This is a genomic window from Microbacterium sp. NPDC089987 (genome assembly GCF_044748505.1).
GTDB lineage: Bacteria > Actinomycetota > Actinomycetes > Actinomycetales > Microbacteriaceae > Microbacterium.
The window spans coordinates 397745-627109 of the sequence record NZ_JBIVGE010000001.1 but is presented as its reverse complement, the minus strand read 5'-3'; the positions used below and the strand labels follow the sequence as shown (position 1 = coordinate 627109).

Below are 229365 nucleotides of genomic sequence, written 5' to 3'. Positions count from 1 at the left end.
GCTCGACGTCGTGCCGCTGTTCGAGACCTTCGCCGACCTGCAGGCGGCCCCCGCGATCCTCGCGGAGGTCGTTCAGTTCCCGCAGTTCCGTGCTCGCCTGGACGCCACCGGCGACCGGCTCGAGGTCATGCTCGGGTACTCCGATTCGTCGAAGGACGTCGGTCCGGTGGCCGCGAACCTCGCGCTCTACGAGGCGCAGCGTCAGATCGCCCTGTGGGCCAAGGAATCGGGCATCCGGCTCACCCTGTTCCACGGCCGCGGCGGCGCGCTCGGCCGCGGCGGCGGCCCTGCCAACTCGGCCATCCTCGCGCAGCCGCCGCACTCGGTGGACGGCCGCTTCAAGCTCACCGAGCAGGGCGAGGTCATCTTCGCCCGCTACGGCGAGCCGGCGATCGCGATGCGTCACATCGATCAGGTGGCCGCGGCGACGCTGCTCGCCTCCTCCCCCACCGTCGAGCAGCGCACGAGCGGCGCCGCCGAGCGCTTCGCCGATGTCGCCCAGACGATGGATGCCGCGTCGCGTGAGCGGTTCTTCTCGCTCGTCGCCGCAGACGGATTCGCGCCGTGGTTCGCGACCGTCACGCCCATGGAGGAGATCGGCCTGCTGGCCCTGGGCTCGCGTCCGGCCCGCCGTGGGCTCTCGGTCGAATCCCTCGAGGATCTGCGGGCGATCCCGTGGGTGTTCGCCTGGACGCAGGCGCGGATCAACCTCGCCGGCTGGTTCGGTCTGGGCACGGCGCTGGATGCCGTGGGCGACGAGGCCAGGCTGATCGAGGCCTACCGGGACTGGCCGCTGCTGCGCACCATGGTCGACAACGTCGCGATGAGCCTGGCGAAGACCGACGAGCGCATCGCCCGCGAGTACCTTTCGCTCGGCGACCGCGACGACCTCGCGAACATCGTGCTCGACGAGCTCGCGCTCACGCGCGACTGGGTGATCCGTCTCACCGGCGGCGACCAGCTGCTCGGGAACAAGCCCGTGCTGCAGCGCGCCGTGCAGCTGCGCACCCCGTACGTCGACGCGCTGTCGCTGCTGCAGCTGCGGGCGCTGCGCGCCCTCCGCTCCGAGACTCAAGCGATCTGGGTCCCTGAGCCTGTCGAAGGGCCCGATCTGCAGCGCCTCCTGCTGCTTTCGGTCAGCGGAGTCGCGGCGGGCCTGCAGAACACCGGGTGATAGCATCCCCTGCGACTTCTCGTCGGAGACCCTGGGGCGCTGACGCTAAAGTGAAGACCCCTGCCTGATCCGGCACCTGCCCTGAGCCTGTCGAAGGGTCACGCGACACGATCGCACTCTTCCATCCCCCATAAGAAAGCTTCCCGCGTGACAGAGAACACTGCCGACTTCCATCCGCTCAGCGATGCCGCCCAGCCCGTCTTCGACGCCGTGCGCAGCCTCAACCCGAATGAGCCGGAGTTCCACCAGGCGGTGCACGAAGTGCTGCACTCGATCGGGCCGGTCCTCGAGCGCCACCCGAAGTACCTGGACCAGGGCGTGCTCGAGCGCCTCGTCGAGCCCGAGCGCCAGGTCATCTTCCGCGTGCCGTGGACCGACGACGCCGGCAAGCTGCAGGTGAACCGCGGCTACCGCGTGCAGTACAACTCCGCACTCGGCCCGTACAAGGGCGGTCTGCGCTTCCACCCCTCGGTGAACATCTCGATCATCAAGTTCCTCGGTTTCGAGCAGATCTTCAAGAACGCGCTCACCGGCCAGGGCATCGGCGGCGGCAAGGGCGGCTCGAACTTCGACCCGCACGGCAAGAGCGACGCTGAGGTCATGCGCTTCTGCCAGTCGTTCATGAGCGAGCTGTTCCGCCACATCGGCGAGCACACCGACGTCCCCGCGGGTGACATCGGCGTCGGCGGCCGTGAGATCGGCTACCTGTTCGGCATGTACCGCAAGATGACGAACCGTCACGAGTCGGGCATCCTGACCGGCAAGGGCATCGGCTGGGGCGGCGCGCAGGTGCGCACCGAGGCGACCGGCTACGGCGCGGTGTTCTTCGTGCAGGAGATGCTCGCGGTGCACGGCGAGAGCCTCGAGGGCAAGCGCGTGGCCGTCTCGGGCTCGGGCAACGTCGCGATCTACGCGATCGAGAAGGCCACCCAGCTCGGGGCGCGCGCGATCACGGCATCCGATTCCTCCGGCTACATTGTCGACGACGCGGGCATCGACCTCGCTCTGCTGCGCCAGATCAAGGAGGTCGAGCGCGGCCGCATCGTCGAGTACGCGAACCGTCGCCCCGGCGCCCGGTTCGTCGAGGGCGGCAACGTCTGGGAGACCCCGGTCGACATCGCCGTGCCGTCTGCCACGCAGAACGAGCTGAACGAGGACTCTGCCCGCATGCTCATCGCCAACGGCGTGCGTGCGGTCGCCGAGGGCGCCAACATGCCCTCCACCCCCGAGGCCGTCGGCGCGTTCCAGGACTCCGAGGTGCTGTTCGCGCCGGGCAAGGCGGCGAACGCCGGTGGCGTGGCCACCTCCGCTCTGGAGATGAGCCAGAACGCCTCGCGCCAGCGCTGGAACTTCGCGAACAGCGAGCAGAAGCTGCGCGACATCATGGGCGACATCCACGACGCGTCGTTCCGCGCCGCCGAGCGCTACGGCACTCCCGGCGACTACGTCGCCGGCGCCAACATCGCCGGCTTCGAGCGCGTCGCCGACGCGATGCTCGCGCAGGGCGTCATCTGACCCGACGCTGTCGCACGCATCGACGCCCCCTCTCGACTCCCCTGGTGGGGATCGGAGGGGGCGTCGGTGCGTGCAGTGCGGGGTCAGACCTTGGAGCGGCCTCGTCTGAGGAAGCCGAAGACGAGCGTGGCCAGGAACAGCACGATGCCGAGCACCGCGAGCCAGAGCAGGCCCTTCACGACGAAGCCGAGCACGGACAGTCCGAGCCAGATGACGAGCAAGACGATCAGCAATGTCCACATGCCCCCGATTCTGCCCGCCCGACGACCGCGCGGCCAGGTCGTTGACCTCGAGCGGTCATTCCACTACGGGTCGAGCCGCCGATCGTCGGCGTGCCGCGCGAGCGAGCTCGCATAGCGCTCGGTGAGCTGCACCATCAGGTCGGGGGTGTCGCGGTCGACGCCGAACACGTGCCCGGGGAAGTCGAGGGCGGGCATCGCCGCAGCGATCTCGTCGGCCTGGTCCGGCGAGAACAGCCGCACGGGGTCGCCGACCGCCACCCAGCCGATGGGCACCACGCTTCCCTCTGGCAGCACCGCGCGACGCTGGATGATCGCGTTGACGCGCACCTCGCAGCGGGGTCCGATGAGCGCGCCGTTGAAGACGCGGGCTCCGGATGCCAGGAACACCTCCTCACCGACGGTCGCACCGGCGATGCTCGCGAGTGTGCCGACCAGCGTGTGGTCGCCGATGTGCGCTGCATTCGCCGACGTGGCGCGGATGAGCGCGTTCTCCATCACGATCACGTGCTCGCCGAGGCTGATCGGACCGCCCTCGGCCGTGATCACGGCCCCGTGCAGCACCTGGCAGTTCGGTCCGATCTCCACGTCGCCGGATATCACGGCGGTCGGCGCCACGACGGCCGTGTCGTGGATGCGGGGCCGAGCCCCGAGGTGCTCGTACATCATGCGGCCAGACTAGCCCTGCACGTCAGCGAGCGCGCAGCACCGCCGGCAGCACGATGTGCGCCTCGGGGATCATGCCGGGGGTCACGCGCTTGCGGAAGATCCAGTAGCTCCAGGCCTGGTAGAGCAGGATCACCGGCAGTGACACGGCCGCCACGACGGTCATGACGCCCAGCGTGTACGGCCCGTTGGCGGCGTTCCACACGGTGAGGTCGAAGGCGGCGTCCACCGTCGAGGGCAGCAGTCGAGGGAACATCCCGGCGAAGATCGCCGCCGCGCCGAACAGTCCGAATCCGGCGAAGCCGATGAACGCACGACCTTCGTGACGCTGCTGCGCCGCCCGCCAGCCGAAGACGGCGGCGAGCACGGCGAAGACGATGAGCGTCCAGGCGAGCACGCTGCCGCCGTGTGCCAGCTGCACCCAGATCGCCCAGAGTGCGGCGGGGGCGATGCACAGCGGCGCCCAGCGGGCGGCGAAGCGCCCGGCCCGCTCGCGCACCGGGCCGTCGGCCTTCAGCCCGAGGAACGTCGCGGAGTGCAGCAGCGCGAAGCCGACCACGGCGAGGCCGCCGAGCACAGCGGGAGCCGTCAGCCAGACGAACGGGCCGCCGACGCGGTCGCCGTTCGCATCGATCGGCAGACCGGTCGAGGTCAGCGCCAGCGCGGCGCCGATGCAGAACGCGACGATGAGCGACCCGAGTCCGATCATCCAGGTCCACACGGTGCGCCAGCGCTCGGTGTGCACCTTGCCGCGGTACTCGATGCCGACCGCGCGCACGATGAGACCGACCAGGGTGATCGTCAGCGGCACGTAGAGCGTCGAGAACAGCGATGCGTACCAGGCCGGGAACGCGGCGAACATCGCGGCTCCCGCGGTGATCAGCCACACCTCGTTGCCGTCCCAGACGGGGCCGATGGTGTTGAGCATGACGCGGCGGTCGCGCTCGGATCGGGTGGAGAAGACCATGTGCATGCCCACGCCGAGGTCGAAGCCCTCGAGCAGCAGGTAGCCGATCCACAGCACGGCGATCGCGATGAACCAGACGACGGGAAGCGGTTCCATTTCCTCAGTTCCTCTCGGGCCGGTCAGTATGCGAAGGCGAGCACGTCGTCGCGTCGATCGGTATCGGGTCGGCTCTCCTCGCCGTCGTCCGGATGCCCGGATGCGGCGAGCTCGGGCATCGAGGCGGCCACGCCGCCGCGCACGTACTTCACCATCAGGTAGAACTCGATCACGAGCATCACGCCGTACACCGCGCTGAGCGTGATCACGGAGAACAGCAGCTCCCCGACGGTGACACCGGGCGAGACGGCCGCCGCGGTGTACATGAAGACGCCATCGACGCCGGTCGCATCGGGGTTGGGTGCCACGACGAAGGGCTGGCGCCCGAGCTCGGTGAAGATCCAGCCGGCGATGTTCGCCGCGAACGGCGCGACCATGCCGAGCAGCGCGAGCCGCATGATCCACGGCGAGCGCGGCACCGTGCCCTTGCGAGTCAGCCACAGCGCGACCACGCCGCCGAACGCGACCACTCCGCCGAGGCCGATCATCAGCCGGAAGCCCCAGTAGGTGACCCACATCACGGGCACGTACTCCACGTCGGTGCCGGCCAGGTCGCCGTAGAGGGCGTCATCGGGGATCGTCTTGCCGTACTGGTCGACGTACTGCGGTTCGAGATCGCTGATGCCGGGCATCTCGGCGCCCCACTCCCCCGTGCCGAGGAAGCCGAGCACCCCTGGCACCTCGACGAGGGTGATCACGTCGGCGCAGTCGGTCGACCCGGGGTCGCCGAGGGAGAGCACCGAGAACGCCGAGCCGGTGTGGCAGGCGGCTTCCGCCGCCGCCATCTTCATCGGCTGCTGCTCGTACATCAGCTTGCCCTGGATGTCTCCGGATGCCACGGTGCCGAGGAACCCGGCGATGGCCACGACCGCACCGAACCGGAGCGACCAGATCCAGACGCCGTGGTCCTTCCTGTCGCGCCCGGCCACGGCATCCGCCTGCCCGACGATCACGCGACCCGTCTCGTCGACCGAGTCGATGCCGTCGTGGCGGCGCCGCCACAGGTGATACCAGGAGATGCCGAGCAGGAACATGCCGGCGACCACCAGGGCGCCGAAGATCGTGTGCGTGTAGGCGGCGATCGCGGTGTTGTTGGTGAGCACGGCCCACACGTCGGTCATCACCGGGCGTCCGTCGGCACCGAGCTCGACGCCGACCGGGTGCTGCATCCACGAGTTGGCGACGATGATGAAGAACGCCGAGATCCACGATCCGATCACGGCGCACCAGAGCGCCGCCAGGTGCAGACCCTTGCGCAGCCTGCCCCAGCCGAAGATCCAGATGCCGAGGAAGGTCGACTCGACGAAGAAGGCGAGCAGTCCCTCCATCGCCAACGGGGCGCCGAAGACGTCGCCGACGAAGCGGGAGTATTCGCTCCAGGCCATCCCGAACTGGAACTCCTGCACGAGGCCGGTGGCGACGCCGACGATGAAGTTGATCAGGTAGACCTTGCCCCAGAACTTCGTCATGCGCAGGAACTTCTCATCGCCCGTGCGCACCCAGCGGGTCTGCATGATCGCGACCATCATGCCCAGGCCGAGAGTCAGCGGCACCATCAGGAAGTGGTAGACGGTGGTGATGCCGAACTGCCAGCGGGCGATGTCGAGGACGTCCACGCGGTTTCTCCGTTCGCGAAGGGGCGGCGGTCGCCCGCCACAGCAATTCTACGCTCCGTAGAACTTCTTCGACACACGATAGAACAAATTCGACAGGGAGTAGAATCAAGGAGCCGGGCAAAATGCGGTGGAGGAGGGATGCGCTCATGGGAACACTCGGAGAGCTGGAACGCGCTGTAATGGACGCCATCTGGGACGCGGATCACGCGCTCAGCGCATACGACGTGCAGAGCCAGCTCGAGGCGGAGGGCCGTTCGCTCGCCGTGACCACGCTGCTCACCGTGCTGTCGCGCCTGGAGAAGAAGGGATTCGTCGCCTCTGACCGCTCGGCTCGCCCGCACCGCTACACCGCCGTCGCCTCTCGTGCCGATCATGTTGCGGAGCTCATGCACTCGGTGCTCGGCGACGCCGGTGACCGCACGGCCGTGCTCGAGCGCTTCGTCGGCGGGGTCTCACCCGAGGACGCCGCCGTGCTGCGTCAGCTGCTGGGCCGCTCGGGCTGACCGAGACGCCATGCTGAACGAGGCGCCATGCTGACCGCCGCAGCCGACGCCGCGCAGAGCGGCGCACTGATCATTCCGCACGGGGTCGTCATCTTCGGCGCGATCGCGTTCGGCCTGATCTCGATCGCGCTCGCGTGGCCTGTGCCTGTGGCCCTCTCGCGCGCATCCTGGCCGATGCGCGCACCGGTGATGGCGCTGCTGCTCTGGCAGGCGATCGGCCTGGCCGGCGGGCTGTCGATGATCGGGGCGCTGGCTCTCGCCGGTCACGCGGCGCTGCCAGGGCATCCATGGCTCGCGCTGATCCCCGCTCTGCTCTTCACCGTCTATCTGCTCACCCACCTCGGCGCGACGATCGTGCAGGTGACCAAGCAGCGCCGGCGCCATCTCGCGCTGCTCGAGATGCTGACCTCGCCGCATCCCACCCGCGCGCGCACCCGCGTGATCGACGATGCGGTGCCCATGGCGTACTGCCTGCCGAACGGACCGAGGTCGGTGACCGTGCTCTCGCAGGGGCTGCTGGACCGCCTGGACCCCGACGAGCTCGTCGCGGTGATCGCCCATGAACGTGCGCACGTCGAGCAGCGGCATGATCTGCTGCTGCTCGCGTTCCGTGCCTGGCGATCGGCGCTGCCCTGGTTCCCGATCGCGGCACGAGCCGAGGTCGAGGTGGCCGCTCTCGTCGAGATGCTCGCCGACGACCACGCGCGTCGTGAAGTGCGCGATGAGGTGCTGGCGAGGGCGATCCTTCAGGTCGGCGCGAGCGGAGTGCCGGGAGCCGATCAGCCGGTGTCGGGTTCGATGCGGGTGAGCGACCGGTTCCGCCGGCTCGCCGGCTGACGCGGCGCGGACGGCATCGCGGACGCTCTCCCGGCTCACGCGTCGCGCGAGTCTGGGTTCCCCGTGCCGCGGTGCCGCGCGAGCGCAGGCGAACACCCGAGCGCAGGAGAGATCCACGCGATTCGGCCTACCTGCGCGTGTTCTCCTGCTCTCGGCGAGCCATAGCCGGCGTCCGGGCCGTCGAACCCCACCTCCGCGCGGTCATCCGACGACAGCCACGGCATCCGCAGCGCCGAGCCGCACGACCGCGTCGCCGTCCTGCCGATCGGCTCGACGGTGCGAGACGAGCACGACGATGCGATCGGCGGTGGCGTCGCGCACGTCGGCCATCATCGCCCCCGCGGTCGGCCGATCGAGGTGGGCGGTCGGCTCGTCGAGCAGGAGGATCTCGGCACGCGTGAGCAGCGCTCGCGCGACGGCGAGCCGCTGACGCTCACCCCCCGACAGGGCGGAGCCGCCGGGGCCGACGCGAGCATCGAGGTCGCCGCCGAGCGCGCCGAGCAGACCGGCGAGACCCGCCTGGGCCAGCACACCGCGCAGGGCATGGTCATCGGGTGCGTCGTCGCGGTCGCGCGCGAGCAGCAGGTTGCCGCGCAGTGTGGAGTCGAAGACGTAGGCATCCTGCGGGCACCAGGCGACTCGATCGCGCCAGGCGCGCTCGTCAAAGGTCGTGATCCGCTGCCCGTCGGCGGTGATCGTTCCGGATGCCACAGGCAGAGCACCCATCACCGCAGACAGCAGCGTCGACTTGCCGGAACCCGACGGCCCATCGAGCACCAGCCACCGGCCGCGGTCCACCTCGGCGGTGACGTTCTCGACTGCAGGGGCTGCCGTGCCCGGGTAGCGGATCGTCACGGCATCAAGGGCGAGTCGATGGAGGGCATCCGGGTTCGCCGTTCCCCACTGCGGGCTGGGCGCCGGACGCAGCACGGCGTCGAGACGACGCAGCAGCACCTGCAGCGCGGGGACGCGATGCACGCCGGCGACGAGAGCGGCGAGCGGCTCGAGCAGGGCGAGCGCGAGAAGCGCGACGACCGACGCCGCCTCGGCGGGCAGGTCGGGTGAGAGCACCGGAACGAGCACGGCGAGCATCGTGGTCGCGATGGTGATGACGGCGGCGCCGAGTCCGGCCGACCAGGCGGCGCGTCTTTCGGCCGTGGCGAGCCGCCGAGCGTGCGCGTCGAGGTGTCGGAGCGCCTCGTCCGCGACTCCGTTCCCGCGCAGGTCGTCGGCGGCGGAGGCGAGGGCGGCAGTCGTGCGCACGATGGTCGACCGCGCCGCCACGCGCTCGGTGGTGGCGCCGCGTTCGCTGAGGATCGCGAGCGCCGAGGCGACGATGACGGCCGCGATCAGCACGGCGGCGACCAGCACGGTCAGGTGCGGGGTGACGAACGCCGCCGTGACGATTGTTCCCGCGACGACCAGCAGGCCCGCGCCGAGAGGCGGGACGACGCGCGGCAGCTGGTCGCGGAGGTCGTCGGCGAGCGTGACGAGATAGTCCAGCGGTGCGCCACCCTCGAGCAGGCGTCGCGACCCGGCGCCGCGGGCGGCGATCGCCCGCCAGAGTCGCAGGCGCAGCGCGTCCACCACGAGGAACGTCGCGCGGTGCGTCACGAGCCGATCGGCGTAGCGGCCCGCTGCGCGTCCGATGCCGAACGCCCGCACGCCCACGATCGCGACGAGCAGGTACATGATGTACTCCTCGACGCTGGCCCGGACGATCAGCCAGCCCGACACCGCGGTGAGCGCGACCGCGAGCCCCGCGGCGAGCGCGGAGAGCGCCATCGACGCGGCCCACAGCCAGGCCTGGGGGCGCAGCAGCGACGCCAGCGTGAGGCTGCGCCGCCCGGCGGTGGGCTCTCTCGTGAAGGGTGCCGGCGATTCCGAAGGATGCCCGGACTGGATCGGTTCTTCAGAACCCGACTCCTGTGCCCGAGGCTCTCCCTCGCGGGCAGCATCCTGGTCGGCCACCGGATCGCCCACCGAGACGAACCGATCTGCGAGCGCCAGCGTCTCGGGTTCGTGAGTGGCGAGCACGATCGCGCAGCGATCGGCGCGGCGCAGGACCGCCGCGCGCACCAGGTCCGCTGCGACGGGGTCGAGATGCGCGGTCGGCTCGTCGAGGACGAGCAGGCGCGCACCGACATCCACCCGCGCGAGAGCACGCGCGACCGCCAGGCGGCGCTGCTCCCCCGGGCTGAGCTCGGCGACCGCCGCGTCGGCGAGACGCCCGAGACCCAGCTCATCGAGCGCACCGGGCCCGGCACCGTACAGGGCGAGTTCCTCGCGCGGTGTCGCGGCGAAGGCGCGCGGCGCCTGCGGCGCCCAGGCCACGGCATCCGGATCCACTGCACGAACCGCACCCGAGATCGCTGCGTCCGCGGGCAGCACCCCGGCGAGGGCAGCGAGGAGAGTCGACTTGCCCGCGCCGCTCGCACCGGTGACCGCCGTGATGCCGGAGATCTCCGCCGTCACTGCGCGCAGCGCGGGGGCCTGGCGGCCGGGATAGGTGACCGTCAGCCCGTCGATGCGGATCGGACCCGTCGCCTCGCCGCGCACGTCGCGCCGTCGCGAGCCGCCGAGTAGCGCCTTGGCCCGTTCGAGTGCGGAGAGCCCATCCTGCGAGGCGTGGAAGGCAGTGCCCACGTCGCGCAGGGCGGTTAAGCATTCCGGCGCGAGGATGAGTGCGATGAGGGCCGGCTCCAGCGCCATGGTGCCGTTCAGCAGTCGCAGGCCGAGGAACACGGCGACCACCGCCACCGAGATCGTCGCGATGAGCTCGAGGGCGAGGGCCGACAGGAACGCCCAGCGCAGCGTCTCCTCCGTGCGCTGCCGGTAGCGGCGCTGGATGCCGTCGAGCGCACGCGTCTGCTCATCGACGCGGCCCAGCCCGACGAGCACCGGCAGTCCGCGAGCGAGCTCGGTGAGGTGATCGGCGAGGCGGGTGAGAGCGGTGAGCGCCGCGTCGGTGCGCTGCTGCGTGTGCTTGCCGATCAGGATCATGAACAGCGGCACGAGCGGCACGGTGATCACGATGATGAGAGCGCTGACCCCGTCGGCGGCCAGGATCCGCGCGCCGACCAGCAGCGGCACCCCCGCCGCCGCGATCAGGGCGGGCAGGGACTGGATGAAGTAGTCATCGAGGTCGTCCAGGCCATCGGCCGCGAGCACGGCGGTGCCGCCGCTGCCGCTGCCGCCGCTGCCACCGCCGTCTGCGATGCGCCGCCACAGACTCCGGCGGAGGCCGCGCTTCACGTCGGTCGCGACGCGGCGCGAGACGACGGAGGCGGCCCACCCCGCACCGGCCCGCAGCAGCGCTCCGGCGACACCGAGGATGAGGATGGTGCGGGTCGCGTCGGGGGCGAGACCGGATGCTGCGAGGCCGGCGATCCCGCGGGCGACCGCCTCGGCGATGAGCACGAGCCCGAGAGCGCGGGCGGCGGCGAGCAGTCCGAGTGCGTACAGAGACCGCTTCGGCACCGACGACAGATCGGGTCGGCGACGGGGAGCCTGAGCGCGCGCCGCCTCGACCGCCCACGGGTCGTTTGGGATGGGGTCGGCCTGGGTCGGTTGGGCGTGGGTCGGTTGGGCGCTCACATCCTAATTCTACCGGCCGTAGAAGACGGGAGCGGACGTCGGGTCAGAAGGGCGATCCGGCTTGCTGCGCCGCCGGCGATTCCCACCGGGCGACGGAGGGTTCGGAGCTCGACGGCACGAACATCACGCGACGCGGCACCGGGTCGGGGTGGATCCTGCCGGTGGGGCTGACCCACCGGAGGCTCTGATCCGGCTGCTGCCCCGCCGTCCAGCGCGCCGCATCCGGAACATCCGGATGCTTGAGGGCACGGTGGGTCTTGCAGAGGTGCGCGAGATTGCCGACCGACGTGGGGCCGCCGAGCGCCCAATCGAGATTGTGGTCGAGTTCGCTGCGGTGCACCGGCATCCGGCAGCCGGGGAATCTGCAGTGCTGGTCTCGCGCGCGCAGGAACCTTCTCATCGGCTCGGTCGCTGTGTACGTGTCGGTCTCGGTGATGATGCCGGTCGAGGTGAGGAACAGTCGCGTCCACCCCGTGCTTCCGCCGGCGAGCGACCGTGCGATGTCGGGATGCAGCGGCCCGTGGCCGTCGAGCTCGGCGGGCCGGTCGTCGTCGCCATGGAGAGTGGTCGCGGCGACCGTGACCTGGATGCTCGCGCGGATGCCGGCGAGCGCGGTTCCATGCGCTTCGGATGGAGCGGACGTGAGCAGCAGGTCGGCGAGCAGGTCGGCTCGCAGTTGATCGAACGTCCTCGGGCAGACCGGAAGGCGAGTGATGCACGGGCTGTCGGGATCGACCCGAGGATCGGTCCAGAAGCTGAGGTCGAGTTCCGGCGGAAGGCCGAACGGGTACGGGTCATCGTCCAGGAAAGCGCCACCAGCAGGAGCACCACCGTCGACGGATTCGGCGTCAGCACCACCGTCGGTGTCGGTGTCGGCGTCGGCGTCGGTGTCGGTGTCGGCATCGACGAGGGCATGCTCACGTCGCTCGTGCGCCTGGAACTCGGCCTCCCAGGCCGCCCACTCGGCTTCAGTGGGCTCGGTCGGCGGCAGGATGCCCTCGCGGTCGTCGGAGCGCCCAGACAGGTGACGCGCCATCGCGGTGAGTCGGTCGTGGATCGCCACGGCCAGGTATTCGGGCAGCACCGCCTGCAGCAGCGCGAGGCCGTCGCCCACCGACCGGACGGTCACCGACCGCTCTTCCTCAGCCTTCTTGAGTCGCTCGATCACGATGACACCGGCGAGCGCGGCAGCGACCTGACGTGCGTGCGCCTTCGTGCGCATGGCCGTGTCTCTCTCCGCGACCTCCAGCACCCCCTGCTCGTACAGTCCGAGAGTCTCGGGAGCCACGTCGCCGAGATCGACCGCATTGCGCACGGGCTGGGATTCGGCGAGCACATGCCGCACGTGCGACGGGCCGATGCGCCCCTTGCTGAACGCGTCCCGCACCGCGGGGAACTGACCCAGCATTCGGGCATCCGAGAAGGCGAACTCCATCGACCCCTTCGAGATCCGGCTCGCCGCCGCGTACTCGGCCAGCATCGAGCGCTCGATGGCCTTCCGGTGGCCCGGCTCCGCCGCGATCTCCTCTTCGAACAGCTCCCAGCGCTTGCCGAGCAGTGCAGCAGCCTCAGCTTCGAGGCGAGTGATCTGCTCTCGCGTCGCCGCCCACTTCTCGAGCAGCGCCTCACGCCGCTGAAGAAGTGCATCGAGCTCCGAGGTCATGCCTCTATTCTAGTACAGAACTTCGAATAAGCAAGAGAAACCGCTGGTCCTGTCAAGAATTTCCCGGCCGCTCCTGCAACGACGCGAGTGCCGTCAGACGCCTGCGGGCTCTGCCTTCACCGGCTCGGGGAACATCGCTGTGAACAGGTTGCCGACCCACTCGATCAGATCGGCATCAGTGGGCATCGGCACGACCAGTGCCTCTCCCCCGCCGACCAGCTTGGCCTTCGGATACAGCCGCTGCAGGCGCACCTTCATGGAGTCCTCGAAGCGGGCGGGCGCGATGCGCAGGTTCGAGCCCATCGCGACGACATCCGACAGGCCGGCCCGCGCCGCTCGCCGGCGCAGACGCGCCACGGTGACCAGCGTGGTGACCTCGTCGGGGAAGGCCCCGTAGCGGTCGACGAGCTCCTCGACCACCAGGTCGATGGCATCGTCTGCGGCCGACACCGTGGCCGCAGACGACAGCTTCTGATAGGCCTCCAGGCGCAGCCGCTCGCTGTCGATGTAGTACTCGGGGATGCGGGCATCCACCGGCAGCTCGAGGCGCAGCTCGACCTCGGAGTTCGTGTCCTCGCCGCGGAACGTCGCCACCGCCTCGCCGATCATGCGCAGGTAGAGGTCGAAGCCGACCCCGGCGATGTGCCCGGCCTGCTCGCCGCCGAGAAGGTTGCCCGCGCCGCGCAGCTCGAGGTCCTTCAGCGCGACCTGCATGCCCGAGCCGAGCTCGTTGTTCACTGCGATGGTCTGCAGGCGGTCGGCGGCCGTCTCGCTCAGCGGCTTCATGTCGTCGTAGAGGAAGTAGGCGTAGGCGCGCTCGCGTCCTCGCCCGACGCGGCCGCGCAGCTGGTGCAGCTGGGAGAGTCCGTACTTGTCGGCGCGGTCGATGATGATCGTGTTCGCGTTCGAGATGTCGAGCCCGGTCTCGATGATGGTGGTCGAGACGAGCACGTCGTACTTGCGCTCCCAGAAGTCGTCGACCACCTGCTCGAGCTGGTGCTCGCCCATCCTGCCGTGCGCCACGGCGATGCGCGCCTCCGGCACGAGCTCGGCGAGCTCGGAGGCGACGCGCTGAATCGACTGCACGCGGTTGTGCACGAAGAACACCTGCCCCTCGCGCAGGATCTCGCGGCGGATCGCCGCGGCGATCTGCTTGTCGCTGCGCGGGCCGACGAACGAGAGGATCGGATGCCTGTCCTCCGGCGGCGTCTGAAGCGTCGACATCTCGCGGATGCCGGTGACCGCCATCTCGAGCGTGCGAGGAATGGGCGTTGCGCTCATCGCGAGGATGTCGACGTTCATCTTCAGCTTCTTCAGCGCGTCCTTGTGCTCGACACCGAAGCGCTGCTCCTCGTCGATGATCATGAGCCCCAGATCCTTGAAGATGACCTGGTCGGTGAGGATGCGGTGCGTGCCGATGACCATGTCGACCGAGCCGTCGACCAGGCCCTGCAGCGTGAGGCGGGCCTCCTTGTCGCTCTGGAACCGCGAGAGCGGGCGCACCTTCACCGGGAACCCGGCGAAGCGCTCGGTGAACGTCTCGAGGTGCTGCTTGACGAGCAGAGTCGTCGGCACGAGCATCGCGACCTGCTTGCCCTCCTGGATCGCCTTGAACGCCGCGCGCACGGCGACCTCGGTCTTGCCGAAGCCCACGTCGCCCGACAGCAGGCGGTCCATCGGGATCGGCCGCTCCATGTCGGCCTTGATCTCCTCGATCGTCTGCAGCTGGTCGTGGGTCTCGGCGAACGGGAACGCCTCCTCCAGCTCGCGCTGCCAGGGCGTGTCAGGCCCGAACGCGTGACCCTTCGAGCTCATCCGCGCCGAGTACAGCTTCACGAGCTCGACGGCGATGTCGCGCACTGCCCGACGCGCCTTGCCCTTCGCGGCCGCCCAGTCGCTGCCGCCCATCTTCGACAGCGTGGGCGCGTCACCACCGACGTACTTCGAGAGCAGGTCGAGCTGATCCGTCGGCACGAAGAGCTTGTCGCCCGGGTAGCCGCGCTTCGAGGGCGCGTACTCGAGCACGAGGTACTCACGGGTGGTCTTCACCGCGTTCCGCCCGCCCGACGACACCTCGCGCTTGGTCATCTCCACGAAGCGGCCGATGCCGTGCGTGGAGTGCACGACGAAGTCACCCTGCTTGAGCTGCAGCGGGTCGACGACGTTGCGTCGGCGCGACGCCAGCTTCTTGACCGTGCGCTGGTCGCCGCCGATCGTGCGGCCGTAGAACTCGTTGTCGGTGAGCACCGCGATCCGGGCATCCGGCACCTGGAAACCCGACTCGACCGACCCGGCGACCAGCGTCGCCACCCCGCCCTCCGGCTCGTCGGTGAGCTGCGCGACGATCCGCGCGGCGAGGCCGCGGTCGCTGAGCACATCTCGCGCGCGCTCGACGAGCCCCTGCCCCGATGAGATGACGACGACACGCCAGCCCTCCCCGAGCCGCGCCTCGACGAACGCGATCGCACCGTCGACGTTTCCGTGGAACGACGGGATGATCGACGCATCGAGATTCTCGGCCGCATCGTCGTCGACGGCGAACGGGGTGACCCGCCACCAGACGCCGTCGCGCTCGTGCACGATCTCGCGCATGCGCCCCAGGCTGATGAAGTCCCCCGCGCCGAGATCGATCGGCGCCGAGGCGCCCGAGGTCGCGGCGCTCCACGCCGCGTCGAGGAACTCGCGGTTCGTCTCGCCGAGGTTCTGCGCGCGCGAGCTGGCGCGCTCGGGGTCGACGATGGCGGTGGCCGACCCCTCGGGCAGGTACTCGGCGAGCGTCATCAGCGGACCGGAGACGACCGGCAGCAGCGATTCCATGCCCTCGACCGGGATGCCCTGAGACATCTTCTCGAGCATCGCCGACATCGCGGGGAAGCGGCCCACCAGCTCGCCGGCGCGCTCGCGCACCTCGGCGGTGAGCAGCAGCTCGCGGCTCGCCGCGAGCGAGACCGATTCGACATCTCCCGGCAGAGAGCGCTGGTCGGCCACCGAGAAGGCGCGGATCTGGTCGACCTCGTCGCCGAAGAACTCCACCCGCAGCGGGTGATCGGCCGTGGGCGGGAAGACGTCGAGGATGCCGCCGCGCACGGCGAACTCGCCACGGCGCGAGACCATGTCGACTCGGGAGTAGGCACGCTCGACGAGCTGCTCGACCGCGTCCTCCAGCTCGATGCCCCGCCCGCCGACACGCAGTTCGAGGGGTGCGGCGTCGCCGAGGTTGGCGGCGAGCGGCTGCAGCGCAGCGCGCACCGAGGCCACGACGACGAGCGGCTTCTCACCCGTCCAGGTCACGATGCGGCGCAGCGTGTCGAGTCGCTTGCCGACCGTGTCGGGGCTGGGGCTCAGCCGCTCGTGCGGCAGCGTCTCCCACGCGGGGAAGGTGAGGATCTCGGCGTCGTCCAGGTAGGCGGCGAGCGCGGCGGCGACCGATTCTGCGCGACGGCCGGTGGGCGTGATGACGAGGGCGGATGCCGGTCTGCCGGCCGATGCGCGCTTGCGCAGCAGACCCGCGATGATCGGGACGTCGAGCCCGTCGACCGCCGAGATCTCGGCATCGGTCTGCGCCCAGGTGAGGGCGTCGCGGTACAGGTTCGCCTCTTCCAAGGCGCGCAGAATCCCCGGAACAGTCACCGGACGATTCTAGCCGCGACGGTGGGCGTCGGGCTCGCTGTCGCTCGCTCAGCGCATCGCGTCGGGCTCGCCGAAGCCGGGAGCACCGGGATCGCTGGGCAACGGCAGGTCGCGGCGCCCCCGTCGGCTGCGCCGCGAGCCCCGGAACCCCTCCACCGCCAGCACCGCGAGCGCGACGGCGAGGATGAGATAGACCAGGGCATCGGCGCCCTGCATCCGCTCCCCCAGCAGCAGCGCGACCCCCACGAGCAGCACCGGCTCGACATAGCTGAGCAGGCCGAACACCGGCAGCGGCAGCAGTGTCGCTGCCGCGAGATAGAGCGACATCGCGGCCGCGCTGGCCAGGCCGATGCCCGCGAGGCCCGACAGCTCCGCAGCCGACAGAGCGCCGGGCGCGGCAGTGATGAGGAAGATCACCGCCAGCGGCACCATCAGCAGCGATTCGGCACCGAACACGATCGGACCGTCGAGTCCGAAGCGCTGGCGCACCACGAAGTAGACGGTGTACGGCAGGCAGATCGCCAGAGTGACCCACGAAAGCTGCGGGGTGGCGGCGACCTTCACGACGACGGCGACGGCTGCGAGAGACACGACGAGCCACTGCATCCGGCTCACCGGCGCCCCCAGCAGGAAGCGCCCGCCGAGCACGAGGCAGATGGGCAGCATCAGATAGCCGAGCGAGGTGTCGAGGGCGTGCCCGTGCATGGGCGCCCACATGAAGAGCCAGAGCTGGAAGCCGATGATCGCGGCGAGGCCGGCCAGCAGCAGCGGCATCCACCATCGTGCGCGCAGGCGCCGGCCGAGCAGGCGCAGCTGCTCGCGCGCCAGCGGATGCAGCAGGGCGAGCGCGTAGCAGGCGAAGGTCACGAGGATGCGCCAGGCGAAGACCACCTCTGCGGACGAGCTCAGGATGCCGGCGAGGAAGAAGATCACACCGAACAGCACCGAGGCGAGCACGGACGCCAGCACACCGCGAGGCGATGTGTGCTGCACCGCCACGTCCGCCTCCTTCTGCGCACCGGCGACCGCCGGCGCATCGCGTCTCAGGATATCGCCGTCCACCGGCTGCCGATAACGTTGCCGGATGGACCCCGTCTCCCTGCGCACCGAGCGGCTCGTGCTCAGCATCCCGACCGAAGCCGACATCGATGCGATCACCGCCGCCTGTCAGGACCCCGAGGTTCCGCGCTGGACGACCGTGCCGAGTCCCTACACGCGACAGCACGCGGCCGACTTCGTCGAGCTGGTCGCCGGATGGTGGGCGGACGGCGTCGAGACGGTGTGGGCGATCCGCAAGGACGACGCACTCGCCGGGATGATCGGCCTGCACCGCATCACCGCGCATCCCCACGGCGGTGAGGCGGAGATCGGGTTCTGGGGTGTGGCGGAGTTCCGCGGGCAGGGGCTCATGGGCGAAGCCGCTCGCGCCGTGATCGACTACGGGTTCGATCAGCTGGGGCTCGCCCGGATCGCCTGGCGAGCGGTGGCGGGCAACGTCGCCTCGGCCCGCACCGCGCGCTCGCTCGGCTTCCACTACGAGGGCCTGCTGCGCCAGGGCCTGACCAGCCCGCGCGGCCGGGATGACGGCTGGGTCGCGGGACTGCTGGCGTCCGACGACCGCACGCCGGTGGTGTGGCCGGTGCTGTGAGCCGCACGAGATGCGTGACAGGATGACGGCATGCCCGAGATGCCGGAGGTTCAGGGACTGGTCGACTTCCTCGCCGCCCGCACGGTGGGGCGAACGGTCACGCGCATCAGCGTCGCGGCGATCGCGGCGCTGAAGACGTTCGATCCTCCGGTCACCGCGCTGCAGGATGCCCCGATCACCGCCGCCGCGCGGCATGGCAAGTTCATCGATCTCGCGTTCGGCGGCGATCTGCACCTGATCTTCCACCTTGCCAAAGCGGGTTGGCTGCGCTGGTACGACGAGCTTCCGACGACCCTCATCAAGCCGGGCCGGAGCCCCATCGCGATGCGGGTGGCGCTCGACGACGGCAGCGGGTTCGACCTCACCGAGGCCGGCACGAAGAAGTCGCTCGCCGTCTACGTCGCACGCGACCCGAGCGACGTGCCGGGCATCGCCCGGCTGGGACCCGACCCGCTCGACGCCGCGTTCACCCGGGATGCGTTCGCCGCGCTGCTCGCCGGTCGGCGCACTCAGATCAAGGGGCTGCTGCGCGATCAGGGGCTGATCGCTGGTATCGGCAACGCGTACAGCGATGAGATCCTGCACGCGGCGAAGATGTCGCCGTACGCGCCGGCGGCCAACCTCGACGACGCCGAGATCGATCGGCTGTACGACGCCATGCAGAGCACCCTGCGCGAAGCGATAGACGAGGCCGCAGGAAAGCCGCCCGCGGATCTGAAGGATGCGAAGCGGCGCGGGATGCAGGTGCACGCTCGCCGCGGCGAGACGTGCCCGGTTTGCGGCGACACGGTGCGCAGCGTGTTCTTCGCCGACCGGTCGCTGGAGTACTGCCCCACCTGCCAGACGGGTGGCAAGGTGCTCGCCGACCGCCGGCTCTCGCGCCTGCTGAAATGACCGAGCTGTATTACGAGGAATGAATCGTCCAGAGGCACGTTGACTAGACTCTGAGCATCAACGTGCTCCGGGGTCGGTGTGAATCCGAACCGGCGGTGACAGTCCGCGAACGCCTGGTGACAGGCGCCGATCCGGTGGGATTCCGGAACCGACGGTGATGCGAGCATCCGCTCGCTAGTCCGGAAGAGAGGCAGCACGTGGCGTACGCGTGCGCTGCAGACCCCGGGAACCCAGAGAAGGATGACCGATGGCAGTGACCGAGGCCGAACGCGACGCCATGCATCGCGCCCTCGCGCTCGCGGCGAACGGTCCGCGCGGTCTGAACCCGCAGGTGGGCGCCGTCATCCTCTCCCCGGCAGGCGCCGTGCTGGCCGAGGGCTGGCACCGCGGCGCCGGTACCCCGCACGCCGAGGTCGACGCGATCTCGAAGCTCGCACCGGGACAGGCATCCGGCGCCACCGCCGTCGTCACGCTCGAACCGTGCAACCACACCGGACGAACCGGCCCCTGCGCGCAGGCGCTGATCGATGCCGGCATCACGCGCGTCGTCTACGCGCTCGACGACCCGGGTGACACATCCAGCGGCGGTGCCGAGCGACTGCGCGCGGCGGGCGTCGAGGTCGTCGCCGGCGAGCAGGCGGATGCCTCGCGCCGACTCATCGAGGACTGGCTGAGCGTGCAGCGGCTGGGCCGCCCGCACGTCACCGTGAAGTGGGCCCAGAGCCTGGACGGCCGAGCCGCGGCATCCGACGGCACCAGCCAGTGGATCACCGGAGCCGACGCCCGCGCCGACGTGCACCGGCGCCGAGCCGAGGCCGATGCGATCGTCGTCGGCACCGGAACCGTGCTCGCCGACGATCCGGCGCTCACCGCGCGCGACGGCGACAGCCTGTACGCGCACCAGCCGATCCCCGTCGTGATCGGCTCGCGCGGCACGCCTGCCGGCGCCGCCGTGCACCGGCATCCGCACGCCCCGCTGTTCTACGACACCCGAGACCTGGCCGCCGTGCTCGCCGATCTGCGCGCCCGCGGCGTGCAGCGCGTGTTCGTCGAGGGCGGACCGACGCTGGCGAGCGCGTTCATCGCCGCCGGATTCGCCGACACCGTGCTCGCCTACATCGCACCGGTGCTGCTCGGCGGCGAGCGTCTCGCACTCACAGACATCGGCGTCGCCACGATCGACGACGCCCTGCGCCTGAAGGTCGAGCAGTGGATGCCCCTCGGCGCCGATCTGCTCGCCATCGCACACCCTGTGGCGGATCCCGCCGCAGGAGAGGAAGGAAGCTGATGTTCACCGGAATCATCGAGGAGATCGGCGAGATCGCCGCGATCTCAGCGTCGGGCGACGGATGGCGGCTGACGGTGCACGCGCCGAAGGCGGCAGCGGATGCCGTGCACGGCGAGTCCATCGCCGTCAGCGGCGTGTGCCTCACCGTCGTCGGCTCGACCGAGACGAGCTTCGATGCCGATGTCATGAAGCAGACGCTCGACGTATCCGCTCTGGGCGCCGTGCAGGTCGGCTCGCGGGTGAACATCGAGAAGGCTATGCCCGTCGGCGCGCGCCTGGGCGGCCACATCGTGCAGGGTCACGTCGATGGCGTCGGCACGGTGCTCGAGGTGCGACCGGGCGCCCAGTGGCGCGTGCTGCGCATCAGCCTGCCCATCGACCTCGCAGCGCTCGTCGTCGACAAGGGCTCGATCAGCGTCGCCGGCACCTCGCTCACCGTGAGCGCCGTGAGTAGCCCTTCGACAGGCTCAGGGACCCAGACAGCAGGCTCAGGGACCCAGACAGCAGGCTCAGGGACCCAGACAGCAGGCTCAGGGACCCAGACAGCAGGCTCAGGGGCCCAGACAGACGAGCACTGGTTCGAGGTCTCGCTCATCCCCGAGACACTCGAGGCGACCATCCTCGGCACTCTCGAGCCCGGCGACGTCGTCAACCTCGAGACCGACATCCTCGCCCGTCACGTGGAGCGCCTGCTCGCGTTCCGCACCCTTACGGAAGGAGGCTCGCGATGAGCCTTTCCCCCCTCTCCGATGCCCTCGACGCGCTGCGCGCCGGCAGGCCGATCATCGTCGCCGATGACGAGAACCGCGAGAACGAGGGCGACATCATCATCTCCGCCGAGCTCGCGACGGCCGAGACGATGGCCTGGATGGTGCGCTGGACCTCGGGCCTGATCTGCGCGCCGATGCCCGCCGACCTCGCCGACCAGCTGAACCTGCCGCCCATGGTCGAGACCAACGAGGACGCCCGCACCACGGCGTACACGGTGAGCGTCGACGCCGCCGAGGGCGTCACCACCGGCATCAGCGCTCATGACCGCGCGCTGACACTCAATGTGCTGGCGAACCCGGCATCCGTCCCCACCAGCCTCATCCGTCCGGGCCACATCCTGCCGCTGCGCGCCGTCGACGGCGGCGTGCGCGAACGCGGCGGGCACACCGAGGCGGCCGTCGAGCTGATGCGGCTCGCCGGACTGCAGCCGGTCGGCGCCATCGCCGAGGTCGTCGCCGACGACGGCAGCATGATGCGCCTGCCCGCGCTGCTCGAGCTCGGCGCGCGCGAGGGCGTGCCGGTGATCACCATCGAGCAGCTCATCGCGCACCTGAACGAGGTCGACCCGCGCGACGAGGCCGACTGCCTCGCGCGGCGCTCCGGTCGCCGGGTCAGCCTGCGCGCCGACGCCAACGTTCCGACCGACCACGGCACCTTCCGCTTCCTCGCGTACAAGGACCGCGTCAGCGGCACCGATCACATCGCCGTCGTGTCGGGCACTCCCGGCGAGACCGCGCTGGTGCGCGTGCACTCGGAGTGCCTCACCGGCGAGGCGTTCGGATCGCAGAAGTGCGAGTGCGGCCCGCAGCTGCAGGCGGCCCTCAAGCGCATCGACCAGGAGGGCGGCGTGGTCATCTACATGCGCGGTCACGAAGGGCGCGGCATCGGTTTGATCAACAAGCTGCGCGCATACGCGCTGCAGGAGGAGGGCCTGGACACGGTCGACGCCAACCTCGCGCTCGGCCTGCCCGCAGACGCCCGCGAGTACGCGGCCGCCGCCGGCATCCTCACCGACCTGGGGATCTCGAAGGTGCGCCTGCTCACCAATAACACCGACAAGGTCGAGAAGCTGCAGGCCCTCGGGCTCGATGTGGTCGAGCAGGTGCCGCTGATCGTCGGAGTCGGGCCCAACAACCACCAGTACCTCGAGACCAAGCGCGATCGCATGGGTCACATCATCGGCGCGGACGAGCTGGCCCGCGCCCTCGGAAAGGACGACGCATGAGCGGCGCAGGAGCCCCCACCCCGAACACCCCGGTCGACGGCAGCGGACTGCGCGTCGTCGTGATCGCGGGCACCTGGCACGAGACGATCTCGAACGGCCTCATCGCCGGCGCGCAGCGCGTGCTCGACGAGGCAGGCGCCGCGCACACGCTGGTGCGCGTGCCCGGTTCGTTCGAGCTGGCCGTCGCCGCGCAGGCGGCGTTCGCCGGCGGGGCGGATGCCGTGGTCGCGCTCGGCGTGATCATCCGCGGCGGCACACCGCACTTCGAGTACGTGTCGGCGGCCACCACCGACGGGCTCAGCAGAGTGGCCCTGGATGCCGGCAAGCCGGTGGGCTTCGGAGTGCTCACCCTCGACGACGAGCAGCAGGGCCTCGACCGAGCGGGCCTTGCGGGCTCGAAGGAGGACAAGGGCGCCGAGGCGGCGGATGCGGCTCTGCGCACGGCTCTCGTCGTCCGCGCGCTGCGCGGCTGAGCCGTCACGCCAGACCGGATAGCCTGGGGTCATGGAGACCCTGCGCCACCTCGTCCTTTTCGTTCACCTCGTCGGCTTCGCCGTGCTCTTCGGAGCGTGGGCGGTGCAGGCATTCGGCGGCAAGCGCGAGATCGTCAAGCTGATGCACATCGGCGTCACGATCGCCGCCGTGGCAGGCCTGGCGCTCGCGGCTCCCTGGGGCCTGCCCGAGGGCGTCGAGATGAACTACGCCAAGATCGGCACGAAGCTCGTCGTGCTGCTGATCATCGGCGCCCTGCTCGGCATCGGCCAGGCCCGACAGCGCAAGAGTGGCCAGGTGCCGTCGGCGCTGTTCTGGGGCATCGGCGTGCTGACTCTGGTGAACGCGGGTATCGCCGTCATCTGGTGATTCGGCGGCTCACCGGCCGATTAGACTCCCAAAGGTTCTGCACACCTGAGGAGCACGCATGACAACGACCACCGCACCGGCGAATCCCCGTTCCCGGGTGATCCTGGCCAGCCTCGTCGGCACGACGATCGAGTTCTACGACTTCTACGTCTACGCGACCGCGGCGGTCCTCGTCTTCCCCGTGCTGTTCTTCCCGACCGGTAACGACACCACGTCGCTGCTCGCCTCGTTCGGCGTGTTCGGCGCGGCGATGATCGCACGACCGATCGGCGCCGTCGTCTTCGGGCACTTCGGCGACAAGTTCGGACGCAAGGCCACCCTGGTCGCGTCGCTGCTCACGATGGGCATCGCGACCTTCCTCATCGGGCTGCTGCCGACCTTCCAGCAGATCAACTGGTGGGCGGCTCTGCTGCTGCTGGTGCTGCGCCTCGCGCAGGGATTCGCCCTCGGCGGTGAATGGTCGGGCGCCGCGCTGGTTGCCACCGAGAACGCGCCGGCCGGCAAGCGCGCCTGGTACGGGTCGTTCCCGCAGCTCGGGGCGCCGCTGGGCTTCATCATCGCCAACGGCATCTTCCTCGCCATCAACGCGCTGCTGCCGCACGAGACGGACGCGACGCTGAAGTCCGAGGCGTTCCTCAGCTGGGGCTGGCGCGTGCCGTTCCTGTTCTCGGCCGTCATGGTCATCATCGGCCTATGGGTGCGCCTCAAGCTCGTCGAGTCCGAGACCTTCACACGTGCGGCCGACACCGGTCGTATCCGCAAGCTGCCGCTCGCGACGGTGTTCCGTCACCACTGGAAGCAGCTGATCCTCGGCACGTTCATCATGCTCGCGACCTACGTGCTGTTCTATCTGATGACGAACTTCACGCTCGCCTATGGCACGAAGGCCGGCTCTCTCGAGGTGGCGTCTGCCGCCGCGCAGAAGGCCGCGGAGGCCGCCGGCAAGCCGTTCGACCCGAGCGCTTTCGCCGCGCAGTTCTACCCCGGCCTCGGCTTCGGGTACACCCAGTTCGTGATCATGCAGATCGTGGGCGTGGTGTTCTTCGGCATCTTCACCCTGCTCTCCGGACCCTGGGCCGACCGCATCGGCCGCCGGAAGCTGCTGCTGTGGGTGACGGGCGCCATCATCGTCTTCGGTCTCACTTTCAACCTGTTCCTCATGCCGCAGGACGACCCGGCACTCACCACTGCCGTCGTGCAGGGCTTCCTCGTCCTCGGCTTCCTGCTCATGGGCGCCACCTTCGGCCCGATGGGCGCACTGCTGCCCGAGCTGTTCCCCACGAACGTGCGGTACTCGGGTTCGGCGATCGCGTACAACGTGTCGTCGATCCTCGGTGCCGCGGTCGCTCCGCTGATCGCGGTGGAGCTGTGGCGCATCGGCGACGGCTCCCCCTGGCTGGTCGGCGTGTACCTGTCGGCGATGGCCGTGCTGACCTTCATCGCTCTGTGGCTGTCGCCTGAGACGAAGGACCACGACTACGAGTCCGACCTGGGCGTCGCCGCGCAGCGCTGACCTCTGTCGCAGACGTCCTGAGATCCGGACGACCGCCCGGGCTCCGCAGAAGCGGGCCCCGGGCATCCGGATCTCGGGGTGGATGCCGGTTCTCGGGCGGACCGGATCTCGGCGGATGACGGATCTCGCGGTGGATGCCTGGTCTCGGGCGGATGCCCGGCGTAATCTGACTCCATGGCGACCATCGAGGATGTGCGCCGCATCGCACTCGGCTTTCCGCGCGTCACGGAGGCCGTCGAAGGGCACCGCGGCGGGGCGTGCTGGCGTACCAGCGCCGGGAAGATCGCCTGGGAGCGGCCGCCGAGCAAGCGCGACCTCGAGCAGCTCTCCGACCTCGGCCGGGAGTGGCCTGCCGGCGTCGTCCTCGGCATCCACGTCGAGAACGAGCAGGACAAGTCCGCGCTCATCGAGACGCACCCGCGGGCGTTCTTCACCATCCCGCACTTCGACGGCTATCCGGCCGTGCTCACCCGACTCGACGAGATAGACACGCAGCTGCTGCGCGAGACGCTCACCGACGCCTGGCTGCTGCGCGTGCCGGCGACGGTCAGAAGGGCCTGGCTCGTCGAGAACGGACTCGCCGAATAACGGTCAGTACGACGCTCTGACGATCCCGGCGGCTCCATCCAGCGTCATATGGCCGCCGTACGGCAGGATCCACTGCGGACGCGTGTGCCCGAAGGGCACGCCGAAGCACACCACGGCATCCGGGTTGTACCGACCGATCATCTCGATCACGACATCCCGCTGCGCGGCGCGCAGCGCGGCCCTCTCGGCAGCGCCGGGCTGAACCTCGAACGAGCTCACGGGCGGGCGGGCGAACAGCACGCCTGCGACGGCGCCAAGAAGTCCTCGTTCGCCGTAGCCGCGCAGCTGCTCGCGAACTCGCCCTGCCGGGGTGAGCCGCTCGCTCGTCTCGAGCAGCAGAATCGCTCCGGCGAGCTCGTGGTTCGTGGGCATCCGGTCGGCGAGTGCCAGCTGGTCGACCACCTCGAGGCAGCCGCCCCACGTGCGCCCCGTCACGCTCTTCGCAGGGCCCGCCCACGTCCATGGCTCTGTCGGCTCGCGGTCGCCGTACTCGGTCAAGGCTGCCGGGTCGTCCCAGTGCCGGCCGAAGTCCTCCGACTCCCCCGGCTCGGTGATCTCCAGCTCACCGCCGTGGAGCAGCGCGGCGCGCAGCGAGCGCAGGTGGATCTCGTCGACCCGAGGCCCTGGCCCCAGGTGCACCTGGGTGGAGCCGCCGTAGAATCCCGGGACGCCGTGCCGCCACAGCCAGTTCAGGATGTTCGTGTTGTCGCTGTACCCGAGAAACGGCTTCGGGTCGGCGGCGGCGAGCGTGCTGTCGAGGTGCGGCGTCACGAGGATCTGGTCGCTGCCGCCCACGGTCGCGATGATCGCCCGGATAGCAGGATCGGCGAGCGCGGCGTTCATGTCGGCGGCCCGCGCTTGCGGACTCGCATCGAGCTGCCTCGTGGTCGGATATTCGACGGGAATCAGGCCCGTTGACTCGGCCAATCGCCGAAGCGCCTGCTCATGCACCTCTGGGCCGGCCACCGGCGCGGCGAACGCGGGCGAGAGGACGGCGATGCGATCTCCTGGCTGCAGTTTCGGGGCGATGAGCATCCGACCATCCTCCCCTGCGCGAGCGCCCGAGATCCGGAGAAGCGCCCGGAATCCGGAGGAAACCGCCCCGGGCATCCGGATGTCGGTCAGGATGCCGGAATCGGGCGCACCGGCAACCCGCCTCCCCCGCTCGAGCGCCCGAGATCCGGAGAACCGCCCGAGATCCGGAGGAAACCGCCCCGGGCATCCGGATGTCGGTCAGGATGCCGGAATCGGGCGCGCCGGATGCCGGGCCAAACAGGCCGCGCATAAGAAGTTCGGCAGACAATAGAGCCGATGCCCGGCTCCCGCATGCCCTGGCACACACTCTCCTGAGATCGAGGTCCCATGTCTCGCACGGCGCCGTCACGCCGCCGCGGGCGCGGCGCGCAGCCGGAAGGCCCGCGCGCGACGTTCCGCCAGCTGCTCCCCTTCCTGTTCGAGCACAAGAAGGTGCTCGTCGTCGTCGCGGTGCTCAGCGTCGTCGGCGCGGCCGCATCGCTCGCGCAGCCGCTGCTCGTCGGGCAGCTCATCGCGCGCGTGCAGGAGGCGCAGCCGCTCGGGGCGCTGGTGTGGCTGCTGATCGGCTTCGTCATCGCGGCATCCGTGATCTCCGGCTATCAGCACTACCTGCTGCAGCGCACCGGCACCGCGGTCGTGTATTCGAGCCGCCGCAAGCTCATCGCCCGCATCCTGCATCTGCCGATCAGCGAGTTCGATGCCCGCCGCACCGGCGATCTCGTCTCACGCGTCGGCACCGACACGACGCTGCTCTACGCCGTGCTCACGCAGGGGCTCGCGGATGCCGTCGGCAGCGCGATCCTGTTCCTCGGCGCGCTCATCGCGATGCTGGTCATCGACCCGCTCCTGCTGCTGCTCATCGTCGTCGTGATCGGCGTCTCGGTCGTCGTGGTCGTGCTGCTGAGCGGCCGCATCCGCACGGCATCGGCCGCGCAGCAGCAGAAGGTCGGAGAACTGGCATCCGGAGTCGAGCGAGGCATCTCGTCGATCCGCACGGTGCGCGCCTCCGGTGCCACGGAACGCGAGACCGCAGCAGTCGCGGGCCTGGCAGGCGACGCGTACGGCCTCGGCGTGCGCATCGCGAAGATCTCATCGATGGTCGTCCCCGTCGCGGGCGTCGCGCTGCAGCTGTCGCTGCTGGCGGTGCTCGGCGTAGGCGGGTTCCGCGTGGCATCCGGAGCCCTCACGATCGCCTCGCTGGTGACGTTCATCATGTTCCTGTTCATGCTGGTGATGCCCCTCGGGCAGGCGTTCGGCGCGATCACCTCCGTGAATCAGGCACTCGGTGCCCTAGGACGCATCCAGGAGGTGCTCGATCTGCCGACCGAGACGCAGCACGACGAGCCGGATGCCACCGCCGCGTCCGCCCCGGTCGTGGGCGCCCCCGCGATCGAGTTCCGTGACGTGCGCTTCCGCTACCCCGACGCCGTCATCGCCGCTCGCGAGGCGGCGGCCAAAGAGGCTCAGACCGTGCTCGTCGACGCGCACCTGGAGCGCGCGTCCGAGCGCCCTTCGACAGGCTCAGGGACCCAAGATCCTGCTGACCGCGACGTGCTGAAAGGCGTCTCGTTCGCGGTGCCGCGCAGCGCGCGAGTCGCCCTCGTCGGGCCGAGCGGCGCCGGCAAGAGCACGATCCTCTCGCTCATCGAGCGCTTCTACGACCCGACCGGCGGCTCCATCCGCCTTGCCGGACATGACGTGCGCACCTACCCGCGCGAGCAGCTGCGCGCGCAGTTCGGATACGTCGAGCAGGACGCACCGACCCTCGCCGGCACGCTGGGCGAGAACCTGCGTCTCGCCGCACCGGATGCCTCGGATGCCGACTGCGAGCGCGTGCTGCGCTCGGTCAACCTCGGCGACGTGCTCGAGCGCAGCCCGCTGGGCCTGGCAGCGCCCGTCGGCGAGGACGGCGTGATGCTCTCCGGCGGCGAGCGCCAGCGCCTCGCCATCGCGCGCGCTCTGCTGACCGAGGCGCCGATCCTGCTGCTGGACGAGTCGACCTCCTCCCTCGACGGCGTGAACGAGCAGCGCATGCGCGAGGCGATCGACGCGGCCGCCGCGGATCGCACCCTGCTCGTGATCGCGCACCGCCTCTCGACCGTGGTCGACAGCGACCTCATCGTGGTGCTGCAGAACGGCGTGGTCGTGGGACAGGGCACGCACGCCGAGCTCATCGAATCCACGCCGCTGTACCGCGACCTGGCACGCCATCAGCTGCTGGTCTGATCCGGCGGCCTGCCGGCCGGCATCCGGCCGTCGCACACATCGGACGCGAACGGACTGAGACTTCCGATGGCGGAGTGAGCTCAGCGCACGAGGGCGTCGACCTGTACGCCGTCCTTGCCGGCGCGCTTCGCCCGGTACATCGCCGCATCGGCCGCGGCGATCACCTCATCGGCGGACGGCGCGGCGGAGTCGGCCCCGGGCCGCCAGTGCACCGCACCCACACTCGCCGAGAGCGGCGACCCGGCGGCGGCGCCGTCGAGCGGCTCCCGCACGACTCTCCTCACCCGCTCCGCGAATCGCGCCGTCTCTGCGTCGTCCATCCCGCTCGCGGCGATGAGGAACTCGTCCCCTCCGAGCCTGGCGACCGTGTCGCTCACCCGGCACACGCGCTGCAGGCGTGCGGCGACGATACGCAGCACCTCGTCGCCGACACCGTGCCCGAGACGATCGTTGATGCCCTTGAAGCCGTCGAGGTCGAGGAAGAGCACCGCGCACGGCTCGCCGTCGAGCCCCGTGCGGTGCAGCATCCGCTGCAGCCGTTCGGCGAACAGCACCCGATTGGGCAGCCCGGTCAGACCATCGTGCAGAGCATGGTGCTGCAGCTGATCACGCAGCCGCAGGTGGTCGACGACCCGCTCCGCCTGAGCGGCAAGGGCGCGCAGCGTCTCGAGCTCGTCGGATTCCAACGAGCGCGCCCGACGGAACCAGCAGCGAATCTGTCCCAGGACGACGGTGCGCTCCCCGGTCGCGCGGACGATCGGTGTGGTGACGAGCGCCTCGATGGCGGCCGCGCGCAGCGCAGCGGCATCCTGCGGCACAGCGCGAGCGATCTGCTCGGCGTCACGACAGACGAGCTGCTGTCCCGGGGACGCGGGCCTGGCCGCGAGCGTCACTCCCGGGGGCGCCTGGCCCCATTCGCGTACGGCGATGTCCGTCTCGTCCGAGCGGTCGACCAGCCGGACGGACGTCCAGGCTGCGGATGTCGCCCTGCTCGCGGCGCTCACGAGCGTCTCGCCCAGGTCGCCCAGGCCGTTCGCCACGGCGAGCGCGCTCGTGGCATCCTGCAGCAGCATCAGCCGGCGATGGGCGAGCTCGGTCTCGCGACGGGCGGCCACGAGCTCCTTCTCGAACGCGGCGCGCGCGGTCGTCTCGACGGCTGCGACGTAGGCCACGGCCCTGCCGTCGTCGGCGTGCCGCAGCTCGGCGTTCACGAGCGCGGCCCGACGCTCACCCCAGCTGTCCCGGGTCTCGAGCATGACCTCGCGCAGACGCCCCGTCTCCAGCAGTCGCGGCATGACCTGGGTTTCATACAGCATGCGGGATGCCGCGGTCAGCCACTCCACGATGTTCCGCCCGCGAAGACCGTCATCGCTCGCCGATCCCTCGGCGCCCAGCCACACCTGCATCCCGGCGTTGTGAGCGAGGATCGTGCCGTCGACACCCAGCACGAACACGGCGACCGGCGTGTGCTCGAGCAGATCCAGGGAGTCGGCTCCAGCGCCGGTCACAGCGCGCGTCTGATCTGATCCGCGACCAGATCGGAGTCCGTCAGGTGCACGAAATGTCCGGCGGAGTCCAGGCGCACCAGGTCGCACGTCGGGATGCGCTCCTGCAGATACGCTCCGATGTGCGGCGGGCAGATGATGTCGCCGACCGACTGCAGAACCGTGGTCGGCACCGAGATCTCGCTCAGCCGGTGCCGCACGTCGCTGAAGAAGACGACGCGGGCGAAGTGGGTGGCCACGTCGTGCGCCGTGGTGGCGAACAGGTCCCGCACCCGCTCGGTGACCTCGGGCAGGTCCTCGCGGGCGGTGACCGCCGGCGCCAGTGAGGCCGCCCAGCCCGGCTGGTTCGCCTCGATGGCGGAGAGCAGATCGAGCACGTCCTGGCGGTCGAAGCCGCCGACGTAGTCGCCGTCGTTCACGTATCGCGGGGAGGGGCAGATCATGATCAGCTGCGAGAACAGGTCCGGCCGGCGGATGGAGGCCAGTGCGCCGATCATGCCGCTGACGGAATGCGCGACGAACACCACGTCACGGGCATCCGCTGCCTCGATCACCTCGATGAGGTCGTCGGCGTAGCCTTCGAGCGAGTCGTAGCGCCGCTGGTCGTACGCCGAGAGGTCGGAGCGACCCGAGCCGACGTAGTCGAACAGCACGACGCGGCGATCGTCGGCGAAACGGTCGGCGACGGCCCGCCAGGTGGTCTGGTCGGTGCCGTACCCGTGTCCGAAGACCATGACGCGGCCCTCACCCCCGCCGATCATCGTCACGGCGTTGCGCCGCAGGACGTCGTCGTGCGCAGCATCCATCGCGGATGCGTGTGCAGGAGAGTGGGTGCTGGTTTCCGTCACGTGTCCTCCTCAGAGCTCACGCCCGACACTACCGAAGAAGTGCGAGGAGCTCAGCGCGCGGCGTTGAGCCGGTACCGCAGCGCCTCCAGCTCGCTGCGCAGCGCAGACGGCAGCGCGTCGCCGAACATGGCGTAGAACTCCTCGGTGGAATCCGCTTCGGCGAGCCACGCGTCGATGTCGACGTCGAAGAGCTCGTCGAGATCGGCCTCTGTGATCGCCAGGCCCTCGAGGTTGAGATCCTCGCGCCGGGGCAGGCGGCCGATCGGGCTGTCGAGGGCCACGACCTCGCCCGAGATGCGACGGATGATCCAGTCGATCACGCGCGAGTTGTCTCCGAAGCCCGGCCACAGGAAGCGGCCGTCGTCGCCGCGGCGGAACCAGTTCACCTGGAAGATGCGCGGTGCACGGTCGAAGCGCAGCGAACGCCCCACCTTGAGCCAGTGCGCGAAGTAGTCGCCCATGTTGTATCCGCAGAAGGGCAGCATGGCGAACGGGTCGCGGCGCAGCTCACCGAGGGTGCCCTCGGCCGCCGCGGTGCGCTCCGACGAGATGGTGGAGCCGATGAACACCCCATGGCTCCAGTCGGTGGCCTCCACGACGAGCGGCACGTTGGTCGCCCGGCGTCCGCCGAAGAGGATCACGTCGAGGGGCACTCCGTCGGGGTTCTCCCAGTCCTCGGCGATCTGCGGGCACTGCGCAGCGGAGACGGTGAAGCGCGAGTTGGGGTGGGCAGCGGGTCCATCGGAATCCGGCGTCCACGGATTGCCCTGCCAGTCGGTGAGCTTCGCGGGCGGGGTGTCGGTGAGCCCTTCCCACCACACGTCGCCGTCGGGGCGCAGCGCGACATTGGTGAAGATCGTGTTGCCCCACAGCGTCTCGACAGCGGTCACGTTGGTCGACTCGCCCGTTCCCGGCGCCACGCCGAAGAATCCGGCTTCGGGGTTCATGGCGTACATCCGGCCGTCGTCGCCGGGCCGGATCCAGACGATGTCGTCGCCGAGTGTCTCGACGGTCCAGCCGGGGATGGTCGGCCGCAGCATGGCGAGGTTGGTCTTGCCACAGGCGGACGGGAACGCGGCGGCGATGTGGTGCGCCTTGCCCTTCGGGTCGGTCACCCGGATGAGCAGCATGTGCTCGGCGAGCCACCCCTCGTCGCGCGCGATGACGGACGCGATGCGCAGCGCGAAGCACTTCTTCGCGAGGATCGCGTTGCCCCCGTAGCCCGAGCCGTACGAGTAGACCTCGAGCGTCTCGGGGAAGTGCACGATGTACTTCTCGTCGTTGCACGGCCAGGGCACATCGGCCTGTCCCGGTTCGAGCGGGGCGCCGACCGAGTGAACTGTCTTGACCCACGGGGCTCCGTCGGCGATCTGGCGGGTGACCGCGTCGCCGACGCGGGTCATGATGCCGATGGATGCCACGGCGTAGGCGCTGTCGGTGACCTGCACTCCGATGTGCGAGAGCTTGCCGCCGACCGGTCCCATCGAGAACGGGATGACGTACATGGTGCGGCCGCGCATCGAGCCTTCGAACAGCCCGTCGAGCGTCTTGCGCATGGCGGCGGGGTCGGTCCAGTTGTTGGTGGGGCCGGCGTCGCGCTCGCGCTCGGAGGCGATGAACGTGCGCCCCTCGGTGCGCGCCACGTCGCTGGGGTGTGAGCGGGCCAGGTACGAGCCTGGTCTCCATTCGGGATTGAGCTTGACGAGCTTGCCCTCGTCGACGAGTTCGTGCAGCAGCGCGTCGTTCTCGGCGCGGGATCCGTCGACCCAGTGCACGCGAGCGGGCTGCGTGAGCGCAGCGATGCGGTCGACCCAGGCGCGCAGCTCGGCCATCGCAGGGGTGTCGTACGCGGGCACCTCGCCGGTGCCTCTGACAGGCGCCACGGCATCGGCCCGGGACGTGAACGTGTCGGCGAGTGCCATGGGAGCTCCTTCAAACGAGTGCGTTGTGACAATCATCCGCGAGGTTTCGTCGTGTTTGCCCGCTGCGCTGGTTGAAAAAATATGTCTTCTTTCGGATAAGCTCAAACAATGGCGACCAGCGGACTCGAACTCAGCACTCTCGGACATCGCATCCGGCATCACCGCACGGCGCGTAATCTCACCCTCGACGACCTGGGTGCGAAGGTCGGCATCGCCGGTTCGCAGCTGAGCCTCATCGAGAACGGCAAGCGCGAGCCGAAGCTGTCGCTGCTGCAGGCCATCGCCGAGGCGTGCGGCACCGATGTCGCGGATCTCATCTCGGGAGAGCCGCCGAACCGCCGGGCCGCGCTCGAGATCGAGCTCGAGCGGGCGCAGTCGAGCCCCATCTTCCGCCAGCTGGGCATCGCCGGAGTGCGGGTGTCGAAGACCATGAGCGACGAGACGATCGAGGCCATTCTCGGCCTGCACCGCGAGCTGCACCGCCGTGAGACCGAGGCGATCGCCACACCCGAGGAGGCGCGTCGCGCGAACACCGAGATGCGCCTCACGATGCGCGCGCGCGACAACTACCTTCCCGAGATCGAGGCTCTCGCCGAGAAGCACCTCAAGTCCGCCGGCCACGTCTCTGGCGCCCTCACGCACCGCACCGTCACCCTGATGGCGGCGAAGCTCGGCTTCGAGCTCATCTACGCCGACGACCTCCCCCACTCCACCCGCTCGATCACCGACGTCGAGCATGGACGCATCTACCTGCCGCCGGCGTCCATCCCCGGCGGGCACGGCCTGCGCTCGATGGCTCTGCAGGCGATGGCGCACCGCATCCTGGGCCACACTCCCCCGACCGACTATGCCGACTTCCTGCAGCAGCGACTGGAGATCAACTACTTCGCCGCATGCTGCCTGATTCCCGAGACCGCCGGCGTCGCGTTCCTGCAGCAGGCGAAGAAAGACCGCAACCTCGCCGTCGAGGACTTCCGTGACGCGTTCGGCGTCACGCACGAGGCGGCCGGGATGCGCATGACCAACCTGATGACGCACCACCTCGACATGCGCCTGCACTTCCTGCGCGTCGACGAGAACGGCGCGATCACCCGCGTCTACGAGAACGACGACCTGCCGCTGCCGATGGATGTGACAGGCGCCGTGGAGGGGCAGCCGGCCTGCCGTCGGTTCGGCGCGCGCGCTGCCTTCGAGCAGCGCAACCGCACGACCGAGCACTACCAGTACACCGACACCCCGTCGGGCACGTTCTGGTGCGCCACGCAGACCGGGTCGTCGACCGACGGAGGGTTCTCGGTCACGGTCGGCGTGCCCTTCGACGACGCGCGCTGGTGGCGTGGTCGCGAGACGCAGCATCGTGCGCAGTCGACCTGCCCCGACGAGTCCTGCTGCCGCCGCGCCGCGCCGGCCGTCTCTCAGCGCTGGGAGGGACGAGCGTGGCCGAGCGCCCGCGTGCACACGCACATGTTCCGTCCGCTGCCGCGCGGCGCGTTCCCGGGCGTTGACGACAGCGAGGTGTACTCGTTCCTCGACCGCCACGCCGCGGAGTGATCTGAGGCGTGCGTCGGCGCCGGCGTCGGAACCATCGGATGGCCCGGCCGCCAGCGGCGGTCAGGCGTGCAGGGTCACCTCGCGGCGTGCGGGCAGCACGACGGGGTGGGTGCCGGCCATCACCTCGAGCACCCGCACGACCTGGCAGGAGTATCCGTACTCGTTGTCGTACCAGACGTAGAGCACCACGTCGCGGTCGTTCGCGATCGTCGCGAGCCCGTCGACGATGCCTGCGCGGTGCGAGCCGACGAAGTCGGTGGAGACGACCTCGGGGCTCTCGACGTAGTCGATCTGCTGACGCAGCTTGGAGTGCAGCGATGCGCGACGCAGGTAGTCGTTCAGCTCGTCCTTCGTGGCCGGGTTCTCGAGCGTCAGGTGCAGCACCGCCAGTGAGACGTCGGGGGTGGGGACGCGGATGGCCGAACCGGTGAGCTTCCCGGCGAGCTGCGGCAGAGCGCGGGAGACGGCCTTCGCAGCTCCGGTCTCGGTGATGACCATGTTCAGCACCGCCGAGCGTCCGCGACGGTCGCCCTTGTGGAAGTTGTCGATGAGGTTCTGGTCGTTGGTGAACGAGTGCACGGTCTCGACGTGGCCGCGCACGATGCCGTACGCCTCATCCATCGCCGCGAGCACCGGCGTGATCGCGTTGGTCGTGCAGGATGCCGCGGACAGGATGCGGTCGCCGGCCTCGATCGTGCAGTCGTTGATGCCGTGCACGATGTTCTTCAGCTCGCCCTTGCCGGGCGCGGTGAGCAGCACGCGAGCGGCGCCCTTCGCCTGCAGGTGGCGGCTGAGTCCCTCCTCGTCGCGCCAGCGGCCGGTGTTGTCGACGATGATCGCGTCGTGGATGCCGTACGCGGTGTAGTCGACGGTGGCGGGATCGTCGGAGTAGATGACCTGGATGCGGTTGCCGTTCGCGATGATCTGCGAGTTCTCCTCGTCGACCGTGACCGTGCCGGCGAAGCGCCCGTGCACGGAGTCTCGCAGCAGCAGGGATGCGCGCTTGACGATGTCGTTGTCGGAGCCGCGACGGACCACGATCGCGCGCAGGCGAAGGCCGCTGCCGCCGCCGGTGTGGTCGATGATGATGCGGGCCAGCAGCCGGCCGATGCGGCCGAAGCCGTAGAGCACCACGTCGACCGGTTCGGAGAGCTCAGCGCCGAGAGCGGGCGCGAGCGCACTGCGCAGGTACTCGTCGAGGTCGCCGCCGTTCTCGGCGTGGCCCTCGATCAGGCGCGCGACATCCAGCGAGGAGGCACCGGGAGCGAGCTCGCGCAGCGCCTCGAGCACGGCGAGTGTGTCGGTGAGGGCGATCTGCCGGTGGCCGAGCTGCGCGACCCGCTCGTGCACCTCGAGGATGCCGGTGGTCGACAGGCCGAGCAGACGGTGCCCGTGCAGCGACGTCACGACATCGCGCTCCCGATTCAGTCCGCCGATGAGCGGGATCATCCGCTCTGCCAGCTCTTCCTTGACCTTCCAGCCGTCGCGGTGTGTCACGACATCGTCCATTTGCGTCCTTGCGTGATGCTCGAGCGCCGCCGGGTCGGGCGCTGCAGTGAATGAGGGGCGGGTTCGCCTCGACCAGGCTAGAGGCCGGTATCCGATGCGAGAGGGCGATTCCGGTATGCAGAATCCGACAGACTGTCTGTGAGCCATGAAACCCGATTCTTAACACGCGAACTGAGCTGCATCGATGATCACGACCTTCTCCGCCTTCGAACTGGGCCTCCTCGCCCTCGCCGCACTCGGAGCGGGGGTGATCAACACCGTCGTCGGCTCGGGGAGCCTGATCGTGTTCCCCACGCTGCTCGCGCTCGGCGTGCCTCCGGTGCCTGCGAACATCGCGAACACCGTCGGTCTCGCGATCGGCAACATCGGCGGCGTCGTCGGGTACCGCCGCGAACTGCGCGGCCAGTGGCGTGCGCTTCTGCCGCTCGCCGGGCTGACCGTGATCGGTGCGATCATCGGCGCGCTCGCCCTGCTTTCGCTGCCTGCAGAGGTGTTCCGTCTCGTCGCTCCGGTGCTGATCGTCGTGGGCTGCGCGCTCGTCGCCGTGCAGCCGATGATGAATCGTCGCACCAGGGCCCCTCGCGAAGGCGGACTGTGGCCGCGCTGGCTGCGTCTGCCGCTGATCTTCGGAACCGGCGTCTACGGCGGCTACTTCGGCGCGGCACAGGGCGTGCTGATCGTGGGCATCCTCGAGCTCACCACGGGCGAGGACCTGCAGCGGGTGAACGCCGTGAAGAACGTGCTGCAGACCATCGCCGGCGTCGTCGCGACGATCGTGTTCCTGTTCTCCGGCCCGCTGCCCTGGGTGGCGATCGGGACGATCGCCGTCGGATCCCTGGCGGGCTCCGGCCTCGGCGCGATGATCGGCCGGCGCCTGCCCGGCTGGCTGCTGCGCGGGCTGATCATCGTGATCGGAGCGATCGCGGTCGTCGCACTGCTGTCCTGAGCACCTGCCCACGCCGCCGGGCGCGCCGTCGCGTCGCTGGCTCACCCTCCGCCTTTCGTCTACACTGGTGGAATAATGAGCGAGCACATCTTCGACGACGACGTCGATCTGGTCATCCGCGGTGGAATCATCCGCGCCCTCGACGCCGAGCACGTCATCACTGACGCCCTTGCGGTGCGCGCCGGTCGCGTGGTGGCGGTGGGGTCAGCAGCGCGGACGATGCGGACGCGCGAGATCATCGAGCTCGACGGGCGCACGGCGCTGCCCGGCATCAACGACGCACATCTGCACGGGGCCTGGCTCGGCGCACGCTGGCCGCACCTGTTCTTCTCCGACACGCCGCCCGCCGAGCAGCCCGCGGGCCGCCTGGTCTCGACCGAGGCGGAGCGACGTGCCGCCCTGCGCCGCACGTGGGCGCTGCTGGCCGAGCTCGGGATCACGAGCTACACCGAGCCCGGCATCGGCCCCGGCGAGAACGACGGCGAGACGGGATGCCTGGGCGATGACATGCTCCGCACCTACCTCGATCTGCACCGGGAGGGCGCGCAGACATCGCGTGTCACCCTGCTGCGGCTGTTCGGGACGGTCGACGGTGAGAGCCGCCTCGATGACTTCACGCGCGGCATCGCGACGCCCGCCCCGGACACCGATCCGCTGTGGCTCGCGGTCACCGGGGTGAAGGTCTTCGCCGACGGCATCCCGCCGATGGCCACCGCGTGGGTGTGCGAGCCGTACCCCGACGGCACCGACGGCCACCTGCTCACCCGCGGTGGCACCGACCCGCTCGACGCGTTCCGCACGATGATCTCCCTGGCCGCGAAACAGGGACTGCAGGTTGCCGTGCACGCCACGGGAGACCGCTCGATCGACGAGTTCATCACCGCCCTGGAGAGCGCGGATGACGCGCCGCGACCCGCCGCACCGCACTACGTGGTGCACGGCGACCTCGCCACGCCCGCTCAGATCGAGCGGCTGCGACGTCTCGACGCCGGCTTCGCGGTGCAGCCGCTCATCGCCGAGCACACGCATGAGTGGGCCGGTGCGATGCTCGGTGCCGAGCGCATCCAGCGCGCGTGGCCGCTCGATGAGATGATCCGCTCGGGCGTGCGCACCACGGTGACCAGCGATGCCCCCATCGCCACACCCGACTGGCGGATCGGCATGGACGCCGCCCTCGCGGCCCTCGGCCGCGATGACTCGACCACGCGCTCGGAGCTGCTCCGGCGGCTCACGCTCGTTCCGGCCGAGCAGGACGGCGCGGCCGACTGGAAGGGCTCGCTGGAGGTCGGCAAGGTGGCCGATCTGGTCGTGCTCGACGAGGATCCGCTCGAGACCGGTCGCTCGGTGGCGGACATCGGGATCGCCCGCACCGTCGTCGACGGCAGAACCGTGTTCGCCCGGGACTGAGACGGGCTCCCTCCCCCACCCCCTGTCGTTCACCCCCTCGAGACGCAGAAGCGGGGCCGCCCATCCGGACGGCCCCGCTTCTGCGTGCTCGGAGCTGCTGCGCTCAGACGGCGGTGGCGATGAGCACCCGCGGGCTGCCGGGCAGCTCGACGCGGTCGTCGACCCGCCAGCCGGCATCCTGCAGCCACCCGCGCACCTCGGACTCCGGGTAGACGACGGTGCCGTCGATGACGAGGTACTCACCCGCGTGCACGGCGTCGAGCACGCGCTGGTCGGCATCGTCGTCGAGGAAGAAGTCGAGCACGGTCAGCGTCGCACCCGTCGCGGCGGCCGCACGCAGGTTGCGGAAGATCTGCGCGTTCTCCTCAGCCGAGAAGCGGTGGATGACGTGGTTCGCGAACACCGCGTCGTACTCCCCCTCCGGCTGTGCGGTGGCCGTGTCGCCCGTCTCGAGCGATGCCCGATCGGCGACCCCTGCCGCCTCGACCGCCTCGGTCACGCCGCCCTCGAAGCCGGGCGCATACAGGAAGGTGGTGCGCAGCTCGGGGTTGCGCTTCATGAGCTCGAGCGCGAAACCGGCGGACAGGCCGCCGAAGTCCAGCGCACGGCGCGCGTCGGGAAGGTCGACCAGGCGGCCGAACTCCTGGGAGTGCAGCGCGTTGTACGTCATGACGCCCGACATGAAGGTCGCCCAGCGCGCGTCGTCCATCTGCAGATCGCCCGGCTGATCGGTGTCGACGGTGTGGCCGAACTGCAGCCAGTGCGGGTAGCTGATCTCGTCGAGGAAGGTGAGGAACGGCCCGAGGTCGATCGCGGAGCCCTCGCCGACGAGGTAAGCGGCGGCGTCGTCGGCGAGCGCGTAGCGCCCGTCTGCGCGCGTGAGCAGCTGCTTGGCCGTCATGGCGTCGGCCAGAATGCGCGCGATGCGCGGGCTCACACCGGTGCGCTCGGCGATCGCCGGCACCGTGTCGGCTCCGGATGCGACGGCCGCGAACAGGCCGATGCGACTGGCCTCGAAGAGCTGCTTGGCGGCCATGTAGCCCGTCGCCAGTTCGACGATGCGGGTTGCCTGCGGAGTGGTGGTCATGGTGTTACCTTTCGTTCTGCGCTCACGCGCGGGGTACGAGAATCTACAGTTGTGGAATTTAAAGGGCGGACGGCGCCGCGGTCGGGATCGCGAGGAGGACTACTCGTCCAGGAACGCGAGCGTCTCGTCGCGCAGCTGATCGCTGTGCAGTGCCGAGAGATGGTCGCCCGGCACGCGCCGCACGCGTGCGTCCGGCAGCGCCTCGGCGAGCGCGTCGATGCCCTGCGCCATCGGGTCGTCGGTTCCGCCGAGCAGCAGCACGGGCTGGGCCGGAGGGCGGAGAGCCGGGTCGAAGGGCTCGGCGGCGAGCGATTCGACGACGTCCAGAAGATCGGATGCCCGGTTGCCGGGCATCCGGGTCATCGAGACGATCATGCCGGTGAGCGGATCCTGCGGCGCGGCGCCTGCGGAGACGGCGTCGCGTGCCGCGGGCAGGTCGACGGCGGCGAACGGCTCGACCGGGCTGAGTCCGCCGAGCACCAGTCGCCGCACCGTCACGCCGTCATGCGAGGCGAGGTCCCACGCCAGACGGGCACCGAGCGAATACGCCACCACGTCGACCTCCTTCTCGCCGATCGTCTCGGCGATCCGGTCGACGATCTCACCCGTGCTCGTCACTCCGAGACCGGCGCTCTCGCCGTGCCCGGGCAGATCGATGACGATCGACGTGCGTCCGGCCGCGCTCAGCGCCGGAGCCCACGCCTCGGCAGGCCAGTCGGCGGCTCCGCTCGAGGCGAAGCCGTGCAGGAACACCACCGGCCGACCATCGGCCGGGTGCTCGTCGATGCGGATGTGGAGTGAGTCGGTCATGACGCGCCTTTCTCTGGATTCAGGCGCGCCGCCGTCAGCGGAGTCGCGCCAGGAACTGCTCGATGTAGTCCTCGTAGTCGGCGATGCGCTCGCCATCCGGGTACATGAGGTTGATGACCGTCGCCCCCACGGCGGCGGAGATGAACTCGTTCGCGTGTGCGGCATAGTCCTGCTCGCGGATCGCGCCGTCGTCGCGCGCGGCCTCCATGTGCTCGATGAGCTGCGCATGCCAGGCCGAGAGGTGCCAGCGATAGAGATCGGCCAGCGACTCGTTCGACACGGCGTACTCCCACAGGGCCAGCAGCACCCGCCCCGCCGCGATCTGCTCGCGTGTGCGCGGGATGGTCGCCTGCAGGAACACACGCAGGGCGTCGTACGCCGAGTCCGCCGTCTCGCCGACGTCCCGCACACCCTCCGCCATCTCGGCGAGGATCGTCTCGAACGTCGCCGCGACGATGCTCTCCTTGCCCGGGAAGTAGTGCTTCAGGGCGCCGTTCGCGAACCCCGCCTCGGCCGCGATGCTGCGCATCGTCGCCGCCTCGAACCCGCCCTTGAGGATGATCCCCCTGGCGACGGCGACGATCTCCCGACGGCGCTCGTCGTGGTCGATGATCTTCGGCATGGCTCCCCTCCCCCGCGCCCTGCGCGACGATCCGATCCGGCTCCCTCGTGCTCAGCCGGGCGCCGGTCTCCTCACTGCTAACGTAACGTCGCATCGGCGACCTCGCGCAATGCGAGCCACTCCGCGCGGCGCGTGCGCTGCGCCCGGGGATTCGCGACGGGGGATGCCAGTCGCAGGCGCTCGGAGTACGGGTGTCGAGGAGACTTCGTGACCTGCTCGCCCTCGCCGACCTCGACGATCTCACCGCGGTACATCACGGCGACGCGGTGGCAGACGCGGCGCACGACGCCGAGGTCGTGCGAGACGAAGAGGTAGGCGACATCGGTGTCTCGCTGCAGTTCGATGAACAGGTCGAGGATCGCGGCCTGCGTCGTGAGATCGAGCGCACTGACGGGCTCGTCGCACACGATCAGCCGGGGACGGCGCACCAGCGCTCTCGCGATCGCCACGCGCTGTCGCTGCCCGCCCGAGAACTCGCTCGGATACCGGTCGATCGCGGTCGACGGCAGGCGCACTCGGTCGAGCATCTCGCGCACCCTCGACTTCGCGTCGGCAGCGCTGAGCCCGCTGGTGAGCAGCGGCTCGCTCAGGGTGTCGCCGATCGTCATCGCGGGGTTCAGCGAGCCGTACGGGTCCTGGAACACCACCTGGATGTCGGATGCCAGCTGCCGGCGCGCACCGCGACCGAGGGTGCTGATCTCACGACCGTCGAAGCGGATCGACCCGCGGGTGACCGGCGCGAGGCCAAGGATGGCCTTGCCCAGCGTCGACTTGCCGGAGCCGGACTCGCCGACCAGCCCGAGGCACTCGCCGGGCGCGATGTCGAGGGAGACGCCGTGCAGCGCCCGGAACGTGCGGCGCCCGCGCCCGTACTCCACGACGAGATCATCGACCTCGAGCAGCGCGTTCATGCGCGCACCTCCTTCTGAGCGTCCGTCTTCTGAGCATCCGTCTTCTGAGCAGCCGTCGACGGCGTCGCCGCAACCGAGCGATCGAGCTCGCGCCGTCCTGCCGCATCGTCGAGGGAGGCGGCGATGAGCTCGCGGGTGTAGTCGTCGACCGGCGCGTCGAAGAGCGCATCGACCGCACCGGACTCGACGATGTGCCCTCCGCGCATCACCACCACGTGATCGCAGATGTCGGCGACGACGCCGAAGTTGTGCGTCACGATCACCAGGGCCATGCCGTACTCCTGCTGCAGCTCGCGCAGCAGCTCGAGCACCTCGGCCTGCACGGTGACGTCGAGCGCCGTGGTCGGCTCATCGGCGATGAGCAGCGAGGGCTTGCCCGCGATCGCGCCGGCGATGAGCACACGCTGGGCCATCCCGCCGGAGATCTGGTGCGGATAGCTGCGCAGGACTCGGTCGGGGTCGGTGAGCCCGACCCGCAGCAGCATGTCGCGAGCGCGCTGCGTCGCCTCGGCGCGGCTCATGCCGTGCACCACGTGCAGCGGCTCCACCAGCTGGTGGCCGATCGTGTACGACGGGTCGAGGTTGCTCATCGGCTCCTGCGGGACGTAGCCGATCGTGCGTCCGAGCAGCGCCTGACGCTCCTTCGCGGGAGCCGCGGTCACATCCCGGCCGGCGACGAACAGGGCATCCGCCGAGCTGCGCCCGGACGAGGGCAGCAGGTCGAGCACCGAGAAGACGGTCTGCGACTTGCCGGAGCCGGACTCGCCGACGATGCCGACCACTTCACCCGGCGCGACGTCGAAAGTCACTCCGTGCACGACCTCGGTCTCCCCCGTCGGCGTCGCGTGAGCGACCCTCAGGCCCTCGACTCGCAGCACGGCGTCGGTCTGGCCGTGCCGAGCCACGCCACTTGCGGGTGTGGCGGGCGACGCGCTCAGGTCGGCGGACCGGTGGCGAGCGCGGGGCGTGCGCACCTGCACCAGCTCGGCGAGGGTCGAGCCCATCACCGCGAGCACGGCGATCGTGATGCCCAGTGCGGCCGAGGGCCACAGCAGCATGAGCGGGTACGTGAGCATCAGCCGGAAGCCCTCGAGCATCATCGCTCCCCAGCTGGGCACGTTCGAGTCGCCGATGCCGAGGAACTGCAGGCCCGCCTGCATGCCCATCGCCATGCCCGCGGTGAGCGCGGTCTGGATGATCACCGGCGGGTAGACGGCCTTGATGACGTGACGGAAGATGATGCGCGCGTCGGAGAGTCCGGAGACCACCGCGGCGTCGATGTACGGCTCCTCGCGCACGGCCAGCGTCTGCGACCGGGAAATGCGGAAGTAGCCGGGCACCATGAACACGCCGACCGTGGCCATCAGGATCTCGAAGTTGTTGCGGCTCCCGGCGGCGACGACCAGCAGGATGATCATGCCGGGGATCGACTGCAGGGCGTCGCTGATCCACATCGCGATGCGGTCGAACGTGCCGCGGAAGTACCCCGCGCTGATGCCGGCCGGCACTCCGATGACGACGGCCGTCACGATCGTGATCAGCGCGCCCCAGAGCGTGGTCCTCGCGCCGTAGATCAGGCGCGACAGGATGTCGCGGCCCGTCGAGTCGCCGCCGAGAAGATGTTCGGCCCCGGGAGCAGCTTTGGCGGCACCGAGATCGACGAAGTTGGGGTCCATCGGAGCCAGCAGCGGAGCGAGGACGCCGGCGAGCACGATCAGCAGGAAGATGACGAGCGGGATGATGCCGCCGGGGTGACGGAGGAACCGGCGCAGCAGAGTGGAGCGGCGCTTCTGCGCGGCCTCGTCGAAGGCGACGCGGATGTCGGTCGTGGTCATGCGACACGCACCTTCGGGTTGATCCAGCCCAGCACGAGGTCGAGCAGGAGGTTGATGAGGACGACGAAGACGATCGAGATCACCGTGATGCCGAGCAGCATCGGGATGTCGCCGTTCTGCGAGGACTGGTTGGTCAGCTGGCCGAGGCCGGGGAGGCTGAAGATCTGCTCGACGACGATCGCACCAGACAGGAGGCCGACGAACATCAGGGCGATCACGGTGAGCGCCGCCGGCGACGCATTGCGCAGGATGTGCAGGTTCACGCGCAGGTCGGGCAGTCCGCGGCTGCGCAGGGTGCGCACCCAGTCCTGGGAGCTCTGCGCGATCACGGCGTTGCGGAGCTGCTCGGAGACGGCGACGATGCCGCCCAGTGCGAGCGAGACGGCGGGAAGCGTGATCGAGCGCAGCCAGCCGTCGACCGGCTGCGTGGGCGGGACATATCCGACGGCGGGGAACCACTTGAGCTGCACGGCGAACCAGAGCACGAGCACGAGGCTCAGCCAGAACCCCGGCAGCGCGAACAGCACCACCGAGACGCTCTTCAGGATGCGGTCGAACCACGTACCGGGACGCAGACCGGTGATGAGCCCGAAGGTCACGCCCAGCACGGCGGTGATGAGAGTGGCGAAGGTCACCACCGAGAGCGTCACCGGGACCTTGATCGCCAGCTGCGCGCCCACCGGCTGGAAGTTGCGCCAGGAGCTGCCGAAGTCGAGGGTGAGCAGATTCGCGAACCACTCGCCGAACTGCACGAGCAGCGGACGGTCGAGACCGATCTTCGTGGCCAGCGCCTCCTGCTGCGCAGGGCTCGCTGTGGTGCCGAGCAGTGCGGCCGTGGGATCGCTGATGGCCAGGTGCGCGAGGAAGAAGGTGCCGATCGAGACCGCCACGAGCAGCAGCAGTCCGGAGAGGATGCGCTTCGCGGTGAAGAGGAGCATGGGTGCCTCTCGGGTGAGGGGGTGGGGTGGGGGATCCGGTGCCCGGATCCCCCACGCGTGTCAGCCGTGGGTGATGTAGCGCAGGGTCGGGAACATCATCCCGACCACGGGCTGCACCTTGATGCCGGGCGCGCTGTAGTACAGGTTGTTCGCCTGGTACCACACCGACCACCAGGCCTGGTCGACCAGGGCGGCGTTGAGCTCCTTGATGGCGTCGAGCTGCTCGTCGCCGCGGGCCGACTGCACCTTCTCCACCAGCGGCGCGAGAACCTCGTTCTCGGCGTAGTCCGGCTCGGGGTTGAACCACTGCACGCTGGTCACCTGGCGCGAGACGGTCGCCACCGGGTCGCCGTCCATCGCGAGGAACGAGATGAACATCGGGTAGTTGGGCGCGTTGAGCTGGTAGTCGGGCATCTGCATGTTGTCCCAGGTGACCTTCACGCCCAGCTCGGCCAGAGCCTGCTCGGCGGACGGCTTCCACATCTCGAACACGGGCGACATGGGCATCGAGATCTCGAAGCCGTCGGCGTACCCGGCCTCGGCGAGGAGCTTCTTCGCCTTGTCCATGTTCACCGCGTACGTCTCGTTGAGCGAGGGGTCGTTCACCTCGCTGCCGTCGGGGAACACCTGGTTCGTCGCGACGCCGGCACCGCTGCCGACCGCGGCGAGGATGGCCGCGCCGTCGAACGCGTAGTTGAGCGCCTGGCGCACCTCGAGCTTGCCGAGCGGCTCGCTCTTCTTGCCGGTGTGGTCGGTGATGACCAGACCCGCCCAGCCCGAGACGCGGGATGCGGTGTTCCAGCCCTGCTCCTCAGCCTGGGCCATGTTGGCGACGTCGCCGTACTGCACGTTGATCTGGCCGCTGAGCATGGCGTTGTGCCGCGCGGTGGCGTCCATGATCGGGTAGATCGACAGCTCCGCGAAGTCGTAGGTGTCGGCGTCCCAGTGGTCGGCGGCACGGGTGAAGTGGTACTCGGCGCCGGGCACGCTGGTGCCCGAGTCGAGCACGTAGGGGCCGGAGCCGATCGGCTCCTTGCCGAGCGAGTCCGCCTCGATCGCGCTGGGCGACATGACGTAGCTGCGGCCGAGGCCCATCAGGTAGAGGATGGTGTCGTCGCGCTCGGTGAGCTCGATCTCGACGGTGTCGTCGTCGACCTTCGAGAAGCCCGCGACGTGGGTGTACGCCTCGGATGAGCGGGCGCCCTCCTTGAGGTGCTCGAGGCTGGCGATGACCGCGTCGACGTCGACCGCGGTGCCGTCGGAGAACTTCGCGTCCGTGCGGATGTCGAGCTCGATGCTGAGGTCGTCGTCGGCCACGGTCCACTTTGTCGCCAGCGACGGGACGGGCTTGCCGTCGGCATCCAGGGCGATGAGCGAGTCGTACACGGCCGACAGGTAGGGGCCGTCGAAGCCGATGTCGGCCAGGGCGGGGTCCCAGGAGGTGATGTCCAGGAAGTTGCCGATGTTGAGCGCCTCGGGTCCGTCGCCGGCAGCGGCGTCGCCGTCCTTCGGCGAGGTGGATGCCGAGCATCCGGCGAGGACGATGGTCGCGGTCAGGGCCGCGGCGATCGTGACGGGCAGTCGTCTCATGAGTTCCTTCTCTCGGGTGCAAGGAGTGGTGAAGAAGGGTCGAAGTGCCTTCGTCCGCCCCCGGAGGTGTCGGATCCGACGCCACTTCGATGTGTCGTGCTGGTTAGTCTACACATGTGGAAAAAGAGTGCAAGCAGTCTTTCGGGGCAGTTCGCCGAAGCCTTGACCGAGCGCGCACGACCCTTGTCGCAGCGCGCGTCACCACGCTCCGTCGGCGCGCACGCCGCGGTCCACCTGCAGGTGCGACAGGGCATCCCGCACCTCCGCGCCGCGCTCGCGCGCCAGAGCGAGCCCGGCGTGATTCTGCTCGAGCTGGCTGATCCGCGAGGCACCGAAGAGCACGTTCGAGACCGCCGGGTTCGCCAGACAGAACGCCACGCCGAGGGCCGCCGGACTGACCGCGAACCGCTCCGCGATGCGCTGCACCTCGGGGTAGATCGCGGCGATCTGCTCGCGGATCCCCCCGACGTCCGCGCCGATCTTGCGCTCGGGCACGAGTCGGCCGGCGAGGATGCCGCCCTCGAAGACATCGGATGCCTGCAGCGAAAGGCTGCCGTCGTCGAACAGCGGCCCGTACGCCTCTCCCTCCGCCATCGCGCGACGGGCGATGCCGTACTTCAGCTGCGCGAACCTCGGGGCAGCCAGCCCCTCCTGCGCGGCCACGTCGAGAGCCTGCCGGGTGTGCTCGATGCGCCAGTTGTTGATGCCCCACGCGTCGACGAGTCCATCGGCGATCAGGGCATCCACCTCTGCGACGAGGGCCGGCACATCGGGGGCAGTCATGTAGTCGCCCACCACGAGCACGTCGAACCTGTCGAGCTGCGCGCGCTGCAGGCTCTCCTCCAGCTGCGCGCGGAACGACACGTTGGGCCAGTCCCACAGCCACAGCTTCCCGCACAGCACGACGTCGCCACGCGGCACGCCGCTGTCGCGCAGCGCCTGCCCGAACAGGATGTCGGTGCGCGAGTTCTCGGCATGCGGACCCATGTTGTAGTAGGCGACGTCGAAGAAGCCGGCCTCGAGCTCGACAGCTCGGCGGATCATTGCCACCGCCTCGTCGGCGCCCATCCGATCCCAGGTGTTCCACGACCCGAGGGCGAGGGGCGGGACGGCAGGACCACCCTCGTAGAGCGGACGGCGGGACTGTGTCGACGATGACATGACGGCTCCTTGGGCTGCAGTTGCGTTTTTCTATGTTTGTAGAATATAACGGACTCATCCGTCAGAGAGGACGATCATGACCCACCCCTCCCCCCGTCGCATCCTGGTCACCGGAGGCGCCTCAGGTCTCGGCCGCGGCATCGCCGCCGCCTTCCGCGCCCACGGCGACGATGTCTGGATCGCAGACGTCGATCTCGCCGCAGCCGAACGCGTCGCCGCCGAGATCGGCGCTCGCGCGCTCCGGCTCGACATCTCCGACGAGACCTCGGTGCTCGCAGCGGCCGAGTCCGTCCGAGCCGACGGCGGGCTCGACGTCCTGGTCAATAACGCCGGTGTCGTCGCCGGTGGCGGCACCCTGCAGCAGGTCGAGGTGGATGCCGTCGATTCGGCGCTGCGCGTGAACGTGCGCGGCACATTCCTCATGCTCCGGGTGTTCGGCGGGATGCTCGCCGAACAGGGCCACGGCAGCATCGTGAACATCTCGTCCATCGGCGCACGCCAGCCCACCCCCGGCCTCGGTCACTACGAGGCGACGAAGGCCGCTGTCGACGCGCTGACGCGGACGGCCGCCATCGAGCTCGCCGCCAGCGGCATCCGGGTCAACGCCGTCGCACCTGGCCCCGTGCTCACCCCCCTCACCGCGGGCTTCGCCTCCGACCCGCAGGCCCGCGCGGCCTGGGAGGCGCGCATCCCGCTCGGGTCGATCGCCGAGGTCGACCAGGTCGCGCCGCTCGTGCTCTTCCTCGCCGGAGATGCGGCCAGCCATATCACCGGCACGAGCGTCCCCGTCGACGGCGGCCAGCTGCTCGTCTGATCATCGCTCACCCCGGCTCTTCCGCATTTCAGCTCAAGGACACACTGTGACTCTGCCCTCCTCCACCCGCGCCGCCGTCCTCACCGAGCACGGCGCCCCGCTCACCCTGCAGGATCTCCCTCTGCCCGACGCCGTCGAGCCGGGCGCCGCGCTCGTGCGCATCGTCTGCTCGACACTGTGCGGCACCGACATCGAGATCTGGGAGGGCCGCATGACCTTCCCCGGCATGCTGCCCATGGTCCTCGGCCACGAGATGGTCGGCGAGATCGTCGCTCTCGGCGAGGGGACGACGGATGCACTCGGCCGCGCGCTCTCGCTCGGAGACCGGATCGGCTGGTCGGAGTCGACCTGCGGCTCCTGCTACGGCTGCGTCGTGCTGCGCGAGCCGGTCGCCTGCTCGCGGCGCGGCTACGGCTTCCTGCAGCGCGCGGACGTGCCGCCGTACGCCACGGCCGGCCTGTCCGAGTACGCCTACGTGACTCCGGGCGCCGCCAAGCTGCTGCTGCCCGAGAACGTCAAGGACACCTGGGCGTCGATGGCCGGCTGCGCGGCGAAGACCGTGCTGCGGGCCTTCGAGCGCGCAGGCCGCATCCGTCCTGGTTCCACGGTGGTGGTGCAGGGCTCGGGCGCGCTCGGCATCTTCGCCACCGCCGTCGCCTCCATCGCCGGCGCGGGGCGCGTGATCACCGTGGGCGCTCCCGCTGAGCGCCTCGAGCTCGCCACCCGTTTCGGCGCCGATCAGGTCGTCGACTTCCGCGAGGGGCCCGTAGCCGAGCAGGTGCTCGCCCTCACCGACGGACGGGGCGCCGACGTGGTCTTCGACTTCGCCGGGGCGCCGAGCGTCGGTCCGGATGCCGTCGCGATGGCCGCGCAGCGCGGCACGGTCGTCATCGTCGGCTCGACCGGCCCGCAGGGCGACGGGTTCGCGCTCAGCGCTGTGATGGGCAAGGAGCTGACCCTGGTCGGCTCGCTCAACGGCGACATCTCCGACTACGCGCGGGCCATCGAGTTCTTCGAGGCCTTCGGCAGCCGCTTCCCGTGGGACGACCTGTTCAGCCAGCCGGTCGGTCTCGCCGAGGCGAGCGACAAGATCACGCACATGCACCGCCTCGACGAAGTCAAGGCCGTCATCGATCCGCGGCTCTGACGCGGGACGGAGAGGAAGACCAATGAGCACCATCCCCCACCGCCGGATCGGCACCAGCGAGCTGCACACCTCGCTGTTCTCGCTGGGCTCGTGGCACACCTATGACCGGATGGACTTCGCCGACGCGGTCACCATGCTCCGCGAGGCGATCGACCGCGGCGTCAATCTGTTCGACGTCGGGGTGTACACCGGGCCCGGCATGCCGCCGGCGTTCACGGACGTCATCTTCTCGGCCATGGTGCGCGCGGCTGGGCTCCGCCGTGACGAGTGGCTGCTGTCGTCGAAGCTCTGGCTGGAGGCCTACGGCCCGGGCGGCTTCCGCCCTCAGCTCGAGCAGGCGCTCATGCGGGTCGGCGTCGAGCACGCGGACCTCGTGATCCTCGGCGACCTCCGTCGCGACGACCTCGAGCTGCGCGATCTCGTGCTCGACCTCGACTCGCTGCACCGCGCGGGCCTGATCCGCGCCTGGGGCGTGAACAACTGGTCAGCCACGAGCATCCAGCAGCTCATCGACATCGCCGCTGCCGAAGGCGTGGCGGGCCCGCAGATCGCGCAGCTGAAGTACAGCGTCGCGCGTCGCTCCATCCCCGACGGCGAGCCGTTCGCCCGTCTGTGGCAGCAGGGACTGACGCTGCAGGCATCCGACTGCCTGGAGGGCGGAGTGCTGGCCGGCAAGATCGCCGGCGACCGCCAGATCGGCCGCGATCCCGGTGACATCCGCCAGCGCATCATCGACGACGTCCCGGCGTTCACACGCCTCGCCGACGATCTGGGCACGACCCCTGCGCAGCTGGGCATCGCCTTCACGCTCACCCACCCCGCGCTCGCGACGACGCTCTTCGGCGCCTCCAGCAGCACGCAGCTGCACGCCAACCTCGACGCCGCCGAGATCGTCGACCGCGTCGGCGCCGAGCAGCTGCGGTCGATGGTGACCCCGTTCTGGGCTGACCGCGACGCGGTCGATCCTGAAGGCCCCTGACCTCGATCGCCTCGCGATCACCCCGCTTCAGTCAAGGAGAAGAGCTCATGACCACTGCCGCCACCGGGCGTCCCGCCCTGCCGCCGGTGCCCTTCGACCCGGAGGTGCAGGCCGTCCTCGACGAGATGGCCCGCAATCCTCAGCCGGCGCTGACCCGACAGACCCTGCCTCGTGACGGTGTCGACCGGATGTTCCCCGACAACGACGCCGTGATCGGCGATCGCGACATCGACTGGGTCGACCGGCTCATCCCCGGCCCCGCCGGCGCACCCGACGTGGAGATCACGATCTTCCGGCCGAGCGGACGCAGCGCAGAGCGACTGCCGGCCTTCGTGAACATCCACGGCGGCGGGATGATCGTCGGCCACCGCACCTGGGAGACCGGCCGCGTCGTCGACATCGTCGCCGAGCACGGCGTCGTCGGGGTCAACGTCGAGTACCGCCTCGCACCGGAGGACCCCTACCCGGCCGGCGTCGAGGACTGCTACGCCGCCTTCGCCTGGGTGGCCGAGAACGCGGCGGAGCTGGGCATCGACCCCGACCGGATCATCCTGGGCGGCGGCAGCGCCGGCGGCGGACTCACCGCCGCTGTCGCGCTGATGGCTCGCGACCGCGGGGGTCCTGTCATGCGCGGGCAGCTGCTGCTCTGCCCGATGATCGACAACACCAACACCACCCCTGCCGCCCTGCAGTACGACGGCATCGGCACCTGGCAGCGCGAGATGAACCTGCTGGCGTGGTCGTGCGTGCTCGGCGACGAGCTGGCGTACAGCGCCGAGGCGCCCGCGTACGCTGCGCCCTCGCGGGCGGAGGACCTGTCTGGTCTGCCGCCGGCGTTCATCGAGGTCGGCGAAGCCGAGATGTTCCGCGATGAGGACACCGAGTACGCGATGCGGATCTGGGCGACCGGTGGCCAGGCCGAGCTGCACGTCTGGGGCGGTGGCGCCCACGGCTTCGACATGTACATGCCCGAGGCCGAGATCACGCGCGCCGCGCTGGCCGCACGCTCGTCGTGGCTGCGCCGGATGTGGACTGTGCGATGACGCGCTCCCCCGAATCACATGCGCCGGCGTCGTACGCGCCGGTGCCCTACGACCCGGAGCTGGTCGACGGGCTGGACGCGTTCCTGCGGCTCGTCGAGATCATCCCCCTGCGCAAGGACACGATCCACGCGAATCGCGCGCACTTCGCCTCGATCATCCCGCCGATGTCAGTTCAGGCGGCCGGGCGAGAGGTGGCCTGGGAGGATCGGGCCATCCCCGGCCCGGCCGGCGCTCCCGACGTGGAGATCACCATCGTGCGCCCTCGGGTGGCGCGCTCCGAGCCGGCGCCGGCGGTGCTGTCGATTCACGGCGGCGGCATGGTGCTCGGCACGCGCTTCTTCGGCACGGCCGAGCTCATCGATCTCGCCGAGCGGCACGGCATCGTCAGTGTGGCGGTGGAGTACCGGCTCGCGCCCGAGCATCCCGGCCCTGCCCAGGCGGAGGACTGCTATGCCGCACTGGTCTGGATGGCTGAGCACGCCGATGAGCTGGGCATCGACCCGCAGCGCATCATCGCCTCGGGGATGAGCGCCGGCGGCGGCCTGTCGGCGGCGGTCGCGCTGATGACGCGCGACCGCGGCGGTCCGCGCCTGGCCGGCCAGCTGCTCGGTTGCCCGATGCTGGATGACCGCAACGAGACGGTGTCCGCTCGGCAGTACGACGGCTTCGGCGCATGGGATCGCAACAACAACGACACGGCGTGGGATGCCATCGCCGGAGCCGACCGCTTCAGCGACCGCGTCTCGCCTTACACGGCTCCGGCCAGGGCATCCGATCTCTCGGGACTCGCGCCGGCGTTCATCGAGGTGGGCGCCGCTGAGACGTTCCGTGACGAGGCCGTCGACTACGCGTCGCGCATCTGGCGCACGGGAGGGCAGGCGGAGCTGCACGTCTGGGCGGGGGGCTACCACGGCTTCAACGGGTTCTCGCCGGACGCCGTCGTGTCCCGCGCGGCGAACGCGGCCAGGGAGAGCTGGCTGCGCCGCGTTCTCTCGCTCGGATCATGACGACGGTGGCGACACCGCGCGTGGCGCGCATGGGCACCCTGCGCGCCATGCTCGTGCTCGGGATGCTCGAGGCCTTCGGGCCGCTGTCGATGGACCTGTATCTGCCGCTGCTGCCCGACCTGGCGGCGTCACTGGGCACGTCCGAGGCGCTGGGCCAGGCGACCATGTCCGCCTGCATGATCGGCCTCGGCGCGGGTCAGCTCATCGCCGGGCCCCTCAGCGACCGCTTCGGACGACGACGACCGCTCATCATCGGCGTGGCGGCATTCACGGTGCTGTCGATGCTCTGCGCGCTGGCTCCGAGCATCGAGCTGCTGCTCGTGGCTCGCTTCCTGCAGGGACTGGCCGGCTCCGCCGGCATCGTGATCTGCCTGGCGGTGGCGCGCGACCAGTTCGAGGGCATCGAGCTCTCGCGGATGCTCTCGCTGCTGTTCCTCGTGTCGGGCACGGCACCGGTGATCGCGCCGGTCGTCGGCGGTCAGCTCGCGCGCATGATGGACTGGCGCGGCGTGTTCTGGGTGCTCGGCGGCATCGGCGTGGCCCTGTTCGTCGTCGTGCTGACGGCCCTGCCCGAGACGCTCCACCCGGAGGACCGGCATCGCGGCGGGCTGCGCATCTTCGGCGCGCATGCGACGGCCGTGATGCGGGACCGGCTGTTCGTCGCCGTGCTCGCCACCGGAGCCGCCGGAGGCGTCGCCTTCTTCACCTACCTCTCCCTGTCGCCGTTCGTGCTGCAGGACCGCTACGGGCTGACGCCGCAGGGGTTCAGCATCGCCTTCGCCCTGGGCGCGGTTGCGAGCATCGTCGGCAGTCAGACCAGCCGGCTCATCGTGCGACGCTGGGGTCCGCTGCGGGTGTACCTCATCGGTGTCACGGCGACCGTGCTCGCCACCGGCGTGCTGCTCGCGGTGGCGCTCTCCGGCGCGGGAGCATCGGCGGTGATCGGCGCCCTGGTCGGGTTCATGCTGTGCGCAGGACTCGGCGGCCCGAACGGCCAGACGCTCGCACTGACCCATCACGGCACGCGGGCGGGCACGGCATCCGCCCTGATCGGCATGTCGACCTTCCTGTTCGGTCCGCTGCTGTCCCCCGCGGCCGCCGCAATCGGCGGAGCGACGGCCCTGACGATGGGTGTGACGATGACGACGGCAGCGGTGATCGCCGCCCTGATCGCGTGGACAGCCGTGCGCCGGTACGCGCACTGAGCACGGAGCCTCTGCGCCCTGGCGGCGCATGCGAGGATGGCGGCATGCCCCGCGTCGTCGATCACGATGAACGGCGTCGCACGATCGCGAACGCCCTGCTCGCCGTCGCCGCCAGAGACGGCCACGCGAGCGTGACCTCGCGCGCCGTGGCAGCCGAGGCGGGGATGGCCACCGGTGCGCTGTGGCACTACTTCGGCGGGTTCGATGAGGTCGTGCGCGCCGCGGCCACCGAGGTCACCAGACGCACCGACGAGCGCATCCGCGCCGCCTCGGCCGGCCGCCGGGGGCTCGCGAAGGTGCGCGCCGCCATGGGCGAGGTGCTGCCGCTGACGCCGGAATCGCGTATCGAGGCGTCGGTCGTGGTCGGGTTCTGGGGGCGCCTCGCATCACACGAGCCCGAACCGGATGCCGGAGCGCCGACGCTGGCACTGTGGCAGGACGTGCTGGCCGAGGGGCTCGATGAGGCGATCGCCGCGGGCGAGCTGCGCGCCGACACCCCAGCGGACGACGTGCTCGCTCTGCTGCGGGCGATCGCGTACGGCCAGCAGGTCGTGCAGGTGACGACCCCCGAAGGCGCCGCACGCCACCGCCGGGTGCTGGAGAGCGCCATCAGCCCGTGGCGCGCCGCAGCATCGTGAGGCTCTGCCAGGGCTTTCCGCCGTCGTCGCGCTGACGTCTTGCCTCTGACATCCGTTCGGCCTATCATCGCCGTATCCGTTTTATTGAGCGTTCGCTCGAAATAGTGAGGTCGATGATGTCCCACCCCGCACCCCTGACGCTGATCGAGGCGCCGCACGCGCTCGCCGGTCACCCGCTCGATCCCCTGCGACCCGACGAGATCGCCGCCGCGCGCAGCATCCTCGCCGAGGCGGGGCTGATGGGCGAGAACGTGCGGGTGCCCATGCTGCTTCCGAACGAGGCGACGAAGGCCGAGCTCGTCGGCTGGAACCCCGGGTCCCCCATCGACCGCCGCGTGGAGGCGACGCTGCTCGACGTCACGACGGGCATCGCGACCGAGGTCGTCGTGTCGGTGACCCGCGGCGAGGTGCTCTCGGCCGAGCGGGTGCCCAACGACCGCCCGCCCTACGGGCAGCCGCAGTACCTCTTCGAGGAGTACGAGCGCGCCGAGGCCATCGCGAAGGCGTCGCCGGAGTGGCAGACCGCGATGCGCCGCCGGGGACTCGGCGACAGCATCGATCTCGCCTTCTGCTCGCCGCTCGCCCCCGGATACACCGGTCGCGCCGACGAGGTCGGGCGGCGGGTCATCCGGTCGCTGACCTTCCTGCGCCACGACGAGACCGATTCACCCTGGGCGCATCCCGTCGACGGCCTCATCGTGCACATCGACCTCACCCAGAACCGCGTCATCCGCGTCGAAGACGCAGGAGACGTGCCGGTGCCCGCCGGCCACGGCAACTACTACCCCGAGGTGCAGGGCGCCGCCCGCACGTCCCTCAAGCCGATCGAGATCATCCAGCCCGAGGGCCCGAGCTTCACCGTGAGCGGCTCGCTGGTCGAGTGGGAGAACTGGACGATGCGCGTCGGTTTCAACGCCCGCGAGGGTCTGGTGCTGCATGACGTGTCCTTCGACGGCCGTTCGGTGCTCAGTCGCGCATCGGTGCCCGAGATGGTGGTGCCCTACGGCGACACCGCACCCGGACGGTTCTGGATCAGCTACTTCGACGCCGGTGAGTACCTGCTCGGCAAGAACGCGAACCATCTCGAGCTGGGCTGCGACTGCCTGGGCGTGATCCGCTACCTCGACGGCTACGTCGCCGACGATCACGGGCATCCGGTGCGCATCCCCAACGCCATCTGCATGCACGAGGAGGACTATGGCATCCTCTGGAAGCACACCGATCTGTCGGGCAGGTCGGATGTGCGCCGCTCGCGCCGCTTCGTCATCTCGTACTTCTCGACGATCGGCAACTACGACTACGGCTTCTACTGGCACTTCTACCTCGACGGATCGATCGAGGTGGTCGCGAAGGCCACCGGAGTGGTCTTCGCCGCGGCCGGAGAGCCGGGAGTGCCCCAGCCGCACGCGACCGAGATGGCCCCGGGGGTCTTCGCGCCCGTGCACCAGCATCTGTTCAGCGCACGCCTGGACGTGGCGATCGACGGCGAGGACAACCGCCTCGTCGAGGTCGACGCGCAGCGTGTGCCGATGGGACCGGACAACCCGTTCGGCAACGCCTTCACCTGGTCGGAGACCACGCTGCGCACCGAGACAGAGGCGCAGCGCGAGGCGGATGCCACTGTCGCCCGCGTCTGGGAGGTGCAGAGCGCATCACGCACCAACCACGTCGGCAGGCCGACCGCGTACCGCCTCGTGCCCGAGCCGACCGCCCTCCTGATGGCCGACCCGGCGTCGAGCGTTGCGGCGCGCGCTGCCTTCGCAACCAAGCACCTGTGGGCGACCGCCCACGAAGAGGGCCAGCTGTGGCCGGCGGGACGCTACCCGAACGCCCACCAGGGCGGCAGCGGCCTGCCGGAGTACGCGGCGGGCGACCGGGCTATCGACGGCGAGGACTTCGTGCTGTGGCACACGTTCGGGCTAACGCACTTCCCGCGTCCGGAGGACTGGCCCGTGATGCCGGTCGACTACGCCGGTTTCTGGTTCAAGCCGCACGGCTTCCTCGACCAGAACCCGGCGATGGACGTGCCGGTCGCCTCACAGGCGCATGCGGCGCCGGCCGCGGAGAAGGGCGGATGCGGCGGAGGGGACGCCTGCCGCTGCGGGCACTGATAGCATCGGCCCACGGATCGTATACAACGACGTCGTTCCACATTCCGAGGTGATCTTCCATGCACGCTTCCGTCGGCGCAGAATCGGTCTCCACCCTCGTCGCGCGCAGCATCAGCGATTTCCGCGCGGCCGTGTCGGAGTCGTTCGTCCCGCTTCAGGTCTCGAGCCACGGCCCCGACCACTTCCGAGGGGTCCTTCGCGCGGCATCCGCTGACGAGGTGCACCTCACCGACCTGCGCGCCACGGCGCACGTCGTCGAGCGCACACCCGAGCTCATCGCGCGCGACGACCGATCGTACTTCAAGGTGAGCCTGATGCTGGCGGGCACCGGGATGCTCATCCAGGACGACCGCGAAGCCGTGCTGCGCCCCGGCGACCTGGCCGTGTACGACACCGACCGGCCGTACTCGCTCGTCTTCGATGACGACTTCCGCACCATGGTGGTGATGTTCCCCAAGCATCTGATCAGCCTTCCGCCGAACGTCGTGGGCGAGCTCACCGCGGTGCGCATCTCGGGGCAGGAGGGGCTGGGCAGCATGGTCGTGCCCTACCTCACCCAGCTCGCAGGCAACCTCGATCAGCTGGCTGGCACGACCGGAGTCCGACTCGCACACAGCGCCCTCGACCTGGTCTCGACGGTCTTCACGCGCGAGCTCGGGCTCGACGAGGCGTCCGCCGACCCGCACCGCGCGCTCACGCAGCGCATCCGCGCGTACATAGATCGCAATCTCGCATCCACCGATCTCGGGCCCGCGACCATCGCCTCGGCCCACTTCATCTCCACCCGGCACCTGCACGGGCTGTTCCAGGAGCAGGGTGTGACGGTGTCGACGTGGATCCGCACCCGCCGCCTCGAGCAGTGCCGCCGCGACCTGCTCGACCCCATGCTCGCCGACCGGCCGGTGGCGGCGATCGCCGCCAGGTGGGGTTTCGTCGACGCCGCGCACTTCAGCCGGGCCTTCAAGACCGCGTTCGGCGCGTCGCCCAGCGAGTACCGCGCAGCGCACTGATCGGCGGCGAACCGGGCATCCCGACGCGCTTGCCCTGGAGGGCACGCCCGTTGACTGACGGCGCTGGAAGGCCGCGTGCGTCTTGAGGGGCCGGTGCGGCCGGACGGAGCATGGGCGAAGCGCACCGCGAAGTGGCGGTGCCCGGAGCGATGACGCTCCGTCGCGTGCGACGTCAGGAACCCCATGACCGACATCTCCACCGATCCCGCGCTCGACGAATGGCGCACCTACGACGAGTTCGCCGCGGGCATCGACACCTATCGCCTGCCCAACGCGTCGCTGGCCGGCACGGAGCTCGCGCTCACACTCGACGGCGGGGGCACGCTGTCGCTCTCGTTCGACTCCGCAACGGTCACCTGGTCGGGTCTCGGCGCCGAGGGCACCGATCCCTACGACGCCGTTCCCGTGCGCGACGACATCGTCTTCGTCAACATCCCGCTCGAGAGCCGGGCACGCGAGGCCATCACGATCGTGTACTCGACGACGACGCACCGCGCGACCGTCATTCGCTCCAGCATCGCCGCGCAGGCGGTGGAGGGTACCCCGCAGGTCGGGCAGGAGTTCTGGGCCGCGACGACCGACGCGGGCACGCCGTCCGGCGAGGTCCCCGGCCCCAGCCGCGACCTCATCGGCAAGCGCAACATCTACCGCTACAGCCCGCACCACCTGTACGAGCACGTCTACGTCTCAAGCCAGCGCTACGCGTGGCAGTGCCTGGAGGGCGTGCAGCGCGGCCACGGCGACATGGACCTGTCGACCGTGTGGAAGTTCGCCGACGGCCTCTACCTGTTCTGCTTCCGCGAGTTCCGCATCGCGGTCGCCAGCGTGTGGCTGCACGACCTCGGCTACCAGCTGATGACGACCGGCATCTTCCTCGGCCTGAACGGCGACGGCGACGCCGAGCACTCGCGTGGCGGCGGCCACATCTACCCACTCGGGTCGGTCTCCTACCCGGATGCCCAGCCGGTCTGATCCTTCGACAAGCTCAGGAACCCAGGATCGACAGGCTCAGGAACCCAGGATCGACAGGCTCAGGAACCCAGGAGAGACGAATGACCAACGCAGACATCATCCGCGAGCACTACGCCGCAAGCGACCGGGGCGACCTCGACGGCATGCTCGCACCCCTCGCCGCCGACGTCCGCTGGACGGAAGCGGCAGGCTTCCCCTACGCAGGCACGTATGTCGGCCCGGATGCCGTCGCCGAGAACGTCTTCCAGCGGATCCAGGAGGACTGGGACGACTACACGGTCGCCATCGACGAGGTGGTCGACGGCGGCGACGTCGTCGTCGGCATCGGCACCTACTCCGGCACCCATAAGCAGACCGGGCGCTTCTTCGCCGCCCGCGTCGCACACGTCTGGCGACTGACCGACGGTCGCGTCACCGCGTTCGAGCAGTTCACCGACACCGAGATGGTCAACCGCGCGCTGCGCGCCTAGAGACCTTCGCACCATGAGAGGCAGGAAGTACATGAACAAGCGAGCATCGGGCATCGCGGCCCTCGTCGCCGTGGCCGCCCTCACCCTGGCCGGCTGCTCCGGCTCCGGTGGCGACGGCGGCGAGGGCGCCCCCATCGTCATCGGCTCGGTCAACACCATCAGCGGCCCTGCGACGTTCCCGGAGGCATCGCAGGCCGCCCAAGCGGTCTTCGACGCGTACAACGAGAAGGGCGGTCTCGACGGGCGCAAGATCGAGTACAAGACACTCGACGACAAGGGCGACCCGGCCACGGCGACCGCATCGGCCCGCGAGCTGGTCGGCAGCGACGAGGCGGTCGCACTGGTCGGTTCGGCCAGCCTGATCGAGTGCGAGATCAACGCCAAGTACTACGAGCAGGAGAAGATCCTGTCGATCCCCGGCATCGGGGTCGACACCGGCTGCTTCGACAGCAAGAACATCTCGCCCGCCAACGTCGGCCCGTTCAACGACATGACCCTGACTCTGCAGTACGGGTCGGAGGTGCTGGGCCTCGACGACATCTGCGTGCTGCTCGAGATCGCCGGCTCCACCCGCCCCACGTACCAGGCGGCCATCGACAAGTGGACCGACATCACCGGTAAGGAGCCGCTGTACGTCGACGACACCGTCCCGTACGGCGCATCCGACTACACGCCGTACATCGTCAAGGCGCGCGATCAGGGCTGCAAGGCGCTGGCGATCAACCCCGTCGAACCCGACGCGATCGGTCAGGTCAAGGCGGCCAACGCGCAGGGCTGGGACGACGTGACCTGGCTGTACCTCACCAGCGTGTACAGCGAGAACTTCGCGGACGCGATCGACGACGCCGGTGCCGGCATCTACGTCCCGGCCGAGTTCTACCCGTTCACCGACGAGAACGAGATCAACGCCGACTGGCGCGAGCTGATGGAGAAGAACGACATCCCCCTCACCGCGTTCAGCCAGGGCGGCTATCTCGCCGCGACGTACTTCATCGAGGTTCTCGAGAGCATCGACGGCGACATCACCCGTGAGAGCGTCACAGCAGCGCTTCGCGACATGAAGCCCATCGAGAATCCGATGAGCGGCACCCCGTACGCGTTCGGCGTCGACAACACCGCCGGCTGGCCGATCATCCTCAAGTCCGGCACGAACGCCTGGGAGAAGGTCGCCGAGGACTGGCTCCGCATCGGCGAGTAGCCGCACGCTTCGACAGGCTCAGCGACCCACTGCTGGCGCTGAGCCTGTCGAAGGGCCCCCTCACCCTCGATCAGAAAGGAGCGCCCATGCTGCAGGGCGCCATCGCCGGCCTCGCGGCCGGCGGCCTCTACGCCGTCCTCGGCGTCTGTCTGACACTGATGTCGCGCCTCGTGCGCGTGGTCAATTTCGCCCAGGCCGCGACCGGCATGTTCGGCGGGTTCACCGCAGTGTGGCTCGTGCGGGAGGTCGGGATGCCGATCTGGCTCGGCTCGATCCTCGGCATCCTCTTCGCGGGCGTGCTCGCCGCGCTGATCGGCTGGATAGCCGCGACCTGGCTGTCGGAGGCTTCGACCACCACCCGCTCGGCGATGACGGTGGGCCCGCTGCTGCTGCTGATCTCGCTGTCGTTCATCCTGTTCGGCAACAAGCCCCAGCCGTTCACCCCGATCATCGCCGGTCCGGCGTTCTCTGCGGGCGGCGTCGTGATCAGCCAGGTCACGGTCGCCACCGTGATCATGGCCGTTGTCACGGCAGTGGCGGTGCACATCGTCCTGCGCCGCACCAGGGTCGGCACTCAGCTGCGTGCGCTCTCCGAGCGCCCGACGACCGCCGAGCTGCTCGGCATCCGCTCGCGCCCGCTGTCGATCGCCGTCTGGTTCGTCACCGGCATCATCAGCGCGATCGCGATCATCATCGTCGCCCCCTCCCAGTCGAACGACGCCACGAGCCTGTCGATGCTGATCGTCCCCGCTGCGGCGGCGGCGCTGCTCGGCGGCTTCCGCCGCCTCGACCTCGCCGTGATCGGCGGCCTCGTGCTCGGTGTGCTGGGCGGCCTGGTCGCCCAGATCGACGAGGTCGCGCTGGTGCGCAACTTCCTCCCGTTCCTGTTCATCGTCGTCCTGCTGCTCTGGACGCAGCGCAAGGAGGTGTGGGATGCCGCGCGCTGACCGCCCCCGATTCATCCACAGCAGGCCGTTCGGCCTCGCCTGGCCGTTCGCGTTCGCCGCCGCCGGGATCGGCGTCGGAGCAGTGCTCAGCACTGCCCTGCCCGGCTACTTCGTCTTCCTCGCCATCAGCGCCGTCGTCGCCGCGATCGCCATCCTCGGTCTCGGCGTCGTCACCGGATCCGCCGGGATGATCGCGCTGTGCCAGCTCACCTTCGCGGCGGTCGGCGCGTGGATCGTCTCGCTGCTGAACAAGATGCAGGCCCCCGGCGGGTTCATCGTGTGGCTGGTCGTCGGCGCCGTGGCCGCCGCCCTCGTCGGCGTTCTCGTCGGGCTCCCCGCGCTGCGGCTGCGCGGGGTGAACCTCGCCGTGGTGACGCTCGGCTTCGCGGCCGCCGCTGATGTGACGCTCGTGCAGATCCAGTTCCCCGGGTCTGCCGACGGCACAGCGGTCGAGCGCCCCGAGCTGTTCTCGAACGACCGCGAGTTCTTCTTCCTCTCCGTCATCGTGCTCGCGCTGTGCGCGCTCGGAGTGTTCTTCCTGCAGCGCGGCCGCTGGGGCGCCAGCTGGAAGGCCGTCGCGTTCTCGGAGCGCGGCACCGCGGCGGCCGGGCAGAGCGTGCAGGTGTCGAAGCTCACCGCATTCGCGGTGTCGGCAGCCCTCGCCGGCATCGCAGGCGGCCTGCTGGCAGGTCAGGTGCAGCTGCCGTTCGCCTCGAGCTTCACTCCGCTGCAGTCGCTCGCGCTGTACGTGCTCGCCATCATGTCGGGCGCGCATCTGATCGACATGGCCATCCTCGGCGGCATCCTGTGGGTGCTCGTGCCCGAGCTGCTCAAGCGCTGGGACGTCCCGCAGGACTGGGCGTTCGTCGTCTTCGGCGTGCTCGGGGTGCAGGCGCTGACCAGCGGCACGAACCTGGGCCAGGGCATCCGCAACCTCCTCTGGCGGCGAGCCGATCGCCGCACCCCCACGGCCCGTCTCAGCGACCTGCCCGCGGACGCCGCCGATGCGGCGGTCATCACGACGACCACGACCGCGACCGTCGACGAAGCCGCCCTCGACGGGGCACCCGTGCTCGCCGTCGACGGCCTGACCGTGCAGTTCGGAGCACTCAAGGCGCTCGACGACGTCTCGCTGCAGGTGCCGGCTGCGTCGATCATGGGCCTCATCGGCCCGAACGGCGCAGGCAAGTCGACCTTCGTCGACGCGATCAGCGGGTTCCTCCCCCACCACGGCGGTCGCGTGCTGCTGGGCGATCGGGACCTGGCCGGCCTCTCGCCGACCAGGCGCGCACGGCTCGGCCTTCGGCGCACCTTCCAGCAGGACAGGGTGCCGCCCGCACTCACCGTCGGCGGCTACGTGCGCTTCGTCGCGCGCCGCCGGCTCGCCGCCGCCGACATCGACGAGGTGCTGGACTTCTTCGGATGCCCGCCCGCCCGCGCACGGCTGTCGAGCGTCGACGTCGGCACCCGGCGCCTGGTGGAGGTCGCGGCCAACGTCATCTCCCGACCCCGCCTGCTGATTCTCGACGAACCCGCCGCGGGCCTGTCGCACGACGAGCACCTCGCCCTCGCGGCGCGACTGCGCGAGCTGCCGACCCGCTTCGGCATCGCGCTGATCATCATCGAGCACGACCTCGATCTCGTGCGATCGGTGTGCCCCACGCTCACGGTGCTCGACTTCGGGCGCGTGCTGGCGAGCGGGCCGCAGGCTGAGGTGCTCGCGAACCCCGATGTCGTGAAGGCGTACATGGGAGAGACGGAGCTGCTGAAGTGAGTGAACTCGTCCTCGACGGCGTGACCGTCAGCCGCGGAGCAGGCCCTGTCATCTCCGACGTGTCGCTCACCGTGTCCGGCGGCGAGGTGCTCGCCCTGGTCGGACCGAACGGCGCGGGCAAGACCAGCCTGATCGAATCGATATCTGGCGTGACCGCGCACTCGGCCGGGTCGCTCGCACTCGACGGCGACCCGATCGACCGGCTCTCGCGTGTGGCACGGGCACGACGCGGCATCGTGCACATCGAGCAGGGCCGGGCGGTCTTCCCCTCGCTCACGGTGCGCGAGAACATCTCCCTCACCGCGCGCACCTCGGCCGATATCGACGCGGCCCTCGCGCAGTTCCCGGAGCTCGAGAAGCGCATCGACTCCCCCACCGCGCTGCTGTCCGGCGGCGAGCAGCAGATGGTGGTGCTCGCACGGGCGTTCGCGGCGAAGCCGCGCATCCTGCTCATCGATGAGATGTCACTGGGGCTCGCCCCCGTCGTCTTCATGCGGCTCATGCCGATCGTCAAGTCCATCGCCGACTCCGGCGTCGGAGTGCTGCTGGTGGAGCAGTTCACCCAGCTCGCGCTCGGCTTGGCCAGAGAGGCCGTGGTCGTCGCCGGTGGCCGGGTGTCGTTCCAGGGCACGGCGGAGGCGCTGAGCGCGGATTCGGCTCTGCTGCACCGCGCGTACCTGGGCGGATGAGAGCTCTCGCGATGCCGGGCCGCAGTCCCCGTCATCGGCGCACGCCGCGACAGCTAGCCTGGAGCCATGACCGAGATCGTCCACGCCCGCGCCGTCCTTCTCGACATGGACGGGACGCTCGTCGACTCGACAGCTGTGGTCGAGCGCCTCTGGCTTGCCTGGGCTGAGCCGCACGGCATCGAGCCGGAGCGGGTGCTCAGCGTCGTGCACGGACGGCAGGGGCACCAGAGCATGGCGATCCTGCTGCCCGAGCGCGATCACGAGATCAACCTCGCCGAGAACCAGATGATGCTCGAGAACGAGGCGAACGACGTCGGCGGCGTGATCGCCATCGCGGGTGCGGGCGCCCTGCTCGCGGGCCTGCTCCCCCACCCGCACGCCATCGTGACGTCCGCCGATGTGCGGCTGATGAGCGCCCGGATGGGCGCAGCCCGCCTCACGGTGCCGGAGCTCGCCGTGACGGCCGAGAACGTGACGCGGTCGAAGCCCGATCCGGAGGGCTTCCTGCGCGGCGCGGAGCTGCTCGGCGTCGACCCGGCGGACTGCGTGGTCTTCGAGGACTCCGGCGCCGGCATCCAGGCTGCGCACGCGGCCGGCATGCGCGTCGTCGGCGTCGGCCCGCACGCTGCGACGCACTCGCCCGAGTACCACGTGACCGACCTGACGGCCGTGGCCGTGGTCGCGACCGATGGGGGCTTCGAGCTCCACATCGACTGAGACGCGGCCGGGCCCGCCCCGTCCGGCAGAGGGCCGCGGCCGCTCGCGCCCCTACATCCCCGCGTGATCGAACGCGATCGTGGGAACGTCGACCACGTGCGATCCTCCGTCGGCGACGATGACCGCCCCGGTGATGTACGACGACTCCGCAGACCCGAGGAAGCGCACCACGGACGCGATCTCAGCCGGACGCGCGGGCCGGCGCAGCGGCACATCGGCGGTGACCGTCGCATACGCCTCCTCTCGGGAGGTGAGGCCGGAGTGCGACGCGAACTCGTCCATCTCCTCGTCGGCCATGGGCGTCTGCACCCAGCCCGGGCAGATCGCGTTCACGCGCACGCCGTGCCGGCCGTAGTCGCGGGCGAGGGTGCGCGTGAGCCCGATCAGCGCGTGCTTGCCCACGGTGTACCCGGCCACAGACGGCCCGGCGAACAGGCCGGCGAGAGACGAGACGATCACGATCTGCCCCTTCGCCTCGATGAGCGCCGGCAGCGCCTCGCGGGCCATCGTGAACGCGGTGGTGAGGTTCGCGCGGATCGAGGCCTCCCAGCCGGCGTCATCCGTCTCGCCGACGGGCGAGAAGCCGTGGCCACCGGCGTTCGCGACGAGCACGTCGATGCGCCCGAACCTCGCCAGCACCTCCTCGACCGCCGCCTTCGCCGCCGCCGTGTCTGCGGCATCGGCGACGATCGGATGCGCGCCGACCGCCTTCTCGACTTCCTGCAGCGGCTCGGCTCGGCGCCCGACGACGACGACGTGCGCCCCCTCGGCCGCGTATCGTTCGGCGATCGCCGCGCCGATGCCCGTGCCACCGCCGGTGATGACGACGACGCGTCCTGAGACGGTGGATCCGACTGTGAGTCCCATGTGCTCTCCTGATGGTGTCCGGCGCGTATGCGCTTAGGCGGGGAATCCCGACCGGGCGGTGTACCCGAAGTCGCTGACGAGAGTGGTGGCGTTGATCGCGCGTGATCGCGGCGACACGAGGTAGGCGACGTGCGCGGCCACCTCCGCCGCCGTCTGCACGGGGAACGACGGCACGTCGAGCGCGTCCTCGCCCAGATCGCCGCGGCTCATGGGCGTGTCGACGATCGACGGCGCGACGGTGTTGACCCGGATGCCCGTATCGGCGAGGTCGACGGACAGAGCGCGCGCGAACTGCACGAGCGCGGCCTTGCTGGCGCAGTACGGCACCATGCCTGGCGAGGCAACGAACGCCGAGTCGCTGGAGATCAGCACGACCGACGCCGCGCCCGCAGATCGCAGCGCCGGGAGGGCGTGCCGGAGCACGAGGAACGGCCCGGTCACGTTGACCGCGAACACGGCATCCCACTGCGCGAGCGAGATCTGCTCGATGCCGGAGCCGACCGGTCCTGCCACCCCGGCGCAGCAGACGACCGCGTCGAGCACGGGCAGCGAGCCCACGGCCGCCGCGACCTGCGCCTCGTCGGTCACATCGGCGACGAGCACGGTCGCTGCCGGGCATCCGTCTGCCGCCGCACGAAGCGCGCTCTCGTCTCGGTCGAGCATCGCGACCCGCGCGCCCTCTTCCGCCAGCGAGAGCGCGACGGCGCGGCCGATGCCACTGGCGGCGCCCGTGACGAGCACACGCGCTCCCGCGAGACCGAGGTCCATGCGCGCCTCCCGGACATCGCCTCGGCGCCGGCGGCGCCGCGAGACGGCGGTGTCATCACCGTCATCCTGCTCTGCACTCGGCTCACCGCCGATGGCGCTGGCAGGGCTGTGCACGCTGGCACCATCGTCCTTCGCTCACGGTCAACCGGTCCGCCGCGAAGCCGAGAAGACTCGGCTTGTCGACGATCGTCCACGTCGTCGACGTCGTGCGCACGGACCCTGCCGGGAGCGCGCGGCCGTGACAGAGCGAAGGAGCCGTCGTGGCAGATCAGACAACAGCATCCGCAGAGCGAACCGCGCTGCGCCCTGGCGCTCTCGGCGTCGCCGGGATCGTCTTCCTGGTGCTCGCCGCCGTGGCGCCTCTCACCGGCATCGTCGTCGTGGCGTCCCTCGCGATCGCGCTCGGCAACGGCGGAGGCACCCCGGTGTCGTTCTTCCTCGTGGCGGGCATCCTGCTGCTGTTCGCGGTCGGCTACGCGCAGATGTCCAAGCAGCTGGTGAACGCCGGCGGGTTCTACGCCTTCGTGGTGAAGGGCCTCGGCCGCACCGGCGGACTCATCGCAGGCCTGATCGCCACGCTCGGCTACAACTTCTTCGTGGTCGGCACGATCGGCACCAGCGGCTTCTTCATGCAGACGATCATCCGCGACCTCACCGGGCTCGACGTGCACTGGCTGGCGTGGGGTCTCGCGTCCATCATCGTGTGCTTCGTGCTGGCCAGGATCGGCGTCGACTTCAGCTCGAAGGTGCTGGGCGTCTGCCTCGTGCTCGAGACCCTCATGCTCGTCGTGTTCGACGTGTCGGTGCTCGTGCAGACCGGATTCGACGCCGCCGCGTTCAGCCCGGAACGGGTGTTCTCTGGTTCGCTGCCGATCGGCCTGCTGCTCGCCGCGACCGGCTTCCTCGGCTTCGAGGCGACCGCGCTGTTCAGCGAAGAGGCCAAGCAGCCGCTGCGCACGATCCCCCGCGCCACGTACACGGCCATCATCGCGATCGGCGTGATCCTCGGTGTCACCACGTGGGCCGTGGTCAGCGCGACCGGCGTCGCCAGGGCGCAGGCCACGGCCGTCGAACACCTGCCGACCGGAGACCTGATCTTCACCCTGTCGCAGCAGTATCTGGGCGGACCGCTCACCGTCATGATGATGATCCTGCTGCTGGTGAGCCTCTTCGCCGCCATGCTGGCGTTCCACAACTCAGCGAGCCGCTACCTGTACTCGCTGGGCCGTGCTCGCATCCTCCCGGCCGTGCTGGCGCGCACCCGCACCAACGGCGCCCCGCAGATCGCGGGCGTGGTCCAGGCATCCTTCGCCGCGATCGTCGCCGTCATCTTCGCGATCGCCGGTGCCGACCCGATCGTCACGCTCGTGCCCGCGATGCTCGGATTCGGCACGCTCAGCGTGCTGATCCTGCAGGGCCTCGCGGCCATCTCGATCGTCGTGCATTTCCGGCGCCAGCGCGATCAGCGCTGGTGGAGCACCTTCGTCGCGCCGGGCATCGGCTTCGTCGGCATCGCCGCCATCTCAGGGCTGGCGATCGTGAACTTCGACATCGTCGCCGGCTCGCAGGAACTCGCTATCCGGCTCATGCCGCTGCTGCTCGTTCTCGCCGTGATCTCCGGGATCGCGTACGGCGCCTACCTGAGACGCGCCCGCCCCGAGGTGTACGACGGGCTGGCCACCGACCTCGAACGGTTCAGCACCCGCTGACCCCATCACCCAAGGAGAGAAATGACGACCCTCAACCCCGCCGACACCTCGACCTGGCTGCCCCTCGAGGGCCTGGCTCCCGGCTTCGACGCGAACAAGGCGCCGCATTCGACCGCACTCAGCGGCCGCGAGATCACCGTGGTCGACGACCGTGGCACTCGCATCACCCACCGCTTCGACGACACCACCGTCACGTGGGACTACCAGCCGGGCGATGGCGACACCACCGAGGCGGCATCCGACACCGACGACTACGAGGCGTTCGAGGTCGACGACGAGCTGTACTTCGTGCAGTTCCACCACCGCTACCTGCCCAACGAGGCCGTGTCGCTCGTGGTCGACCTGCGGCTCGGACGCGCGCTGGCGATCATCTCGGTGATCCTTCCGGCAGCCGAGCAGGGCAAGACCCGCGTGCAGCACATCTTCGCGCCCAGCGTCATCGAGGGCGCCGAGGTGTCGGGCGAGGCTGCGGCACCGACGACGACCCTCATCGGACGTCGCGTCGAGTGGGTGTACAGCGAGGAGCACGCGTACGAGCACGTGTACCTCTCGGAGCACTGGTACACCTGGCAGTGCCTCGCAGGGCCCGAGCGCGGACTCGCCGACACCGACGAGAACAGCGCATGGCAGGTGCGACCGGGCATCTACATCTTCGCGTGGCGTGAGAAGGTGATCCCGTGCGCTTCAGTGACGATCGCCGACCACCGCGACCTGAACGCGATCCGCTCGCACGGCGTGCTCTTCGGTCTCGACGAGACCGGCGAGGTGCCCACCCACTTCACCTTCGGCGCGCACGGACGCCTGATCTCCACCTCGCACCACTCCGCCGGCCTCGAGCCCGCCGAGTTCGGAAGGAACTGACATGGAGGACGCCGCAGACCTCATCGTGACCGGAGCGGTGATCCGCACCGTCGATCGATCGCAGCCCCTCGTCGAGGCCTTCGCCGTACGCGACGGACGGATCGTGGCGGTGGGGTCGTCGTCTGCGGTGTCCGCTCATCGCGGGCCTGACACCCGGATGCTCGACGTCGGCGACGCCGCGGTCTACCCCGGGTTCGTCGACGTGCACAATCATCACGCGCTGGCGGGGCGCACCGAGCTGTTCGAGCTGTCGCTCGCACCTTCGCTCACTCTCGACGAGATCCTCGATCGCGTGCGCGAGCACGCCGCGACGCTGCCCGAGGACGCGTGGATCATCGGCGGCGTGGTCGCGACCACCCTGCTGCCCACGCTCGCGAACACGGGCACGCGGCTGCGCCTCGACGAGGCCGCCGGTGGACGACCCGTCGTCATCGTGGAGGACTCCCGGCACAACCGCTGGGCGAGCACCCGTGCGCTCGAGCTCGCCGGGATCTCCGCCTCGAGCATCCCCGCTGCCGGAGTGACCGTCCTCGACCCCGACGACGGGACGCCGACCGGTGTGCTGCTCGAAGCCGCGGGCATCCCGGTGCAGGAGGCGTACGACCGCAGCGGCGGCCTGACCGCCGAGCAGCACATCGCGGCCTCGCGTCACGGCATCCGGATCCTGAACTCGTTCGGCATCACGACCTTCCAGGACGCCGGGGTCTCGACCGACATCCTGGCCGCGCTCGCCACGCTCGATGAGGCGGGCGAGCTGAACGCATGGGTGGTGTCGTCGCTGCTCATCAACGACGAGATCTTCGGGTTCGACCCGATCGGCTCGCCACTGATCGAGCGTGGCGCCGCCTATCGCACCGCGCACCATCGCCCCGACTTCGTGAAGATCTTCCTCGACGGGGTGCCACCGGCCCGCACGGCGTCGTTCCTCGAACCATATGTGGCGGATGCCGTGCACGGCGCGCACTTCCACGGCGAGACGACCATGACCTTCGACGAGCTGTACGGCTGGCTGCGGTCGGTCGCCGAGCGAGGCCTCGGCGCCAAGGTGCACTGCACCGGTGACGGGTCGGCCCGGCTCGTGCTCGACGTGGCCGAGCGTCTGCGCGCCGAGGGGGTGAGCACCCCCATCCAGATCGCGCACGGGCAGTTCCTCGCCGAGGCGGATATCCCGCGGCTCGCCGAACTCGGCGTCTCAGCCGACATCTCGCCGTTCATCTGGTTCCCCGGTGTCATCCCGCAGGCGCTGGCCGAGGTGCTCGGCGAGCGGGCCGAGCACTCGCAGCCGAACCGCGCGCTGCTCGACGCCGGAGCCATGGTCGCCGGGGGGTCGGACTGGCCGGTGAGCGAATCGCCGAACACGCTCGAGGGGCTGCAGGGCCTGGTGACGCGCGCCGATCCGCTCGGCCGAGCACCGGGCGAGCTCTGGCCGGAGCAGGCCATCACCGCCGAGGAGGCGCTGGAGGTGTTCACCATCAACGCCGCGAAGGCGATGGGTCTGGGCGGTGAGACCGGTTCGCTCGAGGTCGGCAAGTCCGCCGACTTCGTGGTGCTCGATCGCGACGCGATCGGCGGTCCGGCAGACCAGATCATCGATGCCCGCGTGGTCTCCACGTGGTTCGCCGGCCGCGAGGTCTTCTCCCGCTGAACATCCTCGCTGAACATCGAAACGCCCTCGTCTGCGAAAGCAGGCGAGGGCGTTTCCTCGTGGAGGGCGGGTCAGGCGTCGAGCAGGAAGCGGGCGCCGCGCTCGGCGATCATCGCGGCGGGAGCGTTCGTGTTGCCCGTGGGAACCGTCGGCATCACCGAGGCGTCGATCACGCGCAGGCCGTCGATGCCGCGCACCCGCAGCTGCGGGTCGACCACCGCAGTCCCGTCGTCGCCCATCCGGCAGGTGCCGACCTGGTGGTGGTAGGTGATCGCGGTGCGCCGCACCCAGTCCTCGACATCGGCATCGGCGACCTCCGGCCCCGGGTACACCTCCGTCGCACCCCACTGCTCGGCGAGCGCCGGCTGGGCTCCGATGCGACGGCACTGCCGCACCGATGCGGCCAGCGCGTCGATGTCGCGGGTGTCCTGCAGCGCGGCGAGGTCGATCCGCGGTGCGTCGCCGAGCCCTGGTCCCGAGAGGGTCAACGACCCTCGGCTGTACGGCGTGACGAGGCCGGCCATCAGCGTGAAGCCGTCGTCGCCGCGCGGCTCGAGCTCGCCCCACATGGGCACCGAGAAGTGGATCGGCTGCGTGTCGGGTTCGGCGAGACCCGGCCGGCTGCGCCAGAACAGATGGCTCTGCGTCACCGAGACGCCCGGCTGCGGCGGCCCGACCGGCCGCTGCGTGGTGAAGATCACCGGCGACAGCAGGTGATCGTGCAGGTTCCGGCCGACGCCGGGAAGATCCGCCACGACCGGGATGCCCAGCGCCGACAGCTCGTCGGCAGGGCCGATGCCCGACCGCAGCAGGATGACCGGAGACCCGATGGCGCCCGCGGCGAGCACGACCTCGTCGGCGCGCAGCTCTTCGGCATCCGCTCCCTCTCCCAGCCGGATGCCGACGGCGCGGCCCTCCTCGACGATCACGGAGTGCACTTCGCGGCCCACCACGACCGTCATCCGGTCGGCGACCGGCTGGGCGTAGGCCATCCACGTGTTGACCCGCCTGCCGCCGCGCATCGTGACCTGCTCCTGCGAGACGCCGTCGAGCACGCCGTCGTTGTAGTCGTCATTGCGCGGCAGCCCCTCCTCGACGGCGGCGTCGATGATGGACGCCTGGATCGGCGACAGCTCGTACTCATCGGTCACCGGGAGCAGGTCGTTCTCGATCGCCTCGAAGACCGGCTCGACGTCCGCCCAGCTCCAGCCGGCAGCGCCGGTGCGCTCCCACCGGTCGTAGTCGGATGCCGCGCCGCGCACCCAGATCATGGCGTTGAGCGCGTGCGATCCCCCGGTCACCCGGCCGCGCGGCAGGTGCAGCCGTCGTCCGGCGGCGTGCGGCTGCGGGACGGTGAAGAAGTTCCAGTCCTCGGCTCCGTGCCAGAGCTCCCCCGCACGCGACGGGTCGTGAATCGCCTCGTTGGTGTCGTACCCACCGGCCTCGACCAGGGTCACGGCGACACCGGCATCCGCGAGGCGACGAGCGACGATCGCACCGGACGTGCCGGCGCCGACGACGATCGCCGAGCGGATCACGCTGTGCCCTCCAGCGTGGTGCCCTTCCGGCCCGGCCCCGAGACGACCTGAGGCACGGCGACGGACTTCAGCCCCTCGACGCCGAACTCCAGGCCGTAGCCCGAGCTCTTCACCCCGCCGAACGGCACCATCGGGTGCAGTCCGCCGTGCGAGTTGAGCCACACGGTGCCGGACTGCATGCGGGTCGCCGCCTCGCGAGCGGCGTCGAGGTCGTTCGACCAGACGGATGCTCCGAGACCCACGTCGAGGCCGTTCGCCCAGGCGAAGGCCTCGTCGACGTCGCGGTAGCGGATGATCGGCAGGGCGGGACCGAACTGCTCCTCCTGCACGAGCGCGGCATCGTTGGCGATGTCGGCGACGATCGTCGGCCGGTAGAACAGCTCACCGAGCTCGGGTGCGGCCTCTCCGCCGGTCACGACGCGGGCGCCCGACGCCTTCGCATCCTCGACCAGGCGCGAGACGATGTCGAACTGGGCCTTGTTCTGCAGCGGCCCGAGCACGTTGTCCTCGTCGAGGCCGTTGCCCATCGGAACCGAGCCGGCGATCTCGGCCAGCGCGTCGACGACGTCGTCGTACACCGAGTCGTGCACGTAGAGGCGCTTCATGGCGGCGCACGTCTGGCCCGTGTTGATGAACGCGCCCCAGAACAGGTCTTCCGCGATGGCTGAGGCATCGGTGCCTGGCAGCACGATGCCCGCGTCGTTGCCGCCGAGCTCGAGGGTGAGCCGGGCGAGGTTGCCGGCGGAGCTCTCGATGATGCGGCGCCCGGTGGCGGTCGACCCGGTGAACATGATCTTGTCGATGTCGGGATGCGAGGCCAGGCGCGCTCCGACCTCTCGATCGCCCGAGATGCCGATGAGCACGTCGGCCGGCAGCACGTCGTTCATCACGGCGAGCAGGGCCAGCACGCTCAACGGCGTGTATTCGCTGGGCTTCACGACGACCGTGTTGCCCATCCGCAGCGACGGGCCGATCTGCCAGATCGAGATCATCAGCGGCCAGTTCCACGGACCGATCGCACCGACGACGCCGACGGCCTTGTACACGAGCTCGGCGTGCGTGGTCTCGTCGTCGACGAGCACCTGAGGCTCGAGCGCCGTTGTGGCGCTGGTGCGCAGCCATGCCGAGCAGGCGCCGAGCTCGAAGCGCGCGTTGGGGCCGTTCAGCGGCTTGCCCTGCTCGCGAGAGAGCAGATGCGCAAGCGCCTCGGCGTTCGCGTCGATCGCGTCGGCGGCGGCCAGCAGCAGCTCGCTGCGCTTCTCGTGCCCGAGCGCCTCCCACGCGGGCTGAGCGGCCTTCGCCCTCGCGATGGCATCATCGAGCTCCGTCACGGAGTGCACGGGGGCGTGCCCGATCGTCTCTCGGGTCGCCGCATCGGGGATCGCCCGCCCTTCGCCGTTCGATTCCTGGATGCGGTCGAGCAGCGCGGCGGCTGCGGAAGCGGCGGATGCGGACATCGCGGACTCTCCTTCATAGCGAGACGACGACCAGAGAACGGCCGTCTCTCCATTGTCGGCCGATGCTCGTCACGGGGCTTGTCGGGGAGTGCGCCGGACATGTCTCAGTGCGAAGGGATCGACTCCCGCGAGAAGTCCTCGAAGATCAGCGTCGTGCGAGTCGACCGGATCGACGGGATCGCCTGGATGTCCTCCAGCACGACGCGGCGCAGGTCGCGGGCATCGCTCGCGCGCACGAGCAGGATGACATCGAAGTCGCCGCCGACGAGGGCCATGTGCTCGACCTCGGGGATCGCGCGCAGCTGCGTCTGCACCTCCTGCCAGCTGGCCTGCTCGATCGCGAGCATGACGTAGGCGGATGCATGATGCCCGAGCTGCACCGGATCCGTGCGCACCGTGTAGCCGGCGATCACGCCCTGCTCGGTGAGGCGCTTGATGCGCGCGTGCGCCCCGGCGCGGGAGATGTGCACGGTCTCGGCGATGTGCGTCATCGACGCCCGCGCGTCGCGTCGCAGCTCGGCGAGGATCGCGTGATCTGTGGCATCGAGCTCGGCCATGAGCACCGTCCGTTCCGTCAGTGGATGCTGACAGTCTGACACCGGCATCCGGATTTCCTGAACAATCGTTCGGCAATACCTGTGACCGGTTGGACGACTGATGGGTCACGGGCATCCTGGGGTGACCACGTTCGGCAAGGAAGGCGAACCGGATGATGCATGACGACCTGCTCCCCCGCGAGACCCCCGTGCGCCTGATCGATCCGCACGGCGACAGGGTCGACGACCCGCACTACACCGCGCCCGACATCGACCGGCTGCGCGACGCGTACCTCGCGCTGGTCGAGGGGCGCCGCATCAATGACCAGGCCAGCGCTCTCGTGCGCCAGGGGCGACTCGCCGTCTATCCGTCCTCTCACGGCCAGGAGGCCTGCCAGGTCGCCGCCGCGCTCGTGCTCGACGAGCGGGACTGGCTCTTCCCCACCTACCGCGACGCGGTCGCGATCATCGGCCGGGGCGTCTCACCGGCAGACGCGATGGTGCTTCTGGCCGGCGACTGGCACAGCGGATACGACCCGGCCGAGCACCATGTCGCTCCACAGGCGACGCCGCTCGCGACGCAGCTGCTGCATGCCGTCGGCTTCGCGCAGGCCGCGCGCCATCGCGGCGAGGACACGGTCGTGCTCGCGCTCTGCGGCGACGGCGCGACCAGCGAGGGCGACTTCCACGAGGCGATGAACTTCGCCGCCGTCTTCCACGCCCCCGTGGTCTTCTTCGTGCAGAACAACGAGTTCGCGATCTCGGTGCCGCTCTCGCGTCAGAGCGCAGCGCCCTCGCTGGCACACAAGGCCGTCGGCTACGGGATGCCCGGAGAACGCGTCGACGGCAATGATGTGGCGGCCGTGCTGGCCGTGCTCGGCGAGGCGGTCGAGCGGGCCCGCGGCGGCGGTGGCCCGTCGCTGATCGAGGCGCACACCTATCGCATGCAGGCGCACACCAACGCGGACGACGACACCCGGTACCGCGAGCGCGAGGAGGTGCAGGCCTGGATCGAACGGGATCCGCTGACCCGTCTGCGCGCCCATCTCGTCGCGCAGGGCGCCCTCTCCGACGATGACGAGCAGCGCATCGCGGCGGGCGCCGAGAGCATCGCCGCCGAACTGCGGACCGCGCTCAACGCCGACGCCGACCTCGACCCAGAGGACCTGTTCCGCTTTGTCACCGCCGAGCGGTCTCCGCAGCTCGAGGAGCAGTGGCAGATGCTGCAGGGCGAGATCGACCGGGATGCCCTGGCCGAGACAGGAGGACAGCCATGAGCATCGCCGCCGCCCGATCCACCACGACCGGCCAAGCCTCCGGTTTCGACGCGCCCGACCACGTCGTCGGCACCATGACCATGGCCGCCGCTCTCAACCGCGCCCTCGCCGACGCCATCGAGGAGGATCCCGCCGTCGTCGTCTACGGCGAGGACGTCGGTGCGCTCGGCGGCGTCTTCCGCATCACCGACGGTCTCGCGGAGCGCTTCGGCGAGGACCGCTGCTTCGACACCCCGCTCGCCGAGGCCGGCATCGTCGGCACCGCGGTCGGCATGGCCATGAACGGCATGCGCCCGGTCGTCGAGATGCAGTTCGACGCGTTCGCACTGCCGGCGTTCGAGCAGATCGTCAGCCAGGTCGCGAAGTTCGGCAATCGCACGCGCGGATCGATGCGGATGCCGCTGGTCATCCGCATCCCGTTCGGCGGCGGCATCGGCGGCGTCGAGCACCACTGCGACTCGTCCGAGGCCTACTACGCGCACACCCCCGGACTCACGGTCGTCTCGCCGTCGACCCCGCAGGATGCGTACTCGCTGCTGCGGGCGGCGATCGCGTCGCCCGATCCGGTGATCTTCCTCGAGCCGAAGAAGCTGTACTGGTCCAAGGGCGAGGTGGACACCTCGATCACCGCCGAGCTGGGCACCGCCCGGGTCGCTCGGGACGGCACCGATGTGACGGTGCTGGCGTATGCGGCGATGGTCCCGGTCGCACTCGAGGCAGCCGAGATCGCCGCGGAGGAGGGCCGCAGCATCCAGGTCATCGACGTGCGCTCGCTGTCGCCGTTCGACGATGCGACGGTCACGGCTGCCGTGCGCGCGACCGGCCGCGCGGTCGTCGTCGCCGAGGCTCCGGGTCACGTGAGCGTCGCGAGCGAGATCCAGGCGCGCGTCTTCGAGCGGTGCTTCGAGCACCTCGAGGCGCCGGTGCGCCGGGTGACAGGATTCGACACCCCGTACGCGCCGCCGAAGCTCGAGCACTGGTACCTGCCCGATGCGGACCGCGTGCTGGATGCCATCGACTCGCTCTACCCCGACGATGAGGAGACGGACCGATGACGACCCTGACAGCCCGGGTGTTCCGTTTGCCGGATCTCGGTGAGGGTCTCACCGAGGCCGGTCTCGTGCAGTGGCTGGTGAAGGTGGGCGACACGATCACCACCGACCAAGCGATCGCCGAGGTCGAGACGGCGAAGAGCATCGTCGAGCTGCCCTCGCCGTTCGCAGGCGTGATCACGGCGCTGCACGGCGAGGCGGGAGATGTGATCGCGGTCGGCGCTCCAGTGCTGGAGGTGGCGGATCCGAACAGCGACGAGCTACCGGTTCCGGATGCCGAGAAGCAGGCGCATCGCACGGAGGAGCGTGCGGGCTCGGGCAACGTCCTGATCGGCTACGGCACCACCGAGCGCGCTTCGTCGGGGCGTCGGCGGGCACGGGCATCCGGCGCGTCGTTGCCCTCCACCCCTCCTTCGTCGAGAGCACAGGATCTCGCCGAGCGCACCGCATCGTCACGTGAACAGCCCACACACTCGCCGACGTCCCGTGCTGTCGACGGCTCGCAACAGCGCGCCGTCGCGGTGCGCTCACCCATCGTGCGCCGGCTCGCTCGCGACCTCGGCGTCGACGTGCGGCGCATCGAGGCGACGGGAGCCGATGGCGCGGTCACGCGCGCGGACGTGCTGCGAGCCGCCGGGACGCTCGACGGCGAGCAGAGCGTCGAGAGACGCAGGCCGCAGGCATCCGGAACGCAGCCGCAGGCGTCCGCGAGCAGCACCGCCTGCGAGACCGTCGATGGCCTCGCCGTCGCCTCCCGCGAGCGCCTCTCTCCGATGCGCAGAGCGATCAGCGCGACGCTGAGCCGCAGCCGCGCCGAGATCCCCGAGGCCACGGTGTGGGTCGATGTCGACGCGACCGAGCTGTTCCAGGCGCGCTCCCACATGGCCTCCGAGGGCGAACGGGCTCCGTCGCTCACCGCTCTCGTCGCGCGGTTCACGCTGATGGCCCTCGCCGACTTCCCGCTGATGGCTTCCCGCCTCAGCGACGACGCCTCCGAGATCGTCTCGTTCGACGGCGTGAACCTCGGTGTCGCCGCCGACACCGAGCGCGGACTGATGGTGCCCGTCATCCATCAGGCGCACCGACTCACCGTCGGCGAGCTCGACGCGCGGCTGCGTGAACTGGCTGAGACAGCGCGTGCCGGACGGATGCCCGCCGAGCGGCTGCGTGGGTCAACCTTCACCCTTAACAACTACGGCAGCCTGGGCGTCGACGGGTCGGCTGCGATCATCAATCACCCGGAGGTCGCGATCCTGGGCATCGGGCGCATGATCGAGCGGCCGTGGGTGGTCGACGGGCAGATCGTCGCACGACGCATCACGCAGCTGTCGCTGGTGTTCGATCACCGGGTCTGCGACGGCGGCTATGCCGCGGCCTTCCTGCGCCGGGTGGTCGAACTGATCGAGCATCCGCTGCGGGCATTCGCCAGGCTCTGAGCTGACCGGCGCGGTCAGCGCGCGAGGGCTGCGGCTGCCGCGGCTCGGGCCTCCGCAGCCGTCGCAGCGCTGAGCGCCGCCTGCGCGGCGGCGCGGCACTGCTCGGGCGTCACCGCGGCGAGCGCCGCTGCCACCCGACCGAGAGAGCGCGAGGTCATCGACAGGCTGGTGACCCCGAGCCCGACGAGCACAGGCGCGAGTGCCGGGTCTGCCCCCGCCTCGCCGCACACTCCCACCGCGCGGCCTCCCGCGCGTCCCGCTGCGCCGACAGTTCCGATCAGCCGCAGCACGGCGGGCTGCCACGGGTCGTTGAGGTCGCTCAGCTCGCCCAGCAGACGATCCGCCGCGAGCGTGTACTGTGCGAGGTCGTTGGTGCCGAGGCTGACGAAGTCGACGACATCGAACAGCTCCGCCGCGAGGATCGCCGCGGACGGCGTCTCGATCATCACGCCGACCCGAGCGAGCCCTGCCGCCCTGGCGGCCGTGGCGAAATCGCGTGCCTCGTCGACGGTGGCGACCATGGGCGCCATCACCTCGACATGCGCGGATTCCGCCGACGCCGCCTCGGACAGCGCGCGCAGCTGTTGCTCGAGCAGCTTCGGGTTGCGCCGGGCGATGCGGAGCCCCCGCACGCCGAGCGCCGGGTTCTGCTCGTGATCGGCGGCGGCGAAGGGCAGCGGCTTGTCGCTGCCGGCATCGAGTGTGCGCACGACGACCCTGCGGCCGGCGAAAGCCGACAGCACCCCGCGGTATGCCGCCACCTGCTCGGAGACCGTGGGCGCGTCGGCGCGGTCGAGGAAGCAGAACTCCGTGCGGAACAGCCCCACGCCCTCGGCGCCGGCCGCGGCTGCGGTCTCGGAATCCGCCGCCCCGCCGACGTTGGCGAGCAGTGGCAGCGGCGATCCGTCGGCCAGCCGCCCTCTTCCGTCGAACGGCGCGACGATCGCTGCGCCGGTCGCCGCGTCGATGCGCTCCCGTCCCGGCTCGATCTCGACGGTGCCGTGGTCGCCGTCGACGAGCACGACCATGCCGGCGGCGATGCCGGTCGCGCCCACGACGCTCACCACGGCCGGCAGGCCGAGAGAGCGGGCGATGATCGCGGTGTGTGAGGTCGGGCCGCCCTGTTCGGTGACGAGGGCCACGCAGTGGCCGCCCTGCAGTGCCGCGGTGTCGGCCGGGGCCAGGTCGTGCGCGACGAGCACGAACGGCTCGTCGCGCTGCGGCATGCCAGGAACGGCGAGGCCGAGGAGCTCGGCGATGATGCGATCGCGGATGTCGCGCAGATCGGCGATGCGCTCCGCCGTGCGCCCGCCCAGGGCCTCCAGCCCCTTCTGCTGTGACGCCGCGACCTCCCAGATCGCGCGCGCAGCGCTGCGGCCGGCATCGCGCACCAGCGCCGACGCTTCGGCGATGAGTTCGGGGTCGGATGCCAGCAGGCGAGACGCCTCGAGGATGTCACGCGCCTGCCCGGAGGCCGCGGCGGCGCGCGAGCGCAGGTCGTCTGCGACGGCCAGCGATGCCCGGCGGATGCGGGATACCTCGGACTCCCTGTCTTCCGTGGCGATGACCATGGCGGCGTCGGGCTCGCGCACCGGCGGCACGAGAGTGACGACGGATGCCGCGGCGACACCCGCGCTGACGCCGCGTCCGCGCAGCACCGTCCCCGGTTCGACCGGCCCGGTGGGCGCCGCGACAGGTGCGGCTGCCGGTGGGGTGGAATGCGCAGCGGCTTCGGTCGGATCGCCGTCGACGCCCTCGCCGAATCCATCGTCGAAGAGTGCGGCGACGGCGTCCAGCGCCTTCTCGTCGCCCTCCGCGGCCGAGAGCTCGATCTCGTCGCCCTGGCGCGCGCCGAGCACCAGCAGCCGGCTCAGGCTCGCCGCGGCGGCCTCCGGCCCGTCGGGCAGTCTGCGCAGGCCCACCTCCGCTCCGGCCGATGTCTGGGCGATGAGCGCCGCGGGGCGCGCATGGATGCCGAGTGGGTTGCGCACGCGCACCCGCCGGGTGCTGCGGGCCTTCTCGGGCGCGGACGACGCGGGCGCTGGCGACGCGGGCGCTGGCGACGCCGCCTCGACGGAGGCATCCTCCTGCAGCTGGCCGGTCTTCGCCTCCAGCGCCGCCGCGGCCTCTGCGGCCACCACGTCGAGCGAGCCGCCGGCTGCGGCAGCGACCACCGCCGCCAGCAGGCCCTCCACGAACGGTGCCGGTGCGAGGCGCACCGGCACGTCACTCGAGCGCAGCTCCAGAGCCAGCTCCGCGCTCATCACCGCCGACCCCAGATCCATGAGCACGAGCACGCCGTCGCACTCGGCGGCCAGTTCGTCGATCGCGGAGGCGACGGCCACGGCATCCGTCCCGAGAATCGGCGTCCCGTCGCCATCCGTGCCCGCCCCTGCGGCGACCCGCACCTGCGCACTGCCGTGCATCATCTGCAGGGCGAGCTCGAGGGCCGCCTCCCCGAGCCGAGCGCTGTGAGAGACGGCGACGACGCCGATCATCCCTCAGCGCTCTGCGCTGCCGAGGCGAGCGTCTCGAACAGGAACGTCGTCGATGCCGCGCCGGGGTCGAGGTGCCCGGCGCTGCGTTCGCCGAGGTAGCTCGCGCGTCCCTTGCGGGCGACGAGCGGCAGGGTGGCATCTCGCCCGGCGGCGGCCGCATCCGCCGCCGCCGCCAGCGCCGTGCCCAGATCGTCGCCCTCGGCGAGGGCCGAGTCGAGCGCCTCGACCGCCGGCGCCATCGCGTCGTACATCGTCTTGTCGCCGGCTTCGGGCTTGCCGCGGGCGACGATGCCATCGAGTCCGGCGCGCAGCGCGGCCGTGAGACCCGCAGCGTCCAGGGTCGACACAGCGCCCGCGGCTGCTCCCATGCGCAGGAAGAACGTGCCGTACAGCGGCCCGCTCGCGCCGCCGACCGAGCTGACCAGCGTCATACCGACCCCCTTCAGCAGCTCGTCGATCGTCTCGGGCGCGCCCGAGCTGATCTTCTCGACGACCGCCGCCATGCCACGGGCCATGTTCGCCCCGTGGTCGGCGTCGCCGATGGCCGAGTCGAGCTCGGTGAGCCACTCCCGCTTCTCTTTCACTGCGACGGCCAAGCGCGAGATCCAGTCGTGCAGGGCGGCGGTGTCGATGGTCGAGGTCATGCGTGCTCCTGGGTCGCGGGCCGGTCGGGTGTCGGGGCGGGCGGGTGTCAGGCGCCCCAGCGCAGGCCGGGCGTGACGACGGGCGCGTCCCACAGACGCAGGATCTCGTCGTCGGCCTTGAGGACGGTCACCGAGCAGCCCGCCATGTCGAGCGAGGTGATGTAGTTGCCGACGAGGTTGCGCACGACCTGCACGCCGGCGTTCTCGAGCAGCGCCGCGACCTCGGCGTACATCAGGTACAGCTCGATCTGCGGGGTCGCGCCCATGCCGTTGAGCATGACGATCGCGGGACCGGTGACGTCGAGGTCGGCGAGGATTGGCTCGACGAGCTGCCGGGCGATGTCGGATGCCGCAGCCAGCGGCTCGCGATGCCTGCCCGGCTCACCGTGGATGCCGATGCCGATCTCCATCTGATCGTCCGGGAGGTCGAAGGTGGGCTTGCCCGCCGCCGGCACCGTGCAGCTCGTCAGCGCCATGCCCATCGAGCGGCCCTGCCCGTTGACCTTCTCGGCGAGCGCGACGACGGCGGCGAGGTCCTGTCCTTCCTCGGCGGCGGCGCCCACGATCTTCTCCAGCAGCACGGTCAGGCCCACCCCGCGGCGTCCGGCGGTGTAGAGCGAGTCCTGCACGGCGACGTCGTCGTCGACGACCACTGTGCCGACCTCGATGCCGTCCATCTCGGCGAGCTCTGCGGCCATCTCGAAGTTCAGAACGTCGCCCGTGTAGTTCTTGACGATGTGCAGCACGCCGGCGCCTCGGTCGACGGCCTTCGTGGCGGCCTGCACACGGTCGGGAGTGGGCGAGGTGAAGATCTCTCCGGCGACGGCGGCATCCAGCATCCCGACACCGACGAAGCCGCCGTGCAGCGGTTCGTGACCCGACCCGCCGCCGGATACGACGGCGACCTTGCCCTGCTCTTTGGGGGTGGCGCGGGTGATGACGTGCGTCTCGAGGTCTACCGAGAGCTCGGGATGCGCGGCCGCCACTCCCCGCAGCGATTCGACGAGCACGTCCTCGGGCTTGTTGATGAGCTTCTTCATGCTGCGATCTCCTTCGATCCTCAGAGGCGGGGCCGGCACGGGAACGTGCTCCGTCATGGTCGAATCTGCTCGGAGCCCCTCCCGTTGTCAAGGTCGATCCCCGAGCCCGACGGGAACGCCCGGTTCTGCGGCCGCGGCCTGGGGTCGCCGGCCGCAGTTGCCAACGGCCGCGGGATCTGGAATCGTATTCCTGACCGAACGGTCTGTAATCATGTCGTCGCGGGTGACGGAGAGGATGATGATGTCCGAGGCCTATCTCGTCGACGGTGTGCGCTCGCCCGTCGGCCGGTACGGCGGCGCTCTCGCGGACGTCCGTCCCGACGATCTCGCCGCGCTGGTCGTCGGAGAGGTCGTCTCCCGGTCAGGGGTGCCGGCGGATGCCATCGACGAGATCATCCTCGGAGCGGCGAACCAGGCCGGCGAGGACAACCGCAACGTCGCCCGGATGGCCGTGCTGCTGGCCGGGCTGCCAGACGACATTCCGGGGTTCACGGTCAACCGCCTGTGCGCGTCGGGGATGACGGCGATCGCGCTGGCCTCGCAGGCGATCCGCGCCGGCGACGCCCACCTGATGGTCGCGGGCGGTGTCGAGTCGATGACCCGCGCACCGTGGGTGCAGGCGAAGCCGCAGCGCGCGTGGGGCAAGCCGGGCGAGGCGTATGACACGTCGATCGGCTGGCGTTTCCCGAATTCCCGGCTGCTGGCACGCGATAAGGCGACGTTCTCGATGCCCGAGACCGCCGAAGAGGTGGCGCGCATCGACGGGATCAGCAGAGCGGATGCCGACGCGTTCGCGCTGCGCAGCCACGAGCGCGCTCTCGCGGCCATCGACTCCGGTCGATTCGCCGCCGAGATCGTCGCGGTGGAGACGAGCCGCGGCGTCGTCGACACGGACGAGGGTCCACGCCGCGACACGTCGCTGGAGGCACTGGCCGCGCTGCGGCCAGTCGTGCCGGGCGGCGAGGTGGTCACCGCCGGGAACGCCAGTTCGCTCAACGACGGCGCCTCGGCGATCGTCGTGGCGGGAGCGGATGCCGTCGCACGCCACGGCCTTCGACCGCGGGCGCGCATCGTCGCATCGGCCACCGCTGCTCTCGCGCCCGAGATCATGGGGCTCGGACCCGTCCCCGCCGCAGAGAAGGCGCTGCAGAAGGCCGGCCTCAGCATCACGGATCTCGGTGCGGTCGAGCTGAACGAGGCGTTCGCCTCCCAGTCGCTCGCGTGCATTCGCCGCCTCGGTCTCGACCCCGAGATCGTCAACGCCGACGGCGGGGCGATCGCCCTCGGGCATCCGCTCGGCTCCAGCGGCTCGCGTCTGCTGGTCACATTGCTCGGCCGCCTGGAGCGCGAGGGCGGGCGGTACGGGCTCGCGACGATGTGCGTCGGCGTCGGCCAGGGCACCGCCATGATCGTGGAGCGCGTCGATGGCTGAGGCGCTGCGGATCGAGAGACGAGTCGATCGCACGGTCGTGACGCTCGACCGTCCTGCCGTACGCAACGCCATCGACCAGGCCATGGTCGACGAGCTGCACGCCGTGTGCGACGAACTCGAGAACACGCAGAGGGTCCTCATCATCACGGGCGCCGACGGAGTCTTCGCCTCGGGAGCCGACATCGGACAGCTGCGCGACCGCACCGCCGATGACGCGCGGCACGGCATCAACTCGACCGTCTTCGGGCGCATCCGCGAGCTGCCGATGCCGGTCATCGCCGCCGTCGACGGCTATGCGCTGGGCGGCGGCGCCGAGCTCGCCTACGCCGCCGACATCCGCATCGGCACGCCACGCGTGCGCATGGGCAACCCCGAGACGGGGCTCGGCATCATCGCCGCAGCCGGTGCGACGTGGCGGCTGCCGGAGATCGTCGGACACGCGCGAGCGAGCGAGCTGCTGCTCACCGGCCGCATCATCGACGCCGACGAGGCTCTCGCGTGGGGGCTGCTGTCGTCGCTGCACGAGCCAGACGACCTGCTCGACGCCGCGCACGCCATCGCCGACCGCATCTGCGCGAACGGCGCGCGGGCCACCGCGCTCACCAAGCGGGCCCTGCTCGCCTCCCCTGATCAGCATCCGGCGATCGAGCTCGAGCTGCAGGCGGAGCTGTTCGACAGCGACGAGAAGCACCGGCGCATGACGGCGTTCCTCGAGCGCGGAGAGCGCCGGGCGCAGCGACGCGAGGAGGAGAGTCGATGAGCGTTCCGGGAACTGTCGGCGTGCTCGGCGGCGGGCGCATGGGCGCCGGCATCGCGCACGCGTTCCTCATCGCGGGAGCGCGCGTGCGGCTCGTCGAGCGCGACGAGGAATCCGCCGAAGCTGCGCGCACGCGGGTGCTGGCCAGCATCGAGAACTCGGTGCGCCGCGGCGACCTCCTCGAGGCGCAGCACGTGATCGAGTCGTTCGCCGTGCATACCGACCCCGCGACCTTCATGAACGCGGGGCTGGTGATCGAGGCGGTGCCCGAGGACCGCAGGCTGAAGGCCGAGGCGCTGGCGCACATCGAGCATGCCGTGGGACAGGACGCGGTGCTCGCCACGAACACGTCGTCGATCTCGATCGACGAGCTCGCGGCATCCCTCACCCGACCCGAGCGATTCCTGGGGATGCACTTCTTCAACCCCGTTCCGGCGTCGCAGCTCGTGGAGATCGTCGTCGGCGAGCGCACCGATCGCAGCGTGGTCGACGTCGCGCGCGAATGGGTCGCGACGCTGCGCAAGACGCCGGTGGTCGTGCGCGGCTCCCCCGGTTTCGCGTCGAGCCGGCTCGGCGTGCTGCTGGGACTGGAGGCGATCCGGATGCTCGAGGAGGGCGTCGGCGACGCCGCCGACATCGACGCGGCCATGGAGCTGGGGTATCGGCATCCGATGGGTCCGCTGCGCACGACCGACGTGGTCGGGCTCGACGTGCGTCTCGGCATCGCCGAGGAGCTCGCTCGCGAGCTCGGGCCGCGCTTCGAGCCGCCGCGACTGCTGCGGCAGATGGTGGATGCCGGAAAGCTGGGCCGCAAGAGCGGCGAGGGGTTCTACGTGTGGAACGAGGAGAGATGACGGATTTCCTGCCGAGCTACGTCCAGGGCGAATGGTGGACGCCTGGTTGGGTTGCTGAGCCTGTCGAAGCACCTGAGTCCCCGAGCCCGTCGCCCGCACTGAGCGAGCGCAAGCGAGACGAAGTGAAGGGCGCCGACGTGCGCGACGCGTCGACCGGCGAGGTCGTCACCCGGGTCTCGACCGAGGGCCTCGATCTCGGGGGCGCGCTGCAGTACGCGCGAACGACCGGCCACGCGAGCCTGGCGGAGCTGACCTTCCACCAGCGGGCTCTGCTACTCAAGAAGTTCGCGCTCGCGCTCACCGAACGCAAGGACGAGCTGTACGCGCTGTCGGCGCGCACCGGGGCGACGAAGACCGACTCGTGGGTCGACATCGACGGCGGGATCGGCGTGCTGTTCTCGTACTCCGGCAAGGGTCGGCGGGAGCTGCCGAACAGTCGCGTGCATGTCGACGGTGCGGTCGAGCCGCTCTCGAAGGACGGCAGCTTCCTCGGCCGGCACGTCTACACGACGCTGCCGGGTGTCGCCGTTCAGATCAATGCGTTCAACTTCCCGGTGTGGGGGTCGCTCGAGAAGCTCGCCCCGGCGTTCCTGGCCGGCATGCCGACGCTCGTGAAGCCGGCGACGCCCACCGGGTACCTCGCTGAGGCGATGGTGCGCATCCTCGTAGAGTCTGGGCTGCTGCCCGAGGGGTCGTTGCAGCTGGTCAGCGGCAGCGTGCCCGACCTGTTCGATCACCTGCGGCTCGGCGATCTGGTCGGGTTCACCGGCAGCGCCTCCACGGCCGAGAAGCTGCGGCAGCACCCGGCCGTGCAGACCGGCGGCGTGCGCTTCACCACTGAGACCGACTCCATCAACGCGTCGGTGCTGGGCACGGATGCCGTCGAGGGGACACCGGAGTTCGACGCGTACGTGCGTCAGCTCGTCGTGGAGATGACCACGAAGGCCGGCCAGAAGTGCACCGCGATCCGCCGCGCGATCGTCCCCGCGGCTGCCGCCGATGCGGTCACCGATGCGGTGCGCGCGCGTATCGCGGAGAAGACGGTGCTCGGCGACCCGCGCGCCGAGGGGGTGACGATGGGTCCGCTGGCGTCGGCCGCGCAGCGCGATGAGGTGCTGCGACAGGTGCGAAAGCTGCAGGAGGCCGGCGGCCGCGTCGTCGTCGGCTCCCCCGACGCTCCCTCGGTTCGTCACGCCGACGGATCGACGGGCCCGGCGCCGGACGGCGCATTCGTGGCGCCGCTGCTGCTGCGCTTCGACGACGCGAACGTCGAAGCTGTGCACGACGTCGAGGCGTTCGGACCGGTGTCGTCGCTGCTCACGTACTCCACGACCGCCGAAGCCGCAGAGCTGGTCGCCCGCGGCGGCGGTTCACTGGTGACCAGCATCGCCACGCACGACCCGGCTCAGGCGGTCGAGCTCGCGACGCGCATCGCGCCCTTCAACGGCCGGATGCTGCTGCTCGACCGCGACGACGCCCGCTCGTCCACCGGGCATGGGTCTCCCCTGCCGGGGCTCGTGCACGGCGGCCCCGGTCGGGCGGGCGGCGGCGAGGAGCTGGGCGGCATCCGCGCGGTGCTGCACCACATGCAGCGCACGGCCGTGCAGGGTTCGCCCGAGATGCTCACCGCGCTGACGGGTGTGTGGCACGCGGGTGCGGCGACGAACGCCGGCGACCGGCATCCGTTCCGCAAGTCGCTGGCCGAGCTGCGCATCGGCGACCAGATCGCGTCGGATGCCCGAGAGGTCACGCTCGACGACATCGAGACGTTCGCGCACTTCACCGGCGACACCTTCTACGCCCACATGGACGAGGACTCCGCGGCCGCGAACCCGTTCTTCCCAGGGCGGGTCGCGCACGGCTACCTGCTCGTGTCGTGGGCGGCCGGGTTGTTCGTCGACCCGGAGCCCGGTCCCGTGCTGGCGAATTACGGGCTCGAGCACCTGCGCTTCATCACCCCGGTGTCGCCGGGCGACAGCATCCGGATCGAGCTGACGGCGAAGCAGATCACGCCGCGCGAGACCGACGAATACGGCGAGGTGCGCTGGGACGCGGTGATCCGCAATCAGGACGAGGAGATCGTCGCGACGTACGACGTGCTGACGCTGGTGAGCAAGGAGCCGGTCACCGCCTGAACAGTGCTTGCCGAAAACGGCGCAGTCGAGGTTTTGGCGATATTGGTTTCGGCAGGGGGTTCCGGCGGGTGGGTTTTCGGCGTGTCGAGGCTTCAGTGATCGACGCCGTCGTGGCTGTCGAAAACGATCGTTTACGGCGAGTTCGGGGAAACGGCCCCGGAATGCATGCCGATAACGTCAACCTCAACCGTGTATCGGTGGGGAGTTTCGGTGGCGTCTACTGCTGAGAGCCTAGGTGCCGCGCGACGACCTCGAGGATGAACGATGCCTTGCCGGCGTTATAGTCAGCGCGCTCAACGACAATCTCCGCCAGACGTCGTTTCAGACCCTCATACTCGCGGGCGAGAAAGACATCCCCACGGAGCGCGTCACGGAAGGCCAAATGTTCCTCAGCCCAAGCTGAACCGGCCTCGCAGACATGGATGTGCACCTTGCGTGCGCGTCCCGCCGGCGGCCGGAGGAAGCGAAAGTCAGCTCCGCGAGCCCGCAGTACCATTCCCAGGCCCTCCAGTGCAGGCACGTAGGCACCTTCATCTGCGAGATCCGGCACTTGGACCTGCATGTCGATGACCGGCTTAGCTGCGAGCCCGGGCACGGAAGTCGAACCGACGTGGTCCACCCGAACGGGGAGCGGAGAAAGCGCCTGCCCGAGGCGATCTTCCCAACTGCGTCCGATCGCAGCCCACTCGCCGGACGGATCATGAACTTCCACAGCCTCACCGATCGGTTGGTCGAACCACTCGACGTCCGCTTCGCTCATCGCTCCATTTTGCCCGAGAACCGTTCCCCGAGGTTGCCATGCACGATCAGGGCGTCAATCCTCCGGCGTGGTCGACACGTCGCCGAAAACGATCGTTTACGGCAGGACAGGGCGTGGTTGATCGAGATCGGTTGGCAGGGCGAAGCGGGATCGAGCTTAATCACCGCGGACGACAGCGGCGAAGTCATCGCCCCAGCAGCTGAACCTATCTCCGAATAGCATCCGTAGCCGCGGCTGTCGACCCCCGCAGGTCTCTTCAAGCAACTGCCCAGCGCACACCTGAGCACGATTCATAGAGTTTTGAAGGACCCGGAGGATCGTCCCTGTTTTGGGCGGATGGGGCTGCTCAGACAGGAATCAGGTGGGTCGGGTCACGCGGCGACTGGGGCGCAAGCGGGCTCGGCCCGCTGCTGTATTGATGTCTTGCACGACGGCTCATGTCGATGATGTCGGGCGACGGACAACACTGTCGAACCCCACCTTAAGGAGCGGCTTTGGGCGGTGCCTGACATCCTCGTTTCCCCCTGGAAAACGATTGCTCGGATTGGGTGTCAGCCGGTTGCCGATCCTGGGATCGGCAACCGGCTGAGATAGTCTTTTGTCAAGTGCATCAGGCACTTTCGACTGACGAGGTACTGCATGCCGCATCGCGATAGAGCCACGATCGAGTCATGGATCGCTGAGTTCCTTCAGCATCGTGACGTCGAGGCTCTTGACATCACCGTTCTTGATCGGAACTTCGAATCCGGACCGGACTCCGGTCTCGTCGTCGTCACCTTGCGGGACGCGTCGACGCTCACCTACATCCATCCGCAGATCCGCCAAGGAGTTCCGCGTTGGGTCGTGACATTCGAACCGCGCAGTGAGGGCATGGACCTTGATGCCGGCGAGACAGAGCAGCTCGGATCGGACATCACCGTCCTGAGCGAGCTCTGCGCCTTCCTGCAGAGCAAGACGGACGCTGCGCTATCGGCCCGCTGACGCCAATTCACCGCATCGCGTCTGCGGTCGCGTTCGAGGGATGTCCACCACGATTCTGTCCTGCCCGGTAACCTCATCAGGTGGGAAGACTCGAGTACAACAGCGCTCAACCTCCGATCGAGGTCGATGACGAGACGCTGGCATACCTGAAGATCGTCATCGGGACGAAACTGCGTCGGCAGGAGAGTTTCATGATGACCTGGCTGCCGGACGAAAAGAGTGAGGCCGGCCGCCTCACGATTTGGATGCACCCGAGCATCCCGCTCATCCTCGCTTTCGACGACCCAGTGATGCACAAGATCGACCCGCAGCGGATTCAGCAGATGATGGAGCACCTGAGCAGTCGCGGTGAGCTCGTCCTCGATCAACTTCCCTGACCCGCCGTTGCACGACCTTCCCTTCTAGCGCACCAGAGCACGTGGGGAATGACCGTCACCGTCGCTATGGTTGTGCATATGGCGACTCTCCACTACGGGATTTCAGACGACCCGATCCATATTGACGATCGCGCGCTCGCCCACCTGAAGATCGTCGTCGCCACCAAACTCCGCCGCAACGAGTCCTTCACCCTCTCCTGGAAGCACCCCGAGGGCGAGCCTGGTGGCCGATCCACGCTCTGGATCCACCCCTCTATCCCACTGCGATTCGTGTTCGAAGAACCGGAGCCGCCCCAGATCAACATGAAGTGGGTGGAGCAGCTCATGCACACCGCAAACTCCAGCGGCGGGATCATGCTGGTTGACGAGGTCTTGGCCGCCCCTGAACTCGAAGCCAGCGCACCCTAAAGTAGGTCCCAGTCCCCTGACGAGCTCAGCGAAAGCACGGACTCCTCAGCCTCGAACGACACGGTCTCGATTGTGATCAACACCCGGCTACGGGGAGTGATGAGGGCTCTGATCTGCCGACCATCCGTCGTCGCGAATCGCACCAACGAACCAGCCGTGGCCACGGCGGCGGCGAACTGCTCGCAGAGCGCATCGACATCCTCTGAGGGCGTGAGGATAAAGCTTGAGCCATCGATGCTGACTCGAGTCCGCTGCACCGTTCGATCACGCATACACAGACGGTAAGACTCGCACACCCCCAGACTGAACGGGGTTGCGGAAGTGGCTACGCTGAGGCAGTCTCCACGCTGCGTTCCCCCGGGCTGCCCTCTACTGGCTCCGGCACAACATAAAGTCCGGACGGCGAATTTGCGGTGAAGGTGAGGGCCTCAACCCACGCGCGGTTGATTGCAGGAGCACGACTGCCGAAGTACTTGAAGACCATCGACGACGCCGAATGAATCCACACCGTCGTACGACCGCCCCCGGTGCTAGTGTCTTCTCTCCATGTGAAAGCGAACGGCTCCCCGCGACGCAACTTCGCCGTGATAGCCAACTGGACATGAGTGAGGGTGCGGTCTTCGAGTTCGACCTTCGGTCCACCCTCATAAATAAATCTGCCCATGATGACCTCCCCCGCCACGTATTGTCCACACTAGCCGCGGTGCGCCTCCAGCCGATGAGGGCACCGCTTCGCTCCCGCAGCCGAGATCGAGTAACCAGACGGCAACTACTATCGGGGCAACTCCGGGTTGGCTGCACAAAGCCGTTCAAGGCGCCATCGCCCGGTCTGTACACAGTTGCCGTGAGAGGGCCGTTCGTGCTGACGCTCGTCGTCGCTGTGACGTCGATCGCAGTTCTGATCCCCTGCCGATACCTACAGGGCGTGAGCACGATGGCCGTCGGGAATGGACAACGAGTGGCCCGACGCAAACGCTCAACCAGTCCTGAAGTGGCCGTGGCTACTCCTGCATCACCACATTGCGTTGCGTCTGGCTGCGCCACCGCCGCGTGTCGAGAGTGGAGAGTCTCGGCGTGCGCCACTTCTGCTCCGCATCCCACCACGCGGGCCCGCGGATCTGCGGGAGGCCGCCGTTCATGCGGATCTCCCACCCGGACTGGCCGAGGGATCGGTGATGCCACCAGCAGAGCGGGACGCCGTTGTCGGTATGCGTCGGACCGCCGCGGGCATGCTCTGTCACATGGTGGATCTCGCACCAGGTCGCGGAGACGTGGCATCCGGGGATCAGGCATTCCTTGTCTCGAGCGACGATGGCACGCCGCTGGAACACGGTGAACACCCGGTCGGTGGTCGTTATCCCCACGATTCGGCCCCCGTCGAACAGCACGCGCTGCACCGCCGCCGTGCAGGCGGTGTGGGTCGCAACGTTCAGCGGAACGGCCGCATCAGAGCCGGGTAGCGTCGCCCAGCCGGTGCCGGCGGCGAAGTCGGCTGCGTCGACGTGCACGACGAGCGTCGGCGCGGCACCGCCGAGCGACGGCATCTCGCTGTGTCGAGCGGCGATGCCGAGAGCGGCAGCGAGGGCGTCGTGCCGCTTCTGTGCCGGTGTGCGCGGATCGATCACCTTGCGCGGGTCGCTGTTGAACTCGTCATCGCTGCCGGGGTCGTCGTCGATGGTGAACCGGACGCCGGTGTCGGGAGCACCGCCGACCTTCGGGTTGTTGTAGGCGTCGTCGATGAGCTGAAACTGCGCAGCCAGCTCGGGGGTGAGGCCTCCCCGCACGGGGTGGAGACCGTCGCGCACCCGGCCGATTGTGAACCCTCGGCGCGCCTGCGCGCGCTCGTCTGACGGCTCGGCCCCGTCGGGGTCGAGAGCGATCGCGAGAGCGGCCGCGAACTGCTTCAGGTCTTCCGCCGACGCTCGCGGCGCCTTCCCGCGCTCGACGTCATCCGCACCCGGAAGCTCGTCGCCGCGCGCGAACGCCGCGAGGTTGGCATCCGCCCACATCCGCTGCTCGACCGTGATGCGATCCCGAGCGCGCTCCAACGGACCGACCGCCGCCAGCAGACCGTCGACTCCGACGGCGCCGTCGAGCAGAGCCTCGCGCATGGCAGGCCAGCGAGCGGGCATCCGCTCCCCCGACACGAGGTTCGTCTCACGCTGCACGGCATCTGCCGCCCGCATAATCCGCGCCGCGGTGGATGCATCCACGAGCGCGGCTCGGCGGAGCATCTCGTTCATGCCCCGGCATCCGAATCGATGCCCGAACTCGGTGTCGGCTGTCGCCGCCGTCTCGACGATGCCGGCATCGGCCAGCCGCGATATCTCCCCGAGGCCGGCGAGCGCCTCAGCGCGCGACGCGTCGGACAGTCCCGCCAGAGCGTCGGTCGCCAGCAGACCGCGCAGGTCAGCGGCGACCTGAGCGAGAGCATCGGCGGGGCTGTTCATACCTCTATTCTGACGAGGGCCACCGACATTGGCGGGGCCGATATCCCCAGATCAGAAAAACTTTTCGGGAGGATTTTCCGGATGCCGAGCAGGCGACGAACGTCTGACGCGCGGGCTCAGCCCCGCACGGCGAGCACGAACGGCAGCACCTCGCTCACCCCGGCGCGGCGCAGCTCTCGGGCAGCGACCGTCAGCGTCCACCGGCTGTCGGCCTGGTCATCGACGAGAAGCACCGGCCCATCCGGCAGTGCCAGATCCGAAGCGCTGAGGCGATCCCACAGTCCGGCAAGACGGAACACGCTGTTGCCACCCGGCTCACCGCTCGGTCCGCCGTTCGCGAAGCCGAGCGCGCCGAGGTACGGCAGCCGCCCTATGCTCGCGATGCCGCGAGCCAACGAGTCGACGAGCAGCGGCTTCGACCGCGACGGCATCGCGATCACCGCGACCGGCCGTCTCTCCCAGCCCCAACCGGCCAGCACGCGCACGCACGCCTCGAGCACCTGAGGGGTGACCTCGGCATCCGGAGCTCCGGCGGCGAACATCTGCCGCAACGTCCCGCCCCAACCGAGGTCGGTGAGCCTCGCCAGCGCGCGCCCCTCCCCCGCCTGCTCGTCAGCGGGAATGCGCCCCTTCACCGGCACGCCGACTCGATCGCCACCGGTGGCCCATTGCTTTCGCGGCTCGATCGGCACGCCGACCCGGTCGAGCGCGCCGGATGCCGCTGCTCCGGCATCCGAGCCGATCTCGGTCGGAAACCATGGGCCGGCGCAGTTGTCGCAGCGACCGCACGGCGCGGCCGTGTCATCGTCGAGCGAGCGCTGCAGGAACTCCATCCGACAGCCGTAGGTCTGCTGGTAGTCGATCATGTGCTGCTGCTCGGCCCGGCGCTCGGCGGCGATGCGCTCATATCGCTCGGCGTCGTACACCCAGGGCTGACCGGTGGCGACCCAGCCGCCCTGCACGCGCCGCACGGCGCCGTCGACGTCGAGCACCTTCAGCAGCAGCTCGAGCGGCGTGCGCCGGATATCGACGATCGCCTCGAGTGCGGGAGTCGAAAGCGGCTGATCTCCCAGCGCCGCGATCACGCGCTCCGCGCGTTCGCGGTCGGGCATCGATGCGGTGGCGAAGTAGTGCCAGATGTCCCGATCCTCCACACCCGGCAGCAGCAGCACGTCCGCGCTGTCACTGGCACGCCCGGCACGACCGACCTGCTGGTAGTAGGCGACCGGCGACGACGGGGCGCCGAGATGCACGACGAAGCCGAGATCGGGCTTGTCGAAGCCCATGCCCAGCGCGCTGGTCGCGACGAGCGCCTTGACCTCGTTGCGCTTGAGCATCCCCTCCGATTCCTCGCGCTCCTCGGCATCGGTCTGCCCGGTGTACGCGCGCACCTCGTGCCCCTGCTCGCGCAGCAGCCGGGCGGTGTCGACCGCGGCCGACACCGTGAGCGCGTAGATGATCCCCGAGCCGGGCAGATCGTTCAGGTGGCTGAGCAGCCAGGCCAGGCGCTGTGCGGAGCCGGGCAGCTGCAGCACTCCGAGCCGGAGGGATGCCCGGGCCAGCGGTCCACGAATCGTCAGGACCCCGGCATCCGCCGGTGAAGCCCCACCGAGCTGCTCGGCCACGTCGGCGACAACTCTGCTGTTCGCCGTCGCCGTGGTCGCCAGCACCGGCACGCCGGCGGGCATCTCGGCGATCAGCTCGCGCAGGCGCCGGTAGTCGGGTCGGAAGTCGTGCCCCCAGTCGCTGATGCAGTGCGCCTCGTCGACCACGAGCATCCCGATCCGGCGGATCAGCGCCGGCAGCTGGTTCTCGCGGAACGCCGGGTTGTTCAGCCGCTCGGGCGAGACGAGCAGCACGTCGACCTCGTCGCGATCGAGCCGCCCGATGACGTCTGCCCACTCGTGCGCGTTCGTCGAGTTGATCGCCACCGCGCGCACGCCGGCGCGTTCGGCCGCGGCGATCTGATCGCGCATGAGAGCGAGCAGCGGCGAGACGAGCACCGTCGGGCCCGCCCCCTGCTTGCGCAGCAGCAGGGTTGCGACGAAGTAGACCGCCGATTTGCCCCAGCCCGTGCGCTGCACGACCAGCGCGCGGCGGTGACCGGCCACCAGCGCCTCGATGGCCTCGTACTGCCCGTCATGGAACGTCGCGTCCGGCCGCCCGACCAGTTCACGCAGCGCGGCGAGCGCGGCATCGCGGATGTCGGTCGAGGTCGATGCAGTCATGGCATCCACTCTGCCGCACCCCGCCGACACCGCCCTCACGGGCGCCGCAGTCGCTTACCGTAGAGGCATGATCAGCCGCGAACTGGCCGTCGCCCTGCGTGAGAGCGGTCTGGTCTGGCATCCGGCCAGCGGTGATCGCTTCGCGCTGGACCTGCCCGAGGAGATCGAGCTCGAGGCAGAGGCCGACATCTTCACCGTCAGTGAGATGACGATCGAGGCGCGCGCGACCCCGTCGGGCACCGACCTCGCCTTCAACGGCACCACCGAGTGGGCGCTCGATGCCGTGCAGCTGTCGGAGGCCGTCTGGCTGCCCCGCGAAGACCAGCTGCGTGAGCTGCTGCGCGGCACGTTCCGCACGCTGCAGCGGCTTCCCGACGTGTTCGTCGTCGAGATCGAGATCACGGGCGAGCGCATGAGGTTCGAGCATCCCGAACCCGCCGAGGCCTACGGGCAGGCGCTGCTCGCGCTGTTGCGCCGCGCTCGCTGACCCCTGCCTTGATCGTCTGACTCGGGCGTGCGAGAATTACCTACCGAACGGTCAGTAAACCGATGGAGTCGACGATGACCACCCCCGCAGACCTCTCGCTCGTGCACGGCGACATCTCCGACGACGAGCGACGATTCGACGAACTCGTCGCGAACGAGCAGCGCATCGAGCCGCGCGACTGGATGCCCGAGGCCTACCGCAAGACCCTCATCCGGCAGATCTCGCAGCACGCGCACTCCGAGATCATCGGCATGCAGCCGGAGGGCAACTGGATCACCCGCGCACCGAGCCTCAAGCGCAAGGCCATCCTGATGGCCAAGGTGCAGGATGAAGCCGGCCACGGCCTCTACCTCTACTCCGCCGCGCAGACCCTCGGCACCACGCGCGACGACATGATGCAGCAGCTCATCGACGGCAAGGCGAAGTACTCGTCGATCTTCAACTACCCCACCCCGACCTGGGCGGATATGGGAGCGATCGGCTGGCTCGTCGACGGCGCCGCGATCGTCAATCAGGTTCCGCTGTGCCGCGCGTCGTACGGCCCCTATGGGCGGGCGATGGTGCGGATCTGCAAGGAGGAGTCATTCCACCAGCGGCAGGGATTCGAGATCCTGCTCTCGCTGATGCAGGGCACCGACGAGCAGCGCGAGATGGCTCAGGATGCCGTGAACCGGTGGTACTGGCCGAGCCTGGCCATGTTCGGCCCGCCCGACGATCAGTCGCCGAACTCCGCGCAGTCGATGAAGTGGAAGATCAAGCGCTTCTCGAACGACGACCTGCGTCAGCGCTTCGTCGGGATGCTCGTGCCCCAGGCCGAGATCCTCGGCATCACCCTGCCGGATCCCGACCTCAAGTGGAACGACGAGACTCAGCAGTACGACATGGGCGAGATCGACTGGGACGAGTTCTTCGAGGTGCTGAAGGGCAACGGCCCGTGCAACGCCGAGCGGCTCGAACGCCGCCGCACCGCGCACGAGGAGGGTGCGTGGGTTCGCGAAGCCGCAGCCGAGTACGCCCGGGTTTCGTCTCGCTCCGCTCGCTCAACCACCGGGAGCGGGGTGGCATCATGACCAAGCAGAGCGCGTGGCCCCTCTGGGAGGTCTTCGTGCGCGCAAACCGCGGACTCAGTCACGTGCACGTCGGGTCGCTCGTGGCTCCGGATGCCGAGATGGCCGTCCGCAATGCGCGCGACCTCTACACGCGTCGCGGCGAGGGGGTGTCGATCTGGGTGTTTCCGGCGGACGCCATCACCACCAGCGATCCGGATGCCAAGGATGCCTACTTCGAGACCTCCGCGGGCAAGAACTACCGGCATGCCGTGTACTACACGGCATCCGAGGGGGTGCCGCACCTGTGACCCACGACGTCCATCCCTCTCCGGTCGTTGAGCAAGCGAAGCGCGTCGAAACGCAGCAAGCGAAGCGCGTCGAAACGCAGCAAGTGAAGCGCGTCGAAACGCCCCGCTCACCCCGCGACGACGTCCACGTCTCCGTAGAGCAGCTGCACCTGGCATCCGAGCTCTCCGGCGGCGAGAGCCGCGCCCGCTCGGCCGACGTCGCCGAGTACGCGCTCTGGCTGGGCGATGACGCGCTGATCCTCTCACAGCAGCTCGGCGCCTGGATCTCGCGCGCCCCCGAACTCGAGGAGGACGTCGCCCTCGGCAACATCGCCCTCGACCTGCTCGGCCACGCCCGCTCGCTGCTGCGCTACGCCGGCACGTGGGACGGTCGCACCGAAGACGACCTCGCGTACTTCCGCGACGAGCCGGAGTTCCGCAGCTCATGGCTCGTCGAGCAGCCCAACGGCGACTTCGCGCAGACCATCGCCCGGCAGCTGGTGGCGTCGACGTACATGTACGAGCTGTATTCAGCGCTGCGCGACTCGACGGACGAGACCTTCGCCGCGATCGCCGCGAAGTCGCTGAAGGAGGTCGACTACCACCGCGACCACGCCGTGCAGTGGGTGCTGCGCCTGGCCGGCGGCACCGAGCTCTCTCGCGAGAAGATGGTCCGCGCGCTCGGCGACGTGTGGCCGTACGTCGACGAGCTGTTCCGCGACGAGCCGCTCATCGACCGACTCGAGGGCGTCGCTGCACGGCCATCGTCGCTGCGCGTCGGGTTCGACGCGGTCATCGCCACGGTCTTCGGCGAAGCCGGCCTGCTGGGTGGGTCCCTGAGCCTGCCGCTCGTGGTGAGCGAGCGCCAGCGAGTCGAAGTGAAGGGCAGGGCATCCCGCGCCGGCGGCCGCCGCGGCTCCCACGCGACCCCGTTCGGACACCTCCTCGCCGAGATGCAGGTGCTCGCGCGACGGCATCCGGGGGCGACATGGTGACCCTTCGACAAGCTCAGGGACCCAAACAGGCTCAGGGACCCAAACAGGCTCAGGGACCCAAACAGGCCCAAGGAGCCAAACAGGCTCAAGATCGCCGCGCTCGCGCCGACCGTGCCCGGCAGATCGCCGCGGCCATCGCAGACCCCGAGATCCCCGTGCTCACCATCGCCGATCTCGGCGTGCTGCGCGACGTGCGAATCGACGGCGAGCGCGTCACGGTGGACATCACCCCCACCTACTCCGGATGCCCGGCGATGGACGCCATCCGCGACGACATCATCCTCGCGCTGACGGCCGACGGCTTCGGCGACGTCGAGGTGCGCCTCGTGCTCTCCCCCGCCTGGACGACCGACTGGATGAGCGAGGAGGGCAAGCGCAAGCTCGTCGAGTACGGGATCGCTCCGCCGTCCGGCCGGGCAGCTCACCAGCAGGGACCGATCCGGCTGGCCCTTGCGGTCAAGTGCCCGCAGTGCGGCTCGCTCGATACCCGCGAGGTGTCGCGCTTCGGCTCGACCTCGTGCAAGGCGCTGTTCGAGTGCCGCGCCTGCCTCGAGCCCTTCGACCACTTCAAGGTGATCTGATGCCGCTGTTCCGGATGCCCGTCACCGCCGCTCACGAGGGTAGCCCGCGCCTCGCGGATGGACGTCGCCGCGCACGCTTCCACACCCTCACGGTCTCGGACGTGCGCCGCCTCACCGACGACGCCATCGAGGTGACCTTCGCCGTCCCGGCCGAACTCGCAGACGAGTACGCCTACCTTCCCGGGCAGTATGTCGCCCTGCGCGTGCAGCTGGACGGCACGGAGGTGCGCCGCTCATACTCGCTGTGCCGCCCGCCGGCACCGGTGCGCGACGGCGCGACCAGCCTCAGCGTCGCGGTCAAGCGCGACGAGGGCGGCCTGTTCTCCACCTGGGCGCAGACCGAGCTGACGGCCGGATTCGAGATCGGCGTGATGAGCCCACAGGGCACCTTCACCTCAGGACTCGACCAGCTGGAGGGCACGCACGTCGTCGGCATCGCGGCGGGCTCGGGCATCACGCCGATGATGGCGCTCGCGCGCACCCTGCTCACGGCATCCGACACCACGCGCTTCACCCTGCTGTACACGAACAGGTCGACGAGCGACGTGATGTTCCTCGAGGATCTCGCCGACCTCAAAGACCGCTACCCGACCCGGCTCGTGCTGCACCACGTGCTCTCGCGCGAGCAGCGCACGGCGCCGGTGCTCTCCGGCCGCATCGACGAGCAGAAGCTGCGCACGATCCTGGATTCGCTGATCCTGCCGTCTACGGTCGACGAGTGGTTCCTGTGCGGACCGTTCGCGCTCGTGGACATGTGCCGCGAGGTGCTGGCCGACCTTGGCGTGCCGACCGAGCACGTGCGCTTCGAGCTGTTCACCACCGGCGACGCGCCCGCCGAACGCGGACCGCGGCGGGTCGAGGTGCGCACAGGCGAGAAGGCGTACCGCATCGAGATCAACCTCGACGGCGTCTCTTCGACCGTCGAGAGTCCGGTCGATGCGCACGAATCGGTGCTGAACGCGGCGCTGCGGGTGCGACCGGATGCCCCCTTCGCCTGCTCGGGAGGAGTGTGCGGCACGTGCCGTGCACGAGTGCTGGAGGGCAGCGTGACCATGACCGAGAACTATGCGCTCGAACCCGACGAGCTCGAACGCGGGTACGTGCTCACCTGCCAGTCCCACCCGACCGCTGACCGCCTTGTCGTGGACTACGACGTGTGACCCTTCGACAGGCTCAGGGACCCAAACACGCTCAGGGACCCAAACAGGCTCAGGGACCCAAACAGGCCCAGGCCCTTCGACAGGCCCAGGCCCTTCGACAAGCTCAGGGAACCAGATCTAAGGAGTGCGCATGATCGACCTGCACATCGCCGACGACGTCGCCCACATCACGCTCAACGCGCCGGAGCGGCTCAACGCGCTCGATGAGCGGGCGCTGCACGAACTGCGGGCGGCGTACGACGAGGCCGAGCATGCTGGTGTGCGCGCGCTGGTGCTGCGTGGCGAGGGGCGCGCGTTCTGCGCTGGCCGCGACATCTCCGCGGTCGACCCGCGCGACGACGACGTCCTGGGCTACCTCGGCGGCATCGTCACGCCGCTGCTGAAGCGCATGGCGCCATTTCCCGCGCCCACCTTCGCCGCCGCGCACGGCGCCTGCCTGGGTGTCGGCCTCGGACTCCTCATCGCCACCGATGTGGTCTACGTCGCCGAGTCGGCGAAGATCGGCTCCCCGTTCGCCGCGCTCGGCGCGACGCTCGACTCCGGCGGACACGCTCTGTTCGCCGAGCGGCTCGGCGCCCACAAGACCCTCGACCTCATCTACACCGGCCGCCTCATGTCGGGTTCAGAGGCAGTGGCATCCGGGCTCTTCTCCCGAGTCTTCCCCGACGAGGCGGTGCAGACGGCGACCGAGGATGCCGCGCGCGCCGCCGCACGCGGCGCGACCGCGGCGTTCCTCGCGAGCAAGCAGCTCATCGCCCGGATCCGCGACGAGCGGATAGCCCTGTGGGAATCGGTCGACCTCGAGAACGCCGCGCAGGCCGCCCTCTGCGACACCGACGACTACCGCGAGGGATTCGCCGCTTTCCAGCAGAAGCGGAACCCGGAGTTCCGCGGTCACTGACGCGGCTTGCCGGAGACGGAAAACACCGGTACCCGGCATTCCCCCCGGCGTTTTCCATCCCTCGTTCGCTGAAGAGACGGAAAACGCCGGTACCAAGCATCCGCCACCAGCATTTCCCATCCCTCGTTCGCTGAAGAGACGGAAAACGCCGGTACCAAGCAGCCGCCACCAGCGTCTCCCATCCCGTACCTCGCCCGGCGGGTGGGAAACCCGGTACGCGCAACCCCCTGCATCCATGTCGGCGGCCGGTGACACGATGCAGGGATGATGCTCTCCGAGCTGCTCACCGCGACCGATGAGGTCACCGCCACCTCATCCCGCCTGGCCAAGATCGATGCACTCGCACGGCTGCTGGCGGCCGCGCCGCCCAAGGAGCTGCGTCCGCTGATCGGGCTGCTGCTCGCCGCACCTCGGCAGGGCCGGCTCGGCGTCGGCTGGCGCACGCTGAGCGGGCTCGAGGCCGAGCACGCCGAGGCTCCGACGCTCACGATCGCGGAGGTCGATCAGGCGCTGGATGCCCTTGCCGCTACATCCGGAACGGGCTCGACCGCCGCGCGGCAGGGCGTGCTGCAGGGGCTCGCCGCACGGTGCACCGCAGCGGAATGGCATCTGCTGTCGCGCGCGATGATGGGCGAGCTGCGCACCGGAGCGCTCAGCGGTGTGCTGCTCGACGCGATCGCCCGCGCCTCGGATCGTCCAGTGGCTGCGGTGCGTCGCGCGGCGATGCTCTCCGGCGATCTCGGCGAGACGGCCGTCGTCGCGCTGACCGGTGATGAGGGCGATCTCGATGCCGTCGGGCTGGCCGTCGGACGGCCCGTGATGCCGATGCTCGCATCCACCGCGGCCACGCCGACCGCAGCACTGGAGATCACGGGTCGAGCGTCGGTGGAGTACAAACTCGACGGGGCGCGAATCCAGGTGCACCGGCGCGGTGATGAGGTCGGCGTCTACACCCGAAGCCTCGCCGACGTCACGCATCGCGTGCCGGAACTGGTCGAGATCGTGCGCTCGCTGCCCGCGCACGATGTGATCCTCGACGGCGAGACGCTGTCGCTCGATGAGGACGGCGGGCCTCGGCCGTTCCAGGAGACGATGTCGCGCTTCGGAGCCGACGTCGCCCGCGAGATCGCGCTGCGCCCCTGGTTCTTCGACATCCTGCACGTCGACGGCCGCGACCTCATCGACGAGCCCCTCAGCGTGCGGCTCGCCGAGCTCGAGCGCGTGGCCGGCGACTGGCGGATGCCGGGCATCGTCACCGACGATGCGGAGGAGGCCGAGCGGCTCTCGCGCGACGCCCTTGCCGCCGGCCACGAGGGCGTGCTGGTCAAAGCGGTCGAATCGACATACACCGCCGGGCGCCGGGGCAAGTCGTGGGTGAAGGTGAAACCGGTGCTCACCTACGACCTGGTCGTGCTCGGCGCCGAGTGGGGGTCGGGCCGGCGAACGGGGATGCTGTCGAACCTGCACCTCGGCGCGCGGGACCCCGACGGCGACTTCGGCGAGCCGGGCGGGTTCGTGATGGTCGGCAAGACGTTCAAGGGGCTCACCGACGAGCTGCTGCGCTGGCAGACCGAGAACTTCCCCGCGCTCGAGACCCGTCGCACGGCGAGCACCGTCTTCCTGCGACCAGAGACCGTCGTCGAGATCGCGATCGACGGCGTGCAGCGCTCACCCCGGTATCCGGGCGGCATCGCGCTGCGCTTCGCCCGCGTCAAGGGCTATCGCCCCGACAAGACGGCCGGCGAGGCCGACACCATCCAGTCGCTCAGGTCGCTCCTGCGCAGCTGAGACGCTCACGCCTCGCCTCGCCTCGCCTCGCCTCGACAACCGCCCCGGCAGCACCCACTCCCCGGTCGTTGAGCGAACGCAGTGAGTCGAAACGCGTCACGCGCTGGCCGGCAGCCCCTGATCCTCCTCGACGACCGTGCCCTTGAACGACCACGGGAAGTTGATCCACCGATCAGTGTCCTTCCAGGCGAAGTCGGGCTGGATGATCGTCGACGGCTTGGTGTAGATCGTGACCGAGCGCACGTCGGCGCCCTTCTCCTTCAGCAGCTGCACGGCGAGCGCGAGCGTGCGACCGGAATCCGCCACGTCATCCACGAGCAGCACGCGACGCCCGTTCAGGTACTCCATGTCGAGCTCGGGCGGCAGCACCTCGGGAGCGTCCAGAACGGTGCCGATCCCGGTGTAGAACTCCATGTTGATCGCGCCGCAGTTCTTCGCGCCCAGACCGTAGGCGATCGCTCCGGCCGGCAGCAGCCCACCGCGGGCGATGGCGACGACCACCTCCGGCATGAAGCCGCTGTCGATGATGTCCCGCGCGAGCACTCGCGTCGCATCGCCGAATCCATCCCAGGTGAGCGTCTCGCGCTCGATCGCTGCCTCAGTCATCGCTCCATTCTGTTACACCTGGGGCATGTCGAACGAACGGATTCTGCCTCTGTCCAGGCGGGATGAGGTAGAAAAGTAGCAGGGGTCGCGTCACCCGCCGCACCTCTCATCCCGATTTCCGAGGTTCTTTCACTGTGTGCCGCCTGTTCGCCTTCGTCTCGTCCGATCACTCCGCCGCTCGCCACGAGCTCGGCGACGATGGCATGCAGAGCCTGCTCTCGCTCGCGCGTCTGCACGGTGACGGCTGGGGCTGGGCCGGGGTGGCGGAAGCCGGGCAGCAGCCCGACGCGCTGCGCTCCGCGAGCTCGGCCATCGGCGACGCCGCCTTCGACCGGGCTATGGATGCCGAGTCGCGCGCAGCCATCGTGCATCTGCGCTGGGCGACCGCAGGTCTGCCCGTGAACGACTGCAACGCGCATCCGTTCGAGATCGACGGCGTCGCATTCGCGCACAACGGCTCGCTCAAGCCTCTCGAGCGTCTGCACGCTCTTCTCTCTGCCGAGAGCGTCGCGACGCTCACAGGCACGACCGACAGCGAGATGTACTTCGCGCTGATCCGCGAGAAGGTCGCCGAGGGCCTCAGCCTGCATGAGGCGACGACCCGTGTCGCCGCGATGCTGCGGGACCTGTTCCCGCTCGCGAGCCTGAACGCTCTGCTGCTCGATGACGAGGAGCTCATCGTCGTGCACGCCAGCGCCACCAGCATCCTCACGGACCACGACCTGTCCCGCCTCGCCCCGCTGGCCGACGTGCTGCCGAGCGAGCACAACGAGGACTACTTCGCCCTGCGCTGGCGTGCGGGGGCCGACGGGACGATCGCGATCGGCTCGACCGGCGTCGCAGGCGACGGCTGGACGGCCCTTCCGGCGGAGTCCGTCACCGCGATCCGGCTGGACGACCGCTCGGTCTCGACCCTCGAACTCGCGGCAGAGCACGCCCTGCACGGTTAGCGCTCAGCGCCTCCGTCCGTCCGCATCGGGGTGGTCGTCGCCATCGTCGTGAGAGCCGTTCTCGGCGTTCAGTCGCAGCTTTCGGCCCTCTTCGATGGTCTTCTGCTCCTTCTCCTGCATCTTCTTGCTCTGCCGGTCGTCACGCGGGGGCAGCTGGATGCTCTCCTCCGCCTCGATGCCGGCCTGCAGTTGACGACCGCGTTCCATCTCGGCGTCGAACTCCGCACCGAAGAGCAGCGACAGGTTCACGATCCAGAGCCACAGCAGCAGGATGATGACTCCCGCGATGCTGCCGTACGTCTTCTGGTAGTTGCTGAAATTGATCACGTAGAAGAAGAACCCGAGCGAGGCGATCACCATGATGAGCAGTGCGACGAGGGCCCCCAGGCTCATCCAGCGGAACTTCGGCTGCTTCACGTTGGGGCTGCCGTAGTACAGGATCGCCAGAGCCAGAATGGCGAGGATCACGATGACCGGCCACTTCGCGATGTTCCACACGGTGACGGCGACCTCGCCCAATCCGATCGCCTCGCCGATGGCTTCGGCGATCGGGCCGGAGATGATCAGCAGCAGCACGATCGCGACGGCGATGACGAGCAGGATGACCGTCAGCAGCAGCACCATCGGCCGCAGCTTCCAGAACGGGCGGCCCTCGTCGATCTCGTAGACGGTGTTCATGGCCTGCGAGAACGCGCTGACGTATCCCGAGGCCGACCAGATGGCGCCGGCCAGACCGATGAAGAGCGCGAGGCCCGCGGCATTCGACTGCGCCAGCTGCTCGATCGGCTGACGCAGCACCTCCACGACTGACTCGTCCGCCACCCGCCCCAGCACACCCAGAAGCAGATCCGTCGTCTGCTTCGCCTGGCCGAACAGACCGACGAGCGAGACGATGGCGAGCAGTGCGGGGAAGATCGCCAGCACGCTGTAGTAGGTCAGCGCAGCAGCGAGTGTGGTGCATCGGTCACGGGAGAACTCGGACAGGGCGCGCTTGAAGACATACTTCCAAGAGGGCTTGTCGATCTGCGGCGGGGTCTGAGGTTTGCGCGCGTCATCGGGCGACGGCGCCTGCTGCTCCTTCGCGGTGCTGCTCTGCGTGTCGCCCTGCGATGCCGACTGCTCCAGGTTTCCGGACATGTCGCCCCTCCGTGCTTCTGCCATCGTGCTGTGACCACCCAGCTTCCGCGTCCCCTCGCGTCTGCGCCACGCCCTCGACGCCTGGCGCTGCGGAGGCTATATTGCGGCACCGGCCTCCGCTCGGACGCACCTGCGCCGCCGGGTAGAATCGGAGGGTCCGGCCGGTGAGGCCGATGCTCGAAAAAGGGGCACGAAGCACTCCGCGATGCGGCGAGAGACGCGAGACACATACGGATTTCTCCGTTCCCTGTCTTGAAAGGCGCTTCACCATGCCCATCGTCTCCGCACATGTCGCCCTCACCCTCGCCCAGCACATCGACCACGTCTTCGGCGTGATGGGCAACGGCAACGCGTACTTCCTCGATGCGATCGAGAAGCAGACCGACGCCGTCTTCACTGCGGTGCGCCACGAGCAGGGCGCCGTCGTCGCCGCTGACGCGCACTTCCGGGCATCCGGCCGGATCGCTGCCGCCACCTCGACGTACGGCGCCGGGTTCACCAATACCCTCACTGCTCTGGCCGAGGCCGTGCAGGCGCACGTGCCGCTCGTGCTCGTCGTGGGCGACGAGCCCACCTCCGGCCCCCGGCCGTGGGACGTCGATCAGATCGCGATGGCTTCGGCGGTCGGCGCGCGCACCTATACGACCGGTCATGCGGATGCCGCCGCCACCACCGTCATCGCGATCGAACACGCTCTCACCTACCGGATCCCCGTCGTGCTCGCGATCCCCTACGACGTCGCCTCGCTCGAAGCCGGCCCCGTCGCCGAGGCTCCCGCCCCGCGGATCACGACACCCCTCGCCCCGCGCGGTGAGTTCGCCGACGGGATGCTCGACGAGATCGCTCACGCGCTGCAGTCGGCCGAGCGCCCGTTCCTGCTCGCCGGTCGCGGCGCCTGGCTGTCCGGGGCGAGCGCGCCACTCGGTGCGCTCGCAGAGGCGACCGGCGCGCTCACGGCATCCACCGCCCTGGGAAGGGGAGTCTTCCCCGACACCCGCTACGACCTCGGCGTGACCGGCGGCTTCGGCGCCGAGGGAGCCATGGATCTGATCCGCCAGGCCGATGTCGCCGTCGTCTTCGGCGCGTCGCTCAACCAGTTCACGATGCGCTTCGGTGAGCTGTTCGCTCCCGGCACCCGCGTGTTCCAGATCGACGTGGCACCGGCGGCGACGCACGCCCACGTCGGCGGCTACGTGCGGGCGGACGCGCGACTGGCGGCCGAGGCCCTGGTCGCGCGGCTGCAGCGCTCCGGAGAAGCGACCGCGGTCCCCGCCGACACATCGGCCGACGGAGCTGCCGCAGCTCGGATCTCCGGAGCTGCCACGCAGCCCTGGCGCGAATCCGTCGATGTGGCATCCGCCCGCACCTACGCAGAAGGAGACGAGCTCGCCTCCGACGGCCGCCTCGACCCGCGCTCCGCCGCGCGCCGCATCGCCGAGCTGCTGCCCGAAGACCGCGTCGTCGTCTCGGACGGCGGCCACTTCATCGGCTGGGCGAACATGTACTGGCCGGTCGCCGCTCCCGACCGCATGATGATGGTCGGCACCGCCTTCCAGTCCATCGGCCAGGGCTGGCCGAGCGTCGTCGGCGCCACCCGCGCCCGCCCGGAGCAGACGATCGTGCTCACCTCGGGCGATGGCGGTGGGCTGATGGCGATCGCCGACCTCGAGTCCGCCGTGCGAGCGGCCGTCGGACGAGGCGTTGCGGTGATCTGGAACGACGCCGCCTACGGCGCCGAGGTCAACCTCTACGGCCTCAAGGGCCTGGCCGAAGGCCCGATGCTCATCCCCGAGGTCGACTTCGCCGCCTTCGCGGGAGCCGTCGGCGCCGAGGGCGTCGTGGTGCGCACGCTCCACGACCTCGACCGGCTGCGCAGCTGGGCATCCGAGAACCCGGCCGAGCGGCGCTTCCTGGTGCTCGACCTGCGCATCTCGAGCACGGTCGTCGCCCCGTACCAGGAGGAGATCATCCGCGTGAACTCCTGATGCGGCATCCGGATCACACGGTTTGCAGGAGAACGCACGAAACGCAGGAGCCGATTCGAGATCGGCTCCTGCGTTTTGCGTGAAGTCCTGCATTCCGCGGGCGCGACGAGACGCCCGTGGCTAGACTGCGTGGAACCGAGTCGAAGGAGGCCGCCGATGGGCGAGATCTCGCCGGCCGCCGGCTCCCAGCGGCCTCGTCTGCGGGCCACCATCATCACCGTCGCCGTCGTGGTCGCTGCCGTCCTCATCGTCGTCGGCCTCGCCGCGGCGCAGGGACGAGCGACGGCCGAGCCTACCGCTCCCCCGGGTCCGCACACTCTCGAGCTCATCGAGGAGACCCTGCCACCGGGGCTGGGGTTCCTCGGCTCGGATGACGCCGAGGCACTCGGCGGCGCGACCGATGGCGACGTCATGCGCTGGCAGACGGCGCTGCAGAGCGCCTTCCACGCAGATCCGAACTTCGGCTCTCCGTGGACCTCGCAGGATGGCACGCTCTTCACGATCGTCTGGTACGGCGAGCCGACGGATGCGCTGCGGGCGCACGTGTCGGAGGCGCCGAGCGGGCTCGACGTCGTGATCCACTCAGCCGACTTCCCGCCCGGTGAACTTCAGGAGCTCGTCGCCCGTGCGATGAAGCCGGGCCTCGTGCCCGGCGTGCAGCTCGTGCTCGGCGCCGTGGAGAACGATGCCTCCGGCATCCGTCTCGGTCTGGCCGAAGAGCCCGAGAAGACGCTCGAGGAGATCGGTGCCGCCATCGCCGACGCACTCGGGCGGCCGGATGTGCCGGTGCGCGTGGAAGTCTCCGGCGCGGTGATCCCGATCGGCGGCTGATCGCCGCTCACGCCGGCAGCAGGGCGCCCTCGAAGAACGTCGCGAGCTCGTCGACCGCGTCGAGAGGGAGGATCGCGGCGACGTACTGATCGGGACGCACCACGATCACGACCCCGTCGCGCGACAGCTCGCGCGCCTCGAAGATGTCGGTGCTGTTCCACTTGCTCGGGGCTGCGGCGTAGACCTTCTCCCAGTCGGTCAGCCCGAGCGGCCCTGTCTTCGGGGCGAACAGCTCGGGCACCGTCGTCACCTCGACGTCCTCGTGCGAGCCCTGGTAGACGGCCTTCACGTCGAACACCGCGTCCACGTCGGCCTCGGCCGGGGTGAACCGAGCGAAGACCTCAGCCGCCCGTGCCGCCCACGCATTCAGCCGCTCGCCCGAGGCGTCGCCAAAGGCGTAAACGCGCCAGCGTCCGTCGGCCTTGGCGTGATGACCGAGGTGGATGACGTTGCCGTCGCATACGCGGGTGACCTCGGCCGACTTGAAACGCTTGCCGAGCGGGAAGCCGGCGGCGAGCGACTGGTGCGCGTCCGTGCCGGTGATCATCGACTCCATGTACTGCGTCATGAAGCCGGAGGGGAACTCGGCGGTGCCCAGGTAGAAGGTTGCCAGCTCCTGCGGGTCGGAGATCTCCTCGGGCTTGCGAGCCATCAGGCTCGACCACTCGCGGTCGAAGTCGATCAGCTGCTGCGCGACGGGTCGGCGCTCGGCGCCGTAGGTGGCCAGCAGCGTCTCGGGGCTGCGTCCGGTGAGCACCGAGCCGAGCTTCCAACCGAGGTTGAAGCCGTCCTGCATCGAGACGTTCATGCCCTGACCGGCCTTCGCGCTGTGCGTGTGGCAGGCGTCGCCGGTGAGGAAGACGCGCGGCGTGCGACCGCTGCCGTCGATGACGTCGTCGAAGCCGTCGGTCACCCGATGGCCCACCTCGTAGACGCTGTGCCAGGCGACGTCCTTGACGTCGATCGAGTACGGATGCAGGATCTCGTTCGCCTTGCGGATGATCGCCTCGATCGGCGTCTGGCGCACCCGGTGGTCATCATCGGCGGCGACCTCACCCAGATCGATGTACATGCGGCTGAGATATCCGCCCTCGCGCGGGATGTGCAGGATGTTGCCGGCCTCGGCGTTGATCGCGCACTTGGTGCGCCAGTCCGGGAAGTCGGTGTTCACGAGCACGTCCATGACGCCCCAGGCGTGCGCGGCCATGTCGCCGACGTGCGTGCGTCCGATCGCCTTGCGCACGCCGCTGCGGGCGCCGTCGCACCCGACGACGTACTTCGCGTGGATCGTGCGCTCCTCACCGGCATCCCGGACCTGCACCTCGACTGGATGTTCCCCGTCGTCATGCACGGTGAGCCCTGCGAACTCGACGCCGTAGTCGGGCACGATGCGCCCCGGACCATGAGCGGCCGCCTCGGCGAAGTAGTCGAGCACACGCGCCTGGTTGACGATCAGGTGCGGGAACTCGCAGATGTCGTAGGCGTAGTCAGCCGTGCGGGCGGTGCGGACGATGTTCTGCCGGTTCTCGGGATCCGGTCCCCAGAAGTTCATCCAGCCGATGTTGTACGCCTCGGCGACGATGCGCTCGGCGAAGCCGAAGGCCTGGAACGTCTCGACGCTGCGCGGCTGGATGCCGTCGGCCTGGCCCAGCACGAGGCGACCGTCGCGCTTCTCGATGATGCGCGTGCTCACGTTCGGGTACTGCGACATCTGCGCGGCGAGAAGCATGCCGGCAGGGCCCGAGCCGACGATCAGCACGTCCACCTCGTCGGGCAGCGCGTCGGGCCGGTCGAGCCCCAGCCCCTCGGCCTGGAGCACTCGCGGGTCGTGGGACACGTAGCCGTGATGGTGGAACTGCATCGTCGTCGATTCCTTCCGGCGTGTTCTATATTGGAACACAGCGTTCTACTATTGAACAGATCGTATATGACGGCGCAGGTCGCCACAAGAGAACAGGAGCGGCCGATGACGGCAGCCCCCGCATCGCAGACCCTGAGCCGCGGCATCCGGATCCTCGAGATCCTCGCCGACGGCCCGCTGTCGATCGATGAGGTCGCCACGCGCCTGGACGTGCACCGCTCGATCGCATACCGCCTGCTGCGCACCCTTGAGGATCACCGCCTCGTCATCCGCGATGCGTCCGGCCGCATGGCTCTGGGCCCGCGCATGGCCGCCCTCGCGGCCGGCGTCGCGCACGATCTGCACGCCGAGGCGCTGCCCGAGCTGACCGCGGTGGCGAACGAGCTCGGCCACACGGCCTTCCTCGCCGTGCTCGACGGCGACGAGGTCATCACCCTCACCAGCGTCGAGCCGCGTCATGCCGTCGCGAATGTCGCGCAGCGGCCGGGCACCAGGCATCCGGTCACGGTGGGCGCGCCGGGCAAGGCGATCCTGGCGCAGATGCGGGATGCCGAATGGCCCGCCGTCGATGCCGCGCTGCGCGCCGAGGTCGAGACTGTGCGCGAGCGCGGCTATGCGCTCAGCCACGACGAGGTGATCCCGAACCTGCAGTCCATCGCCGTGCCGTTGTCGCTGCGCGGGGCGCGTCCTGCGGCCCTCGCGGTGGTGCACGTGGCATCCCGCGTCGCGGATGCCGCGATGGCTGAGCGCCTGACCCGCTCGGCGGAGGTCATCAGGGCCGCCCTCGACGGCTGAGCGTCCGCTCGCACCCGCGAGGATGACAGCGGGCCTGGAGGACGATTCGATGAATCGCGCTCCAGGCCCGCAGGTCGCTCAGAGGTGACGGATGCTCAGGCCCGCGCCATTCCGTGGATCGGGCTGACCGCCTGCTCGGCCTCGTGGTCAGGACCGAGCGGGATGCCGCTGCGGTCGCGGAGCAGAAGCGTCGCGACGAGTCCGATCACGGTCATGCCCGCGAGGTACCACGTGACCGACATGGTCGTTCCGGTCGCCTGCACCAGCGCCGTGGCGATGGTCGGCGCGAACGCGCCGCCGGCGATGGCGCCGATCGCGTACGAGATCGACACTCCTGAGAACCGGATGCTGGCCGGGAAGAGCTCGGTGTACAGCGCCGCCTGCGGGCCATAGGTGAAGCCGAGTCCGAGGGTGAGGATCGCGAGGCCGGCGAAGAGCAGACCGATGCTGCCGGTGTTGACCAGCGGGAACAGCGCGAACACGCCGCCCAGCTGCAGCACCCATCCGATGATGTACGTGGTGCGACGGCCCAGCTTGTCGCTGACGAAGCCGGCCAGCAGGGTCGAGAGCAGCCAGGTCACCGCGGAGCCGGTGACGGCCCACAGCACGGGTCCGCGCTCGAGCGCGAGCGGGCCCTCGGGATTCGTGGCGTAGTTCTGGATGTAGCCACCGGTGGTCATGTACCCCACGGCGTTGTTGCCCGCGAAGACCAGCGCGGCGATGATCACGAGCAGCAGGTGCTTGCGGAACAGCTGCACGATCGGCATCCGCGCCTCCTCCTTGCGCTCGGCGAGCTCGGCGAACACCGGGCTCTCCTCGACGTTGCGTCGCACGTAGTAGCCGATGAGGATCAGCACGACGCTGAGCAGGAACGGAACGCGCCAGCCCCACGACAGGAACTGGTCACCCGGGGCGATAGCCGTCATGATCGCCATCACGCCCGAGGCCAGCAGAAGGCCGAGCGGCACGCCGATCTGGGGCGAGGCGCCGAAGATGCCGCGCTTGGCCTTGGGGGCGTGCTCGACGGCCATGAGCACCGCGCCGCCCCACTCGCCACCCGCAGACAGACCCTGCAGGATGCGCAGCAGCACCAGCAGCAGCGGAGCGCCCACGCCGATCGCGTCGTAGGTCGGCAGCACGCCGATCAGCGCGGTCGCCGCGCCCATGAGGATCAGCGTCCACATCAGCACGGACTTGCGGCCCACCTTGTCACCGAAGTGCCCGGCGAGGAAGGCGCCCAGCGGACGGAACAGGAAGCTGATGCCCACCGTCGCGAAGCCGATCAGCACGCTGTTCGCTCCGAGAGGAGCGAAGAAGAGCTGGCCGAAGACCAGTCCGACCGCGGTGGCGTAGATGAAGAAGTCGTACCACTCGACGGTGGTGCCGACCACCGTCGCGAAGACGACGCGGCGGCGATCGGCCGGGCTGGCGATCGTGCCGGTGGGAGTGAATCCCTCGGGGGCTCTGGATGCCCGGGAACGGCGTGACTGCTCGTTCATGATGCTCCTTTGACGGCTCTGTCGGGGGTGGTCTGCAGGGATGCTTGCCACCCGCATCAGGATCATATACGATTTCGGATACGACGCACAAGGACTCCCCGAGTCGCCCGTGCACCAGGCAAGGAGGCGCCCTATGACCGAGATCGCCCGAGCAGGCAAGATCATCGCGATCCACCTCAACTACGTCTCCCGCGCCGACCAGCGCGGCCGCCGCCCGGCCGCCCCGTCCTACTTCTTCAAGCCCGCCAGCTCCCTCGCCGGCACCGACGGCACGGTCGAGCGCCCCGCGGGCACCGAGCTGCTCGCCTTCGAGGGCGAGATCGCCCTGATCATCGGCACCGCCGCCCGCCGTGTCTCGGTCGACGAGGCATGGGCGCACGTGGCATCGGTCACCGCGTCGAACGATCTCGGCCTCTACGATCTGCGCGCCAACGACAAGGGCTCGAACGTCCGCTCCAAGGGCGGCGACGGCTTCACCCCTTTGGGCCCCGAGCTCATCGACGCCGCGAGCGTGGACCCTGGGTCTCTGCGCGTGCGCGCATGGGTGAACGGCGAGCTCGCGCAGGACGACACCACGGCCGGCCTGCTCTTCCCCCTCCCCCAGCTCGTCGCCGACCTCTCGCAGCACTTCACTCTCGAGCCGGGCGACATCATCCTCACCGGCACGCCCGCTGGGTCCAGCGTGATCGTGCCGGGCGACGTGGTCGAGATCGAGGTGGATGCCCCGGATGCCCCCGGCGCCCCCTCGTCCGGACGGCTGCGCACCACCGTCACGCAGGGCGAGGTCGAGTTCGATCCCGCACTCGGCTCGATGCCGGCCGTCGACGACCTGCAGCGGGCCGAGGCCTGGGGTTCGCGTGAGCTCGCTGGGCTGCCGGTGGGCCCTTCGGCAGGCTCAGGGACCCAGGAGGCGGCAGGCTCAGGGACCCAGGAGGCGGCAGGCTCAGGGACCCAGGAGGGGCTGTCCCCCGAGCTGCGCACGAAGCTCGAGGCGGCCCCGACCGCCGGGCTGTCTAGCCAGCTGCGCAAGCGCGGCCTGCACTCCTGCTTCATCGACGGCCTGTCCGCCAACCTGCCCGGCGCGAAGATCGTCGGCACCGCCAAGACGCTCCGCTTCGTGCCCGCGCGCGAAGACCTCTTCAAGAGCCACGGCGGCGGGTACAACGCGCAGAAGCGGGCCTTCGACGCGGTCGGCGAGGGCGAGATCATCGTGATCGAGGCGCGCGGCGACGAGACCACCGGCACGCTCGGCGACATCCTCGCGCTGCGCGCGAAGACGCGGGGCGCAGCGGGCGTCGTCACAGACGGCGGCGTGCGCGACTTCGATGCGGTCGCCGAGATCGGCCTGCCCGTCTTCTCGAAGGGCGCGCACCCCTCAGTCCTCGGCCGGAAGCACGTGCCGTGGGAGTTCGACGTCACGATCGGCTGCGGCGGAGCGACTGTGCAGCCCGGCGATGTCATCGTGGGCGACGGCGACGGCGTGATCGTCATCCCCGCGCACCTCGCCGAGGAGGTCGCGGACGCGGCGCTCGCGCAGGAGGACGAGGATGCCTGGATCGCCGAGCAGGTCGCCGCCGGCAATGCCGTCGACGGGCTGTTCCCGATGAACGCCGAGTGGCGCGCCCGGTACGAGGCTCGGCAGGCTCAGGGCCCTTCGACAAGCTCAGGGACCCATTCATGACGCTCGTCCGCGAGGGCAGCAAGTCAGAGCAGGCCTACACGTGGCTGCGCTCGCGCATCGCCTCGCACGCTTACGGGCCGGGCTACCGGCTGGTGCTCGGCGCGATCGCCCGCGAACTGCAGATGAGCGTCGTGCCGGTGCGCGAGGCCATCCGCCGCCTCGAGGCCGAGGGCTTCGTCACCTTCGAGCGCAACGTCGGCGCACACGTGTCGCTGATCGACGAGGACGAATACGCGCACACCATGCAGACCCTCGGTCTGGTCGAGGGCTCGGCGACCGCGCTCTCCGCGCCCCTCCTCGCCGCCGACGCCCTCGCACGCGCCGACGAGATCAACGAGCAGATGCGCGCGCTGCTCGATGATTTCGACGCCCACCGCTTCACCGAGCTGAACCAGCAGTTCCACTCCGTGCTGTTCGAGCCGTGCCCCAACCCGCACATCCTCGACCTCGTGCATCGCGGGTGGGGGCGGCTCTCGGGCATCCGGGACTCCACCTTCGCCTACGTGCCGGGCCGGGCCCGGCACTCGGTCGAAGAGCACGACCAGATCCTCCAGCTGATCCGCGACGGCGCCGAGCCGCTCGAGATCGAGCTGTCCGCACGAAACCACCGCTGGCGCACCCGGGACGCGTTCCTGGCTGCCCGGCACTCCCACACCAGCGAAGAAGGACGATGATGACCGACGCGTACACCCCCGCCGACCTGCCCTCGAAGATCCAGCACTACATCGACGGCGAATTCGTCGATTCGATCGACGGCGACACCTTCGAGGTGCTCAACCCCGTCACGAACGAGACCTACGTGCACGCCGCCGCCGGCAAGAAGGCCGACATCGACCGCGCGGTCGCCGCCGCCCGCCGCGCGTTCACCGAGGGCCCGTGGCCGCGCATGCTGCCGCGCGAGCGCTCGCGCGTGCTGCACCGCATCGCCGACATCGTCGAATCGCGCGACGCGCGCCTCGCCGACCTCGAGTCGTTCGACTCGGGTCTGCCCATCACCCAGGCGCTCGGCCAGGCCCGCCGCGCCGCCGAGAACTTCCGCTTCTTCGCCGACCTGATCGTCGCGCAGGCCGATGACGCGTTCAAGGTGCCCGGCAAGCAGATGAACTACGTCAACCGCAAGCCGATCGGCGTCGCAGGTCTCATCACGCCGTGGAACACGCCGTTCATGCTCGAGTCGTGGAAGCTCGGCCCGGCACTCGCCACCGGCAACACCGTGGTGCTCAAGCCCGCGGAGTTCACGCCGCTGTCAGCGTCCCTCTGGGCGGGCATCTTCGAAGAGGCGGGTCTCCCGCAGGGCGTGTTCAACCTCGTCAACGGCCTCGGCGAAGACGCCGGAGACGCCCTCGTGAAGCACCCCGACGTTCCCCTCATCTCGTTCACCGGCGAGAGCCGCACCGGCCAGATCATCTTCGGCAACTCCGCACCCTTCCTGAAGGGTCTGTCGATGGAGCTGGGCGGCAAGAGCCCGGCGGTCGTCTTCGACGACGCCGACCTCGAGACCGCGGTGGATGCCTGCGTCTTCGGCGTCTACTCGCTCAACGGCGAGCGCTGCACCGCGGGAAGCCGCATCCTCGTGCAGCGCGGCATCTACGACGAGTTCGTCGAGCGCTTCGGCACGCTCGCGAAGCGCGTCAAGGTCGGCCTGCCCCACGACCCGACCACCGAGGTCGGCGCGCTGGTGCACCCCGAGCACTACGAGAAGGTCATGAGCTACGTCGAGATCGGCAAGGCAGAGGGGCGTCTGATCGCGGGTGGCGGTCGCCCCGAGGGCTTCCCGACCGGCAACTACGTCGCGCCGACGGCATTCGCCGACGTGGCGCCGGATGCGCGCATCTTCCAGGAGGAGATCTTCGGACCCGTCGTCGCCATCACCCCCTTCGACACCGAGGAGGAGGCGCTCGCGCTGGCGAACAACACGAGGTACGGCCTGGCCGCCTACATCTGGACCAACGACCTCAAGCGCGCGCACAACTTCGCCGGCGCCGTGGAGGCGGGCATGGTGTGGCTGAACTCGAACAACGTGCGCGACCTCCGCACCCCGTTCGGCGGCGTCAAGGCATCCGGGCTCGGGCATGAGGGCGGGTACCGCTCGATCGACTTCTACACCGATCAGCAGAGCGTGCACATCACCCTCGGCGCACCGCACAACCCCGCCTTCGGCAAGCAGGTGCCGGATGAGGAGATCACCGAGGCATCCGAGGATGCCGAGGGCTGAGCCCTCACTTCGATTCGGCTGACGCTCGCTGAGCACGAGCGGCAGCTCAGGCACGGACAGAACAGAAAGCAAGGACGCTGACATGACCAACCACGCAGGCAAGACCCTCACCTCCTCCGGCTTCTATGTGAGCCAGGAGGCGCCGATCCGCACCGACGATCCGATCGCGACTCCCGTCGCGAGCCCGCCCGACATCCTGCGCTGCGCGTACATGGAGCTCGTCGTCACCGACCTCGCGGCATCGCGGGAGTTCTATGTCGACGTGCTCGGCCTGTACGTCACCGAAGAGGACGACAGCGCGATCTACCTGCGCTCGACCGAGGAGTTCATCCACCACAACCTCGTGCTGCGCAAGGGCGAGCTCGCGGCCGTCGCCGCGTTCTCGTACCGCGTGCGCACGCCAGAGGACCTCGATCGGGCCGTCGAGTTCTACACCGAGCTCGGCTGCGACGTGCGCCGCGAGGCCGACGGCTTCGTGAAGGGCATCGGCGACTCGGTGCGCGTGGTCGACCCGCTGGGCTTCCCCTACGAGTTCTTCCACCAGAGCGAGCACGTGGAGCGGATGTCGTGGCGGTACGACCTGCACATCCCCGGCGAGCTCGTGCGACTCGACCACTTCAACCAGGTCACCCCCGACGTGCCGCGCGCCGTGCGCTACATGCAGGACCTCGGCTTCCGCGTCACGGAGGACATCCAGGACGGCGACGGCACCGTGTACGCGGCGTGGATGCGCCGCAAGCCCACCGTGCATGACACCGCGATGACCGGCGGCGACGGCCCGCGCATGCACCACGTGTGCTTCGCGACGCACGAGAAGCACAACATCCTCGCGATCTGCGACAAGCTCGGCGCACTCCGCCGTTCGGACGCGATCGAGCGCGGCCCCGGCCGCCACGGCGTCAGCAACGCGTTCTACCTCTACCTCCGTGACCCCGACGGCCACCGCGTCGAGGTCTACACGCAGGACTACTACACCGGCGACCCCGACAACCCGGTCGTCACCTGGGACGTGCACGACAACCAGCGCCGCGACTGGTGGGGCAACCCGGTCGTGCCGAGCTGGTACACCGACGCGTCGCTCGTGCTCGACCTCGACGGCAACCCGCAGCCGGTGCGCGCCCGCACCGACTCGAGCGAGATGGCCGTGACCATCGGCGCGGACGGCTTCTCGTACACCCGCCCCGACGAGGGCGAGGAGTCCATGCCCGAGTGGAAGCAGGGCGAGTACAAGCTCGGACACCAGCTGTGACGCTCCCCGCCGAGACGATCGCCGCTCTGGCCGCGGAACTCGCCGAAGCCGAGCGGACGCGAGGCGTGATGCCGCGCATCACCGCCCGGCATCCGGATGCCACGATCGAGGACTCCTATGCCATCCAGGGCATCTGGCGCGACTCGCAGGTCGCCGCCGGACGCCGCCTGGTGGGACGCAAGATCGGCCTGACCTCGCGCGCCATGCAGCAGGCGACGGGGATCACCGAGCCCGACTACGGCGTGATGTTCGACGACACGGTGTACCCGTCCGGCGCCGAGATCCCGTTCGACCACTTCTCGAACGTGCGCATCGAGGTCGAGCTGGCGTTCGTGCTGAAGTCCCCGCTCGAGGGCCCGGACTGCACGCTCGACGACGCGCTCGCGGCGATCGACTACGCCGTGCCGGCGCTCGAGGTGCTGAACTCCCACATCGAGCTGGAGGGCCGCACGATCGTCGACACGATCAGCGACAACGCGGCCTACGGCGCGATGGTGCTCGGCGACGTGCGCATGCGCCCCGACGAGATCGACCTGCGCTGGGTGCCCGGCGTGCTGTCGAAGAACGGCCAGATCGAGGAGACCGGCGTCGCCGTCGGCGTTCTCGGGCATCCGGCCACCGGCGTCGCGTGGCTTGCCAACAAGTTCCACCAGCACGGGGCGCGGCTGGAAGCCGGCGAGATCATTCTGGCAGGATCGTTCACACGGCCGATGTGGGTCGAGCGCGGCGACGAGGTGCTGTGCGACTACCGCGAGATGGGGACCATCGCATGCCGCTTCGTCTAGAGCCCACCTTCCGCGACGCGCTGGCGGCCGCCGACCGTCCGCTGATCGGCATGTGGCTGAGCACCGGCACGACGCTGAACGCCGAGATCTGCGCGGGGTCGGGAATCGACTGGCTGCTGATCGACATGGAGCACGGTCCGAACACGATCGTCTCGGTGCAGCAGCAGCTGCAGGTGATCGCCGCATACCGGGTGCCCACGATCGTGCGGGTGCCGGTGAACGACCCGGTGATCATCAAGCAGGTGCTCGACACCGGCGCGCAGAATCTGCTGGTGCCGATGGTCGGATCGGCCTCCGAGGCGCAGGCGGCGGTCGCCGCCGTGCGCTACCCGCCCGAGGGCGTGCGCGGAGTCGGCTCGGGCCTCGCCCGCAGCGGCCGCTGGGGCCGGGTGGCCGGGTACGTGCCGAGCGCGTCCGAGACGATCTCGCTGTTCGTGCAGATCGAATCCGCGGATGCCGTCGACGCCGCAGCCGACATCGCCGCGGTCGACGGGGTGGACGGCGTGCTCGTCGGGCCCGCCGACCTCGCCGCCTCCATGGGCGCGCCGGGTCAGCAGTCGCATCCCGACGTGCTCACCGCCGTGCAGCGCGTGTTCGAGGCGGTCACCGCCGCGGGCAAGAAGGTCGGCGTGAACGCCTTCGACCCCGCCGGCGCCGACGCGTACCTCGCCGCCGGCGCGCATTTCCTCTCGGCGAGCGCTGACGTGACGATCCTCGCCCGCGGCGCCGAGGCGCTCGCGGCGCGCTTCATCCCGGCATCCGGAGCGGACGAGACCGACCAGTACTGATGACATCGCCTCCGTGTCAGGATGAACGGATGCAGAATCCGCGGAGCGACCGGTGAGCCGCGGGCTCGCGGCGATGACCGACCGCAACTTCCGCTGGTTCTTCCTGGCCAGGGCGATCACGATGGTCACCGGGTCGATGTCGTCGATCGCCCTCGCCTTCGCGGTGCTCGAGATCGACAACGACCCGTTCAGCCTCTCGCTCGTGCTCACCGCGTTCACGGTGGCCAACGTCGTCTTCCTGCTGTTCGGCGGTGTGGTCGCCGACCGGCTCCCCCGCGCTCTGGTGATCCAGGCCTGCTACGTGCTCGACATCCTCTCGATCGGCACCATCGCCCTGCTGCTGTTCACCGGCACCGCGAGCACCCCCGCGGTCGCTGCGCTCGCGGCGCTGAACGGGGCGTCGACCGCGTTCGTCATGCCGGCGATGCAGGGCATCATCCCGCAGCTGACCAGCGCCGAGAACCTGCAGCAGGCGAACGCCATGCTCTCGTTCGTGCGCTCGGCCGTCACGATCGGCGGGCCGGTCATCGCTGGGATCCTCGTGACCACCGTCGGCCCGGCGTGGGCGATGCTCGTGCAGATGGCGGGGTGGCTGCTCGCCATCCCGATCCTGGCCATGGTCAGGCTGCCTCCGCCCGTCGGCGACGGCAGCTTCTCATTGTTCTCCGACCTGCGCGAGGGGTGGACGGAGTTCTGGAGCCGCTCCTGGCTGGTCGCGGTCGTGCTCGCCTTCATGCTCATGAACGCGATCCACGTCGGCGCGTGGGGCGTCGTCGGCCCCTACATCGCGAAGAACGACGATCGCCTGGGCATCGCCGGGTGGGGCTGGGTGGTCAGCGCGGAGGGCGTCGGGGTGCTGCTGATGACGCTGGTGCTGATGTGGCTGCCGTTGAAGCGCCCGCTGCGCTTCGGGATGCTCGGCATGAGCCTCTTCGCGATCCCGCTGACGATGCTGGGCGTGCATCCCGCCGTCGTGCTCGTCGCGATCGCGGCGTTCCTCGCCGGCGCCGGCGCCGAGGTGTTCAGCACCGGATGGAACGTCGCGATGATGGAGAACATCCCGCTCGAGAAGCTCAGCCGCGTCTCGAGCTACGACATGCTCGGCAGCTTCGTCGTCATGCCGATCGGCACGCTCGTCTACGGCTGGCTGATCACGCACGCCGACCCTGCCACCGTGCTGATCACCTCGGGCATCCTGTACGCCGTCATCGCACTGGCGACGGTCTTCGTGCCGAGCGTCTGGCGGATGGGGCGCACCGAGGCGGCGACCGTCCGGAGCTGAGCCCGGCGGCCGCCGCATCGCCGGCCGTCAGAGGCTGACGATCAGCAGCACGGCGGCCATCACCGCGCCCGAGCCCAGCAGGGTCACGAACGTATACCCGAGGATGTCGCGCATCTTGAGCCCGGCGATCGCGAGCACCGGCAGCGCCCAGAACGGCTGGATCATGTTCGTCCACTGGTCGCCGTACGCGACCGCCATGATCGCGATCGACGGGTCGACGCCGAGCTGGTTTGCCGCGTCGAGCATGATCGGACCCTGCACGGCGAACTGCCCGCCGCCCGAGGGCACGAAGAAGTTCACGATGCCCGCCGAGAGCAGCGCGAGCACGCCGAAGGTGGTCGGCGTGGCGATCGAGACGAAGGCATCCGAGAACAGCTGGATGAGGCCGGAGCTCGCCATGATGCCCAGGATTCCCGCGTACAGCGGGAACTGCACGAGGATCTCGCCCACGTTCGAAGCTGCCCGCTTCGTGAGGTGGATGAGCTCGAACGGGTTGCGCACCAGCAGCAGGATCAGCGCGAGGAACGACCAGTTGACGATGTCGAGTGTGAGCGTGCCGCCCTGCACGAAGTGGACGACCAGGTACGCGACAAGCGCGAGACCGAGCACGAGGGTGAGGGCGCGCGACGCGTCGATGCGATCCGCCGGGGTCACGACCTCGTCGTCCATCTCGTCTGCCGTCTCGGCGCCTACATGTGCCGGCAGCTCGTACACGGGGTCGTCGGTGCGCGGCCGGATGACGAAGAACAGCAGGGCACACACGACGATCACGCCGAGAGCCGCCAGCATGTTCCAGCTAGAGAAGGTGGTCTGCGAGACCGGGATCACCTCACCACCGAGGCTCGACTCGAGGAACGATCCGGGCGTCGCAGCGGTCAGCGGGCCCGACCCCGAGTACCCCATGTGCCACACGACGAATCCGGAGTAGCCGGCCGCGACCAGCAGCGGGAAGTGCACCTTCATGCCCCGCTCGCGCGCCTGGACGGCGATCTCGCGCGCGAGCAGCGTGCCCACGATCAGCCCGAGACCCCAGGTGATGAGGCTCGCGACCGCCGCGACGACGAACACGAAGACGTAGGACATCGCGGCGGTGCGGGGCACGCGGGCGAGCGCACGCAGCAGCTTCTGGACCGGCCGCGTGTTCGCGAGCATGTACCCCAGCAGCAGGATGAGGCACATCTGGGTCATGAAGGCCAGCAGTCCTGCCAGCCCGTCACCCCACCCCTTCACCACATCGACCGGGCTCGTCTGGGTGAGCGTCATCGCGAGCACCGCGACGATCAGCGTCAGCACGATCGCGAACGTGAGCGCCGACGGCACCCACCTTTCGAGGAACCTGTTCACGGGGCGCATGATGCTGCGCTTCTCGGGTCTTGCCTGCGTCGTGGGCATGGCGGAAACTCCTTCGTCTCGGGAAAGCTCTTCTTCGACCATAGCCATCTCACAGTGCGCGCTTTGGCGGGTCATAGCATCCGCGGCCAGACTGGTTCGATGAGCTTCGAGACGCTTCGCGCGCTGGCCGACCGCGCCGCCCTGTTCACCGCCCTCCGTCAGGATCAGCTCGCGTCCGCGATCGAGTCGCTGGGCGAGCACCGCTGGGATGCCGATCTCGCCGCCGGCACGTTCGCCTTCGCTGCGGACGACGACCCCGCGCGCACCCTCGAGGCGGTGCCGCACCTGCTCGTCTCGATCGCGCCGGGGCCGCGTTCGCTGATGTGGTCGTGGGCGCTGCCGCAGGGCCACCGCAGCGGCGTCACGGATGCGCTGCGCGCGTACGGCGAGCAGCACGGCATCCTCGAGCTGACCCGCGGCGAGGTGCCGTTCCCCGACGGCATCGGCGATGACGTCGATGCGTGGATCGCCGACGTCGCGCACGTCATCGGCGGAGCCGCGGTCGAGATCATCGGCCGCTCGCCGTACTACTCGGCGCCGTTCGGCGGTGGGTCGAGGGCGGTGCTGCTGCTGGATGTGCCGCTGCCCCCGCTCACCGTCGCCGCGGCGGTCGCCGCCCTTCCACGTGTGATGGACGGACTCGAGCTGAACGACCCGCGGTCGTCCGTCTGGGACCTCGCCCGTCTCGCCGGATGGCAGCTGGAGTGGGCCGACGACGCGTTCGCGGCCGCTGAGGTGACGGATGCCACGGGTTCGGCGACCTTCGACTTCGACGAGTACGCCCGGATCAGCGGCATCCGCGGTCGTCTCGCCGCGACACCCTCCGCATGACGAGCCGAGGCTCACCGCGGTGTTCCGCGGTGAGCCTCGACGGGGCCGTCTGACTCAGATTCGCCGACGTCGCAACGGTGACAGCAGCATGCCCGCCGCCACCAGCACCGCGGCCAGCAGGGCCAGGCCCCACGGCAGCGTCGCGCCGGTGCCGGCCAGCGCGCTCCCGGCGCTCTGCGATGCGTTCGAATCCGTTGCAGGCGAACCACCCGTGCCGTTGCCGCTGGACCCGCCGGCACCGGTGCCGGAACCGTCCGAGCCGCCCTCCGACCCTCCGTTTCCGGGGCCTTCAGGCTCACCGTCCTCGGGGCCCTGAGCATCGCCTGCAGGCACCAGATGCGCCACGCCCCATCGGGCCGTGCTCTGGTATCCCGTGCCGGAGGGATCCGCCCAGGTGTGCACCGCGAAGCGCGAACCGCCCCTGCCGTCGTTGATCTGGAAGTCCAGGCCGTGGAAGGTGTCCGCTCCGCCGAGAGGCACATCGCTCTGACCGCCGGACTGGCCGACGAGGTCGATCTCCAGCTCCACCGTGTATCCCGTCGGTGTCGCGGCCGTCGCGCTCGACGAGACTCGAGCCAGCTGCGCGGCGGAACTGCCCGTGCCGAATGACAGGTCGCCCTCCGACGTCACGCGGATCTGCGTGTCGTTGGGTCCGTAGCTGCCCGTCTTGGTGTTGCCCAGGTCGAGGAACAGCTCGACCGAGTCGCGGTTCCATGGGTCGCTGTTGCTGCTATCGATCTCGGGGTCCGTGACCTCGTACAGGACGTACAGCCGATTGCCCTGCCAGAGACTCCGCACCTCGGCGGTGGCACCGGATGACGCACCCTCGACGAGCTTCTGCGTGCTGACGACGGCCGCATCAGCCCACACCGGGTCCACGGCGCCGTCGACCGACGGGGCGGGCAGTTCCGGGATCTGCAGATGCGAAAGCGGTTCGAGGAAGGTCAGCCGCCCGGTGGCACCCGGTGAATTCCACCCGCCGGCCACCGACCCGCCGGTGACGATTCGCAGATCGAACGCGGCGGAGTCACCGACCGAGATGCCTTCGTGCGGCACGTGCAGGGCGACCAGGTGCTCGCCGTCGACGACCGTCTGGATACCCTGCAGCGACCCCGCGGCATCCGGCGCCCAGAACAGCTCACGATCGCCGTAGGTGATCTCGATCCGCTCGGGAGCCGCTGCGCTGCGCACGAGCACGCTCAGGTGATCCGGCGTCCACCGTGTCTGGAAGGACCCGGTCTGATTCGTCAGGTCGTTTCCGGGGAGGTTGCGCCATTCGATCGCATCCGCGAAGCCGTCCTGCAGCGCAACATCACCGCCGAACACGTTCGCCGTGGCCACGAGCGCGGGGACGCCGTCGGCGTCATCCACCGCGCCGTAGTAGGCGGGCTTGGCCTGCAGCCCCGCGCCGAACAGCAGCGGCTGCTGCTCTGAGCGCCACGAGCGATCGTCGGTCAGGCCCCACACGGTCGCGGCGAAGAGCTTCTCGCTCGCCGGCGCGGCGTCGTGGTAGCGGCGCAGCAGGCTGAACACGTCGCGGTAGAAGTGCCCTTGACGGATGCGGTTGGTCTCCGTGGCAGGGTTGATCGTCACATCCAACTCGGTGACCTCCTGCATCAGGCCCAGACCGGAGAACCGGTCCAACGCCGCCTCCAGCGATCCGATCGTGGTGTTGATCGACACGTGGAACTGGTGACCGACGCCGTCTATCGGCACATCGGCGGCGATGAGCCTCTTGACCAGGGCCTCGTACTGAGCGCCCTTGCGATCCTGCTCGGTGTTGTAGTCGTTGATGAACAGCTTCACCGGCCGCTGGGCACCGGGTGCGGCGTAGGTCGTGTTGAACGCCTCGTCGGCGTACTCGAAGGCGAGACGGATGTACTCCTCGCCCAGCACGTCGTGCCAGCGGCTCGTGCGCAGCCCGTCCGGGGTCGTCTGATCCGCCACGACCTCGTTGACCACGTCCCACGCCACGATCGGGTTCGTGTCGGATCCGTAGAGGCCGTAGTCATCGGCGATCGAACGGGCGACGTTGTCGACGTGCTCGGCCAGCCGCTCACGCAGAAGCTGCTTGTCCTCCGGCGATGCGGTCAGCTCACGCCCGTCGTCCTGGAAGAACCAGTCCGGCGTCTGCGAGTGCCACAGCAGCACGTGTCCGTACAGGCGCAGGTCGTTCTGCTGCGAGAAGTCCAGCAGCGACGTCGCCTCGGGATGCCGGCGGAACGCGCCGTCATCGCCGTACCAGGCCTCGACCTTCATGTGGTTCTCGGGGGTGATCTGGTCGAAGTGATGCCGCAGCAGATCCGCCGCCGCACCCGTGGTCTCCCTGGAGTCGATCGCGACGCCGACGGGGAAGTCCACGGTGTCCTTGATCGGCGTCAGCGTGACATCCACCGGGCTCGGCTCGGGCACGCTCACGCGCAGTTCGTCGATCAGGAAGGTCGACGTGTTCCCGCTGTTGTACCTGGCCTCGACGTACAGCTCGGCGGCGGTGTCGTACCCGGGCACGGTGAAGTCCCCCGCGACCCTGGTCCAGCCGCTCGCGTTCGCGTTCTCGATCTGGATCAGGTTCGCGTACGAGGCGGCGTCGCCGGTCACGGTGCGCATCGAGACCGTCAGGCCCTGACCCGCGGCCTCGCCCGGCGCGAATCGCACCGATGCCTCCAGGTGGTAGGTGACGCCGGGAAGGAGCTTGTCGGTGACGTCGATCTGGATGCCGTCGCCCTCGACCGCGCGTTCGGACACCTGTGCGGCATGGGCGCTGCCCTCCGCCCCGCCGGCGACGACCGTCACGAGGGGCGTTGCGTCGCCGGATCCGGCCCGGGCCGCCCATCCCTGCAGCGTCCCGTCCTCGAAGTTCGCGTCGATGATCGCGCCGCGCTGCGCCGGAGCCGGCGCGCCGACCGGGAGCGTGAAGCGCCAGCCGTCGGCGAGGCGCTCGGAGACGACGGTCGTGACCGCCTGCAGCGACGGCTCGCGGTCACCGCCGCCGTCGTGCACCAGCACGACCTCGCCGGGCCGGATGGCGGATCTGAGATTTGCGGTGAGCACGCCCGGATCGGACTGCTCCCAGTCGGAGATCGTGTTGATCACGGCGAGTGGCTGCATCCCCAGGCCGACGGCGACCGCAGGAGAGGCACCCCAGCTGCCGTTCGGGGCTCGGAAGAACGGCACCTTCGCCTGCGGGTCGCCCAGCGCCTCCCGGATGATCCGAAGGTTCTCGACGAGGTCGGCGCGGACCCGATCGGCATCCCAGCTGCCCATGTCGGCGTAGCCGGTGCTGTGGTTGCACAGCGTGTGGCCCTCCTCGACCATCCGGCGCAGCAGTTCGGCACCGCCGGGCGCAGCGATGTTCTGACCGATCACGCAGAACGTGGCCGCGATCTGCTTCTGCTTCAGGAAATCCAGCAGCTTCGCGGTGGTCGCGCCGTTGGGCCCGTCATCGAAGGTGAGCGCTGCCACATCGCCGGCGCCCTGCGCCTGCGAGACGGGTGTCGTGGTGGGATTCTCCGCTCCCCCGGGAACGATGTCCCCGCTGCCGGCATCCGATCCGGATTCGCGTGTGATCAGCACGTCGTCGAGGTAGAAGGTCTGCGTTCCCGGGACCACCTCCACGTAGACCTGGGAGTCATCGGCATCCGCGGTGAAGGTGCCGGAGACGGTGGTCCACTTCCCCGCCTGCAGGACGGTGTCGCCGACCCAGTGGTAGCCGTCCTTCACGATGAATCGGGCTTGCCCGTCGGACTCCGGCAGCAGCACGCGTGCGGAGAGCGTGTACGTCTCGCCCTCCGTGAACAGGCCGGTGGGGCTCTGCAATGTGTGCCAGGTCTCGGTGCGGCCGGACACACGCAGGACGCGGTTCTCTTCGGCATCCGGGTCTGCCACGGTGGCGATGGCGGGGCTTCCGCTGGCGGTCCACTCTCCCGTGGTGCCGTCCTCGAAGTCGAGCTTCGAGACGGTGTCCGTCGCCGCTGTCGCGGCTGCCAGAGGAATGAGCGGCGTCACCACCAGCGCTGCGGTGGCGAGCAGGGCGAGCAGGGGGGTTCGAGGTTGCACGTGCGCTCCTTTGCGCGACTATTTTGTCGCTGTCAGCAACATATGTGTCGCCCACAGTACGAGAGATCCTCCGAAAGGGCCAGCATTCCCCGAAAACGTTATCCATCACCGCGGCGCCGGCTCCTCTGCGCAACGCCGACGCCCCCTCGCACCATCCGCGCCCCCTCCTGATCTCGTCGACAGGAGAGGGCGCGGATGCTCGGAGGGGGCGTCGAGGGATCAGCCGGCTACGCGCTCCGCCGCTTCGACCACGTTCGTCATGAGCAGTGCGACGGTCATCGGGCCGACGCCGCCCGGGTTCGGCGAGATGAAGCCCGCGACCTCGGCGACATCGGGGTGCACGTCGCCGTAGACCTTGGACTTGCCCGTTTCGGGATCGTCCTCGCGGGTGACGCCCACATCGAGCACGGCGGCCCCCGGCTTCACGTCCTCGGCCCTGATGAGGTGCTTGACCCCGGCGCCGGCGACGATCACATCGGCCTGGCGCAGGTACGGCGACATGTCCGGTGTGCCGGTGTGCACCTGGGTGACCGTGGCGTTGATGGCGCGGCGGGTGAGCAGCAGCCCCATCGGGCGCCCGATCGTCACGCCGCGGCCGACGACCACCACGTGCTTGCCGCTCAGGTCGTAGTCGTTGCGCAGCAGCAGCTCGATCACGCCGCGGGGCGTGCACGGCAGCGGCGTGTGGATCGGTCCGTTGACGTTGAGCACGAGCCGCCCGAGATTGGTCGGGTGCAGGCCGTCGGCATCCTTCGCCGGATCGATCCGCTCGAGGATCGCGTCGGTGTCGAGGTGCTTCGGCAGCGGCAGCTGAACGATGTAGCCGTGGCAGCTGTCGTCGGCGTTGAGCTCGTCGATCAGCGCCTCGACCTCGGCCTGCGTGGCATCCGCCGGAAGCTCACGCTGGATCGAGTTCATCCCGATCGCCTCGGACTGCCGGTGCTTCATGCCGACGTACAGCTGCGACGCCGGGTCGGCGCCGACGAGCACCGTCGCGATGCCGGGCACGATGCCCCGCTCGCGCAGCGCCGCGACGCGCTCGGTGAGCTCGCTGCGGATCGCCGCCGCAGCGGCCTTGCCGTCGAGGATCTTCGCGGTCATGACCGCTCCCTTCATCGAGAAACCGCGTTCCGCGTGAGACACCACCTCACAGCGGGTGTCTCACGCGCGACGTGGTTTCTCACGCGTGTTCGTGCGGCTTACTGCTGCAGGTCGGGGTACAGCGGGAACGCTCCGGCGAGCCCGTCGACGCGTGCGCGCAGCGCCTCGACATCGGCGCCGGGCTGCAGCGCCAGCGCGATCACGTCGGCGACCTCGGTGAACTCCGCGTCGCCGAAGCCGCGGGTGGCGAGCGCGGGCGTGCCGATGCGCAGACCCGAGGTGACCATCGGCGGGCGCGGGTCGTTCGGCACCGCGTTGCGGTTCACGGTGATGTGGATCTCGTGCAGCAGGTCCTCGGCCTGCTTGCCGTCGATCTCGGCGTCGCGCAGGTCGACGAGCACGAGGTGCACGTCCGTGCCGCCCGAGCGCACGGCGATGCCGGCGTCCTGGACGTCCTGCTGCGTGAGCCGCTCGGCGATGATCGCCGCGCCGCGCAGCACGCGCTCCTGGCGCTCCTTGAACTCAGGGGTGCCGGCGATCTTGAACGCGGTCGCCTTGGCGGCGATCACGTGCATGAGCGGGCCGCCCTGCTGGCCGGGGAACACGGCCGTGTTGATCTTCTTCGCGATGTCGGCGTCGTTGGTGAGGATGAAGCCCGAGCGGGGTCCGCCGATGGTCTTGTGCACGGTCGACGAGACGACGTGCGCGTGCGGCACCGGGTTCGGGTGCAGGCCGGCGGCCACGAGGCCGGCGAAGTGCGCCATGTCGACCCACAGCAGAGCGCCGACCTCGTCGGCGATCGCGCGGAACGCGGCGAAGTCGAGCGTGCGGGGGTAGGCCGACCAGCCGGCGATGATGACCTTGGGCTTGTGCTCGAGGGCGAGGCGGCGCACCTCGTCCATGTCGATCGTCGAGGTCTCGGGGTTCACGCCGTAGGCGACGATGTCGTACAGCCGGCCCGAGAAGTTGATCTTCATGCCGTGGGTGAGGTGGCCACCCTGGTCGAGCGAGAGACCGAGCAGCGTGTCGCCGGGGCGGGCGATGGCGTGCAGCACGGCGGCGTTCGCCGTGGCGCCGGAGTGCGGCTGCACGTTGGCGAACTCGGCGCCGAACAGCTCCTTGGCGCGCGCGATCGCGAGCTCCTCGGCGACATCGACCTCTTCGCAGCCGCCGTAGTAGCGACGACCCGGGTAGCCCTCCGCGTACTTGTTGGTGAGCACCGAGCCCTGCGACTGCAGCACCGACACCGGCACGAAGTTCTCGGATGCGATCATCTCGAGGAAGGTCTGCTGGCGCTTCAGCTCGCGGTCGAGGACCTCGGCGATCTCGGGGTCGACCTCGGCGAGCGGGGCGTTGAAGTAGCGGTCGGTCATGACGGTCTCCTGTTCACACGGGAATTAGGGGTGTTCCTCATCGGCCCAGGCGCGCGGTCGATTCCTATGAGGCCGCTCCCCGGTGGTGACCCACCCAGACGCCAGTCGCGACGCAAGAAGCTTAGCGGATCGACCTCGCGCGACCCCAGCGCGCGGGCGCCCGCCGCGTCACATTCCTCGTCACGGGATACATTCTGTTCATGATCCTTCCCGGTTCCGCGATGCGGACGCCGGCGCACCCGACACATCCCTGGAGCAGACGATGACCCCGGAGCCCACGATCACCACCGATACCCGCGGCTCGCGCGTCATCCACTCGGCTCGGATCGTCGACGGCGACGGCAGCATCACCGACGACGGCTGGGTGCGCTTCGAGGACGGCCGCGTCGCGGCACGTGGCATCGGGGACGACTGGGCACCCGCCGATGACGTCGTCGATGCGACCGCCGCTGCAGGACCGGATGCCCTGCTCACGCCGGGCTTCATCGACATCCACGGCCACGGCGGCGCGGGCGCCGCGTACGACGATGGCGTCGAGGCCATCCGCCGCGGACGCGAGATGCATCGCAGCCACGGCACCACGCGCGCGGTGATCTCGCTCGTCACGGCCACAATCGATGACCTGGCCGCGCAGGTGGCGACGATCGCCGACCTCGCCGAGACCGATGCCGACATCCTCGGCAGCCACCTCGAAGGACCCTTCCTCGATCCCGGACACCAGGGGGCGCATGAGCCGTCGCTGCTTCGGCATCCGCAGGCCGCCGATGTGTCCCGGCTGCTCGAGGCCGGCCGCGGCACCGTCAGACAGGTGACCATCGCCCCCGAGCTGCCCGGCGGCCTCGAGGCGGTGCGCCTGGTCGTCGCCGCCGGAGCGGCGGCGGCCGTCGGACACACCGACGCCGATGCCGACGTCGCGCGACAGGCGTTCGATGCCGGAGCGACGATCCTCACCCACGCGTTCAACGCGATGAACGGCATCCACCACCGCGCGCCCGGACCGGTGCTCACCGCAGCGGCAGACCACCGGGTCGTGCTCGAGGGCATCGCCGACAACTTCCACCTCTCGCCACCGGTCATCAAGCTGCTCTTCGACGTCGCGCCGGGCCGCGTCGCGCTGATCACGGATGCCATGGCCGCGGCCGGCAGCGCCGACGGGCACTACGACCTCGGTGCGGTGAAGGTCACGGTGAAGGACGGGATGGCCCGCACCGACGGCACCGGCTCCATCGCGGGCTCGACGCTCACCCAGGACGTCGCGCTGCGCCGTGCGGTCGAGGCCGGCGTACCCGTGAGTGATGCCGTGCGTGCCCTCACCACCACGCCCGCTCAGGCCGTCGGCCACGGCGAGGTGCTGGGCGCGCTGCGGCCCGGCATGCTCGCGGATGCCGTGCTGCTGAGCGCCGGGTACGAGGTGAGGCGCGTCTGGGTCGGAGGCGCCGCACGCCGTTGAACGCGGCAGGAACCATCGGCCACGACCGGTCGTTGCGCGATGGCGACAAATGCCGCCCCGAAATCGTGGGAGCGCTCTTGCGAGTTCTCCACAGGGGTGGCCGGGGAGCGGCTTTCGGGTCAGAATGAAGTAAGACGCGTGACCGAGCGACACCCACGCGTCTCTTCTTGTGAGAGCGTTCCCGGGTGGGGGGGGGAGGACAGACGATGGCGATCCGCGACACGAGCAGTCAGGTGGCGGCCGACGTCGACCTCGTTCTGCGCACCAGATCGGGGGATGCCGACGCCTTCGGCGAGCTGTGGCGTCGCCACCACGCGTCCGGCATGGTGGTCGCCCGATCGGTGACCTCGTCGATCGACCCCGGCGACCTCGTGCAGGAGGCCTACTCCCGCATCTACCAGGCCATCCTCAAGGGCGGGGGCCCCAACGGCTCGTTCCGCGCGTACCTCTTCACGAGCATCCGCAACACGGCTGCGGCGTCGGCGGCAGGCGCCCTCGACTCGACCGGCGACGGGATCGAAACCGGGCCTGCTCCCTGGTCCACCGGCGCGTCGCCCGACGAGGCCCTCGACCGCGAACTGACCGCACAGGCGTTCCGCTCGCTGCCGTCACGCTGGCAGGAGGTGCTCTGGTACTCCGAGGTCGAGCAGATGAAGCCGTCTGAGATCGCGACGCTGCTGGGAATGAGCGCGGGCGCCGTCGCCCAGCTGGACTTCCGAGCCCGTGAGGGCCTGCGCGAGGCCTGGTTCCAGGCGCATCTGCGCAGCGCCGGTCAGGGATCCGACTGCCATTGGACGGTCGAGAACCTCGGCGCTCATACGCGCGGTGATCTCAGCACCCGTGCCCGGCAGCGCGTCGACGATCACCTCGAGTCGTGCACGCGCTGCATGATCCTGGCAGCCGAGGCACAGGACGTCGCTGATCAGCTGCCGCTCGTGCTGCTTCCGCTCGTGCTCGGCGTCAGCGGCGGCGGCGCCTATCTCGCCATGCTCCGATCCGGTTCACCCGGTTCGGGTTCGATGCAGTCCGGTTCGGCTGCGTCCAGCCCGATGCCCTCCGACTCCGCACCGTCGGAGCCGGTCCCGATGCCGCGCAGCGTCGTGAGCGGCGCAGCCGACGCATCCGACGCGACGGCTCTGCACGGCGACGGCGCGTCCGCGGCGGCGTCCGGCCGGTCGACGGGTTCCGTTCTCGGTATCGGAGCGCTGATCGGAGCAGGATCTGTCGCCCTCGTGGTGGCTGGAGTCGTCGCGGCGGCAGCCGTGGTGCCGACCCTGATATCCGGCGCTCCCTCTACTTCCCGACCCAACGCGGCGGACCCTGCCTCTTCGTCGATCGCCTCCGAGGTCGCACCCGACGAGTCCATGAACACCGATAAGCCCATGGTGATCAGGGTCGACGACGAACAGCCGGCGCCGGAGCCGCGCGCTCCGCTCGCACCTGCTCCCGCCGTTCCGAAGGCGCCGCGACCGGTGGCTCCGGTGCCCGTGGCCGCGCCGGAGTGGGTCAGGCCGGCGCCGATCCCGACGCCTGCAGCCCCTGCCCCTGAGCCGTCGCCGGAGCCCGGCGGCACGCCGACGCCTTCCCCCGAGCCGACGCCCGCACCGGAGCCGACTCCTACCCCGACGCCTGATCCGACGCCAACTCCGGGTGACGGCTCGGCAGCGGGTGACGAGTCGAGGCCCGGAGAGGGCACAGCCCCGGAGAATGACGTGGTCGGCGGCGACGAGAGCGTCCTCGCTTCCGGTCCGCTGGGACCGGCCGACGAGAATCCGCTCACGGAGGCCGCCGAATAGACTGGGATCATGTCCCAGAACACCGCCGCCGAACCGGGCGTTCAGCGCCCGGCGGTCAGCCCTCTCGACATCGTCCGCGTTCTGGTGCTGGTCGCCGCCCTCGCCTCGCTCGCCCTGTGGGGCTTCGGCGAGTGGCCCATGCCGTGGAGCATCGTCGTAGGCATCGGAGCACCGGTGATCACGCTGCTGATCTGGGCGCTGTTCCTCTCCCCCCGCCCCGTGCTGCGCCTGCACCCCTTCCTGCGCGCACTGGTCGAGGTGCTCATCTACGTCGGTGTCACCCTCGCCTGGTGGTCGATGGGTCAGGCCTGGGCGGGCATCGCGTTCGCCGTCGTCGCCGTCACCTCAGGCGTCATCGCCGGACGACGAGCGCTGGGCTGACCCAGCGAGCACGAGCATGACCGTCCCCGAGCGCCTCACCGCCGAACTCGGCGACATCGTCGACACCTCGGAGTCCGTCCTCGACGACGCCCGCGCTGACCGCAGCGGGCACCGCTCCCCCGGTTCCCCGATCGCTGTCGTGCACGCCCGGTCGGTCGACGACGTGCAGCGCGTGATGCGCATCGCGTCCGACACAGGCACCCCCGTGGTGGTCCGAGGCGCAGGAACGGGACTCGCGGGTGCGGCCAACGCCGGCCCCGGCGAGATCGTGCTGTCGACAATGCAGATGAACCGCATCCTCGAGGTGCGCCCCGACGACCTGCTCGCCGTCGTCGAACCGGGCATCCTGAACGCCGAGCTCAACGCGCAGCTGGCCGCGCACGACCTGTGGTGGCCGCCGGACCCCGCCAGCCGCGAGATCTCGACCGTCGGCGGCAACATCGCGACCGGCGCGGGCGGTCTGCTCTGCGCGAAGTACGGCGTCGTCCGCGACGCGGTGCTCGGCGTCGACATCGTGCTCGCCGACGGGCGGCTGCTGCGGCTGGGGCACCGCACCGTGAAGGGCGTCACCGGCCTCGACCTCACCTCGCTCGTGATCGGCTCCGAAGGCAGGCTCGGTGTCATCGTCGGGGCCACTCTCAAGCTGCGTCGGCTCGTGGCAGGGACCGTGTGCACGCTCACGGCATCGTTCCCCACCGTCCGCGACGCCGCGGCAGGCTCAGCGGCCGTCACCGCTGCGGGTGTGCAGCCGGCGATCATGGAGCTGATGGATGCGGCATCCCTCGCCGCCGTGCATGCTCTGCTGCGGCTGCCGGCCCCCGCGTCCGGCGCCGCACAGCTGACGGTCCAGACCGACGGGTCCGCCGCCCACGTCGAGGCGGAGCACATCGCAGGCGTGCTGCGTGAAGCGGGCGGCGCGGTCGTGCTCTCCGACGACCCGATCGAGGGCGAGCGCCTTCTCGCCGTGCGCCGCGCGATGCATCCGGCGATGGCGGCTCTCGGCACCACGTTGATCGAGGATGTCGCGGTGCCCCGCAGCGCGATGGCGGCGATGTTCGACGAGATCGCCCGCATCGAGCGCGAGTTCGCCGTAAGCATCCCGACTGTCGCGCACGCCGGTGACGGCAACCTGCATCCGAATTTCATCTTCCAGGGCGAGACCGTCCCGCCGCGCATCTGGGCGGCGGCCGACGAGCTGTTCCGCGCTGCGATCCGCCTCGGCGGCACCCTCACGGGCGAGCACGGGGTCGGGATCCTGAAGAGCCGCTGGCTCGCCGAGGAGCTCGGCGAGGATCAGTGGAAGATCCAGCAGCAGATCCTGCGCGTGTTCGATCCGCAGGGCATCCTCAACCCCGGAAAGGTGTTCGCCGGTGCCTGATATCCGGGTCAGCGCCGCGGTGATCGTCGACGACCGCGGCCGTGCTCTGGTCGTGCGCAAGCACGGCACCACCAGGTTCATGCAGCCCGGAGGCAAGCCAGAGGCGGGCGAGAGCGCCGCCGACACGCTCATCCGCGAGCTGGAGGAGGAGCTGTCGCTGCGCGTCTGCGAAGACGAGCTCACGCCGCTCGGCACATTCGTGTCCGCGGCGGCGAACGAGCCCGATCATCGGGTGGTCGCCGACGCGTTCGCGCTGCGGGCCCGACCCGACGACGTGATCGTGCAGGCCGAGCTCGCCGAGCTGCGCTGGCTGGAGCCGGGCGACTGGACGAGCGTGCCGCTCGCGCCGCTGAGCACCGAGCACCTGCTGCCGATCGCCTGGTCCTGATCCGGGCGATCGGCAGCAGGTCGGGTCAGATGCCCTGCCAGGACGGCTTGTTGTCGTAGCTGTAGCGGTAGTAGTCGGTCAGCACGAGGTTCGAGGCGGCGGCCTCGTCGAGCACGACCGTCACGTGCGGGTGCAGCTGCACGGCCGACGCGGGCATCATCGCGCTGACCGGTCCCTCGAGAGCCGCCGCGACGGCGTCGGCCTTGGCCTCGCCGAAGGCGAGCAGCACGAGGTGACGTGCGCGCAGGATGGTGCCCAGCCCCTGCGTGATGCAGTGGCGCGGAACCTCGTCGGGCGAGTCGAAGAAGCGCGCGTTGTCCTTCCGGGTCTGCTCGGTGAGCGTCTTGAGACGCGTGGTCGAGGCGAACGACGACCCCGGCTCGTTGAAGCCGATGTGCCCGTCGGTTCCGATCCCCAGCAGCTGAAGATCGACGCCACCCGCCTCGATGATGTCGCGCTCGTAGTCGTCACCCGCATGGCGGATGGTCTCCAGGTCGCCGTTGGGCACGCGGATCAGCGCGGGGTCGAGCCCGAGCGGCTCGATGACCTCGCGGGTGATGACCGAGCGGTAGCTCTCGGGATGCGCGACGTCGAGTCCCACGTACTCGTCGAGGGCGAAGCCGCGCACGTGCGACACGTCGTGCCCGGCCAGGCGCTCGCGGAGCGCCTCGTAGACCGGCAGCGGGGTCGACCCGGTCGCGAGTCCGAGCACCGGGTTCTTCACCTCGTCGATGAGGCGGACGATCTCGTCCGCGACAAGCGCGCCGGCGGCGGCCTTGCTCTCGAGGATCACGACTTCAGCCATGAACGGGCATCTCCTTCTCGAAGGGGTCGATCTCGGCGAGCGCAGAACTCAGCAGCGCGGCGCCGATCGCCGCGACCGGGGAATCGGCGGGCAGCAGCTCGATTCTCTCATCGAGCCGCAGGGACTGCAGAAACGGCGACTCGGCGGCGTCTCGCCGCAGCCAGGCGCGGATGCCCGGTTCGATCCGCGGCGCGAGCGCGGTCAGTCCCCCGCCGATGACGACGGTCTCGACGTCGGCGGAGAGCACGAGGGCGCGCACCGCGGCAGCGGTGCCGCGGAACAGGTCGTCGCGCAGCCCGACCGCGGTCTCGTCACCGGCGTCAGCGGCGTCGAGGATGTCCCTGACCGGAAGTTCCCCGCCGCGTCCCCACGCGCGCGCGAGTGCTCCGCCGCCGCAGAGGGTCTCGATGCAGCCGCGCTGCCCGCAGCCGCACACGCGACCCTGCGGGTCGACGGAGAGGTGCCCCACCTCTCCCGCTGTGCCTCGAGCTCCGCGCCAGATGCGGCCGCCGATGATCAGTCCGGCCGCGACGCCGGTGCCGAGGTTCAGGTAGGCCATCGGCTCGGTGTCCTGTCGCAGCGACGCGGCCCCGAGCGCGGCCGCCTTGACGTCGTTCTCCACGAAGCACGGCACGCCGAGGGCGGCCTGCACACCGGCAGCCAGAGGCAGCGACGCGACGCCGAGATTTACGGCATGCAGCACCAGGCCCGTGGCCGTGTCGATGAGACCGGGGATGCCGATGCCGATGGAGCGGATGCTCTGCACCGGCGCTCCGAGCTGATCGATCAGCTCCGTCGCCGCCGCCACCGCACCCTCGAGCACGGCCGCATCCCCCCAGCCGGTTCGCCGGCGGATGCTGCCGAGCCGCGAGCCGTCATCGCCCAGGGCGATTCCCGCGATCTTGGTGCCCCCCACATCGAGCCCGATGCGCACTCCGCCCTGAGCCACGCCGATCACGAGACGCCCAGCTGCGCCGAGAGAACCATCACCGCGGCCCCCCGGAGCACGATGTCCGCCTGCTCGGTGAGCCGGATCTCGACGTCGGCGAACACGCCCTCGAGCGTGCGCTCGTGCAGAGTGCGCGTCGCGGCATCGACGAAGTCCCCCTCGAGCAGCTCATGCGGTCCGGCGAGAACAACCTGCGAGAGGTCGAGCGCGGCGACGATGGGTGCGAGGGCGATGCCCAGGCGCGCGCCTGCCTGAGCGAGGATCTCCGCGCGACGCGCGGGTTCGGCCTCGATCATGCTCTGCAGATGAGGCCCGCTGACCCACGCCTCGAGGCATCCGCGATTGCCGCAGGCGCACAGCGGGCCGTCGTCGGTTCCGGTGACGACGTGACCGATCTCGCCGGCCGCGAAGCGGCCCCCGATCACGGCCTGACCGCCGGCGATCAGCCCGGCGCCGACGCCTCGCCCGATCCGGATGAGCATCAGGTCGGATCGAGCCGCGCCGAACGTGTACTCGGCGAGCACGGCCGCGTTGGCGTCGTTGCGCACGAGCACCGGCAGGGCGAACTCGTCGTGCAGGCGCTGCTCCAGAGGGAGTTCGCTCCAGCTGAGGTTCGGGGCGCTGAGCACGGTTCCGTCGGGGCGCACGATGCCAGGGCTGCCGACGCCGATGCCGAGCACCGGCCGGTCCGCATCCGCGATGAGCTCGCGCACGAGTTCCACCACACCGGCGTACGCCTGCTCGGGCAGCACGTCGACGGGGAGCGACACTGTGCGACGATGCAGCATCTCGCCGTCGAGGTTGAGCACGGCGCCCTGGAAGGAATCGGTGCCCGACAGGTCGATGCCGATGATCTGGTGGCCGTCGCGGTCGATGTCGATGACGATCGGCGGCTTGCCGGGCCCTGAGGCCTCGCGCACGCCGATCTCGCGGACGATGCCGTCCGCTATGCACTCCCCCACGAGGTCGGAGATGGTGACGCGAGTCAGGCCCGTCTCACGGGAGAGATCCGCACGGCTCATCTCCCCGCGGTGGTACAGGGTCTGCAGCACGAGAGAGCGATTGTGGGACCTCGCCTGCTCGGGCAGCACCTTGCCTGTCGCCCGCAGCCCGCGACCACCGCCGAACGATCCGCTGAGGATGGCAGGCGTCGTTGCGGCCGATCGTTGATCAATGGAGGAGTTCACATTTGTTAGTAGACCTTACGAAACCGCCTCAGCGCAAGGGTATCCCGACATCCGCTCCATCGCTTTATCGAAACGTTACCCGCGGAGACGCTGGCCCCGCCCGACGTTGCCTCTCCGTTACCACCTCTCCCGTACCATGAAAAGACTTGTCACGAAGCATCTAGGGGGGTGAGTCCGTGACCGATCTGATCTCCGGGCCCGGTACCGGCCAGTCGAACGCCGTCTCATCGGACGCCGAGACGATGGCTCAGCCGCCGTCGGCAGACACCCCGACGGTGGAGTGGGCGCCGATGGAGCCCGCGCCGAAGAAGCGACGACTCGGACTGTGGATCGGCCTGGGCGCGGGCGTCCTCGCCCTCGCCGCCGGCGCCGCGTCGCTGATGCTCATCGCCCCCGGCACCACGGTGGCGGGCGTGCCGGTCGGCTTCATGACCCCCGGGATGGCCGCCGAGGCGGTCAGCACGCGCATGGCGTCGACCGAGGTGCAGCTCACCGATGCCGGTGACGGAACGCGCCTGGCCGGCACCGACCTCGGCGCCAGCATCGATGCCAGCGCTCTGACCGACGAGGCTTTCGCCGACCGCCCGATGTGGAACCTCGGCGCATGGATGGGCGAGCCGATCACCGCCGACGTGACCCTCGACCCAGAGACCGCCGACAGCGCGCTGCGCGCCGCGGTGCCGTCCAGCTTCACGCCCGCCACCGACGCGACGGTCGTCTTCGATCCCGCCGCGCAGGCCTACACCGCGACGCCCGCCGAGCCGGGCACCGGAGTGTCGGTCGACGACCTGGCCGCGGCGTTCACCGACGCCGTCACGGCCGGCAAGACCTCGTTCGCGTACTCCGCCGACCCGGCCGAGGTGCCGCCGCTGATCACCGACGGCAAGGCCACCGCCGCCGTCGAGCAGCTGAACGGCATGCTGGCCGAGGCCGGCTTCTACGTCGGCGACGAGCGCACGGTGCCGCTGGCGCCGGAGCTCGTCGCGTCGTGGCTCACGGTCGACGCCGTCGAGGGCGAGCTGAAGATCTCGGCCGATCCGGCGAGCATCCAGCCGACCGTCGACGCTCTTCCCGAGCAGGTGAACCGCGACACCGTCAACGCGAGCAACATCGTCGACTCGGATGGCAAGATCCTCAAGGCCCTGACCGAGGGCAAGGAAGGCCGCGCACTGGGCGACACCTCGACCACCGCAGGCGACTTCGCCGAGAAGCTGGCAAGCGGCGACGCGACCTTCGCCCTCCCGGTCACCGCGACCCCGTTCGAGTCGACCAGCCTGTTCCGCCGCATCGAGGTCGACCTCAGCGAGCAGCGCACCTACCTGTACGAGAACGAGAAGCTCGTGCAGTCGTGGGCGGTCTCGACCGGCGCAAGCGGAACCCCCACCGACAAGGGCCGCTTCCGCGTCTACGCGCAGCTGCGCACGCAGGACATGCGCGGCACGAACGCCGACGGCAGCAAGTACGTCACCGCGAACGTCCCGTACATCACCTACTTCAACGGCGACGAGGCGCTGCACGGCACCTACTGGCACAGCAACTTCGGCAGGCCGATGAGCCATGGCTGCGTGAACATGAGCATCGACTCCGCACGCTACGTGTGGGAGTTCGCGACCAAGGGCACCGAGGTCTGGGTGCACGACTGACCCACTCGGCGCCCATCGGGCACCGGGATGCAGAAGAGGCCGGATGCTGAGCATCCGGCCTCTTCTGTGTCAGCGTCAGAGCGCGTCGATCACGCCGTTCAGCGTCGCGGACGGACGCATGGCGGCATCCACCTTCTCGGCATCCGGACGGTAGTAGCCGCCGATGTCGACCGGCTGACCCTGCACGGCGTTCAGCTCGCCGACGATCTTCTGCTCGTTCGCGGCGAGCGTCTCGGCGATCGGCGCGAACGCCGCAGCGAGCTCGGCGTCCTTCGTCTGCTTCGCCAGCTCCTGGGCCCAGTACAGGCCGAGGTAGAAGTGGCTGCCGCGGTTGTCGATCGTCCCCAGCGCGCGACCGGGCGAACGGTCCTCCTCGAGGAAGGTGCCGGTCGCGGCATCCAGCGTCTCGGCGAGGATCCGCGCCTTCTCGTTGCCCGTGCGGTCGGCGAAGTGCTCGAGCGACGCGGCCAGGGCGAAGAACTCACCCAGCGAATCCCAGCGCAGGTAGTTCTCGCCGACCAGCTGCTGCACGTGCTTCGGGGCCGAGCCGCCCGCACCGGTCTCGAACAGACCGCCGCCGGCGAGCAGCGGCACGATGCTGAGCATCTTGGCGCTCGTGCCGACCTCGAGGATCGGGAACAGGTCGGTCAGGTAGTCGCGGAGCACGTTGCCGGTCACCGAGATGGTGTCGAGGCCGTCGCGCATGCGCGCCAGCGTGTACCGGGTCGCCTCCTCGGGCGCGAGGATGGTGATGGTCAGGCCCTTGGTGTCGAGGGTCGCGAGACCCTGGTGCACCTTGGCGATGATCTGCGCGTCGTGCGAGCGGTTCGCGTCGAGCCAGAAGACCGCCGGATCCCCTGTCGCCCTGGCGCGGGTCACCGCGAGCTTCACCCAGTCCATGACGGGGATGTGCTTCGTCTGCGTCGCGCGCCAGATGTCGCCGGTGCTGACGGTGTGCTCGATGAGCACGTTGCTGTCGCTGTCGAGCACCTGCACGATGCCGTCCGAGGCGATCTCGAACGTCTTGTCGTGGCTGCCGTACTCCTCCGCGGCCTGAGCCATCAGGCCGACGTTGGGCACGGTGCCGATCGTGGCGGGGTCGAGCGGGCCGTTGGCGATGACGTCGTCGATCACGGCCTGGTAGACGCTCGCGTACGACGAGTCGGGGATGACGGCGATCGTGTCGGCCTCTCCCCCGTCGGCGCCCCACAGCTTGCCGCCGTTGCGCACGAGCGCGGGCATCGAGGCGTCCACGATCACATCGCTGGGCACGTGCAGGTTGGTGATGCCCTTGTCGGAGTTGACGTACGACAGGCGCGGGCCGGTCTCGATCGCGCGCTCGAAGGCCGCTGCGATCTCGTCGCCACCGGCGACAGTCGACAGGCCGGCGAGGATCGAGCCCAGGCCGTCGTTGGCGCTGAGGCCCGACGCGGCGAGCTGGTCGCCGTACTGCGCGAAGACGTCGCGGAAGAAGGCCTTCACGACGTGGCCGAAGATGATCGGGTCGCTGACCTTCATCATGGTGGCCTTGAGGTGCACCGAGTAGAGCACGTCGTCGGCCTTGGCCTGCTCGAGCGTCTCGGCGAGGAAGGCGTCGAGCTCGGCCGCCGAGAGGAAGGTGGCGTCGATGATCTCGCGCGGCAGGACCTTCAGCCCCTCCTTCAGCACGGTGATGGTGCCGTCGGCGGCGACGTGCTGGAAGCTCAGCACCTCGTCGTGGGCCGCGACCCACGACCGCTCGTTGCTCTTGAAGTCGTCGTGGCCCATGGTGGCGACCCGGGTCTTCGAACCCGCGGCGAACGGCTTGTTGCGGTGCGGGTGCTTCTTGGCGTAGTTCTTCACCGCGAGCGGGGCACGGCGGTCGCTGTTGCCCTCGCGCAGCACGGGGTTCACGGCCGAGCCCTTGATCCTGTCGTAGCGGGCGCGGACGTCCTTCCCCTCGAGCGACTGCGGCTCATCGGGGTAGTCGGGGACGTCGAAGCCCTTCTCCTGCAGCTCGGCGATGGCGGCCTTGAGCTGCGGGATGGATGCCGAGATGTTCGGCAGCTTGATGATGTTCGCCTCGGGCAGCGTGGCGAGGCCGCCGAGTTCGGCGAGCGCGTCGCCGACCTGCTGCTCGGGGGTCAGCTTCTGAGGGAAGGCGGCGAGGATGCGACCCGCCAGCGAGATGTCGCGGGTCTCCACCTCGATGCCCGCCTGACCGGTGTAGGCCTTGATGATGGGCAGGAACGAAGCGGTGGCCAGAGCCGGCGCCTCGTCTGTGTAGGTGTAGATGATGGCGTCGTCGGTCACCGGGGATCTCCGTTCGCGAGGGCAGATTTATCTCGATACCAAGATACCCGAGTCTCCTCCACCCGCCCCGGTCAGTCACATCGGGTGGCTCCGGTTCTCCACGGATCGCGGGTGACGCGCTAGCCTGGGGTCATGTCGGAACTGCGCGTGGAAGAACTCTCCGCTGCGACCATCGTCGCCGTGAACAATCTGTCGCTGCGTCCTGGCCAGGAGCAGTTCCTCGCTCCGGTGTCATACGGCATCGCCGCGACGGTCGCCGATCCCCAGACGTCGTGGCAGCGCGTCGTGCTCGACGGCGATGAGGTCGTCGGGTTCGTCAGCGCCAGCTTCGATGCCGACACCCCCGATGAGCACTTCCGCAGCGTGCTCTGGCGGATCAACGTCGACGCCGACGATCAGCGCCGGGGCGTGGGCAGCTTCGCCGTGCAGGCCCTGATCGAAGAGGCGCGTGCGCGTGGAGTCGGCCACGTGAACGTCATCTACGAGGCCGGCGAGGACGGCCCGGAGGCGTTCTTCCGCCGCGTGGGCTTCGAACCCGTCGGCGAGACGGAGTACTCCGAGGTCATCGCGCAGATCCGCGTCGACGCCTGACCGGCCCCGCTCAGGGCTGACGGCGCTTCCTCGCCGTCCAGGCGATGACCGTGTCCGATGTGCGCATCGCGAGAGTGCGCGCGGCGTCCCACAGGGCGTCCGGCAGCTCGGGATGCACCTGCTCGCCGCGAGCGGCGCGCTCGGCGAGGTCGAACGCGCGCTCCAGATCCTCGACGGCTGCGCGGTAGGTCGCGAAGTCCTCGGCGTTCACTCGCCCGTCCGGACGCGGACGGGCATCGCGCGCCCGCTCGAGCGCGGCGAGAAACGTCGCGGTCGCAGGCTGACGTCCGTCGCTCATCTGCGGGAAGGCGATGGCGCGAGCAGGATCCGTCTCGTACTCCATCCAGCGCGCGAGCAGCGCGTCATGGCGCGCGCGCAGCCGCTCCAGCGGCAGCAGTCCGCTGGAGGAGATCGCCGACCGCTCGGTCGAGACCCGCACCCGGCTCGCCTTGACGCGCGCGACGGCGGCGCGCGCCGACAGCTGCGCATCGCGCAGGGCACGGCGGGCGGATGCCACGGCCGCGGCGTCCGCGCGGGCGGCGGCCCGGTCGGCCACCACCCTCGCCAGATCCGCTCTGGCGATGCGAGCGGCGTCCGCCGCCGCCCGCGCATCGAGCTGCGCGCGGCGCAGCTCGTGCCGCGCTGCGTCATAGCCGAGCCGCCTGCCGTTCACCGTCCCCCGCCTTCGCATGATCGCGTACCCGGTCGCTCCCGCTCCGGCCGCCGTAGGGGCGACCCACCACAGCTCGGTGACGAGCAGCAAGATCGGGTCCACCTCTCCAACCTAAACTCAGACCGGCCTCCGTGCCAGGCCGCCGGCCTGTTCTCAGACGAGGGTCTCCTGCCAGGCCGCGTGCAGCTGCGCGAACTTGCCCGAGCCGCCGATGAGCGTCTGGGGGGTGTCGTCCTCGATGATCCGGCCGTGCTCCATCACCAGCACCCGGTCGGCGATCGCCACCGTCGACAGGCGGTGCGCGATGATGATCGCCGTGCGGTCGGCGAGCAGCGTCTGCAGCGCGTCCTGGATGAGCCGCTCGGAGGGGATGTCGAGCGACGCCGTCGCCTCGTCGAGGATGAGCACCGCAGGATCGGCGAGGAACGCCCGCGCGAACGAGATCAGCTGACGCTGCCCCGCCGACACGCGGCCACCGCGCTTGTTGACGTCCGTGCTGTAGCCGTCGGGCAGCGACGAGATGAACTCGTCAGCGCCCACCGCCCGCGCGGCGGCGCGGATCTCGTCGAGCGTCGCGTCTGGCCTGCCGAGCGCGATGTTGTCGGCGACCGTGCCGCTGAACAGGTACGCCTCCTGCGTCACCATCACGATCGCGCGTCGCAGATCCTTCGGGTGCAGCATCCGCAGGTCGACGCCGTCGAGCGTCACCCGCCCTGCGGACGGGTCGTAGAAGCGCGAGATGAGCTTGGCGAGGGTGGACTTGCCAGCGCCCGTCGTACCCACCAGCGCGATCGTCTGACCCGCGGGGATGTCGAGCGAGAAGTCTGGCAGGATCGTCTTCTCATCGTTGTACGCGAACGTGACGTCGTCGAAGCGGAGCGCCCCACGTGACTCCCACAGGTCGATCGGCTTCGCCGGATCGGGCACGGTCGGCTGCTCCTCGAGCACGCCGGACACCTTCTCGAGCGCCGCGGTGGCCGACTGATAGGAGTTCAGGAACATCGCGATCTCCTGCATCGGCGCGAAGAAGTTGCGCACGTACAGCACCGTCGCGAGCAGCACGCCGACGCCCAGCGCGCCGTCGGCGACGCGCAGCCCGCCCCACAGCACGACAGCGGCGAGGGTGAGGGCGGCGATGCCCATCAGCCCGGGCTCGAACGTGCCGAACAGCACCATCGAGCGCCGGTTGACATCGCGATAGTCGCCGGCCACGGCGCGGAACGCCGCGTCGTTGCGCGGCTCCTTGCGGAACGACTTCACCGCGCGAATGCCGGTCATCGTCTCGACGAACTGCACGATCACCTTGGCGCTGATCACCCGCGATTCGCGGTACACCACCTGCGAGCGGCTGTAGAACCAGCGCATCAGCACGACCAGCGGGATGCCGGCGAGCAGCAGGATCGCGCCGGACTGCCAGTCGGCGATGGCCAGCGCGATGAACGTGAACAGTCCGAACAGCATGCCCGAGACGAGGTTGTTCAGGCCGCCGTCGAGCAGCTCCCGGATGGAATCCAGGTCGCTCGTCTGACGCGAGATGATCCGGCCGGAGGTGTACGACTCGTGGAACTCCAGGCTCAGGCGCTGGGTGTGCAGGAAGATGCGCTTGCGCAGATCGAGCAGCACCGCCTGCGTGATCCGGGCCGCGAGCACGACGTACAGCCCGATCAGGGCCGAGGCGGCGATCCCCGCCAGCAGATAGATGACGGTGACGGTGATCGCCGGCATCCAGTCGGCCGTCTCCAGCAGCTGCGGCAGGGCGCGATCCAGCGCGATGCCGATGAGGATGGGACCGGCCACCTGCAGCGCCGTCGAGACGACCAGCACCACCGCGGCGATGATGATGCGCAGCCGCAGCGGCGCGATGAGCGAGCCGAGCAGCCGCAGCGAGCGCTGGCGGATCTCGCGGCTCTCAGCCTTCGTGTAGTCGGAGCGGTCTTCGCCCTGGGTGCCTGCGATGCTCATGCCTGCACCTCCTCTTCGTCGATCTGGGTCGCTGAGCCTTCGCCCACCTGGGTCGCTGAGCCCTCGCCCACCTGGGTCGCTGAGCCCTCGCCCACCTGGGTCGCTGAGCCCTCGCCCACCTGGGTCGCTGAGCCTGTCGAAGCGTCGATGATGTCGATCGCGCCGGTGCGCGCCGCCTCCTCGGCCTCGAGGCTCGAGATGACGTGCCGGTAGTGCGAGCTGGTGCGCAGCAGCTCGGAGTGAGTGCCGACGGCAGTGATGCGTCCCCGCTCGAGCAGGGCGACGCGGTCGGCGAGCGCGACCGTCGACGGGCGGTGCGCGACGATCAGCGCTGTCGTCTCGGCGAGCACGTGGCGCAGCGCCTCCTCCACGAGCGCCTCGGTGTCGACGTCGAGAGCCGAGAGCGGGTCGTCGAGCACGAGCACCCTGGGAGCGGCGGCGACGGCGCGAGCGAGCGCCAGGCGCTGACGCTGGCCGCCCGACAGGCTCAGCCCCTCCTCGCCGATGACCGTCTCCACACCCTCGGGCAGCGTGTCGACGAATCCGGCCTGGGCGACATCGAGCGCCTCGCGCAGCACGCGCTCGCCCTCGTCACCGTGGACGTCGAGGTCGGCCCGGCCCAGCAGCACGTTCTCCCGCACGGATGCCGAGAACAGCGTCGCGTCCTCGAACGCCATCGCCACGTGCCGGCGCAGCTCGGACAGCTCGAGGTCGCGCACGTCGACGCCGTCGAGGGTCACGCGGCCCCCGGTGACGTCGTACAGCCGCGCCGGCAGCGTGGTGAGCGTCGTCTTGCCCGAGCCGGTGAGGCCGACCAGCGCCATGGTCTCCCCCGGGCGCAGCACGAGGTCGATGCCGTCGAGCAGATCACGTTCGTGCGCGCCGGCGTCCTGGTACCGGAAATGCGCGCCCTCGAAGGCCAGCTCGCCGCGGGGCTGCCCGAGCCGCACCGGCTGCTCGGGGTCGGTGATCGTGTTCGTCTCCTGGAAGATCTCGAACACGCGGTCGGTCGCGGTGCGCGCATCGAGCATGAACGAGAACAGGAAGCCGATCGACTCGATCGGCCAGCGCAGCACGGCGGCCATGGCGAAGAAGGCGAACAGCTGCGGCACGTCGATCTGCCCCTGCACGATCAGCCAGATGCCCGAGATGAGGCTGAGCCCGAACGCGATCTGCGGCATGAGGTCGAGCCAGAACCAGATCTCGGCGATCGCGCGTCCCTTGCGCAGCTCGGTCTCGCGCAGAGTCTCGGCCTGCCGGCTGAACCGCACGAGAGCGTGCTTGCCGCGGCCGAAGGCCTTGAGCACGCGGATGCCGTGCACGCTCTCCTCGACGCTGGTCGCCAGGTCACCCGCCTGGTCCTGGCTGCGCCGCGCGAGCGCGCCGTAGCGCTTCTCGAACAGGTAGCCCTGGATCCACATGGGCACGCCGGTGACGAGGAAGATCGCGCCGAGCAGCCAGTGCCAGCGGAACAGCAGCACCGCGCCGATCGCGATGGTGAGGATGTTGACGACCAGCAGGATCAGACCGAATGCCAGCCACCGCCGGATGATGTTGATGTCCTGCATCATGCGGCTGAGCAGCTGACCCGACTGCCAGCGGTCGTGGAAGGCGACGGGAAGGCCCTGCAGTCGCGAGTACAGCTCGGAGCGCATCTGGTACTCGACCTCGGTGGCCGGGGTGAGGACGAACCAGCGACGCAGCCACACCATCGCCGCCTCTCCGAGCGAGAGGGCCAGCACGCCGAACGCACCGGCGAGGATGAACCCGATCGAGCCGTCGGCTCCGGCTCCGAGGTCGAAGTTCTTCACGACCTGCTCGAGCACGATCGGGATCATCAGCGCGATCACGGCGGCGGCGAGCGCGCTGAGCGCGCCGCCGATCAGGCGGCCGAAGATCGGCTGCACGAAGGGCTTCAGCCGCCAGAGCGCGGCGAAGGTGGACAGGGACGACGAAGACGAGCTGGCAGACATGACTCTCGGTTGCGTGGCGAGTGGGTGACGAAGACAGGGCGGATGCCATGGCATCCGGTGCGAGCGGGGCGCGAGGCGACCTCGGGGTCGCGCGCCGCGCGGCTCAGTCGCGCAGGCGGGGCGCGCGCGAGCCGAGGAGGGTCGTGACAGTCGTCGTGATCATGGTGTCCCCCTGGCTCGGCTTCGTCGCCCGGTCGGCGCGACAGCCTTCGAGCCTATTGCTGAGCCGGTCTCCGGCGCAAGAGCGCCCCGTCGGTCAGATCTCGCCGCGCTCGCGGGCGAGCAGGCTCAGCTTCACCGGCAGTCCCCACGCGAAGCCGCCGAGCGACCCGTCCGAGCGCAGCACGCGGTGGCAGGGCACGAACAGCGCCGGTGCGTTGCGGGCACAGATCGACGCAGCGGCGCGAACAGCCTGAGGGCTGCCGAGCGCGACGGCGAACTGGCTGTAGCTGAGCGGGCGTCCGGGCTCGATGCGGCGCAGCGCGTCCCATCCGGCGGCCTGCAGCACCGTGCCGCGCTGACGCACCACCACGGCGTCGATGGCCTGCAGATCACCGTCGTAGTATGCGCGGGCCGCGTGCACGGCATCCGTCTCCCCCTCGGCGACCGCGGTGGGGCGCAGTGCGGGGTGCACGCGTGCGATGATCGCGGCCTGGTCGTCGGTCCAGCCCGACGCGAGCACCCGCTGGGCCTCGTCGACGAGGATCGTGAGTGGGCCGTCGGGCGTCGGGGTGGTCTGGACGAGCGCGGTCATGGCTTCTCCTTCGTGGCTGCGCGCGCGGGGCGGCGCGGCGGGCGGGCGGGCACCGCCCGCCACAGATGTGCGGTGAGGTAGCTGCGCCACGGTGCGGTGCGCGCGGCCCAGGCGGTGAGGGATGCCGGATCGCCCGGGAGTCCGGATGCGACGGCCCCGGCGCGCACAGCCACGTCGCCCGGCAGGAAGACGTCGGGGTCGCCGATCACGCGCATGCGCACGTAGTCGGCCGTCCACGGACCGATGCCGGGCATCGCCAGCAGAGCCGCCCGCTGCTCGGCGGCGTCGTCGCCCACGGTGAGGACGAGTGACCCGTCGACGAGCGCCGCCGCGGCGCCGGTGATGGCGCGGATGCGCGCCGCCGGCCCGCGCAGCACCTCGGCGCCGTGCTCGGCGATCGCCGCCATGGTCGGGAACAGCAGCCCGCCGTCTTCGGTCCGCTCCCCCAGCTGGTCGGCGAGCGCGGTGAGCGCGGTGCGGGCGGCAGCGACGGTGATCTGCTGTCCCACCATGGCGCGGATGAGCATCTCGTGCGGGTCGGCGGCGCCGGGCACCCGGATGCCGGGGACGGCCGCCACGAGCGGCACCAGCTCGGGGTGCGCGGAGAGCGCGTCGTCGACCGCCTGAGGGTCGGAGTCCAGGTCGAACAGCCGGCGAGCGGTCGCGACGAGAGGCGCGAGATCCGCGAGGCGTGTGACCTTCGCGCGCAGGCGCAGCTGCCCCTCCGGCGTCTGCCGGATCTCGAAGTGCGCGGGACCGCCAGGCATCCGAAGGTGGCGAGCGAACGATGTCGCGGTCGCCGTCTCCATTCCCGGGAGGGCGCGCGCCGCCATCCAGGCGAACAGGCCCGAGGTGTCGATCGGCGTGCGATGCGGCAGCAGCAGGTCGATGACGCCCTTCGCGGCGTCGTCATCCGCCGCGAACCGCGGGCCGTGGGCGGCCGAGCGGCGCTTCGCACGCAGCTCTCCCGGGGTCATCTCGAACACCTCGCGGATCGTGTCGTTGCACTGCCGGATGCTCGCGAACCCCGCTGAGAACGCGACCTCCGAGATCGGCAGGTCGGTGCCGACGAGCAGCATGCGCGCGGTGTGCGCGCGATGTGCCCTGGCGAGTGCCAGCGGGCCCGCGCCGAGCTCGGTGGTCAGCATGCGCGTGAGGTGCCGGGGCGAGTAGCCGAGGCGGCGGGCGAGGCCGGGCACCCCCTCCTGCTCGACCACGCCGGACGCGATCAGGCGCATCGCGCGGGCTGCCGCGTCTCCCCGGAGGTTCCAGGCGGGCGAACCCGGGGCGGCTTCCGGCAGGCAGCGCTTGCAGGCCCGGTATCCGGCCTCGTGTGCCGCGGCGCTGGTCGGATAGAAGGTGACGTTCTCGGGTTTCGGAGTGCGGGCGGGGCAGCTCGGGCGACAGTAGATGCGGGTCGAGCGCACGGCGGTGACGAACTGCCCGTCGAAGCGGGTGTCCTTCGCGGTGATCGCGCGGTAGCGCTCGTCGTGCTCTGCGGTGCTGCCCATGTCTTCATGCTGTCACGCCCGCGCGTCGGCGGCTGGCGGGAATCGGACACGACAGTCCCCACCCTGCCGACACCCCCAGCTGTCGCCGAGACCCCTAGATATAGACGTCCATACCTGGGGGCCTCGACGTGAAGTGGGGGTGTCGGCGACGCGCAGCGCGGGGCGATGCACCGCGAGTTCGCTCCCGCTCAGTGGAAGAAGTGGCGCTCTCCGGTGAAGAACATCGTCACGCCGGCCTTGCGGGCGGCGTCGACCACCTCTTCGTCGCGCACCGAGCCGCCGGGCTGCACGATCGCGGTGACGCCCGCGTCGATGAGCACCTGCGCGCCGTCGGCGAAGGGGAAGAAGGCGTCGGATGCGGCGACGGAGCCGGCAGCACGGTCGCCCGCCCGCTCGACGGCGAGGCGGCACGAGTCGACCCGGTTGACCTGACCCATGCCCACGCCGACGGTGGCGTTGTCCTTGGCCAGCACGATCGCGTTCGACTTCACCGCACGGCACGCCTTCCACGCGAAGATGAGGTTCTCCATCTCCACGTCATCGGGGCGCTCGCCCGAGACGAGCTCCCAGTTCGTCGCGACCGAGACGATGTCGTCAGGGAAGAGATCAGCATCCTGCAGCAGCAGACCGCCGGAGACGAGACGCACATCCATCCGCTCCTGCCGCCAGTCGGCGGGCAGCTGCAGCAGCCGCAGGTTCTTCTTCGCCTTGAACACCTCGAGCGCAGCCGGCTCGAACGCCGGTGCGACGATCACCTCGGTGAAGATGTCCTTCAGATTCTCGGCCATCTTCAGGGTCACCGTGCCGTTGGCGGCGATCACTCCGCCGTACGCCGACACCGGGTCGCACTCGTGGGCGCGCAGGTGCGCACTGGCGATCGGGTCGAGGGCGTTGCGCGCAGTCGTCGCGATGCCGCACGGGTTGGCGTGCTTGATGATCGCGACGGCCGGCTGCACCATGTCGTACGCAGCGCGCAGTGCGGCGTCGGCGTCGACGTAGTTGTTGTACGACATCTCCTTGCCCTGCAGCTGCGTCGCCTGGGCGATGCCGTGACCGCCGGCGCGCGTGTAGATCGCGCCGCGCTGGTGCGAGTTCTCGCCGTAGCGCAGGGTGGCCAGGCGCTCGGCTTTCACGGTGAGGTGCGCGGGCAGGTCCCCGCCCTCCGCGAGGGTCCCCTCCGAGAACCACTGCGCGACAGCCGAGTCGTAGCTGGCCGTGTGCGCGAAGGCGCGTGCGGCGAGCTCGCGGCGGTGCACGAGGGTCGTGCCGCCCTCGGCGATCGCCTCGATGATCGCGGGGTACGACTCGGGCGACACGACGATCGCGACGTTCGCGTGGTTCTTCGCCGCGGCCCGCACCATCGCGGGCCCCCCGATGTCGATCTGCTCGACGATGGCGTCGGGCTCGGCACCGGATGCCACCGTCTCGACGAACGGGTAGAGGTTGACGACGACGAGCTCGAACGGCTCGATGCCGAGGTCGGCGAGCTGACGCTCGTGGTCCTCCAGGCGCAGGTCGGCCAGCAGGCCGCCGTGCACCTTCGGGTGCAGGGTCTTGACCCGGCCGTCGAGCATCTCGGCGACGCCGGTGACCGACGCGACGTCGGTGACCTCGTGGCCGGCGTCGCGAATCGTCTGCGCCGTCGAGCCGGTCGAGACGATCTCGATGCCCGCCTCAGTCAGAGCCTCGGCGAGATCGATCAGGCCGGACTTGTCGCTCACCGAGACCAGGGCGCGCTTGACCCGCACGAGGTCGCGATCGCGGTACAGCGAGGGGTCGAGGCTGGGGCCGGCCATGAGGGTGCTCCTTCGTTCGGGCGAGGTCGTGTGGGTGTCAGCGGGAGAGTGTGAGCTCGCCCGTGGCGATGCGCTGCACGGCATCGATCAGCAGGCGTCGCTCGACGGGCTTGATGCGGTCGTGCAGGGTGGCTTCGGTGTCGCCAGGCAGCACCGGCACGCGCTCCTGGGCGAGGATCGGTCCGCTGTCGATGCCGTCGTCGATCACGATGATGCTCGCTCCGGTCTCGGTGGCGCCGGCGGCCAGCGCGTCGCGCACGCCGTGCGCGCCGGGGAACTCGGGCAGATATGCGGGATGCGTGTTGATGATGTTCGGTGCGTAGCGCTCGACGACGGCCGGGGGCAGCAGGCGCATCAGTCCGCTGAGCACGATGAGGTCGGGCCGCCAGGCATCCAGCTGCTCGGCCAGCTCTCGACCCCACTCCTCGCGACTGGCGTAAGCCGTGTAGGGCACGGTGAAGGAGGGGATGCCGAACTCCTCGGCCTGCGCGAGACCTGCGGCGTCGCGGTCGGCGCCGACGGCGATGACCCTGGCCGGGAAATCGGGGTGACTCGCCGCCTCGAGCAGGGCTCGAAGGTTCGAGCCGGTACCGGAGATGAGTACGGCGAGCGTCAGCACCCGGTCAGTCTACCGGGGCGGTGAGCCCGGCCATCTCCTCGTTCCAGCGGTCGATGCGCTCTTCGGCGAGCTCGTCGCGATGCCGCGGTGCGAGCAGCAGGATGCCGGCGCCGATGAGCACCTCGATGCCGATCGCGAGCGCGAGCGGCCCGGGGGCGGGCCCGGCCTGGGCGAGCCGGCCGGGGCCGATCGAGCCGGATGCCAGCACCGCCGCCAGCGCGGCTGCGCCGGCGGTCAGCGCCGCGATGGCGACGGCGATGGCCGCTCGCGGCCCGTACCCGCCTGCGGTGTTCTCCCAGACCAGCCGTGAGCGCACCATCCATCCGGCCACGGCGCCGCACGCGATCGGCACGAGCACGCACACCAGCATCCAGATCGACGAGTTCTCGGGCACGAGTCCGAGCACGGGAATGCCGGGCACGACGCCCAGCTCGGTGCCGGCGGGAGAGACGGATGTGCCCACGCCGAGGGCGAAGCCGGGGCCGGCGAGCCAGCTCGCAGCCCACACGATGAGGGTCGGCAGGTAGGCCAGGTGAGCGAGGGTGAGCATAGCCGCGCCGAGTGCGTCGACGTGCGCCGCCTCGAACAGCGCCACGACCTCCCCGCCGCGCAGCAGCGTCATGACGGCGATGCCGACAGCGGACGCACCGGTCAACGCGACCGCCGCGACCGCCGCGCCCCGGACGGCCTCGCCCGGCACGGCAGCCCACTCGCCCCAGGAGTCGATGACATCGCGAAGCCTGTCGATCAGTCCGTCGTCGCCCTCCGCCCACGCGTGGCGGACGGCGCCCGCGAGCGCACCGACCGCATACGCCGCGACGGGGATCAGGATCGCAGCCCACAGCGAAGCCTGCAGCACGTCCGAGCCGCAGCTCAGCGCGACGCCTGCGGAGAGCGCGGCGAAGGCGAGCACTCCCCCGGTGGCTCCGGAGACCCAGCGGCCGGCGACGGCGGCGCGACGGCCGGAGCGTGCGGCGAAGAGCAGGGTGAACATCAGCAGCGCCAGCGGGGGCACCGAGAGGGCAAACCGGGCGGCGTCCTTCGGGATGGCGAGGCCCGAGAGCAGGGCATCCGGAAGCACCACCTCGAGGGGCACCCCGTGCCCGAACTGCCAGAGCGTGCCGCTCACCGGCCAGAGCGCACCCCAGTCGGCGTCGAGCCCGAACGCCAGCACCCAGAGCAGGGTGAACGGCGCGAGCACGACGGCGAGCCCGACGGCGGCCGCGATGGCGGCGTCGAGGGCGGCGAGAAGCGCGACGATGAGGCGTTGCATGACGGATCGAGCCTACGTCGTGCATCCGCCGCGTATGCTGCGGCCACGCGCGGTGCGGCGAACCCGGTAGATTCTCTTCGGAGGTCCCCCCGATGACTGATGCCCCTGTGCGCACTGACGCCGAACCGCGCAACGCGATCGACCGCTTCTTCGAGATCACTCGACGAGGTTCGAGCTTCGCCGCCGAGATCCGCGGAGGTGTGGTCACGTTCGTGACGATGGCCTACATCGTCATCCTGAACCCGATCATCCTCTCCAGCGGGACCGACATCGACGGATCCCAGCTCGACTTCGTGCAGCTGAGCGCCGTGACGGGCCTCACCGCCGCTGTCATGACGATCCTGTTCGGTCTCGTCGCGCGCCTTCCGTTCGGCTTCGCCGCCGGCCTGGGCATCAACGCGTTCCTCGCCTTCTCTGTCGTCGGCGAGGTCACCTGGCCCGAGGCCATGGGCCTGGTGGTCATCAACGGCCTGATCATCGTGCTGCTCAGCGCCACGGGCCTGCGCCGGATGATCTTCGACGCCGTTCCCATGCAGCTGAAGATCGCGATCACCGTGGGCATCGGCCTGTTCATCGCGTTCATCGGCTTCGTGAACGCCGGCTTCGTGACCGCCGCCGCCTCGCCGCCCGTCGCGCTCGGCGTGGGAGGCTCGGTCGCCACCGTGCCCACGCTGCTCTTCGTGATCACCCTGCTGCTCACCGGCGTGCTCGTGGCCCGCCGGGTCAAGGGCGGCATCCTCATCGGCCTGGTCTCGGGCACCGTGCTGGCGGTCATCGTCGAGGCGATCTGGCATGTCGGCGCCAAGGGCGACGACAATCCCGGCGGCTGGGGGCTGTCTGTGCCGGCCCTGCCGGAGCAGCTGGTCAGCCTTCCCGACCTCTCGCTCGTCGGCCAGTTCGACCTGTTCGGCGGCTTCGGCCGCATCGGCGCGCTGGCCGCTCTCATGCTCGTCTTCACCCTCGTCTTCACGAACTTCTTCGACGCGATGGGCACCATGACCGGCCTCGCGAAGGAGGCGGAGCTCGCCGACGAGCGCGGCAACTTCCCGCGCCTGAAGTCGGCCCTGATCGTCGAGGGTGTCGGCGCCGTCGTCGGCGGCGCGACCTCCTCGTCGTCGAACACGGTGTTCGTCGAATCGGGCGCCGGAATCAGCGAAGGGGCTCGCACCGGCTTCGCGAACCTCGTCACCGGAGGCCTCTTCCTGATCGCGATGTTCTTCACGCCGCTGGTATCGATCGTGCCCACCGAGGTGGCGGCCGCCGCGCTGGTGATCGTCGGGGCGCTCATGATGAGCCAGATCCGCTTCATCGACCTGACCGACTTCTCCGCCCTGTTCGGCGTCTTCCTCACCGTGTCCGTGATGCCGATGACCTACTCGATCGCGAACGGCATCGGCGCCGGCTTCATCGGCTGGGTCGCCGCGCGGGCGTTCTCGGGTAAGGCGAAGGAGATCAGCCCGCTGCTGTGGATCGTGGCGGCCGGGTTCGTGATCTACTTCGCCCGCGGGCCGGTGGAGATGCTGCTCAGCTGAGCCGCCGATCCCCTTCCCTCCTTTCCCGGTGAGGCACGGCGGGCCGCAGGCGTAGCCTCGTAGAGGCGGGCACGAGGCCCGCCGTGAAGGGATCAGGATGCTGTTCGAGAACAAGGTGGCGCTCGTCACCGCCGCCGGGGCCGGGATCGGCCGCGCGATCGCTGTCAGGCTGGCGGCGGAGGGTGCCCGCGTGGTCGTCTCCGACGTGGACGACGCGTCGGGTGAGCAGACGGTCGCGCTCATCGTCGAGGCAGGTGGCACGGCGGTCTATCAGCGCACGGATGTCGCCGACGACGCGCAGGTGCGCGAGCTGGTGCAGCGTGCCGTGAACGAGTACGGAGCTCTCGACCTGGCGGTGAACAACGCCGGGCTGGGAGCCGCGCCCAAGCCGCTGCAGGACATCACGGATGCCGAGTGGCAGCGCACCATCAGCGTGACGCTCACGGGCACGTTCCAGTCGATGCGCGCGCAGCTCGCGCAGATGACCGCTCAGGGCACCGGGGCGATCGTGAACATCGCCTCCATCGCCGGCCTGCAGTCCACCTCGCAGCTGACGCCGTACGGCGCGAGCAAGCACGGAGTGGTGTCGCTGACGATGTCGGCCGCGGCCGAGAACGCCGCTTCCGGCATCCGCATCAACGCGGTCGCGCCCGGCCCCATCGAGACCGCCGCGCTGGCGTCGCTTCCCGAGGAGTCCAAGCGCCGCTATGCCGACGAGGTGCCCATGAAGCGCCTGGGTCGCTCAGAGGACATCGCCGAGGCGACCGCATTCCTGCTCTCGGACGCTGCCGGATTCATCACGGGCGTCACGCTGCCCGTCGACGGCGGCTCGCTGGTGCGCTGAGGCGCGCGCGGTACCGCGCCGAGCATGACGAAGGCCCCGGGGTGGAGCCCGGGGCCTTCGTGTACGAGTCTAGCTCAGATCAGAGACCCTCGACGATGGCGCGCATCAGGTCGGCGGCCTCGGAGGGTGTCTTGCCCACCTTGACGCCGGCGGCCTCGAGGGCCTCCTTCTTGGCCTGAGCGGTTCCGGCCGAGCCCGAGACGATGGCGCCGGCGTGGCCCATGGTCTTGCCTTCGGGGGCGGTGAAGCCGGCGACATAGCCCACGACGGGCTTGGTGACGTTGGCCTTGATGTAGTCGGCCGCGCGCTCCTCGGCGTCGCCGCCGATCTCGCCGATCATGACGATGGCCTTGGTCTCGGGGTCTGCCTCGAACGCGGCGAGCGCGTCGATGTGCGTGGTGCCGATGACCGGGTCGCCGCCGATGCCGATGGCGGTCGAGAAGCCCAGGTCCCGCAGCTCGAACATCATCTGGTAGGTCAGCGTGCCCGACTTCGAGACGAGACCGATCGGGCCCTTGCCGGTGATGTTCGCCGGGGTGATGCCGACCAGCGCCTCGTCGGGGGTGATGATGCCGGGGCAGTTCGGGCCGATGATGCGGGTCTTGTTGCCCTTCTCGGTCGCGTACGCCCAGGCCTCGGCGCTGTCGCCGACGGGCACGCCCTCGGTGATGACGACGAGCAGCGGGATCTCGGCGTCGATGGCCTCGACCATGGCGTCCTTGGTGAAGGCGCCGGGCACGAAGGCGATCGAGACGTCGGCACCGGTCTTCTCCATGGCCTCGGCGACCGAGCCGAAGACGGGAAGCTCGACGGCGTTGCCGTCCTTGTCGGTGTGCGCGACGGTCGTGCCGGCCTTGCGGGCGTTCACACCGCCCACGACGTTCGTGCCCGCCTTGAGCATCAGTGCGGTGTGCTTGGTGCCCTCGCCGCCGGTGATGCCCTGGACGATGACCTTGGAGTCCTTGTTGATGAAGATCGACATGTCTGTTCCTTAAATCCGGTCCCTGAGCCCGTCGAAGGGTCAGGCGTTCGCCAGCTCGGCGGCCTTGTCGGCGCCCTCGTCCATGGTGGCGGCGAGGGTGACCAGCGGGTGGTTGGCGGCGGCGAGGATCTCGCGCCCCTCTTCGACCTGGTTGCCGTCGAGACGCACGACGAGCGGCTTGGTGGCCGCGTCGCCGAGGATCTCGAGGGCCTTCACGATGCCCTCGGCGACCGCGACGCAGGACGTGATGCCGCCGAAGACGTTCACGAACACGCTCTTGACCTGCTCGTCGCCGAGGATGACGTCGAGTCCTGCGGCCATGACGGTGGCGGATGCGCCGCCGCCGATGTCGAGGAAGTTCGCCGGCTTCACTCCGCCGTGCTTCTCACCGGCGTATGCGACGACGTCGAGGGTCGACATGACCAGACCCGCGCCGTTGCCGATGATGCCGACCTGTCCGTCGAGCTTGACGTAGTTGAGGCCGGATGCCTTGGCCTTCGCCTCGAGGGGGTTCTCGGAGTCCTTGTCGGCGAGGGCCTCGTGCTCGGGGTGCCGGATCTCGGACGCGTTGTCGTCGAGGGTCACCTTGCCGTCGAGGGCGATGATGTCGCCGTCTTCGGTGCGCACCAGCGGGTTGACCTCGACGAGCGTGGCGTCCTCGCCCTTGTAGACGTCGTAGAGCTTGACGAAGACGTCGGCAACCTTCTCGACGAGCTCTTCGGGGAAGTTGGCGGCCTGGGCGATCTCGACGGCCTTCGCCTTGTCGATGCCGGTCAGCGGGTTGACCTCGACGCGTGCGAGAGCCTCGGGCTTCTCGACGGCGAGCTGCTCGATCTCCATGCCGCCCTCGACGCTGCACAGCGACAGGTACGAGCGGTTGGCGCGGTCGAGCAGCACCGAGAAGTAGAACTCCTCCGCGATGCGTGCGCCCTGCGCGACCATGACGCGCTTGACGACGTGGCCCTTGATGTCGAGACCGAGGATGGCCTTCGCGGCCTCGTATGCCTCGTCGGGGGTCTTGGCGACCTTGACACCGCCGGCCTTGCCGCGGCCACCGGTCTTGACCTGTGCCTTGACGACCACGACACCGCCGATCTTCTCGGCGGCCGCCTTCACCTCCTCAGGGGTGTCGGCGACGATGCCGGCGAGGACCGGCACTCCGTACTTCTCGAAAACGTCTCGTGCCTGGTACTCGTACAGATCCACTGTGGTTCCTTCACTGGGCTGCTGTCTGGTCTGGTGATTCTCTCGATGTCGAGACATCGACCAGTGCCCCAGCCTACTACCGCCCTCTGAACGGCCCGACACCGTCGGCCCCACGAGCCGACGCCTCCGGTACGATTCATGAGCGTCGAGGCAGGGGGACGAGATGACGGACACCTTCGACTGGTCGGATCCGGTGGCGACTCGCGCGCGCATCGAGCAGCAGGTGAGGGATGCGGAGCGCCGCGCCGCACAGGCCGCGCAGGTGCGCGACGACATCGCCGGCGTGCGCGAGCAGGCGGCCTCTCCGGGGCGCGACGTCACCGTGACAGTGGACGCCTCCGGTCGCCTCGCCGACGTCGCGCTGACCGATGCCGCGCTGCAGCGCACTCCCGCCGCCCTCGGTGCCCTCATCGTCGCCCTCGCCGCCACGGCGCAGAAGGCAGCGGGCGCGCGGGCGGTCGAGATCGCGGCGGAGGCGTTCGGCGCGGAGGACGCTGCCGTCGCGCATCTGCGTGACGAGATCGCCGAACTTCCCGATCCGAGCCAGGACGGCCGACCTCAGATCGAGTACCGCTGATGGCCGAGCTGATCGCCGTCGACACCGAGACCGTCCGCCAGCACGCGCAGCGCGTCGCGCAGATCGCATCGGATATCCGGCTTGCCGAGAACGCCGCTGGCTCGATGAACGTCGGCGGCGGCGCCTTCGGCGTGATGTGCGCCTTCCTCGTCCCCCCGGCGCAGCTCGTCTCATCGATCGCTGCGGGCGCCATCACCGCGGCCGCAACGATGCTGGAGGAGTCCGAGGAGCAGCTCCGTGGCCTGGCGGACGACTTCGATGAAGGAGAGCAGCGCCAGCTCGACACGATCCGAGGGCTGCTCTCGTCCGTGGAGGGCGCTCGCCGATGACTCCTCCGAACCCGTTGGTGGCGGGCCCGATCGATCCGACGACGCCGTTCAGCGGAGCTGGTCTCCTCGAGGACGGCTACGACCTCGTCAACGCGATCGAGAGCGGCGATTGGGTCTCCGGAGGACTCTCGTCGTTCTCCGCACTCGCGAACACCGTGGCCACGGCCTTGGATCCGCTCGGCTCACTGATCGCCGCCGGTTTGGGGTGGCTGATGGACCACCTCGAGCCGCTCAAGGGCTGGCTCAATGACCTGACGGGCGATGCGGGCGAGGTGGCAGGCTTCGCGGCGACCTGGGGCAACATCGCGCAGCAGCTGCAGCAGGCGGGCCAGCTCCTCGACGCCCGGTTGGCCGACGTCAGTTCCATGTCGGGCGAAGCCATCGCCGCGTATCTCCGACTGCAGTCCGACGTCGCCGCCCACATCTCCGCGGCCGCTGCCTGGGCCGGCGGGATGAAGACGGGCATGGAGACCGCGTCCATGCTCGTGCAGATCGTGCACGAGCTGGTCCGCGACACGCTCTCGCAGCTGGTCGGATCCCTCATCTCCTATGCGAGCACGCTCGTCGTGTCGCTGGGCACCGCCACCCCGTACGTCATCGCACAGGCCACTAGCCGCGTCTCGGCCATGACCGCCCGGATCTCCGGCACCGTGCTCAAGCTCGTGGATGCCGTGACGGCCCTCACGAAGCATCTCGACGAGCTCAAGTCACTGTTCCAGCGACTGGGCGATCTCTTCTCGCGCGGCCCGGGTGGTGGGCACGGCCCGTCCGGCCCCGGAGCCCCGCACAGCCCTGGCGCTCCGCACGGCCCCGATGGCAGCTCCCCCGGCGGGTCGTCGCCCGACGGCCCCGACCGCTCCGGCCCTGGCGGCCCCAGTGTGCGCGACCAGAGCACGCTCACGGACGAGCAGATCCAGACGTACCTCGACCGCAACTATCCGGACTACGCCGACGACTTCGCGAACAGCGGCACGCTCCCACCCGACGTGCAGATCCCGAAGGGGCCGGAGGTGCTCCAGCCCGACGGGAGCATCGACTGGAGCCAGGTTCCCGGCGGAGGATACGTGCTGGACGCGGGCGGGGATCCGATCCGGCAGCCGCACACTCCACAGGTCGGGGATGTCCTCGACCGCTACGGTCCCGCCGACGGCCGGTACACCTCTCCGGTGCCCGAGAGCGGCCCGTACACGTACGATCAGCGCTCCCTGCCGTATGTGGAGAACCCGGCCCACTACCACCGCTACGAGGTCATGGGCGACATGTCCGACCTGCGCGCGGCATACGACGGTGCACCGCAGCAGGTGAGGGACGACCTGGCGGCCGCCGGCTTCAAACCTGAGTACCTCGGCTCGCAAGGATATCGAGGCGACATCGCCCCGGGCTTCGGCTCGACAGGCGGCGGCGTGCAGGCCCAGCTCCCGCTCTCCGTGGAGCACCTCCTCCTGCTGGGCGTGCTGAAGGAGACGACGTGACCGACCTCACTGCCGTCGGCGTGCGGTCGTGCACGATTCCCGAGTCAGCCACGAGCTGCCGGCCGCCATGCGAGGCCTGCGGAAGGAGACCGTATGAACCACCTCACCGCTGCTGAGGCGCAGCACATCATCCAGGAGGAGAAGCTCACCGCGACCGCCAACTGGTACGGCCGCACCGGCCGCCGCGAACGCTCGGCGTGGATCGATCGCGATGGGGACGACTGGATCGTGTGGGACACCGATGAGCGCGGGGACCGGTTCTACGGCCCCTCGCGCTTCGCGTCGGAGACCGAGGCGCTGGACCAGTTCCTCCGCATGGCGCGCGCCCACAAGGCCGCGGACTCCACTGCCTGCCGCCGGACCGAGGGGCGGGCATGACGGAGCTGTGGATCGGCCCCGACGGCGTCGCGCTCGATCGCGAGCCGCTCCCCCGCGGCGCAGAGGTGTGGGACATGTACGGACCGATCACCACCCGCTACGTGTACCTCGTCGAGAACGGCCGACCGGCCGCCTACCCCGAACGCTCCCTGCCGTGGGTCGAGAACCCGGCGGCGTACCACCAGTTCCTCGTCGTCGGCGACTGCGTCCATATCCGCGCGGCATACGAGCGCTCCGAGGACGCCGTCCTCCGACGCGACCTGGACGACCTGGTGGAGATCGGCTACTACCGCTGGGACGCCCCGATCTACGGCGGTCGTGTGGCTCCCGCTTTCGGTGAGCCGGGCGGGGCGTTCCAACTCGCGCTGCCGCTGCCCCTCTCGTTCTACGTGCGGCTCGGCCTGGTCCGCGAACTTTCCGTCCCCGGAGTGCCTGCATGAATCGAGACAGCGTCCTCGCCGACCTCCGCGCTCGCGGACACTCGGGCTACTGCCTCTTCGACGATCCGCGCGGAAAGGCGAATGTCGTCGTCCTGGCCTTCGGCAGGAACGGATGCGAGACATGGATCCAGGATGAACGTGCGCAGACGATCCGCGGTTCGCTTCGCACATTCGCCGATGAGGGGAAAGCGCTGGCCGACTTCGCCCACCGTGTAGAGGTCTGGAACCGTGTCAGCGGTGTCCGCTCTCCCGGCAGCCACGCCTAGACGACACACCCGCGACCATTCGGGTCCGCGTCCGCACAGATCGCATTCAGCGGTGCGTGTCGCGGCTGCCCGCCTCCGCGGAGCGCGACCGCGGCCCCTACGGGATGCCCTTGCGTCCCGCCCTTCGGCGACAATGCTATTCGAGTTCCGACGCCGGCCTGTGATGCCCCGATCGACCATGCGAACGCCGGTTGATGCATCCCGTGCCGAGCCGCGAAGCGCTCACCCGCGGTCTAGGCTTTCGACATGCACGAATCCGCAGATCTGAGCACCGGCGTGGTCGCCGCGGCCCTCGAACTCTTCAGCGCCCAGGGCTTCGATCAGACCTCCGTCGAGCAGATCGCGAAGGCCGCGGGTGTCTCGCGGTCGACCTTCTTCCGCCAGTTCGGCGGCAAGGAGGACGTCGTGTTCATCGACCACGAGGCGCTGCTCGGTGAACTGCGGCAGTTCCTGGCCGAGCCGCACGACGACCCGTGGGCGGCGGTCTGCGAGGCGTCGGAGCGCGTGTTCACGCACTTCGCCCGCGATCCTGAGCTCGCCCGCCGGCGGTATGAGATCGTCCGCGAGGTGCCGGTGCTGCGCGATCGCGAGATCGTCACGGTTTTCCGGTACGAGCGGCTGTTCGACGAGTACCTGCGAGATTCGCTGCCGGGCATCGCGCCGATCGACGCCGTCGGTTTCTCGGCACTCATCACCGCCGTGCACAACCACGTGCTGCGCCAGCTGCTGCGTGGACGCCGCGTGCCGCTGACCGTGCTGCAGGAGGCGCTCGACGACGTGCGCCGCCGGTACGGCGTGCTGCCCGAGGCGGTCACACCGGCAGACGACGATGTCGTGGTCGCCGTGTTCCCGCGGTCGATGCCGGTCGCCGAGATCTCACGCCGGGTGCAGGCTCAGCTGTCCTGACCGGCAGCCTGCGTCATTCGTCGCAGCCGCACTTGCCTGCGGCGTTCTTCACCATGAAGCACACGTCGCACACGCCGTAGTCGCGTTCGCTGAGGTTGGTCGCCTTCGGCGCCCGCGGCTCGGGAGCGGGGCGGGATGCGGCAGGCTTGCGCACACCGGATGCCGGACGCTTCCCGGCCGAAATGCTCGGCAGCCCGCTGGGCTGGTTCACGTAGAAGTACGGCGCGCGTCCCTCGCTGGGCAGCAGCGGCAGCACGCGCCCGCCCACGCTCACCTGCTCGTCTTCGGCGAAGCCGTTGATATAGGTGCGGCCGATGTGCAGCGGTGCTTCGGGGGTGCGACGGATCGCCTCGATGTACCTGCCGCGATCGATGTAGCTGCTGATACCGACGGCGTCGGTCACCGCGGCGATGAACTCGTGATTCTCAGGCGGCAGCCGGTGGGCGCGCAGCGCCTCCGCGAGGGATCGGTACGGACGGGAGGTTCCTGCGGGGGTCGGACCCTGTACTTCGTTCATCACATCCATTGTCTCATCCGCAAGGCCCGCTGTCGCCCGTCCTGCCCGTGCCATACTCGTCGGATCCGACCCGGGAGGACCGGCACATGTACGACATCCCTGCTCCGATGCTCGCCAAGGCTGCGGCATCCATCCCCGACTCGGCGAAGAAGCCGATGCTGTACGAACCGAAGTGGGACGGCTTCCGCGGGCTCGTCGCCTGGGACGGCGAGACGCTCGAGATCGGCTCGCGCGGAGCCAAGCCGCTCACGCGCTACTTCCCCGAGCTGGTCGAGCAGCTCGCCGGCATCCTGCCCGGCCCCTGTCTGCTCGACGGCGAGATCGTCGTCGCGACCGGGCCCGCAGGGGCGCAGCGGCTCGACTGGGAGGCGCTCAGCCAGCGCATCCATCCGGCCGCCTCGCGGGTCGCGAAGCTGGCCGCCGAGACCCCGGCCATGTTCATCGCCTTCGACCTCCTCGCCGAGGGCGAGGAGGATCTGCAGCAGCATCCGTTCCGCGAACGGCGGGCGCGGCTCGAGCGGATGCTGTCGGTAGCCCCGCATCCGCTGCACCTGACCCGCACGACGGACGATCCCGACCTCGCCCGTAGCTGGCTGGCGGAGTTCGAGGGCGCAGGCTTGGACGGCGTCGTCGCGAAGCCGCTCGACGATCCGTACGCGCCAGGCAAGCGCACCCTGATCAAGATCAAGCACGCGCGCAGCGCCGACGTCGTCGCCCTCGGATACCGGGTGCACAAAAGCGGGTCGGGCGTCGGTTCGCTGCTGGTCGGACTGTACGACGAAGCCGGCTCGCTGCATCAGGTCGGCGGCGTCGCCGCCTGGACGGATGCCATGCGCCGAAAGCTCGTCGATGAGCTCGCCCCGCTGGTCGTGCGCGACGAGGCTGGTGACGCGGTGACCGGTGAGAGCGAGCGCTCGCGGTTCACCGGGGCGAAGGACATGACGTTCGTTCGGCTGCGTCCCGAGCTCGTGCTCGAGGTGCGCTACGACCAGCTCGAGGGCGACCGGTTCCGGCACACCGTGCAGTTCGATCGCTGGCGCCCCGACCGCGACGCCCGCTCGTGCACGTACGAGCAGCTCGAGACCGTCGCGGGGTACGACCTGGCGGATGTGCTCGAGTAGGCCGGTCGCCGGCAGTGCTCAGTCGTCGACGCGCTCGCCGTTCTCATCCCAGTTCTCGGCGACCTTCTTGCTCGGCTGGACACGCGGCGGCTCGCCGGGCATCTTCGGGAACTCGGGCGGAAACGGCAGCTCGCCCAGTCCGTTCTCGAGATCGCGCTCCCACCAGGCCAGCAGGGTGTCGATGCGCGCCGGCGAATCCTGCATCCTCGCCCACGGGTCGCCGATGTCGGCGAGCCGGGCGGGCACGGTGCGCACCGTGAACCGCCTCGGGTCGAGGTCCTCGAGCTCCTCCCAGTGGATCGGCGTCGACACCGGTGCGTTGGGCTTGGCACGCGGGCTGTAGGCGCCGGCGATGGTGCGGTCCCGATTCGCCTGGTTGAAGTCGACGAGGATCCGCTCCCCGCGCTCCTCCTTCCACCAGTTGGTCGTGACCCGATCGGGCATCCTGCGCTCGAGCTCCCGGCCCGCGGCGATCACCGCATGGCGCACGGTGAGGAACTCCCACTCGGGCACGATGGGGCTGAACACGTGCAGGCCACGGTTGCCGCTGGTCTTGATGAACGGGTCGAGCCCCGCCTCGCGCAGCACCTCGCGCAGTCCGATGGCGGCCGGGATCGCCTGCTCGATGCCGGTGCCCGGCTGCGGGTCCAGGTCGATGCGCAGCTCGACCGGGTTATCGGTGTTCGAGGCGAGGGATGCCCAGGGGTGGAACACGACTGTGTTCATCTGCACCGCCCACACGATCGCGCTCGGACGGGTGAGCACGAGCTGCGGATGACGGCGCCCGCTGTTGTACGTGCACATCACCGACTCGACGTAGTCAGGGGTGCCCTTCGGCGGGTTCTTCGAGAAGAACTGCTCACCGCGGATGCCGTCGCGGAAGCGCTCGAGCGAGACCGGACGGTGACCGGTGGATGTCAGGAACGCCTGCGACACCTGCTGCACGTAGTCGGCGTATTCGGCCTTGGTGATGCCGTCGCCGTCATCCGTCGGCCAGACCACCTTGTTCGGGCTGGACAGGTCGACCACGCGCTCCCCATCGGGATCCTGCACGGTCAGCTTCACTCGTTCAGAGGCCATGCTCCGACACTAGGGCGTGCCCCGGGGTGGAACACAGGGGCTTGCGGCCTCCCTGCTCGGAGCCCAGCCCGATGAGAGTCAGTCGCCGTCGATGTCGATGTCCAGCACGAGCACGGCACTCAGCTGGTCGCGCTCGATCGCGATCGACGGACCGGCGATGTCGACCAGCACGCCCGCGAGCCCGGAGTGCTCACCGAGCACCTTCGCGAGCTGCTCGGGCTGGAAGGGCAGCGGCTGGTCCTTGCGACCGAGCGCCACGACCTCCAGCGGGTGCGAGAACACCTGCAGGAACCGGCGCCCGTCGGTGGCGTGCGCCTCGGCGATGCCGACGGGCTGCCCGTTCGAGCCGTCGTTCACCGCGACCCAGCACCGGGTGCCGGCGAGCGCCTCAGCCACACGCACGGCGCTCTGCTCGTCGCGCGGTGCTGCCAGCGCAGTCTTCACAGCCATGTTCTCGTCGCCCTGCTCGACGGCCTTCTGCAGCAGCTCGGTCGGGAACACGGCCCGATGCGGCGCGGAGGAGTTGTCGATGATGATGCCGTTGAAGCCGCCGGCGATCACCTGCTGGTAGACCGCTGTCGTCGGCTGGGCGATGGCCGAGGTCGCCGCAGCGTCCTCGGCACCCTCGAGGGACTGCTGCAGGGCGCGGCCAGAGCTGTAGGCGAGCATGAACGAGCGCTCGCCGTCGCGGACCACACCCACCGAGAGCGGCTTGCCGGAGCTGATCTGCTCGCGGGCGTCGCCCTGCACGCGCAGGTAGAGATGGCCCTGCAGCGACTGACGCATCACGCCGAGCAGCTGCTCGTTGGTGGCGCCCTCCTGCAGCTCCGCGAGCGCCTCCCGCAGCAGGATGTTGTCGTTGAGACCGTCGACCGTATGCGTCTGCTCGGGCGGCATCGCCGGCGCGAGCGGAAGCTTCGGTTCGGCCTGCACGGTGGCGGCAGGCTGCTGGCCGGGCAGGCCCTGGCCGGTCAGGCCCTGGCCGGGCAGCCCCTGGCCGGACGTCGAGCGGGGGCGACCTGCCGGGCTTTCGACCTCAGGAGCCTCGGTCGGCAGACTCACCTCGGGGCCGGCGTCGGCGCCGACGCCGCGGAACGCCTGCACCGAGATGCTGACATCCGGAACCGGCTCGGCCGGCACCTCGGTCGCCGGTTCTTCGACGGCCTCGGCCTCGGCTGCGGGTGCTGCCGGGGCGGTCGGCTGGTCGTCGGACTTCTTGCGGCGAGAGAAGAGAGCCATACGAGTCAGCCTAACCGCACGATGGGCGCGCGATCCGACGGGCAGCACAGCGCCCTGCGGGCCTCAGAGCTTCGTGATGGGTGCGATCTTGATGAGCAGCTTCTTCTGGCCCGCCGAATCGAAGCGCACGTGCGCGATGCGCTTCGCGCCCTCGCCGGTCACGGCCTCGACGCGCCCTTCGCCGAAGTCGTCGTGGCGGATGCGGTCGCCGCCGGCGAGCTCGAGGTCGCCGTTGTCGCGAACCTTGCCGGTGACCTTGTTCGGGAAGCGGTCCATCGCGGTCGACAGCGGCTTGAGCCCGCCGCCCTTCGGCAGCGGCTTCGGTGCGCCCTTCGGCAGGCTCAGGGACCCACTCCCGCCGCCGAAACCGCCCGACCGGCGCGCGTTCAGCGCGCGCGACTGCATCCCGCCCCGCGAGTTCACGTCTCCCGGCGACTGGCGCCAGTCGATGAGCTCGCCGGGGATCTCCTGCAGGAACCGGCTCGGCATGGCCACCGAGACCTCACCGAACTGCGCGCGGGTCATCGCCAGGGAGAGGTGCAGGCGCTTGCGGGCACGGGTGAGGCCGACGTAGAACAGCCGCCGCTCCTCCTGAGGCCCGCCCGGCTCGCCGGCCGAGATGCGGTGCGGGATGAGGTCCTCCTCGACGCCCGTCACGAACACCGCGTCGTACTCCAGTCCCTTGGCGGTGTGCATGGTCATCATCGAGACCGAGCCCGACTCATCGTCGAGATCATCGGCATCGGACACCAGGGCCACCTCGGTGAGGAAGTCGGCGATCCCGCCGTCGGGGTTGTTGCGGGCGAAGTCGCGCGCAACGGCGACGAACTCGTCGAGGTTCTCCAGTCGCGCCTCATCCTGGGGGTCGCGGCTGGCGCGCAGCATGTCGAAGTAGCCGCTCCCGTTCAGCAGCACCGTGAGGCCCTCGGCGACCGAGGTCGCCGGCGGCACCTCGCCGGACGACGGGGTGAGGATCTCCGCCGCCTCGTTCAGGACTGCGTCGAGCTGCGTGATGGCCGCCTGGATCTTCGGCCCCACGCCCAGGAGCGGGGCATTGCGCAGCGCGTCCCGGAAGCTGAGTCCGTTCTCGTCGGCGAAGCGCGCGATCGAGGTCTCGGTGACATCGCCGATGCCGCGCCGCGGCTTGTTCAGGATGCGACGGACCGCCATCTCGTCGGCCGGGTTCGCCACGGCGACGAGGTACGCGAGGGCGTCCTTGATCTCGGCGCGCTCGTAGAACTTCGTGCCGCCCATGATCTTGTAGGGCACGGCCGCGCGGATGAAGATCTCCTCCAGGGCACGCGACTGCGAGTTGGTGCGGTAGAACACAGCCATCTCCGAGTACGGGATGCCCGCGCGGCGCAGCGCTTCGACCTCGTCTGCCACGAACTGGGCCTCGTCGTGCTGCGAGTACCCGGTGAAGCCCACGATCTTCTCACCCGGTCCGCGGTCGCTCCACAGGTTCTTCGCCTTGCGGTCGAAGTTGTTGCCGATCACGGCGTTCGCGGCGGAGAGGATATTCTGCGTCGACCGGTAGTTCTGCTCGAGCAGCACGACCTTCGCGCCCGGGAAGTCGCGTTCGAACTCGCTGATGTTGCGGATGTCAGCGCCGCGGAAGGCGTAGATCGACTGGTCCGAGTCGCCGACCACCGTGAGCGATGCCCCGGCAGCATCAGCGGCATCCTGGGTCCCTGAGCCCGTCCCCTGGGCTCCTGAGCCTGTCGAAGGATCGGGCTCGAAGATCATCATGCCGTTCATCTCGAAACCATCGGAGTGGGTCCCTGAGCCTGTCCCCTGGGTCCCTGAGCCTGTCCCCTGGGTCCCTGAGCCTGTCGAAGGGCGCGTCAGCTCGTGGATCAGCGCGTACTGCGCATGGTTCGTGTCCTGGTACTCATCGACGAGGATGTGCCGGAAACGACGGCGATATACGTCTGCGACGTGCGGGAACGCACGGAACAGGTAGACGGTCTGGCCGATGAGGTCGTCGAAGTCGAAGGCGTTCGCCCTCTGCAGCGCGCGCTGGTAGTCGGCGAAGATGTCGGCGAACTTGCGCTCAGCGGGGTCGCTGAGGTTCGCCTGGCGGGCGAAGCCCTCGGCATCCGTCAACTCGTTCTTCAGCTTCGAGATGCGCGACTGCACCGATCCGGGCGTCAGCCCGAAGGCATCCGCGTCGTGCTCCTTCACGAGTCTCTTCAGCAGCGCGCGGGAGTCGCCCGAGTCGTAGATCGTGAACGACTTGGTGAAGCCGAACTGCTCGGCCTCACGCCGCAGGATGCGCACGCACGCCGAGTGGAAGGTCGAGATCCACATGCCGCGGGCGACGTCGCCCACGAGACCGCCGACGCGCTCGCGCATCTCGGCCGCCGCCTTGTTGGTGAAGGTGATCGCGAGGATCTGGCTCGGCCACGCCTCGCGCTGGCGCAGCAGCAGGGCGATCCGACGCGTGAGCACACTCGTCTTGCCCGACCCCGCGCCGGCGACGATGAGAAGCGCGCTGCCCCGGTGGGTCACGGCCTCGAGCTGCTGCGGGTTGAGGCCGGCGAGCAGCTCGTCGCGCCCGTCGGAAGGGCGGGGGCCGGAGGATGCGGGGACGATGAGAGGGGCGTCGGTCATGGCACTTCGAGTCTATTCGGGGCGTCCGACACCGGGGTACGCTCGGAGCGAGCGGGAAGGACGGTGCCGAGATGATGACCGAGATGAGCGAGCAGGAGTGCCGGGAGCTGCTCAGGGCGACGACCGTGGGGAGGATCGGCTTCGTCGCGGATGCCCGGGTGCAGATCATCCCCGTCAACTACCTCGTCGACGGCGATGACGTCATCATCCGCGCCGCTCCGTCAGGCGTGCTCAGCCGGTTGACGGCGAGCACGGTTGAGGTCGCCTTCGAAGTGGACCACCACGATGATCTCGCGGGCTCCGGCTGGAGCGTCCTGCTGGGCGGATCTGTCTCGAAGATGACGGCTGAGGAGCTGGCGGCCGTGCCCGGCGCCTCGCGGCGCAGCCCGTGGGCCGAGGGCGACAGGTCGCTGCCGCTGCGCCTCACGCCGAGCTCGATCTCGGGTCGCCGGGTGCGCCGTCCCCGCTGACGGGGATGGGAGAATCAGCGCATGCGCACGATCCTCAACATCGTCTGGGTCATCTTCGCCGGTTTCTGGCTGTGGCTGGGCTACATCGTGGCCGGCATCGTGCTGTGCATCCCGATCATCACCATCCCCTGGGCGATCGCATCATTCCGCATCGCGGGATACTCGCTGTGGCCGTTCGGACGTCAGGTGGTCGATCACTCCAAGGCCGGTCTCGGGTCGGTCCTGGGCAACATCGTGTGGGTGATCCTCGCCGGGTGGTGGCTCGCGCTCGGACACATCCTGTCGGGCATCGCGCTGTGCATCACGATCATCGGCATCCCGATGGGCATCGCCGACTTCAAGCTCGTGCCGGTCTCTCTCATGCCGCTCGGCAAGGAGATCGTCCCCAGCCGCGGCGGGGCGCTCCGAGGCTGATCGGCCGGGTTCGCATGGCGCGGCCCGCTTGCCGGGCGACTTGGCATCGCCGAGCGGCGCACCTATCTTTGACACTGCATGCCTGCCGAGCAGCCGGATCGGCATGCGCTGAACGGGGGGGAGCCGGATGGCCGAGATCGAAGTCCACAGCGATGCGTACGATGCTGTGCGCGCGGCTCTGACCGAGGCGGCGTCCCAGCTCGCCGCGGCGCGCGGCACGCTCACCTCTGCGGTTCCCTCGAAGGCCTTCGGGCCGATCGGCGCGTTCATCCCACCGGTGCTCAACGCCGTCGGCGGCGCGGTCGAGGGCGCCGCGACGTTCGCCGGCTCCGTGTCGCAGCGCACCGGCGACGGCATCCAGCAGGCGGTCGCGGATTTCCAGACGGTCGACGAGAACGGTCGCGCCGACCTCGACCGGATCGCCGCGGAGGGCTGACGTGGGATCGACCGTCCTCCCCGAGGCCGATGGCGCTGCCAGGGCGCTCGCATCCGGCAGCTGGACCGACGGGCTGCCGCCGTCGGCAGGCAGCGACGACTGCGGTGGCGGCCTGCACGGCTTCGCCGCGGAGCTCATGCAGTTCGTGCGTCCCCTGGAGCAGCTCTTGGAGCAGGTCGCCGGCGACCCGGCGGGCCTGTACCAGGCGTCGCATGCCTGGGAGACCTACGCGGGCTCTGTGCAGTCGACCTCTCAGCTGTACCAGCGCGCGCTCACCCAGATCAGCGGGCAGGTGCAAGGTCTGACCGCGAAGGTCGTCGAAGGCGCGCTCACCGTGCTGTCGGGCGCAACGCACTCGATCGCCGACTGGTCGAAGGTCATGAGCCAGGCGCTGCAGCTGTGCGTGCGGGCAGTCGAGGTCATGCGCTCGCTGGTGTGCGCGGGCTTCGAGCTGCTGTCGACCATCGGCGGCGGCATCAAGGACTTCCTATTCGGCAGCTGGCCATGGGAGCTCGACAAGAAGGCGCAGGTGATCCAGGAGTTCGCCGACAACTGCGCCCAGGTGATCGCCGAAGTCGTGTCCAACGTCGACCGCGCGCTGCAGGCGCTGCGGGAGATGCTGCGTCTGGCCACCGACCTCTACCGCGCGATCCTCCCGTTCCACCAGAAGCTCGAGGATCTGCTCGGCGAGCTGCTCGAGAAGTACCCGCCCGGCTCGCTGCTCGGTCCTCTCGGCGGCCTGCCGGGTGGCATCCCGGCGGGGAGCATGGGCGACGCGTATGATCCGGGACCGACTCCGTACGCGGGCTCCGATCACCGCTTCGTCGGAGATTACGACCTGGGCTACGCGCACCAGTTCGACCTGGGACCGACCGACATGAGCACCGAGCAGCTGAACCAGATGCTGCAGCAGGAGTTCGGGCATGTCTTCCTGCCGTCGCGCGAGGGCGACAACTCGCAGCTCAACATGCAGCTCACCGGCGAGGGTCAGACGATCAAGACCTCGCTGTTCGGCATGGGCATCCCCGGGGTGACCTCAGGGGACATCACGGTACAGCAGGTCACGGACGACGGCTTCGTGATCGCCGCCAAGCGCGGGCATCCGGAATATCCCGGGGAAGTCGCGTTCCGACTTCGCAACGTGGACGGCCGTGGGGTCTTCGAGGTGACCGGCGCCTACGATGAGACGATCCTGTCTAACCTGGGCTTCGGCGGCAACACGAACCCCGCTTATGCCGGCATCGCCGATGTCAGCATCTGGGCGGACATGCAGTATCGGCTGGAGGACATGATGCGGTATGGGCGTTAAGCGGGTGCTGGCGGCGGCGACCGTCGTGGTCAGCATCGTGACATTCGTCGGCTGCGCGGCGCGCACGGACAGGCCGAGCGACACGATTCCGCACGATGCACCCTCTGGTGGGCAGACCCTGGCCGAGATGCAGGATTCGCTGGGCTCCATTCCGGGGATCACGGTCACGGATGCCAGCAGTGCGCCGCCGAACATCAAGGGGAACACCGGCTACTCGATCGATCTGGAGGTCCAGCCCGGCTATACCGTCCTGGACGGGCCGGCGCTTGTTGATTTCGTTGTGGCATCGGTCTGGTCGGTGCGCGAGGGATACATGCCCAACGCACAGATCGACATCTCGGTGTCCATGCCACCGGGCGGCGTCTTCGATGTCGCCGCAGCGGCGGTCGAGTCGGGATGGGCGAAGGAGGCTCGCCTGCCGGCCGGCGAGCGCAGCACCGTCGGCGTGCTGCTGAATCCGAACAAGGATCAGGGCGCCCGTAACCTCGAGCGGCTCGGATCGTGGCCGGGTGACGTGCCGGATGCCCCTGGCGGCATCACCGCGCAGGAATGAGGAGGACCGACATGGACGAATCCGCGATCGAGGAGGGCTTCGCCGCCGCCCGACGGCAGCTGGACGACGTCACCAGACAGGCGCAGGAGAACCGCGCCCGGGCGAACGCGCTCGCTGCCGACGTCGAGAACATCGTCGAGTCCGTGCGCAGTCCGCGTGGTGAGGTGACCGTGCGTGCGCACGTCGGCGGCCGTCTCGCTGGGCTCGAATTCGGCTCGGGTGCTGAGGAGCTGGGTCTGGATGCCCTGGCCAGGGTGACGCTCACCACGATCGCCCAGGCGCAGCACAAGGCGATGACAGCGCTCGCCGAACGCGGCGCAGACCTCTTCGGTGAGCAGTCTGACATCGCGGCGAGTCTGCGATCCGACGCCAACCGGGGCTACCCCGCCGAGCCGACCGGACCGTCATGGACCTGAAGGTCGATCCCGAACGTCTCGATCAGCTCGCGGCGACCACCGCAGCCTCAGCGGACGCGATCGTCGAGTCGCTCGATTCCCTTGCCGCGGCCGCGCAGCAGCTGCGCGGCCAGTGGAAGGGGGAAGCGCAGAGCGCCTTCACCCGCCGCTCGTCGGCGAACGATGCTCAGTGGCGACAGCACGCGGCGACGCTGCGGCTCGCAGCGCAGCGGACGGCCCGGCTCGCACAGGAGTACCGTCAGGCTGACTCCGACGGGGCGCGCGCGGTTCTCGGGCGCTGAGCGATCGCCGCAGGTTCGTCCGCGAGCCGCGACGCGGTCCACGCCCGAGCGAGCCGGCGGTCGCATCCGACGGGTCCGATCAGCCGAAGAAGGCGACGCCCAGGTCGGGGTGGTCGACGAACACGCCGTCGACGCCCGTGCCGGCGATCTCTCGCCACTCGGCCTCGTAATCGCCGAACGCGGCCTTGCCTCCGGCTGCACGGAACCGCGGATCGAGGAAGGCGTTCTCCGGGCGGCATGTCCAGGTGAAGACGCGCAGACCCCGTGCGTGCGCATCGGCGACGATGGTGTTCCCCGCCGCCAGCAGCATCTTCTTGCTGACGCTGATGCCGTCGACGGTCCCGACGAGCTGGTCGAGCCCCGCGGGCGTGACGGCGGAGGCGTAGTCAGGAGCATGACGGCCCAGCGAGCTGACGAGGTCGAACGGCCTGCCCGCCGACTCGATGAGATAGATGAAGGACGCTGCGATGCCGGTCTTCTGCAGCCGGTGCAGGATGGTCGACTCGAAGGACTCGATGATCAGCGGGAGGTCCCCTTCTGCCCAGCCCCCTGCACGCAGGTCGCGCTCGATGAGCGGCGCGAGATCGAGCCCGATGCTGTCGAAGTAGGTGGCGTGCTTGACCTCGAGCACGATGGCGATCTCGCGGCCGTGCTCATCTGACCCAGCACGCACCAGCGCCAGCAGGTCAGGGAGGCGCAGGATCGGCTGCCCGTCGTCGAACGTCGCACTCGACTGGCGGATCTTGGGCAGCCGCTCACGGGTGCGCAGCGTGGACAGCTCAGCCCAGGTGAAGTCCTCGGTGAACCAGCCGGTGAGCGAGACGCCATCGATGCGCTTGGTCGTGCGCCGCCCGGCGAACTCCGGATGATCGGCGACATCGGTGGTGCCGGAGATCTCGTTCTCGTGCCGCAGCACGAGCACGCCGTCGCTCGTCGCGACGACATCGGGTTCGACGGCATCCACTCCCATCGCCAGGGCCAGCTCATAAGAGGATCGGCTGTGCTCGGGGCGATAGCCGGGGGCTCCGCGGTGACCGATGACGAGCGGTGTTCTCCTGGGCACGCTCACAGCGTAAAGCACCCATTGCATAGGTTCTCGCCGTATCTTTGAGGAAAGAGTTGACCGATCCCTCGGGAGCAGAGGCCACCATGAGCAATTTCGCATTCAACAACCCGGCGTTCCAGCAGCAGGACCCGCGCAATGTCGCAAGCTACCCGGGTTCGCCGCAGGGCACATACGCGCCGCCGCCCGCACCGGGCGCGGCCGCCGGCACCGCGTCGTTCCAGCACGCGGGGGTGGATGCCGCCGCCAACGCGCACCTGGAGGGGATGTACACCTCCCCATCCGCAGGCGCCCTCGAAACCGACCGGATGACGGTCGAGGACACGGTCTGGAAGACCGCAGGCCTCTTCGCCATCCTGCTCGTCACCGCCGTCGTCGGCTGGGTGTGGACCGCGACCAGCTTCGTCAACTCCGGCGGCAACGCCGACATGACCCCGTGGCTCGTCGGCGCGCTCGGCGGCTTCGTGCTCGCCATGGTCGTCACGTTCACCTCGCGCAAGAAGGTGCGCCCCGCCCTCATCTGGGCCTACGCGGCCTTCGAGGGTCTGTTCGTGGGCGCCATCTCGGCCTACTTCGAGATCATCTGGCCTGGTGTGGTTCTGCAGGCGACCCTCGCGACGCTGGCCGTTGTCGGCGTGACCCTCGCGCTCTTCGCCAGCGGCAAGGTGCGCGCCTCCAAGAAGATGACGAAGGTCGTGCTCATCGCGATGGTGGGCTACCTGGTGTTCCAGGTGCTGAACCTCATCCTCATGGCGACCGGCGTCGTGAACGCCGACCTCACCTTCGGCCTGTACAGCATGAAGGTCTTCGGGATCCCGCTCGGCGTCGTCATCGGCATCCTCGTCGTGCTCATGGCCGCCTACTCGCTGGTGATGGACTTCGACCAGATCCAGCAGGGCGTGCGCAACGGCGCTCCCCGCAAGTACGGCTGGATCGGCGCCTTTGGCATCATGGTCACGGTCGTCTGGCTGTACGTCGAGATCCTGCGCATCCTCGCGATCCTGCGCGGAAACGACTGATCAGAAGACATTTCGCGGAAGGGCCGCTCTCTTCGGAGTGCGGCCCTTCCTGCATCTGTCAGCGCTTTTACCGCATTCTCTCAGCTCGCACAAGGGTATGCCGCACATTCGTGGCAGTCGGGCAGGCTTGAGGCATCCGGAAACCCCCGGGTATCACTCACAGATCGGAGACACACATGGGCTTCCTCGCCTTTCTCCTCCTCGGACTCATCGCCGGTGCGATCGCGAAGCTGATCCTCCCCGGCAAGCAGGGCGGCGGCTGGATCGTCACCCTTCTGCTCGGCGTCGTCGGCGCCCTCCTGGGCGGCTGGCTCGGCAGCGTGCTCTTCAACGCTCCTCTCGAGGAGTTCTGGAGCCTGCAGACCTGGCTGCTCGCGATCGGTGGCTCGATCATCGTGCTGCTGATCTACGGCCTCATCGTCGGCCGCGGTGACCGCCGCCGCGCCTGACCTGCACACGAAAGAGGTCGCTGCCTTCGGGCAGCGACCTCTTTCGCATGTGAGCAGCTGGGAGCGGTGCAACGAAGAAGGGGCCGCCGTCGCGACCCCTTCTTTCACTCCCACTCGATGGTTGCCGGCGGCTTCGAGGTGACGTCGAGCACGACGCGGTTCACCTCGCGCACCTCATTGGTGATGCGGTTCGAGATCTTCGCGAGCACGTCGTACGGCAGACGCGTCCAGTCGGCGGTCATGGCGTCTTCGCTCGAGACGGGGCGCAGCACGATGGGGTGGCCGTAGGTGCGACCATCGCCCTGCACGCCCACGGAGCGCACATCGGCGAGCAGCACCACGGGGCACTGCCAGATGGTCTCGTCGAGGCCGGCCTTGGTCAGCTCCTCGCGGGCGATCGCGTCGGCCTCGCGCAGGATCTCGAGGCGCTCGCGGGTCACCTCTCCGATGATCCGGATGCCCAGACCAGGACCGGGGAACGGCTGGCGGCCGACGATCGCCTCGGGGATGCCGAGCTCGCGACCGATCGCGCGGACCTCGTCCTTGAACAGCGCCCGCAGCGGCTCGACGAGCTCGAAGTCGAGGTCATCGGGCAGGCCGCCCACGTTGTGGTGCGACTTGATGTTGGCGGTGCCCGCTCCCCCGCCCGACTCGACGACGTCGGGATACAGGGTGCCCTGCACGAGGAACTTCACCGGCGCTCCGCCGGTGGCCTTCGCCTCTTCGACGAGGTCCCGCTGCACCTGCTCGAAGGCGCGGATGAACTCGCGCCCGATGATCTTGCGCTTGGTCTCGGGATCCGTCACACCATCGAGGTGGCCCAGGAACGTGTCCACCGCATCGACGGTGATCAGGCGCACGCCGGTGGACTCGACGTAGTCCTTCTCGACCTGCTCGCGCTCGCCCTTGCGCAGCAGCCCGTGATCGACGAACACGGCGGTCAGCTGGTCGCCGATCGCCTTGTGCACGAGAGCGGTCGACACGGCGGAGTCGACGCCGCCGGAGAGAGCCGAGATGACGCGCGCGTCGCCGACCTGCTCGCGGATGCGCTCGATCTGCTCGGCGATCACGTTGTCGCTGTTCCAGTCGGCGGGCAGGCCCGCACCGCGGTGCAGGAAGTTCTCGATGATCGCCTGTCCGTTGACGGAGTGCTTGACCTCGGGGTGCCACTGCACGCCGTAGAGCCTGCGCTCCTCGTTCGCGAACGCGGCGACCTTGGTCGCCTCGGTGGTGGCGAGGACGTCGAAGCCCTCGGGAGCGCGCGAGACCTGGTCGCCGTGGCTCATCCACACGTTCTGCTCGGCGGGCTGGCCGGCGAGCAGCGTGCTCTCCGTGGCGGGGATGCGCGCGTCGGTCGCGCCGTACTCGCGAAGACCCGTGTGCGCGACCTCGCCGCCGAGAGTCTGCGCCATGTACTGGAAGCCGTAGCAGATGCCCAGCGTCGGGACGCCGAGGTCGAACACGGCCGGGTCGAGCTGCGGAGCACCGTCCTCATACACCGACGAGGGTCCGCCCGAGAGGATGAGCGCGACGGGGTTCTTCGCCGCGATCTCCTCGGCAGTGGCGGTGTGCGGCACGATCTCGCTGTAGACACCCGCTTCACGGACGCGGCGGGCGATCAGCTGCGCGTACTGCGCTCCGAAGTCGACGACCAGCGCGGGGCGCTGCTGGGTCTCGGTCTGCTCGGTCAACGGGCACCTTCCGGGGTGGTGGGCGCAGGCGTCGCGGCATGCTCCGCAGCCTCGCGCTGGGCGAGATAGGTCTTCACGTCGCGCGCCACGCGCGTCTCCATGAAGAAGGACAGCAGAGGGATGACGCCGCCGAGGGCGAGCAGGATGAAGCGCACGAACGGCCAGCGCATCATGCTCCACATGCGGAAGCACGCGAACAGGTAGACGACGTAGAACCAGCCGTGCGCGACGAGGATGCCCTGCGACACGTTGAAGCCGTCGCCCGTCGATTCGAGTCCGTCGGCGGTCTCGACGACCTCGGCGAACCAGAGCGGACCGCCGGAGCCGCCGAGGAAGAGTTCGAGGTGGATCGGCGTGTACTTCAGCACCATCTCGGTCACGAGCAGCAGCAGCATGACGCCGGTGATGATCGAGGCGATCTGGTAGAACTTCAGTGCTCCGCGGATCGCCGGGAAGCTGGCGACTCTGGGCTCGGGCATGGGTTCAGTCTAGTCGGCGTCGATCAACCGCCGATCCGGAGTCAGGGGGTGGGTGGGCGCGCCACGAGCAGCTCTCCGCGGCCCTGCGTTCTCAGCGCTCCTGCGTCGTGCGGCACAAGCACCGTTGTGCCTGCCTGCCAGGTCTGATCACCCGCCGACACAGAGCCCTCGCTCACGACGATGATCGCGAATCCGGCACGGAGCTCCACCTCGCCGTCGACTGGCGTCCGTTCGAGCCGAAAGTAGCGGTCGGCGTCCGAGGGGAACACGGATCCGGATGCCGGGGCGGCAGTTGAGAGGGCGCGCACCTCGACCTGGGAGCGGGCGCTGCGGTTCACGGCGGCGAGCGCAACCTCGAAACCCAGACCGAGGTGCCCGAGCGTGGGGCCGTCTATCGCGAACCCCTCCCATTCGAGCAGAATCGACAGATCCTCCGGCTGCTGGAGCTCGAGCAGCAGCACACCCTCTCCGATCGCGTGCAGCTCGCCGGGCGGGACCCAGACGACATCGCCGGGCACCACGTCAACCGCGTGCAGGAGTCCGAGCAGGGCGTCGACGTCCTGCCGCTCTACGAGGTCGGCCAGGTCTGCCGCCTCAACGTCGCGCTGTAATCCGACATGCACTGTGCCGCCCTGCAGGATGTACCAAGCCTCGGCCTTGCCGTGCGGGCGGCCCAAGTGCGAGGCAGCGAAGTCGTCGTGCGGATGTGCATGCACCGGCAGGCGCTGCCCCGCGTCGAGCAGCTTCACGAGCAGCCGGGTGTCGGCTCTCCAGCGACGAACGTGCTCCTCGCCCAGCCAGCTGACGGGGTCGGCCTCGACGAGATCCCGCAACAGGCGTCCATCTGGCAGGCGAGTGAGCCCGAGCTCGCGCTCGCCGTTTACCGTGGTGGTTGATCCAATCCAGTCCTCGGGCTCGCGGGGCGCGCTGCTGGCTTCGCCGCGGAACGCGCTGATGCGGGCTCCCCCGCGGTAGAAGCGCTCAGCGGGGCGATTTGCGGGAAGCTCTAGCGGTTGCGATGTCATGCCTGCTCCTGCTCGTACTCGTGCCCGTGCTCCTGTTCGGCGACGAACCCGGCGAGAAAGCCTCCGACGAACGTGTCGCCGAGTCCGATCGTGGTGGGGGTCGCGACGTCGAGGTCGAACGCAGGGACGCCGACCGCACCCGCGAGACGGCGCTCGACGACGGCGACGACCTCCGCGCCGCCACTGTGCTGAGACATTGTGCTTGTCTCGTCCACGCTGCGCTTGGTGAGCGCGTCCCCGACTCGATACCGCGTAGCCGCCACGACGACCGCGCTCGAGAGAGCAGACCGGTGACGGTGTGCCGACACCCCCACCGCGATGGCCCAGTACCGCGTGTGCACCAGCAGGGTTGCCGCGGGGACGATGTCCCGCACATCAGCAAGCGCCCGGGCGACGTCGTCCGCGTCGAGCAGGTCGACGTCGCGTCCCAGGTACTCCTGCAGCTCGTCCTCGTTCATGCCGTACACGTCGATGAGCGGCATCAGCCGCGCCCGCACAGTAGCTGCGAAGTCGCGTGTGTAGAAGCCCGCATCCTCGTAGTACACGAGTGCATCCGCCGGCAGAGATGCCATCGCGGCACGCACGTCATCGAGCCGTTGCTCGAGCAGGCCGTGGTCCTGCATCGTGTTGAAGCCCGAGACGAGGAACACGCACGACCGCGCGAGTTCGTCGGCCAGAACGGGAGCGATTACCATGTTGCGGTTGGGTGGGTCGTTCGCGAAGATGAGGCGGTTCGACGCCGGTGCGACGATGACGCCGTCGTCGAGCTCCACCCGCGTTCCGGCCGGGTACTGCACGATCAGATGCGGATCGAGGGTGTCCTCCGCCGCCGACGACACGTATGTAATTGCGGGCGGAAGGAGACGGCGCACCGTGTCGTCGATGCTCACAAGATGCTGGATGCTCGGGATGCCGAGCGCATTCAACACGAGGCCCGCGCGCACTCCCGTGCCGCCGAGCGTCGCGGCGAAGGCGAAGTGGGCGGCGAAGCTCTCGATGATGTCGGACGACGCGACGAACCGCTCCACTCCTGCGCCGGAGACGACGAATGCCAGGACCGTGACGAGCAGCGAGCGCTCGTCGACGATCGGCGCCGTGGTGATGAGTTCGCTTCGTCGCACACCGTGATGTCGTGCGAGGCGCTCGATCACCACGGCATCCCACTCCAGCTCGTAGTCGACCGTCCCGCCGAGTCCCAGCACGAGCGTGCCGCGGACGCCTCCGGCGGATCCGTTGCGAGTGCGCGAAGCCGTTTCGTCCACGACGCCGATCATCTCCGTCCGCCGCTCAGTACAACGACGCCTTGCCGTCGGCGCCGAAGAGTTCGATCTTCTCGGCGGCCGTCGCCTTCATCGCCTTGAGCGCCTCCGGCTGGATCGCGTTCGGCTCGCGCAGCCGGCGATCGGTGCCCATCACCTCGCGCATGCGGTCGTGGTACGAGACCTTGATGTCGCTCGAGATGTTGATCTTGTTGACCCCGAGCTCCACTGCGCGCCGCAGCTCGGCATCCGGGTTCGACGATCCGCCGTGCAGCACGAGGGGGATCTTCACGGCCGCCTTGATCTGCTCGAGCAGATCGTGGCGCAGCTCCGGGTTTTTATCGCTCGGGTACAGGCCGTGCGAGGTGCCGATCGCGATCGCGAGGCTGTCGACGCCGGTCTCCTCGACGAAGCGCACCGCGTCGTCAGGGTTCGTGTAGATGATCTCCGCCGCCCCCGACTCGCCGTAGCTGTCGTTCGCGCCGATGGTGCCGAGCTCGCCCTCGACCTGGATGCCCGCGGCGTGCGCAGCTTCGACGACCTTGCGCGTGATCGCGACGTTCTGCTCGAAGGGCTCGAGCGAGGCGTCGATCATCACCGACGTGAACCCGGCGTGGATGGCGCGGATGATCTGCTCGTAGCTGCCGCCGTGGTCCCAGTGGATCGCCACAGGGACGGTCGATCGGTGCGCGCGCGAGTGCATCGCGGGGATCAGATCGGTCGTGATATGCGACACCTCGTCGGGGTGGATCGCGATGATGACCGGAGCGGCCTTCTCCTCGCTGATGTCCATGACGCCGTTGAACATGGCCCAGTCACTGATGTTGAAAGCCGGGATAGCGAAGTCGTGCGCGTTCGCGATGTCAAGGATGGATTTGCCGGTGTAGAGCACTTGTGTTTCTCCTGTTTCGTGGTGGTCGTGAAAGGTCGAGCGCGGCTCAGCTCTTGACGGACCCGGCTGTGAGCCCACTGATGAAGTACCGCTGGAAGAAGAGGAAGAGGATCAGCACCGGAATCGACCCGAGCACGCTCATCGCCATAATCTGGTTCCAGTCGTATGAGTGCTGCCCCATCAGGAGCTGGATGCCGATCGGCACCGTGCGCATGTCGATGGACCGTGTCAGCGTGAGCGCGAAGAGGTACTCGTTCCACGCGATCATGAACGTGTAGATACCGACCGAGACGATGCCGGGCACCGAGATCGGAACGAGGATGCGCCACAGGGCCGTCATGGAGCCGGCGCCATCCACGCGGACCGCCTCGTCGAGCTCCTTCGGGAGGGTGTTGAAGTACCCGGTCATCATGATGATCGCGTACGGCAGCGTGAACACCAGGTACGTGAGGATCAGGCCCGCGTACGAGTTGTACAGTCCGAGCGCCACCATGAGTCCGAAGTACGGGATGAGCAGCGTGATCGGCGGCACCGCCTGCACGCTGACGATGACCACATTGAGAATGCGCTTGCCCCGGAACTCGAAGCGGCTGAACGCATAGGCCGCCTGGATCGCCACGATCAGCGTGAGGATCGTCACGGAACCGGCGACGACGTAGCTGTTCAAAAAGAACCGCATGGTCTCGGGATTCGTGAAGATCGCGACGTACGCGTCGAACGAGAATGTGTCGGTGATGAGTCGCGGTGGGAGCTCGAAGATCTGTGTGTTCGACTTGAACGAACTCGACAGCATCCAGAGCACCGGACCGGCGGCGAACACCGCGCCGAGGATCAGCGCGAGGATCAGACCGGACTTTGCGACGAGGTGCGACCGGGCGGGCCGGCGCCTGGTGTGGGCGGTGAGAGCCATGGTCAGTCCCTCGCTTTCTGGTGACGGACGTAGAAGACGGCGAGCACCATCGACATCAGCAACACGAGCACCGCGGAGGTCGCGGCGAGCGAGAAGTCGTACTTGGCGAACGCAAGTTTGTAGGTGAAGGTGCTGAGCACCTCGGTGACATCGATCGGACCGCCACCCGTCGTCATCCAGATCAGAGCGAACTGCTGTGACGTCCAGATAAGGTCGAGCAGCACAAGGCTGATGATGATCGGGCGCAGCTGCGGGATGGTGACGTTCCAGAAGCGCTGCACGGCATTCGCGCCGTCGACCCGGGCCGCTTCGTGCAGGTCGGCCGGCACGCCCTGGAGCCCTGCCAGCAGGCTGACCATGAAGAACGGGTACCCGGCCCAGATGTTGATGAAGATGATGGTGCCGAGCGCAAGCTGCGGCGAGGCCAGCCACTCGATGTCGGTGTTGAGCAGGAAGTTCACAACGCCTTTCGGCGCAAGGAGCATCCGCCACAGGACGGCGATGACCGCGACGGTGAACAGCCACGGGAGCACGTACAGAGCCCGGAAGATAGAGCGGGAGAATCGGCCGAGCAAGGGGCTGTTGAGCATCATCGCGAAGGCGAGGCCGAGCACGAGGTGCGCGGCGACGCTCGTGACAGTGAAGAGAATCGTGTTGCCCGTGGCCTTCCAGAACCCCGGGTCGGAGAGGATCTCCACATAGTTCGCGACGCCGACGAACTCGGGCGACTTGTTCAGGATCACGTTGTCCTGGAGCGAATAGCTGATGACCATCATGATCGGGACGATCATGAGGACGAACAGCAGGATGATCGTCGGCGAGAGGAAGCCGTACGACTCTGTAGTCTTGCGCAGCTGTCGTCTGCGCCGCGCGGGGGCGATGCCGGTGACGATCACTTCGGTGTCGTCGGACAGTTTCAGGCTCATGGGAACCGGTGCTCCTTGGTTGGTCGGGTGCCGCACCGCCGCGACGGTGCGGCACCCCATTCATGCGGGAGTCGGGTGAAGGGTCAGAACTCCTTCAGCCACGACTCCTGCGCCTTCTTCAGGGCGTCGTCAACCGACTGCTGGCCGTCGAACGCGGACTGCAGCTGCGCGCCGAGCTGGCGCATCAGGTCCTCTGCAACGGGTAGACCCGTAAACTCGTTGGCCGGATAGCCGGCCTTATAGATCTCGAACGCTTCAGCGAAGAGCTCGTCGTCGTCCACGAAGTCCGGCACCGACCCGGAATTGCCGGGGAACGCCTTCGCCATGGTTGACAGCTCAGCGTTCGTGTCCTGGCTCATCAGGAACTCCACGAGCTTGAATGCGGCATCCTTGTGATCCGAGTTCTCGGCGACGCCGATGCCCCAGGAGGCATAGGGGATGCCGCGCTCGCCGTCATAGCCGTCCTCCGCCGGGATCGCTGAGATCGAGAACTCGAGGTCGGGGTTCGACTCCCGGATCAGGTTGATGTGGGCGAGGGAGTCGATCATCATGCCGACGCGGCCGTTGGTGAACTCCTCCACCTTGTCCTGCTCCTTCATGGTGAAGGAGCCGGACGCGATGACGCCGTCGTCCCACAGACCTGCGACGTACTCGATCGCGGAAGTCACATCATCGTTCGTGAGATCGGGCTGGCCATCCTTCAGCATGGAGCCCCCGGAGGCCCAGACCCACGACATGACGTCATTCTGCACGCCGTTCGGCGCCTCGAGTGAGAGCGGGAGGACCCACCCGGAGACGTCGCCGCCGCGAGCGGTGACCTTGGCCGCGGCATCGGCGAATTCGGTACGCGTGGTGGGTGGAGTCGTGACGCCCGCCTCGGCGAGAAGGGTGTCGTTCGTGAACATCGGGTAGACGAAGTTCACGACCGGGATCATGTACGTGCTGCCGTCGACTTGGATCTGGCTGGCCAGCTCGCTGTCGTCGTAATCGTTCTCCTTCATGAGCTCCGTCAGATCGGCGATCACCCCCTGGGAGGCGAAGTCGTTCACCCACGCGCCGTCGAGGCCGATGACGTCGGGCATGGTGCCGGATGCCGCACCGGCGAACAGCTGCTCCTTGGTGGAGGCGTACGGTCCGCTAACCAGGTCGACCGTGACGCCGGGGTTCTCGTCTTCGAACTTGTCGATGAGTGCTCGAAACTCGCCATCGGATAGCTCGGGCTCCCACCACTGCGCGAACTCGATCGTGACCTTGCCCCCGTCGGAGCCTTCGTCACCACCTCCGGCCGTCGAACATCCCGCAACAGCGAGAACGGCCACGGCTGTTGTCGCTGCGCCGGCGAACTTCAGGGTGCGTCGCCCACGTGCTGCTGTGATCATCACTACTCCTCTTCGAGATCGTGCCGCATCACGGGCCTCAGTGCTCGTTCATGCGGTTTTAAGCAATGTTATGCAGCCCTTTGCTGTTACGCAAGCCTTTTGGGATCGTCGCATGTGGCTGGGGCGCCTTCTCAGGTCGCGAAGTCCCGGAATAATGCGGATTTGGTGAATGCGGCTTTCTGCTGAAATCTGCCGAATTTTCTGCAGCGTGTGCTAAAAATGGTGCATGGAAACACGCGCATCCTCGAAACGACGCCTCCCTGTCGGCCGCAAGGCCGACCTCGCCGCGTACGTCGAGCAGGCCGGAGAGGTCACCGTAGGCAGGCTCGCCGAGCACTTTGGGGTTTCGATTGACACGATCCGACGCGACCTCGATCAGCTCGACCGCGAGGGCGTCGTGATCCGCACCCACGGCGGGGCCTTGAGAGCGGAGGGCCAGCTGAAGGACCGCGCGCTCGACGTCCGTCTGCGGATGCAGACCGAGGAGAAGGAGAAGATCGGCCGGCTTGCGGCCGGGCTCGTCGACGAGGGCGCCGTAGTCATGCTCAACGCCGGCACGACGACCCTCGCCGTCGCACGGGCGCTGCGTAACCATCGCGACCTGACCATCGCGACGAACAACCTCCGTATTCCGGCGGAAATCTCCCCCTCTGCGTTCCGCGACCTGTACGTCTTCGGCGGTGCGGTACGCGCAATCACGCAGGCGACAACCGGGCCCGTGGCGTTCACCATGACGCCGGGCGGGCCCGAGGTCGACATCCGCTGTGACCTCGCCCTCATCGCGGTCGGCGCGGTCGACGAGGACGGGTTCTCGACCTCCAACATGGGTGACGCGACGATGATGGCCGAGATGATCCAGCGAGCGGAGCGCACCGCGATCCTCGCGGACTCGTCGAAGTTTGGCCGCCGGCTCTTCGCACAGGTCACGACGCTCGAACGCGTCGATTACGTTGTGACCGACTCGCCGCCCGCGCCCGCCTTCGCGACTGCGCTCGCTCAGGCCGAGGTGGAACTCCTCATTCCCTGACCCTCGTCTCCATGCCCGCCGCATTCTGGATGAGAGAGAGTGCCCCAGCCACACGTCGGAGGCCGCCAGGATCACTCCCGACGGCCTCCGCCTGCGTCAGATGCGTGCTGTGATCAGAACCACCCGGTGAGCAGATCCCAGATCCAGTCGATGATCTGCTGGATGATGCCGCCCACTCCGCCCGCGCGGTTGACGTGCACGGTGGCAGTGGCCGCGTCGCCGTCGGCCTGCACCACGGCCAGGATGTACTTGCCCGGCTGGGTGCTCTTCGGCACACGCACCGTGGTCGAGAACGTTCCGTCGTCTGCGACCTGCACGGTGCCGACCTGCACGGCCTGCCCCTTCTTGGGTCGCAGTTCGACGTTCACGGTCTCGCCGGGGGTGAAGCGCTCGCCGGTCACCGCGAGGGTGCCGCCGGCGCTCACCTTCGAACCCGTCTGAATCGTGCCCTCGAACGGCCCCGGTTCGGGCTCGTCGGCCGCCACCGTGAACGGCAGCGTCACGGGCGCGCCGACGTTCGGCGTGGCGACGAGTGGCTCTCCGGCGGATCCGGCCGGCACCGTGAACTGGATGCTCGCCCGCCCGACCTCGTCGGTCGTGCTGACGACGGTCGGGTCGACGGCAGCCGACCCCAGCGAGACGCCGCCCAGCGACAGCTCGACCGTCGTCGGCACCTGCTCGCCGGCGCTGAACGCGAGCGACGAGAGCGACACGGTGACCACATCACCCGCCCGGTACCCGTCCGCGCCCGCTGCCGGAGTGATGGAGGCACCCACAGCACGCTGGTCGAGGTCGGGGCTCGCCGTCTTGTTGGCGTCGAACCAGTCGACCATCGACTGCAGGTCGATCTTGCCGGTGTCCTTGGCGCTCGCGCCCTTCGCCAAAGTGAAGAAGTTGTCTCCACCGGCGGCGAGGAACGAGTTCGCGGCGATCGTGTACGAGGCTGCCGGATCGAGAGCCGCTCCGTTCAGAGTGATCGAGGTGATCCGCTCCCCCTGCGCCGCGGTGGGGTCGTACGTGTACGACAGGCCCTCCGAGACGCCGAGCTTGAGGAACGGACGGCTCGCGCCCGCCGGCTGCCACTGCTCTTCGAGCACGGCCTTCAGCTGCGCACCCGTGAGCTGCGTGGTGACCAGCGTGTTGGCGAACGGCTGCACGTTCGCTGCCTCACGGTAGGTCACGTTGCCGTCGGGGTCGTTCGCATTCGACGAGGCGTAGGTGAGGTTGGCGCGGATGCCGCCCGGGTTCATCAGCGCCACGTCGGCGCCGGTGGCCCACTTCTGCACGTCGGCGACGAAGTTGCCGATCGTCGACTCGCCACCGCGGTTCTCCGTGCCGTCGGCCTGTCGAGCGCGGTTGAAGTCGGCCGTGATGTCGCCCACCTTGACGGCGCCGAGCACGTCGGCCTCCTTCTTGGCTGCGTCGACGATGGCCTGCACCTCGGCGACCGGCTGGTAGTTGCCCGCCAGCGGACGGATCTCGTTCGTGATCGAGATGAGCTCGTTCTTCTTCGGGTCGACCTGCAGGTTCATCACGCCCATGTTCTCGCCGTACTGCCCCGCCGACACGACCGGGCGGCCGTCGATGACGTGGTTGTAGGCGAGGTGGGTGTGCGCCGAGACGATCGCGTTCACGTCGTCACCGACGCCGTAGACGATCTCGCCCAGTGCCGACTCGGGGGTGATGCTGTCGGCCGACACGGTGGTCGCACCCTCGTGCACGAGCAGGATGACCACGTCGGCTTCGCCGTTCGCGTCGTCGCCGTCACGGAGGTTCGCAGCCGCGACGTTCACCGAGTCGACGATGTCGCGTACCTCGAGGTCAGCGATTCCAGCCGGCGACACCAGCGAGTCGAGCTCTTCGGTCACGGCGCCGACGAAGCCGACCCGCACGCCGTCGACCTCCTTCACCCACGACGGGGCGAGGGCGGTCTCATCGGTGCCCTTGAGGAACACGTTCGACGAGATGTACTCCCAGTCGGCGCGCTCCTGCACACGGTCGCGGAGGTCCGCCCAACCCTGGTCGAACTCGTGGTTGCCCGCGGCGCTCACCTCGAGGCCGGCGGCGTTGAGCGCGTCGATCGTCGGGTTGTCGTCCTGGATGAACGAGGTGAACGTCGACGCGCCGATCAGGTCGCCGGCGGCGGCGAAGATCGTGTTCGGGTTGGCCTCGCGCACCGACTTCACGGCACCTGCCAGCACTGCTGCGCCGGCTGCCTTGCCGTCGGCCTCGATGCGGCCGTGGAAGTCGTTGATCGTGGCGATGTCGATGCTGACCGGCGGCTCGGTGGCCGAGACGCCGACGAGGATCGGGTCGTGGTCGCTCGAGCGGTACGGGGTGCCCGTCTCGGTGGCGCTGTACGCGTAGCCGCGATCGCTCCACTCCGGCGAGTTGATGGTCCACGCATCCGCGCCCGTGATCGACCGGGCCAGTGAGGGCGACGCGATCACGTGGTCGAGCGAGCCCAGCTCGCCGTCGAACGTGTAGGTGTAGCTGCCCGGCGAGTGCGCGGGCACCGTGTCGACCCAGCCCTTCGACGTGAACACATCGATCGGGTCCTCGTGACCGTAGGCGTTGAAGTCGCCGATGAGCAGCATGTCATCGCCGTTGGTCTTCTTCAGCCGGTCGGTGAATGCGAGCAGCGACTGCGCCTGCTTCACGCGGTCGGCGTTGAAGAAGCCCTGCCCGTCGGCCGGCTGCGTGCCGGTGCCCGACTTCGACTTGAAGTGGTTGGCGATCACGGTGACCGTGCGGCCGTCGGCGTCGAACGCCTGCGCGATCGGCTCGCGCGCGTTGCCCCACACCGTCTCGTCGTCGATGGTCTGGGCGTCGCCGACGGGCTTCACCTGCTTGGCCTTGTAGATGATCGCGTTGGTGATGAAGTCGGTGGTCGCCGCGTTCTGCAGCGACTTGGGCGTGGGCACGTACGCCCACACTCCGCTGCCTGCTTCCGCGTTCAGACCGTCGACGAGGTCGGCGAGCGCGGTGTCGGCGGGGTCGCCCAGCTTCACCGAGTTCTCGATCTCCATGAGCGAGACGACATCGGCATCCAGCTTGTTGATGGCCGAGACGATCTTCGACTTCTGGATGGCGAACTCGGCGGCGGTCTTCGCCCCGCGAGCGTCGGCGTTCTCGCTGACCAGCGTGGTGAAGTAGTTGTACACGTTGAACGACGCGATCTTCACATCGCCGCCCACGGAGGGAACCTCCGGGCGCGGGTTCTTCGTCGTGAAGCCGAACTTCTCAGCCGCCGGCGACGCGCTGTCGAGCGGCTTCACCGGCTGCAGACGCCAATCGTCGAACCCGTACTGCAGCACGAGGCCCTTGCCGCCGAAGTCGACCGCGTCGCCGTTTCGCACGACGGTGTCCTTCGTGAAGTACGGCTGGTCATTCAGGTGGTCCTTGTTGCTCACCTGGATGTTGTACGCATCGTCGAGCAGGATCCGGTCAGCCCGGTTCGCCGCGGCGATGGCATCCGCCTCGGCGCCGGGGCGCTCGAGCTCGGTGCCCTTGACGTCGAGCTCGCCCGGATTCAGCCAGAGCGTGCCGAAGTTGAACAGCTGGTGGCTGGAGGCGACGAGGTAGTCGCCCGTGGGCAGCACGAGCATGTTCTCGTACGCCTCCCGCGCTGCGCCGACCACGCTCGTCGGCAGCGGCGTGAGAGCGGGCACGCCGACCCCTGCGGTGACCACGGAGACTCCGGATGCCGACGTCGGGGCGATCTGCGTCTGGCCGAAGTACTCGTCGACGGTGCCGGTCACCGAGACGAGGTCGCCGATCGCACCGGGAACGCTCTTGCCGTCGAGGAAGACGAAGATGCCGTCGGATGCATTCCGGGTCTTGTCGTCTGCTCCTCCCGACCCTGCAGTCTGGATGACGACGCCCTTGTAGCCGCCCGTGCGGTGGTCGGCGGTGATGACGCCCTCGACGGTGACGGTGGCGCCCTTGTACGGCGAGACATCGGCGCTGCCCTGCACCTCGGCGATGCCGAGCTTCTTGCCGGGCTGGGGCTCGGGTTCGGGCTCGGGCTCAGGCTCGGGCTCGGTGCTGCTGCCGGAGTTGGTCGGCGTGATCGTCGCAGAGAGCGCGAAGTCCGTCTTGTTGTCGTCGGTGTCCTTGCCGCCGGTGCGGTTCAGCGACTTCACGTCGGTGTTGCCGGCCGGCGCGCCGGCGACCGTGCCCTCGAACGTGTTGGAGGTGCCGTAGCCGAGCAGATCGACGATGCCGTCCGCACCCGCGGCGTTCCCGACCGGCAGGGTCACGGCCGACGCGCCCTGCACCAGGGCGATCGTGCCCGTGGTGCCGCTCGGGGTCAGCGTGCTGGTCTGGTCGGGCGTGGGCAGCTCCGCGCCCGCCGTGCCGTTGCTGTTCGCCTGCACGAGGAAGTAGCCGCCGGCCTTGATGGTGCCGGTGAGCGCGACCACGCCGTTCGACGCGCCCGTGCCCGACGCGGAGCGGTACTGCAGCGACATCCCGTCGAGCACGACATCCTTGTCGGTCGGGTTATGCAGCTCGATGAACTTGTTCTTGAAGGCGGCGCCGGCGCTGCCGCCGGACAGATAGGCCTCGTTGATGATGACGCCTGTGCCGGCGTCGTTCGCGAAGGCGGGGGCGGCGACGAGCGATCCCATGCTCATCGTGAACGCCGTGGTCAGCGCGAGCGCGGCGATGCGCCCCCGCTTCCTCTGATGGGCGACCGGAACGGCTGTGTTCCGGTCGGCAGGGGTGTGCATCATGAATGCCGTCTCCTCATCGTGGGTTGCCGGAGATCTTGTGGATCCGCCGTCAGACGCACGAGCACTCACTCGCGCATGCAAGTGACCATAGGCCGCGCCTCCGACATCGGGCAAGAGGATTCGTCCACCCGTCATCGGATGGTCACCGAACCGTCGCCTCAGGCGTGCGCGTCCTCGAAGTCCTCGACCTCGCGCTCCCAGGCATCCTTCGCCAGGCGGTACCAGAGGTAGAAGGCGAAGCCGGCGAAGATCGCCCATTCCGCCGCGTAGAAGATGTTCAGCCAGTTGATCGGCGACTTCGCCTCAGGAGCCGGGGAGTCGATGTCGACGAGCCCGGAGGGAGCGGCGAGGGATGCCAGATACGGGCGGTACACGTCGAGCTGCTCGACATCGTGCCACTGACCGAGGAGCGCCGCGGGAGACATCCGCGTCAGAGCGAAGACGTCGTCGGCCGGGGGAAGCTCGACGCCCTCGTCGTCGATCAGCCGCCCGGTCAGCTCGACCTCGGAGGCATCCTGGCGAGCGAGAGCGTCAGCAGCGGCATCCGCCTGCTCGCGCGTCGGCGCCCAGCCGAGCGCCACGGCGATCGCCGTGCGATCGGCGACCCGCAGCTGCCCGGTGACCCAGTAGCCCTCCTCGCCGCCGTTGAACCGGGACGAGATCACGATGAAGTCCTCGGCGACCCACTCGCCGCTCGTGGTGACCTTCTGTCCGCCGAGCGGCTCGGGCAGGTACTGACCGGGTTCGATCAAGTCGGCCAGCGGGCTCACCTGCTCGGTCGCACCGGGCGGCGGCGGGTCGGTGTCGATCGCCCGTGCGAGCTGCCATTGGCCGAGCCAGGCGAACACGCCGGCGACGACGAGGCAGAGCAGGAGCACGCCGATCCAGCGCCCCCGCAGCATCACCTCGCGCAGCGTGGGCGGGAACTCCTGCGCGGCGGCCGCCTGCTCGGTCATCCCAGCTCGTACGGCGCGAGCACGACCTCGACCCGCTGGAACTCCTTCAGGTCGGAGTACCCGGTGGTGGCCATCGACTTGCGCAGGGCGCCGATGAGGTTGGCGGTGCCGTCGGCGACGGGGGCCGGACCGAACAGGATCCGCTCGAGGTCGGCGACGCGGTCGACCTCGACGCGACGACCGCGGGGAAGTTCGGGGTGGTGCGCCTCGGCGCCCCAGTGGAAGCCCTGGCCCGGGGCATCCGTCGCGCGCGACAGCGCGACGCCCAGCATCACGGCATCCGCACCCATCGCGAGGGCCTTCACCATGTCGCCGGACGTTCCCACGCCGCCGTCTGCGATGACGTGCACGTAGCGTCCGCCCGACTCGTCGAGGTAGTCGCGGCGGGCCGCGGCGACGTCTGACACGGCGGTCGCCATCGGGGCGTGGATGCCCAGGGTCACGCGCGTGGTCGACGCCGCTCCCCCGCCGAAGCCGACCAGCACACCGGCCGCGCCGGTGCGCATGAGGTGCAGCGCGGCGGTGTAGGTGGAGGCGCCGCCGACGATGACGGGCACGTCGAGGTCGTAGATGAACTTCTTCAGGTTCAGCGGCTCGAGAGCGCTGGAGACGTGCTCGGCAGACACTGTCGTGCCGCGGATGACGAACAGGTCGACGCCGGCGGCGACGACGGTCTCGTACAGCTCCTGGGTGCGCTGCGGGGTGAGCGAGCCGGCGACGGTGACTCCGGCCTCGCGGATCTCGGCGAGGCGCTGCTTCACGAGCTCGGGCTTGATCGGCTCGGAGTAGAGCTGCTGCATGCGCACGGTCGCGCTCTCGGCGGGCAGCGCGGCGATCTCGTCGAGCAGCGGCTGCGGGTCGTCGTAGCGCGTCCACAGGCCCTCGAGGTCGAGCACGCCGAGGCCGCCGAGCTTGCCGAGCGCGATGGCGGTGGCCGGGCTGACGACCGAGTCCATCGGGGCGCCGAGCACGGGGATGTCGAACGAGAACGCGTCGATCGTCCACGCGGTCGAGACGTCGGAGGGGTTGCGAGTGCGTCGCGATGGGACCACCGCGATGTCGTCGAACGTGTACGCGCGGCGCGCCCGCTTGCCTCGGCCGATCTCGATGTCCATGCTCACCCCTCCAGCCTACCGGTGGCACCCTGGTGGCCCGGTTTGTCGTTGCAGGTCCGCGCTCAGCAGCTTTGCTCTGCTCGCCGCGGCGCCCGGTGCCGCTCACCGCTCGCCGCTCATCGGAGGTAGGCGAACACACGAGCGTCGGTCATACCCAGCGCCCATCCACCTACCCTGGCGTGTTCGCCTACCTCGGGTGAGCCCGCCGGCGGCGCACTCTCCCTGCACAACGGCCGCGCGGCCGCGTGCCACTGCCGGTCGCCCGAGTCACTCGCCCCGTCCCTTCACCCGAGGTAGGCGAACACACGCACGTCGGACGCAGCGAAGGGCAATCCACCTACCTCCGCCCATTCGCCTACGCCCGGTGATTGCGCCGGCGGCCCACTCTTCCTGCACAACGACCGCGGGCGCGCATTCTGTTCACATTCGCGTGCTTTCCCCTCCGAGCGGATGCCCGAGGCGGGCAGGCTCGACCGTCATGAGAACTCCTCTGCTGACGTGGATGCAGCAACGGCATGGCGTCGCCCACAGCTCGGAGGTGCGCGCCGCGGGCTACTCCGCCTGGACCGTACGCGCGGCGATCGAAGCGGGCATGCTCGAACGGGTGCGTCGATCGTGGCTGGTCAGCGCCGACTGCTCGTCGCAGCGCCGCGCAGCCGCAGAGGCAGGCGGACGGATCACGTGCGTCACCGCCGCGCGCGAGAAGGGCCTCTGGGCACCGGATGTGGATGAGACGCACGTCGCCGTCGCGCCCACGGCATCCCGCAACTCGCGTGCCGGCCTGCAGGTGCACTGGGCGCAGGGTCCGTTGCCGGTAGCCCGTTTCGCCACCGAGGAGCCCCTGCTGAACGCGCTCTTCCACGTCGCGAGGTGCCTCGACCCCATGGAAGCCGCCGCCATATGGGAATCGGCGCTGCGTAAGGGATTGACGACGCTGGAGCAGCTGCGACGGACGCAGTGGGGAGCGCTGCGACCGGCGCAGGTGCTCGAGACGGTCGGCGCGCTGTCGGACTCGGGCATCGAGACGACCTTCGTTCGCATCGCGCTGGCCTGCGGCGCAGAGGTGCGCCAGCAGGTCGTGATCGACGGACACCCGGTGGATGCCCTCATCGGCGAACGACTCGTCGTGCAGCTCGATGGCTTCGAGTTCCACAGCGAGGCGAAAGACAGGCGGCGCGATCTGCGACAGGATGCCAGGCTCGTGCTGCTGGGCTACACGGTGCTCCGCTTCGACTATCAGCAGATCATGTTCGATGCGCGCTACGTGATGGAGACGCTCATGAATGCGATCGCGCAGGGTCTGCATCTGGCATCCCGCCGCTGAACGACGCATCCAACCGCGCCCGACGCACCTCACCGCGCCCGACGCACCCGACGCAGGCGAACGCACGGAGGTAGGCCAATCTGCTGGATTCTCGCCTACCTCCCCGCGTTGGCCTACCTCCGGCACGACGCGGGCGCGCACGCGCGGACCGCCACCTGCTGGACCGACGGCAGACGCTGCTGGCATCCGGCCGTCCGACGCATCCGACGTAGGCGAACGCACGGAGGTAGGCCGATCTGCCTGATTTCCGCCTACGTCCGCGCGTTGGCCTACCTCCGACACGGCGCGCGCCGGCACGCGCCGACTGCCATCCGCTGGACCGACGGCAGACGCTGCCGGCATCCGGCCGTTCGACGCATCCGACGTAGGCGAACGCACGGACGTGGGCCGATCTGCTGGATTTCCGCCTACCTCGGCGCGTTGGCCTACCTCCGGCTCGGTCCGGCGAGGCGCGCCGCGCCGCCGCACACCGCGGCCGTCAGCATCACGGTTCCGACATGCGCGCGAGCAGCTCGGTGAGCAGCGCCTCCGCCACAGGGCGCGGCGCCCGCTCGATCAGAGCCATGAGCATCGCCATCGGCTGATCCGCCGACACCGATCCCGCGCCGGCGAGCCGCAGCAGTCGCCATGCGGCGGCAGGCCCAGGCACCCGCCCGCCCTCGCCGTAGCCCAGCAGCCGCAGTGCCGCCAGCAGCATCCGCGGATTCGCGGCGGGCCGACCGCGCACCTCGTCGGCGGCCTCCGCCAGGGCGCGCGTGAACTCCCCGACCTGCGGCTCGAGCACGGGCGTCAGCGTCAGGTGCGCGCTGTGCGCGATGCGCACGCCGTCCTTCTGCACGAGACCCGGCTGGGGCTGAATCTTCCACCCGTGCGCCACCAGCGCGTCGGCGAGCCGGTGCGGATCGACGCGCTCGGAGGCCGGCACACCGGCATCCGCGCCGAGCGCGATCGCCGGCCCGATCGGATCGCCGATGACACGCAGCCCCGGGATGCCGTCGACCGCGACCGTGACGGCGAGCGCGACCCGGTGGATTGAGCCGGTGAGCCGGCGGTACCCGTCGTCTCCGAGATGCTGGGTGATGGCCCACGCCGCGGCGAGCGGCGACGCCGATCGCGAACCGAGCAGGGTCGGGTTCACGACGGGATAGCCGGCCCACCCCGTCGTGGCGAAGAACTGCGCACGGTGCCGGCGCCGGCCGCGCTGCAGCAGCACCGACACCCCCTTGGGCGCGTAGCCGAACTTGTGCAGGTCGGCCGAGATGCTCGTCACCCCGGCCACCCGGAAGTCCCACGCTGGCAGCCCCGGCCACCGGGGCAGCACGAATCCTCCGAAGCAGGAGTCGACATGGCAGGCGATACCCCGAGCGGATGCCGCGGCCGCGACCTCCGCGATCGGATCGAGCATCCCGGTGGGGTACGACGGCGCCGAGACGACCACGAGAGCGACATCGTCGTCGAGCCGTTCGACGAGATCGGATGCCCTGACCACACCGTCCGGCGAGCACGGCACGGCGTCGAACTCGAGGTCGAACAGCTGCGCGGCCTTGATGAACGCGGCGTGCACGGTCGCCGGCGCCAGAAGACGCGGACGGGCGATCTCCGGCGCTCCGGCGCGTGACCGCCGCCACAGGTCGCGCGCGGTCTTGACCGCCAGCAGGCAGCTCTCCGTTCCGCCGCTGGTGACGGTGCCGACGACGGATCGGCCGCCGTGCAGCATCCGCCGCGAGAAGCCGATCACGTCGCGCTCCATCGCCGCGATCGACGGGAACACCGTCGGGTCGAGGCCGTTCAGCGGTCGCGCGAGTCGCGCCGCGGCATCCGCCAGCTCGTCCAGCTCGGCCAGACCCGAGTCGTACACGTACGACAGCACACGCCCGCCGTGCGTGGGCGCGTCGGCGGCGCGCATCCGACGCAGGCGATCGAGGATGTCGCTCACGCAGAGGTCCCGACGATGTCGCGCTCCCGCAGCCGGTAGCGCGCGAGCGCGACCAGGCTCAGCAGCATGAGCGCGGCCGGCAGCAGGCTGAACGCGATGGCGATCCCGGTCACCGCGGCGTCGGGCTGGACGACCTCGACCGTGGCCGTCGTCTCGATGTACCCGGTCATCGCGAGCACGAGCGACAGCACAGTGGCGCCGAGCGCCATTCCCGTCGTCTCACCGGCGGTCCACACACCGCTGAAGACCCCGGAGCGGTTGTCATGCCCACCCGCCGTGCGATCGTGGGCGATGACATCGGGCAGCATCGCCATCGGCAGGGTCTGCATACCGGCGTACGCCGCGCCCGCGAGGGCGACGGGGGCGAGGATCCACCATCCGGGCATCCACACCATCAGCCCGAGCACCGCCGTCGCAGCGAGGAACACGGCGCTGGCGATCCGGAAGCCGCGCTCTTTGCCGATGCGGTCAGCGACGAGCTTCCACACCGGGGCCATCAGCAGGGCGGGCGCGATCAGCGCGACGAACAGCGGCGTCACCGCGTCCTCGTCGCCCAGCACCCAGCGCGCCACGAACTGAGCCGCGGCGAGCATGAGCCCGGTCGCGAGTCCCTGCAGCATGAACGTGCCCAGCAGCACGCGGAACGGCTGACTCTCGCGCAGCGCGTCGAGGCCGTTGCGGTAGTGCATCGCGATCGATGCCCCGGGCCGCACCGGCAGCATCGGGCGGGTCGGCGCGACGGTCGAGGCGACGAACAGGCCGACGCCGAGCAGCACGGCGGCCACGGCCGCCATCACGAGATAGCCGAGCAGCGGGTCGCCGTCGAACATCCCGCGGATCTCTGGTCCGCCCGCGCCGAAGAGCAGGATCGCCACGGTCAGCATGACCACGCGCCAGGTCAGCAGGCGGGTGCGCTCACGGTAGTCGTCGGTGAGCTCGGCGGGCAGCGCGATGTAGGGCACCTGGAAGAGACTGAAGCATGCCGCTGCGAGCATGAACGCGATGAGCACCCAGACGCCGGATGCCACCGGCCCGATTCCCGCGGGAACGGCGAAGGTCAGCACGAAAGCGATCGGCAGACCGATGGAGCCGATGAGCATGAGGCCGCGACGCGATCCGGAGCGGGCCAGCGCCGTATCGCTCAGCCCGCCGATCACCGGGTCGATGAGCACGTCCCACACCTTCGCGCCGGTGACGATCGCGCCCGCGGCGAGGGCCGTCACCCCCAGGGAGTCGGTGAGGTAGTAGACCAGCACGAGTCCCGGCAGCGTGGCGAATCCGCCGGTGCCGAGCGACCCGATGGCGTAGCGGGTGATCTGTCCGCGGGTGAGCGTGTTCGACGCTGAGCGCATGCGGCTCACTCTAGTCGTGGGACCGAATCGCCTGACCACCGCGCCGGACGAGGGCCCCGCCAGAGTCGGCCACCGTAGGAGAACACACGAGGGTAGGACGAAAAGCCCTGTTGTCGTCCTACCCTCGCGCGATCACCTACGCCCGAAACGTCCGACCTACGCCCGAAGCATGCGCCGACGCCCCGAAGCGCGCGATGCCCGGTCGGCTCACTTCTTGTAGTTGGGCGCCTCGACGACGATCTGCACGTCGTGCGGGTGCGACTCCTTGAGCCCGGCCGCGGTGATGCGCACGAAGCGTCCGCGCGCCTTGAGCTCGTCGATGGTGCGAGCGCCGACGTAGAACATCGACTGACGCAGACCGCCCATCAGCTGGTAGGCGACGGCAGAGAGCGGCCCGCGGTACGGCACCTGACCCTCGATACCCTCCGGGATCAGCTTGTCGTCGCTGGGGACGTCGGCCTGGAAGTAGCGGTCCTTCGAGTACGAGGTCTGCTTCCCGCGGGTCTGCATGGCGCCCAGCGAGCCCATGCCGCGGTACTGCTTGAACTGCTTGCCCGACTGGAACACGATCTCACCCGGCGACTCGTCGGTGCCGGCGAGCAGCGAGCCCAGCATGACGGCATCGGCACCGGCGACCAGTGCCTTGGCGATGTCACCGGAGTACTGCAGACCGCCGTCGGCGATCACGGGCACGCCGGCGGGACCGGCTGCCAGGGATGCCTCGTACACCGCGGTCACCTGCGGCACGCCGACGCCGGCGACCACGCGGGTGGTGCAGATGGAACCGGGGCCCACGCCGACCTTGACCGCGTCCACGCCGGCATCCACCAGGGCCTGCGCGCCCTCGCGGGTTGCGACGTTGCCGCCGACGATGTCGATGTGCTCGAACGTCGGGTCGGCCTTGAGCCGCTTGACCAGCTCGATGACGCCTTGCGACTGGCCGTTGGCAGTGTCGACGACGAGGATGTCGACACCGGCATCCCGCAGCGCCTCGGCGCGCTCCCACGCATCGCCGAAGAAGCCGATCGCGGCGCCCACACGCAGTCGCCCCTGGTCGTCCTTGGTGGCGAGCGGGTACTTCTCGCTCTTGTCGAAGTCCTTGATGGTGATGAGTCCGGCGAGCGTGCCGTCGGCGCCGATCAGCGGCAGCTTCTCGACGCGGTGCTTCGCGAACAGGGCGATGACGTCGCCGGCGGCCACTCCGACCGGAGCGGTGACGAGGTTCTCGCTCGTCATGACGTCCTTGACCAGCGTGGTCTGGCGATCGAAGCCCGAGACGAAGCGCATGTCGCGGTTGGTGATGATGCCCACCAGGTGGCCGGCCTCGTCGACGACGGGCAGGCCGGAGATGCGGTAGCGGGCGCAGAGGTTGTCGACCTCTTCGACCGTCGCGTCAGGCGTCGTGGTGATCGGGTCGGTGATCATGCCCGACTCGCTGCGCTTCACGCGGTCGACCTGCGACGCCTGATCGGCGATCGAGAGGTTGCGGTGCAGGATGCCGATCCCGCCCTCGCGGGCCATCGCGATCGCCATCCGCGCCTCGGTCACGGTGTCCATCGCGCTGGAGAGCAGCGGCGTGGCCACCGAGATGCGCCGCGTGATCCGCGAGGAGGTGTCGGCCTCACTGGGGATGACATCGGTGTGCCCGGGAAGCAGGAGCACGTCATCGTAGGTGAGTCCGACGAAACCGAACGGGTCGTGCTGCTGCATGGAAGCGGGCTCCTCTGCGCCGGAGGCGCGATCGAATGGCGAGTGCGCGGGGACGTCTGCGGCCGAACGGGTCACAGCCCGCGGTGTATAGATTCTAAGCGCGACGCCGCCTCTGTTATTCCGAGAACGCCGAGAACGGCGGGCGAGACACACCCGGCATCCCGATCCGGACACGGATGGTGCGATCGGCGTCCACGACCAGATACGCTCAGTGCGACGCCCAGAGCCGAGCGACGACCCGAAGTCGCTCGAGGCACTCGATGTGGAGGATGCGTGGGACTCAGAACTGTGGCGCTTCGGCGCCCCCGGAACGGCGTGATCGCGTTGCTCGCGACTCTGCTGGCCGCCTTCCTCGTCTTCGGTGCGCCGGCCGGTGCCGCGCACGCCGAGACGACCCCGGACGGCCAGGAGGTCACCGACTTCTACTTCGCTGGCAACGTCACCTACAAGGGCGAGCCGATCGAGGGCGTGAAGGTGTCGGTCGATGGCAAGGGCTTCAAGGGCTCGACGGAGACCGGCGCCGACGGCAAGTGGAAGCTGTACGTCCCCGAGAAGTCGAAGTACACCCTCGCGGTCGATGAGGACACTCTGCCGAAGGGAGTGATCGTCGACGCGTCGCAGCTGCCTGAGGGCGTGGAGGCCGTCGATGGCACGAGCGGCTCGTTCGAGGCGGAGTTCGGGCTGACGGGCACGAAGATCATCAACCTCTTCCTCGGACAGGGCGAGCGGGTGACGGTCTCGTTCCTCGACCAGCTCATCTCGCGCACGGTAGGCGGCCTCAACTTCGGTCTGCTGCTCGGACTCGCCTCGATGGGCGCGGCGCTGATCTACGGCACCACTCGGCTGTCGAACTTCGCGCACGGCGAGATGGTCACCTGGGGCGGAGTCGTCGTGGTGCTGTTCACCTCGTTCTGGAACCTGCCGCTGTGGGCGGGCATCATCGCCGCCGTCATCGGCGGCGGTGCGCTCGGCTGGGCGATGGATGCCGGGATCTGGCGCCCACTGCGTCGCCGAGGCCTCGGGATCGTGCAGCTGCTGATCGTCAGCATCGGCCTCTCGCTCGCGCTGCGGTACGTGCTGCAGTTCATGATCGGCGGCGACACCAGGCAGCTTCCCGGCGCCAGCCCCGCTCCGATGCAGTTCGGCCCGATCTCGCTGTCGTACATCGACCTGATCGGCATGGCCATCAGCCTCGCCGCCATCCTCGGCATGGCCTACTTCCTCACCCGCACCCGGATCGGCAAGGCCACCCGCGCCATCTCCGACAACCCGCAGCTGGCCGCAGCGTCCGGCATCGACGTCGACCGGGTCGTGCGGATCGTCTGGATCGTCTCGGGCTCGCTCGCCGCGCTCTCGGGCATCCTGTGGGCGTACTTCCGCCCCGGCGTGAAGTGGGACATGGGCATGCAGATGCTGCTGCTGATCTTCACCGCGATCACGCTCGGCGGCCTGGGCTCGGCGATCGGCGCCCTGATCGGCTCGCTGATCGTCGGGATCGCGGTCGAGGTCTCGACGCTGCTGGGCGTTCCCTCCGACCTCAAGTACGCCACCGCGCTCGTCGCGCTGGTCGTGATCCTGCTGGTCAGGCCGCAGGGTCTGTTCGGCCGCAAGGAAAGGCTGGGCTGACGCATGGACTTCGGATCGATCTTCGGCAACACCGCCGCATACCTGTTCAGCCCGGTCACCATCGCCTACGCGCTGGCCGCGACGGGACTCGCCGTGCACTTCGGCTACGCCGGCCTGCTCAACTTCGGCATGGCGGCCTTCATGGCCGTCGGCGCATACGGCTACGCGATCCCGGTGCTCACGTTCGGTGCACCCTGGTGGCTCGGCATGCTCATCGGACTCGCCGGCGGCGCCGTGTTCGCGCTGCTGCTCGGCATCCCGACCCTGCGTCTGCGGGCGGACTACCTCGCGATCGCGACCATCGCGACCGCAGAGGTCGTCCGGCTGCTGTTCCTCACCCGGCTGTTCGAGGATGTGACAGGCGCCGCAGGCGGCCGCAGCGGGTACCACGCGGGATTCCGTGCGGCGAACCCGATCCCCGAGGGCACCTACGGCTTCGGCCCGTGGACCTACAACGCCACGGAGCTGTGGAACATCGTGTTCGGCCTCATCCTGCTGGCGGTGTCGATCCTGCTGGTCTGGGCCCTGATGCGCAGCCCGTGGGGCCGCGTTCTCAAGGGCATCCGCGAGGACGAGGATGCCGTGCGCTCGCTCGGCAAGAACGTCTTCGCCTACAAGATGCAGGCCCTCGTCGTGGGCGGTGTGATCGGCGCGGCCGGAGGCATCGTGTTCGTGCTGCCCTCGGCCGTGGTGCCGGGCAGCTACTCGACGTCGCTGACGTTCTTCCTGTGGACGGTGCTGCTGCTCGGTGGCGCGGCGACGGTCTTCGGACCCACGCTCGGCGCCGTTCTGTTCTGGGTGCTGTTCGCGTTCCTCGGCAACCTGCTGCCGCAGATGGCCACCGCCGGCTACCTGCCGATGACGTCGGCGCAGGCTGAGATCGTCCGCTGGATCCTCGCGGGCGTGGCGCTCATGCTCATCGTGATCTACCGCCCGCAGGGCATCCTCGGAGACAAGAGGGAGATGACCTTTGTCAAGTGAGAACCAGCCGGTGTCACCGGCAGCTCCGACGGGCGGCCGCCAGAAGGCGACCGGACTCGCGAAGGGCGCGGCTGTGCCCGGAGTGGCGAAAGTCCACCCGATCCTCGTCGTCGACGGCGTGGAGCGGCGCTTCGGCGGCCTGACCGCCGTCAACGTGGAGCACCTCGAGATCCCTCGCGGCGCGATCACCGCGCTGATCGGCCCGAACGGCGCCGGCAAGACGACCCTGTTCAACCTGCTCTGCGGGTTCGATCGCCCGAACACCGGCACGTGGCAGTACGACGGGAAGAACCTCGCGGGCATCCCGTCGTTCAAGGTCGCACGCATGGGCCAGGTCCGCACATTCCAGCTCACCAAGGCGCTGTCGCTGCTGACCGTGCTCGAGAACATGAAGCTCGGATCGTCCGACCAGCCCGGTGAGAAGTTCTGGCAGAGCCTCTTTCCCGGCATCTGGCGCAAGAAGGAGGCGGAGATCGAGCAGAAGGCTCGCGAGCTGCTGACGCTCTTCAAGCTGGATGCCAAGGAGCAGGACTTCGCAGCCGCCCTGTCGGGCGGGCAGCGCAAGCTGCTCGAGATGGCGCGTGCGCTCATGAGCGACCCGCAGCTGGTGATGCTCGATGAGCCGATGGCCGGCGTGAATCCCGCCCTGACGCAGTCGCTGCTCGACCACATCCTCGGGCTGAAGGACCGCGGCATGACCGTGCTCTTCGTCGAGCACGACATGCACATGGTCCGTCACATCGCCGACTGGGTCGTCGTCATGGCGGAGGGCCGAGTGGTGGCCGAGGGGCCGCCGGAGACGGTGATGGAGGACCCGGCCGTCGTGGATGCCTATCTCGGTGCGCACCAGGACGTGGATCTCGGTGCCGTCACCGGGCGCATCGTGATTCCGGAGGGCAGCGACGCCGACCTCGCGGCGACGCGCATCCGGGAGAAGATCGAAGCCGAGGCGGAAGCCGAGCTCGAAGCCGAAGAGGAAGAGGAGAAGAAGTGATGGATGCTTCTGACATCGTCGTCGAGCTGAAGAACGTGCATGCCGGCTATCTGCCCGGTGTGAACATCCTCAACGGCGCCAACCTCGTCGCCCGCAAAGGCGAGCTGATCGGCATCATCGGCCCGAACGGCGCCGGCAAGTCGACTCTGCTGAAAGCCATCTTCGGCATGGTGCAGGTGCGCGACGGAGACATCACCGTGAGGGGCTCCAGCATCGTCGGGCTCAAGGCCGACAAGCTGGTCGCGAAGGGCGTGGGCTTCGTGCCGCAGACCAACAACGTGTTCCCGTCGCTGACGATCGCCGAGAACCTGCAGATGGGCCTCTACCAGAACCCGAAGATCTACGCCGAGCGCCTCGAGTTCGTCACCGGGATCTTCGCCGAGCTGGGCAAGCGTCTGAACCAGCGCGCGGGCTCGCTGTCCGGCGGTGAGCGCCAGATGGTCGCGATGTCGCGCGCGCTGATGATGGACCCGCAGGTTCTGCTGCTCGACGAGCCCTCCGCGGGCCTCTCCCCCGTGCGCCAGGACGATGCGTTCATCCGCGTCTCCGACATCAACAAGGCGGGCGTGACCACCATCATGGTCGAGCAGAACGCACGGCGCTGCCTGCAGATCTGCGACCGCGGCTACGTCCTGGATCAGGGCCGGGATGCCTACGAGGGCACCGGCCGGGACCTGCTGAACGATCCGAAGGTGATCGGCCTGTACCTGGGCACCCTGGGCCAGGACGCCGCCTGACCCCTCCCTCTTCCGCCGACACCCCTAGTTGGCGCCGAGACCCCCAGCTGCGGACGTTCGCAGCTGGGGGTCTCGGCGTGAAGTGGGGGTGTCGGCGATGGCCGTGGGCTGGGCACGGCGGGGCGCGGGGCATGGCGGGGCAGGCGGGCAGGCGGGCATGAAGAAGGGCTCCGGATGCCGTGCATCCGGAGCCCTTCTGCCCGCTGCTTACTTGATGCGGGCGTTGTTGTTGTCTGCGCCGTACTCGTAGACGCCGATGGCCGCGCCCTTGGGGTCGTTGTTCTCGTCGAACGTGACCGAGCCGGACAGGCCCTCATAGTCGGCGGTCCCGCCGTCGTTGATGATCTTCGCGCACTCCTCGAACGAGGTGCACTTCTCGCCGTCGCCCTCCCCGCCGGAGACCTCGCGCATCTTCGAGGCGATGTCCTCGCCCTCGACCGAGCGAGCCTCGAGCGCGGCCAGCGCGACGAGGATCGTCGCGTCGTAGGCCTCAGCCGAGTAGGTGACGTCGTTGATCTCGTCGTTGCCGGCCTTGGTCCAGACCTCGTTCAGCTGCTCGAGGAAGTCCTCGGGAAGCTCGGCGCCGGCACGCGTGCCCTTGGAGCCCTCGAGCTGGATCGGCAGGTTGTCCTTGCCGTAGTTCGAGAGGTTTCCGTCGACCATGTACAGCTTGCCGGTGTCGACACCGGCGTTGCCGAGCAGCGGGGCGATCGTCTTGAACTGCTCGTACGAGACGATGGCGACAGCGTCGGGCTTGGCGGCCGAGATGGTCTGCACCTGCGCGTTGTACTGCCCGTCACCCTGGTTGTACGAAGCCTCGGCGACGACCTTGCCACCGGCGGACTCGAAGGTGTCCTTGATGGCCTCTGCCAGGCCCGTGCCGTACGGGTCGTTCTGGTAGATGATGCCGAGAGTCGTGTTGCCGTCCTCAGCGATCTGGTTGCCGAGCACCTCGCCCTGCAGGTTGTCGCTGGGCGCCGTGCGGAAGTACATCGGGCTGAGACCCGTGAAGTCGGCCGACGTGTTCGACGGCGAGACGGTCACGATGCCCGCGCCGACGTTGCTGTCGAGGATGAGCTTCGACACCGAGGAGGACGCCGCACCGATCATGGCGGTGATGCCGGCGCTCTGCAGCTTGGTGATCGACGTCTCGTACGCCTTGTTGTCGAGGTCGCCCTCGTCGGCGTTGGTGAGCTCGACCGTCACACCGGCGTCGGCGTCGTTGATCTGCGAGACGGCCAGTGCGACACCGGCTTCCATCGGCGCACCGAGGAACGCGAGCTGGCCGGAGACGGGCAGCAGCGATCCGAGCTTCAGGGTGAGGTCCGCCGCGGCCGGCTTCTCGCCCGCAGGCTTGTCGCTCGACTTGTCGGCGGGCGTGCTGCTGCAGCCGGCGATGATGAGTGCGGAGGCGCTGACCATCGCAGCCGCCGCGAAGATCCTCGCGGGACGCGAGCCCTTCATTGCGTTCATGTTGCTCCCTTGCGTAACTGAACGTGGAAATCCACTTCGGGTGATCTCACCCTATTGGTTCGCATGCGCGCCTTCTGTCTCGGTCGCCTAACGATCACCGCGGGCGTGGCGGCACCCGCTCAGACGAGATCGACGGGTGCGGCCGCGCGCGTGCGACGGCTGTGCAGCAGCAGGTCGGCGACGAACACGGCGATCGCGATCCAGACGATGATGAAGCCGATCCAGCGCTCGAGCGGCATGGGCTCGCCGAGCAGCGCCCAGCCGACGAGGAACTGCATGACCGGGGTGATGAACTGCAGCATCCCGACCAGGCTCAGGTCGATCCGCCGGGTGCCCGCCGCGAACAGCAGCAGCGGCACCGCGGTGGCGATGCCGGCACCCGCGACGAGCACGGTGTGCAGCGGCGAGACCTGGCCGAACGTGATGCCGTCGGTCTGCGCGACGATGATGAGCGTCACCGCCGCGATCGGGATGAGCCAGAACGACTCGAGCGTGAGTCCGCTGACAGCATCCACCGCCGCGCCGATCTGCTTCTTCACGAGCCCGTAGATGCCGAAGGATGCGGTGAGGGTCAGGGCGATCCACGGGAATGCCCCGTAGGCGACGACGATCACGACGACGGCGAGCGCTGCGACGCCGATCGCGATCCACTGCATCCGGCGCACGCGCTCGCGCAGCACGAACACGCCCAGCAGCACCGTGAAGATCGGGTTGATGAAGTAGCCCAGGCTGGTCTCGATGACGTGGCCGGTGAGCGTGCCGATGAGGAACGTCTGCCAGTTGACGTAGATGAGCACTCCGGCCAGCGCCGTCCACCACAGCAGCCGTGGCTGGCGGACGATGGCGATGAGGGCCGGCCACCCGCGCATGACGGTCAGCAGGATGCAGCAGAACACGAAGGAGAGCAGCACCCGCCAGGCGACGACCTCCCAGGCGCCGGTGGGAGCGAGTGCCAGGAAGTACAGCGGAAGCACTCCCCAGATCAGGTAGGCGCCGATCGTGTCGGCGATCCCGCCGCGTGCAGTTCGCGCTCCGGCGGAGCGAGCGGGGAGTTCAGGGGTCACCTGAGAACCCTATTCCGCGCCATGGCTGCCGTCGCCGCGCGGCGGTCGGGCGGGTTCCGATCTCGCTCTGCCCATCCGAGTAGATCGCCCTTTCGCTCGGTGACGGATCGGCGTATGGTGAGCGGCATCCAAGGGATGGATGCTGGGGAAATCGGCGGGACTGATGGGCGAGTTCGTACTCGCGCTCGACGTAGGCACGACCACGGTGAGAACGGTCATGGCCAGCGCCGCTGCGCTCGAAGGATTGCAGGCGGCACCACTCGCGGTGGAAGGCGAGCGGGCCGACATACCGCTGCTCGCCTTCATCACCGAGGACGGCGATGCGATCTTCGGCACCGAAGCCGAGCGGCGCGGGTGCGATCAGCCCGAGCGCGTCGTGTACGGCTTCACGCGCTGGATCGGCGACGAGGTGCCCCTCGTGGTGAGCGGCTTCTCCGTCAGCGCGGACGAGCTGCTGGCACGGATGGTGCTGTGGATCATCGGCACCGTTGCGGACGAGCAGGGCAGGCGTCCGGATGCGATCGCGCTCGTGCATCCGACGTCGTGGTGCGGTCACCGGGCCGATGCCGTGCGCGCCAGCCTGCGCGAGCTCGACCTCGAGGTGACCCTGTTCCCCGCAGCTCCGACGGTGGCGCAGCAGCATGCCACCGCCGGGTCGCGGTCGCACACCGTCTGCGTCTACGACCTCGGCGGCGCGCGCTTCGAGGCGACGCTGCTGCGTGGCGGCCGGATGCTCGGTGAGCCGCAGACCGCCGAAATCGGCGGGGTCGAGATCGACGCCGCGCTGCTGACGCACGTGCTCGGGATGCTTCCGGGAGCCGCCGGGGTCGACGCCACGCGCGCCGAGCTCCTGGCCGCGCGGCGCGCGGTGATCGACGCGAAGGAGCGACTCTCGCACCGCTCCGACGTATCGGTGCCGGTGTCGCTGGGCGGACGTGGCGCCTCGGTGCGCATCACCCGGGCCGAGCTCGAGTCCATGGCGGCCGCGCCCATCGCGCGCACGGTGGAAGTGGTCGAGCAGGCGCTGGAGAGCGAGCGGCTCACGGCCGCTGAGCTCGACGAGGTGATCCTGGTCGGCGGCTCCGCGCGAGTGCCCCTCGTGGCGGAGATGCTGTCGGCGCGGCTGGACGTGCCCCTCACCGTCCCGGACGACCCGGCGCTCGCCGCGGCGATGGTCGCCGCGCTCCGGTCGTGGGGCAGTCTGCAGGCGGAGCGGGCGTCCGCCGCACCCCTCCCGGACCTCGCCTCGGCACTGCCGGCTGCGCCACGCCGACCGGTGCGCGTGCACATCCCCTATGGCGCGGCGGCCACCCTGGCCGCCGGCGCGGTGATCATCGCCGCCGGGATGGTCTTCGCCGCGACGACGCCGCTCGGCGGCGGGGCGGACAGCGCCGACGGCGCCACCGCCGACGAGACGGCGGGCAGCGGAGCACTGTCGGTACTGCGACCGGCATCCGGATTCTCCGTGGCGGACGCCACGAGCCTCGGCGACGACCACGACGGTGCCGACGAGGAGAGGGCTCCTTCCCATCCGGGCAGATCCTCGGATGCCGATATCGACGACGAGCTCCCGACGACTCCGACGCCACGCAGCGGCGGGGCGAGGGTCGAGCGGCCGCCGTCCGGCTCGCTCGACGGCTCGACCCGGCCGATCGCGTCGGGCGCCGCACCCGCACCGCGCACCGACCCGACCCCGCCGTCGACATCCACCGAGACGCCGCCCGCGCAGCCCGAGGAGGAACCGCCCGCAGCGGAGCCGACCCCGCAACCGGAACCGGAACCAACGCCGACGCCGGAGCCGGAACCCACGCCGACGCCCGCGCCGGAACCAGCGCCGGAGCCGGCACCGGAACCCGCACCGGGACCCGCACCGGAGACGACAGCGGCTCCCGCCTCCGCCTCCGAGCAGGCGAGTGCGGACGCCTCGCTTGTGCAGTCGCCGCACACGGCATCCCATCCGTCAGCCGAGGTCGCGGCCCTCTGATCCGAGACCGGCACCCGATCATGATCCAGCCCGCTGCAGCCCTCGACGAGCACGACCCGAGCGCGTCGCCCCTCAGCTGGGAGCGCCAGATGGGCGCGGCTCGCGGCGCGATCGGTCGCCGCATCCCGCGAGCGGCGCTGATCGGAACGGCCGGAGCCGGCAAATCGAGCGGCCTGCAGCAGCTGTACGAGCTCTTCACCGGCCAGGCCCGCGAGGTCCGGGTGCTGCACGAGAGCGCAGCAGCGGTCGCCGACGTCCCCGCGCAGCACATCCTGCTCGTCGACGACGCCCACCTGCTCTCGGACATGCAGCTGCAGCATCTCGGCGAGCGTGCGCAGGACCCGGAGGCTTCGCTCATCGTCGCGCGCCGCCCGTGGCCAGCGCGGCCCGCCCTGCGTGCCATCACCGCGCGGCTGGAGCAGCACGCGCCGGCGATCGTGCTCGGGCATGTCACCCGGGCCGACATCCTCGACCATCTCGATGCCCGGGGACAGCGGCTGCCCGAGTTCTGCATCGAGCACATCGTTCGGACCACTCGGGGCGTGGCCTGGCTTGCCGCCGCCGCCGTGCAGCACCACGACTCCCGGGACTGCGCACACGATCGCGATCATGAGAGTCTCGACGCCTCGGTGGCCGAGCTGATCATCCACCGCCTCGACACCATCGACGACGGTCTGCGGCGGAAGATCGAGGAGGTGTGCATCGCCGCCCCCGGTGCCATCTGCACCGAAGACGGCGACCCCGACGACTGGGCGCTGCAGGGGTACGCGCACGGGCTGCTGGTGCGCAGCGGCGAGGCCGCCCCGCTTGTGCGCGCCGCGGTGCGGCAGGCGCTTCCGGCGCGACGCCTGATCGACCTGTGCGTCAGCCACCCGGAGTCTCTTCGCGACCCCGCAGGGCTGCCCGCTCTGCGCGACTCGCGAGTGGCGGATGTTCTCATCTCGACCGCCGATCGGATGCTGCGGGAGGATCCTCGACAGGCGTCCGCGCTCTACGACGCCGCGGTGCGGTGCGGTGCCCCGGAGCACGCCCTGTCGGCGCGGCGCGCGGGTGCGGCCTGGTCGAGCGGCGACCTCGATGCGGCGGCGATCGCGGTCGAGGACGCGATCTCCTCCGCACCGGAGGACGTGCCGGCGGAGGTCAGCGCGGTTGCGGCGGCCACGTGGGCGGCGCGCGCCATGATGCGCGAGGCGCATCGCGTGCATCAGGTGGTTCCGCCGACCGACGAGGTGACGCGCGCGAACGCGGCCGTCGCCGCGCTCGGTGTCGGCGAAGACGGCTCTCCCGTCCCGACGGTGCCGCACGCACTGCCCACAGCGATCGGCGTGTCGAGTGCGCTGCTGCGCAGCGGTCTGCAGGCCACGACAGGGCCGGATGCGACGGAGTCGGCCCTCGCGGATCTGATTCGTGCGGCGGAGATGTACACCAGAACCAGGCGCAGCGACGCCCTGTGCGAGCTGCCGGCAGTGGTCGCGACGGTCGTGGCGCTGAACCTCGGCCGGCTGGTCACGGCGCAGTCCGTTCTCGAAGACGCCATCGACGGCGATCACGGTGGCCCCTGGGCGCGAAGGCGCCTGCTGCTGTGGAGCGCCTGGGTCGCGGTGCAGCGCGCGCATCCGGCCGAGGCTCGCGAGCTGCTGCGGCGTGTCGAGGCGACCGGCACCGCGAGGCTCCCAACCCGCGATGAGTTCATGCTGCAGGCCGTGCGCGTCGCCATCGCGCGCAGATACGAGGACGCGTCAGGTCAGGATGCCGCCTGGCAGCGCGCACGGGCTGTGCTGCTTCGCACCGATATCGACCTCTACCTGCTTCATCCGCTCGCAGAGCTGATCACCGCGGGCACCAGAGCCGGCGACGCCGACCGCGTCGAGCCGCAGGTGCGCGCCGCGCTGCAGATGGTCGAGAGACTGGGCAGTCCGCCGCTGTGGGCGGCGCACCTGCGCTGGGCGGTCATCCAGCAGGGCATCCTGCTCAGTCGACCCGATCGGCTGACGCCGCACGCGAAGGCCCTCGTGGCCGCGGCGGTGCACAGTCGAGTGGCGGCGGGGATGGCCAAAGCCGGCCGCGTCTGGACCGACGTGCTCGCCGGATCCGTGGCCGCGGAAGCCGTCACGACGGCAGCCGAGGAGCTGGCCGCCGTCGGGCTGATGTGGGACGCCGCGCGACTCGCCGGCCACGGCGCTGCCCGGACGGCCGACCGCAGAGTCGCCGCCCAGCTGCTCGCCTGTGCTCGAGAGCTGCACCCCACCGACGGCACAAGGCGTCCCGAGCCGACGGCGGGCGGCGACGCGGACGCCGTCGATCGCACCGCCGCAGAAGAGGTGCTCAGCGACCGGGAGATCGAGGTCGCGCGGCTCGTTCTTCAGGGCAAGACGTATGCCGAGATCGGCGCCTCGATCTTCATCTCGCCACGCACCGCCGAGCACCACATCGCGCACATCCGGCGGCGCATCGGCGCCGCTTCACGCTCGGAGATGCTCGCCCGGCTGCGCCTTCTGCTCGGGGACAACGACGTGGGCGCGGGGCAGACGACACAACCCCCGTGATCCCCCATCCGGGCATCGGGCAAACCCCCGATGCCGCGCGGGTGCCTCCGCGCATAGCATGCGATTCACCGATCGTTCCCGACTGCTCGGGGGTCTTGGCTGCAGGGGCGCGGTGACGCCTGACCCGGCCGAAGTCGAAAGGGGCTTCAGATGACATCGCCAGTGGAGACCATCGCGGATGCGCTCATCGCATTCATCCTGAGCCTGCTGCGCGATCCGGACGCGGCGGAGGGCTTCGTGTCCTCGCCGGAAGCCGCGCTGGCGCGGAACGGGCTCGAGGACGTGTGCATGGCCGACGTCGCGGCGGTCAGGCCGGTCATCGTCGACCATCCGCACGTCATCAATCAGTCGAGTCCGCCGCCTCCGCCGCCCGCCGACCCCGCCGGGGCCTCCGGTGACGGGGCCGTGCGCGAGATCGTCCGGATGATCCAGCAGTACACGACTCACATCGACGCGCGCTCGACGATCCTCGACCAGTCGGTCAACCAGAACATCTGGACCGAGGGCGGCGACGTCACGCAGGTGTTCGATCAGGAGGCCGTCATCGCCTCCGGCGACAACGCCGTCGCCGCAGGCGGCGACGCCACCGTCGTGGACTCGGATGTCGATGTGACGGTGGGCGATGTGTCGGTCGGGAACGAGACCAACGACGGGAGCTTCAACCAGACCGGCACCGACCCCTCCGATGACGACGACACCGCCGGCGCACCGGGCGCACCCGGCGACGCGGCAGACGGCGCCTCGCAGCCCGACTCCTCCGCAGGCGACGCCGACTCCGACGCTCCTGAGGCGGCGGTCGCTGCAGTGGGGGCGGCGGTCGACACGGCCGTGCAGGCCGGAGCCGAGACCGCCCCGGTCGCGGCGGCCCAGCCCGCGCCTCCTCCGGCCGACGTCCCCGAACCCGCCGATCTGCTGGAGAGCGACATGACCGCCGGTGCAGCAGACGCGTACGACTCCGACTCGGCGAGCGCAGCGCTCGACGACCAGCCTGTCGACATCCCGGTCGAGGATGACTGACGCGGCCCGGCGAGCGGATCCGCCTGCGGTGCCCCGGACACGGGATGCCGCAGGCGGAGCGTTCGCGCCGTACCGCTCGCGGGAGCTGCCCGCTCGTCCGCCGCTGACGAACCCCAATGCGGCGCCGGTGATGGTGAAGGCGACCCCGCCGTTCTCGATCCGGTTCAGCCAGTTCCTGTGGATCGCCAGCTTCGCCCTCGGCGGGTTCACGGCGGTGTACCTCTTCGTGATCCGCAAGGATCTGCTGCCCCTCATCACCGAGTCGGCGAAGACGGTGACGACAGGCCGCAGCGAGCAGACCTACGAGACGGCTGCCGACATCGTGTTCTGGGTGGTGTTCGGCGCGCTGGTCGGGTTGCTGCTTCTGCAGATCACTCTGCTGGTGTCGTTCATGGGCCGGCGCCCGAATGTGCGCTGGTGGCAGCTGCTCACCTTCGCCCTGCTCGCGCTTCTCGTCGTGCTCTCACCCGAGTGGGTGGCGCTGGGCGCCCAGGGAGAACCATTGCAGCCGCTTCTTGCGGCGCAGGCCGCCCTCGTTCTCCTCGCTCTGCTGTGCAGCATCCTGCCCCGCGGGATCGCCTGGTCGGCGCGGCGGATCGACGTGCGACGCGGGCCGGAGGGCTCTGGTCGCGACGGTCTCTGAGGCGACCGCGGCGAGGCTGCGCAGCACGGCGTTCACCACGTCGCGCCTGGCCCGATCCGCGGTCGGGTCGGCACACAGCCGGCGCCACTGGTCGATCTGCGTGTGCACGCGTCGGGAGATCTCCTCCGGCGTCGCGCCCTCGGGAAGGCCCAGGCGAGCGGATGCCGTGACGCCCGCGGCGCCGAGGATGAGCTCGGCCTCTCGCGCCTGCGGCTCCGGCAGCGGCAGGCCGTCCGCCCTGGCCTCGGCGAGCAGCGCGAGTTCGCGCAGCGTGTGGGCGGATGCCCGGAAGCGCTCGATCCCGGCGAGGACGGCCTCGCATCCCGGCTTCGGCGCACGGCGGATCAGTGCCTGCAGCTGCAGCACGACGCTGCGCGCCTTGAGCACATCCGCGCGAGGTCGGAAGTGCCGCTGCACGAACTCCTGCAGCTCGATGAGCCCGCTCTGCTGGATCAGGGCATCCGACAGCTCCGACGAACTGGACACGCCGCCCCGGATGACCGCCGTCGCGAGGCGGACGCCGAAGATGCCGAACCTGCTCAGCAGCTCCTCGCGAACCGACACGCTGAGTCCGGTGGCCGTGCTCTCGCGGACGAATCTGTCGGCGGAGACGAGCAGGCTCTCGCGCTTCGCCCGTTCGAGGCCGGCGAGTTCGCGCAGCGCGATGTACTCGCTCTCGCGCAGGGTGCGCGCCCCCTCGGCGAGCAGACCCGCGACGGGCACGACTCCCAGAGCGAGCGCGCCGAGGGCGCCGTCGCGCTCGTAGCGCCGTGCGACCCGGCGGGCCGAGAGCAGGGAGTCGATGCGGCCGGAGCCGACCTCGTCCGATCGCGACAGCACCGCCAACGCGCACACGCTCGCTCCGGCTCCCGCGGCGGTGTCGCGGAACGCCTCGAGGAATCGCACATCCGAGCCGTGCAGGTGACGCATGAGGTACACGACGGCATCCGCAGCCGACGGCGCGTCCTCGGGGGTGAGGAAGCGCGCGGTGCGCGCCGACGTGTCGGTGGAGAGTGACGAGATGCCCGGCGTGTCGATGAGGATGAGCGACGAGAGCCCCTCGAGCGGCCAGCCCACGTCGATCCACTCGATCTCCTCCGCGGTGCGTCCGCCCAGGTCGAAGGCCAGCAGCCCGCGCTCCCGCCGGACCGGCATACGCGCGGTGGTCCCGTCGCGCAGATGCATGGTGACTCGCGGCGTGGGCGAGTAGCGGTACCAGGTCACGACGCGGGTGCATTCGGCGGTGTCCGTCGCGGCGATCCGCTCCCCCAGCATCGCGTTGAGCAGAGTCGACTTGCCCGCCTTCACCATCCCGGCGATGGCGAGGCGCAGCGGCTCGTGCAGCCGCGCTTCCAGCTGGTCCACGAGCGCGACCGCATCGCGGTCGCCGACGTACACCGACCGCGTGGTGCGCAGCAGCTCCTCCGTGTCTGCGATGACCCCGGCGGGCATCACTCCCCCGCCTTCTCGCCGACGGCCGCCCGCCTGGCGGGTGCGAACCGGGTGATCGGCTGATGCGCCGCCGGCATCGTGCTGGCGGCTGCGCGAGGCGACTGGCCGATCGCGACCGGAGCCGGCGGAAGCGCCGGGATGCTCCGGCGCGCACGCTCGAGCTCGCCGAGACGCTTCTTCAGCAGCAGAACGCGCTGGTCCCGGGTGGTGGTGAACCCGGATGCCGCCTGACGGGCCCGCTGCAGAGCATCCGACAGTGAGCTGTGCAGCTCCTCCGCGAGCGCGCCGAAGTGGTCGCGCGCGGTGCGCTGCACCAGACGCAGACGGTCCTTGAGCTGCTTGCCCACCTGGAACGTGACCTCGTCGATGTAGCGCCTGACGATGATCTTCGCCTCCTGCTGGCGGCGGCTGAGCCGGTTGCCCATGTCCTCGCGGTATGCCCGGCGGCCGACGAGCACCCCGGCGAGAAGCGAGAGCGGGTTGATCAGGGCCATGCCGACGAGCCCGGTGACGAGCCCCACCATCAGCACGCCTCCGTAGGAGCCGCGCACGCCGATGTAGATCTTCTCGCCGGCACTGAGCTGACCCGCTTCGAGTCCGGCGATCTCCTCGACGGGGTCGAGCACGCCGCGGATGTCGGAGACATCGCTGACGGGGATGTCGTCCTGATCCTGGCTGAAGAGCTCGGCCACCTCCTCCGAGAGCCAGCGGGAGCGCTCGTCGGTCCAGACGAACGTCTCCGACACGGCGGCGGTGACGCGCTGGTCGAGCCATTCGCGGATCTGATCCCAGATCGGCCCTGGATCGCCCTCGTCGATCGCGCGCTCGGCCTCCCTCTGCACCTTGCGCAGTCGATCGCGCACATCGTGCTCCATGTCGGCGACGAGGTCCGCGATGCCGTCGGTGAGCAGCACCTGCCATCGTGCGGAGCGCCCGCGGAAGTCGTCCGCCTTCGCCTTCGCGACCTCGAGTTCCGCGATCATCCTGGGCGTGTCCTCGGGGTTCAGCAGGGCGTTCAGCTCGGCCCGCAGCGACATCTCCAACTGATCGACCACGGAGACGAGATCGTGCACAGCGCCGCGCTCGTGGATGGTCTCGGCCCTGCCGAGCACTTCGCGTCGCAGATGCGCGACCAGGGCGGGGAAGCCCGATTCGTCGTTCAGCGCGCGATCCTGCAGTTCAGCGGCGAGCAGCCGCAGGTCGCTGGACACGGAGAAGATCGGGATGTCGTCACCGCCGCTGAGGTGTGCGCGGTCGATCTCCTCGATGCGTCGCCATTCCGGGTACAGGTCGGTCTTGGCCAGGACCGCGGCGACGTTGGGCGAGATGCGCATCGCGTGGCGAAGGAACTGCACCTCGGGTTCGGTGTACTCCTGTGAGGCGTCCGAGACGAGCAGCACGGCATGCGCGGATGAGAGCGCGGCGAGGGTGGCGAGCGAGTTCGACGACTCGAGCCCGCCCACGCCTGGCGAATCGACCAGTGTGAGCCCGCCGCGCAGGATCTCCCGCGGAAGCAGCACCTCGGCGGAGAGGATGCCGCGCTCGTTGCCTGGATTGCCGCGCTCGGAGACGTACTGCGCGAGATCTTCGAGGGGTATCTGTCGCCGCTGCGGCTCGGCTGCGGCGCCTGCGGGTCGCTCGATCACCCACGCCGAGGGCTGCTCGGCGTAGCCGACGGTGGTGGGCACGCTCGTGGCGACGTCATCGTCGACCGGACAGGCGGGAGCGTTGACGAGCGCATTGATGAGCTTGCTCTTGCCCTGTTTGAACTCGCCGACGACGATCACGCGCACCGCAGGATCCTCCAGGCGGTGCTTCGTGCTCGCGAGTCGAGCGGCGAGATCCTTCCTCCCCGCGGACGCGGCGAGATCGCCGACGTCGTGAATGACGTCGACGATCTTCGCCTCCCCAGCTGGATGCTCTCCCGGCACGTGCGTCCCCTTCCGTCGCGTCCGATGCGGATCAGGCGAACAGCTCGGGCCCGGGGAGGTCTCCCCCGCCATCCAGACCGCCGGCGAGACCTCCCCAGATCTCGTCGGCGTCCAGGTCCCAATCGGATTCCGAGATGTTCGCGATCTCCTGAGTGAAGGCGTCGGCGCCGAACGGATCGAGAAGACCCGCATCTCCCCAGGGCGCGTCGTCCAACGGTGTGGCATCCGGTTCGTCAGACATGGCTCTCACTCCCCTCGAGTGCTCAGGAGCCTAGTGGTGTGCCTGGCCGCCCACCAGAGGGCGGCCAGGCAGGTCGTGCGCCGCTCGATGCGTCAGAGGGCGACGTCGGACGCGTCCCCGAAGGGGCTGCCGAGATTGGAGTCGTTCACCGTCATGTCGAAGTCGGACGTGTTGGTCGAGTTGTCCTGGTAGGAGTCGTCGACCGTCCAGCTGGTGGAGTTGTCCACCATCGACTCGTCGTTGAACGAGTCAGTGAAGGACCAGTCCTGCGAGTTGTCCGTCACCGAGTTGTCGGAGTTGTCCGAGTTGTCGCTGTTGTCGGAGTTGTCGGAGTTGTCGCTGTTATCGCTGTTGTCGGAGTTGTCGTTGAACGAGTCGGTGAACGACCAGTCCTGCGAGTAGTCCTCGTTGAACGAGGCGGTGTTCCAGGTGTTGCCCGTCCAGACATCGCCCATGCTGATGTCGGTGTCGACGTTCATGACCGTCGCGTCGCCGCCGGCTGCGGCCGAGCCGTCTCCGGATGCGATGTTGCTGCTCTGCCCGAAGTGCTGGCCGACGTCGCCGCCGGAGGAGATGCTCTGGTTGACCGACTGGTCGTTGAGCGTGGTCCGTCCGTCGATGCTGAGCGATCCCGCGCCGGCCATGGCGCCCATGCCACCGCCGCCCGCGCCGATGCTGACGTCGCCGAACCCCGAGTTGAACTGCCGCACGCCCGAGGTGACGGAGTTGTCGTAGAGCGTGTTGTACGAGTCGGTCACCGAGTGATCCGAGTTGTCCCGCCACGAGTGGTCGGAGTTGTCGGAGTTGTCGTTGTACGAGTCGTTGGTCGAGTTGTCGGAGTTGTCGCTGTTGTCGGAGTTGTCGGCCACCGAGTTGTCACTGTTGTCCGAGTTGTCGTTCACCGAGTTGTCGGAGTTGTCCGAATTGTCGCTGTTGTCGGAGTTGTCGCTGTTGTCCGAATTGTCGCTGTTGTCCGAGTTGTCGCTGTTGTCCGAGTTGTCGTTCACCGAGTTGTCGCTGTTGTCGGTCGTCGAGTTGTCCGTGACCGAGTTGTCGGAGTTGTCCGTGACCGAGTTGTCGGAGCTGTCACTGCTGTCGCTGACCGAGTTGTCGGAGTTGTCCGAGTTGTCGTCGGTGTTTCCGGAGTTGGCGATGCCCAGGTTCCACTGGGCTCCGGAAGAGTTGGCGTTGCCGTCGAGAGCCATGATCGATTACCCCTTCATCGTGAATGTGCCAGGTGGCGTCTGATACGAGTGTGAGACTCAGGCACATTCACGGCATCGGGGGCCGGCCCGAGGGCTGTGGGGGCCCGGCGGGGGCATCCGCGGGGCCGATGCGGGGATCGATAGGGGTTGGGCGACTCGGGGGTACGACAGAGGGCCCGGATGCCATGCATCCGGACCCTCTGGGAGCTGGTGTCGAACCGCGTCAGCGGACGACGACCGCGAGCACGTCGCGGGCCGAGAGCACGAGGTACTCGTCGGCGCCGAACTTGACCTCGGTGCCGCCGTACTTGCTGTAGAGCACGCGGTCGCCCACGGCGACGTCGAGCGGAACGCGGTTGCCGTTGTCGTCGATGCGGCCGGGGCCCACTGCCACGACCTGGCCCTCCTGGGGCTTCTCCTTGGCGGTGTCGGGGATGACCAGACCGCTTGCGGTGGTCTGCTCTGCCTCGACCTGCTGGATGACGATGCGGTCCTCGAGCGGCTTGATGGAAACCGACACGGTGTACCTCTTCTTTCGTGACTGAGTTCAGAAGATCATTAGCACTCTCGAGGTGAGGGTGCTAACTCCAGTCTATGCCGAGCGCTGGCACTCATGCAATGCGAGTGCCAGCCTCTCGGTCATCTGCCCCCCGGTCGTTGAGCGAGCGAAGCGAGTCGAAACGCACGCACCGCCCCGCGGACGCTCCCGGTCGTTGAGCGAGCGAAGCGAGTCGAAACGCACTACGCACCGCCCCGCGGACGCTCCCGGTCGTTGAGCGAGCGAAGCGAGTCGAAACGCATGCCCCGCCCCGTAGGCTCTTCCTGTGGAGATGTCTGAGCTGACCGCGCTGCTCACGCGTGAGGGCCTCGCGCTGCTCGACCAGGTCGGGGCCGTCGAGTCGGCTGCGGACGTCGCACGAGCCGTGTCGCGGCTGCGCGTGGCCGGTCACTCCCCCGACCTCGTCTCGGCAGTCGTCGGCCAGGCTCGCCTGCGCGTGAAGGCGCGGGCGAAGTTCGGCGAGTTCGGCGATCGGATGCTGTTCACCCGGGCCGGCCTCGAGCAGGCGACGCGCCTGAACGTCGCGACCATGCACGCCGTGCGGCTGCGCCGCGCCGGCATCACCCGCGTCAGCGACCTCGGCTGCGGCATCGGCGGCGACAGTCTCGCCTTCGCGGGGGCAGGGCTCTCGGTCGAGGCGGTGGATGCCGATGAGGTGACCTCCGCGATCGCCGCATACAACCTGGCGCCGTTCCCTGATGCGACCGTGCGCCAGGGGGTCGCCGAGGACAGCCTCCCTCCAGAAGGCGCGGTCTGGCTCGACCCGGCTCGGCGAACAGCCGGGCACAGTGAGACGACCCGGACCTCCGCCGCCGACTGGTCGCCGTCGCTCGACTGGTGCGTCGAGGTCGCGCGCCGGCACCCCACCGGCATCAAGCTCGGCCCCGGCCTCGACCGCGACCTCATTCCGAACGACGTGGAGGCGCAGTGGGTCAGCGCCGACGGAAGCGTCGTCGAGCTCGTGCTGTGGAGCGGTGAGCTCGCGCGTCCTGGCATCCGCCGCGCTGCCCTGGTGCTGCAGGCCGGTGAGACGCACGAGATCACCGCGGCGGCCGACGCCGACGACGAACCGGTGCGCGAACTCGGCACCTACCTGCACGAGCCGGATGGCGCGGTGATCCGCGCCCGGCTGATCGGCGAGGTGGCCCGGATGCTCGATGCGGGGATGGTCGACGAGCAGATCGCTTACCTCACCGGCGACGCGGCGCTCACCTCCCCGTTCGTGCAGTCGTTCCGCGTGCGCGAGACCATGCCGGCGCACGTGAAGACGATCAGTCAGGCGCTGCGCGCGCACGACATCGGGCGCCTCGAGATCAAGAAGCGCGGCATGGACATCGATCCCGCCGTGTTCCGCAAGAAGCTGAGCCTGAAGGGCTCGAAGGCGGCGACGCTGATTCTCACCCGGACGGCGTCGGGCCGCGTGGCGATCCTCGCCGACCGGGTCTGATCAGCCCGCCGCCACAGGCATCCGTCACCCGCCGTCTCGCACGATCGTCAGGATCGGCCCGCGGGTGCTCGTCTCGCGCACCTCGTACCTCGCGTCCTGCACCTGGAGGAGGTAGAGGCCGTCTTCCGCCGGGTCGCAGGACTGCACGACGGCATCGGTCGCAGGATCCACGACGTAGATGCAGGTGCGCGCGTCCTGCGAGATGAAGATCGGGACGCTGCCGTCGTAGCCGATGACCTGCAGATAGTTCGGGGCGACGCCCTCGGCTTCGAGCATCCGGATCTGCCGCAGCTCCTCGTCGGTGTACTGCGACTCCCAGCCATAGTCGGCCATGCTCTGGCGCATGATGACCAGTGCCTCGCGGCCGGTGATGTCGTTCACCAGCGTCGCCCAGTACGTCCACTCGCCATCGTCTTCGGAGTGACTCGCCGAGACGCCGACCGGTTGGGCGAAGGCGATCTCGTCGTCCGGCGGGGGCACGCACTGATGCTGATTGCGGTCGCCGACGTGAATCGCCAGGCAGATTTTTTCACCATCCTCCGAGGTCGCGCGCCACACCGACGCGTCGTACTTCTCGCCGAGGTAGACAACCGAGCCGGGGTCGAAGCGCGCGGCTTTCTCGATCTCGGCCATGGCCTTCGCCTGGGCGGCGGTCATGGATGGAGTGCTGTCGCGGTTGAGCAGCATCCAGCCGCCGCCGAACCCGAGCAGAAGCGCGATCAGCGTCGAGAGGACGAGCATCGGGATGCCAGGGCGCCGACGCGCCCGCGACACCTCGCCTGTCGGGGACGACGAGTCCGACTCCGCCTCCGAGGGCGCCGCCGCGGACGCGGACGGCGCAACGGGAAGCGGCTCGGGGGCAGCATCGTGATGGGATGGCACCGGTCTCGCCGAGGTCTCGTCCTCCGCCGGTGGAGGCGGCGCGATCACCGCATCGGCGGCGGCACGGGCATCCAGTTCCCGCAGCTCGGCGAGCTCGGCCTCACTCGCTCCCCCGCCCGCGGCGAACGCCCGGCGCTGCAGCTCACGTCGTCGTGAGCTCTCCGCCTGGTTCAGCATCCATCACCCCAGATTCTCGAACTGCATGGCGGCCCACAGCAGCCATCCCGCGCTGAACAGCGTGGCACACAATCCGAGCACCAGCGCCCAGATCGCCACCGACCGGTTCTCGATCGGACGCCGCAGCGACATCATCGCCGCGATCACCGCGATGACCGCGACGGGGATGCCCCAGCCCACGAACATCGAGGTCGCGAGGGCGACGATCGCCGCTACCAGCGCCCAGGGCGCGAGACGCGCGTCGTCGACGGGTGTCGTCCCCGTCGACGGCTCCCACTCCGGAGTCGCCGCCGTGTCGGCATCCGGATGCGCGGCCGCGGTGCGCTCGACGGGCACCGGCGCCGTCGGCAGCTTGCCGTATCCCTTCGACGCACCGGGCACAGCGGCATCGCCGCTGGGCTTCTCGACCTCGGGGGTGGGCTGCTCGATGCGCGGGTCGCTCATGCCGGGCTCACCTGAATCTCGGTCACCGGCAGCGTCGAGTCGGCGCCGAAGGCGAGGGTCGACGGCCCGCGGCCGCTCGCGATGAGCTCGGCGGCGAGGCCCGCGATCATGGCCCCGTTGTCGGTGCACAGCGACAGCGGCGGGATGCGCACGGCCACGCCCGCGGCCGCCGCCCGCTCGAGGGCCACTTCACGCAGCCGCCGGTTGGCGATCACGCCCCCGCCGAGCAGCAGACGGGGCACGCCGCGGTCTGCGCAGGCGGCGAGCGCCTTGGTGACGAGCACGTCGATGACCGCCTCGCGGAAGCTCGCGGCGACGTCCGCCACCGGTAGTGCCGTCGCATTGGGTCCCTGAGCCTGCCGAAGGGATTGGGCCCGCTCGACCCAGCGCGCGACAGCTGTCTTCAGGCCCGAGAACGAGAAGTCGTAGCGGTGCTTCGCCATGTCGGATGCCTTCGACAGCCCCCGCGGGAAGCGGATCGCCTTGGGGTCGCCGTCGGCCGCGACCTTATCGATCTGCGGTCCACCGGGGTACGGCAGACCGAGCAGCCGGGCGACCTTGTCGAAGGCCTCGCCTGCCGCGTCGTCGACGGTCTCGCCGAGCAGCTCGACGTCGGTCGTGAGATCGCGCACGTGCAGCAGCGAGGTGTGCCCGCCCGAGACGAGCAGGGCGATCGTCGGATACTCCAGCGGCGCGGTCGCGCGGTCGTCGGAGGTGAGGATGTCGGCGGCGATGTGCCCCACGAGGTGGTTCACCGCGTACAGGGGCTTGCCGAGCGAGACGGCCAGGCCCTTTGCTGCCCCGACGCCGACCATGAGGGCGCCGGCGAGGCCGGGGCCGCTGGTCACGGCGATCGCGTCGAGCTCGTCGAGCGTCACGTCTGCTTCGGCCAGGGCCCGCTCGATCGACGGCTGCAGCGCCTCGAGGTGCGCGCGTGCGGCGACCTCGGGCACGACGCCGCCGTACCGGGCGTGCTCGTCCATGCTCGACGCGATCGTGTTCGACAGCAGCTGCCGTCCGCGCACGATGCCGATGCCGGTCTCGTCGCAGCTCGTCTCGATCCCGAGCACCAGAGGGCCGGTCATGCGCTCGCCTCCTTCGCGGCATCCGCGTCCACGGCATCCGCGTTCGCGGCATCCTGGGCATCCGGAATGCCGGACTTCTCCCGGATCGCAGGAGCAGTTGCCGCATCCGCTCCTGCGTTTCGCACGTTCTCCTGCGTTTCCGGTGAGGCGGCATCCGCCCACGACCGCAGGTCGAGGCGCATCACCACCGCATCCACGTCGCCCGGCTGGTAGTACCCGGGCCGCCGGCCCAGCTCGACGAAGCCCTCCGAGGCGTACAGCGCCCGTGCGACGGCGTTGTCGTCGCGCACATCGAGGAACAGCTCGCGCGCGCCGCGCTCGACGGCCGTCGCGATCAGCGCGCGCAGCAGCGCCCGACCCCTCCCCTGGCCGCGAACCGAGGGGTCGAGCGCGATGGTCTGGATGTCGGAATCGGCCGACCCCTGCAGGGCGCGCACCCCGCCGTAGCCGACGACGCGCTCGCCCTCGATGTCGACGAGGTAGACGTTGTGCAGGCTGCAGATCTCGGTGCCCATCGTCTGCTCGCTCCACGCGTCGGTGGGGAAGCCTCGCTGCTCGAGATCCATGATCGCGGCGAGGTCGTCGAGGGTCGCGATGCGCAGGGTCATACGCTCACCCGCTTCGGCGCGCCCGGCTGCACCACGTCGGGCGAGCGGAGGTAGAGCGGCTCGGGGTCCGCCAGAACGCGCCCGGCGGTGATGGCTGCAGCCCCCACACGGGCGAGCGCCGCAGCCGACAGCTCGGTCGTCTCGTGCGTCTGCTCGTCGAGCTCGACGCCGCGCTTCTCGAGACGGGTCGGGCGGATCAGGCTCGGGATGCCGTCGGCATCCACCCCGTCGAAGACGCTCACCGCGATCTCGCGACGGCGGGCGTCGGTGACGACCGCGAACGGCCCTTCGGCACTCGCATCGAGAGCGATGGCCAAGTGGCTGGGAATCGGGATGAGCGGGATGCCGCGACCGAGCGCGAAAGCGCGTGCCGCAGCGATCCCGATGCGCAGCCCGGTGAACGGTCCCGGCCCCATGCCTGCAACGACATGCGTGATCCCGGGACGCGCCACCTGCGCGAGCAGATCGCCGATCACCTCGGCGTGGCCGAGCGGATCGGGGGTGCTGACCTCGGCGACGGTGCGCCCGTCGGCGTCGACGACGGCGACGGTCGTTCCGAGCGAGGTGTCGACGGCGAGGATCACCCTCTCAGATTAGTCGCGTCGTCTGCGTCGGCCGTGACCCGCCCGTTTCTCTCCCACCGGTCTCCACCGAGCCCGACGGCGCGTTGTGCCCGTTCATCGGCGAGTTCGACGAGAGTGTCGTAATCGAATCTCGCCTCCAGCACGGTCGCCCATCCGACGCTGGCGGAGGTCCTGATGGCGCTCGGATCAAGCCGCTCGTCCGTGGATGACACCCGCCCAAGCAGGTTGCGCAGGTGGTGCGTGACCGCCTCCTCACTGCCGGGCACCAGCGCGAGCAGACGACCGTCGTCGATCGGCGCGACGTCGGCAGAAGGAGGAAGTGCCGCGACAACCCTTCCCGTGAACCGCTTCACTATCAGAGCGAAGTCCGACGAAGCGGTCGATTCCCGCAGATCCACGAGGCCGTCGAGTCGCACGTCGAGCAACGACCACGCTGCCTCCTGGTGCGCGCGCACGCGCTCCACCCTCCCGCGGATCACCGCGTCGGGGTTGGCGGACGTACTCGCGCTGTTCGGCGGTTGAACCCGGGCAAGCAGCAGGATGGTCAGCGTCGCTGCGACGCTCGTGATCAGCGTGCCGATCACGTTGAAGTCCCGCAGCACCGCGATCTGATCCTCGCCGCTGAGTTGCGGGGTCGAGAGAGTCCAGAGCACGTTCAGGGCAGCTGTGATGGCGAACCCGCCGGAAGCGAGCATGAGCGGCAGCAGGATGTCGCGGGGGACGTTCTTCAGCCGCAGCAGCTCGAAGGCGATCAGACCAGCGAAGACCCCCGCACCCGCGAAGCAGATGCGGAAGAACACGGCGAACACCTCGCTCTCGGCAGTCAGGGCGAGCGTGATCGGCACGAGGGCGACGAACATGACCGCTGCCTGCCATGAGGATCGACGACCGGCATATAAGCGCACGCCCAGCCATATCAGCGGCTCGGCGCACAGCATCAAGCCCGAAGCCAGCGCGCGCATCGCCGGCAGCTCGAGTTCGACAGCAGTCACCCACGCGTAGGTACCCACCAGGCCCAACCCGAATGCGGCGGCCCACGTGATCGCGGCGCGATCGGGACGGTGAAGCACGACAAGGCCGATGACGGCCGCCGCGCAGATCGTGACCACTGCCACGAGCGCCTGCGGCAGACCGGCATGCAGCCCGGCGATCACCTGAGCGTTCTCGTTCATCAGCTGCTCCTAAATCGAGATCTCGCTTCGGGGTGCGGTCAACAGAGGAACCGCGCTGTGGATCTGCGCACCGTCGGGGAATCGCATCTCGACGTGGGTGCCCTCGCCGGGGCGACTGGTGACGGTCACCTCGCCATGATGCTCATCGACGATCGCGCGGACGATCCCCATGCCGAGACCAGTGCCGGAGATCCCGCTGTGCACGGCATCCGGTGCCCGGAAATAGGGCTCGAACAGGCGTTCCAGATCCTCGGGTGCGATGCCGCGACCAGTGTCCGAGATCGTCACCTGCGCCCGCTCATCCCGAGAGATCCCCAGACGGAGGATGACGCTTCCGCCTCGCGGCGTGTACTTCACGGCGTTGCTGAGCACGTTGTCGATCGCTTGCCGCAATCGGAAGGCGTCACCGGACGTCATCAGGGTCTCGAGCCCCACCACCGACAGGGTCAGGCCCTTGCCCGCTGCGGTGGGCAGGAAGAGCTCGACGGCGGCATCCGCCAGCACGCGCAGGTCAACCGGTTCGGGTTCGATGAAAGCCGCGCGCCCCGTGTCGAGAGCCATCTTCGCCAGACGCTGCATCCGTTCGCCGGCGTGCGCCATCACCTCGAGCTGCTGGTGCACGCGAGCAGGAAGATCATCGCGGTCGAGGAGCAGCTCCACGTGGCCGATGAGAGCGGTGAGGGGATTGCGAAGCTCATGAGAGACGATGGCGACCATTCTGCGCCTCTCTTCGCTGGCCTCGAGCTGCTCGGTGATGTCGTCGAGAATGAGCAGGGTGTTCTCCGCACCATCATCGAGGCGAGCGGTGCGTTGGGTAGTCGCGTTCAGTGCACGCCAGCGGCCTGCGGTGTCGTACAGCCAGACCCGCTCCGCGCACAGCTGTTCCCCGCGCGCAGCGCGGGCGAGCACGGTGTTCCCGCGCCGCAGCGGTTCGCCTCGATGGTCGTCGTACTCGACAGCCTGAGCAGGAAGCTCTGCTCCGTAGCGGTCTCTGCCGTAGAGCGTGCGATACGCCTCGTTCATCTTCAGGATGTCGCCGTCGCTCGAGACGACGACTAGAGCGGTGTCGAGCGCATCGATGATGTCCGTCACGCGACGCTGATGACCCGCGGCGCGTTCTGCGGCGCGATTGATCTGCTCAGACTGCCGTCGCAGCAGACGCCGAGTGGCCCGGCTTCGCCGGGCTCCGATCTGAATGCTCGTGCCGAGGAAGCTGAGCGCGAGAACGGTGATCACCACGCGTACGGCCGTGTCTGACGCAGTGCCCTGGAAGCCGGCGAAGAGGATCAGGCATCCGCTGACGAAAGCCACAGCACCGGCCACGGCTGATGCGGAGTAGTAGGTGGCAAGCCACGCCACCGGGATCACCCAGAGGAAGCCGACCCTCATGTCCTGCACGGACGATGCGAAGCCGATCGCGAGGATGTCGACGAAGGGGAGGACCATCGTGGCGCCCTTCGACACCCGCGACCACGGCACGAGCAGAGCGCCGATGGCCGCGAGCACCGTCACGGCCAAGCCGAGCAGGAAGAGCGGGTGGCCGAACGCCGATGGCTTGAGCAGAGCCACGATCATCGCGACGCTGACCATGCAGCTTGTGCAGACCAACTGCCAGCGCAGAATCGACAGACTGCGTCGCATAGTGTGGCTTCTTTCCTTGATCTACCCTGTCGATAGGTTACCCGTGTCAACGCTCGGGGGGAGCATCCGGGGCTACGGGCCGGCGATCATCTCCGGAGAGCCGGTATCCCTCCTCGGCGCTTCCCTCGATGTATCGCGGACCGTCGGGCACGTCTTCGAGCTTCCGTCTCAGTTCACCGATGCATTCGTCGATGTGAGCCTTCTCGGAGTCACTCACCTCGTACCATTGCCCCTTGGGTTCACCGCGCAGCACGAGGGCGAGATCGGATCGGTTCCGCACGCGCCGCCTCGACTGCAGGAGGGTGGCCAGCAAGGTGAACTCCTCGGATGCGAGGGTGACCTCTCTCTGCTCGACGAGCACCACGCGGGTCTCCGGATTCACTGCGAGCCCGCCATATCGCAACCATCGTTCCTCGCTCGCGGGTGCCACTCTCCCCCTCAGAACCGACGATGGGTCGCGAACCGCTGCTTGCGGAGGGTGGGTCGAAGCGCTCTCCGGCTGCTGGTCGACCGGGGAACGTGCGGGGATCGAGGGTGGCCGGATCGCCAACCTGCGCACGAGTGCCTCGAACCGTGCTCTCAGCTCACGCGGGCCGATGGGGAGCACGATGTAGTCGTCCGCGCCTGCGTCGAAGCCGCGCAGGACCTCGTCCGGATCGGAGCGGACAGAGAGGATGACGATGTGGGTGGCGCTCACAGCTCGGATGCTGCGAGCCATCTCCAGCACGTCGTCGCCCGGTTCTTCTCCGATCACCACAGTCAACAGCGGGGAAGAGCGGCGGATGGCCGCAAATGAGGGCGACGCCAGCGGAAAATCCGCTGGGACGAAGCCGAGATCTCGACACGTCTGAGCAAGCGACTGAACGAGCTCGAGAGCACCACCGATGATCACTGCGTTCGACTCTGAACCATTCACAGCAAGCCAGCTCCCAGCGTCGTCGAGCGGCTGTCGCCGCTGCACAAACCCCCCGGCGTAACCGACGCTATCCGTCGTCCGTGAGGACGCCGGAATGGTCATCGCGTCGAGCTGTCTCGCATCCTGACCCGTTCGCGTCGGCACTGACGACACTACAGCGTCTGCGGTCCGCGCGACGTGTGCTAGTCAGCGGAGCGAGGCGCGCAGCGGGTAGTCCTGCCCTTCGAGGATGATCTGGGCGGTCGCGCCCGTCGCCTTGTTGGTGATGATGGGCGCAAGGAGGTTCACGTGCACGCCCTCCGCGGTATGGCTCGCGACGACGAGCAGCAACGCGTCGTCTGGCGCGGTGAGGCCGAGCGCGTCGACGTGCTCATCGGTCAGGATCGGGGCGTAATCCGAGACGACGGTCTGCGGGTCGACCACATACAGTCGCAGACCGTCGTCGTCGGTTGCGCCGAGCGAGAAGAGGCCGTCTGCCCCGCCGATCGGGTCGAGCCGGAACCGCGTGTGCGGCGCCAGCCCGAGCGGCGGGGTGACGAAATCGAGAATGGCGGTCATCGCAGGAACTCCAGAAGTGAGGGCTGCAGCACGCGGCCGGTGACGGCGAGGGCGGAACGGTAGACGAGCTCCTGCGCCTGCAGCTGCACGAGGACCTCGACCGTGTCGACATCCTCGACCGCTGCTCGTCGAGCCTCGAGGGAGACCGAGTCCTGCACTGTCGCCTCCTTGGCTCGCTCCATCTGCGCCTGCCGCGCGCCGACCGAGCCCTGCACGCTGAGCATCGCATCACGGCGCTGATCGATCTCGTTCAGTCGGAAGCCGACATTCCGCCCGTCGCGCAGATCCTTCACGATGTTCGTGATCAAGGCGAACACCGAGTCCTCGTCGCTGCCGAAGACCGCGGCCCCGTCGGTGTCGACGCGGATGGATGCCTCGTCCGAGACACGACGGACCACTTCCGCCCCGGGGAGCCCGCTGAACACGCCGTTCTCGTCGAACGCGGCGGTGTCCGAGGTGCCGGCGAACACCGAGCGCCCCAGCACAGTGGTGTTGGCCCGTGCCAGCAGTTCGTCGCGGATGCTCTCGAGCTCGACTGCGATGGCCTCCTTCGCTGTCGCGTCCATCGCACCGTCGTTCGCGCCCTGCACGGTGAGGTTGCGCGCACGGGCGATCAGCGCGGTGCTGGCGCTGATCGCCGAATCCGCGGTGGCGAGCCAGGCGATGCCGTCGTCGATGTTGCGGGCGTGCTGGTCGGTGCGACGCTGCTCGGCATGGAGGCGCAGCGTCGTGGCGGCGGCGTTCGGATCGTCGGAGGGAGCAAGGAAAGCCCGCTGCGAGTTCGCCTGCTCCTGCAGCCGCGACAGCTCCGAGAGGTTGGCCTGCAGCTGGCGCATGGCCGTCTGCGTCATGGATGATGCGGTCACGCGAGAGATCATGTTCGTCCTCCTATCGGCCCACGAGTCCGGTGCGGTTGATGAGCACGTCGAGCGATTCGTCGACGGCGGTCAGCACTCGGGCCGCCGCCTGGTACGCCGTCTGGTACGTCAGCAGGCTGATGGTCTCCTCATCGCCATCGACGCCGGCCACCGAACGCTGCGCTCCCAACGCCGCCACTGAGGCGACGTCCGAGAGCTTGGCCCGCTGGATGTCTCCTGCCGTGGCGACCGCGAAGCCTGCGACGACATCGGCCCATTTCGAGTCGGGTCCGTCCGGTCTGCGGCCGAGCTGCGAGATCGCGTCGGCATTGCCCGCGTCGAGCGGTCCGCCGCCAGACTTGGCGACAGCGAGATCGGATGCCTTCTGCACCGCCACGCTGAGCCCCAGCGCGGCAGGTCCCGCCGTCGACAGTGCGAAGAAGTCGCCGCCCTTTTCTCCCGACGCGGTGACGCCGAGCCCGTGCTGAGCGTTGACCCTTTCAGCGAGAGAACTCGCGACCGCGTTGTACGACTGAGCGAGGCCCGCGAGCGTGCCCCCCTGCTCGGCAGGAGCGAGCACGCTGAGCATCCCGCCCAGCTCTCCGCCCTCGACCGACGCAGCGAAGCCGTCGGCACCGCTCCACGACACCGACAGCGCTCCGGACTGGCCGATGGTGGTGGGGCCGGTGAGCGTCAGCGACCGGGCATCCCCTCCGGCGACGAGGGCATTGCCGTCGATGCGGACCGTCATCGTGCCATCGGCCTCGAGGGTGCCCTTGGCGCCGGCGAGTCGCGCCGTGGTCTGCACGAGAGCATCACGCTGATCGATGAGCTCGTTCGCCGAGCGGCCTGCGCCGAGCGCATGGCGGATCTCGGTGTTCAGCTGAGCGATCTGCGACGCCGCGGTGTTGATCTGCGCGACGGCGCGTTCCGCCGACTGCCTGCCATCGGTCCACTGCGTCGCCACGGCCCGGTATCCCCCGGCGATGTGCGTCGCCAGCTCGGCGGCCGACTGCAGCACAGTTGCGGCGGCGGCACCCTGTTCAGGAGTGTTGCCGAGGTCCTGCCATGAGTTCCAGAACTGCGTCAGGCGCGCGGCGAGGCCGTGCTCGGTCGGCTCGGCGAGTGCGGTCTCAGCGGTGGTCGCGGCCAGGGCGCGCGCCGACCAGAAGCCTGCGGCGGAGGCCGTGTCGCGGACACGGGCATCGAGAAGGGCGTCGCCCAGTCGGGCGATCCCGTCGACCGAGACGCCGTGGCCCGGAAGCGCGCCCATGCTGAAGCGCCCGGACTGCGCCACCGCGGCGATCGCCGACGTGCTCACCCGCTGGCGGGTGTACCCCTCGGTCGCCTGGTTGGCGATGTTCTGCCCCACGACGTCCATCCCGCGACGCGCGGCTGCGAGAGCGCTGGCTGCGGTGCCTAGCCCGCTGAAAGTCGACATGTTCCTCACATCTCCGTGTCGATGATGCGCGCGGAGTCCTCGCGTGCGCGTTCACCGTGAGTGGTGTATTCGCCGGTGTCGTCTCCGAGTCCGGCGATGGTCTCCTGCGTGGCACGCATGACGGCGCGCAGCTGCTCGGAATTCGTGTCCCGCAGTCGGCTGATCTCGTCGGTCAGCTTGGTCAGGGCGCTCAGGTGCTCGGTGAGCACGTCGCGCCACGCCCCCTGCGGAGCGCTGTCGATGAGCTGTCGGATGCTGGCATCCTCTGGTGCTCCCCACTCCTCGGCGACGCTCTCGGACTCGACGACGCGTGCGATGCTCGCGGAGCGAAGACCTTCGAGCACCTGCTCGATCTCACGAGTGGCGAAGTGCATCCAGCGTGATCGGCCGGCGGCGAGGAGCAGTTCCTGCTCCTCCAGCTTGAACAGCAGCAGCTCGAGCAGCTCGCGCTCGCGCCACAGCTGCATGGACAATTCGTTGGCTCCCATTTGCTCTCTTCCCCAGTCTGCGTCCCCAGCGGCTGACGGGCCGTGCGACCCGTCAGCTTCTAGCTATCGACCGCGTCAACGAAATTGTTATCCGGAAGGTGTGAGGAATTCTCCCCATGCCGCTACTATTCAGAACGTGGTATGGGGGACCGACCATATTGGGGGCCGAGTGGGCCCTGGTATTCGTACGGAGAGGCCACCGCCATGACGCGTGACGAGCGCAATCGGCTCATCGAAGAGAACCTGCCGCTGGTGGGGTATCTCGCATCGGAGACGCACGCTCGCGCGACGCACGTGCCGCGCGAGGAGCTCGCGTCGGCGGGCGCTCTCGCTCTCGTGACCGCCGCCGACGCGTTCGACCCTTCGCTGGGAGTGCCGTTCGGAGCTTACGCGCGCCGGCGGATCCTCGGGGCGTTCGCCGACGAGATGCGCTCGATGGACTGGGCGACCCGCGGCATCCGTCGTCGGATCAAAGAGACCACCGCCGTGCAGGAGACGCTGTCGGCGGCTCTCGGGCGCCAGGCGTCCGTCTCCGAGATCGCGACCACGATGGGCGTCTCACACGACGAGGTGAGCGGCGCCCTCGCGGACGCCGGACGCACGGTGACGACGCTCGACGAGGTCTACGAGTCGGATCTCGCGTCGGTCACGCCGTTGCCCGAGGAGTCGGCTGTCGTCTCCGAGCGCCGCGCCGTGCTCGAGCACGCCATCGCCGCGCTGCCCGAGCGGATGCGGTCGATCGTGCACGCCGTGTACATCGACGAGCGCCCAGTGAAGGAGATCGCCGAAGAGCTCGGCGTCTCGCACTCCGCCGTGTCGCAGCAGCGCGCCGAGGCGATTCGTCTGCTGCGGGATGCCCTGGAGCGGTACTACCGCGATGGCGGGGAGGCGATCACGACCTCCCGCGTCTCGACATCCGTGCGCGAGGGGTTCTTCGCCCGGATCGCCGAGACCGGCGGGGCGCGCATCGCCCGCGCTCTCGCGGCGCCGGAGCCGCTCGCCACCTGACGGCTAACGACCCGCGTTCATCCGCCGATAGGTGTGGGTGGAGCCCACGGACGGGCTCCGTACGAATCCCATCACGGAGGAACACAACATGGGTATGCAGATCAACACCAACGTGTCGGCGCTCAACGCCTATCGCAACCTGTCGTCGACGCAGAACGACCTGTCGAAGTCGCTCGAGAAGCTCTCGAGCGGTCTGCGCATCAACCGCGCTGCCGACGACGCAGCAGGCCTGGCGATCTCCGAGGGCCTGCGTTCGCAGGTCGGCGGTCTGAACGTCGCGGCTCGCAACGCCCAGGACGGCATCTCGGTCATCCAGACCGCAGAAGGCGCCCTGACCGAGGTTCACTCCATCCTGCAGCGCGTGCGCGACCTCGCGGTGCAGGCCGGTAACGACTCGAACAACACGGAGTCGCGCGACGCGATCGCGAAGGAGGCGAAGCAGCTGCTCTCGGAGCTGGGTCGCATCGGCGATTCGACCAACTTCAACGGCATCAGCCTGCTCAAGGGGGAAAATTCCGAACTGAAGTTCCAGGTCGGCGCCGCCGGCGACTCCGCCAGCCAGATCACCGTCAACCTTGGGACTGCCAATGTCAAGGAGATTGCCGAGGAGCTGGGCAGCAAAGCTCTCGGCACGGAGGGAACGGCCTTCGCAATTGCGGATAAAGCCGCGCGCGATCTGCTGGGTGGCACGGCTTCCTTCACCACTACGAAGGATGGCGTCGCTACGACGATCACGACCGACAATCTCGGCACCGCCGGTCAGTTCGACAGCGTCGAGAAGTATGCTGACGCGCTGCGCGCCGACAGCAAATTCTCCGCCAACTTCTCCGTATCGGTCACCAAGGACGCGAACGGCGCCGGTGTTGGCATCGTCGTGTCCGCGCTCAACGGTGGAGAGGTCACGCCCGGAACGGCAGCAGGCGTCAACACGGGTCTGACCGCCGGCCTGCCCGGCACCCCAGCGACCGGCGGGCTGCAGTTCGACTCCGCTGCGAACGCGCAAGCGTCCCTCAAGAAGATCGACGAGAAGATCACCGCGATCTCGGCTGCGCGTGCCGATCTCGGTGCGATCCAGAACCGCTTCGAGTCGACGATCAACTCGCTCAACGTGTCGGCAGAGAACCTGTCGGCTGCTGAGAGCCGCATCCGCGACACCGACATGGCGTCCGAGATGGTCAAGTTCACGGCGAAGAACATCCTGTCGCAGGCCGGCACCGCCATGCTGGCCCAGGCCAACCAGGCCAACCAGGGCGTTCTGCAGCTGCTGCGCTGATCGACAGTCCCCGGGTGAGCGACCCGAACGCTCACCCGGGGACACCCTCTTCGAAAGGCTCCCATGGGAATCGCACTCGACGGTCTGGTGTCGGGCCTGAACACCACCGAGCTCATCAAGTCGTTGATGGACGTCAACGCCATCCCCCGCAATCTTCTGAAGTCGAAGATGACCGACAAGGGCGTCATCATCTCGAACCTGCAGTCGTTGAACTCCTCGCTGCAGGACATCGCCACCAAGGCGAAAGCGGCCCTCGCCCCGGGCGCCATGGCCCGCTTCGCCACATCGTCGTCGGCATCCGGCGTCAGCGTCTCCGCGACCAAGGACGCCGATCCAGTCACGGCGGAGATCGTCGTCGACCGCGTCGCCCAGCGGCACTCCGTCGTCACCGCTGCCTACGCAGCCTGGCGTGACGAGCCGCCGGTGCTCACACTGCAGAACTCCGCCGGCGAGCGAGTGGAGATCACCGCCGCCTCGTCATCGCCTCAGGACGTGGCGAAGGCGATCACCGCCGCGGGCTTCGGCATCACCGCTCGTGCCGTCTCCGCCGGAACCGATGCCGAGGGGTCCCCTCTGTATCGTCTGCAGCTGTCGGCCGCCGAGACCGGCGCCGCGGGCGCGTTCCGCGTCGACCGCGGCGATATGGCATCCGTGGATGCCGGCACCTCCATCGACCTCGCCAGCGAGGCGGGGGCCGCGACCATCACGACGGGCGCGGACGCGCAGATCCGTCTGTGGGCCGGCACCGCCGCCGAGCAGGTGGTCACGTCGTCGAACGGGACCTTCGCCGACCTCTTCACCGGCGTGAATGTCACCGTGACCGCCAAGCCGGCGGAGCCGGTCACGATCGGCGTGACCCGCGACGCGTCGGCACAGGCGAAGGCATCCGGCGATCTGATCTCGCAGCTCGCCTCGCTGCTCACCCGCATCGACAACGGCTCCACCGCGACCGTCCCCAGCGGCGCCGGTGAGACGACCACCCTCGGCGTCT

196 protein-coding genes and 1 riboswitch (2 of these 197 only partly in view) are annotated in these 229365 nt (G+C 69.4%); of the genes, 104 read left to right on the top strand and 92 right to left on the bottom strand.

Annotated features, from left to right (window positions below; translation table 11 throughout):
- Both ACIPV2_RS02840 and gdhA read left to right on the top strand, forming a co-directional pair.
- Window positions 1–1174: the final stretch of a phosphoenolpyruvate carboxylase gene (locus ACIPV2_RS02840; protein WP_400838225.1), read on the top strand. The gene continues 1550 nt to the left of window position 1, outside the view; only the last 1174 of its 2724 coding nucleotides appear in the window; its start codon lies off the left edge, out of view; its stop codon occupies window positions 1172–1174.
- A gap of 147 nt (window positions 1175–1321) precedes the next feature.
- Window positions 1322–2689: an NADP-specific glutamate dehydrogenase gene (gene gdhA, locus ACIPV2_RS02835; protein WP_400838222.1), complete on the top strand. Its 1368-nt coding sequence runs from the start codon at window positions 1322–1324 to the stop codon at window positions 2687–2689.
- Window positions 2690–2772: 83 nt separating this feature from the next.
- Here the strand turns inward: gdhA and ACIPV2_RS02830 are convergent, their stop codons facing one another.
- The 4 genes from ACIPV2_RS02830 to ACIPV2_RS02815 all read right to left on the bottom strand — a co-directional run bounded on the left by ACIPV2_RS02830 (window position 2773) and on the right by ACIPV2_RS02815 (window position 6273).
- Window positions 2773–2931: a hypothetical protein gene (locus tag ACIPV2_RS02830; RefSeq protein ID WP_400838219.1), complete on the bottom strand. Its 159-nt coding sequence runs from the start codon at window positions 2929–2931 to the stop codon at window positions 2773–2775.
- 63 nt (window positions 2932–2994) lie between these two features.
- Entirely contained in the window at window positions 2995–3597 is a 603-nt protein-coding gene (locus ACIPV2_RS02825; RefSeq protein WP_400838216.1) for a gamma carbonic anhydrase family protein, read from the bottom strand.
- Window positions 3598–3619: 22 nt separating this feature from the next.
- The gene (gene cydB, locus ACIPV2_RS02820; RefSeq protein ID WP_400838214.1) at window positions 3620–4657 is read right to left on the bottom strand and encodes a cytochrome d ubiquinol oxidase subunit II; all 1038 of its coding nucleotides are present in this window, start codon (window positions 4655–4657) and stop codon (window positions 3620–3622) included.
- A gap of 23 nt (window positions 4658–4680) precedes the next feature.
- On the bottom strand, window positions 4681–6273 hold the full coding sequence (locus tag ACIPV2_RS02815) for a cytochrome ubiquinol oxidase subunit I (protein ID WP_400838212.1): 1593 nt from the start codon (window positions 6271–6273) through the stop codon (window positions 4681–4683).
- A 146-nt stretch (window positions 6274–6419) separates the two neighbouring features.
- Here ACIPV2_RS02815 and ACIPV2_RS02810 point away from each other — a divergent pair, with 146 nt between their 5' ends.
- Window positions 6420–6776: a BlaI/MecI/CopY family transcriptional regulator gene (locus ACIPV2_RS02810; protein ID WP_101187311.1), complete on the top strand. Its 357-nt coding sequence runs from the start codon at window positions 6420–6422 to the stop codon at window positions 6774–6776.
- Between the two features lie 27 nt (window positions 6777–6803).
- Entirely contained in the window at window positions 6804–7613 is an 810-nt protein-coding gene (locus tag ACIPV2_RS02805; protein ID WP_400838209.1) for a M56 family metallopeptidase, read from the top strand.
- A gap of 201 nt (window positions 7614–7814) precedes the next feature.
- Here ACIPV2_RS02805 and cydC read toward each other — a convergent pair whose 3' ends face one another.
- The 4 genes from cydC to rarD (ACIPV2_RS02785) all read right to left on the bottom strand — a co-directional run bounded on the left by cydC (window position 7815) and on the right by rarD (ACIPV2_RS02785) (window position 17565).
- Window positions 7815–11210, bottom strand: a complete 3396-nt coding sequence (cydC, locus tag ACIPV2_RS02800) for a thiol reductant ABC exporter subunit CydC (protein WP_400838207.1) — start codon at window positions 11208–11210, stop codon at window positions 7815–7817.
- A 43-nt stretch (window positions 11211–11253) separates the two neighbouring features.
- Complete coding sequence (locus ACIPV2_RS02795) at window positions 11254–12873, bottom strand: DUF222 domain-containing protein (protein ID WP_400838204.1); 1620 nt, start codon at window positions 12871–12873, stop codon at window positions 11254–11256.
- 93 nt (window positions 12874–12966) lie between these two features.
- Window positions 12967–16503, bottom strand: coding sequence for a transcription-repair coupling factor (gene mfd / locus ACIPV2_RS02790; RefSeq protein WP_400838202.1), 3537 nt, complete (start codon window positions 16501–16503; stop codon window positions 12967–12969).
- A 48-nt stretch (window positions 16504–16551) separates the two neighbouring features.
- Window positions 16552–17565, bottom strand: a complete 1014-nt coding sequence (gene rarD, locus ACIPV2_RS02785) for an EamA family transporter RarD (RefSeq protein ID WP_400838199.1) — start codon at window positions 17563–17565, stop codon at window positions 16552–16554.
- Between the two features lie 22 nt (window positions 17566–17587).
- Between rarD (ACIPV2_RS02785) and ACIPV2_RS02780 the strand changes: the two genes are divergently transcribed.
- From ACIPV2_RS02780 to ACIPV2_RS02740, 9 genes are all read left to right on the top strand, one after another.
- Complete coding sequence (locus tag ACIPV2_RS02780; protein ID WP_400838197.1) at window positions 17588–18151, top strand: GNAT family N-acetyltransferase; 564 nt, start codon at window positions 17588–17590, stop codon at window positions 18149–18151.
- Window positions 18152–18181: 30 nt separating this feature from the next.
- On the top strand, window positions 18182–19045 hold the full coding sequence (locus ACIPV2_RS02775; protein ID WP_400838195.1) for an Fpg/Nei family DNA glycosylase: 864 nt from the start codon (window positions 18182–18184) through the stop codon (window positions 19043–19045).
- A 247-nt stretch (window positions 19046–19292) separates the two neighbouring features.
- Window positions 19293–20333 (top strand): bifunctional diaminohydroxyphosphoribosylaminopyrimidine deaminase/5-amino-6-(5-phosphoribosylamino)uracil reductase RibD, encoded by a 1041-nt coding sequence (ribD, locus tag ACIPV2_RS02770; RefSeq protein WP_400838192.1) that lies wholly within the window; start codon window positions 19293–19295, stop codon window positions 20331–20333.
- Window positions 20333–21064 (top strand): riboflavin synthase, encoded by a 732-nt coding sequence (locus ACIPV2_RS02765; RefSeq protein WP_400838189.1) that lies wholly within the window; start codon window positions 20333–20335, stop codon window positions 21062–21064. Before ribD ends, ACIPV2_RS02765 begins: the two co-directional genes overlap by 1 nt.
- Complete coding sequence (ribA, locus tag ACIPV2_RS02760) at window positions 21061–22329, top strand: GTP cyclohydrolase II (RefSeq protein ID WP_101187321.1); 1269 nt, start codon at window positions 21061–21063, stop codon at window positions 22327–22329. Before ACIPV2_RS02765 ends, ribA begins: the two co-directional genes overlap by 4 nt.
- A complete protein-coding gene (gene ribH / locus ACIPV2_RS02755) occupies window positions 22326–22802 on the top strand; it encodes a 6,7-dimethyl-8-ribityllumazine synthase (protein ID WP_101187322.1) in 477 nt (158 codons plus the stop codon). Before ribA ends, ribH begins: the two co-directional genes overlap by 4 nt.
- Before the next feature lie 31 nt (window positions 22803–22833).
- Entirely contained in the window at window positions 22834–23190 is a 357-nt protein-coding gene (locus tag ACIPV2_RS02750; protein ID WP_400838185.1) for a Fe-S protein, read from the top strand.
- 58 nt (window positions 23191–23248) lie between these two features.
- Complete coding sequence (locus ACIPV2_RS02745) at window positions 23249–24703, top strand: MFS transporter (protein ID WP_400838182.1); 1455 nt, start codon at window positions 23249–23251, stop codon at window positions 24701–24703.
- Between the two features lie 174 nt (window positions 24704–24877).
- Complete coding sequence (locus tag ACIPV2_RS02740) at window positions 24878–25291, top strand: MmcQ/YjbR family DNA-binding protein (RefSeq protein ID WP_400838180.1); 414 nt, start codon at window positions 24878–24880, stop codon at window positions 25289–25291.
- A gap of 3 nt (window positions 25292–25294) precedes the next feature.
- Here ACIPV2_RS02740 and ACIPV2_RS02735 read toward each other — a convergent pair whose 3' ends face one another.
- Complete coding sequence (locus tag ACIPV2_RS02735) at window positions 25295–26326, bottom strand: S66 peptidase family protein (RefSeq protein WP_400838177.1); 1032 nt, start codon at window positions 26324–26326, stop codon at window positions 25295–25297.
- Window positions 26327–26653: 327 nt separating this feature from the next.
- On the opposite strand from ACIPV2_RS02735, the gene ACIPV2_RS02730 reads away from it, so the two are divergent.
- Window positions 26654–28552, top strand: coding sequence for an ABC transporter ATP-binding protein (locus ACIPV2_RS02730; RefSeq protein WP_400838174.1), 1899 nt, complete (start codon window positions 26654–26656; stop codon window positions 28550–28552).
- An 80-nt stretch (window positions 28553–28632) separates the two neighbouring features.
- Here ACIPV2_RS02730 and ACIPV2_RS02725 read toward each other — a convergent pair whose 3' ends face one another.
- The 3 genes from ACIPV2_RS02725 to ACIPV2_RS02715 are packed head-to-tail and all read right to left on the bottom strand — an operon-like array spanning window position 28633 to window position 32827.
- The gene (locus ACIPV2_RS02725; RefSeq protein ID WP_400838171.1) at window positions 28633–30060 is read right to left on the bottom strand and encodes a diguanylate cyclase domain-containing protein; all 1428 of its coding nucleotides are present in this window, start codon (window positions 30058–30060) and stop codon (window positions 28633–28635) included.
- Window positions 30057–30905 (bottom strand): alpha/beta fold hydrolase, encoded by an 849-nt coding sequence (locus ACIPV2_RS02720; protein ID WP_400838168.1) that lies wholly within the window; start codon window positions 30903–30905, stop codon window positions 30057–30059. Before ACIPV2_RS02720 ends, ACIPV2_RS02725 begins: the two co-directional genes overlap by 4 nt.
- Before the next feature lie 50 nt (window positions 30906–30955).
- A complete protein-coding gene (locus ACIPV2_RS02715; RefSeq protein ID WP_400838165.1) occupies window positions 30956–32827 on the bottom strand; it encodes a phosphoenolpyruvate carboxykinase (GTP) in 1872 nt (623 codons plus the stop codon).
- 108 nt (window positions 32828–32935) lie between these two features.
- Between ACIPV2_RS02715 and ACIPV2_RS02710 the strand changes: the two genes are divergently transcribed.
- The gene (locus tag ACIPV2_RS02710) at window positions 32936–34378 is read left to right on the top strand and encodes a helix-turn-helix domain-containing protein (protein WP_400838162.1); all 1443 of its coding nucleotides are present in this window, start codon (window positions 32936–32938) and stop codon (window positions 34376–34378) included.
- A gap of 60 nt (window positions 34379–34438) precedes the next feature.
- On the opposite strand, the gene ACIPV2_RS02705 is transcribed toward ACIPV2_RS02710, so the two are convergent.
- Window positions 34439–35887 carry a glyceraldehyde-3-phosphate dehydrogenase gene (locus tag ACIPV2_RS02705; RefSeq protein WP_400838159.1) on the bottom strand — a complete coding sequence of 483 codons (1449 nt, stop codon included), beginning with the start codon at window positions 35885–35887 and terminating at the stop codon, window positions 34439–34441.
- 184 nt (window positions 35888–36071) lie between these two features.
- On the opposite strand from ACIPV2_RS02705, the gene ACIPV2_RS02700 reads away from it, so the two are divergent.
- Both ACIPV2_RS02700 and ACIPV2_RS02695 read left to right on the top strand, forming a co-directional pair.
- Window positions 36072–36833, top strand: a complete 762-nt coding sequence (locus tag ACIPV2_RS02700) for a sulfite exporter TauE/SafE family protein (RefSeq protein WP_400838156.1) — start codon at window positions 36072–36074, stop codon at window positions 36831–36833.
- Between the two features lie 75 nt (window positions 36834–36908).
- Entirely contained in the window at window positions 36909–38240 is a 1332-nt protein-coding gene (locus ACIPV2_RS02695; protein WP_400838153.1) for an amidohydrolase, read from the top strand.
- A gap of 103 nt (window positions 38241–38343) precedes the next feature.
- On the opposite strand, the gene ACIPV2_RS02690 is transcribed toward ACIPV2_RS02695, so the two are convergent.
- The 8 genes from ACIPV2_RS02690 to ACIPV2_RS02655 all read right to left on the bottom strand — a co-directional run bounded on the left by ACIPV2_RS02690 (window position 38344) and on the right by ACIPV2_RS02655 (window position 47194).
- Window positions 38344–39327, bottom strand: a complete 984-nt coding sequence (locus ACIPV2_RS02690; protein WP_400838150.1) for a methyltransferase dimerization domain-containing protein — start codon at window positions 39325–39327, stop codon at window positions 38344–38346.
- A 99-nt stretch (window positions 39328–39426) separates the two neighbouring features.
- Complete coding sequence (locus ACIPV2_RS02685; RefSeq protein ID WP_400838147.1) at window positions 39427–40137, bottom strand: alpha/beta fold hydrolase; 711 nt, start codon at window positions 40135–40137, stop codon at window positions 39427–39429.
- A 34-nt stretch (window positions 40138–40171) separates the two neighbouring features.
- Window positions 40172–40759 (bottom strand): TetR/AcrR family transcriptional regulator, encoded by a 588-nt coding sequence (locus ACIPV2_RS02680; protein WP_400838144.1) that lies wholly within the window; start codon window positions 40757–40759, stop codon window positions 40172–40174.
- Window positions 40760–40836: 77 nt separating this feature from the next.
- On the bottom strand, window positions 40837–41670 hold the full coding sequence (locus ACIPV2_RS02675; RefSeq protein WP_400838141.1) for an ATP-binding cassette domain-containing protein: 834 nt from the start codon (window positions 41668–41670) through the stop codon (window positions 40837–40839).
- Window positions 41667–43505: a dipeptide/oligopeptide/nickel ABC transporter permease/ATP-binding protein gene (locus ACIPV2_RS02670; protein WP_400838138.1), complete on the bottom strand. Its 1839-nt coding sequence runs from the start codon at window positions 43503–43505 to the stop codon at window positions 41667–41669. Before ACIPV2_RS02670 ends, ACIPV2_RS02675 begins: the two co-directional genes overlap by 4 nt.
- Window positions 43502–44443, bottom strand: coding sequence for an ABC transporter permease (locus ACIPV2_RS02665; protein ID WP_400838135.1), 942 nt, complete (start codon window positions 44441–44443; stop codon window positions 43502–43504). Before ACIPV2_RS02665 ends, ACIPV2_RS02670 begins: the two co-directional genes overlap by 4 nt.
- A 60-nt stretch (window positions 44444–44503) precedes the next feature.
- Window positions 44504–46033: an ABC transporter substrate-binding protein gene (locus tag ACIPV2_RS02660; protein WP_400838132.1), complete on the bottom strand. Its 1530-nt coding sequence runs from the start codon at window positions 46031–46033 to the stop codon at window positions 44504–44506.
- 198 nt (window positions 46034–46231) lie between these two features.
- Complete coding sequence (locus ACIPV2_RS02655) at window positions 46232–47194, bottom strand: aldo/keto reductase (protein ID WP_400838129.1); 963 nt, start codon at window positions 47192–47194, stop codon at window positions 46232–46234.
- A 76-nt stretch (window positions 47195–47270) separates the two neighbouring features.
- Between ACIPV2_RS02655 and ACIPV2_RS02650 the strand changes: the two genes are divergently transcribed.
- From ACIPV2_RS02650 to ACIPV2_RS02575, 16 genes are all read left to right on the top strand, one after another.
- Window positions 47271–48008 (top strand): SDR family NAD(P)-dependent oxidoreductase, encoded by a 738-nt coding sequence (locus ACIPV2_RS02650; protein WP_400838126.1) that lies wholly within the window; start codon window positions 47271–47273, stop codon window positions 48006–48008.
- 46 nt (window positions 48009–48054) lie between these two features.
- The gene (locus ACIPV2_RS02645; RefSeq protein WP_400838124.1) at window positions 48055–49155 is read left to right on the top strand and encodes a zinc-binding dehydrogenase; all 1101 of its coding nucleotides are present in this window, start codon (window positions 48055–48057) and stop codon (window positions 49153–49155) included.
- 22 nt (window positions 49156–49177) lie between these two features.
- A complete protein-coding gene (locus ACIPV2_RS02640) occupies window positions 49178–50134 on the top strand; it encodes an aldo/keto reductase (protein WP_400838121.1) in 957 nt (318 codons plus the stop codon).
- Between the two features lie 47 nt (window positions 50135–50181).
- Entirely contained in the window at window positions 50182–51177 is a 996-nt protein-coding gene (locus tag ACIPV2_RS02635; protein WP_400838118.1) for an alpha/beta hydrolase, read from the top strand.
- Window positions 51174–52184 (top strand): alpha/beta hydrolase, encoded by a 1011-nt coding sequence (locus ACIPV2_RS02630; RefSeq protein ID WP_400838115.1) that lies wholly within the window; start codon window positions 51174–51176, stop codon window positions 52182–52184. Before ACIPV2_RS02635 ends, ACIPV2_RS02630 begins: the two co-directional genes overlap by 4 nt.
- A 5-nt stretch (window positions 52185–52189) precedes the next feature.
- Window positions 52190–53389, top strand: a complete 1200-nt coding sequence (locus ACIPV2_RS02625; RefSeq protein WP_400838112.1) for a multidrug effflux MFS transporter — start codon at window positions 52190–52192, stop codon at window positions 53387–53389.
- A 44-nt stretch (window positions 53390–53433) separates the two neighbouring features.
- The gene (locus ACIPV2_RS02620; protein WP_400838109.1) at window positions 53434–54027 is read left to right on the top strand and encodes a TetR/AcrR family transcriptional regulator; all 594 of its coding nucleotides are present in this window, start codon (window positions 53434–53436) and stop codon (window positions 54025–54027) included.
- Between the two features lie 113 nt (window positions 54028–54140).
- Entirely contained in the window at window positions 54141–56138 is a 1998-nt protein-coding gene (locus tag ACIPV2_RS02615) for a primary-amine oxidase (RefSeq protein ID WP_400838106.1), read from the top strand.
- Between the two features lie 59 nt (window positions 56139–56197).
- On the top strand, window positions 56198–57148 hold the full coding sequence (locus ACIPV2_RS02610) for a helix-turn-helix domain-containing protein (protein ID WP_400838103.1): 951 nt from the start codon (window positions 56198–56200) through the stop codon (window positions 57146–57148).
- A 183-nt stretch (window positions 57149–57331) separates the two neighbouring features.
- Entirely contained in the window at window positions 57332–58120 is a 789-nt protein-coding gene (locus ACIPV2_RS02605; RefSeq protein WP_400838100.1) for a MoaF C-terminal domain-containing protein, read from the top strand.
- 80 nt (window positions 58121–58200) lie between these two features.
- Window positions 58201–58590, top strand: coding sequence for a nuclear transport factor 2 family protein (locus tag ACIPV2_RS02600; protein WP_400838097.1), 390 nt, complete (start codon window positions 58201–58203; stop codon window positions 58588–58590).
- 31 nt (window positions 58591–58621) lie between these two features.
- Window positions 58622–59788: an ABC transporter substrate-binding protein gene (locus tag ACIPV2_RS02595; RefSeq protein WP_400838094.1), complete on the top strand. Its 1167-nt coding sequence runs from the start codon at window positions 58622–58624 to the stop codon at window positions 59786–59788.
- 86 nt (window positions 59789–59874) lie between these two features.
- Window positions 59875–60735 carry a branched-chain amino acid ABC transporter permease gene (locus ACIPV2_RS02590; protein WP_400838091.1) on the top strand — a complete coding sequence of 287 codons (861 nt, stop codon included), beginning with the start codon at window positions 59875–59877 and terminating at the stop codon, window positions 60733–60735.
- Complete coding sequence (locus ACIPV2_RS02585; protein ID WP_400838088.1) at window positions 60722–62509, top strand: ATP-binding cassette domain-containing protein; 1788 nt, start codon at window positions 60722–60724, stop codon at window positions 62507–62509. Before ACIPV2_RS02590 ends, ACIPV2_RS02585 begins: the two co-directional genes overlap by 14 nt.
- On the top strand, window positions 62506–63198 hold the full coding sequence (locus tag ACIPV2_RS02580; RefSeq protein WP_400838085.1) for an ABC transporter ATP-binding protein: 693 nt from the start codon (window positions 62506–62508) through the stop codon (window positions 63196–63198). Before ACIPV2_RS02585 ends, ACIPV2_RS02580 begins: the two co-directional genes overlap by 4 nt.
- 66 nt (window positions 63199–63264) lie before the next feature.
- Window positions 63265–63915 carry an HAD-IA family hydrolase gene (locus ACIPV2_RS02575; RefSeq protein ID WP_400838082.1) on the top strand — a complete coding sequence of 217 codons (651 nt, stop codon included), beginning with the start codon at window positions 63265–63267 and terminating at the stop codon, window positions 63913–63915.
- A gap of 51 nt (window positions 63916–63966) precedes the next feature.
- Here the strand turns inward: ACIPV2_RS02575 and ACIPV2_RS02570 are convergent, their stop codons facing one another.
- Together ACIPV2_RS02570 and ACIPV2_RS02565 are read right to left on the bottom strand one after the other, a co-directional pair.
- Window positions 63967–64782, bottom strand: a complete 816-nt coding sequence (locus ACIPV2_RS02570; protein WP_400838079.1) for an SDR family NAD(P)-dependent oxidoreductase — start codon at window positions 64780–64782, stop codon at window positions 63967–63969.
- A 33-nt stretch (window positions 64783–64815) separates the two neighbouring features.
- Complete coding sequence (locus ACIPV2_RS02565) at window positions 64816–65664, bottom strand: SDR family NAD(P)-dependent oxidoreductase (protein WP_400838076.1); 849 nt, start codon at window positions 65662–65664, stop codon at window positions 64816–64818.
- Window positions 65665–65810: 146 nt separating this feature from the next.
- Between ACIPV2_RS02565 and ACIPV2_RS02560 the strand changes: the two genes are divergently transcribed.
- The 3 genes from ACIPV2_RS02560 to ACIPV2_RS02550 are packed head-to-tail and all read left to right on the top strand — an operon-like array spanning window position 65811 to window position 69765.
- The gene (locus ACIPV2_RS02560) at window positions 65811–67259 is read left to right on the top strand and encodes an APC family permease (RefSeq protein ID WP_400838073.1); all 1449 of its coding nucleotides are present in this window, start codon (window positions 65811–65813) and stop codon (window positions 67257–67259) included.
- A 21-nt stretch (window positions 67260–67280) separates the two neighbouring features.
- A complete protein-coding gene (locus tag ACIPV2_RS02555; protein WP_400838070.1) occupies window positions 67281–68120 on the top strand; it encodes a molybdenum cofactor biosynthesis F family protein in 840 nt (279 codons plus the stop codon).
- A gap of 1 nt (window position 68121) precedes the next feature.
- Complete coding sequence (locus ACIPV2_RS02550; protein WP_400838067.1) at window positions 68122–69765, top strand: amidohydrolase; 1644 nt, start codon at window positions 68122–68124, stop codon at window positions 69763–69765.
- Window positions 69766–69836: 71 nt separating this feature from the next.
- Here ACIPV2_RS02550 and ACIPV2_RS02545 read toward each other — a convergent pair whose 3' ends face one another.
- From ACIPV2_RS02545 to ACIPV2_RS02535, 3 genes are all read right to left on the bottom strand, one after another.
- Complete coding sequence (locus ACIPV2_RS02545) at window positions 69837–71300, bottom strand: GMC family oxidoreductase (RefSeq protein WP_400839889.1); 1464 nt, start codon at window positions 71298–71300, stop codon at window positions 69837–69839.
- Complete coding sequence (locus ACIPV2_RS02540) at window positions 71300–72760, bottom strand: aldehyde dehydrogenase family protein (RefSeq protein WP_400838064.1); 1461 nt, start codon at window positions 72758–72760, stop codon at window positions 71300–71302. The genes ACIPV2_RS02545 and ACIPV2_RS02540 overlap by 1 nt, the downstream gene beginning before the upstream one ends.
- A gap of 104 nt (window positions 72761–72864) precedes the next feature.
- A complete protein-coding gene (locus ACIPV2_RS02535; protein WP_400838061.1) occupies window positions 72865–73317 on the bottom strand; it encodes an Lrp/AsnC family transcriptional regulator in 453 nt (150 codons plus the stop codon).
- 152 nt (window positions 73318–73469) lie between these two features.
- Here ACIPV2_RS02535 and pdhA point away from each other — a divergent pair, with 152 nt between their 5' ends.
- From pdhA to ACIPV2_RS02520, 3 genes are read left to right on the top strand one after another with little or no spacing between them, the layout of a single operon-like run.
- The gene (gene pdhA, locus ACIPV2_RS02530) at window positions 73470–74573 is read left to right on the top strand and encodes a pyruvate dehydrogenase (acetyl-transferring) E1 component subunit alpha (protein WP_400838058.1); all 1104 of its coding nucleotides are present in this window, start codon (window positions 73470–73472) and stop codon (window positions 74571–74573) included.
- Window positions 74570–75628, top strand: a complete 1059-nt coding sequence (locus ACIPV2_RS02525; RefSeq protein ID WP_400838055.1) for an alpha-ketoacid dehydrogenase subunit beta — start codon at window positions 74570–74572, stop codon at window positions 75626–75628. Before pdhA ends, ACIPV2_RS02525 begins: the two co-directional genes overlap by 4 nt.
- Window positions 75625–77061 (top strand): dihydrolipoamide acetyltransferase family protein, encoded by a 1437-nt coding sequence (locus ACIPV2_RS02520; protein WP_400838052.1) that lies wholly within the window; start codon window positions 75625–75627, stop codon window positions 77059–77061. Before ACIPV2_RS02525 ends, ACIPV2_RS02520 begins: the two co-directional genes overlap by 4 nt.
- Window positions 77062–77075: 14 nt before the next feature.
- On the opposite strand, the gene ptsP is transcribed toward ACIPV2_RS02520, so the two are convergent.
- The 3 genes from ptsP to dhaK are packed head-to-tail and all read right to left on the bottom strand — an operon-like array spanning window position 77076 to window position 81243.
- Complete coding sequence (gene ptsP, locus ACIPV2_RS02515) at window positions 77076–79559, bottom strand: phosphoenolpyruvate--protein phosphotransferase (protein WP_400838049.1); 2484 nt, start codon at window positions 79557–79559, stop codon at window positions 77076–77078.
- On the bottom strand, window positions 79556–80203 hold the full coding sequence (dhaL, locus tag ACIPV2_RS02510; protein WP_400838046.1) for a dihydroxyacetone kinase subunit DhaL: 648 nt from the start codon (window positions 80201–80203) through the stop codon (window positions 79556–79558). Before dhaL ends, ptsP begins: the two co-directional genes overlap by 4 nt.
- A 47-nt stretch (window positions 80204–80250) precedes the next feature.
- The gene (dhaK, locus tag ACIPV2_RS02505; RefSeq protein ID WP_400838043.1) at window positions 80251–81243 is read right to left on the bottom strand and encodes a dihydroxyacetone kinase subunit DhaK; all 993 of its coding nucleotides are present in this window, start codon (window positions 81241–81243) and stop codon (window positions 80251–80253) included.
- Between the two features lie 241 nt (window positions 81244–81484).
- On the opposite strand from dhaK, the gene ACIPV2_RS02500 reads away from it, so the two are divergent.
- From ACIPV2_RS02500 to paaZ, 4 genes are read left to right on the top strand one after another with little or no spacing between them, the layout of a single operon-like run.
- Window positions 81485–82675 carry a thiolase family protein gene (locus ACIPV2_RS02500; protein WP_400838040.1) on the top strand — a complete coding sequence of 397 codons (1191 nt, stop codon included), beginning with the start codon at window positions 81485–81487 and terminating at the stop codon, window positions 82673–82675.
- On the top strand, window positions 82668–83435 hold the full coding sequence (locus ACIPV2_RS02495) for an enoyl-CoA hydratase/isomerase family protein (protein ID WP_400838037.1): 768 nt from the start codon (window positions 82668–82670) through the stop codon (window positions 83433–83435). Before ACIPV2_RS02500 ends, ACIPV2_RS02495 begins: the two co-directional genes overlap by 8 nt.
- Window positions 83432–84286: a 3-hydroxyacyl-CoA dehydrogenase family protein gene (locus ACIPV2_RS02490; protein ID WP_400838034.1), complete on the top strand. Its 855-nt coding sequence runs from the start codon at window positions 83432–83434 to the stop codon at window positions 84284–84286. Before ACIPV2_RS02495 ends, ACIPV2_RS02490 begins: the two co-directional genes overlap by 4 nt.
- Window positions 84283–86421, top strand: a complete 2139-nt coding sequence (gene paaZ / locus ACIPV2_RS02485) for a phenylacetic acid degradation bifunctional protein PaaZ (RefSeq protein ID WP_400838031.1) — start codon at window positions 84283–84285, stop codon at window positions 86419–86421. The genes ACIPV2_RS02490 and paaZ overlap by 4 nt, the downstream gene beginning before the upstream one ends.
- A 217-nt stretch (window positions 86422–86638) precedes the next feature.
- On the opposite strand, the gene ACIPV2_RS02480 is transcribed toward paaZ, so the two are convergent.
- Window positions 86639–87181: a GrpB family protein gene (locus tag ACIPV2_RS02480; protein ID WP_400838028.1), complete on the bottom strand. Its 543-nt coding sequence runs from the start codon at window positions 87179–87181 to the stop codon at window positions 86639–86641.
- Window positions 87182–87820: 639 nt separating this feature from the next.
- On the opposite strand from ACIPV2_RS02480, the gene ACIPV2_RS02475 reads away from it, so the two are divergent.
- From ACIPV2_RS02475 to ACIPV2_RS02465, 3 genes are all read left to right on the top strand, one after another.
- Window positions 87821–88162: a protein-L-isoaspartate carboxylmethyltransferase gene (locus tag ACIPV2_RS02475; protein WP_400838025.1), complete on the top strand. Its 342-nt coding sequence runs from the start codon at window positions 87821–87823 to the stop codon at window positions 88160–88162.
- Window positions 88163–88242: 80 nt separating this feature from the next.
- A complete protein-coding gene (locus ACIPV2_RS02470) occupies window positions 88243–88539 on the top strand; it encodes a hypothetical protein (RefSeq protein WP_400838022.1) in 297 nt (98 codons plus the stop codon).
- 78 nt (window positions 88540–88617) lie between these two features.
- Window positions 88618–88947: a hypothetical protein gene (locus tag ACIPV2_RS02465; RefSeq protein WP_400839887.1), complete on the top strand. Its 330-nt coding sequence runs from the start codon at window positions 88618–88620 to the stop codon at window positions 88945–88947.
- A 1001-nt stretch (window positions 88948–89948) separates the two neighbouring features.
- Here ACIPV2_RS02465 and ACIPV2_RS02460 read toward each other — a convergent pair.
- The gene (locus tag ACIPV2_RS02460) at window positions 89949–91397 is read right to left on the bottom strand and encodes a DUF222 domain-containing protein (RefSeq protein WP_400838020.1); all 1449 of its coding nucleotides are present in this window, start codon (window positions 91395–91397) and stop codon (window positions 89949–89951) included.
- A gap of 116 nt (window positions 91398–91513) precedes the next feature.
- Entirely contained in the window at window positions 91514–93625 is a 2112-nt protein-coding gene (locus ACIPV2_RS02455) for a RecQ family ATP-dependent DNA helicase (protein ID WP_400838018.1), read from the bottom strand.
- Window positions 93626–93692: 67 nt separating this feature from the next.
- On the opposite strand from ACIPV2_RS02455, the gene ACIPV2_RS02450 reads away from it, so the two are divergent.
- The 8 genes from ACIPV2_RS02450 (at window position 93693) to ACIPV2_RS02415 (ending at window position 100873) form a co-directional block, all read left to right on the top strand.
- Window positions 93693–94112 (top strand): pilus assembly protein CpaE, encoded by a 420-nt coding sequence (locus tag ACIPV2_RS02450; protein WP_400838015.1) that lies wholly within the window; start codon window positions 93693–93695, stop codon window positions 94110–94112.
- 62 nt (window positions 94113–94174) lie between these two features.
- Complete coding sequence (gene paaA / locus ACIPV2_RS02445) at window positions 94175–95182, top strand: 1,2-phenylacetyl-CoA epoxidase subunit PaaA (RefSeq protein ID WP_400838012.1); 1008 nt, start codon at window positions 94175–94177, stop codon at window positions 95180–95182.
- Window positions 95179–95469 carry a 1,2-phenylacetyl-CoA epoxidase subunit PaaB gene (gene paaB / locus ACIPV2_RS02440; RefSeq protein WP_400838009.1) on the top strand — a complete coding sequence of 97 codons (291 nt, stop codon included), beginning with the start codon at window positions 95179–95181 and terminating at the stop codon, window positions 95467–95469. Before paaA ends, paaB begins: the two co-directional genes overlap by 4 nt.
- An 83-nt stretch (window positions 95470–95552) precedes the next feature.
- The gene (gene paaC / locus ACIPV2_RS02435) at window positions 95553–96443 is read left to right on the top strand and encodes a 1,2-phenylacetyl-CoA epoxidase subunit PaaC (protein WP_400838006.1); all 891 of its coding nucleotides are present in this window, start codon (window positions 95553–95555) and stop codon (window positions 96441–96443) included.
- Window positions 96444–96565: 122 nt separating this feature from the next.
- The gene (gene paaD, locus ACIPV2_RS02430; protein ID WP_400839885.1) at window positions 96566–97024 is read left to right on the top strand and encodes a 1,2-phenylacetyl-CoA epoxidase subunit PaaD; all 459 of its coding nucleotides are present in this window, start codon (window positions 96566–96568) and stop codon (window positions 97022–97024) included.
- Between the two features lie 14 nt (window positions 97025–97038).
- A complete protein-coding gene (gene paaE / locus ACIPV2_RS02425; RefSeq protein ID WP_400839883.1) occupies window positions 97039–98184 on the top strand; it encodes a 1,2-phenylacetyl-CoA epoxidase subunit PaaE in 1146 nt (381 codons plus the stop codon).
- A 130-nt stretch (window positions 98185–98314) separates the two neighbouring features.
- On the top strand, window positions 98315–99085 hold the full coding sequence (locus tag ACIPV2_RS02420; RefSeq protein ID WP_400838003.1) for an enoyl-CoA hydratase/isomerase family protein: 771 nt from the start codon (window positions 98315–98317) through the stop codon (window positions 99083–99085).
- 264 nt (window positions 99086–99349) lie between these two features.
- On the top strand, window positions 99350–100873 hold the full coding sequence (locus tag ACIPV2_RS02415) for an ATP-dependent DNA ligase (RefSeq protein ID WP_400838000.1): 1524 nt from the start codon (window positions 99350–99352) through the stop codon (window positions 100871–100873).
- Between the two features lie 96 nt (window positions 100874–100969).
- On the opposite strand, the gene ACIPV2_RS02410 is transcribed toward ACIPV2_RS02415, so the two are convergent.
- Entirely contained in the window at window positions 100970–101479 is a 510-nt protein-coding gene (locus ACIPV2_RS02410) for a phosphoribosyltransferase (RefSeq protein WP_101187363.1), read from the bottom strand.
- A gap of 134 nt (window positions 101480–101613) precedes the next feature.
- On the opposite strand from ACIPV2_RS02410, the gene ACIPV2_RS02405 reads away from it, so the two are divergent.
- Window positions 101614–102429, top strand: a complete 816-nt coding sequence (locus ACIPV2_RS02405; RefSeq protein ID WP_400837996.1) for a class II glutamine amidotransferase — start codon at window positions 101614–101616, stop codon at window positions 102427–102429.
- Window positions 102430–102432: 3 nt separating this feature from the next.
- On the opposite strand, the gene ACIPV2_RS02400 is transcribed toward ACIPV2_RS02405, so the two are convergent.
- Window positions 102433–103566 (bottom strand): YihY/virulence factor BrkB family protein, encoded by a 1134-nt coding sequence (locus ACIPV2_RS02400; protein ID WP_400837993.1) that lies wholly within the window; start codon window positions 103564–103566, stop codon window positions 102433–102435.
- Window positions 103567–103835: 269 nt separating this feature from the next.
- Here ACIPV2_RS02400 and ACIPV2_RS02395 point away from each other — a divergent pair, with 269 nt between their 5' ends.
- Both ACIPV2_RS02395 and ACIPV2_RS02390 read left to right on the top strand, forming a co-directional pair.
- The gene (locus ACIPV2_RS02395; RefSeq protein ID WP_400837990.1) at window positions 103836–105551 is read left to right on the top strand and encodes a thiamine pyrophosphate-binding protein; all 1716 of its coding nucleotides are present in this window, start codon (window positions 103836–103838) and stop codon (window positions 105549–105551) included.
- 156 nt (window positions 105552–105707) lie between these two features.
- A complete protein-coding gene (locus ACIPV2_RS02390; RefSeq protein ID WP_400837987.1) occupies window positions 105708–106382 on the top strand; it encodes a hypothetical protein in 675 nt (224 codons plus the stop codon).
- A 7-nt stretch (window positions 106383–106389) separates the two neighbouring features.
- Here the strand turns inward: ACIPV2_RS02390 and ACIPV2_RS02385 are convergent, their stop codons facing one another.
- Window positions 106390–108243: an FAD-dependent monooxygenase gene (locus ACIPV2_RS02385; protein WP_400837984.1), complete on the bottom strand. Its 1854-nt coding sequence runs from the start codon at window positions 108241–108243 to the stop codon at window positions 106390–106392.
- 105 nt (window positions 108244–108348) lie between these two features.
- Between ACIPV2_RS02385 and ACIPV2_RS02380 the strand changes: the two genes are divergently transcribed.
- Entirely contained in the window at window positions 108349–109038 is a 690-nt protein-coding gene (locus tag ACIPV2_RS02380) for an IclR family transcriptional regulator (protein ID WP_400837981.1), read from the top strand.
- Between the two features lie 95 nt (window positions 109039–109133).
- Here ACIPV2_RS02380 and ACIPV2_RS02375 read toward each other — a convergent pair whose 3' ends face one another.
- On the bottom strand, window positions 109134–110537 hold the full coding sequence (locus tag ACIPV2_RS02375; protein ID WP_400837978.1) for an MFS transporter: 1404 nt from the start codon (window positions 110535–110537) through the stop codon (window positions 109134–109136).
- Window positions 110538–110670: 133 nt separating this feature from the next.
- Here ACIPV2_RS02375 and ACIPV2_RS02370 point away from each other — a divergent pair, with 133 nt between their 5' ends.
- The 7 genes from ACIPV2_RS02370 to ACIPV2_RS02340 all read left to right on the top strand — a co-directional run bounded on the left by ACIPV2_RS02370 (window position 110671) and on the right by ACIPV2_RS02340 (window position 118537).
- Window positions 110671–112218, top strand: coding sequence for a fumarylacetoacetate hydrolase family protein (locus ACIPV2_RS02370; protein WP_400837975.1), 1548 nt, complete (start codon window positions 110671–110673; stop codon window positions 112216–112218).
- Window positions 112215–112892 (top strand): GntR family transcriptional regulator, encoded by a 678-nt coding sequence (locus tag ACIPV2_RS02365; protein ID WP_400837972.1) that lies wholly within the window; start codon window positions 112215–112217, stop codon window positions 112890–112892. Before ACIPV2_RS02370 ends, ACIPV2_RS02365 begins: the two co-directional genes overlap by 4 nt.
- A complete protein-coding gene (hpaE, locus tag ACIPV2_RS02360) occupies window positions 112892–114433 on the top strand; it encodes a 5-carboxymethyl-2-hydroxymuconate semialdehyde dehydrogenase (protein ID WP_400837969.1) in 1542 nt (513 codons plus the stop codon). Before ACIPV2_RS02365 ends, hpaE begins: the two co-directional genes overlap by 1 nt.
- An 82-nt stretch (window positions 114434–114515) precedes the next feature.
- Complete coding sequence (gene hpaD / locus ACIPV2_RS02355; RefSeq protein ID WP_400837967.1) at window positions 114516–115682, top strand: 3,4-dihydroxyphenylacetate 2,3-dioxygenase; 1167 nt, start codon at window positions 114516–114518, stop codon at window positions 115680–115682.
- Window positions 115679–116467: a fumarylacetoacetate hydrolase family protein gene (locus tag ACIPV2_RS02350; RefSeq protein WP_400837964.1), complete on the top strand. Its 789-nt coding sequence runs from the start codon at window positions 115679–115681 to the stop codon at window positions 116465–116467. The genes hpaD and ACIPV2_RS02350 overlap by 4 nt, the downstream gene beginning before the upstream one ends.
- Window positions 116452–117255 carry an HpcH/HpaI aldolase/citrate lyase family protein gene (locus ACIPV2_RS02345; protein WP_400837961.1) on the top strand — a complete coding sequence of 268 codons (804 nt, stop codon included), beginning with the start codon at window positions 116452–116454 and terminating at the stop codon, window positions 117253–117255. Before ACIPV2_RS02350 ends, ACIPV2_RS02345 begins: the two co-directional genes overlap by 16 nt.
- A 52-nt stretch (window positions 117256–117307) precedes the next feature.
- Window positions 117308–118537 carry an MFS transporter gene (locus tag ACIPV2_RS02340; RefSeq protein ID WP_400837958.1) on the top strand — a complete coding sequence of 410 codons (1230 nt, stop codon included), beginning with the start codon at window positions 117308–117310 and terminating at the stop codon, window positions 118535–118537.
- A gap of 27 nt (window positions 118538–118564) precedes the next feature.
- Here the strand turns inward: ACIPV2_RS02340 and ACIPV2_RS02335 are convergent, their stop codons facing one another.
- Window positions 118565–119929, bottom strand: a complete 1365-nt coding sequence (locus tag ACIPV2_RS02335) for a short-chain fatty acid transporter (RefSeq protein WP_400837955.1) — start codon at window positions 119927–119929, stop codon at window positions 118565–118567.
- Window positions 119930–120028: 99 nt separating this feature from the next.
- Here ACIPV2_RS02335 and ACIPV2_RS02330 point away from each other — a divergent pair, with 99 nt between their 5' ends.
- A complete protein-coding gene (locus ACIPV2_RS02330) occupies window positions 120029–120760 on the top strand; it encodes a DUF6882 domain-containing protein (RefSeq protein ID WP_400837952.1) in 732 nt (243 codons plus the stop codon).
- 54 nt (window positions 120761–120814) lie between these two features.
- Here ACIPV2_RS02330 and ACIPV2_RS02325 read toward each other — a convergent pair whose 3' ends face one another.
- The 3 genes from ACIPV2_RS02325 to glyA form a co-directional block, all read right to left on the bottom strand.
- Window positions 120815–124816 carry an endo-1,4-beta-xylanase gene (locus ACIPV2_RS02325; RefSeq protein WP_400837949.1) on the bottom strand — a complete coding sequence of 1334 codons (4002 nt, stop codon included), beginning with the start codon at window positions 124814–124816 and terminating at the stop codon, window positions 120815–120817.
- A gap of 219 nt (window positions 124817–125035) precedes the next feature.
- The gene (locus ACIPV2_RS02320; RefSeq protein ID WP_400837946.1) at window positions 125036–125917 is read right to left on the bottom strand and encodes a bifunctional methylenetetrahydrofolate dehydrogenase/methenyltetrahydrofolate cyclohydrolase; all 882 of its coding nucleotides are present in this window, start codon (window positions 125915–125917) and stop codon (window positions 125036–125038) included.
- Between the two features lie 98 nt (window positions 125918–126015).
- Window positions 126016–127290: a serine hydroxymethyltransferase gene (gene glyA / locus ACIPV2_RS02315; RefSeq protein WP_400837943.1), complete on the bottom strand. Its 1275-nt coding sequence runs from the start codon at window positions 127288–127290 to the stop codon at window positions 126016–126018.
- Window positions 127291–127326: 36 nt separating this feature from the next.
- Window positions 127327–127409: riboswitch (ZMP/ZTP riboswitch) on the bottom strand.
- Between the two features lie 143 nt (window positions 127410–127552).
- On the opposite strand from glyA, the gene ACIPV2_RS02310 reads away from it, so the two are divergent.
- From ACIPV2_RS02310 to ACIPV2_RS02290, 5 genes are all read left to right on the top strand, one after another.
- Entirely contained in the window at window positions 127553–128740 is a 1188-nt protein-coding gene (locus ACIPV2_RS02310) for an N-acetylglucosamine-6-phosphate deacetylase (protein WP_400837940.1), read from the top strand.
- Between the two features lie 206 nt (window positions 128741–128946).
- Window positions 128947–130536, top strand: coding sequence for a sigma-70 family RNA polymerase sigma factor (locus ACIPV2_RS02305; protein WP_400837937.1), 1590 nt, complete (start codon window positions 128947–128949; stop codon window positions 130534–130536).
- 9 nt (window positions 130537–130545) lie between these two features.
- Window positions 130546–130917 (top strand): YrdB family protein, encoded by a 372-nt coding sequence (locus ACIPV2_RS02300; protein ID WP_400837934.1) that lies wholly within the window; start codon window positions 130546–130548, stop codon window positions 130915–130917.
- Between the two features lie 16 nt (window positions 130918–130933).
- Window positions 130934–132295 carry an FAD-binding oxidoreductase gene (locus tag ACIPV2_RS02295; RefSeq protein WP_400837931.1) on the top strand — a complete coding sequence of 454 codons (1362 nt, stop codon included), beginning with the start codon at window positions 130934–130936 and terminating at the stop codon, window positions 132293–132295.
- Window positions 132288–132683 carry an NUDIX domain-containing protein gene (locus tag ACIPV2_RS02290; RefSeq protein WP_400837929.1) on the top strand — a complete coding sequence of 132 codons (396 nt, stop codon included), beginning with the start codon at window positions 132288–132290 and terminating at the stop codon, window positions 132681–132683. The genes ACIPV2_RS02295 and ACIPV2_RS02290 overlap by 8 nt, the downstream gene beginning before the upstream one ends.
- A 25-nt stretch (window positions 132684–132708) precedes the next feature.
- On the opposite strand, the gene ACIPV2_RS02285 is transcribed toward ACIPV2_RS02290, so the two are convergent.
- The 3 genes from ACIPV2_RS02285 to ACIPV2_RS02275 are packed head-to-tail and all read right to left on the bottom strand — an operon-like array spanning window position 132709 to window position 135624.
- On the bottom strand, window positions 132709–133488 hold the full coding sequence (locus ACIPV2_RS02285) for a glucosamine-6-phosphate deaminase (protein ID WP_400837926.1): 780 nt from the start codon (window positions 133486–133488) through the stop codon (window positions 132709–132711).
- On the bottom strand, window positions 133481–134437 hold the full coding sequence (locus ACIPV2_RS02280) for an ROK family protein (protein WP_400837923.1): 957 nt from the start codon (window positions 134435–134437) through the stop codon (window positions 133481–133483). The genes ACIPV2_RS02285 and ACIPV2_RS02280 overlap by 8 nt, the downstream gene beginning before the upstream one ends.
- Window positions 134438–134442: 5 nt before the next feature.
- Complete coding sequence (locus ACIPV2_RS02275) at window positions 134443–135624, bottom strand: ROK family protein (protein ID WP_400837920.1); 1182 nt, start codon at window positions 135622–135624, stop codon at window positions 134443–134445.
- Between the two features lie 176 nt (window positions 135625–135800).
- Here ACIPV2_RS02275 and ACIPV2_RS02270 point away from each other — a divergent pair, with 176 nt between their 5' ends.
- Window positions 135801–137267: a L,D-transpeptidase gene (locus ACIPV2_RS02270; protein ID WP_400837917.1), complete on the top strand. Its 1467-nt coding sequence runs from the start codon at window positions 135801–135803 to the stop codon at window positions 137265–137267.
- Window positions 137268–137342: 75 nt separating this feature from the next.
- Here ACIPV2_RS02270 and ACIPV2_RS02265 read toward each other — a convergent pair whose 3' ends face one another.
- Window positions 137343–139559 (bottom strand): NADP-dependent isocitrate dehydrogenase, encoded by a 2217-nt coding sequence (locus ACIPV2_RS02265; RefSeq protein WP_400837914.1) that lies wholly within the window; start codon window positions 139557–139559, stop codon window positions 137343–137345.
- Window positions 139560–139691: 132 nt separating this feature from the next.
- Between ACIPV2_RS02265 and ACIPV2_RS02260 the strand changes: the two genes are divergently transcribed.
- Window positions 139692–140150, top strand: a complete 459-nt coding sequence (locus tag ACIPV2_RS02260) for a GNAT family N-acetyltransferase (protein WP_400837911.1) — start codon at window positions 139692–139694, stop codon at window positions 140148–140150.
- A 10-nt stretch (window positions 140151–140160) separates the two neighbouring features.
- Here the strand turns inward: ACIPV2_RS02260 and ACIPV2_RS02255 are convergent, their stop codons facing one another.
- The 8 genes from ACIPV2_RS02255 to ACIPV2_RS02220 all read right to left on the bottom strand — a co-directional run bounded on the left by ACIPV2_RS02255 (window position 140161) and on the right by ACIPV2_RS02220 (window position 150711).
- Window positions 140161–140925, bottom strand: a complete 765-nt coding sequence (locus tag ACIPV2_RS02255; protein ID WP_400837908.1) for a hypothetical protein — start codon at window positions 140923–140925, stop codon at window positions 140161–140163.
- Between the two features lie 51 nt (window positions 140926–140976).
- The gene (locus ACIPV2_RS02250) at window positions 140977–142785 is read right to left on the bottom strand and encodes an ABC transporter ATP-binding protein (RefSeq protein ID WP_400837905.1); all 1809 of its coding nucleotides are present in this window, start codon (window positions 142783–142785) and stop codon (window positions 140977–140979) included.
- Window positions 142782–144758: an ABC transporter ATP-binding protein gene (locus ACIPV2_RS02245; RefSeq protein ID WP_400837902.1), complete on the bottom strand. Its 1977-nt coding sequence runs from the start codon at window positions 144756–144758 to the stop codon at window positions 142782–142784. The genes ACIPV2_RS02250 and ACIPV2_RS02245 overlap by 4 nt, the downstream gene beginning before the upstream one ends.
- Window positions 144759–145014: 256 nt before the next feature.
- Entirely contained in the window at window positions 145015–145512 is a 498-nt protein-coding gene (locus tag ACIPV2_RS02240; RefSeq protein ID WP_400837901.1) for a methylated-DNA--[protein]-cysteine S-methyltransferase, read from the bottom strand.
- Window positions 145509–147023, bottom strand: coding sequence for a DNA-3-methyladenine glycosylase 2 family protein (locus tag ACIPV2_RS02235; protein ID WP_400837898.1), 1515 nt, complete (start codon window positions 147021–147023; stop codon window positions 145509–145511). Before ACIPV2_RS02235 ends, ACIPV2_RS02240 begins: the two co-directional genes overlap by 4 nt.
- Before the next feature lie 188 nt (window positions 147024–147211).
- The gene (purH, locus tag ACIPV2_RS02230; protein ID WP_400837895.1) at window positions 147212–148819 is read right to left on the bottom strand and encodes a bifunctional phosphoribosylaminoimidazolecarboxamide formyltransferase/IMP cyclohydrolase; all 1608 of its coding nucleotides are present in this window, start codon (window positions 148817–148819) and stop codon (window positions 147212–147214) included.
- A 37-nt stretch (window positions 148820–148856) separates the two neighbouring features.
- Complete coding sequence (purN, locus tag ACIPV2_RS02225) at window positions 148857–149438, bottom strand: phosphoribosylglycinamide formyltransferase (RefSeq protein ID WP_400837892.1); 582 nt, start codon at window positions 149436–149438, stop codon at window positions 148857–148859.
- Window positions 149439–149442: 4 nt separating this feature from the next.
- Window positions 149443–150711, bottom strand: a complete 1269-nt coding sequence (locus tag ACIPV2_RS02220; RefSeq protein ID WP_400837889.1) for a DUF6350 family protein — start codon at window positions 150709–150711, stop codon at window positions 149443–149445.
- A 92-nt stretch (window positions 150712–150803) separates the two neighbouring features.
- On the opposite strand from ACIPV2_RS02220, the gene ACIPV2_RS02215 reads away from it, so the two are divergent.
- Both ACIPV2_RS02215 and ACIPV2_RS02210 read left to right on the top strand, forming a co-directional pair.
- Window positions 150804–152243 (top strand): NCS2 family permease, encoded by a 1440-nt coding sequence (locus ACIPV2_RS02215; RefSeq protein ID WP_400837886.1) that lies wholly within the window; start codon window positions 150804–150806, stop codon window positions 152241–152243.
- A gap of 97 nt (window positions 152244–152340) precedes the next feature.
- Entirely contained in the window at window positions 152341–153087 is a 747-nt protein-coding gene (locus ACIPV2_RS02210) for an SDR family NAD(P)-dependent oxidoreductase (RefSeq protein ID WP_400837883.1), read from the top strand.
- Between the two features lie 79 nt (window positions 153088–153166).
- Here ACIPV2_RS02210 and sucD read toward each other — a convergent pair whose 3' ends face one another.
- The gene (gene sucD, locus ACIPV2_RS02205; RefSeq protein ID WP_400837880.1) at window positions 153167–154069 is read right to left on the bottom strand and encodes a succinate--CoA ligase subunit alpha; all 903 of its coding nucleotides are present in this window, start codon (window positions 154067–154069) and stop codon (window positions 153167–153169) included.
- A 39-nt stretch (window positions 154070–154108) separates the two neighbouring features.
- On the bottom strand, window positions 154109–155275 hold the full coding sequence (sucC, locus tag ACIPV2_RS02200; RefSeq protein ID WP_400837878.1) for an ADP-forming succinate--CoA ligase subunit beta: 1167 nt from the start codon (window positions 155273–155275) through the stop codon (window positions 154109–154111).
- Window positions 155276–155438: 163 nt separating this feature from the next.
- Here sucC and ACIPV2_RS02195 point away from each other — a divergent pair, with 163 nt between their 5' ends.
- The 6 genes from ACIPV2_RS02195 to ACIPV2_RS02170 all read left to right on the top strand — a co-directional run bounded on the left by ACIPV2_RS02195 (window position 155439) and on the right by ACIPV2_RS02170 (window position 159643).
- The gene (locus ACIPV2_RS02195; protein ID WP_400837875.1) at window positions 155439–155852 is read left to right on the top strand and encodes a YbaB/EbfC family nucleoid-associated protein; all 414 of its coding nucleotides are present in this window, start codon (window positions 155439–155441) and stop codon (window positions 155850–155852) included.
- Window positions 155852–156181, top strand: a complete 330-nt coding sequence (locus ACIPV2_RS02190; protein WP_400837872.1) for a type VII secretion target — start codon at window positions 155852–155854, stop codon at window positions 156179–156181. Before ACIPV2_RS02195 ends, ACIPV2_RS02190 begins: the two co-directional genes overlap by 1 nt.
- Window positions 156178–157653, top strand: coding sequence for a TNT domain-containing protein (locus ACIPV2_RS02185; protein WP_400837869.1), 1476 nt, complete (start codon window positions 156178–156180; stop codon window positions 157651–157653). The genes ACIPV2_RS02190 and ACIPV2_RS02185 overlap by 4 nt, the downstream gene beginning before the upstream one ends.
- A 93-nt stretch (window positions 157654–157746) precedes the next feature.
- Window positions 157747–158031, top strand: a complete 285-nt coding sequence (locus tag ACIPV2_RS02180; RefSeq protein WP_400837867.1) for a hypothetical protein — start codon at window positions 157747–157749, stop codon at window positions 158029–158031.
- On the top strand, window positions 158028–158471 hold the full coding sequence (locus tag ACIPV2_RS02175; protein ID WP_400837864.1) for a hypothetical protein: 444 nt from the start codon (window positions 158028–158030) through the stop codon (window positions 158469–158471). Before ACIPV2_RS02180 ends, ACIPV2_RS02175 begins: the two co-directional genes overlap by 4 nt.
- Before the next feature lie 512 nt (window positions 158472–158983).
- Window positions 158984–159643 carry a TetR family transcriptional regulator gene (locus ACIPV2_RS02170; RefSeq protein WP_400837861.1) on the top strand — a complete coding sequence of 220 codons (660 nt, stop codon included), beginning with the start codon at window positions 158984–158986 and terminating at the stop codon, window positions 159641–159643.
- Window positions 159644–159656: 13 nt separating this feature from the next.
- On the opposite strand, the gene ACIPV2_RS02165 is transcribed toward ACIPV2_RS02170, so the two are convergent.
- On the bottom strand, window positions 159657–160160 hold the full coding sequence (locus ACIPV2_RS02165; protein ID WP_400837858.1) for a hypothetical protein: 504 nt from the start codon (window positions 160158–160160) through the stop codon (window positions 159657–159659).
- Between the two features lie 86 nt (window positions 160161–160246).
- Between ACIPV2_RS02165 and ACIPV2_RS02160 the strand changes: the two genes are divergently transcribed.
- Complete coding sequence (locus tag ACIPV2_RS02160) at window positions 160247–161281, top strand: ATP-dependent DNA ligase (protein WP_400837855.1); 1035 nt, start codon at window positions 160247–160249, stop codon at window positions 161279–161281.
- Window positions 161282–161299: 18 nt separating this feature from the next.
- Here ACIPV2_RS02160 and ligD read toward each other — a convergent pair whose 3' ends face one another.
- From ligD to ACIPV2_RS02145, 3 genes are all read right to left on the bottom strand, one after another.
- Window positions 161300–162361 carry a non-homologous end-joining DNA ligase gene (ligD, locus tag ACIPV2_RS02155; protein WP_400837853.1) on the bottom strand — a complete coding sequence of 354 codons (1062 nt, stop codon included), beginning with the start codon at window positions 162359–162361 and terminating at the stop codon, window positions 161300–161302.
- A gap of 78 nt (window positions 162362–162439) precedes the next feature.
- Window positions 162440–163600, bottom strand: a complete 1161-nt coding sequence (locus tag ACIPV2_RS02150) for an SseB family protein (protein ID WP_400837850.1) — start codon at window positions 163598–163600, stop codon at window positions 162440–162442.
- 63 nt (window positions 163601–163663) lie between these two features.
- The gene (locus ACIPV2_RS02145; RefSeq protein WP_400837847.1) at window positions 163664–166213 is read right to left on the bottom strand and encodes an ATP-dependent helicase; all 2550 of its coding nucleotides are present in this window, start codon (window positions 166211–166213) and stop codon (window positions 163664–163666) included.
- Between the two features lie 71 nt (window positions 166214–166284).
- Between ACIPV2_RS02145 and ACIPV2_RS02140 the strand changes: the two genes are divergently transcribed.
- The 7 genes from ACIPV2_RS02140 to ACIPV2_RS02110 all read left to right on the top strand — a co-directional run bounded on the left by ACIPV2_RS02140 (window position 166285) and on the right by ACIPV2_RS02110 (window position 170092).
- On the top strand, window positions 166285–166683 hold the full coding sequence (locus tag ACIPV2_RS02140) for a pyridoxamine 5'-phosphate oxidase family protein (RefSeq protein WP_400837844.1): 399 nt from the start codon (window positions 166285–166287) through the stop codon (window positions 166681–166683).
- Window positions 166684–166704: 21 nt separating this feature from the next.
- Window positions 166705–167097 carry a YccF domain-containing protein gene (locus tag ACIPV2_RS02135; RefSeq protein ID WP_400837842.1) on the top strand — a complete coding sequence of 131 codons (393 nt, stop codon included), beginning with the start codon at window positions 166705–166707 and terminating at the stop codon, window positions 167095–167097.
- A 127-nt stretch (window positions 167098–167224) separates the two neighbouring features.
- Window positions 167225–167533 (top strand): hypothetical protein, encoded by a 309-nt coding sequence (locus ACIPV2_RS02130; RefSeq protein ID WP_400837839.1) that lies wholly within the window; start codon window positions 167225–167227, stop codon window positions 167531–167533.
- Between the two features lies 1 nt (window position 167534).
- On the top strand, window positions 167535–168842 hold the full coding sequence (locus ACIPV2_RS02125; protein WP_400837837.1) for a hypothetical protein: 1308 nt from the start codon (window positions 167535–167537) through the stop codon (window positions 168840–168842).
- Window positions 168843–168867: 25 nt separating this feature from the next.
- Window positions 168868–169395, top strand: coding sequence for a hypothetical protein (locus ACIPV2_RS02120; RefSeq protein WP_400837834.1), 528 nt, complete (start codon window positions 168868–168870; stop codon window positions 169393–169395).
- An 11-nt stretch (window positions 169396–169406) separates the two neighbouring features.
- Window positions 169407–169811 carry a hypothetical protein gene (locus tag ACIPV2_RS02115; RefSeq protein WP_400837832.1) on the top strand — a complete coding sequence of 135 codons (405 nt, stop codon included), beginning with the start codon at window positions 169407–169409 and terminating at the stop codon, window positions 169809–169811.
- Window positions 169802–170092, top strand: a complete 291-nt coding sequence (locus ACIPV2_RS02110; RefSeq protein ID WP_400837829.1) for a WXG100 family type VII secretion target — start codon at window positions 169802–169804, stop codon at window positions 170090–170092. The genes ACIPV2_RS02115 and ACIPV2_RS02110 overlap by 10 nt, the downstream gene beginning before the upstream one ends.
- 79 nt (window positions 170093–170171) lie before the next feature.
- Here the strand turns inward: ACIPV2_RS02110 and ACIPV2_RS02105 are convergent, their stop codons facing one another.
- Window positions 170172–171155, bottom strand: coding sequence for a glycerophosphodiester phosphodiesterase family protein (locus tag ACIPV2_RS02105; RefSeq protein ID WP_400837826.1), 984 nt, complete (start codon window positions 171153–171155; stop codon window positions 170172–170174).
- Between the two features lie 86 nt (window positions 171156–171241).
- Between ACIPV2_RS02105 and ACIPV2_RS02100 the strand changes: the two genes are divergently transcribed.
- A complete protein-coding gene (locus ACIPV2_RS02100; RefSeq protein WP_400837823.1) occupies window positions 171242–172174 on the top strand; it encodes a Bax inhibitor-1/YccA family protein in 933 nt (310 codons plus the stop codon).
- A gap of 176 nt (window positions 172175–172350) precedes the next feature.
- Entirely contained in the window at window positions 172351–172623 is a 273-nt protein-coding gene (locus ACIPV2_RS02095; protein WP_101187418.1) for a GlsB/YeaQ/YmgE family stress response membrane protein, read from the top strand.
- Window positions 172624–172727: 104 nt separating this feature from the next.
- Here ACIPV2_RS02095 and guaA read toward each other — a convergent pair whose 3' ends face one another.
- From guaA to ACIPV2_RS02055, 8 genes are all read right to left on the bottom strand, one after another.
- Complete coding sequence (gene guaA / locus ACIPV2_RS02090; protein ID WP_400837819.1) at window positions 172728–174314, bottom strand: glutamine-hydrolyzing GMP synthase; 1587 nt, start codon at window positions 174312–174314, stop codon at window positions 172728–172730.
- Entirely contained in the window at window positions 174311–174793 is a 483-nt protein-coding gene (locus ACIPV2_RS02085) for a DUF3817 domain-containing protein (protein WP_101187420.1), read from the bottom strand. The genes guaA and ACIPV2_RS02085 overlap by 4 nt, the downstream gene beginning before the upstream one ends.
- Before the next feature lie 41 nt (window positions 174794–174834).
- Window positions 174835–175818, bottom strand: coding sequence for a class I mannose-6-phosphate isomerase (locus tag ACIPV2_RS02080; protein ID WP_400837815.1), 984 nt, complete (start codon window positions 175816–175818; stop codon window positions 174835–174837).
- Entirely contained in the window at window positions 175815–177080 is a 1266-nt protein-coding gene (locus ACIPV2_RS02075; RefSeq protein WP_400837812.1) for an ADP-dependent glucokinase/phosphofructokinase, read from the bottom strand. Before ACIPV2_RS02075 ends, ACIPV2_RS02080 begins: the two co-directional genes overlap by 4 nt.
- Window positions 177081–177105: 25 nt before the next feature.
- Window positions 177106–177969 carry a ketose-bisphosphate aldolase gene (locus tag ACIPV2_RS02070; RefSeq protein WP_400837809.1) on the bottom strand — a complete coding sequence of 288 codons (864 nt, stop codon included), beginning with the start codon at window positions 177967–177969 and terminating at the stop codon, window positions 177106–177108.
- Between the two features lie 46 nt (window positions 177970–178015).
- On the bottom strand, window positions 178016–178879 hold the full coding sequence (locus tag ACIPV2_RS02065) for a carbohydrate ABC transporter permease (RefSeq protein WP_400837806.1): 864 nt from the start codon (window positions 178877–178879) through the stop codon (window positions 178016–178018).
- Window positions 178880–178881: 2 nt separating this feature from the next.
- Window positions 178882–179805, bottom strand: a complete 924-nt coding sequence (locus ACIPV2_RS02060) for a carbohydrate ABC transporter permease (protein ID WP_400837803.1) — start codon at window positions 179803–179805, stop codon at window positions 178882–178884.
- An 83-nt stretch (window positions 179806–179888) separates the two neighbouring features.
- On the bottom strand, window positions 179889–181184 hold the full coding sequence (locus tag ACIPV2_RS02055) for an ABC transporter substrate-binding protein (protein WP_400837800.1): 1296 nt from the start codon (window positions 181182–181184) through the stop codon (window positions 179889–179891).
- 226 nt (window positions 181185–181410) lie between these two features.
- On the opposite strand from ACIPV2_RS02055, the gene ACIPV2_RS02050 reads away from it, so the two are divergent.
- The gene (locus tag ACIPV2_RS02050) at window positions 181411–182211 is read left to right on the top strand and encodes a DeoR/GlpR family DNA-binding transcription regulator (protein ID WP_400837797.1); all 801 of its coding nucleotides are present in this window, start codon (window positions 181411–181413) and stop codon (window positions 182209–182211) included.
- Between the two features lie 113 nt (window positions 182212–182324).
- Here the strand turns inward: ACIPV2_RS02050 and ACIPV2_RS02045 are convergent, their stop codons facing one another.
- The 3 genes from ACIPV2_RS02045 to ACIPV2_RS02035 all read right to left on the bottom strand — a co-directional run bounded on the left by ACIPV2_RS02045 (window position 182325) and on the right by ACIPV2_RS02035 (window position 189018).
- Window positions 182325–186947: an ExeM/NucH family extracellular endonuclease gene (locus tag ACIPV2_RS02045; RefSeq protein ID WP_400837794.1), complete on the bottom strand. Its 4623-nt coding sequence runs from the start codon at window positions 186945–186947 to the stop codon at window positions 182325–182327.
- A gap of 158 nt (window positions 186948–187105) precedes the next feature.
- Window positions 187106–187903: an SURF1 family protein gene (locus ACIPV2_RS02040; RefSeq protein ID WP_400837791.1), complete on the bottom strand. Its 798-nt coding sequence runs from the start codon at window positions 187901–187903 to the stop codon at window positions 187106–187108.
- Window positions 187900–189018: a GuaB3 family IMP dehydrogenase-related protein gene (locus ACIPV2_RS02035; protein ID WP_101187422.1), complete on the bottom strand. Its 1119-nt coding sequence runs from the start codon at window positions 189016–189018 to the stop codon at window positions 187900–187902. The genes ACIPV2_RS02040 and ACIPV2_RS02035 overlap by 4 nt, the downstream gene beginning before the upstream one ends.
- A gap of 478 nt (window positions 189019–189496) precedes the next feature.
- On the opposite strand from ACIPV2_RS02035, the gene ACIPV2_RS02030 reads away from it, so the two are divergent.
- Complete coding sequence (locus ACIPV2_RS02030; protein WP_400837788.1) at window positions 189497–190342, top strand: endonuclease domain-containing protein; 846 nt, start codon at window positions 189497–189499, stop codon at window positions 190340–190342.
- 484 nt (window positions 190343–190826) lie between these two features.
- Here the strand turns inward: ACIPV2_RS02030 and ACIPV2_RS02025 are convergent, their stop codons facing one another.
- From ACIPV2_RS02025 to guaB, 3 genes are all read right to left on the bottom strand, one after another.
- Window positions 190827–192278, bottom strand: coding sequence for a pyridoxal phosphate-dependent decarboxylase family protein (locus tag ACIPV2_RS02025; protein WP_400837785.1), 1452 nt, complete (start codon window positions 192276–192278; stop codon window positions 190827–190829).
- A complete protein-coding gene (locus ACIPV2_RS02020; RefSeq protein ID WP_400837782.1) occupies window positions 192275–193630 on the bottom strand; it encodes an MFS transporter in 1356 nt (451 codons plus the stop codon). The genes ACIPV2_RS02025 and ACIPV2_RS02020 overlap by 4 nt, the downstream gene beginning before the upstream one ends.
- Window positions 193631–193837: 207 nt before the next feature.
- Entirely contained in the window at window positions 193838–195340 is a 1503-nt protein-coding gene (gene guaB / locus ACIPV2_RS02015) for an IMP dehydrogenase (protein WP_101187425.1), read from the bottom strand.
- Window positions 195341–195613: 273 nt separating this feature from the next.
- Here guaB and ACIPV2_RS02010 point away from each other — a divergent pair, with 273 nt between their 5' ends.
- Genes ACIPV2_RS02010 through ACIPV2_RS01995 form a run of 4 tightly spaced genes read left to right on the top strand, consistent with a single transcriptional unit; the run spans window position 195614 to window position 199678 of the window.
- Window positions 195614–196966, top strand: a complete 1353-nt coding sequence (locus ACIPV2_RS02010) for a branched-chain amino acid ABC transporter permease (RefSeq protein WP_400837778.1) — start codon at window positions 195614–195616, stop codon at window positions 196964–196966.
- A gap of 3 nt (window positions 196967–196969) precedes the next feature.
- On the top strand, window positions 196970–197947 hold the full coding sequence (locus ACIPV2_RS02005; protein ID WP_101187427.1) for a branched-chain amino acid ABC transporter permease: 978 nt from the start codon (window positions 196970–196972) through the stop codon (window positions 197945–197947).
- A gap of 10 nt (window positions 197948–197957) precedes the next feature.
- Window positions 197958–198941, top strand: coding sequence for an ABC transporter ATP-binding protein (locus ACIPV2_RS02000; protein ID WP_400837775.1), 984 nt, complete (start codon window positions 197958–197960; stop codon window positions 198939–198941).
- Complete coding sequence (locus ACIPV2_RS01995; protein ID WP_101187429.1) at window positions 198941–199678, top strand: ABC transporter ATP-binding protein; 738 nt, start codon at window positions 198941–198943, stop codon at window positions 199676–199678. The genes ACIPV2_RS02000 and ACIPV2_RS01995 overlap by 1 nt, the downstream gene beginning before the upstream one ends.
- A gap of 207 nt (window positions 199679–199885) precedes the next feature.
- On the opposite strand, the gene ACIPV2_RS01990 is transcribed toward ACIPV2_RS01995, so the two are convergent.
- Window positions 199886–201151, bottom strand: a complete 1266-nt coding sequence (locus ACIPV2_RS01990; protein WP_400837771.1) for an ABC transporter substrate-binding protein — start codon at window positions 201149–201151, stop codon at window positions 199886–199888.
- Between the two features lie 119 nt (window positions 201152–201270).
- Window positions 201271–202215 carry an EamA family transporter RarD gene (gene rarD, locus ACIPV2_RS01985; RefSeq protein ID WP_400837768.1) on the bottom strand — a complete coding sequence of 315 codons (945 nt, stop codon included), beginning with the start codon at window positions 202213–202215 and terminating at the stop codon, window positions 201271–201273.
- Window positions 202216–202378: 163 nt separating this feature from the next.
- Here rarD (ACIPV2_RS01985) and ACIPV2_RS01980 point away from each other — a divergent pair, with 163 nt between their 5' ends.
- The 3 genes from ACIPV2_RS01980 to ACIPV2_RS01970 all read left to right on the top strand — a co-directional run bounded on the left by ACIPV2_RS01980 (window position 202379) and on the right by ACIPV2_RS01970 (window position 207762).
- A complete protein-coding gene (locus tag ACIPV2_RS01980) occupies window positions 202379–204199 on the top strand; it encodes an Hsp70 family protein (RefSeq protein ID WP_400837765.1) in 1821 nt (606 codons plus the stop codon).
- Between the two features lie 20 nt (window positions 204200–204219).
- On the top strand, window positions 204220–206745 hold the full coding sequence (locus ACIPV2_RS01975; protein ID WP_400837762.1) for a LuxR C-terminal-related transcriptional regulator: 2526 nt from the start codon (window positions 204220–204222) through the stop codon (window positions 206743–206745).
- A gap of 150 nt (window positions 206746–206895) precedes the next feature.
- Window positions 206896–207762, top strand: a complete 867-nt coding sequence (locus tag ACIPV2_RS01970; protein ID WP_400837759.1) for an IniB N-terminal domain-containing protein — start codon at window positions 206896–206898, stop codon at window positions 207760–207762.
- Window positions 207763–208225: 463 nt separating this feature from the next.
- On the opposite strand, the gene ACIPV2_RS01965 is transcribed toward ACIPV2_RS01970, so the two are convergent.
- The 5 genes from ACIPV2_RS01965 to groES all read right to left on the bottom strand — a co-directional run bounded on the left by ACIPV2_RS01965 (window position 208226) and on the right by groES (window position 213754).
- Entirely contained in the window at window positions 208226–209857 is a 1632-nt protein-coding gene (locus tag ACIPV2_RS01965; protein ID WP_400837756.1) for a dynamin family protein, read from the bottom strand.
- Window positions 209857–211788 (bottom strand): dynamin family protein, encoded by a 1932-nt coding sequence (locus tag ACIPV2_RS01960; protein ID WP_400837753.1) that lies wholly within the window; start codon window positions 211786–211788, stop codon window positions 209857–209859. Before ACIPV2_RS01960 ends, ACIPV2_RS01965 begins: the two co-directional genes overlap by 1 nt.
- Window positions 211789–211819: 31 nt before the next feature.
- Complete coding sequence (locus ACIPV2_RS01955; protein WP_400837750.1) at window positions 211820–212029, bottom strand: hypothetical protein; 210 nt, start codon at window positions 212027–212029, stop codon at window positions 211820–211822.
- A gap of 92 nt (window positions 212030–212121) precedes the next feature.
- A complete protein-coding gene (locus ACIPV2_RS01950; protein WP_400837747.1) occupies window positions 212122–213234 on the bottom strand; it encodes a hypothetical protein in 1113 nt (370 codons plus the stop codon).
- A gap of 223 nt (window positions 213235–213457) precedes the next feature.
- Window positions 213458–213754 (bottom strand): co-chaperone GroES, encoded by a 297-nt coding sequence (groES, locus tag ACIPV2_RS01945; RefSeq protein ID WP_099196502.1) that lies wholly within the window; start codon window positions 213752–213754, stop codon window positions 213458–213460.
- A gap of 304 nt (window positions 213755–214058) precedes the next feature.
- Here groES and ACIPV2_RS01940 point away from each other — a divergent pair, with 304 nt between their 5' ends.
- The gene (locus ACIPV2_RS01940; protein WP_400837743.1) at window positions 214059–215240 is read left to right on the top strand and encodes an SAM-dependent methyltransferase; all 1182 of its coding nucleotides are present in this window, start codon (window positions 214059–214061) and stop codon (window positions 215238–215240) included.
- Between the two features lie 24 nt (window positions 215241–215264).
- Here the strand turns inward: ACIPV2_RS01940 and ACIPV2_RS01935 are convergent, their stop codons facing one another.
- Genes ACIPV2_RS01935 through flgN form a run of 12 tightly spaced genes read right to left on the bottom strand, consistent with a single transcriptional unit; the run spans window position 215265 to window position 226093 of the window.
- Window positions 215265–216299 (bottom strand): hypothetical protein, encoded by a 1035-nt coding sequence (locus ACIPV2_RS01935; RefSeq protein ID WP_400837740.1) that lies wholly within the window; start codon window positions 216297–216299, stop codon window positions 215265–215267.
- A 3-nt stretch (window positions 216300–216302) separates the two neighbouring features.
- Window positions 216303–216743, bottom strand: a complete 441-nt coding sequence (locus ACIPV2_RS01930) for a hypothetical protein (protein ID WP_400837737.1) — start codon at window positions 216741–216743, stop codon at window positions 216303–216305.
- Window positions 216740–217828: a tRNA (adenosine(37)-N6)-threonylcarbamoyltransferase complex transferase subunit TsaD gene (gene tsaD, locus ACIPV2_RS01925; protein WP_400837734.1), complete on the bottom strand. Its 1089-nt coding sequence runs from the start codon at window positions 217826–217828 to the stop codon at window positions 216740–216742. The genes ACIPV2_RS01930 and tsaD overlap by 4 nt, the downstream gene beginning before the upstream one ends.
- Window positions 217825–218436 (bottom strand): ribosomal protein S18-alanine N-acetyltransferase, encoded by a 612-nt coding sequence (gene rimI, locus ACIPV2_RS01920; protein WP_400837731.1) that lies wholly within the window; start codon window positions 218434–218436, stop codon window positions 217825–217827. The genes tsaD and rimI overlap by 4 nt, the downstream gene beginning before the upstream one ends.
- A complete protein-coding gene (gene tsaB / locus ACIPV2_RS01915) occupies window positions 218433–219020 on the bottom strand; it encodes a tRNA (adenosine(37)-N6)-threonylcarbamoyltransferase complex dimerization subunit type 1 TsaB (RefSeq protein ID WP_400837728.1) in 588 nt (195 codons plus the stop codon). The genes rimI and tsaB overlap by 4 nt, the downstream gene beginning before the upstream one ends.
- Window positions 219017–220192, bottom strand: coding sequence for a hypothetical protein (locus ACIPV2_RS01910; protein WP_400837725.1), 1176 nt, complete (start codon window positions 220190–220192; stop codon window positions 219017–219019). The genes tsaB and ACIPV2_RS01910 overlap by 4 nt, the downstream gene beginning before the upstream one ends.
- 9 nt (window positions 220193–220201) lie before the next feature.
- Window positions 220202–221833: a sensor histidine kinase gene (locus ACIPV2_RS01905; protein WP_400837722.1), complete on the bottom strand. Its 1632-nt coding sequence runs from the start codon at window positions 221831–221833 to the stop codon at window positions 220202–220204.
- Between the two features lie 46 nt (window positions 221834–221879).
- Window positions 221880–222893, bottom strand: a complete 1014-nt coding sequence (locus ACIPV2_RS01900; RefSeq protein WP_400837719.1) for a response regulator transcription factor — start codon at window positions 222891–222893, stop codon at window positions 221880–221882.
- Between the two features lie 42 nt (window positions 222894–222935).
- Window positions 222936–223307 carry a flagellar assembly protein FliW gene (locus ACIPV2_RS01895; RefSeq protein WP_400837716.1) on the bottom strand — a complete coding sequence of 124 codons (372 nt, stop codon included), beginning with the start codon at window positions 223305–223307 and terminating at the stop codon, window positions 222936–222938.
- Entirely contained in the window at window positions 223304–224185 is an 882-nt protein-coding gene (gene flgL / locus ACIPV2_RS01890; RefSeq protein ID WP_400837713.1) for a flagellar hook-associated protein FlgL, read from the bottom strand. The genes ACIPV2_RS01895 and flgL overlap by 4 nt, the downstream gene beginning before the upstream one ends.
- Before the next feature lie 10 nt (window positions 224186–224195).
- A complete protein-coding gene (flgK, locus tag ACIPV2_RS01885) occupies window positions 224196–225605 on the bottom strand; it encodes a flagellar hook-associated protein FlgK (RefSeq protein ID WP_400837710.1) in 1410 nt (469 codons plus the stop codon).
- Window positions 225606–225610: 5 nt separating this feature from the next.
- Window positions 225611–226093 carry a flagellar export chaperone FlgN gene (gene flgN, locus ACIPV2_RS01880; RefSeq protein WP_400837707.1) on the bottom strand — a complete coding sequence of 161 codons (483 nt, stop codon included), beginning with the start codon at window positions 226091–226093 and terminating at the stop codon, window positions 225611–225613.
- A gap of 204 nt (window positions 226094–226297) precedes the next feature.
- Here flgN and ACIPV2_RS01875 point away from each other — a divergent pair, with 204 nt between their 5' ends.
- From ACIPV2_RS01875 to fliD, 3 genes are all read left to right on the top strand, one after another.
- Window positions 226298–227101, top strand: a complete 804-nt coding sequence (locus ACIPV2_RS01875) for a sigma-70 family RNA polymerase sigma factor (RefSeq protein WP_400837704.1) — start codon at window positions 226298–226300, stop codon at window positions 227099–227101.
- 88 nt (window positions 227102–227189) lie between these two features.
- On the top strand, window positions 227190–228374 hold the full coding sequence (locus ACIPV2_RS01870) for a flagellin (RefSeq protein WP_400837701.1): 1185 nt from the start codon (window positions 227190–227192) through the stop codon (window positions 228372–228374).
- 63 nt (window positions 228375–228437) lie between these two features.
- Window positions 228438–229365, top strand: partial view of a flagellar filament capping protein FliD gene (fliD, locus tag ACIPV2_RS01865; protein WP_400837698.1) — the 5' portion only. It continues 455 nt past the right edge of the window; 928 of the gene's 1383 nt are visible here — the first part of the coding sequence; the start codon lies at window positions 228438–228440; its stop codon lies off the right edge, out of view.

What these genes read in the sequence shown, in the direction of transcription:
- ACIPV2_RS02830 (WP_400838219.1), bottom strand. Translation starts at nt 2,931, where the DNA reads ATGTGGACATTGCTGATCGTCTTGCTCGTCATCTGGCTCGGACTGTCC.
- ACIPV2_RS02825 (WP_400838216.1), bottom strand. Translation starts at nt 3,597, where the DNA reads ATGATGTACGAGCACCTCGGGGCTCGGCCCCGCATCCACGACACGGCC.
- cydB (WP_400838214.1), bottom strand. Translation starts at nt 4,657, where the DNA reads ATGGAACCGCTTCCCGTCGTCTGGTTCATCGCGATCGCCGTGCTGTGG.
- ACIPV2_RS02810 (WP_101187311.1), top strand. Translation starts at nt 6,420, where the DNA reads ATGGGAACACTCGGAGAGCTGGAACGCGCTGTAATGGACGCCATCTGG.
- ACIPV2_RS02805 (WP_400838209.1), top strand. Translation starts at nt 6,804, where the DNA reads ATGCTGACCGCCGCAGCCGACGCCGCGCAGAGCGGCGCACTGATCATT.
- ACIPV2_RS02795 (WP_400838204.1), bottom strand. Translation starts at nt 12,873, where the DNA reads ATGACCTCGGAGCTCGATGCACTTCTTCAGCGGCGTGAGGCGCTGCTC.
- ACIPV2_RS02780 (WP_400838197.1), top strand. Translation starts at nt 17,588, where the DNA reads ATGGACCCCGTCTCCCTGCGCACCGAGCGGCTCGTGCTCAGCATCCCG.
- ACIPV2_RS02775 (WP_400838195.1), top strand. Translation starts at nt 18,182, where the DNA reads ATGCCCGAGATGCCGGAGGTTCAGGGACTGGTCGACTTCCTCGCCGCC.
- ribD (WP_400838192.1), top strand. Translation starts at nt 19,293, where the DNA reads ATGGCAGTGACCGAGGCCGAACGCGACGCCATGCATCGCGCCCTCGCG.
- ACIPV2_RS02765 (WP_400838189.1), top strand. Translation starts at nt 20,333, where the DNA reads ATGTTCACCGGAATCATCGAGGAGATCGGCGAGATCGCCGCGATCTCA.
- ribA (WP_101187321.1), top strand. Translation starts at nt 21,061, where the DNA reads ATGAGCCTTTCCCCCCTCTCCGATGCCCTCGACGCGCTGCGCGCCGGC.
- ribH (WP_101187322.1), top strand. Translation starts at nt 22,326, where the DNA reads ATGAGCGGCGCAGGAGCCCCCACCCCGAACACCCCGGTCGACGGCAGC.
- ACIPV2_RS02750 (WP_400838185.1), top strand. Translation starts at nt 22,834, where the DNA reads ATGGAGACCCTGCGCCACCTCGTCCTTTTCGTTCACCTCGTCGGCTTC.
- ACIPV2_RS02745 (WP_400838182.1), top strand. Translation starts at nt 23,249, where the DNA reads ATGACAACGACCACCGCACCGGCGAATCCCCGTTCCCGGGTGATCCTG.
- ACIPV2_RS02740 (WP_400838180.1), top strand. Translation starts at nt 24,878, where the DNA reads ATGGCGACCATCGAGGATGTGCGCCGCATCGCACTCGGCTTTCCGCGC.
- ACIPV2_RS02735 (WP_400838177.1), bottom strand. Translation starts at nt 26,326, where the DNA reads ATGCTCATCGCCCCGAAACTGCAGCCAGGAGATCGCATCGCCGTCCTC.
- ACIPV2_RS02730 (WP_400838174.1), top strand. Translation starts at nt 26,654, where the DNA reads ATGTCTCGCACGGCGCCGTCACGCCGCCGCGGGCGCGGCGCGCAGCCG.
- ACIPV2_RS02715 (WP_400838165.1), bottom strand. Translation starts at nt 32,827, where the DNA reads ATGGCACTCGCCGACACGTTCACGTCCCGGGCCGATGCCGTGGCGCCT.
- ACIPV2_RS02710 (WP_400838162.1), top strand. Translation starts at nt 32,936, where the DNA reads ATGGCGACCAGCGGACTCGAACTCAGCACTCTCGGACATCGCATCCGG.
- ACIPV2_RS02705 (WP_400838159.1), bottom strand. Translation starts at nt 35,887, where the DNA reads ATGGACGATGTCGTGACACACCGCGACGGCTGGAAGGTCAAGGAAGAG.
- ACIPV2_RS02700 (WP_400838156.1), top strand. Translation starts at nt 36,072, where the DNA reads ATGATCACGACCTTCTCCGCCTTCGAACTGGGCCTCCTCGCCCTCGCC.
- ACIPV2_RS02695 (WP_400838153.1), top strand. Translation starts at nt 36,909, where the DNA reads ATGAGCGAGCACATCTTCGACGACGACGTCGATCTGGTCATCCGCGGT.
- ACIPV2_RS02690 (WP_400838150.1), bottom strand. Translation starts at nt 39,327, where the DNA reads ATGACCACCACTCCGCAGGCAACCCGCATCGTCGAACTGGCGACGGGC.
- ACIPV2_RS02685 (WP_400838147.1), bottom strand. Translation starts at nt 40,137, where the DNA reads ATGACCGACTCACTCCACATCCGCATCGACGAGCACCCGGCCGATGGT.
- ACIPV2_RS02680 (WP_400838144.1), bottom strand. Translation starts at nt 40,759, where the DNA reads ATGCCGAAGATCATCGACCACGACGAGCGCCGTCGGGAGATCGTCGCC.
- ACIPV2_RS02675 (WP_400838141.1), bottom strand. Translation starts at nt 41,670, where the DNA reads ATGAACGCGCTGCTCGAGGTCGATGATCTCGTCGTGGAGTACGGGCGC.
- ACIPV2_RS02670 (WP_400838138.1), bottom strand. Translation starts at nt 43,505, where the DNA reads ATGACCACGACCGACATCCGCGTCGCCTTCGACGAGGCCGCGCAGAAG.
- ACIPV2_RS02665 (WP_400838135.1), bottom strand. Translation starts at nt 44,443, where the DNA reads ATGCTCCTCTTCACCGCGAAGCGCATCCTCTCCGGACTGCTGCTGCTC.
- ACIPV2_RS02660 (WP_400838132.1), bottom strand. Translation starts at nt 46,033, where the DNA reads ATGAGACGACTGCCCGTCACGATCGCCGCGGCCCTGACCGCGACCATC.
- ACIPV2_RS02655 (WP_400838129.1), bottom strand. Translation starts at nt 47,194, where the DNA reads ATGTCATCGTCGACACAGTCCCGCCGTCCGCTCTACGAGGGTGGTCCT.
- ACIPV2_RS02650 (WP_400838126.1), top strand. Translation starts at nt 47,271, where the DNA reads ATGACCCACCCCTCCCCCCGTCGCATCCTGGTCACCGGAGGCGCCTCA.
- ACIPV2_RS02640 (WP_400838121.1), top strand. Translation starts at nt 49,178, where the DNA reads ATGAGCACCATCCCCCACCGCCGGATCGGCACCAGCGAGCTGCACACC.
- ACIPV2_RS02635 (WP_400838118.1), top strand. Translation starts at nt 50,182, where the DNA reads ATGACCACTGCCGCCACCGGGCGTCCCGCCCTGCCGCCGGTGCCCTTC.
- ACIPV2_RS02630 (WP_400838115.1), top strand. Translation starts at nt 51,174, where the DNA reads ATGACGCGCTCCCCCGAATCACATGCGCCGGCGTCGTACGCGCCGGTG.
- ACIPV2_RS02620 (WP_400838109.1), top strand. Translation starts at nt 53,434, where the DNA reads ATGCCCCGCGTCGTCGATCACGATGAACGGCGTCGCACGATCGCGAAC.
- ACIPV2_RS02615 (WP_400838106.1), top strand. Translation starts at nt 54,141, where the DNA reads ATGATGTCCCACCCCGCACCCCTGACGCTGATCGAGGCGCCGCACGCG.
- ACIPV2_RS02610 (WP_400838103.1), top strand. Translation starts at nt 56,198, where the DNA reads ATGCACGCTTCCGTCGGCGCAGAATCGGTCTCCACCCTCGTCGCGCGC.
- ACIPV2_RS02605 (WP_400838100.1), top strand. Translation starts at nt 57,332, where the DNA reads ATGACCGACATCTCCACCGATCCCGCGCTCGACGAATGGCGCACCTAC.
- ACIPV2_RS02600 (WP_400838097.1), top strand. Translation starts at nt 58,201, where the DNA reads ATGACCAACGCAGACATCATCCGCGAGCACTACGCCGCAAGCGACCGG.
- ACIPV2_RS02595 (WP_400838094.1), top strand. Translation starts at nt 58,622, where the DNA reads ATGAACAAGCGAGCATCGGGCATCGCGGCCCTCGTCGCCGTGGCCGCC.
- ACIPV2_RS02590 (WP_400838091.1), top strand. Translation starts at nt 59,875, where the DNA reads ATGCTGCAGGGCGCCATCGCCGGCCTCGCGGCCGGCGGCCTCTACGCC.
- ACIPV2_RS02585 (WP_400838088.1), top strand. Translation starts at nt 60,722, where the DNA reads ATGCCGCGCGCTGACCGCCCCCGATTCATCCACAGCAGGCCGTTCGGC.
- ACIPV2_RS02575 (WP_400838082.1), top strand. Translation starts at nt 63,265, where the DNA reads ATGACCGAGATCGTCCACGCCCGCGCCGTCCTTCTCGACATGGACGGG.
- ACIPV2_RS02570 (WP_400838079.1), bottom strand. Translation starts at nt 64,782, where the DNA reads ATGGGACTCACAGTCGGATCCACCGTCTCAGGACGCGTCGTCGTCATC.
- ACIPV2_RS02555 (WP_400838070.1), top strand. Translation starts at nt 67,281, where the DNA reads ATGACGACCCTCAACCCCGCCGACACCTCGACCTGGCTGCCCCTCGAG.
- ACIPV2_RS02550 (WP_400838067.1), top strand. Translation starts at nt 68,122, where the DNA reads ATGGAGGACGCCGCAGACCTCATCGTGACCGGAGCGGTGATCCGCACC.
- ACIPV2_RS02540 (WP_400838064.1), bottom strand. Translation starts at nt 72,760, where the DNA reads ATGTCCGCATCCGCCGCTTCCGCAGCCGCCGCGCTGCTCGACCGCATC.
- ACIPV2_RS02535 (WP_400838061.1), bottom strand. Translation starts at nt 73,317, where the DNA reads ATGGCCGAGCTCGATGCCACAGATCACGCGATCCTCGCCGAGCTGCGA.
- pdhA (WP_400838058.1), top strand. Translation starts at nt 73,470, where the DNA reads ATGATGCATGACGACCTGCTCCCCCGCGAGACCCCCGTGCGCCTGATC.
- ACIPV2_RS02525 (WP_400838055.1), top strand. Translation starts at nt 74,570, where the DNA reads ATGAGCATCGCCGCCGCCCGATCCACCACGACCGGCCAAGCCTCCGGT.
- ACIPV2_RS02520 (WP_400838052.1), top strand. Translation starts at nt 75,625, where the DNA reads ATGACGACCCTGACAGCCCGGGTGTTCCGTTTGCCGGATCTCGGTGAG.
- ptsP (WP_400838049.1), bottom strand. Translation starts at nt 79,559, where the DNA reads ATGATCGGCGTCGTCGCCGTCTCTCACAGCGCTCGGCTCGGGGAGGCG.
- dhaL (WP_400838046.1), bottom strand. Translation starts at nt 80,203, where the DNA reads ATGACCTCGACCATCGACACCGCCGCCCTGCACGACTGGATCTCGCGC.
- dhaK (WP_400838043.1), bottom strand. Translation starts at nt 81,243, where the DNA reads ATGAAGAAGCTCATCAACAAGCCCGAGGACGTGCTCGTCGAATCGCTG.
- ACIPV2_RS02500 (WP_400838040.1), top strand. Translation starts at nt 81,485, where the DNA reads ATGTCCGAGGCCTATCTCGTCGACGGTGTGCGCTCGCCCGTCGGCCGG.
- ACIPV2_RS02495 (WP_400838037.1), top strand. Translation starts at nt 82,668, where the DNA reads ATGGCTGAGGCGCTGCGGATCGAGAGACGAGTCGATCGCACGGTCGTG.
- ACIPV2_RS02490 (WP_400838034.1), top strand. Translation starts at nt 83,432, where the DNA reads ATGAGCGTTCCGGGAACTGTCGGCGTGCTCGGCGGCGGGCGCATGGGC.
- paaZ (WP_400838031.1), top strand. Translation starts at nt 84,283, where the DNA reads ATGACGGATTTCCTGCCGAGCTACGTCCAGGGCGAATGGTGGACGCCT.
- ACIPV2_RS02480 (WP_400838028.1), bottom strand. Translation starts at nt 87,181, where the DNA reads ATGAGCGAAGCGGACGTCGAGTGGTTCGACCAACCGATCGGTGAGGCT.
- ACIPV2_RS02475 (WP_400838025.1), top strand. Translation starts at nt 87,821, where the DNA reads ATGCCGCATCGCGATAGAGCCACGATCGAGTCATGGATCGCTGAGTTC.
- ACIPV2_RS02465 (WP_400839887.1), top strand. Translation starts at nt 88,618, where the DNA reads ATGGCGACTCTCCACTACGGGATTTCAGACGACCCGATCCATATTGAC.
- ACIPV2_RS02460 (WP_400838020.1), bottom strand. Translation starts at nt 91,397, where the DNA reads ATGAACAGCCCCGCCGATGCTCTCGCTCAGGTCGCCGCTGACCTGCGC.
- ACIPV2_RS02455 (WP_400838018.1), bottom strand. Translation starts at nt 93,625, where the DNA reads ATGACTGCATCGACCTCGACCGACATCCGCGATGCCGCGCTCGCCGCG.
- ACIPV2_RS02450 (WP_400838015.1), top strand. Translation starts at nt 93,693, where the DNA reads ATGATCAGCCGCGAACTGGCCGTCGCCCTGCGTGAGAGCGGTCTGGTC.
- paaA (WP_400838012.1), top strand. Translation starts at nt 94,175, where the DNA reads ATGGAGTCGACGATGACCACCCCCGCAGACCTCTCGCTCGTGCACGGC.
- paaB (WP_400838009.1), top strand. Translation starts at nt 95,179, where the DNA reads ATGACCAAGCAGAGCGCGTGGCCCCTCTGGGAGGTCTTCGTGCGCGCA.
- paaE (WP_400839883.1), top strand. Translation starts at nt 97,039, where the DNA reads ATGCCCGTCACCGCCGCTCACGAGGGTAGCCCGCGCCTCGCGGATGGA.
- ACIPV2_RS02420 (WP_400838003.1), top strand. Translation starts at nt 98,315, where the DNA reads ATGATCGACCTGCACATCGCCGACGACGTCGCCCACATCACGCTCAAC.
- ACIPV2_RS02415 (WP_400838000.1), top strand. Translation starts at nt 99,350, where the DNA reads ATGATGCTCTCCGAGCTGCTCACCGCGACCGATGAGGTCACCGCCACC.
- ACIPV2_RS02410 (WP_101187363.1), bottom strand. Translation starts at nt 101,479, where the DNA reads ATGACTGAGGCAGCGATCGAGCGCGAGACGCTCACCTGGGATGGATTC.
- ACIPV2_RS02400 (WP_400837993.1), bottom strand. Translation starts at nt 103,566, where the DNA reads ATGTCCGGAAACCTGGAGCAGTCGGCATCGCAGGGCGACACGCAGAGC.
- ACIPV2_RS02395 (WP_400837990.1), top strand. Translation starts at nt 103,836, where the DNA reads ATGCCCATCGTCTCCGCACATGTCGCCCTCACCCTCGCCCAGCACATC.
- ACIPV2_RS02390 (WP_400837987.1), top strand. Translation starts at nt 105,708, where the DNA reads ATGGGCGAGATCTCGCCGGCCGCCGGCTCCCAGCGGCCTCGTCTGCGG.
- ACIPV2_RS02385 (WP_400837984.1), bottom strand. Translation starts at nt 108,243, where the DNA reads ATGCAGTTCCACCATCACGGCTACGTGTCCCACGACCCGCGAGTGCTC.
- ACIPV2_RS02380 (WP_400837981.1), top strand. Translation starts at nt 108,349, where the DNA reads ATGACGGCAGCCCCCGCATCGCAGACCCTGAGCCGCGGCATCCGGATC.
- ACIPV2_RS02375 (WP_400837978.1), bottom strand. Translation starts at nt 110,537, where the DNA reads ATGAACGAGCAGTCACGCCGTTCCCGGGCATCCAGAGCCCCCGAGGGA.
- ACIPV2_RS02370 (WP_400837975.1), top strand. Translation starts at nt 110,671, where the DNA reads ATGACCGAGATCGCCCGAGCAGGCAAGATCATCGCGATCCACCTCAAC.
- ACIPV2_RS02365 (WP_400837972.1), top strand. Translation starts at nt 112,215, where the DNA reads ATGACGCTCGTCCGCGAGGGCAGCAAGTCAGAGCAGGCCTACACGTGG.
- hpaE (WP_400837969.1), top strand. Translation starts at nt 112,892, where the DNA reads ATGACCGACGCGTACACCCCCGCCGACCTGCCCTCGAAGATCCAGCAC.
- hpaD (WP_400837967.1), top strand. Translation starts at nt 114,516, where the DNA reads ATGACCAACCACGCAGGCAAGACCCTCACCTCCTCCGGCTTCTATGTG.
- ACIPV2_RS02345 (WP_400837961.1), top strand. Translation starts at nt 116,452, where the DNA reads ATGCCGCTTCGTCTAGAGCCCACCTTCCGCGACGCGCTGGCGGCCGCC.
- ACIPV2_RS02335 (WP_400837955.1), bottom strand. Translation starts at nt 119,929, where the DNA reads ATGCCCACGACGCAGGCAAGACCCGAGAAGCGCAGCATCATGCGCCCC.
- ACIPV2_RS02330 (WP_400837952.1), top strand. Translation starts at nt 120,029, where the DNA reads ATGAGCTTCGAGACGCTTCGCGCGCTGGCCGACCGCGCCGCCCTGTTC.
- ACIPV2_RS02320 (WP_400837946.1), bottom strand. Translation starts at nt 125,917, where the DNA reads ATGACCGCGAAGATCCTCGACGGCAAGGCCGCTGCGGCGGCGATCCGC.
- glyA (WP_400837943.1), bottom strand. Translation starts at nt 127,290, where the DNA reads ATGACCGACCGCTACTTCAACGCCCCGCTCGCCGAGGTCGACCCCGAG.
- ACIPV2_RS02310 (WP_400837940.1), top strand. Translation starts at nt 127,553, where the DNA reads ATGACCCCGGAGCCCACGATCACCACCGATACCCGCGGCTCGCGCGTC.
- ACIPV2_RS02305 (WP_400837937.1), top strand. Translation starts at nt 128,947, where the DNA reads ATGGCGATCCGCGACACGAGCAGTCAGGTGGCGGCCGACGTCGACCTC.
- ACIPV2_RS02300 (WP_400837934.1), top strand. Translation starts at nt 130,546, where the DNA reads ATGTCCCAGAACACCGCCGCCGAACCGGGCGTTCAGCGCCCGGCGGTC.
- ACIPV2_RS02295 (WP_400837931.1), top strand. Translation starts at nt 130,934, where the DNA reads ATGACCGTCCCCGAGCGCCTCACCGCCGAACTCGGCGACATCGTCGAC.
- ACIPV2_RS02285 (WP_400837926.1), bottom strand. Translation starts at nt 133,488, where the DNA reads ATGGCTGAAGTCGTGATCCTCGAGAGCAAGGCCGCCGCCGGCGCGCTT.
- ACIPV2_RS02260 (WP_400837911.1), top strand. Translation starts at nt 139,692, where the DNA reads ATGTCGGAACTGCGCGTGGAAGAACTCTCCGCTGCGACCATCGTCGCC.
- ACIPV2_RS02250 (WP_400837905.1), bottom strand. Translation starts at nt 142,785, where the DNA reads ATGAGCATCGCAGGCACCCAGGGCGAAGACCGCTCCGACTACACGAAG.
- ACIPV2_RS02245 (WP_400837902.1), bottom strand. Translation starts at nt 144,758, where the DNA reads ATGTCTGCCAGCTCGTCTTCGTCGTCCCTGTCCACCTTCGCCGCGCTC.
- ACIPV2_RS02240 (WP_400837901.1), bottom strand. Translation starts at nt 145,512, where the DNA reads ATGACCGCGCTCGTCCAGACCACCCCGACGCCCGACGGCCCACTCACG.
- ACIPV2_RS02235 (WP_400837898.1), bottom strand. Translation starts at nt 147,023, where the DNA reads ATGGGCAGCACCGCAGAGCACGACGAGCGCTACCGCGCGATCACCGCG.
- purH (WP_400837895.1), bottom strand. Translation starts at nt 148,819, where the DNA reads ATGGCCGGCCCCAGCCTCGACCCCTCGCTGTACCGCGATCGCGACCTC.
- ACIPV2_RS02220 (WP_400837889.1), bottom strand. Translation starts at nt 150,711, where the DNA reads ATGCAACGCCTCATCGTCGCGCTTCTCGCCGCCCTCGACGCCGCCATC.
- ACIPV2_RS02215 (WP_400837886.1), top strand. Translation starts at nt 150,804, where the DNA reads ATGACTGATGCCCCTGTGCGCACTGACGCCGAACCGCGCAACGCGATC.
- ACIPV2_RS02210 (WP_400837883.1), top strand. Translation starts at nt 152,341, where the DNA reads ATGCTGTTCGAGAACAAGGTGGCGCTCGTCACCGCCGCCGGGGCCGGG.
- sucD (WP_400837880.1), bottom strand. Translation starts at nt 154,069, where the DNA reads ATGTCGATCTTCATCAACAAGGACTCCAAGGTCATCGTCCAGGGCATC.
- ACIPV2_RS02195 (WP_400837875.1), top strand. Translation starts at nt 155,439, where the DNA reads ATGACGGACACCTTCGACTGGTCGGATCCGGTGGCGACTCGCGCGCGC.
- ACIPV2_RS02190 (WP_400837872.1), top strand. Translation starts at nt 155,852, where the DNA reads ATGGCCGAGCTGATCGCCGTCGACACCGAGACCGTCCGCCAGCACGCG.
- ACIPV2_RS02185 (WP_400837869.1), top strand. Translation starts at nt 156,178, where the DNA reads ATGACTCCTCCGAACCCGTTGGTGGCGGGCCCGATCGATCCGACGACG.
- ACIPV2_RS02180 (WP_400837867.1), top strand. Translation starts at nt 157,747, where the DNA reads ATGAACCACCTCACCGCTGCTGAGGCGCAGCACATCATCCAGGAGGAG.
- ACIPV2_RS02175 (WP_400837864.1), top strand. Translation starts at nt 158,028, where the DNA reads ATGACGGAGCTGTGGATCGGCCCCGACGGCGTCGCGCTCGATCGCGAG.
- ACIPV2_RS02170 (WP_400837861.1), top strand. Translation starts at nt 158,984, where the DNA reads ATGCACGAATCCGCAGATCTGAGCACCGGCGTGGTCGCCGCGGCCCTC.
- ACIPV2_RS02165 (WP_400837858.1), bottom strand. Translation starts at nt 160,160, where the DNA reads ATGAACGAAGTACAGGGTCCGACCCCCGCAGGAACCTCCCGTCCGTAC.
- ACIPV2_RS02160 (WP_400837855.1), top strand. Translation starts at nt 160,247, where the DNA reads ATGTACGACATCCCTGCTCCGATGCTCGCCAAGGCTGCGGCATCCATC.
- ligD (WP_400837853.1), bottom strand. Translation starts at nt 162,361, where the DNA reads ATGGCCTCTGAACGAGTGAAGCTGACCGTGCAGGATCCCGATGGGGAG.
- ACIPV2_RS02150 (WP_400837850.1), bottom strand. Translation starts at nt 163,600, where the DNA reads ATGGCTCTCTTCTCTCGCCGCAAGAAGTCCGACGACCAGCCGACCGCC.
- ACIPV2_RS02145 (WP_400837847.1), bottom strand. Translation starts at nt 166,213, where the DNA reads ATGACCGACGCCCCTCTCATCGTCCCCGCATCCTCCGGCCCCCGCCCT.
- ACIPV2_RS02140 (WP_400837844.1), top strand. Translation starts at nt 166,285, where the DNA reads ATGATGACCGAGATGAGCGAGCAGGAGTGCCGGGAGCTGCTCAGGGCG.
- ACIPV2_RS02135 (WP_400837842.1), top strand. Translation starts at nt 166,705, where the DNA reads ATGCGCACGATCCTCAACATCGTCTGGGTCATCTTCGCCGGTTTCTGG.
- ACIPV2_RS02130 (WP_400837839.1), top strand. Translation starts at nt 167,225, where the DNA reads ATGGCCGAGATCGAAGTCCACAGCGATGCGTACGATGCTGTGCGCGCG.
- ACIPV2_RS02115 (WP_400837832.1), top strand. Translation starts at nt 169,407, where the DNA reads ATGGACGAATCCGCGATCGAGGAGGGCTTCGCCGCCGCCCGACGGCAG.
- ACIPV2_RS02110 (WP_400837829.1), top strand. Translation starts at nt 169,802, where the DNA reads ATGGACCTGAAGGTCGATCCCGAACGTCTCGATCAGCTCGCGGCGACC.
- ACIPV2_RS02100 (WP_400837823.1), top strand. Translation starts at nt 171,242, where the DNA reads ATGAGCAATTTCGCATTCAACAACCCGGCGTTCCAGCAGCAGGACCCG.
- ACIPV2_RS02095 (WP_101187418.1), top strand. Translation starts at nt 172,351, where the DNA reads ATGGGCTTCCTCGCCTTTCTCCTCCTCGGACTCATCGCCGGTGCGATC.
- ACIPV2_RS02085 (WP_101187420.1), bottom strand. Translation starts at nt 174,793, where the DNA reads ATGCCCGAGCCCAGAGTCGCCAGCTTCCCGGCGATCCGCGGAGCACTG.
- ACIPV2_RS02080 (WP_400837815.1), bottom strand. Translation starts at nt 175,818, where the DNA reads ATGACATCGCAACCGCTAGAGCTTCCCGCAAATCGCCCCGCTGAGCGC.
- ACIPV2_RS02065 (WP_400837806.1), bottom strand. Translation starts at nt 178,879, where the DNA reads ATGGCTCTCACCGCCCACACCAGGCGCCGGCCCGCCCGGTCGCACCTC.
- ACIPV2_RS02060 (WP_400837803.1), bottom strand. Translation starts at nt 179,805, where the DNA reads ATGAGCCTGAAACTGTCCGACGACACCGAAGTGATCGTCACCGGCATC.
- ACIPV2_RS02055 (WP_400837800.1), bottom strand. Translation starts at nt 181,184, where the DNA reads ATGATCACAGCAGCACGTGGGCGACGCACCCTGAAGTTCGCCGGCGCA.
- ACIPV2_RS02050 (WP_400837797.1), top strand. Translation starts at nt 181,411, where the DNA reads ATGGAAACACGCGCATCCTCGAAACGACGCCTCCCTGTCGGCCGCAAG.
- ACIPV2_RS02045 (WP_400837794.1), bottom strand. Translation starts at nt 186,947, where the DNA reads ATGATGCACACCCCTGCCGACCGGAACACAGCCGTTCCGGTCGCCCAT.
- ACIPV2_RS02040 (WP_400837791.1), bottom strand. Translation starts at nt 187,903, where the DNA reads ATGACCGAGCAGGCGGCCGCCGCGCAGGAGTTCCCGCCCACGCTGCGC.
- ACIPV2_RS02035 (WP_101187422.1), bottom strand. Translation starts at nt 189,018, where the DNA reads ATGGACATCGAGATCGGCCGAGGCAAGCGGGCGCGCCGCGCGTACACG.
- ACIPV2_RS02030 (WP_400837788.1), top strand. Translation starts at nt 189,497, where the DNA reads ATGAGAACTCCTCTGCTGACGTGGATGCAGCAACGGCATGGCGTCGCC.
- ACIPV2_RS02020 (WP_400837782.1), bottom strand. Translation starts at nt 193,630, where the DNA reads ATGCGCTCAGCGTCGAACACGCTCACCCGCGGACAGATCACCCGCTAC.
- guaB (WP_101187425.1), bottom strand. Translation starts at nt 195,340, where the DNA reads ATGCAGCAGCACGACCCGTTCGGTTTCGTCGGACTCACCTACGATGAC.
- ACIPV2_RS02005 (WP_101187427.1), top strand. Translation starts at nt 196,970, where the DNA reads ATGGACTTCGGATCGATCTTCGGCAACACCGCCGCATACCTGTTCAGC.
- ACIPV2_RS01995 (WP_101187429.1), top strand. Translation starts at nt 198,941, where the DNA reads ATGGATGCTTCTGACATCGTCGTCGAGCTGAAGAACGTGCATGCCGGC.
- ACIPV2_RS01990 (WP_400837771.1), bottom strand. Translation starts at nt 201,151, where the DNA reads ATGAACGCAATGAAGGGCTCGCGTCCCGCGAGGATCTTCGCGGCGGCT.
- ACIPV2_RS01980 (WP_400837765.1), top strand. Translation starts at nt 202,379, where the DNA reads ATGGGCGAGTTCGTACTCGCGCTCGACGTAGGCACGACCACGGTGAGA.
- ACIPV2_RS01975 (WP_400837762.1), top strand. Translation starts at nt 204,220, where the DNA reads ATGATCCAGCCCGCTGCAGCCCTCGACGAGCACGACCCGAGCGCGTCG.
- ACIPV2_RS01970 (WP_400837759.1), top strand. Translation starts at nt 206,896, where the DNA reads ATGACATCGCCAGTGGAGACCATCGCGGATGCGCTCATCGCATTCATC.
- ACIPV2_RS01965 (WP_400837756.1), bottom strand. Translation starts at nt 209,857, where the DNA reads ATGCCCGCCGGGGTCATCGCAGACACGGAGGAGCTGCTGCGCACCACG.
- ACIPV2_RS01955 (WP_400837750.1), bottom strand. Translation starts at nt 212,029, where the DNA reads ATGTCTGACGAACCGGATGCCACACCGTTGGACGACGCGCCCTGGGGA.
- ACIPV2_RS01950 (WP_400837747.1), bottom strand. Translation starts at nt 213,234, where the DNA reads ATGGCTCTCGACGGCAACGCCAACTCTTCCGGAGCCCAGTGGAACCTG.
- ACIPV2_RS01935 (WP_400837740.1), bottom strand. Translation starts at nt 216,299, where the DNA reads ATGCTGAACCAGGCGGAGAGCTCACGACGACGTGAGCTGCAGCGCCGG.
- ACIPV2_RS01930 (WP_400837737.1), bottom strand. Translation starts at nt 216,743, where the DNA reads ATGAGCGACCCGCGCATCGAGCAGCCCACCCCCGAGGTCGAGAAGCCC.
- tsaD (WP_400837734.1), bottom strand. Translation starts at nt 217,828, where the DNA reads ATGACCGGCCCTCTGGTGCTCGGGATCGAGACGAGCTGCGACGAGACC.
- rimI (WP_400837731.1), bottom strand. Translation starts at nt 218,436, where the DNA reads ATGACCCTGCGCATCGCGACCCTCGACGACCTCGCCGCGATCATGGAT.
- ACIPV2_RS01910 (WP_400837725.1), bottom strand. Translation starts at nt 220,192, where the DNA reads ATGAACGAGAACGCTCAGGTGATCGCCGGGCTGCATGCCGGTCTGCCG.
- ACIPV2_RS01905 (WP_400837722.1), bottom strand. Translation starts at nt 221,833, where the DNA reads ATGCGACGCAGTCTGTCGATTCTGCGCTGGCAGTTGGTCTGCACAAGC.
- ACIPV2_RS01895 (WP_400837716.1), bottom strand. Translation starts at nt 223,307, where the DNA reads ATGACCGCCATTCTCGATTTCGTCACCCCGCCGCTCGGGCTGGCGCCG.
- flgL (WP_400837713.1), bottom strand. Translation starts at nt 224,185, where the DNA reads ATGATCTCTCGCGTGACCGCATCATCCATGACGCAGACGGCCATGCGC.
- flgK (WP_400837710.1), bottom strand. Translation starts at nt 225,605, where the DNA reads ATGTCGACTTTCAGCGGGCTAGGCACCGCAGCCAGCGCTCTCGCAGCC.
- flgN (WP_400837707.1), bottom strand. Translation starts at nt 226,093, where the DNA reads ATGGGAGCCAACGAATTGTCCATGCAGCTGTGGCGCGAGCGCGAGCTG.
- ACIPV2_RS01875 (WP_400837704.1), top strand. Translation starts at nt 226,298, where the DNA reads ATGACGCGTGACGAGCGCAATCGGCTCATCGAAGAGAACCTGCCGCTG.
- ACIPV2_RS01870 (WP_400837701.1), top strand. Translation starts at nt 227,190, where the DNA reads ATGGGTATGCAGATCAACACCAACGTGTCGGCGCTCAACGCCTATCGC.